Origin of the sequence: Polaromonas sp. A23 (genome assembly GCF_002001015.1) — a bacterium.
GTDB lineage: Bacteria > Pseudomonadota > Gammaproteobacteria > Burkholderiales > Burkholderiaceae_C > Polaromonas.
On sequence record NZ_MUNO01000022.1, the window covers coordinates 169,064 to 372,848 of the forward strand.

The 203,785-nt window shown below is 60.7% G+C and carries 201 protein-coding genes, 2 tRNA genes, 1 other RNA gene, 1 pseudogene and 1 riboswitch (1 of these 206 only partly in view); of the genes and pseudogenes, 68 read left to right on the forward strand and 137 right to left on the reverse strand.

Annotated features, from left to right (window positions below; translation table 11 throughout):
• The 13 genes from B0B52_RS12120 to B0B52_RS12180 all read right to left on the reverse strand — a co-directional run.
• A protein-coding gene (locus B0B52_RS12120; protein WP_077594092.1) for an MBL fold metallo-hydrolase crosses the window boundary here: on the reverse strand, positions 1–802 show its 5' portion. It extends 236 nt beyond the left edge of the window; only the first 802 of its 1,038 coding nucleotides appear in the window; its start codon is at positions 800–802; its stop codon lies beyond the left edge, outside the window.
• 43 nt (positions 803–845) lie between these two features.
• Positions 846–2,348 carry a C13 family peptidase gene (locus B0B52_RS12125; RefSeq protein WP_077593897.1) on the reverse strand — a complete coding sequence of 501 codons (1,503 nt, stop codon included), beginning with the start codon at positions 2,346–2,348 and terminating at the stop codon, positions 846–848.
• Between the two features lie 23 nt (positions 2,349–2,371).
• Positions 2,372–3,289, reverse strand: a complete 918-nt coding sequence (locus B0B52_RS12130; protein ID WP_077593898.1) for a formate dehydrogenase accessory sulfurtransferase FdhD — start codon at positions 3,287–3,289, stop codon at positions 2,372–2,374.
• A 62-nt stretch (positions 3,290–3,351) separates the two neighbouring features.
• Entirely contained in the window at positions 3,352–3,738 is a 387-nt protein-coding gene (locus tag B0B52_RS12135; RefSeq protein ID WP_077593899.1) for a hypothetical protein, read from the reverse strand.
• Positions 3,739–3,752: 14 nt separating this feature from the next.
• Entirely contained in the window at positions 3,753–4,949 is a 1,197-nt protein-coding gene (locus B0B52_RS12140) for a formate dehydrogenase subunit gamma (protein ID WP_077593900.1), read from the reverse strand.
• A gap of 10 nt (positions 4,950–4,959) precedes the next feature.
• Positions 4,960–5,181 carry a hypothetical protein gene (locus B0B52_RS12145; RefSeq protein ID WP_077593901.1) on the reverse strand — a complete coding sequence of 74 codons (222 nt, stop codon included), beginning with the start codon at positions 5,179–5,181 and terminating at the stop codon, positions 4,960–4,962.
• The gene (gene fdh3B / locus B0B52_RS12150) at positions 5,178–5,801 is read right to left on the reverse strand and encodes a formate dehydrogenase FDH3 subunit beta (RefSeq protein ID WP_077593902.1); all 624 of its coding nucleotides are present in this window, start codon (positions 5,799–5,801) and stop codon (positions 5,178–5,180) included. The genes B0B52_RS12145 and fdh3B overlap by 4 nt, the downstream gene beginning before the upstream one ends.
• Before the next feature lie 2 nt (positions 5,802–5,803).
• On the reverse strand, positions 5,804–8,779 hold the full coding sequence (locus tag B0B52_RS12155) for a formate dehydrogenase subunit alpha (protein WP_077593903.1): 2,976 nt from the start codon (positions 8,777–8,779) through the stop codon (positions 5,804–5,806).
• Between the two features lie 33 nt (positions 8,780–8,812).
• Positions 8,813–9,019, reverse strand: coding sequence for a formate dehydrogenase (locus B0B52_RS12160; RefSeq protein ID WP_077593904.1), 207 nt, complete (start codon positions 9,017–9,019; stop codon positions 8,813–8,815).
• 201 nt (positions 9,020–9,220) lie between these two features.
• Positions 9,221–9,841, reverse strand: a complete 621-nt coding sequence (locus tag B0B52_RS12165) for a molecular chaperone (RefSeq protein ID WP_077593905.1) — start codon at positions 9,839–9,841, stop codon at positions 9,221–9,223.
• Between the two features lie 31 nt (positions 9,842–9,872).
• On the reverse strand, positions 9,873–11,960 hold the full coding sequence (locus B0B52_RS12170; RefSeq protein WP_139351915.1) for a 4Fe-4S binding protein: 2,088 nt from the start codon (positions 11,958–11,960) through the stop codon (positions 9,873–9,875).
• Entirely contained in the window at positions 11,890–12,579 is a 690-nt protein-coding gene (locus B0B52_RS12175; protein ID WP_077594093.1) for a DUF3306 domain-containing protein, read from the reverse strand. The genes B0B52_RS12170 and B0B52_RS12175 overlap by 71 nt, the downstream gene beginning before the upstream one ends.
• On the reverse strand, positions 12,572–13,120 hold the full coding sequence (locus B0B52_RS12180) for a DUF3305 domain-containing protein (RefSeq protein ID WP_077593907.1): 549 nt from the start codon (positions 13,118–13,120) through the stop codon (positions 12,572–12,574). Before B0B52_RS12180 ends, B0B52_RS12175 begins: the two co-directional genes overlap by 8 nt.
• A 259-nt stretch (positions 13,121–13,379) precedes the next feature.
• Here B0B52_RS12180 and B0B52_RS12185 point away from each other — a divergent pair, with 259 nt between their 5' ends.
• Positions 13,380–14,369, forward strand: coding sequence for a Bug family tripartite tricarboxylate transporter substrate binding protein (locus B0B52_RS12185; protein WP_077593908.1), 990 nt, complete (start codon positions 13,380–13,382; stop codon positions 14,367–14,369).
• A 63-nt stretch (positions 14,370–14,432) separates the two neighbouring features.
• On the opposite strand, the gene apbC is transcribed toward B0B52_RS12185, so the two are convergent.
• Positions 14,433–15,521 carry an iron-sulfur cluster carrier protein ApbC gene (gene apbC / locus B0B52_RS12190; RefSeq protein WP_077593909.1) on the reverse strand — a complete coding sequence of 363 codons (1,089 nt, stop codon included), beginning with the start codon at positions 15,519–15,521 and terminating at the stop codon, positions 14,433–14,435.
• A 68-nt stretch (positions 15,522–15,589) separates the two neighbouring features.
• Positions 15,590–16,378: an N-formylglutamate amidohydrolase gene (locus tag B0B52_RS12195; protein ID WP_077593910.1), complete on the reverse strand. Its 789-nt coding sequence runs from the start codon at positions 16,376–16,378 to the stop codon at positions 15,590–15,592.
• Positions 16,379–16,440: 62 nt separating this feature from the next.
• Here B0B52_RS12195 and metG point away from each other — a divergent pair, with 62 nt between their 5' ends.
• The gene (gene metG, locus B0B52_RS12200; RefSeq protein WP_077593911.1) at positions 16,441–18,624 is read left to right on the forward strand and encodes a methionine--tRNA ligase; all 2,184 of its coding nucleotides are present in this window, start codon (positions 16,441–16,443) and stop codon (positions 18,622–18,624) included.
• A gap of 41 nt (positions 18,625–18,665) precedes the next feature.
• Here metG and B0B52_RS12205 read toward each other — a convergent pair whose 3' ends face one another.
• The 4 genes from B0B52_RS12205 to B0B52_RS12220 all read right to left on the reverse strand — a co-directional run bounded on the left by B0B52_RS12205 (position 18,666) and on the right by B0B52_RS12220 (position 23,162).
• Positions 18,666–19,661, reverse strand: coding sequence for a tripartite tricarboxylate transporter substrate binding protein (locus tag B0B52_RS12205; RefSeq protein ID WP_139351916.1), 996 nt, complete (start codon positions 19,659–19,661; stop codon positions 18,666–18,668).
• Positions 19,662–19,685: 24 nt separating this feature from the next.
• The gene (locus tag B0B52_RS12210) at positions 19,686–21,134 is read right to left on the reverse strand and encodes an MmgE/PrpD family protein (RefSeq protein ID WP_077593912.1); all 1,449 of its coding nucleotides are present in this window, start codon (positions 21,132–21,134) and stop codon (positions 19,686–19,688) included.
• A gap of 110 nt (positions 21,135–21,244) precedes the next feature.
• On the reverse strand, positions 21,245–22,249 hold the full coding sequence (locus tag B0B52_RS12215; protein WP_077593913.1) for a tripartite tricarboxylate transporter substrate binding protein: 1,005 nt from the start codon (positions 22,247–22,249) through the stop codon (positions 21,245–21,247).
• 22 nt (positions 22,250–22,271) lie between these two features.
• Positions 22,272–23,162, reverse strand: coding sequence for an N-formylglutamate amidohydrolase (locus B0B52_RS12220; RefSeq protein ID WP_077593914.1), 891 nt, complete (start codon positions 23,160–23,162; stop codon positions 22,272–22,274).
• A gap of 100 nt (positions 23,163–23,262) precedes the next feature.
• On the opposite strand from B0B52_RS12220, the gene B0B52_RS12225 reads away from it, so the two are divergent.
• The gene (locus B0B52_RS12225) at positions 23,263–24,177 is read left to right on the forward strand and encodes a LysR substrate-binding domain-containing protein (RefSeq protein WP_077593915.1); all 915 of its coding nucleotides are present in this window, start codon (positions 23,263–23,265) and stop codon (positions 24,175–24,177) included.
• Between the two features lie 4 nt (positions 24,178–24,181).
• Here B0B52_RS12225 and B0B52_RS12230 read toward each other — a convergent pair whose 3' ends face one another.
• Positions 24,182–25,933, reverse strand: coding sequence for a 7TM diverse intracellular signaling domain-containing protein (locus tag B0B52_RS12230; protein ID WP_077593916.1), 1,752 nt, complete (start codon positions 25,931–25,933; stop codon positions 24,182–24,184).
• Between the two features lie 142 nt (positions 25,934–26,075).
• Here B0B52_RS12230 and B0B52_RS12235 point away from each other — a divergent pair, with 142 nt between their 5' ends.
• Complete coding sequence (locus tag B0B52_RS12235) at positions 26,076–26,279, forward strand: hypothetical protein (protein ID WP_077593917.1); 204 nt, start codon at positions 26,076–26,078, stop codon at positions 26,277–26,279.
• Here the strand turns inward: B0B52_RS12235 and B0B52_RS12240 are convergent.
• The 6 genes from B0B52_RS12240 to hyfB all read right to left on the reverse strand — a co-directional run bounded on the left by B0B52_RS12240 (position 26,273) and on the right by hyfB (position 33,534).
• Positions 26,273–26,812, reverse strand: coding sequence for an NADH-quinone oxidoreductase subunit B family protein (locus tag B0B52_RS12240; RefSeq protein ID WP_139351917.1), 540 nt, complete (start codon positions 26,810–26,812; stop codon positions 26,273–26,275). The genes B0B52_RS12235 and B0B52_RS12240 overlap by 7 nt on opposite strands.
• The gene (locus tag B0B52_RS12245; protein WP_077593918.1) at positions 26,809–28,359 is read right to left on the reverse strand and encodes an NADH-quinone oxidoreductase subunit C; all 1,551 of its coding nucleotides are present in this window, start codon (positions 28,357–28,359) and stop codon (positions 26,809–26,811) included. The genes B0B52_RS12240 and B0B52_RS12245 overlap by 4 nt, the downstream gene beginning before the upstream one ends.
• Before the next feature lie 4 nt (positions 28,360–28,363).
• On the reverse strand, positions 28,364–29,818 hold the full coding sequence (locus tag B0B52_RS12250) for a hydrogenase 4 subunit F (protein ID WP_077593919.1): 1,455 nt from the start codon (positions 29,816–29,818) through the stop codon (positions 28,364–28,366).
• Between the two features lie 2 nt (positions 29,819–29,820).
• Complete coding sequence (locus B0B52_RS12255) at positions 29,821–30,480, reverse strand: formate hydrogenlyase (RefSeq protein WP_077593920.1); 660 nt, start codon at positions 30,478–30,480, stop codon at positions 29,821–29,823.
• Positions 30,477–31,427 (reverse strand): respiratory chain complex I subunit 1 family protein, encoded by a 951-nt coding sequence (locus tag B0B52_RS12260; RefSeq protein WP_077593921.1) that lies wholly within the window; start codon positions 31,425–31,427, stop codon positions 30,477–30,479. Before B0B52_RS12260 ends, B0B52_RS12255 begins: the two co-directional genes overlap by 4 nt.
• Before the next feature lie 82 nt (positions 31,428–31,509).
• Positions 31,510–33,534 carry a hydrogenase 4 subunit B gene (gene hyfB / locus B0B52_RS12265; RefSeq protein WP_077593922.1) on the reverse strand — a complete coding sequence of 675 codons (2,025 nt, stop codon included), beginning with the start codon at positions 33,532–33,534 and terminating at the stop codon, positions 31,510–31,512.
• A 311-nt stretch (positions 33,535–33,845) separates the two neighbouring features.
• On the opposite strand from hyfB, the gene B0B52_RS12270 reads away from it, so the two are divergent.
• From B0B52_RS12270 to nadB, 3 genes are all read left to right on the forward strand, one after another.
• Positions 33,846–34,076, forward strand: coding sequence for a DUF3460 family protein (locus tag B0B52_RS12270; protein ID WP_077593923.1), 231 nt, complete (start codon positions 33,846–33,848; stop codon positions 34,074–34,076).
• Between the two features lie 78 nt (positions 34,077–34,154).
• A complete protein-coding gene (locus B0B52_RS12275) occupies positions 34,155–35,027 on the forward strand; it encodes a ScpA family protein (RefSeq protein WP_174575490.1) in 873 nt (290 codons plus the stop codon).
• 16 nt (positions 35,028–35,043) lie between these two features.
• Positions 35,044–36,756 (forward strand): L-aspartate oxidase, encoded by a 1,713-nt coding sequence (nadB, locus tag B0B52_RS12280; protein ID WP_077593924.1) that lies wholly within the window; start codon positions 35,044–35,046, stop codon positions 36,754–36,756.
• 5 nt (positions 36,757–36,761) lie between these two features.
• Here nadB and pabB read toward each other — a convergent pair whose 3' ends face one another.
• From pabB to nadC, 3 genes are read right to left on the reverse strand one after another with little or no spacing between them, the layout of a single operon-like run.
• Positions 36,762–38,540, reverse strand: coding sequence for an aminodeoxychorismate synthase component I (pabB, locus tag B0B52_RS12285; RefSeq protein ID WP_077593925.1), 1,779 nt, complete (start codon positions 38,538–38,540; stop codon positions 36,762–36,764).
• Positions 38,540–39,661 (reverse strand): quinolinate synthase NadA, encoded by a 1,122-nt coding sequence (nadA, locus tag B0B52_RS12290; RefSeq protein WP_077593926.1) that lies wholly within the window; start codon positions 39,659–39,661, stop codon positions 38,540–38,542. The genes pabB and nadA overlap by 1 nt, the downstream gene beginning before the upstream one ends.
• An 8-nt stretch (positions 39,662–39,669) precedes the next feature.
• The gene (gene nadC, locus B0B52_RS12295; protein ID WP_077593927.1) at positions 39,670–40,542 is read right to left on the reverse strand and encodes a carboxylating nicotinate-nucleotide diphosphorylase; all 873 of its coding nucleotides are present in this window, start codon (positions 40,540–40,542) and stop codon (positions 39,670–39,672) included.
• A gap of 125 nt (positions 40,543–40,667) precedes the next feature.
• Positions 40,668–40,783, forward strand: a riboswitch (TPP riboswitch).
• 97 nt (positions 40,784–40,880) lie between these two features.
• On the opposite strand from nadC, the gene thiC reads away from it, so the two are divergent.
• The 12 genes from thiC (at position 40,881) to panC (ending at position 52,614) form a co-directional block, all read left to right on the forward strand.
• On the forward strand, positions 40,881–42,782 hold the full coding sequence (gene thiC / locus B0B52_RS12300) for a phosphomethylpyrimidine synthase ThiC (RefSeq protein ID WP_077593928.1): 1,902 nt from the start codon (positions 40,881–40,883) through the stop codon (positions 42,780–42,782).
• A gap of 28 nt (positions 42,783–42,810) precedes the next feature.
• The gene (locus tag B0B52_RS12305) at positions 42,811–43,875 is read left to right on the forward strand and encodes an FAD-dependent oxidoreductase (protein WP_077593929.1); all 1,065 of its coding nucleotides are present in this window, start codon (positions 42,811–42,813) and stop codon (positions 43,873–43,875) included.
• Positions 43,872–44,081 (forward strand): sulfur carrier protein ThiS, encoded by a 210-nt coding sequence (gene thiS / locus B0B52_RS12310; protein ID WP_077593930.1) that lies wholly within the window; start codon positions 43,872–43,874, stop codon positions 44,079–44,081. Before B0B52_RS12305 ends, thiS begins: the two co-directional genes overlap by 4 nt.
• A 3-nt stretch (positions 44,082–44,084) precedes the next feature.
• Positions 44,085–44,864 carry a thiazole synthase gene (locus tag B0B52_RS12315; RefSeq protein ID WP_077593931.1) on the forward strand — a complete coding sequence of 260 codons (780 nt, stop codon included), beginning with the start codon at positions 44,085–44,087 and terminating at the stop codon, positions 44,862–44,864.
• Complete coding sequence (locus B0B52_RS12320) at positions 44,861–46,048, forward strand: thiamine phosphate synthase (protein WP_077593932.1); 1,188 nt, start codon at positions 44,861–44,863, stop codon at positions 46,046–46,048. The genes B0B52_RS12315 and B0B52_RS12320 overlap by 4 nt, the downstream gene beginning before the upstream one ends.
• Before the next feature lie 15 nt (positions 46,049–46,063).
• Complete coding sequence (gene panD, locus B0B52_RS12325; RefSeq protein ID WP_077593933.1) at positions 46,064–46,444, forward strand: aspartate 1-decarboxylase; 381 nt, start codon at positions 46,064–46,066, stop codon at positions 46,442–46,444.
• Positions 46,445–46,478: 34 nt separating this feature from the next.
• On the forward strand, positions 46,479–47,813 hold the full coding sequence (gene bioA, locus B0B52_RS12330; protein WP_077593934.1) for an adenosylmethionine--8-amino-7-oxononanoate transaminase: 1,335 nt from the start codon (positions 46,479–46,481) through the stop codon (positions 47,811–47,813).
• Positions 47,810–48,496 carry a dethiobiotin synthase gene (bioD, locus tag B0B52_RS12335; RefSeq protein ID WP_077593935.1) on the forward strand — a complete coding sequence of 229 codons (687 nt, stop codon included), beginning with the start codon at positions 47,810–47,812 and terminating at the stop codon, positions 48,494–48,496. The genes bioA and bioD overlap by 4 nt, the downstream gene beginning before the upstream one ends.
• A complete protein-coding gene (bioF, locus tag B0B52_RS12340) occupies positions 48,487–49,725 on the forward strand; it encodes an 8-amino-7-oxononanoate synthase (RefSeq protein ID WP_077593936.1) in 1,239 nt (412 codons plus the stop codon). Before bioD ends, bioF begins: the two co-directional genes overlap by 10 nt.
• A gap of 87 nt (positions 49,726–49,812) precedes the next feature.
• A complete protein-coding gene (gene bioB / locus B0B52_RS12345; RefSeq protein WP_077593937.1) occupies positions 49,813–50,829 on the forward strand; it encodes a biotin synthase BioB in 1,017 nt (338 codons plus the stop codon).
• On the forward strand, positions 50,826–51,704 hold the full coding sequence (panB, locus tag B0B52_RS12350) for a 3-methyl-2-oxobutanoate hydroxymethyltransferase (RefSeq protein WP_077593938.1): 879 nt from the start codon (positions 50,826–50,828) through the stop codon (positions 51,702–51,704). Before bioB ends, panB begins: the two co-directional genes overlap by 4 nt.
• A gap of 61 nt (positions 51,705–51,765) precedes the next feature.
• Positions 51,766–52,614, forward strand: a complete 849-nt coding sequence (gene panC / locus B0B52_RS12355; RefSeq protein WP_077593939.1) for a pantoate--beta-alanine ligase — start codon at positions 51,766–51,768, stop codon at positions 52,612–52,614.
• 121 nt (positions 52,615–52,735) lie between these two features.
• Here panC and B0B52_RS12360 read toward each other — a convergent pair whose 3' ends face one another.
• Genes B0B52_RS12360 through B0B52_RS12370 form a run of 3 tightly spaced genes read right to left on the reverse strand, consistent with a single transcriptional unit; the run spans position 52,736 to position 53,890 of the window.
• Positions 52,736–53,104 carry a DUF3318 domain-containing protein gene (locus B0B52_RS12360; RefSeq protein ID WP_077593940.1) on the reverse strand — a complete coding sequence of 123 codons (369 nt, stop codon included), beginning with the start codon at positions 53,102–53,104 and terminating at the stop codon, positions 52,736–52,738.
• Positions 53,097–53,540 carry a phage holin family protein gene (locus B0B52_RS12365; RefSeq protein WP_077593941.1) on the reverse strand — a complete coding sequence of 148 codons (444 nt, stop codon included), beginning with the start codon at positions 53,538–53,540 and terminating at the stop codon, positions 53,097–53,099. Before B0B52_RS12365 ends, B0B52_RS12360 begins: the two co-directional genes overlap by 8 nt.
• Positions 53,541–53,587: 47 nt before the next feature.
• A complete protein-coding gene (locus B0B52_RS12370; RefSeq protein WP_077593942.1) occupies positions 53,588–53,890 on the reverse strand; it encodes a YqjD family protein in 303 nt (100 codons plus the stop codon).
• A gap of 189 nt (positions 53,891–54,079) precedes the next feature.
• Here B0B52_RS12370 and B0B52_RS12375 point away from each other — a divergent pair, with 189 nt between their 5' ends.
• The 3 genes from B0B52_RS12375 (at position 54,080) to B0B52_RS12385 (ending at position 56,113) form a co-directional block, all read left to right on the forward strand.
• On the forward strand, positions 54,080–54,436 hold the full coding sequence (locus tag B0B52_RS12375) for a hypothetical protein (RefSeq protein ID WP_077593943.1): 357 nt from the start codon (positions 54,080–54,082) through the stop codon (positions 54,434–54,436).
• A 207-nt stretch (positions 54,437–54,643) separates the two neighbouring features.
• Positions 54,644–55,399, forward strand: a complete 756-nt coding sequence (locus B0B52_RS12380) for an alpha/beta hydrolase (RefSeq protein WP_139351918.1) — start codon at positions 54,644–54,646, stop codon at positions 55,397–55,399.
• A gap of 192 nt (positions 55,400–55,591) precedes the next feature.
• Positions 55,592–56,113 (forward strand): DUF2867 domain-containing protein, encoded by a 522-nt coding sequence (locus B0B52_RS12385; RefSeq protein ID WP_077593945.1) that lies wholly within the window; start codon positions 55,592–55,594, stop codon positions 56,111–56,113.
• A gap of 85 nt (positions 56,114–56,198) precedes the next feature.
• On the opposite strand, the gene B0B52_RS12390 is transcribed toward B0B52_RS12385, so the two are convergent.
• The 4 genes from B0B52_RS12390 to B0B52_RS12405 form a co-directional block, all read right to left on the reverse strand.
• The gene (locus B0B52_RS12390) at positions 56,199–57,239 is read right to left on the reverse strand and encodes an NAD(P)H-dependent glycerol-3-phosphate dehydrogenase (protein WP_077593946.1); all 1,041 of its coding nucleotides are present in this window, start codon (positions 57,237–57,239) and stop codon (positions 56,199–56,201) included.
• A 41-nt stretch (positions 57,240–57,280) separates the two neighbouring features.
• Complete coding sequence (secB, locus tag B0B52_RS12395) at positions 57,281–57,748, reverse strand: protein-export chaperone SecB (RefSeq protein ID WP_077593947.1); 468 nt, start codon at positions 57,746–57,748, stop codon at positions 57,281–57,283.
• 108 nt (positions 57,749–57,856) lie between these two features.
• Complete coding sequence (gene grxC, locus B0B52_RS12400) at positions 57,857–58,114, reverse strand: glutaredoxin 3 (protein ID WP_077593948.1); 258 nt, start codon at positions 58,112–58,114, stop codon at positions 57,857–57,859.
• 39 nt (positions 58,115–58,153) lie between these two features.
• A complete protein-coding gene (locus B0B52_RS12405; protein WP_077593949.1) occupies positions 58,154–58,564 on the reverse strand; it encodes a rhodanese-like domain-containing protein in 411 nt (136 codons plus the stop codon).
• Positions 58,565–58,732: 168 nt separating this feature from the next.
• Here B0B52_RS12405 and gpmA point away from each other — a divergent pair, with 168 nt between their 5' ends.
• From gpmA to B0B52_RS12420, 3 genes are all read left to right on the forward strand, one after another.
• Positions 58,733–59,476 carry a 2,3-diphosphoglycerate-dependent phosphoglycerate mutase gene (gene gpmA, locus B0B52_RS12410; RefSeq protein WP_077593950.1) on the forward strand — a complete coding sequence of 248 codons (744 nt, stop codon included), beginning with the start codon at positions 58,733–58,735 and terminating at the stop codon, positions 59,474–59,476.
• Positions 59,477–59,666: 190 nt separating this feature from the next.
• Positions 59,667–61,103, forward strand: coding sequence for a S41 family peptidase (locus B0B52_RS12415; protein WP_077594097.1), 1,437 nt, complete (start codon positions 59,667–59,669; stop codon positions 61,101–61,103).
• A gap of 76 nt (positions 61,104–61,179) precedes the next feature.
• The gene (locus B0B52_RS12420) at positions 61,180–61,950 is read left to right on the forward strand and encodes a HesA/MoeB/ThiF family protein (RefSeq protein ID WP_077593951.1); all 771 of its coding nucleotides are present in this window, start codon (positions 61,180–61,182) and stop codon (positions 61,948–61,950) included.
• Positions 61,951–61,962: 12 nt separating this feature from the next.
• On the opposite strand, the gene B0B52_RS12425 is transcribed toward B0B52_RS12420, so the two are convergent.
• Positions 61,963–63,936 carry an AsmA family protein gene (locus tag B0B52_RS12425; RefSeq protein ID WP_077593952.1) on the reverse strand — a complete coding sequence of 658 codons (1,974 nt, stop codon included), beginning with the start codon at positions 63,934–63,936 and terminating at the stop codon, positions 61,963–61,965.
• A gap of 347 nt (positions 63,937–64,283) precedes the next feature.
• Here B0B52_RS12425 and B0B52_RS12430 point away from each other — a divergent pair, with 347 nt between their 5' ends.
• Positions 64,284–64,682, forward strand: coding sequence for a response regulator (locus tag B0B52_RS12430; RefSeq protein WP_077593953.1), 399 nt, complete (start codon positions 64,284–64,286; stop codon positions 64,680–64,682).
• A gap of 22 nt (positions 64,683–64,704) precedes the next feature.
• Here B0B52_RS12430 and B0B52_RS12435 read toward each other — a convergent pair whose 3' ends face one another.
• On the reverse strand, positions 64,705–65,337 hold the full coding sequence (locus B0B52_RS12435) for a response regulator transcription factor (RefSeq protein ID WP_077593954.1): 633 nt from the start codon (positions 65,335–65,337) through the stop codon (positions 64,705–64,707).
• Positions 65,338–65,469: 132 nt separating this feature from the next.
• On the opposite strand from B0B52_RS12435, the gene B0B52_RS12440 reads away from it, so the two are divergent.
• The 6 genes from B0B52_RS12440 to B0B52_RS12465 all read left to right on the forward strand — a co-directional run bounded on the left by B0B52_RS12440 (position 65,470) and on the right by B0B52_RS12465 (position 68,885).
• Positions 65,470–66,816 carry a CHASE3 domain-containing protein gene (locus tag B0B52_RS12440; RefSeq protein WP_077593955.1) on the forward strand — a complete coding sequence of 449 codons (1,347 nt, stop codon included), beginning with the start codon at positions 65,470–65,472 and terminating at the stop codon, positions 66,814–66,816.
• A 189-nt stretch (positions 66,817–67,005) separates the two neighbouring features.
• A complete protein-coding gene (locus tag B0B52_RS12445; protein ID WP_077593956.1) occupies positions 67,006–67,170 on the forward strand; it encodes a DUF1328 domain-containing protein in 165 nt (54 codons plus the stop codon).
• 74 nt (positions 67,171–67,244) lie between these two features.
• Positions 67,245–67,637: a hypothetical protein gene (locus tag B0B52_RS12450; protein WP_077593957.1), complete on the forward strand. Its 393-nt coding sequence runs from the start codon at positions 67,245–67,247 to the stop codon at positions 67,635–67,637.
• 31 nt (positions 67,638–67,668) lie between these two features.
• Positions 67,669–68,034, forward strand: a complete 366-nt coding sequence (locus B0B52_RS12455) for a hypothetical protein (protein WP_077593958.1) — start codon at positions 67,669–67,671, stop codon at positions 68,032–68,034.
• A gap of 13 nt (positions 68,035–68,047) precedes the next feature.
• Positions 68,048–68,476, forward strand: a complete 429-nt coding sequence (locus tag B0B52_RS12460; RefSeq protein ID WP_077593959.1) for a hypothetical protein — start codon at positions 68,048–68,050, stop codon at positions 68,474–68,476.
• Between the two features lie 94 nt (positions 68,477–68,570).
• Positions 68,571–68,885, forward strand: a complete 315-nt coding sequence (locus B0B52_RS12465) for a BON domain-containing protein (RefSeq protein WP_077593960.1) — start codon at positions 68,571–68,573, stop codon at positions 68,883–68,885.
• Positions 68,886–69,106: 221 nt separating this feature from the next.
• On the opposite strand, the gene B0B52_RS12470 is transcribed toward B0B52_RS12465, so the two are convergent.
• The 19 genes from B0B52_RS12470 to B0B52_RS12560 form a co-directional block, all read right to left on the reverse strand.
• The gene (locus tag B0B52_RS12470) at positions 69,107–69,562 is read right to left on the reverse strand and encodes a BON domain-containing protein (protein ID WP_077593961.1); all 456 of its coding nucleotides are present in this window, start codon (positions 69,560–69,562) and stop codon (positions 69,107–69,109) included.
• A 44-nt stretch (positions 69,563–69,606) separates the two neighbouring features.
• Positions 69,607–69,804 (reverse strand): CsbD family protein, encoded by a 198-nt coding sequence (locus B0B52_RS12475; protein WP_077593962.1) that lies wholly within the window; start codon positions 69,802–69,804, stop codon positions 69,607–69,609.
• A 134-nt stretch (positions 69,805–69,938) separates the two neighbouring features.
• On the reverse strand, positions 69,939–70,346 hold the full coding sequence (locus B0B52_RS12480) for a thermonuclease family protein (RefSeq protein WP_168173544.1): 408 nt from the start codon (positions 70,344–70,346) through the stop codon (positions 69,939–69,941).
• Positions 70,347–70,441: 95 nt separating this feature from the next.
• Positions 70,442–71,275: a DUF429 domain-containing protein gene (locus B0B52_RS12485; protein WP_077593964.1), complete on the reverse strand. Its 834-nt coding sequence runs from the start codon at positions 71,273–71,275 to the stop codon at positions 70,442–70,444.
• Between the two features lie 15 nt (positions 71,276–71,290).
• The gene (locus B0B52_RS12490) at positions 71,291–72,172 is read right to left on the reverse strand and encodes a DMT family transporter (RefSeq protein ID WP_077593965.1); all 882 of its coding nucleotides are present in this window, start codon (positions 72,170–72,172) and stop codon (positions 71,291–71,293) included.
• A gap of 227 nt (positions 72,173–72,399) precedes the next feature.
• Positions 72,400–72,825: a BLUF domain-containing protein gene (locus B0B52_RS12495; RefSeq protein WP_077593966.1), complete on the reverse strand. Its 426-nt coding sequence runs from the start codon at positions 72,823–72,825 to the stop codon at positions 72,400–72,402.
• A gap of 9 nt (positions 72,826–72,834) precedes the next feature.
• Positions 72,835–73,566: a GTP cyclohydrolase I gene (gene folE / locus B0B52_RS12500; protein ID WP_077593967.1), complete on the reverse strand. Its 732-nt coding sequence runs from the start codon at positions 73,564–73,566 to the stop codon at positions 72,835–72,837.
• A gap of 143 nt (positions 73,567–73,709) precedes the next feature.
• Positions 73,710–74,969: a cardiolipin synthase ClsB gene (clsB, locus tag B0B52_RS12505; protein WP_077593968.1), complete on the reverse strand. Its 1,260-nt coding sequence runs from the start codon at positions 74,967–74,969 to the stop codon at positions 73,710–73,712.
• Positions 74,970–75,081: 112 nt separating this feature from the next.
• Positions 75,082–75,528 carry a dihydroneopterin triphosphate diphosphatase gene (gene nudB / locus B0B52_RS12510; protein WP_077593969.1) on the reverse strand — a complete coding sequence of 149 codons (447 nt, stop codon included), beginning with the start codon at positions 75,526–75,528 and terminating at the stop codon, positions 75,082–75,084.
• Between the two features lie 128 nt (positions 75,529–75,656).
• On the reverse strand, positions 75,657–77,456 hold the full coding sequence (gene aspS, locus B0B52_RS12515; protein WP_077593970.1) for an aspartate--tRNA ligase: 1,800 nt from the start codon (positions 77,454–77,456) through the stop codon (positions 75,657–75,659).
• 47 nt (positions 77,457–77,503) lie between these two features.
• Positions 77,504–78,124, reverse strand: a complete 621-nt coding sequence (locus B0B52_RS12520) for a DUF502 domain-containing protein (protein WP_077593971.1) — start codon at positions 78,122–78,124, stop codon at positions 77,504–77,506.
• Positions 78,124–78,468 carry an FmdB family zinc ribbon protein gene (locus B0B52_RS12525; protein WP_077593972.1) on the reverse strand — a complete coding sequence of 115 codons (345 nt, stop codon included), beginning with the start codon at positions 78,466–78,468 and terminating at the stop codon, positions 78,124–78,126. The genes B0B52_RS12520 and B0B52_RS12525 overlap by 1 nt, the downstream gene beginning before the upstream one ends.
• A 133-nt stretch (positions 78,469–78,601) precedes the next feature.
• Positions 78,602–80,047: a sodium:solute symporter family protein gene (locus B0B52_RS12530; protein ID WP_077593973.1), complete on the reverse strand. Its 1,446-nt coding sequence runs from the start codon at positions 80,045–80,047 to the stop codon at positions 78,602–78,604.
• A 45-nt stretch (positions 80,048–80,092) separates the two neighbouring features.
• Complete coding sequence (gene ubiB, locus B0B52_RS12535; protein ID WP_077593974.1) at positions 80,093–81,646, reverse strand: ubiquinone biosynthesis regulatory protein kinase UbiB; 1,554 nt, start codon at positions 81,644–81,646, stop codon at positions 80,093–80,095.
• The gene (locus B0B52_RS12540) at positions 81,643–82,233 is read right to left on the reverse strand and encodes a hypothetical protein (protein ID WP_077593975.1); all 591 of its coding nucleotides are present in this window, start codon (positions 82,231–82,233) and stop codon (positions 81,643–81,645) included. Before B0B52_RS12540 ends, ubiB begins: the two co-directional genes overlap by 4 nt.
• 156 nt (positions 82,234–82,389) lie before the next feature.
• Positions 82,390–83,337, reverse strand: a complete 948-nt coding sequence (locus B0B52_RS12545; protein ID WP_077593976.1) for a Tim44 domain-containing protein — start codon at positions 83,335–83,337, stop codon at positions 82,390–82,392.
• 23 nt (positions 83,338–83,360) lie between these two features.
• Positions 83,361–84,092, reverse strand: coding sequence for a bifunctional demethylmenaquinone methyltransferase/2-methoxy-6-polyprenyl-1,4-benzoquinol methylase UbiE (gene ubiE / locus B0B52_RS12550; RefSeq protein WP_077593977.1), 732 nt, complete (start codon positions 84,090–84,092; stop codon positions 83,361–83,363).
• 160 nt (positions 84,093–84,252) lie between these two features.
• Entirely contained in the window at positions 84,253–84,666 is a 414-nt protein-coding gene (locus tag B0B52_RS12555; protein WP_077593978.1) for a gamma-butyrobetaine hydroxylase-like domain-containing protein, read from the reverse strand.
• Positions 84,667–84,685: 19 nt separating this feature from the next.
• Complete coding sequence (locus tag B0B52_RS12560) at positions 84,686–88,621, reverse strand: DUF3683 domain-containing protein (RefSeq protein ID WP_077593979.1); 3,936 nt, start codon at positions 88,619–88,621, stop codon at positions 84,686–84,688.
• A 204-nt stretch (positions 88,622–88,825) separates the two neighbouring features.
• Here B0B52_RS12560 and ugpB point away from each other — a divergent pair, with 204 nt between their 5' ends.
• The 5 genes from ugpB to ugpQ all read left to right on the forward strand — a co-directional run bounded on the left by ugpB (position 88,826) and on the right by ugpQ (position 93,875).
• Complete coding sequence (gene ugpB / locus B0B52_RS12565; protein ID WP_077593980.1) at positions 88,826–90,136, forward strand: sn-glycerol-3-phosphate ABC transporter substrate-binding protein UgpB; 1,311 nt, start codon at positions 88,826–88,828, stop codon at positions 90,134–90,136.
• Positions 90,137–90,246: 110 nt separating this feature from the next.
• Positions 90,247–91,134, forward strand: a complete 888-nt coding sequence (gene ugpA / locus B0B52_RS12570) for a sn-glycerol-3-phosphate ABC transporter permease UgpA (RefSeq protein ID WP_077593981.1) — start codon at positions 90,247–90,249, stop codon at positions 91,132–91,134.
• A gap of 79 nt (positions 91,135–91,213) precedes the next feature.
• Positions 91,214–92,065: a sn-glycerol-3-phosphate ABC transporter permease UgpE gene (gene ugpE / locus B0B52_RS12575; protein WP_077593982.1), complete on the forward strand. Its 852-nt coding sequence runs from the start codon at positions 91,214–91,216 to the stop codon at positions 92,063–92,065.
• Between the two features lie 59 nt (positions 92,066–92,124).
• Complete coding sequence (locus B0B52_RS12580; protein ID WP_077593983.1) at positions 92,125–93,141, forward strand: sn-glycerol-3-phosphate import ATP-binding protein UgpC; 1,017 nt, start codon at positions 92,125–92,127, stop codon at positions 93,139–93,141.
• Entirely contained in the window at positions 93,138–93,875 is a 738-nt protein-coding gene (gene ugpQ, locus B0B52_RS12585; protein ID WP_139351920.1) for a glycerophosphodiester phosphodiesterase, read from the forward strand. The genes B0B52_RS12580 and ugpQ overlap by 4 nt, the downstream gene beginning before the upstream one ends.
• Before the next feature lie 12 nt (positions 93,876–93,887).
• On the opposite strand, the gene B0B52_RS12590 is transcribed toward ugpQ, so the two are convergent.
• Positions 93,888–94,178 (reverse strand): hypothetical protein, encoded by a 291-nt coding sequence (locus tag B0B52_RS12590; protein ID WP_077594098.1) that lies wholly within the window; start codon positions 94,176–94,178, stop codon positions 93,888–93,890.
• 116 nt (positions 94,179–94,294) lie between these two features.
• Here B0B52_RS12590 and hemA point away from each other — a divergent pair, with 116 nt between their 5' ends.
• The 4 genes from hemA (at position 94,295) to grxD (ending at position 98,146) form a co-directional block, all read left to right on the forward strand.
• Positions 94,295–95,575, forward strand: coding sequence for a glutamyl-tRNA reductase (hemA, locus tag B0B52_RS12595; RefSeq protein ID WP_077593985.1), 1,281 nt, complete (start codon positions 94,295–94,297; stop codon positions 95,573–95,575).
• Positions 95,576–95,683: 108 nt separating this feature from the next.
• Positions 95,684–96,802, forward strand: coding sequence for a peptide chain release factor 1 (prfA, locus tag B0B52_RS12600; RefSeq protein WP_077593986.1), 1,119 nt, complete (start codon positions 95,684–95,686; stop codon positions 96,800–96,802).
• A 65-nt stretch (positions 96,803–96,867) separates the two neighbouring features.
• The gene (gene prmC / locus B0B52_RS12605; protein ID WP_077594099.1) at positions 96,868–97,764 is read left to right on the forward strand and encodes a peptide chain release factor N(5)-glutamine methyltransferase; all 897 of its coding nucleotides are present in this window, start codon (positions 96,868–96,870) and stop codon (positions 97,762–97,764) included.
• A 61-nt stretch (positions 97,765–97,825) separates the two neighbouring features.
• Positions 97,826–98,146, forward strand: a complete 321-nt coding sequence (gene grxD / locus B0B52_RS12610) for a Grx4 family monothiol glutaredoxin (RefSeq protein WP_077593987.1) — start codon at positions 97,826–97,828, stop codon at positions 98,144–98,146.
• A gap of 73 nt (positions 98,147–98,219) precedes the next feature.
• Here the strand turns inward: grxD and B0B52_RS12615 are convergent, their stop codons facing one another.
• The 9 genes from B0B52_RS12615 to B0B52_RS12655 form a co-directional block, all read right to left on the reverse strand.
• Complete coding sequence (locus B0B52_RS12615) at positions 98,220–98,462, reverse strand: hypothetical protein (RefSeq protein WP_077593988.1); 243 nt, start codon at positions 98,460–98,462, stop codon at positions 98,220–98,222.
• 54 nt (positions 98,463–98,516) lie between these two features.
• Positions 98,517–98,720, reverse strand: coding sequence for a DNA gyrase inhibitor YacG (locus B0B52_RS12620; protein WP_077593989.1), 204 nt, complete (start codon positions 98,718–98,720; stop codon positions 98,517–98,519).
• Positions 98,721–98,771: 51 nt separating this feature from the next.
• Entirely contained in the window at positions 98,772–99,527 is a 756-nt protein-coding gene (zapD, locus tag B0B52_RS12625) for a cell division protein ZapD (RefSeq protein WP_077593990.1), read from the reverse strand.
• Positions 99,528–99,564: 37 nt separating this feature from the next.
• Entirely contained in the window at positions 99,565–100,155 is a 591-nt protein-coding gene (gene coaE / locus B0B52_RS12630) for a dephospho-CoA kinase (RefSeq protein ID WP_077593991.1), read from the reverse strand.
• A 3-nt stretch (positions 100,156–100,158) separates the two neighbouring features.
• A complete protein-coding gene (locus B0B52_RS12635) occupies positions 100,159–101,019 on the reverse strand; it encodes an A24 family peptidase (RefSeq protein WP_077593992.1) in 861 nt (286 codons plus the stop codon).
• A complete protein-coding gene (locus B0B52_RS12640; protein ID WP_077593993.1) occupies positions 101,019–102,236 on the reverse strand; it encodes a type II secretion system F family protein in 1,218 nt (405 codons plus the stop codon). The genes B0B52_RS12635 and B0B52_RS12640 overlap by 1 nt, the downstream gene beginning before the upstream one ends.
• A gap of 86 nt (positions 102,237–102,322) precedes the next feature.
• A complete protein-coding gene (pilB, locus tag B0B52_RS12645) occupies positions 102,323–104,059 on the reverse strand; it encodes a type IV-A pilus assembly ATPase PilB (RefSeq protein ID WP_077593994.1) in 1,737 nt (578 codons plus the stop codon).
• Positions 104,060–104,213: 154 nt separating this feature from the next.
• Positions 104,214–104,290: transfer RNA gene (locus tag B0B52_RS12650), tRNA-Pro, on the reverse strand.
• Positions 104,291–104,308: 18 nt separating this feature from the next.
• Positions 104,309–105,292: a polyprenyl synthetase family protein gene (locus tag B0B52_RS12655; RefSeq protein WP_174575492.1), complete on the reverse strand. Its 984-nt coding sequence runs from the start codon at positions 105,290–105,292 to the stop codon at positions 104,309–104,311.
• Positions 105,293–105,452: 160 nt separating this feature from the next.
• Here B0B52_RS12655 and rplU point away from each other — a divergent pair, with 160 nt between their 5' ends.
• The 4 genes from rplU (at position 105,453) to proB (ending at position 108,493) form a co-directional block, all read left to right on the forward strand.
• The gene (rplU, locus tag B0B52_RS12660) at positions 105,453–105,764 is read left to right on the forward strand and encodes a 50S ribosomal protein L21 (protein WP_077593996.1); all 312 of its coding nucleotides are present in this window, start codon (positions 105,453–105,455) and stop codon (positions 105,762–105,764) included.
• Between the two features lie 38 nt (positions 105,765–105,802).
• Entirely contained in the window at positions 105,803–106,060 is a 258-nt protein-coding gene (gene rpmA, locus B0B52_RS12665; protein ID WP_077593997.1) for a 50S ribosomal protein L27, read from the forward strand.
• Positions 106,061–106,182: 122 nt separating this feature from the next.
• Positions 106,183–107,268: an Obg family GTPase CgtA gene (gene cgtA / locus B0B52_RS12670; protein ID WP_077593998.1), complete on the forward strand. Its 1,086-nt coding sequence runs from the start codon at positions 106,183–106,185 to the stop codon at positions 107,266–107,268.
• Positions 107,269–107,356: 88 nt separating this feature from the next.
• Positions 107,357–108,493, forward strand: coding sequence for a glutamate 5-kinase (proB, locus tag B0B52_RS12675; RefSeq protein WP_077593999.1), 1,137 nt, complete (start codon positions 107,357–107,359; stop codon positions 108,491–108,493).
• Here the strand turns inward: proB and B0B52_RS12680 are convergent.
• Together B0B52_RS12680 and B0B52_RS12685 are read right to left on the reverse strand one after the other, a co-directional pair.
• On the reverse strand, positions 108,483–108,980 hold the full coding sequence (locus B0B52_RS12680) for a CNP1-like family protein (RefSeq protein WP_077594000.1): 498 nt from the start codon (positions 108,978–108,980) through the stop codon (positions 108,483–108,485). The genes proB and B0B52_RS12680 overlap by 11 nt on opposite strands.
• Entirely contained in the window at positions 108,970–109,659 is a 690-nt protein-coding gene (locus B0B52_RS12685) for an RNA pyrophosphohydrolase (protein ID WP_077594001.1), read from the reverse strand. The genes B0B52_RS12680 and B0B52_RS12685 overlap by 11 nt, the downstream gene beginning before the upstream one ends.
• A 114-nt stretch (positions 109,660–109,773) precedes the next feature.
• Between B0B52_RS12685 and B0B52_RS12690 the strand changes: the two genes are divergently transcribed.
• Both B0B52_RS12690 and B0B52_RS12695 read left to right on the forward strand, forming a co-directional pair.
• Positions 109,774–111,516, forward strand: coding sequence for a proline--tRNA ligase (locus B0B52_RS12690; RefSeq protein ID WP_077594002.1), 1,743 nt, complete (start codon positions 109,774–109,776; stop codon positions 111,514–111,516).
• 5 nt (positions 111,517–111,521) lie between these two features.
• Positions 111,522–112,202 carry a lytic transglycosylase domain-containing protein gene (locus B0B52_RS12695; protein ID WP_077594003.1) on the forward strand — a complete coding sequence of 227 codons (681 nt, stop codon included), beginning with the start codon at positions 111,522–111,524 and terminating at the stop codon, positions 112,200–112,202.
• A 4-nt stretch (positions 112,203–112,206) separates the two neighbouring features.
• Here the strand turns inward: B0B52_RS12695 and eutC are convergent, their stop codons facing one another.
• From eutC to B0B52_RS12730, 7 genes are all read right to left on the reverse strand, one after another.
• Entirely contained in the window at positions 112,207–113,031 is an 825-nt protein-coding gene (gene eutC, locus B0B52_RS12700) for an ethanolamine ammonia-lyase subunit EutC (protein ID WP_077594004.1), read from the reverse strand.
• A gap of 13 nt (positions 113,032–113,044) precedes the next feature.
• A complete protein-coding gene (locus B0B52_RS12705; protein WP_077594005.1) occupies positions 113,045–114,451 on the reverse strand; it encodes an ethanolamine ammonia-lyase subunit EutB in 1,407 nt (468 codons plus the stop codon).
• A 216-nt stretch (positions 114,452–114,667) separates the two neighbouring features.
• A complete protein-coding gene (locus B0B52_RS12710; protein ID WP_077594006.1) occupies positions 114,668–115,135 on the reverse strand; it encodes an NUDIX domain-containing protein in 468 nt (155 codons plus the stop codon).
• Positions 115,132–116,100: an ATP-binding protein gene (locus B0B52_RS12715; protein WP_077594007.1), complete on the reverse strand. Its 969-nt coding sequence runs from the start codon at positions 116,098–116,100 to the stop codon at positions 115,132–115,134. The genes B0B52_RS12710 and B0B52_RS12715 overlap by 4 nt, the downstream gene beginning before the upstream one ends.
• Positions 116,101–116,112: 12 nt before the next feature.
• Positions 116,113–117,354: a bifunctional glutamate N-acetyltransferase/amino-acid acetyltransferase ArgJ gene (argJ, locus tag B0B52_RS12720; protein ID WP_077594008.1), complete on the reverse strand. Its 1,242-nt coding sequence runs from the start codon at positions 117,352–117,354 to the stop codon at positions 116,113–116,115.
• Between the two features lie 38 nt (positions 117,355–117,392).
• Positions 117,393–120,158: a preprotein translocase subunit SecA gene (gene secA / locus B0B52_RS12725; protein WP_077594009.1), complete on the reverse strand. Its 2,766-nt coding sequence runs from the start codon at positions 120,156–120,158 to the stop codon at positions 117,393–117,395.
• Positions 120,159–120,293: 135 nt separating this feature from the next.
• The gene (locus B0B52_RS12730; protein WP_077594010.1) at positions 120,294–121,274 is read right to left on the reverse strand and encodes a M23 family metallopeptidase; all 981 of its coding nucleotides are present in this window, start codon (positions 121,272–121,274) and stop codon (positions 120,294–120,296) included.
• A gap of 32 nt (positions 121,275–121,306) precedes the next feature.
• Here B0B52_RS12730 and B0B52_RS12735 point away from each other — a divergent pair, with 32 nt between their 5' ends.
• The gene (locus B0B52_RS12735) at positions 121,307–121,624 is read left to right on the forward strand and encodes a hypothetical protein (protein WP_077594011.1); all 318 of its coding nucleotides are present in this window, start codon (positions 121,307–121,309) and stop codon (positions 121,622–121,624) included.
• Positions 121,625–121,732: 108 nt separating this feature from the next.
• On the opposite strand, the gene B0B52_RS12740 is transcribed toward B0B52_RS12735, so the two are convergent.
• The 6 genes from B0B52_RS12740 to petA form a co-directional block, all read right to left on the reverse strand.
• Positions 121,733–121,808, reverse strand: a tRNA-Thr gene (locus B0B52_RS12740).
• Between the two features lie 12 nt (positions 121,809–121,820).
• Positions 121,821–122,348, reverse strand: coding sequence for a ClpXP protease specificity-enhancing factor (locus B0B52_RS12745; protein WP_077594100.1), 528 nt, complete (start codon positions 122,346–122,348; stop codon positions 121,821–121,823).
• Positions 122,349–122,486: 138 nt separating this feature from the next.
• Positions 122,487–123,098: a glutathione S-transferase N-terminal domain-containing protein gene (locus B0B52_RS12750; protein ID WP_077594012.1), complete on the reverse strand. Its 612-nt coding sequence runs from the start codon at positions 123,096–123,098 to the stop codon at positions 122,487–122,489.
• An 86-nt stretch (positions 123,099–123,184) separates the two neighbouring features.
• On the reverse strand, positions 123,185–123,958 hold the full coding sequence (locus B0B52_RS12755; RefSeq protein WP_077594101.1) for a cytochrome c1: 774 nt from the start codon (positions 123,956–123,958) through the stop codon (positions 123,185–123,187).
• A gap of 28 nt (positions 123,959–123,986) precedes the next feature.
• Positions 123,987–125,519: a cytochrome bc complex cytochrome b subunit gene (locus B0B52_RS12760; protein ID WP_077594013.1), complete on the reverse strand. Its 1,533-nt coding sequence runs from the start codon at positions 125,517–125,519 to the stop codon at positions 123,987–123,989.
• Positions 125,520–125,592: 73 nt separating this feature from the next.
• Positions 125,593–126,216, reverse strand: a complete 624-nt coding sequence (gene petA, locus B0B52_RS12765) for a ubiquinol-cytochrome c reductase iron-sulfur subunit (RefSeq protein ID WP_077594014.1) — start codon at positions 126,214–126,216, stop codon at positions 125,593–125,595.
• Between the two features lie 224 nt (positions 126,217–126,440).
• Between petA and mscL the strand changes: the two genes are divergently transcribed.
• On the forward strand, positions 126,441–126,863 hold the full coding sequence (gene mscL / locus B0B52_RS12770) for a large conductance mechanosensitive channel protein MscL (RefSeq protein ID WP_077594102.1): 423 nt from the start codon (positions 126,441–126,443) through the stop codon (positions 126,861–126,863).
• Between the two features lie 168 nt (positions 126,864–127,031).
• On the opposite strand, the gene pdxA is transcribed toward mscL, so the two are convergent.
• A complete protein-coding gene (pdxA, locus tag B0B52_RS12775; RefSeq protein ID WP_077594103.1) occupies positions 127,032–128,069 on the reverse strand; it encodes a 4-hydroxythreonine-4-phosphate dehydrogenase PdxA in 1,038 nt (345 codons plus the stop codon).
• A 223-nt stretch (positions 128,070–128,292) separates the two neighbouring features.
• Here pdxA and B0B52_RS12780 point away from each other — a divergent pair, with 223 nt between their 5' ends.
• Positions 128,293–129,585, forward strand: a complete 1,293-nt coding sequence (locus tag B0B52_RS12780; RefSeq protein ID WP_077594015.1) for a GGDEF domain-containing protein — start codon at positions 128,293–128,295, stop codon at positions 129,583–129,585.
• Positions 129,586–129,603: 18 nt separating this feature from the next.
• On the opposite strand, the gene B0B52_RS12785 is transcribed toward B0B52_RS12780, so the two are convergent.
• Both B0B52_RS12785 and cysK read right to left on the reverse strand, forming a co-directional pair.
• Entirely contained in the window at positions 129,604–130,380 is a 777-nt protein-coding gene (locus B0B52_RS12785; protein ID WP_077594016.1) for a Nif3-like dinuclear metal center hexameric protein, read from the reverse strand.
• Between the two features lie 108 nt (positions 130,381–130,488).
• Positions 130,489–131,412 (reverse strand): cysteine synthase A, encoded by a 924-nt coding sequence (gene cysK / locus B0B52_RS12790; protein WP_077594104.1) that lies wholly within the window; start codon positions 131,410–131,412, stop codon positions 130,489–130,491.
• 216 nt (positions 131,413–131,628) lie between these two features.
• Between cysK and B0B52_RS12795 the strand changes: the two genes are divergently transcribed.
• The gene (locus tag B0B52_RS12795; RefSeq protein ID WP_077594017.1) at positions 131,629–132,783 is read left to right on the forward strand and encodes a trypsin-like peptidase domain-containing protein; all 1,155 of its coding nucleotides are present in this window, start codon (positions 131,629–131,631) and stop codon (positions 132,781–132,783) included.
• Between the two features lie 65 nt (positions 132,784–132,848).
• On the opposite strand, the gene tatC is transcribed toward B0B52_RS12795, so the two are convergent.
• The 37 genes from tatC to B0B52_RS12980 all read right to left on the reverse strand — a co-directional run bounded on the left by tatC (position 132,849) and on the right by B0B52_RS12980 (position 169,250).
• Entirely contained in the window at positions 132,849–133,649 is an 801-nt protein-coding gene (tatC, locus tag B0B52_RS12800; protein ID WP_077594018.1) for a twin-arginine translocase subunit TatC, read from the reverse strand.
• Positions 133,650–133,703: 54 nt separating this feature from the next.
• Positions 133,704–134,183, reverse strand: coding sequence for a Sec-independent protein translocase protein TatB (gene tatB, locus B0B52_RS12805; RefSeq protein ID WP_077594019.1), 480 nt, complete (start codon positions 134,181–134,183; stop codon positions 133,704–133,706).
• 181 nt (positions 134,184–134,364) lie between these two features.
• The gene (tatA, locus tag B0B52_RS12810; protein ID WP_077594020.1) at positions 134,365–134,610 is read right to left on the reverse strand and encodes a Sec-independent protein translocase subunit TatA; all 246 of its coding nucleotides are present in this window, start codon (positions 134,608–134,610) and stop codon (positions 134,365–134,367) included.
• A 299-nt stretch (positions 134,611–134,909) separates the two neighbouring features.
• Positions 134,910–135,284, reverse strand: coding sequence for a histidine triad nucleotide-binding protein (locus B0B52_RS12815; protein ID WP_077594021.1), 375 nt, complete (start codon positions 135,282–135,284; stop codon positions 134,910–134,912).
• Between the two features lie 24 nt (positions 135,285–135,308).
• Entirely contained in the window at positions 135,309–135,680 is a 372-nt protein-coding gene (locus tag B0B52_RS12820; RefSeq protein ID WP_077594022.1) for a hypothetical protein, read from the reverse strand.
• 24 nt (positions 135,681–135,704) lie between these two features.
• Complete coding sequence (locus B0B52_RS12825) at positions 135,705–136,073, reverse strand: phosphoribosyl-ATP diphosphatase (protein ID WP_077594023.1); 369 nt, start codon at positions 136,071–136,073, stop codon at positions 135,705–135,707.
• A gap of 11 nt (positions 136,074–136,084) precedes the next feature.
• On the reverse strand, positions 136,085–136,474 hold the full coding sequence (hisI, locus tag B0B52_RS12830) for a phosphoribosyl-AMP cyclohydrolase (RefSeq protein WP_077594024.1): 390 nt from the start codon (positions 136,472–136,474) through the stop codon (positions 136,085–136,087).
• Between the two features lie 160 nt (positions 136,475–136,634).
• Entirely contained in the window at positions 136,635–137,414 is a 780-nt protein-coding gene (gene hisF, locus B0B52_RS12835; protein ID WP_077594025.1) for an imidazole glycerol phosphate synthase subunit HisF, read from the reverse strand.
• A 105-nt stretch (positions 137,415–137,519) separates the two neighbouring features.
• Positions 137,520–138,260 (reverse strand): 1-(5-phosphoribosyl)-5-[(5-phosphoribosylamino)methylideneamino]imidazole-4-carboxamide isomerase, encoded by a 741-nt coding sequence (gene hisA / locus B0B52_RS12840; protein WP_077594026.1) that lies wholly within the window; start codon positions 138,258–138,260, stop codon positions 137,520–137,522.
• An 84-nt stretch (positions 138,261–138,344) separates the two neighbouring features.
• Positions 138,345–139,013 carry an imidazole glycerol phosphate synthase subunit HisH gene (hisH, locus tag B0B52_RS12845; RefSeq protein ID WP_174575493.1) on the reverse strand — a complete coding sequence of 223 codons (669 nt, stop codon included), beginning with the start codon at positions 139,011–139,013 and terminating at the stop codon, positions 138,345–138,347.
• 82 nt (positions 139,014–139,095) lie between these two features.
• Positions 139,096–139,710, reverse strand: coding sequence for an imidazoleglycerol-phosphate dehydratase HisB (gene hisB / locus B0B52_RS12850; RefSeq protein ID WP_077594028.1), 615 nt, complete (start codon positions 139,708–139,710; stop codon positions 139,096–139,098).
• Positions 139,707–140,783, reverse strand: coding sequence for a histidinol-phosphate transaminase (gene hisC / locus B0B52_RS12855; protein ID WP_077594029.1), 1,077 nt, complete (start codon positions 140,781–140,783; stop codon positions 139,707–139,709). Before hisC ends, hisB begins: the two co-directional genes overlap by 4 nt.
• The gene (hisD, locus tag B0B52_RS12860; protein ID WP_077594030.1) at positions 140,780–142,153 is read right to left on the reverse strand and encodes a histidinol dehydrogenase; all 1,374 of its coding nucleotides are present in this window, start codon (positions 142,151–142,153) and stop codon (positions 140,780–140,782) included. Before hisD ends, hisC begins: the two co-directional genes overlap by 4 nt.
• Positions 142,154–142,160: 7 nt before the next feature.
• Positions 142,161–142,808, reverse strand: coding sequence for an ATP phosphoribosyltransferase (gene hisG, locus B0B52_RS12865; RefSeq protein WP_077594031.1), 648 nt, complete (start codon positions 142,806–142,808; stop codon positions 142,161–142,163).
• Between the two features lie 28 nt (positions 142,809–142,836).
• Entirely contained in the window at positions 142,837–144,111 is a 1,275-nt protein-coding gene (gene murA, locus B0B52_RS12870; RefSeq protein WP_077594032.1) for a UDP-N-acetylglucosamine 1-carboxyvinyltransferase, read from the reverse strand.
• An 8-nt stretch (positions 144,112–144,119) separates the two neighbouring features.
• On the reverse strand, positions 144,120–144,368 hold the full coding sequence (locus B0B52_RS12875; RefSeq protein WP_077594033.1) for a BolA family protein: 249 nt from the start codon (positions 144,366–144,368) through the stop codon (positions 144,120–144,122).
• 150 nt (positions 144,369–144,518) lie between these two features.
• Entirely contained in the window at positions 144,519–145,274 is a 756-nt protein-coding gene (locus tag B0B52_RS12880; protein WP_077594034.1) for an ABC transporter permease, read from the reverse strand.
• Positions 145,271–146,212 (reverse strand): ABC transporter ATP-binding protein, encoded by a 942-nt coding sequence (locus B0B52_RS12885; protein WP_077594035.1) that lies wholly within the window; start codon positions 146,210–146,212, stop codon positions 145,271–145,273. Before B0B52_RS12885 ends, B0B52_RS12880 begins: the two co-directional genes overlap by 4 nt.
• Before the next feature lie 101 nt (positions 146,213–146,313).
• Positions 146,314–146,586: a lipid asymmetry maintenance protein MlaB gene (locus B0B52_RS12890; protein WP_077594036.1), complete on the reverse strand. Its 273-nt coding sequence runs from the start codon at positions 146,584–146,586 to the stop codon at positions 146,314–146,316.
• Between the two features lie 18 nt (positions 146,587–146,604).
• Positions 146,605–147,240, reverse strand: a complete 636-nt coding sequence (locus B0B52_RS12895) for a phospholipid-binding protein MlaC (RefSeq protein WP_077594037.1) — start codon at positions 147,238–147,240, stop codon at positions 146,605–146,607.
• 134 nt (positions 147,241–147,374) lie between these two features.
• Positions 147,375–148,133 carry a VacJ family lipoprotein gene (locus tag B0B52_RS12900; RefSeq protein ID WP_077594038.1) on the reverse strand — a complete coding sequence of 253 codons (759 nt, stop codon included), beginning with the start codon at positions 148,131–148,133 and terminating at the stop codon, positions 147,375–147,377.
• The gene (mlaD, locus tag B0B52_RS12905; protein ID WP_077594039.1) at positions 148,130–148,636 is read right to left on the reverse strand and encodes an outer membrane lipid asymmetry maintenance protein MlaD; all 507 of its coding nucleotides are present in this window, start codon (positions 148,634–148,636) and stop codon (positions 148,130–148,132) included. Before mlaD ends, B0B52_RS12900 begins: the two co-directional genes overlap by 4 nt.
• Positions 148,637–148,733: 97 nt before the next feature.
• Positions 148,734–149,528: a lipid asymmetry maintenance ABC transporter permease subunit MlaE gene (gene mlaE / locus B0B52_RS12910; protein WP_174575494.1), complete on the reverse strand. Its 795-nt coding sequence runs from the start codon at positions 149,526–149,528 to the stop codon at positions 148,734–148,736.
• On the reverse strand, positions 149,525–150,370 hold the full coding sequence (locus tag B0B52_RS12915) for an ABC transporter ATP-binding protein (protein WP_077594105.1): 846 nt from the start codon (positions 150,368–150,370) through the stop codon (positions 149,525–149,527). The genes mlaE and B0B52_RS12915 overlap by 4 nt, the downstream gene beginning before the upstream one ends.
• Before the next feature lie 601 nt (positions 150,371–150,971).
• Positions 150,972–152,450, reverse strand: a complete 1,479-nt coding sequence (locus B0B52_RS12920; RefSeq protein ID WP_077594041.1) for a glutamate synthase subunit beta — start codon at positions 152,448–152,450, stop codon at positions 150,972–150,974.
• A 21-nt stretch (positions 152,451–152,471) separates the two neighbouring features.
• A complete protein-coding gene (locus B0B52_RS12925; RefSeq protein ID WP_077594042.1) occupies positions 152,472–157,268 on the reverse strand; it encodes a glutamate synthase-related protein in 4,797 nt (1,598 codons plus the stop codon).
• 226 nt (positions 157,269–157,494) lie between these two features.
• Entirely contained in the window at positions 157,495–158,193 is a 699-nt protein-coding gene (locus B0B52_RS12930) for a transposase (protein WP_077594043.1), read from the reverse strand.
• 73 nt (positions 158,194–158,266) lie between these two features.
• On the reverse strand, positions 158,267–159,418 hold the full coding sequence (locus tag B0B52_RS12935; protein ID WP_077594044.1) for an ABC transporter substrate-binding protein: 1,152 nt from the start codon (positions 159,416–159,418) through the stop codon (positions 158,267–158,269).
• Positions 159,419–159,663: 245 nt separating this feature from the next.
• Positions 159,664–160,872 carry a CynX/NimT family MFS transporter gene (locus tag B0B52_RS12940; protein WP_077594045.1) on the reverse strand — a complete coding sequence of 403 codons (1,209 nt, stop codon included), beginning with the start codon at positions 160,870–160,872 and terminating at the stop codon, positions 159,664–159,666.
• A gap of 5 nt (positions 160,873–160,877) precedes the next feature.
• Positions 160,878–162,095: a deoxyguanosinetriphosphate triphosphohydrolase gene (locus B0B52_RS12945; protein ID WP_077594046.1), complete on the reverse strand. Its 1,218-nt coding sequence runs from the start codon at positions 162,093–162,095 to the stop codon at positions 160,878–160,880.
• 86 nt (positions 162,096–162,181) lie between these two features.
• Complete coding sequence (gene aroB / locus B0B52_RS12950) at positions 162,182–163,297, reverse strand: 3-dehydroquinate synthase (RefSeq protein WP_077594047.1); 1,116 nt, start codon at positions 163,295–163,297, stop codon at positions 162,182–162,184.
• A 125-nt stretch (positions 163,298–163,422) separates the two neighbouring features.
• A complete protein-coding gene (locus B0B52_RS12955) occupies positions 163,423–163,965 on the reverse strand; it encodes a shikimate kinase (RefSeq protein ID WP_077594106.1) in 543 nt (180 codons plus the stop codon).
• A 151-nt stretch (positions 163,966–164,116) separates the two neighbouring features.
• The gene (gene pilQ / locus B0B52_RS12960; protein ID WP_077594048.1) at positions 164,117–166,264 is read right to left on the reverse strand and encodes a type IV pilus secretin PilQ; all 2,148 of its coding nucleotides are present in this window, start codon (positions 166,262–166,264) and stop codon (positions 164,117–164,119) included.
• Positions 166,261–166,806, reverse strand: a complete 546-nt coding sequence (locus B0B52_RS12965) for a pilus assembly protein PilP (protein WP_077594107.1) — start codon at positions 166,804–166,806, stop codon at positions 166,261–166,263. Before B0B52_RS12965 ends, pilQ begins: the two co-directional genes overlap by 4 nt.
• A gap of 11 nt (positions 166,807–166,817) precedes the next feature.
• On the reverse strand, positions 166,818–167,492 hold the full coding sequence (locus B0B52_RS12970; protein ID WP_077594049.1) for a type 4a pilus biogenesis protein PilO: 675 nt from the start codon (positions 167,490–167,492) through the stop codon (positions 166,818–166,820).
• Between the two features lie 25 nt (positions 167,493–167,517).
• Complete coding sequence (locus B0B52_RS12975; protein ID WP_077594050.1) at positions 167,518–168,174, reverse strand: PilN domain-containing protein; 657 nt, start codon at positions 168,172–168,174, stop codon at positions 167,518–167,520.
• A complete protein-coding gene (locus B0B52_RS12980) occupies positions 168,171–169,250 on the reverse strand; it encodes a pilus assembly protein PilM (protein WP_077594051.1) in 1,080 nt (359 codons plus the stop codon). The genes B0B52_RS12975 and B0B52_RS12980 overlap by 4 nt, the downstream gene beginning before the upstream one ends.
• A gap of 267 nt (positions 169,251–169,517) precedes the next feature.
• Between B0B52_RS12980 and B0B52_RS12985 the strand changes: the two genes are divergently transcribed.
• Positions 169,518–171,944 (forward strand): penicillin-binding protein 1A, encoded by a 2,427-nt coding sequence (locus B0B52_RS12985; RefSeq protein ID WP_077594052.1) that lies wholly within the window; start codon positions 169,518–169,520, stop codon positions 171,942–171,944.
• On the opposite strand, the gene cyaY is transcribed toward B0B52_RS12985, so the two are convergent.
• A complete protein-coding gene (cyaY, locus tag B0B52_RS12990) occupies positions 171,941–172,291 on the reverse strand; it encodes an iron donor protein CyaY (protein WP_077594053.1) in 351 nt (116 codons plus the stop codon). The genes B0B52_RS12985 and cyaY overlap by 4 nt on opposite strands.
• Before the next feature lie 12 nt (positions 172,292–172,303).
• Between cyaY and B0B52_RS22840 the strand changes: the two genes are divergently transcribed.
• The 3 genes from B0B52_RS22840 to B0B52_RS13005 all read left to right on the forward strand — a co-directional run bounded on the left by B0B52_RS22840 (position 172,304) and on the right by B0B52_RS13005 (position 174,799).
• Positions 172,304–172,591 carry a lipoprotein gene (locus B0B52_RS22840; RefSeq protein ID WP_077594054.1) on the forward strand — a complete coding sequence of 96 codons (288 nt, stop codon included), beginning with the start codon at positions 172,304–172,306 and terminating at the stop codon, positions 172,589–172,591.
• On the forward strand, positions 172,588–173,883 hold the full coding sequence (gene lysA, locus B0B52_RS13000) for a diaminopimelate decarboxylase (protein WP_077594055.1): 1,296 nt from the start codon (positions 172,588–172,590) through the stop codon (positions 173,881–173,883). Before B0B52_RS22840 ends, lysA begins: the two co-directional genes overlap by 4 nt.
• Positions 173,884–173,971: 88 nt before the next feature.
• Positions 173,972–174,799: an MBL fold metallo-hydrolase gene (locus B0B52_RS13005; protein ID WP_077594056.1), complete on the forward strand. Its 828-nt coding sequence runs from the start codon at positions 173,972–173,974 to the stop codon at positions 174,797–174,799.
• Positions 174,800–174,874: 75 nt separating this feature from the next.
• On the opposite strand, the gene B0B52_RS13010 is transcribed toward B0B52_RS13005, so the two are convergent.
• The 5 genes from B0B52_RS13010 to B0B52_RS13030 form a co-directional block, all read right to left on the reverse strand.
• Complete coding sequence (locus B0B52_RS13010; RefSeq protein WP_077594057.1) at positions 174,875–175,513, reverse strand: sulfite oxidase heme-binding subunit YedZ; 639 nt, start codon at positions 175,511–175,513, stop codon at positions 174,875–174,877.
• Between the two features lie 64 nt (positions 175,514–175,577).
• On the reverse strand, positions 175,578–176,576 hold the full coding sequence (gene msrP, locus B0B52_RS13015; RefSeq protein ID WP_077594058.1) for a protein-methionine-sulfoxide reductase catalytic subunit MsrP: 999 nt from the start codon (positions 176,574–176,576) through the stop codon (positions 175,578–175,580).
• A gap of 77 nt (positions 176,577–176,653) precedes the next feature.
• Complete coding sequence (ccsB, locus tag B0B52_RS13020) at positions 176,654–178,003, reverse strand: c-type cytochrome biogenesis protein CcsB (RefSeq protein WP_077594059.1); 1,350 nt, start codon at positions 178,001–178,003, stop codon at positions 176,654–176,656.
• On the reverse strand, positions 178,000–180,213 hold the full coding sequence (locus tag B0B52_RS13025) for a cytochrome c biogenesis protein ResB (RefSeq protein WP_077594060.1): 2,214 nt from the start codon (positions 180,211–180,213) through the stop codon (positions 178,000–178,002). Before B0B52_RS13025 ends, ccsB begins: the two co-directional genes overlap by 4 nt.
• A gap of 176 nt (positions 180,214–180,389) precedes the next feature.
• The gene (locus B0B52_RS13030; RefSeq protein ID WP_077594061.1) at positions 180,390–181,034 is read right to left on the reverse strand and encodes a cytochrome c; all 645 of its coding nucleotides are present in this window, start codon (positions 181,032–181,034) and stop codon (positions 180,390–180,392) included.
• A 221-nt stretch (positions 181,035–181,255) separates the two neighbouring features.
• Between B0B52_RS13030 and yihA the strand changes: the two genes are divergently transcribed.
• Positions 181,256–181,978: a ribosome biogenesis GTP-binding protein YihA/YsxC gene (yihA, locus tag B0B52_RS13035; protein ID WP_077594108.1), complete on the forward strand. Its 723-nt coding sequence runs from the start codon at positions 181,256–181,258 to the stop codon at positions 181,976–181,978.
• Between the two features lie 108 nt (positions 181,979–182,086).
• Positions 182,087–183,019 carry an alpha/beta fold hydrolase gene (locus B0B52_RS13040; protein WP_077594062.1) on the forward strand — a complete coding sequence of 311 codons (933 nt, stop codon included), beginning with the start codon at positions 182,087–182,089 and terminating at the stop codon, positions 183,017–183,019.
• Between the two features lie 82 nt (positions 183,020–183,101).
• Here B0B52_RS13040 and B0B52_RS13045 read toward each other — a convergent pair whose 3' ends face one another.
• Both B0B52_RS13045 and B0B52_RS13050 read right to left on the reverse strand, forming a co-directional pair.
• Positions 183,102–183,977, reverse strand: coding sequence for a lipid A biosynthesis acyltransferase (locus B0B52_RS13045; protein ID WP_077594063.1), 876 nt, complete (start codon positions 183,975–183,977; stop codon positions 183,102–183,104).
• Between the two features lie 17 nt (positions 183,978–183,994).
• A pseudogene (locus B0B52_RS13050) lies at positions 183,995–184,849 on the reverse strand (lysophospholipid acyltransferase family protein); the annotation flags it as partial.
• Between the two features lie 175 nt (positions 184,850–185,024).
• Between B0B52_RS13050 and metK the strand changes: the two are divergent.
• The 4 genes from metK to B0B52_RS13070 all read left to right on the forward strand — a co-directional run bounded on the left by metK (position 185,025) and on the right by B0B52_RS13070 (position 189,311).
• Positions 185,025–186,206, forward strand: coding sequence for a methionine adenosyltransferase (metK, locus tag B0B52_RS13055; protein WP_077594065.1), 1,182 nt, complete (start codon positions 185,025–185,027; stop codon positions 186,204–186,206).
• A 953-nt stretch (positions 186,207–187,159) separates the two neighbouring features.
• A complete protein-coding gene (groES, locus tag B0B52_RS13060; protein WP_077594066.1) occupies positions 187,160–187,453 on the forward strand; it encodes a co-chaperone GroES in 294 nt (97 codons plus the stop codon).
• Between the two features lie 49 nt (positions 187,454–187,502).
• A complete protein-coding gene (gene groL, locus B0B52_RS13065; protein ID WP_077594067.1) occupies positions 187,503–189,155 on the forward strand; it encodes a chaperonin GroEL in 1,653 nt (550 codons plus the stop codon).
• A gap of 81 nt (positions 189,156–189,236) precedes the next feature.
• A non-coding RNA gene (locus tag B0B52_RS13070) (sX9 sRNA) lies at positions 189,237–189,311 on the forward strand.
• 68 nt (positions 189,312–189,379) lie between these two features.
• Here B0B52_RS13070 and B0B52_RS13075 read toward each other — a convergent pair.
• From B0B52_RS13075 to tal, 4 genes are all read right to left on the reverse strand, one after another.
• On the reverse strand, positions 189,380–189,709 hold the full coding sequence (locus B0B52_RS13075) for a DUF805 domain-containing protein (RefSeq protein WP_077594068.1): 330 nt from the start codon (positions 189,707–189,709) through the stop codon (positions 189,380–189,382).
• A gap of 98 nt (positions 189,710–189,807) precedes the next feature.
• Entirely contained in the window at positions 189,808–190,599 is a 792-nt protein-coding gene (locus B0B52_RS13080; RefSeq protein ID WP_168173546.1) for a DUF3047 domain-containing protein, read from the reverse strand.
• 197 nt (positions 190,600–190,796) lie between these two features.
• Entirely contained in the window at positions 190,797–192,374 is a 1,578-nt protein-coding gene (gene pgi / locus B0B52_RS13085; RefSeq protein ID WP_077594070.1) for a glucose-6-phosphate isomerase, read from the reverse strand.
• Positions 192,371–193,318 (reverse strand): transaldolase, encoded by a 948-nt coding sequence (gene tal, locus B0B52_RS13090; RefSeq protein WP_077594071.1) that lies wholly within the window; start codon positions 193,316–193,318, stop codon positions 192,371–192,373. The genes pgi and tal overlap by 4 nt, the downstream gene beginning before the upstream one ends.
• A 114-nt stretch (positions 193,319–193,432) precedes the next feature.
• On the opposite strand from tal, the gene zwf reads away from it, so the two are divergent.
• The 4 genes from zwf to B0B52_RS13110 all read left to right on the forward strand — a co-directional run bounded on the left by zwf (position 193,433) and on the right by B0B52_RS13110 (position 197,756).
• Entirely contained in the window at positions 193,433–194,899 is a 1,467-nt protein-coding gene (gene zwf / locus B0B52_RS13095; RefSeq protein WP_077594072.1) for a glucose-6-phosphate dehydrogenase, read from the forward strand.
• A gap of 138 nt (positions 194,900–195,037) precedes the next feature.
• The gene (locus B0B52_RS13100; RefSeq protein ID WP_077594073.1) at positions 195,038–195,886 is read left to right on the forward strand and encodes a MurR/RpiR family transcriptional regulator; all 849 of its coding nucleotides are present in this window, start codon (positions 195,038–195,040) and stop codon (positions 195,884–195,886) included.
• 305 nt (positions 195,887–196,191) lie between these two features.
• A complete protein-coding gene (locus tag B0B52_RS13105) occupies positions 196,192–196,983 on the forward strand; it encodes a YoaK family protein (protein ID WP_254425697.1) in 792 nt (263 codons plus the stop codon).
• Positions 196,980–197,756: a fused MFS/spermidine synthase gene (locus tag B0B52_RS13110; RefSeq protein WP_254425698.1), complete on the forward strand. Its 777-nt coding sequence runs from the start codon at positions 196,980–196,982 to the stop codon at positions 197,754–197,756. Before B0B52_RS13105 ends, B0B52_RS13110 begins: the two co-directional genes overlap by 4 nt.
• A 16-nt stretch (positions 197,757–197,772) precedes the next feature.
• On the opposite strand, the gene B0B52_RS13115 is transcribed toward B0B52_RS13110, so the two are convergent.
• Positions 197,773–199,080 (reverse strand): putative zinc-binding metallopeptidase, encoded by a 1,308-nt coding sequence (locus B0B52_RS13115; RefSeq protein ID WP_077594074.1) that lies wholly within the window; start codon positions 199,078–199,080, stop codon positions 197,773–197,775.
• Between the two features lie 206 nt (positions 199,081–199,286).
• On the opposite strand from B0B52_RS13115, the gene B0B52_RS13120 reads away from it, so the two are divergent.
• Genes B0B52_RS13120 through B0B52_RS13130 form a run of 3 tightly spaced genes read left to right on the forward strand, consistent with a single transcriptional unit; the run spans position 199,287 to position 201,788 of the window.
• Positions 199,287–199,478: a 4-oxalocrotonate tautomerase gene (locus B0B52_RS13120; protein ID WP_077594075.1), complete on the forward strand. Its 192-nt coding sequence runs from the start codon at positions 199,287–199,289 to the stop codon at positions 199,476–199,478.
• 9 nt (positions 199,479–199,487) lie between these two features.
• Positions 199,488–200,990 carry an MFS transporter gene (locus B0B52_RS13125; RefSeq protein ID WP_371327397.1) on the forward strand — a complete coding sequence of 501 codons (1,503 nt, stop codon included), beginning with the start codon at positions 199,488–199,490 and terminating at the stop codon, positions 200,988–200,990.
• 3 nt (positions 200,991–200,993) lie between these two features.
• On the forward strand, positions 200,994–201,788 hold the full coding sequence (locus tag B0B52_RS13130) for a class II glutamine amidotransferase (protein ID WP_077594077.1): 795 nt from the start codon (positions 200,994–200,996) through the stop codon (positions 201,786–201,788).
• Between the two features lie 54 nt (positions 201,789–201,842).
• On the opposite strand, the gene gshB is transcribed toward B0B52_RS13130, so the two are convergent.
• Positions 201,843–202,790 carry a glutathione synthase gene (gshB, locus tag B0B52_RS13135; RefSeq protein ID WP_139351921.1) on the reverse strand — a complete coding sequence of 316 codons (948 nt, stop codon included), beginning with the start codon at positions 202,788–202,790 and terminating at the stop codon, positions 201,843–201,845.
• Between the two features lie 35 nt (positions 202,791–202,825).
• On the reverse strand, positions 202,826–203,785 hold a 960-nt coding region (locus B0B52_RS13140; protein ID WP_077594079.1), incomplete at its 5' end, for a benzoate/H(+) symporter BenE family transporter.

Here is a 203,785-nt window from a genome sequence, read left to right on the forward strand (position 1 = left end):
CCGTGGGCCAGTCCTTGTCGTAAGCACCGTTTTCCATCAAGGCCAGGTCGATGCGCGGAAAACGTTCGCCGATCTGCTGGAAGCCGGGGAAATACCCGGAGTCACCGCTGAAGAAAATCCGTTGCTCGCCGCTGTCGATCACCCAGGAGGCCCACAGGGTGGAATTACGGTCGGTCAGGGTGCGCCCGGAAAAATGCTGCGAGGGGGTGGCCGTCAGTTGCACGCCGGCATGCGTGCCGGACTGCCACCAGCCGAACTCCTGAATGCGTTCGGCCGGCACTTTCATATCCTGCAGCCGCGCGCCAACCCCGGTAGGGACGAAGTAGCGGTTCACCTTCAACGCCAGGGTTTCGATGGTGGCGCGGTCCAGATGGTCATAGTGGTCGTGCGAGAGGATCAGGCCCTCGATGGGCGGCACCTCACTCAGAGCGATCGGCGAAGGGTGAAAACGTTTCGGCCCCGCCCATTGCACCGGCGACGCACGCTGGCTGAACACCGGGTCGATCAGCCAGTATTTGCCGTGCAGCTTGAGCAGATGGGACGAGTGGCCCAGCCGGACTACATGGTTGGCATTGACGTCCAGCGCATCGAGCGTGGCGCGGTCAAGCGAGCGCACCGGCACCGGGTCGACCGGCACGGTGCCTTCTTTGCCCACAGTGAGAAAGCGCCACCAGATTTTGATCGGGCTTTGCGAAATCTTAAGCTCGGGGTTGTCGATGTTCTGGAACGCATTGGAGGTGGTACAACCGGCCAGAACCAGCGCACAGGCAGCGACCGAGAGGCGGCGAAGTGAAGCATTCATCACTTGACGGTAACTGCGATGAATTACGCCGGCATTAGCCGGGTCAGCGGCCCAGCCGCTGTTCAAGTTCACGCAGGACCGGGCCGATGTTGGCGCCCACTCTGATCTGCGGATTGGAGAACCCATCCGCCTTGCCGGCATCAATCTCACGCTGCTTGATCACCGGAACGGCACTGGCAAAAGCCTGCTCGAAGGAATGGGTGCTTTTCAGTTGCTCGTCAAACATGGCGCGGCCGAAAAAAGTCAGCTCAGACAACTGGCCGCAACCGTAGGACGTGTGGGTGGCGTCCGCCGCCGTCATGACCAGGGTGTCATCGCCGGCCAGTGCATCGATCCAGCCACCCGAGTAGCAGGCCGAGACGGCAATCACGCGGTTTCGGATGCCAGCCTTGTCCAGGGCTTCGCGCAGCTCGACCGGGCTCAGGGGCGCCACGTCCAGCGGCCAGTGCGAGGCCGCGAGCTTGAAGTCACGGGCACCGTGCGAGGTCAGGTAGACCACCAGCACATCGTTGTCCTTGTCCATGTGCCGGGCCAACGCCTCGATGGCGCGCTGCAGGTTCAAGGGGGTTGCCCAAGGGTGGGTTTGAACAGTGCCAGCGTGATTCAACAAATGAACCACGCGGCCGGCGGCATCAAACCGATCTGTCAGCACCTGGTTGACCAGGGTGCTCTCGCGCAGAAAAACGTCTTCCGCCGCATACGGCGCAAACACCAGGCCATACACGTCGGTCACTCCGGGGCGCTGCGGGGCTATGCCGGCAACCGTGCGCTGCCACAGCGCCTGCTGCCCTTCCATGGTTTCCTGGCTCAGGCTCAGGCGGGGCCGGCTGTCTTCCGCGCCAGCCTGGCTGGCGTAGTCCTTTTCCCAGGTGCGAGCCTCGAATTGCCAGGCAGTCAGGCCTGTGGTTGCCAGCAAGACCAGCGCGAATACTGCAGTCCGCCAGGTCCATCCGGCGAAACGCACGATGAGGAAAAGGCTCACACCAAGCGCCCAAACTGTCACCACCAGATAGAAAGCCCAGTAAACCCAAGGTGCGGAAAACACAGTCGCCTTGATCCAGCCATGGGCAATCGCAGCGACCACACCCTGGGCCACCAGCACATTGGGCAGCGCCGCCGCCAGCCACAGCGTAAAAAAGGCGGCCACACCGCGAGGCGGTTGATCATCGGGAATCGATTCACCCGCTTCAGGGGTGGACACAACTATCAGTGCGGGAAAGGTCCACCACGCCAGACCGATTCCCAACCCGGTGGTCCACCACGTCGACAACCAGGCCTGCAGGTTAAAGACCGCAGGACCTGCAACTTCCAGCCGCATCAACGCAACTTCCGTTGCAGCGACCAGAACCGCAATGGCCAACACCTGCAACGGCGTTGGCGTTTTTCCCGCTACGCGGACAGGCAGGAAAAATGCAGCGCGCAGCCCCTCCGCTATCCAGCGTGATGTGCTCAGCCATCCAGCAGGATCCGGACGGCCGCGGTCAGCCGGGTTCAGCAACGGTTCCGGAATACCAGGCAGGGTGTGTTGAACTTGGGAGTCATGCATGGCGGCATCATGCCACGGCAGATTCAGGGCTCCGTGTCCGCCTTGCGGGGTTTGGGGCCAGCCAGTTCAGGTGCCAACTTGAGCCGCTGCGCATTGGCGTAACAAACGAAGCGCTTGTTCGTCGCGCGGCCGATGGCGCACAACCCGACCGCCTGCGCCACTTGGTGACCCATCTGCGTGATACCGCTGCGCGACACGACGATCGGCACATTCATCTGCGCCGATTTGATGATCATTTCGCTGGTGAGACGGCCGGTGGTGTAGAACACCTTCTCCGCTTCGCGCACCGACGGTTTTTCCTGCATCCACATCCAGCCTGCGATGGTGTCGATTGCGTTGTGGCGCCCCACGTCTTCCACAAACAGCAGTAATTCAGGCTCTCCGGCTGTTTTCGCAAAAAGAGCGCAAGCGTGCACAGAACCCGCCGATTTGTAGGTGGTCTCTTTCAGGCGGATGGTATTGATAAGCCCGTAAAGCTGCCCCTGGGTGATGTGAGCGTCGGGCGGCAAGACGATCTGGTCCACCTCGTCCATCAGGCCGCCAAACACGCTGCCTTGTCCGCAACCGGTGGTCACCACCCGCTTGGCTGTTTTTTCCTCGATGTCCTCGATACCGTGGCGCGTCTTGACAGCGGCGGCGCCCACATCCCAGTCGACGGTGATGGACTCGATGTCATGCGCGTTAGCGACCAGGCGCTGGTTGCGCAAGTAACCCAGCACAAGCAGCTCGGGGTGGGCGCCCAGCGTCATCAGGGTGACCAGTTCGCGTTTATCCACATACACCGTCAAGGCACGTTCTGCGGGAATGGACACCTTCTGCTGCTCACCGTATTCATTGACGGTGTCAATTTCACAGGTCAGCGGCGCCTGCGCAAGCGTCAACCTGGGTAGGGGCAAAAGAGTTGACGTTGGGGTTGTCGAAGGGTTTGTCGGCGAAGGCATGGCTGGAGGCTACAACAAAAAAGCCGGCTCCAAGGAGCCGGCTTGTTGAGAGGGACGCGCTCTCAGGGTTTTTTGGCGGGGTTAACCACCGCATCCGGCTGCTTGGTACTGGGCGGGCTGGTGGCCGTCGCGGCAGGCGAATGAGCTCCTGCCGCCTCGATGGGCTTGGCTTGCGGTGGGACATAGGCAAACGGCCCCGGCTCTGCGCAGGCAGGCGCTGCCGCTGCAGGCTTGGTTTCTTTTCCCGCAGCCTTGGCTGTTTTGTAGTAACTGGCAGCCACCTTGTCTTGCGCCTTGCACAGCTGGTAGCCCTCGACCTTGCCGGTCCAAGCAGCCTTGGCAGCCGTCTCCGCAGCCTTTGCTTTGGCTTCGTCACTCAGTGCGGGGAGTTTGGCCAGAGCCATCGATGAGGCTGCTGCCAGCAAGCCCGCGAATAAAAGTTTCTTCATACGAAAGCTCCTCGTTATGCCTGTACGGTCTGGCTGGGCTGCGCGGGCTCGCTACGCTGGGCCGGGATTTTTCCGGCTTTCACATCGTCATACCAGTATTCGTGATGCTCCTTCGCCCAGGTCTCGTCCACATAGCCGGTTTTCATGCCGTCGTAGGCGCCTTCCATACCGATGGTGCCAATATAAATATGACCGATGAACAGCGCCATCATCAGCACCGTTGCCACCACATGCACCATGTGCGCCACTTGCATGGTGTCGCGTACATAAAGCAGTCCAGGCACCAGTTTGTCGAGTACCAGTCCCGAGCCCACCACGATCAGGCCGAGGAAAAACACGCCGCCCCAGAACAGGAATTTTTCGCCCGCATTGAAACGGTGCGATGGCACTTCCTTGCCGGACAGCAGGCCACCGCCCTTGAGCAGCCAGCCGATGTCACCACGGCTGGGCAGGTTGTCGCGGACAAAAGTGAAAAACACAATCACAAGCGACACCGCAAACAGCGGGCCGGCAAAGTTGTGCATGGTCTTGAGCACATAAGTCAGCCAGCCGAACAGGGTGGTTCCGATCACCGGCAACAGGAAGAACTTGCCGAAGGCCATGACGACGCCGGAGATGGCCAGAATGCAGAACGCAATCGCATTGGACCAGTGCGCCGAGCGCTCGAAGGGTGTGAACCGTTCAATCTTGCGGCCGGTTTCGGCGCCGTGCAGATTGATGCGACCCTTGCCGAAATAAAACAGGGCAATGGCACCGATCACGATCAGCAGCAGCGAACCGCCGTAGGGAATAAGCCAGTTGTTGCGCACCTGCCGCCAGGCTTCACCGGCATTGGTCAACCGCGAGCCGGGGTATTGCACAAAGGGCTGGATCAGGTTGCCGGCTTCGGGCGCCTCGCTTTTGGGCAGGCTGCTGTAGCCTGTCACGCCGGTGCCGACCTGGCGCCACATGGGCGCGTTATTGCCGGGCTGAACCTTGGCGCGTTCACCGTTGGTCTGTTCGGCGTACTTGGGATCAGCACTCGCTTCGGGTTTGACCTCGAAGATATTGGCGCTCTGGATACCGCCCGCAGGTGCGGCTATGGCCGGTGCAACTGCTGCAGGCGGCGCAACCGGCGCAACCGGCGCGGCGGCAGACTGCGCCAGAACTCCAGCAGACCAGCCAGACGCCGCGAAAAATATTGCTGCCAGAACTCGCGATGGGCCTTGCATGTGAACTCCCCTACTTCACGCGGTTGTATTCGTTCTGGCCGGTCTGTGCGCGGGTCTTGAGCTGCTGCTCCCAGGCGGCCTTGTCGCCGGCTTTCCAGCCCGGGGCGTTGTACGCGTTGCTGGTGCCCTGGAACGCGGGAACGTCGCTTCTGATGCCAGCGGCGGTCTGCGGCTTTTCGCCGCAGGCGGCAAGCACCATGGCGATAACGGTGAGCAATGCAAGGCGCATCATGATTTGACTCCGTTGGCGGGAGGTTGGCCCGCCTGCTTGGACCCGTAAGCTGTACCCCAGCCCCAGACTTCAGCACCCTTGCCGCGCTGCACCACGCGATTGCGGAAGATGTCTGCGACAACATCGCCGTCACCTGCGATCAGCGCCTTGGTTGAACACTGCTCGGCGCAGGCCGGCAGCTTGCCTTCGGCCAGGCGATTGCGGCCATATTTCTCGAACTCGGCCTGGCTGCCGTTAGCTTCAGGACCACCGGCACAGAAGGTGCATTTGTCCATCTTGCCGCGCACCCCGAAAGTGCCCTGCGACGGAAATTGCGGCGCGCCAAACGGACAGGCGTAGGAGCAGTAACCGCAGCCAATGCAGACATCCTTGTCATGCAGTACGACGCCTTCATCGGTGCGGTAAAAGCAGTTGACGGGACAAACAGCCATGCACGGTGCGTCGCTGCAATGCATACAAGCGACGGAAATTGATTTTTCACCGGGCACACCATCGTTGAGTGTGACCACCCGGCGGCGATTGACCCCCCACGGGACTTCGTTTTCATTCTTGCAGGCGGTGACGCAACCGTTGCACTCGATGCAACGCTCGGCGTCACAGACAAATTTCATACGTGCCATGGTTATGCCCTCTCCACATTACATACGGTCGTCTTGGTCTCTTGCATCATCGTCACGCTGTCGTAGCCGTAAGTCGTCGCAGTGTTGATGGCCTCGCCGCGCACCACCGGCGCAGCCCCGTTCGGGTAATACGCCAGCATGTCCGCGCCCTGCCAGCGACCCGAGAAGTGGAAGGGCAGGAAGACGGTGTCCGGACCCACACGTTCCGTCACCAGGGCCTGGACGTTGATGCGCGCTCCAGTCGGGGTGCTGACCCAGGCCCGCTCGCCATTGCGTATGCCCTTTTCGGCGGCGACTTTGGGATTGATCTCGATGAACATCTCCTGCTGCAACTCGGCCAGCCACGGATTGGAGCGGGTTTCCTCGCCACCGCCCTCGTACTCCACGAGCCGGCCCGAAGTCATGATCAGCGGGAATTTTTCGTGAACCTTGTCCGCAATGTTTTTCTGCTGGATGGTTTTGTACAGCGTCGGCAAGCGCCAGAAGGCCTTCTTGTCGTCATGTGTCGGGTACTTGGCCATGAGGTCGGGACGGTTGCCGTACAGCGGCTCGCGGTGCTGCGGAATGGCGTCGGGGAAATTCCAGACCAGCGCGCGGGCTTTTGCATTGCCAAACGGGTGGCAACCATGGTTTTTCATGGCCACCCGGATGATGCCGCCCGACGAGTCGGTCTTCCAGTTCTTGCCTTCAGCGGCTGTCTTTTCGGCGTCGGTCAGTTCGTCCCACCAGCCCAGTTTTTTCACAAGCAGGTGATCAAACTCAGGGTAGCCTGTCTGGATATCCGCTCCCTTGGAATGGGAGCCGTCTTCTGCCAGCAGGTTTTTGCCTTCGCGTTCAACACCAAAGTTTGCGCGGAAATTTCCGCCGCCTTCCATCACGTGTTTGGACGTGTCGTAGAGATTGGGTGAGCCGGGGTGCTTCATCTCGGGGGTGCCGTAACACGGCCATGGCAGGCCAAAGTAGTCACCCGTGGTGTCGTAGCCGGTTTCCTTGTCCTTGCCGCCTTTTGATTTCAGCGTCTTGACATCGAACAGATGCATGTTGCGCATGTGCGCCTTCAGACGCTCCGGGCTTTGTCCGGTGTAGCCGATGGTCCAGACCGACTTGTTGATCTCGCGCAGGATGTCTTCCGGCACGGGCTCGTCCATGCCCTTGACCTTTTGCATCTTGTAGTTCTTCGACAGCTCTTTGGCGAACCCGAGTTTTTCCGCCAGCTGATGCATGATCATGTGGTCGCTGCGGCTTTCCCACAGCGGCTCGATGACTTTTTCACGCCACTGAAGAGAACGGTTGGAGGCGGTCACGGAGCCGCTGGTCTCGAACTGGGTCGCCGCCGGCAGCAAGTACACCGCCCGATTGGGGTTGAGGTCTTCGGCCTTGCCGGGCATGGCGGCCATGGCGGCTGTGGCCGAGGGATACGGATCAATCACCACCAGGAGGTCGAGCTTGTCCATCGCGCGTTTCATCTCCAGTCCGCGGGTCTGGGAGTTGGGCGCATGACCCCAGAAGACCACGCCCCGAAGGTTGGACTCCTGGTCGATGAATTCGTTTTTCTCCATCACGCCGTCAATCCAGCGCGACACCGTGATGCCGGGCTTGCCCATCATGGCGGGTGATGCGTAGCGGCCCTTGATCCAGTCAAAGTCCACGCCCCAGGTCTTGGCAAAATGTTTCCACGAGCCTTCGGCGAGGCCGTAGTAACCGGGCAGCGAGTCCGGGTTGGGGCCGACGTCGGTCGCGCCCTGCACGTTGTCATGACCACGGAAGATGTTGGTGCCACCGCCGGAAACACCGACGTTGCCCAGGGCCAATTGCAGAATGCAGGACGCACGCACCATGGCATTACCAATGGTGTGCTGGGTCTGGCCCATGCACCAGACGATGGTGGACGGCCGGTTCTTGGCCATCATCTCGGCAGCCATCAACACGCGGGCTTCCGGCACGCCGCAGGCTTCTTCCACCTTGTCTGGTGTCCATTTGGCAAGCACATCTTCCTTGACCTTGTCCATGCCGTAGACACGGTCGTTGATGTACTTGGTGTCTTCCCAGCCGTTCTTGAAGATGTGGTACAGCATGCCGAACAGGAACGGAATGTCCGAGCCGGAGCGGATACGGATGTACTCGTCGGCCTTGGCTGCGGTACGCGTGAAACGCGGATCGACCACGATCATCTTGCAGCCGGTTTCCTTGGCATGCAGCATGTGCAGCAGGCTCACAGGATGGGCTTCTGCGGCGTTGGAGCCGATGTACAGGGCGACCTTGCTGTTCTGCATGTCGTTGTACGAATTGGTCATGGCGCCGTAGCCCCAGGTGTTGGCTACGCCGGCCACCGTGGTGGAGTGGCAGATGCGTGCCTGGTGGTCGCAGTTGTTGCTTCCCCAGAAGCTCACGAACTTGCGCATCAGATAGGCTTGCTCGTTGTTGTGCTTGGAGGAGCCGACCCAGTAAACCGAATCAGGGCCGCTCGTCTTGCGCAAATCCTGCATGCGAGCCGTGATCTCATTGAGCGCGGTATCCCAGCTGATGCGCTCGTACTTGCCGTTCACGAGTTTCATCGGATACCGCAACCGGTATTCACCATGGCCGTGTTCGCGAAGCGCGGCGCCCTTGGCGCAATGGGCACCGAGGTTGATGGGCGAATCGAACACCGGCTCCTGCCGCACCCAGACGCCGTTTTCAACCACGGCATCAACAGCACAGCCAACGGAGCAGTGGGTACAAACGGTGCGTTTGACTTCAATTTTCCCGGTGCCATCTCCCGCCCCCGGCGTTGCGGCCTTGGCTTTTTTTACCAGCGTGAGCTGAGTGGCTGCCAGGCCAACACCCACACCCAGACCGGAACGCCGCAAAAACGCGCGGCGGTCCATGGTCGGCAAGGCGTTGGAGAGACCGCGCGAAAGGCTCTGTACAAAACGCGCCGAGCCAGCGCGCTGCAACGGTTCCGCGTGAATACCGTGGGATTTTTTCGTGAGAAGCATGGAGCTCTCCGTAGAAGGAAAACGGGGATTGGACTAGATGCGCGTGGTCGAGTAGTAGCGCTTGACGTGATCCGAGAGGCTGTAGCCACCGCCTTTTTCAGGGGCTGGCTTGGGCTCCTGGAGCGCCACCTCAGGCGCTTGCACGCCGGGCAGTGCGACTGCCACGGCGGCAACGGCGCCGGTCGCGGCGGCGCCGAAAAAGAAACCCCGGCGCGAGGGTTTTGGCTGGCTATCTGGCATGGTCGTCTCCAAGAAAGCTTGCTGCTATGAAGCGGTTTGCATACTTACTAATCGTCGTACTTTACGTCAGACAGTCACAGCCGACAATGCTTTCGTGGGCGCCAACAGGGGGCCTACGGGAAAACGATAGGGCGTCTTGGATTTATCCGGACGGCAGTCATCCGGAAAAGTGTCGCATTCTGAGAATGCGAGCGGCGCGTCTCAGGCCAGCATGTCAAAACCCTGGGCTTCAACATGGATGAAGGCTTGCGTAAAGCCCGCCACGCTGCGGTAAAAATCCGCCTTCGGGCAAGCCGCGATGGCATCACACAAGGCGCCAGCCCACGGCTGCAGATGGTGAGCGAAGAACTCGCTTTGCCGTGTCAAATTCGCAACCTCTACATCGTCGCCGGCAATCAGATAACGCATGACTTCGCAAAGATAGGCGATATGGTCTTCTGTTTCGGCCATGGTTTCATCGCGCGTCAGGCCAAGGCTCTCGAGATCGGTCCGCAAGGCCGCGAGCGGCTTCTCGTTGAGGAACCCACTCAGGTAGTGGGAGCCGAAAAGGTAAACCTCCGGCCTGCCTACGCCGCCAAACAGCGCATCGTATTCCCTGGCGACGGCCTCCTGGGACAGCCTGCGCGCGGCACCCACCAGCTCACCCCATGATGCTTCGAGCAGGGCACCGGCAGCTGGTGCCTGTGTGACCGCAACCTTGAGCTTTTCAAACAGTTCGGCAGAAGGCGGCGCGTAATACAGAGCGAACAACAAGCCATAAATTTCGGCGCGCGCGGTTTCCTCGTCGAGGTCGGAAGATACAAGTGAGGCTTGCAGGGTCATGGCTTGGAAATCATTGAAAGCATTGAACGTCTTATCGAATATCGGTGATCTTGACTTCGTTGTCAGCGGAATAGATGTCGATCACACGGCAGTCGCTGCACATCTTCAGCCGGTCTGCTGCCGCGCCCTGAAACATGGCATGACCAGCGAGCTTTCCGAGCATGGACTCGATAGCCTTGAGCGTGCCGAATGGTTTGCTGCAACGGATGCACTGGTAAGGCAGGGACTCGTTGAGCACCCGCGCCTCCTTGCGCACGGCCGTCAGCAGCAATCGCGGCTCCAGCGTGATGGCGTCTTCCGGACAGGTCGTGGCACACAGGCCACATTGCACGCAATTCTTCTCAATGAATTTGAGTTGGGGCCGTTCCGGGTTGTCCTGCAGCGCACTGGCAGGGCAAGCGCTGACGCAACTCAAACACAAGGTGCAGGCATCTTTGTTGATGGTCAATGAGCCCAGGGGCGCACCGGCAGCCGGCAATGCAATGGCCTCCGGCTTGGCTGGCGCGTGGGTCATCAGGTGATCCAGCGCAAATTCAAGGGTGGCACGTTTTTCGGCCTGCACGGCAAAGCCAGCCGCCTGAGCAACACCCTGTGCCGCGGGTGCCTGTAGCTGGGCGTCGAGTGCGGCGAGGTCGCGCGCGTCCTTCGCCTGGAGAATCCGGAAATGCTCACCCTGGTAACCCAAGCCGCTGAGGATGGCTTGCGCCACGTCCATCTGCTCGCGCACGGCATCGCGGTACTGCGGTGCTTCCTCGTCCGTCATGAGCACCCAGACCTGGGAAGCACCATAGGCGATGGCCGAGAGCCACAACTCCAGGCCCACCGAAACGGTGTGCGACAAGGCCAGGGGCATGACCCGCGCCGGCACGCCGCGCGTGGCCGGATCGAGCCGGGCCAGACGGCCCAGGTCACCCAGCAGGCGCGTGCCCGCTTCCTGGCTATGCAGCAGCAAGGCCGCCTGCTTGCCACCGGCCCGGGTATAGGTGCCCAGCAGGGTCTTGATCTTCGTGCCCTGCTCCACCGGACGCGGGTAGGCATACGTCAGTGCACCACTGGGGCACACCGTGGTACAGGCACCGCAGCCCACACAGAGACTGGGATTGACAACAATTTGCTGTCGCTCGCGCTGGCTGCTGATCGCGGAAGCCGAACAGACATCGATGCAGGCATTGCAGCCAGTTTTTTCATTGCGACTGTGAGCGCAGAGCTTTTGCTTGTAGTTGAAGAATTTTGGTTTCTCAAACTCGCCGACGAGGGATCGCAAGGCGATCAGGGTGCGGCTGTCCTGACCATCCCAACGAAAGTAGCCCTGAGGCAAGGCATGCTGTGTGAAGGCCGGGGTGGCCCGTAAATCCAGCACCAGATCAAACTTCTCGCTCAAGGTTTCGGGCGCACGGCTGAAATCAATGGCTCCAGCCACGCCACAAGCCTTGACACAAGCCCGGTGTGATTTGCACAGTGCGTTGTCGATCTGGTAGTCGAAGCCAATCGCTCCTTCCGGGCAGGCGGCCAAACAGGCATTGCAGCGGGTGCACAGGTCCAGGTCGATGGCATTGCTGCGCTCCCAATGCAGATCGAAAGCCCCCAGCCAGCCGATCAGGCTCCTGACCTGGCCGGCGAGTACCGGGTAGCGCCGCTCCTGCAGACCTCCGTCGCGGCCAGCCCCCAGGCTGAACAGCGTGACATCCAATACATCCGAGACCAGTTCGGCTGCGCGTTCGGCCGCGTCGAGCTCGCCAATGATGAGCAGACGGCCTGTGCTTTTGTAGGTCACGGTGGCCACGGGTTCGGCATCAGGCAGATGGGCCATCGCCAGCAGGGCCGCAATTTTGGGGCTGGCCTGGGCAGCGTCCCGGCTCCAGCCACCTGTCTCGCGGATATTGACGAATTTGATGACGGAAGTGGCACCTTCGGTCTGCCGCGCCAGCTCCGTAAACAGCCGTGCCTCCTGCGTGCACGCAACGACAACGTCATCTCCCGACTGAACCGCTTTCTGGAAAGCGCTCGCCTCCCGCCGGCAAAGCGTTGAATGCAGGGTCAGTGTTTCATCAAGTACCGCGCCCAGCGTCTGGGGCTGGAGGGGCATCGTCTGGTTGCAGTCGCAAATCAGTGTGGGCATGGTGTTCTTGGCTGGCGCCGGAGCCTGGAGAGGACTCGGGTTGGCTGGAATCTTTGGGAGAAGCGGCCGGATCGGTTACGTCCGGATTTTCATCAGACTGTGCCACGATTTCATCTGCGGGGTTATTCGCAGTTTCCCGTGGTGAAGGTGTCTGCGCCGCCTTCTCATCCTCCTCCTTGTCGTCAAACAAATTGAGAAACTTGGCGCTCGCCATCTGCCGGAGCATGGACTCCGGAATGGGATCTGACTTTGAATAGTCGTCAATATAGATATCGAGCCCATCCATCACATTGAAATGCGGATCGGCAAACAGCTTTTTCATGGCAGCGTTGCGCACTTCGGGCCCCACATCACCGGCCATGAAAGGCTTGAAGTCGGAGTTCTTGTCCAGAAGCTTCACATCGTCGAGTGTGAGCAGTTTTTCCTCGAGAGGTACAGAAGCCTCAGCCGGAGCCGTCGCAGCCGTTTCGGGCGTCGGGGCCACCGCACCGCCCGGAGCAATCTGCGTAGCCGCGTCCGGAACGGGCGCCGGTGCCGATTCGTCCAGCGGCTTGCCTTGCAGCACGTCGGTCTTGCGGCGCGCCCAGCGGCTGAGGAACCCGCGGGCTTCTTCAGCCATGGCCACCCCCGCCGAACTTTTTGTCAGTGCTCACCCTTGCCGGATTGCCAAACCGGTCCAGCAGGGGCTTGAAGCTCTGCGGTCGCTGCCGACGCTTGGCTTCGAGCACGTAATGCGCATCCACAAAGGCCTGCACCCACTCCACCACGTCGCGCGGCGCGGCCACCTGCTCCACGGTTTCCTGCGCGTCCAGCCAGCGGCCGGCGTCGTGGTAACTCAGCGTCACAGTCTGCGGCACCGCTACCGGCTCATCGGCCAGCGCCGCCTCTTCTTCCATGCGCCACACCACCCAGAAGCAGGGCTGCGGTGTGGTGACATTGAGGTAATAACCTTCGGCGTCGTCGGTAAACAGTTCGACCTTGAAGCCCGGATGCAGCCAGCGCTCTTCCTGGTCGTCCTTAAGCAGCAATCGCGGCTGCGTGCCAAAGCCTTCTTCATGCGGCACGATATCGGCGAGCGACCAGCGCCACGGCTGCCAGCGGTTGTCTATGCGCTCGCGGCGCATGACTACCGCGACGTCAATATGAGAGCGTGGATTCATCTGCGCAATGTAATGGATCCGTTGAGCTTGTACGAGAACAAGGCCATTGGCACCCGGCCATGACGCTCGATTGGGCAGAGGTGGCACCCTCATTGCAGCGAAAGCGACGCCGCCGGAATGGTCACCAGCCTGGACCTGCGAGGCCTAGGGTTGTTCACAGGTTGTGCCACCTGCGATATGAGTGCAGCATGGGTGCTGGCATTGAAATTACCGCTTTAGCGTTATTTCTTTGCCAACAACTCACCCCGAAAGGAACACCATGAGTACCCGTCGCCACATCCTCCAGGCCTCTGTTGGTTCTGCATTGTTGGGCGCGCTTGCTCCGCACGCCAGCGCCCAGACTGTTGAACAGGTCAAGATCTATTACGGGTTTCCCCCCGGCAGCGCTGGCGACAGCGTGGCACGCCGCGTGGGCGAAAAACTGGCCGGCTCGCCCTATACAAAAAACGCAGCCGTCGTAGAAAACCGGCCTGGCGCGGGTGGACGCATCGCGCTGGACGCACTCAAGACCTCTCCCTCGGACGGCAGTGTCCTGGCGCTCTCGCCATTTTCCTGCACGTCGATCTATCCGCACATCTACACCAAGTTGAGCTACGACCCTGTCAAGGACATGGTGCCTGTGTCCGTCGCTGCCGTCATGCACCATGGCCTGGCCGTGGGCCCGCTCGTTCCCGCCAGCGTCAAGACCGTCAAGGACTTCCTCGCATGGGCCAAGGACAACCAGAAAGGCGCCTCCTACGGATCGCCCGCAGCGGGCTCCACACCCCACTTTATCGGCGCACTGTTGGGGTTGAACAGCGGAGTGGAACTCCAGCACGTGCCCTATCGCGGCTCGGTTCCCGGCGTCACCGACCTGGTGGCAGGCCAGATAGCGGCCATGGTCACGCCCAGCGGCGATTTCATCCCCAACCACAAGGCCGGCAAGATTCGCCTGCTGGCCACGTCGGGCAAGCAGCGCTCACCGTTCTCACCCGAGGTTGCCACGTTTGCCGAGCAGGGCTTTCCGATGTTCACCGTGGAGGAGTGGTTTGGCTTTTACGCTCCGGCAAGAACGCCTTCGTTGCTGGTCAATCGTGCCAACGCCGCAATCAATGCCGCGCTGAAACAAAAGATCGTCATCGACAGCCTGGCAGTGGTCGGCCTCATCGCGCAAGGTTCCACGCCAGAAGAGATGGCTCGCTCACAGAAGGCGGAGTTCGACCGCTGGGGGCCGCTGGTCAAGCGGGTCGGATTTACTTCCGATTCCTGAAACTCACTCCTTCCGCGCCTGTGGCGCGGAAGAAGCGTCAAATTGCGCCTTGAATCCCTGGACTCAGGTATTTTTCGATATCGTGATGGTCGGAAATTTAGCCGAGAAGTCTTTCGCCTTGGCGGCAATCGTGATGGCCACCTGGCGCGCCACCGCCTTGTAAATACCGGCAACTTCACCATCCGGATCAGCCACCACAGTGGGCCGGCCGTTGTCGGCCTGCAGGCGAATCTGCATGTCCAGCGGCAGCGCGCCGAGGTAGCTCATGCCGTAGTCGGCCGCCATCTTCTTGCCGCCGTCTTCGCCAAAGATGTGTTCCGTGTGGCCGCACTTGCTGCACACATGGACCGCCATGTTCTCGACGATGCCCAGAATGGGCACACCGACTTTTTCAAACATCTTGATGCCTTTTTTGGCATCCAGCAAGGCGATGTCCTGCGGTGTGGTAACGATCACCGCGCCCGTCATGGGCACGCGCTGCGAAAGTGTGAGCTGGATGTCGCCGGTGCCGGGCGGCATGTCGACGATCAGGTAATCCAGGTCTTTCCAGTTGGTCTGGCGCAGCAGTTGTTCCAGCGCCTGCGTGGCCATAGGCCCGCGCCAGATCATGGCTTCGTCCTGGGCCACCAGGAACCCGATCGACATGACCTGGATGCCGTAGTTCTCCATCGGCTCCATGTTCTTGCCGTCCACACTTTCGGGCCGGCCCTCGATGCCCATCATCATGGGCTGGCTGGGGCCGTAAATGTCGGCATCGAGCAGGCCCACCTGTGCGCCTTCGGCGGCCAGCGCCAGCGCGAGGTTGACGGCAGTGGTGCTCTTGCCGACGCCGCCCTTGCCGGAAGCCACGGCCACGATGTTCTTCACATTGGGCAGCAACTGCACGCCGCGCTGCACGCTGTGGCTGGCAATTTTGAAGCTCACATTGACCGACACGTTGCCCACACCGTCCACGCCCTTGGCCGCGGCAATCAGCAGCTTGCGGATGCCCGCCAGCTGGCTTTTGGCCGGATAGCCGAGTTCCACGTCAAAAGACACGTCACCTTCTTTGACTTGCAGATTTTTCAAGGCCTTCGAGGTGACAAAGTCCTTGCCTGTGTTGGGATCGACGACGGCCTGCAGGGCCTGTAGTAACTGGTCTTGGGTTGCCATGGGGAAAAGTGCTTTCTGTGTATTGCGGGCAGTGTAGCGATGTCGCACGGCCAAAGTGGCCGGCAGGGCTACTTGGAGTCGGACAAGTACTTGCGCTCAAAGCTGATGACCGCATCGGCGAAGGCTTCCGCCGCACGCGGGTCGTCCCGCATGCTCTTGCCGAACTCCAGCTGGATGGCGTCGATGCCCTGCGGGTTGTTGCTGCCATAGGCAAACACGGTGTTGCCGCCGTTGTATTTGGTGTGCTCCTTGGCACCAGGCTCCGTGGGGTGGACCTGCCAACCGGCGGCCTGGAACGGGCCGATCAGGCTGGCCTCGCCCAGGATGGCAGCTTCGCCGTGCCTTGCTACCAGCGACTTGACGGTCCAGCCGTTGCGCGTGCCGCGGAACACGGTGCCGGCGTCGCTCGCCTGGCCGTGTACGTCGATCAGCAGCGCTCCGCCCGGGTAACGCTGCCGTACCTCGGCGATGAAAGCGGCCAGGTGGACGTGGTAGGCCCGGTAGGCAGGTAACGCCTCTGGCGACTCCAGGGCTTCATGCTCGGCGCGGTTGGCGTCGACGAACTTACGGCTGAACTTGGCGACGACGAGATAGGGCCGCTTGCCGGTTCTCTTCTCGATAAGGTCCGCCGCGCGCTCAGCGAGCACCCGCGAATTGAGATCCCGCACCGTCGTGCCCTGGGAGCGCGGCGGCACGCCGGGCACAGGATCGACACCATCGTGCGGCACCGCGAAGATGACAGGCATGGAACCCTGCCGGGCCACGACCAGGTTTTCAGCGTCATAGGCCTGGGCGCTGCCGGCCAGGAGCAGCAGGAAGGCAAAGCCGGTAAGGGTATGGAAGCAATTGACAAGCATGTCGGGTATTGTGCCGCGATAGCTCCTAAAATAGGCGGTTTCCCCGTCAGAAGCCCTCATCCATGTCCTCAGCGCAAGCGCAGCGCAAGCTGTTCGTTACCACCGCCCTGCCCTACGCAAACGGTAATTTCCACATCGGCCACATCATGGAATACATCCAGGCCGACATCTGGGTACGTTTCCAGCGCATGCAGGGCCATGCGGTGAATTTTGTTGGTGCCGACGACGCGCATGGCGCGCCCATCATGATCGCGGCCGAAAAAGCCGGCAAGACACCGCAGCAGTTTGTGGCCGACATTGCCGCAGGACGCAAGCCCTACCTGGACGGTTTTCACATCAGCTTTGACAACTGGCACTCGACCGACGCGCCGGAGAACCACGAGCTGGCACGCCAGATTTACCGTGATCTGCGCGACAACCCGCAGGGCTCGCTGATTGAGACCAAAACCATTGAGCAGTTTTTTGATGTCGAAAAAAACATGTTCCTGCCGGACCGCTATATCAAGGGCACCTGCCCCAAGTGCGGCACCAAAGACCAGTACGGCGACAACTGCGAAAACTGCGGCGCGGTGTATGCGCCCACGGATTTGATCAACCCGTATTCAGCTTTGTCGGGCGCAACACCTGTGCTCAAGAATTCGGAGCATTTTTTCTTCAAGTTGTCCGACCAACGCTGCGTGGACTTTCTGGAGAAGTGGACGCAGGACGGCAAGCTGCAGCCCGAGGTGGCCAACAAGGTCAAGGAATGGTTCAGCGTTCGCACCAACCCCGACGGCAGCCAAAGCGAAGGCCTGGGCGACTGGGATATCTCGCGGGATGCACCCTACTTCGGCATTGAAATTCCCGACGCGCCGGGCAAGTACTTTTACGTGTGGCTGGACGCACCGGTCGGCTATCTGGCCTCGCTGAAAAACCTGCTCGAAAAACGGGGCGAGAGCTACGACGCCTACATGGCCAGCCCCGGCCTGGAGCAGTACCACTTCATCGGCAAGGACATCGTCACCTTCCACACGCTGTTCTGGCCGGCCATGCTGCATTTCAGCGGTCGCAAGACACCGGACAACGTGTTTGTGCACGGCTTCCTGACCGTCAACAACGGCGAGAAGATGAGCAAGAGCCGCGGCACCGGCCTGGACCCGCTCAAATACCTGAGCCTGGGCATGAACCCGGAGTGGCTGCGTTACTACCTGGCCGCCAAGCTGAATGCGCGCAATGAAGACATTGACTTCAATGCCGATGACTTCATGGCACGGGTGAACAGCGACCTGGTGGGTAAGTACATCAACATTGCTAGCCGATCTGCCGGCTTTATCGCCAAAATATTTAATGGCGACCTCGGTGTAAACGAGGTTCAACTTCTGAGCGCCATAGAGATGAGCGAGCCAGTAGTCTTGAACGCGGCAAAGCATGCTCGCCCTGGCGCCCACGCGGATGTGACAGCATATGTTCGCGCGCAGAGCAAGGAAATAGAAGCTCTTTACGAAGCTCGAGAGTTTGCTAAAGCGACCCGCAAAATCATGCAACTTGCGGATCTGGTTAACACAATGTATGACGCGTTCAAGCCTTGGGAGCTAGCAAAACAGCCTGAGGCTCGCGCTAAGCTCAACATGGTCTGTTCTGCTGTGATCGAGTGTTTCCGGTTACTAACCATCTATCTGAAGCCAATTCTCCCGTCCCTGGCAGAACAAGCAGAGCGCTTTCTTGGTGTAGCTCCTCTGGTTTTTGCAGATGTTCCGAAGAGTTTTTCGCCTGGTCACAGAATCGGTCAGTACCACCACCTCATGCAACGCGTCGACATCAAGCAACTCGATGCATTGTTTGAGCCCCCAGCCCAGGAAACACCTGCACAAGTAGCTACTGATTTAATAGCAGAAGCAACTACGCCCGGCGGCGAGGAACTCGCCCCTGCCATCACCATCGACGACTTCAGCAAGGTCGATTTGCGCATCGCAAAAATCGTCAATTGCGAAGCCGTCGAGGGCTCGACCAAGCTGTTGCGGCTGACGCTGGACGTGGGTGAAGGAAAAATGCGCAATGTCTTCAGCGGTATTGCCTCCGCTTACAAGCCTGAAGACCTGATTGGCAAACACACCGTGATGGTCGCCAACCTGGCACCACGCAAGATGAAGTTCGGCATCAGCGAAGGCATGGTGCTGGCCGCCAGCCACGCTGATGAAAAGGCGCAACCCGGCATCTTTGTGCTGGAGCCCTGGCCGGGCGCCCAGCCCGGCATGCGGGTGCGCTAGTAGCCAGAGCGGGAACCATTGCGGCTTGCCTGGCGGTCCCCTTACTCCAGATCGATCTTGTGGGTCTTGACGATGTTCCGGTAGAACTGGATGCGTTGCTGGATTTCCTGGCGGTACTCAGCGGGCTTCACATCTTCGGGGACCATCGCGCCGCGTGTGCGCCAGGCTTCCTGCGTCTGGGGGTCGCGCAAAATGCTGCGCATCGCCTCGTAGAGCTTGGCAATGATAGGTTCGGGCGTTTTGGCAGGCGCTGCGATGCCTGTCCATGAGGTGAGGTTCAGCTCCGGCAATTTGAGCTCTTCGAAGGTCGGCACGTCGGGTGTTTGCGGCGCACGGATGGGTGACGCCACTGCGAGTGCACGCAAGCGACCGTTCTGGATCAGGTTGAGATTGGAAGTCAGGTTGTTCCACGTCATGTGCACCTGGCCGGACAACAGATCAACAAGCGCCGGCCCCGCGCCGCGGTACGGAATGTGGGTGATGAACAACCCCAGTTTGGCCTTGAGCAACTCCATGCTCAGGTGCGCCACCGAACCATTGCCCGACGAGGCGTAGTTCAACTTGCCAGGGTTTGCTTTCACGTATTTCACAAACTCGGCAAAGTTCTTCACAGGCAAAGACGGGTTGATCAGCAGCACATTGGCCAGGCGGTCGATCAACGTGATGGGGGCGAAGTCATTGACCGCGTCATACGGCAGCCTGGGGGAAACGGCGGGGTTGACCACATGCGTGGTCTGGGAGGTGACGATCAGCGTGTAGCCGTCTGGCGCTGCCTTGGCCACCATCGTGGAGCCGATGGTGCCACCCGCCCCGGCCTTGTTGTCCACGATCACGGTTTGCCCGAGTACCTTTGACAGCCTGTCGGCCATGGCACGGCCCGCGCCGTCCACCGAGCCGCCGGGCGGAAACGGCACCACCAGCGTGATGGGTCGGCTCGGGTAGCGGGCGGGAGCCTGGGCCAGGGCAGGCAAGGCAATGGCACTGCTCAAGGCGCAGGTGGTGCTGATAAAGCGGCGGCGATGCAGGATGATGGTCATGGTGAATCCTCGTTAGGGGGAAAATCAGGGGTTGATGGCCCTGCCTGAGCAGGGGCTGAATTCAATGGCGCCTGGCAGACGGCCGAAACGCGTGCCGTCATCGATCTGAGCTTCGAACTGGAGCAGTGCGAGCAGTTGGCGGACCTTGACGCCTTGGGGTCGAGCCAGGTTATCGCGAAGCGGTGCCAAACGCTCTTCCGGAAGGATGCCCTTTGTGCATTGTTCGAATTTGACTTGCCGCTCCAACGCAGAAAACGGATTCAGGAACGACCCTTTGGCGTGGTGAACTACGCGCTCCAGGTGTCGTCCGTCCTTCAAGGTCACGGCTGTGGTGTGGGGAAGCAGCTGTGTTGCGGTTTCCACGCGTGTCGAGGCCAGGCGCATTTCGACGCGTGGCATGAGGCGTCGGGTCACATCGTCTTGCACCGCTTTCGGCGTGAAGTCAGCCAACGTGACCGTGCCATAACGGAGCATCGTTGCCACCGCGTAGGGCATGGAAAACATGGCCTCGCGGGGATCCCGGGGCTCCGGGTATTTGAGATTCACCAGGTTGACGCGCCCGACCAGTGTTTCGACACGCTCCACGTCCTCCATGCCGAATCGGTGTTCGGTGGCGAGGGCTTGCAACGCGTCCAGGCAGCGGTGTGTGGACGCGCAGTTGGGATACAGCTTGAACGACAGGCCATGGCTGTCGATCGCCAGAGGGCCGTCGTTGACCGCAGCCACGGACTGCCAGTCGGCTGCCGAGTCCCCTGCATAAAGTGCGCCAAACCCATGCGGGCCTTCCAGGGCTTTATCGCTGCCCGTGACGCCCGACGCTGCAAGCGATGCAGCCAGGACACCGCCTTGAGCCGCCAGTCCGGCATGTACGGGTTTTGCATCGGTGCCGAACTGGACCTTGGGTCCAGCTGCCATGGAAACGGCCAGACTCAGGGCATGCGTCATCCTGGCCGCGTCCAGCTCAAGCAGTCTGCCGCAAGCTACTGCGGCAGCGATCACTCCAATGGTTTGAGTGCCGTGCCAGCCTTTTTCGACATGAGCCCGGTCCATCGCCATCCCGACGCGGGCCATCACCTCGCTTCCGACGATCAGTGCATCCAGCACGGCGTCCAGCGTGGCATCCATCTCGTGGGCTTGCGCCAGGATGGCTGGGATCACGGCGCAGCCAAAATGGCCACCGGCGACCAAAAACATCTCATCCAGCTCCCGCGCATGGGCGGCCGTGCCGTTGGCCAGCGCACTGAAAGCGGCACAAGTCCCGGTGCTGCTGCCGACCACCGGGACCGGTCCCGTGGCACGCAATCCCGCCCGTACTGAAGCGCAAACCGGGTCCCCAGCGCCTGCCACCATGGCGGCGATGGTGTCCTCCAGGGAGTGCTCTGCCGTGCGCAGGGTGGATTCACCCCATTGATTGGGGACCGTGGCAGCCCAGTGCGCGAGAACCTGGGTAGCGGGAATATGGGAACTGAGCATGCTTGTCCTTGGGACGTGATTTGGTATGTAGTTGCGCCTATCGGCGCAGCCGGATGTGGAACGAATTGCAGACACGCAGCAGCAGGTCTACGCGAGAAGGCAAGGCACGCTCAATCAAGCTGCACTCCGGCGTTGCGGATCACGTCACCCCATTTTTTTACCTCGCTGTCGATATGCGTCTTGAAAAACTCGGGCGTTCCCCCGAGCGCGACCTGCCCCACTTGCGCCATTTCGGCCTTGGTCGCAGGCGCCTGCAGCCAATTGTTGATCTCGCGGTTCAGGCGCAGGATCACCGGCCGAGGTGTGCCAGCCGGTGCCACAATGCCGCCCCAGGCCACCACCTCGAAGCCTGCAATGCCCGCCTCTTCCATGGTCGGCACATTGGGCAGCATCGCCGAGCGCCGTTTGCTGGTAACCGCAAGCGGGCGCACCCTGCCTGCCTGGATGGCGCTCAGCATGGACGGCAGGTTGTCGAACATGAAATCGATCTGCCCGCCGACCAGGTCTGTCTGCGCCTGCGGGGCACCTTTGTAGGGAATGTGGTTGAAGCTGATGCCGGCCTTATCCTTGAGGATTTCGCCGCTGAGATGGCTGGTCGTGCCGTTGCCGCCCGAGCCCATGTTGAAGCGGCCCGGCTGGCTCTTGGCGGCGATGACCAGGTCGCGCACCGAGGTCGCAGGAAAACCCTGGCGGACCACCAGCACATTGGGCACCTGCGAGAGCACTGCCACTGGCACCAGGTCCTTGTCGGGGTTGTAGGGCATCTTGCGGACCAGGCTGCAGTTGATCGCCATGGTCACGATGTTGCCGAAGCCCAGCGTGTAGCCATCGGGCTTGGCTGTGGCCACCGCCTGCATTGCAATGGTGCCTAACGCGCCGGGGCGGTTCTCGACGGTCACCGATTGCTTGAGTTTGTCCTGCAGGTAGTTGGCCAGCTTGCGGCTGGTCTGGTCGGGCGTGCCGCCGGCGGCCGAGGGTACGATCAGCTTGATGGGCTGGGCAGCGGGCCAGTCTGCCGCCAGGGCGTTGCTGGTCAGCGCGGCAGGCAAGGCGATGGCACTGCCCAAGGCGCAGGTGGTGCTGAGAAAGCGGCGGCGATGCAGGAAGATGGTCATGGTGAATCCTCGTTAAGGGTAATCAGGAATGGGCAGGGGTAACGCTGTGAATGTGGGCGGCGATGTCGCACAACACGTCGGCAACGTCCTCGCGCACGGCGTTGGCGCGTGGCAGCAGTTCGCGTGTTTTTTCGTTCAGGTAGATCGCGCGGTTAAATTCAATCTGCAGGCTGTGATGCCCGCGCGCAGGCTCGCCGAATTCGCGCAGCAGATCCTGGCCCGCGTAGGGTTCATTGATGGCGACGCTGTAACCCAGCTGGCGGAACGCCCCGGCCACCAGCTCGGTAAAGGCGGCACTGCAGCTCTGGCCGTGCAGATCGCCCAGCACCACGTCGGCCAGCGGCCCGGGCGCCACACGGCCAAGCCGCTCGTAGACATTGCTTGGCATGGAGTGCAGGTTCAGGTGCCAGCGCGGGCCTTGAGGGGCAGCGGCCTCCAGCGCCTGCGCCAGCGCGCGCCGGTAGGGGCGCCAGTAATGCTCAATGCGGTGCGCAACCTCCCGCGCCTGCAAGCGGCGTGCGTAGATGGAATGGCGCGATGGCGTGAGGCTGGACACCAGCCCATTGCCCAGCGCCAGGGTGCGCGCTGTAGGCGCCGCCCCGCCAGGCCAGGTGTCGGCCAGCATAGCCACGTCGATGTCATGCTCATGGCGATTCGGGTCGATGTAGCTGCGCGGGAAGGTCGCGTGCACCAGGGTGCCACCCACGCGGGGCACGGCGTCCCACAGCCAGTGCACATGCGTGTCTTCGAGTTTGCGCAGTTCGGCGGCGTCCACGGTGTAATCGAAATCGGCCGGGTAGTCGGTGCCGCTGTGCGGCGAGTCGCACACGAGGGCGATGGCGGGCACGGCTGGAGGCAGCACCAGAACAGGTAACGCAGGTAAAGCGGGATGGGAGGCTTCGGGTGATATCACGGTTTTCTTGATTGATGGAAGATGGGTGGAGCGTAGACAGCCCGGGCGTTAGGGGCAAACGACAATTTGATCCATGCTGATAACCTGATGTAATCGGGGCATGCGGTTCAAATCCCCCTCATTGCCGGAGTTGCATGCCTTCCTGGCGGTGTGCCAGCTGGGCAGTTTTCGCCGGGCGGCCGACGCGCTGTGCGTGACCCAAGCGGCCGTGAGCCGCGCCGTGCTGCGGCTGGAGCAGCGCCTGGAATGCACGCTGCTGGACCGCTCGGGCAACCGGGTACAGCCCACGCCCCGCGGACGCGAATTCCAGACGCTGGTGGAAGCCCATGTGGCGGGGCTTGAAAACGCCATCGGCGAGTTCGGCGTGCGTGCCGCGCCACGCAAGTTGCGGGTGAGCGTGGTTCCCACACTTTGCACGCGCTGGCTGGTGCCGCGGCTCGCGCAGTTCCACGCGCAGCACCCCGGCATCGAGATCGAGCTGCGGCAGTTCCACCACGACGAGAACTTTGAACGCGATGACGTGGATTTGTGGATCAACGTGAAGCGCCCGGCACGGGCCTGGCCGCGCGGCATCCGCGCGCGTTACCTGTTGGGGCGCGAGCTCCAGCCCGCCTGCACACCGGCCATGGCGGCGGGCCTGCGCCAGCCGCGCGACCTTCTCAAGGTCACGCTCCTGCAACACGTCAACTACCCGGGCAACTGGGCGCTGTGGCTGAGCAAGGTCGGCGGCGTGGACACGCCGCCCACGCTGGGCGCGGGGTTCGACCTGGGCAACAACCTGATCGTCGCAGCCTGCGCGGGCATGGGCGCGACTCTCATCCAGCCCTGGCTGATCGAAGCCGAGCTGGCGGCGGGCCAGCTCGTGCTGCCGTTTGGCCCCGCGGTGGTCACGGATCGCGGCTACTACCTCTGCAGCCGCGCAGCCCTGGCGGAAAACGACGCCGTGGAGCAGTTCACGCAATGGCTGCTGGACGAAGCCAAAATCAGCGCGAAACAGTTTGAGATGAAACCCTGAACGCTCAGGCCAGAAAACGCAAGGCCTTGCCCGACCGGGCCGCCAGCTCGGTAACCACGGTATCCAGCGCCTGCAGCAGCGCCGCCACACCCGCTGTGCGAAAAGGCGGAGCGGCAATGGCCACCTTGAGCTGCAGCACCGCGCCGGGCGGCAACAGCTCACTGGGGGCGAGCCCTCGTGCGATCAGGCGCTGGCCCATTTCGGAGATCTGTTCGCGCGTGACCCGGCTTTCCAGAATCAGTATGAAATCTCCGTCCCGGTGCCGGCCCACGGTGTCACCTTCACGGGCCACCTGGGTGATGCACGCACCGGCGTGAACCAGCGCCATCTGCGCCACCTGCAGGCCATACTCGTCACGGATCTGCTGGATATTGCCAAGTCTCACGCGCAACACCACACCGGCCGAAGGATCGCGCAGCTGATGGGCCAGCAGGTGCTGAAGGCGCTCGACCACAATGCGGTGGTTGGCAGCGCCCGTCAAGGGATCAACCCGGGCCATGGCACCGACACGGGCCTGGTTGTCCCGGCGTTCACGGCTGCGCAAATAAAGGGCCACCAGCAACAGCGGTATTTCCAGCGCCACACCCAGCTGCGCGCCGTACTGCGTCATGAAGGATATCGGGACCAGCTGCATGTTGCGCAGGATGGGAAAGACCGAACCGGCCAGCACCGCCAGAATGCCCGCCAGAACCCACAGACCCACCCGCGGAATACGCCAGGCGTACCAAAGCGCCACGCCCAGATAAATCACAAAACTGAGCAGGTAGTAAGGGCCGCTGATCGCAAAAAAAGGATCACGCCCAACAAGCAGAAAGCACAGCGCCAACACCGCGCCAGCCATGGCCATGAGCAGCATCAGGCGGGTGGCCCAGCGCGCGCCCCTGCCGACCACCAGCTGGCGCATGAAAAGATGACCCAGGACCGCCCCGGTCACCGGCAAAACATTGGAAGCCGTATCGTTCCACCAGGGGTTGTCAGGCCAGAAGTATTCGCCCGCCAGGCCGGTCAGCGACAGCTGGCCGAAGGCAATCACCAGCACGTAGGCAGCGTAGTAAAAATGGATGGAGTCGCGCCACGAATAGGCGTTAACGGTACAGATCAGGACCACCAGCGCCACCAGGCCCGCGTAGGCACCCAGCAGAAAATGCCAGCGCTTGCTGGACTCCTGGAAATCACGGGCGTTCCACAAGATCCAGCGCACACTGATAGGGTGGCTGTGCTGGATACGCAGGTAGCTGGCACGCGTTTCCCCCGGCAGTTGCACCAGCTCGAACGCGGGATGGAGATAGCGCAGGGGCCAGCGTGAAACAGCGAGTGAGTCACCCGAACGCTCCGCAAGCCAGTTGCCGTCGGCGCCAGGCCGGTATAGGTCCACGCGATTCATGCCGGGGTGCGGCACGGCCAGCACCAAGGGCGTCGGCACGCTGACGGCAGGCAGGCTCAGCTGGTACCAGAGTGCAGTTTTGCCGCCGGTTGGCATGATGCGCCCTGCACTGGCAGGCACCGCCTCCCCACGTGCAAAACGCTGCAGAACCTGCTCCAGGGTTTGCTCGCCCGAGGTGTCAACCACCACCCGTGCCCCTTCCTGTCGGCCCAGCCACCCGGTGTCGGGAGCCGCCATGAACTGGGCCACCGCTGGCTGGCCGGCCAGCGAACAAACCACCAGAGCAAAAGCCAGCAAGCCACGCGGAAAGGTCAACCGACGGCAGTTGACATGGCTGGACAACAAACGCCAGCAGGCGGAAAAGAATGGCATGGTCTGTGCTGAGGCGGCCTAAGATAGCCGGGACGGGTTTTGAAACAGAGAAAGCAGGCCGCACTTTAACAAGGGGCGTCTGGTCTGACCATCCCACAGTTAGAGGATGAATCCGCCCGGCGTGTCACTCTGGATCTGTTTGATGCATTTGCCGCTTACCTCGCGCATTTTCGCCCACGCATTGCTTCAGCGCTGCGGCTACACGCGCGAACGCTTCACCAAAGACCTGGAAACGAACCTGGTCGGCCTGCCGCCGGCCATCCTGTTGACGCTGCCGGTCTGGCGTCCGGTTCTCAACAGCATGAAAAACTGGGCAGACTCGCAGCATGCTGATCAGGCTCACTGAGCCGGATCAGGCGGCACTGTCCGGCAACGGCGCACTGCCGTCAGAATGCCACGCAAAATCTCGATCGGTGCAGGCGGACACCCCGGCACCCAAACATCGACCGGAAGCACACAGGAAACCGGCCCGCAGCTTGCATAACTCTCGCCAAAAATGCCGCCATCGCAGCCACAGTCCCCCACCGCCACCACCAGCCTGGGTTCGGGCGTGGCCTCAAAGGTGCGCCGCAACGCGGTCGCCATGTTGCGCGATACCGGCCCGGTTACCAGCAACATGTCGGCATGGCGCGGGCTGGCCACAAACTTGATCCCCAAACCTTCAATGTTGTAGTAAGGGTTGCCCAGGGCGTTGATCTCCAGTTCACAGCCGTTGCAGGAGCCTGCATCCACCATGCGAATGCTCAGGGCCCGGCCCAGGATGGCCAGCACATCGTCCTGAATCCGTCCTGCTTCAAACCGCACCGCATCGCTGGCATCGGGCGCTGGCTCCGTGCGAATGCCGTTTTTGACGATCTGTGTGGCTATTCTCCAAATCATAAATCGTGCCCCGAATAGCTGAGATTGAACGACTTGTTGATGAGCGGGAAATCGGGGACGATATTGCCAATAATGGCGTGTTCCAGTACCGGCCAGTTTTGCCAGGAAGGATCGTGGCAGTGGCAGCGCCGGATCCGATGCTGGCCGGCCGCACCATCGAGTTCAAGTGCCACAAATATTTCGCCGCGCCAGCCCTCCACCCAGCCTGCGCCGCGGCTTGCATGATCGGGCAAAGCAAGCACCTGGCGGACCGGACCGGCCGGAAGGTCCGCCAGGATCTCCCGTATCAGTCGCAGCGACTCAAACACCTCGTCGAATCGCACCGCCACCCGCGCCGCCACATCTCCGCTACGTTGGGTTGCCATCTTCACCTGCAAGCGTTCATACGGCGGCCCGGGGTGGTCGCAGCGCAAATCCCAGGCCTGCGCACTTGCGCGTCCAGCCAAACCGGTCAGCCCCAGTTGCGCCGCCAGCGCCGGGCTCACACTCCCGGTGCCCATGAAGCGGTCCTGCACACCGGCATGCTCGTCATACACCGCACGCAGGGTCTGCACTTCGCGTTCCACGACATCACATTGCCGGTTCAGCCGGTCGATGTGCGCGCCGTCAATGTCGCCGGCCACGCCCCCCGGTACAACGCAGTCCATCATCAGGCGATGCCCAAACACAACGTGGGACAGGCGCAGCCAGTCTTCGCGCAGGCGCGAGAACTGGGACAGACCGAAGGCAAAGGCCGCGTCGTTGCCCAGTGCCCCGAGATCGCCCAGATGGTTGGCGATCCTTTCGCGCTCCAGCATCAGCGCGCGCAAGTGGGATGCGCGTGAGGAGATGTCACAGGCTGCCGCCGCTTCCAGTGCCATGCCATAAGCCCATGCGTAAGCCACTGTTGAATCGCCCGATACCCGCCCGGCCAGCCGGTACGCCTGCAATGGGGGTAGCTGCGTCATGCGTTGCTCAATGCCCTTGTGGGTATATCCCAGCCGCTGCTCCAGGCGCAAGACTTTTTCGCCCACGACCGAAAAACGGAAATGCCCGGGTTCAATCACGCCCGCATGCACCGGACCCACCGCGATCTCATGCACCCCATCACCCTCGACGCGGACGAACGCGTAATCAAGCAACTGTGCATCAGGAAAATCTTGCCCAGCCTCGGTCGCGTGGCGCAAGGGAAAATAATCCGCGGGCCAGGCGCCATGGTTGAGCCACAGGCGCTGGTCGGCGGCGCCCGCGGCACGCAGGCCGGTCAAATCTGCCACCGTCCGCTGCATACGGGCGGCTGCCGGGAAGACCGGCACCAGATCAGGGTAGGAAGTCTGCTCGCCTGGCAGCGGCAGTTCCAGCCAGACCACACCGTCCGCCGTCACATAGGCCGCACAAACCGCAACGCCCGGAGCGGACGTTGTGCCCCACAAGGCCAGCAGCCGGCCACCGGCCTCGCGCACCGCCAGGGCCGCGACCTGCCAGTCGGCGAGCGTGATGCGGGCGTGCCAGGTCGGCACCGGCGCCAACAGGCGCTGCAGCTCAAGACTCAAGCCTGGAATTTTCATTGGGTCAGCCCCCCAACATACGCGCCGCCTGCACGTACCAGGTATTGAGGTAAGGGGGAACGTACAAACCCAGCATCAAAGCAAGCGCCAGGTGAATAAACACCGGCAGCAGAGCGGGCGGGTGGGCCAGCCGCTTGAGCGAGGTCTCGCCAAACACCATGGGCAGCACCCGGATCAGCATGGAGGCAAAAGCGACGCCGAGCGCCAAAAACAGAAATGGCGTGGCCCAGGGTTGCTCGCGCATCGCCGTGGTGAGGATCAGGAACTCGCTGGCGAAGACACCGAACGGCGGCATGCCCAGAATTGCCATAGCCCCCAGCATGAGGCCCCAGCCCACCGCCGGATTCACCTTGATGAGGCCACGAATTTCATTCATGACCTGCGTTCCGGCTTTTTGGGTCGCGTGGCCCACGGTAAAAAAGATCGCTGACTTGACGAGCGAATGAACCGTCATGTGCAACAAGCCGGCAAAGTTGGCAATGGGACCGCCCATGCCAAAGGCAAAAGTGATCAGACCCATGTGCTCTATCGATGAATAGGAAAACATGCGCTTGACGTCTTTCTGCCGTGACAGAAAAAAAGCAGCCACCACCACCGACAGCAGGCCAAACCCCATCATGAGCTGACCGGCCAGGGGGCGCTGCAGGGCGCCGTCGGTGAGCACCTTGCAGCGCAACACGGCATACATGGCGACATTGAGCAACAGGCCGGAGAGCACGGCCGACACCGGGGTCGGGCCTTCCGCATGGGCGTCCGGCAACCAACTGTGCAGGGGCACCATGCCGACCTTGGCGCCGTAGCCGATGAACAGGAAAGCAAAGGCGAGCGTGACAATGGCCGGGTCCAGCTGCGTCTTGATCGCATCCAGGTTGGTCCACAGCAGCGTAGCGCCGTGCGGACCCAGCACTTTTTCCGCCGCCATATACAGCAGCACGGTACCGAACAGCGCCTGGGCAATCCCCACCCCACACAGGATGAAGTATTTCCAGGCAGCCTCCAGGCTGGCCGCCGTGCGATAAACACTGACCAGAAGCACGGTGGTCAGCGTGGCGGCCTCCATCGCCACCCAAAGGATGCCCAGATTATTGGTGGTCAGTGCCAGCAGCATGGTGAAGCTGAACAACTGGTACATGCCGTGATAGAGGCGCATGCGGGGCGGTGTCATCTTGCCATGGTCTTGCTCGACCCGCATGTAGGGCCTGGAAAAGATGGCGGTGGTGAGCCCGACAAAAGCGGTCAGGGTGACCAGAAACACATTGAGCGGATCAATGAAGAATTGTTGGCTCCAGACAAAGACCGGTCCATTGGCAATGACCTGCGCCGTCAGCACGCAGGCGGCGATGAAGGTGGCCAGGCTGAACACGACATTGACATTGCGGGCGAAATCGCGATGACCGGTGAACGCCAGAACCGCACTGCCAAGCAGTGGAATACCCAGAACAAAAAACAGGACGGGCACGGTCAGTCTTCCTTGAGCGCTTCGAGGTTGTGGATGTCCAGACTGTCGAATTTTTCGCGAATCTGGAACATAAACACACCCAGAATAAGAACGCCCACCAGCACATCCAGGGCGATGCCAAACTCCACAATCATCGGCATACCGCTGGTAACCGTGGTGGCCGCAAAAATCAGCCCGTTTTCCATCGACAGAAAACCGATCACCTGTGGCACCGCCTTCGAGCGGGTGATCATCATCATGAACGACAACAGCACGCAGGCCAGCGCAATGCCGAGTGAGCCACCGGCCATGGAAGAGGACAGACGCGAAATCGGCAAGGCCAGGCTGAAGGAAAAAATCACCAGCCCGATACCCACCAGCATCGTGGTCGGGATGTTGATCAGGGTTTCCACATCCCAGCGCACATCCAGGCGCCGGATAACCCGGTGCAGCAACCAGGGTATCAATATGACTTTAAGCACCAGAGTCAGGCCCGCTGAAACATACAGATCCGGTTGGTGCGTGGCATAGCCGAGCAGGATGGACGCCGCCACCAGGGCCGCGCCCTGCAGGGTGAAGAGATTGATCAGGGAGACGATGCGCCGCTGGGAGATCATGGCGAACGACAGCATCAGGATCAGGGTCGCAAACAGGTTGATCAGTTGGGGCACGAATTTGATCATGACGTTCCCAGCAGGATATTGACCAGCAGGCCGATCACCGCCAGCAAAAAGGCAGTCGCAAGAAATTCAGGCACGCGAAAGATGCGCATCTTCGCGCTGACGGCCTCGACGCACGCCAGAAAAATACCGCCGATCGCCAGCTTGATGATAAGGACCGGTAGCGCCAGGAGCAGCTCAAATGGCGCATCGGCTTCTGCCACACCCCATGGAAAGAACAGCGCCAGTCCCATGCAGGAATAGGCAAACAGTTTCAGGCTGGCGGCCCATTCGAGCAGCGCCAGATGGCGCCCCGAATACTCAAGGATCAAGGCCTCATGAATCATGGTGAGTTCCAGATGCGTTTCCGGATTGTCCACCGGCACCCGTGCGTTCTCGGCCAGTGACACCATGGTAAACGCCACGCCGGCCACCAGCAGGCTGGGGTAGATTGCCAACTCGCGATGCGCCAGCGTTTCGACGATGGTGGTGAGTGAAGTTGAACGGGAAATCATGGAGGCACAAAAAAGAACCATCAGCAACGCGGGTTCGGCCAGAAAACCGACCAGCATTTCGCGGCGGGCACCGAGCGTTCCGAAGGCCGTGCCCACATCCATCGCAGCCAGGGAGATGAAGACGCGCGCCAAGGCGAACAAGCCGACCAAGGCGATGGCGTCTGCAGCGGGCGACAAAGGCAGGTCCGTCGACAGCGTCGGGATGATGGCACTGGCCAGAACCATGCAGCCAAACACGATATAGGGGACCACACGAAACAACGGCGAGGCGTGTTCGGCCAGCACGGATTCCTTGTTGAACAGCTTGTGCAGGACGCGGTAGGGCTGCAGCAAGCCCGGAGCCGACTTGTTCTGCAACCGGGCGCGCCATTGGTTCACCCAACCAGAGAGCAGAGGCGCCAATACCAGCGCCGCGATAATCGCCAGCAGTTGGGATATCAGGCCGAGGAGGCTCATGACACCCCCCACGCCCGGCACCGCATGTCCTCGCCGCCTCCCCAGTGGGCATCCGATTGTTTGAAGCGGTTCTGCACTGCGCTCATAGCTTCACCACCAGCAGCACCAGGATCAGGGTCACGAAGCTGTACATCAGATAGACAGCGATGCGCCCTTGCTGCAGCAGTCCGATCCATTTTGACAGGCGTTCGACCAGCGCCGCCACCGGCAGGTAGAGCCAGTGCCACAGCGGGTCCTCCACCGTCACAAGATAGCGCGGCTGCTCATCGAACGGCGTGGGCAACTTCCGTTTCATGCGGAACATGGGTTCGAAGATCTGCCGGATCGGTTGTCCAAAACCCTCTGCCGTGTCCTGCATGCGGGCGGTTTGCCAGGGATAGCCGCAGTCCCATGGAGGTGCGCGGCGTGTCCGACCATGGTACAACTTGCGGACGAACAAGTAAGCCAATGCAAAACTGGCCAGCACGCCCAGCAGGAAGATGGCCGGCGCGTAGCTGGCGCGTTCGATGCTCACCGGCACCAGCAACCAGCTGCCGGCCTCAACAGTCCGCCCCAGACCTGCCGATACCAGCAGTTGCGTTACCGGATCCATCAACGCGATCAACTGATTGGGGAACAACCCCAGCACGACGCAGCCAAGGGCCAACCAGAGCATGCCCATGCGCTCCCAGCTACCCGTGTCATGCGCATGGGCGAGTTTTTCTTCACGCGGCTGGCCCAGGAAAATAACGCCAAAGTACTTGACCATGGTGTAGCCGGAAAGCGCGGCGATCAAGGCAATCAGCGCAGCCACCACGGGCACCAGCATGTTGAGAAACGAGCTGGGCAGCCCGGTGGTAAACAGAAAGCTTTGCAACAACAGCCACTCCGCAACGAAGCCCCCGAATGGCGGCAGACCGGCACACGCCAGTGCGCCAATCAGACTGGGCCAGGCCACCCAGGGCATGGTGCGAATCAGGCCGCCAAGCTTGCCCAGGCTGCGCTCGCCCGTGGCATGCAACACGGCACCCGTACCGCAGAACAGCAGGCTTTTATAGAAGGCATGGCTAAGCAGGTGGTACAAAGCCGCCGTCAGGGCCAAAGCAGCCAGCGCGGTCATGCCATAGGCCGAAAACAACAGGGACAAACCAAAACCAACGCACATCAGCCCCACGTTTTCAATCGAGGAATAGGCGAGCAGACGCTTCATCTCCACCTGCACGGTGGAGAAGATGACGCCAAACAGCGCGGTAGCCAATCCGATCGCCATCAGCAGCACGCCCCACCACCAGATACGCGTCTGCAGCAGATCAAACGACACCCGCAACAGGCCGTAAAGAGCGATCTTCAGCATGACGCCACTCATCAAGGCAGAAAAAGGCGACGGTGCGGCTGGATGTGCTTCGGGCAACCAGGCATGCATTGGCAGCAGGCCGGCCTTGGCACCAAAGCCGAATACCGCGAGAACAAAGGCGACGGATCCCCAGAACGGCGACAAATGTTGGGCCCGCATATTGGCGAAGGTGTAGTCGCCCGTGTTGGCCTGCAACACGCCAAAACACAGCAAAATGCCCAAAGCACCAATATGCGCCAGCAGTATGTAGAGGTAGCCTGCGTTGCGAATTTCGGGAATGCGGTGGTTCGCCATGACGAGGAAAAATGACGAAAAAGCCATGGTCTCCCAGGCCACCATGAAGGCGTAGGCGTCGTCGGCGATCACAACCATGACAATACTGGCCAGGAAAACGTGATATTCGAGGCAGATCAAGCCTGGAGGCGTGCCCTCTCCCTTGCGAAAATATCCGGCAGCAAAAACTGACACGCCTGCCGATACGCCCCCAATGACAATCAGGAAGAAGGCGGACAAACTGTCCAGGCGCAGATGAAAGGGCAACTGGGGCAGCCCGATGGGCAGCACAGCCACCTCGGGTCCACTCCCCACGGCGCTCAGTGCGATCCCCAGCAGCGCAAGAGAAAAAAAGCCACTCAACGGAAACAGCACGATCGCCACCAACCTGAAACGCCTGAGTGCCAACACACCCATCACACCCGTCAAAAGCCAGGCAACAACAAGCACCAGGACCCAGTCCAGGTGGATCCATGCTGCGGGGTGGGGGAAACCGTTCATTCAGCGTCCGTCAAAAAAAACAGATTCAAATGCACATGTAACTGATGGTACTCGCAGTCGTCCGCTTGCCGTCCGATATGCGAGCAGCCCGGCCCCGGCGTCATGCGGCAAAGAGGGTTGGTTCATGACTATCTTTACCTCCCTAAGGCGTCGTCTGACACGGCCCGGTTCATCGTACCGTTCGAGACCACCCCCTGAGCGCCATGCGCCCGGCTCGCAGCTGCTCGGCCCGCCTGAAAAACGAAAAAGGACAGACGCCTGGTGGTCCCCGGTAAAATCAGCCAATTCAACGTTTCAGGCAGCCCAATCTCATGTCCATCTTCGCCCGGCCCCACTACTCCTCGGAAGCGACTCAATTCATTGACGAGCTCAAAGCGAAAAAGCCAACGCTGGAAGCCGAGCAGCGCCAGGGGCGTGCCATCTTGTGGGACAAGAAGCTGGACCGCTCCGAGCAGGCCGACTACCAGGATGCGCGGGTGCCCCAGCAGCCTTACGTTTATGGCACTTCCGGCCACCCGAACAGCGAAACCACGCCAAAATAAGAGTCAAAATGGCGACCAGCCCTTATCGGCCGGGCGTCAACAGCTATATTTTTCATAGCGACTGACCTCTCCCCATTCATGTCCACCATCACCGAACTGCCGCCGACGCCGTCCGAGCCGGGCTTGCCCGTCGACGAGCTGGCCGCGACGGGCATGCCCGGCGTGATTGACCAGGTGGCGCTGGCCCGGCTGTACGGCGAGCCGCTGTTCGCCATGCCGCAGGATCTGTACATTCCGCCCGATGCGCTGCAGGTCTTCCTGGAGGCCTTCGAGGGCCCGCTGGACTTGCTGCTTTACCTGATCCGCAAGCAGAACTTCAACATTCTCGACATTCCGATGGCCGCGGTGACCCGGCAGTATCTGGTCTATGTGGACGAGATTCGCGCCACCAACCTGGAACTGGCTGCTGAATACCTGCTGATGGCTGCCATGCTGATCGAGATCAAGTCGCGCATGCTGCTGCCGCCGAAAAAGGTGGCCGACGGGCAGGAGCCGGAAGACCCGCGCGCCGAACTGGTACGCCGGCTGCTCGAGTACGAGCAGATCAAGCTGGCCGCACACAAGCTCAACGAAATCCCGCAGTTCGGCCGCGACTTCCTGCGTGCCCAGGTGTATGTGGAGCAGGCGTTGCAGCCGCGTTTCCCGGATGTCAGCGTGGTCGACCTCCAGGAAGCCTGGCGCGACATCGTCAAACGCGCCAAGCTGGTCCAGCACCATGTGATTTCCCGGGAAGAGCTCTCGGTGCGCGAGCACATGAGCATCGTGATCCGCAAGCTGCAGGGCCAAAAGTTTGTCGAGTTCGAAAATCTCTTCGACCCGACCCGCGGCATGCCGGTGCTGGTGGTCACCTTCATCGCTTTGCTCGAACTCTCCAAGGAAGGCCTGATCGACGTGACCCAGGCCGAGGCCTACGCGCCGATTTATGTGCGCCTGGCATACACGCCAGCCTGATCCCCCTCCCCATCGCATGGCGAACGCCAGCCCAACGCCGTCAGGCACCTACAGCTACGACGCAGTCATAGTCGGCAGCGGCTTGGCCGGGCTCAGTACAGCTTTGAAGCTGCTGCAAGGCCCTGAAACTGAAACGCTTGGTAGTGAGCCGTTTCGCATTGCCGTCCTGACCAAGGGCGCGCTGGCCGACGGCGCCAGCGGCTGGGCCCAGGGCGGCATTGCCGCCGTGCTGGAGCGCGGCGAGGAAGGCGACAGTTTTGCAGCACATATCGCAGACACCCAGGTGGCCGGCGCCTGGTTGTCCGATGAAGCGGCCACAACGCAGGTGGTCGAAGGCGCACCCGTAGCCATCGCCTGGCTGCAGGCCCAAGGCGTGGCCTTCACACAGGAACCCGGCGCCCATCCAGCGCTGCACCTGACCCGCGAAGGCGGACACAGCCACCGCCGCATCGTTCATGCGACCGATGCCACAGGTGCTGTCGTGCAGGAAAGCCTGATTGCCGCAGTGCGCGCGCATCCGGCCATCGACGTGTTTGAGCAGACCACGCTGGTCGACCTGATCGTCCAGAACGACAGCACCACCGGCCGGCCGCGCTGCGTCGGCCTGTATGCACTGGACAGCCGCGACGACGGCGCCAGTACGGGAGGCGGCATCGTCCGCACCTTTGCCGCGCACCACACCCTGCTGGCAACCGGTGGCGCCGGCAAGGTCTATCTCTACACCAGCAACCCCGACACCGCCACCGGTGACGGCATCGCCGCTGCCTGGCGCGCTGGCTGTCGCATCGGCAACATGGAGTTCATCCAGTTCCATCCGACCTGCCTGTACCACCCTGAGGCCAAGTCCTTTTTGATCAGCGAAGCGGTGCGCGGCGAAGGCGGCCTGTTGCGCCTGCCAGAATCGGCGGGCGGCGCCCGCTTCATGCCTGAACACGATGAACGCGCCGAGCTGGCCCCGCGCGATGTAGTCGCCCGCGCGATTGATTTCGAGATGAAAAAGCACGGCGTGGACTGCGTCTACCTGGACATCTCGCACAAGGGCGAGGCCTTTGTGCGCGAACATTTTCCGACCATCCACGCACGCTGCCTGTCGCTCGGCATCGACATCGCACGCCAGCCGATTCCCGTGGTGCCGGCCGCCCACTACACCTGCGGCGGCGTGCTGACCGACCTGGCCGGACGCACTGACATTGCCAACCTTTATGCTGCCGGTGAAACCGCCTGCACCGGTCTGCACGGCGCCAACCGGCTCGCCAGCAACTCGCTGGTGGAGTGTGTGGTGTTTGCGCAGGAAGTTTCGGATGCTATCAAATCGGAAGCTAGTGGCGCCCGCCACACAAGGGCTGATGGCCAAAATGACTCACAGGTTTCGCTACCCGCCTGGGACGAGAGCCAGGTGACCGATGCCGACGAGCAGGTGGTGATTGCCCACAACTGGGACGAGCTGCGCCGGCTGATGTGGAATTACGTGGGCATCGTACGCACCAACAAACGGCTGGAGCGCGCGGCACACCGCATCGCACTGCTGCAATCGGAAATCGACGAGTTTTACGCCAACTTCCGCGTCACGCGGGACCTGCTGGAGCTACGCAACCTGGTGCAGGTGGCCGAGCTGATCGTGCGTTCGGCGCAGTCACGCCACGAAAGCCGCGGCCTGCATTTCAGCCGCGACTACCCGCAGACCGATGCGGTAGCCCTGCCTACCGTGCTGGTACCGTCCAAAGCCTGACGCTGTCACCCAAGGCGCGGGTCCAGGTCTGCATCCAGCCAGCCGCGCAGGCTGTTCACAAAAGCCAGGGCCTGCACCCGTGGCAGGTCTTCCAGGCGCACCACGCCTTCGCTGAGCCGGCCGGCTTGCAGTGCCTGGGCACGGCCTATGCCGCCCAGCAGGCCGCAATGCAACGGCGGGGTCAACCAGCGGCCATCCATCAGCAGCGCAATATTGCCGCGCGTGCATTCGGTGACTTCCCCTTCGGCGTTCCACAGCAAGGTGTCGAAAATGCCTTCTTCCATCGGCGTGAAAGCGTCGTAATGGGCGCGCCGTGTGGTCTTGAAGCGCACGAACTCGCTGTGCGCATCTTCAATAGCGCGGTCCGCCAGTTGCAGACGAACGCGCTGCGGTGATGGCGGCAAGACAAACGCCTCGGCCCGCGCCTGCCCCCGAACGTCCAGCAGCAAGCGCACGCGCCAAATGCCCTTCGCGTGGATCTGTACCAGCTGCTGCAAGCATTGCTCCACCTGCTGTGGCGACCAGGGATAGCCGAAATGGGCCGCTGCTGCTGCCATGCGCGCCAGATGCGCCGGTGCATCGCGCAAACTGCCGTCCTCCAACGCCAAGGTTTCCAGTAATTCAAACGGCATGCTTGCGCGCTCCACGAAGGCGCGCTTGTGGCGCCACTCCTGCCATTCTGCCGCGGCCAGCGCGCCGGAAGTGATGCCGCTGCCAATGCCGCAAGTGGCCGCGCTGCCTCGCAGCGTCACGGTGCGGATGGGCACGTTGAAGGTGGCGCGTATTCCGCTTTCACCCGGATACACCACGCCGAAAGCCCCGCAGTAAACCCCGCGCGGCGCCGGCTCCAGGTCCTGAATCATCCGCATGGCGCTGACCTTGGGCGCCCCGGTGACCGAGCCGCAAGGGAACAGCGCTGCAAACACGTCGGCCAGCGCACAACCGGCGCGTGTGCGTGCCTGCACGTCCGAGCTCATCTGCCACACGGTGGGCAGGGCCTCGGTATGGAACAGCCGCGGCACCTGCACGCTGAACGGTTCGGCGATACGCGACAGGTCGTTGCGCAGCAAGTCCACGATCATCACGTTTTCGGCGCGCTCCTTGGGTGAAGATCGCAGGGCTTGCGCGAGTGCCGCATCTTCAGCGGGCGTGGCACCACGCGGCGCCGTGCCTTTCATGGGCCGCGTCAGGATGCGGCCGTCGTGCCAGTCGAAAAAAAGCTCAGGTGACACCGAAAGCAGTTGCTCATCACCGGTGTCGAGAAAGGCCGCGTAGCCCCCCGGCTGAGCGCGTTGCAGGGCGGCAAACAGGGCCAGCGCCGTGTCGCCTTCCGGCTCGCCGCGTAAAACGCCGTACAGGGGGGCGGTGAAATTCACCTGGTACAGCGCACCGGCGGCAATGGCCTGGTGAATGCTGTCCAGCGCAGTGTCAAACGCGGCTCGCGAACAAGCGGCCTGCCATTGCACCTGCACGGCGCCAGCGCCCTCTCCGTCGTCAGCCGGCCAGGGCAGCGCTTCGTCATAAACCGCAAACCAGGCCAGCGGCCCCTCGGCCGCATGCACGGCCAGCGCCGTGTCAAAGGCCGGTGCGGCTTCGTAGCGCAGGTAGCCCACGCACCAGAAGCCTTGTGCGGCCGCAGCCTGCACGGCATCGAGTACTGCCCTCACTTGAGCAGCTTCGTGCGCTGCCAGTATCTGGCGGGGACTGCCAAACACGCGGCGCAGACGTGGCCCGTCCGGCAGGCAGGGGTCGGAAAAATCGATGCGTGCCGAGCAGGCCGGCATCAGGCCGCGCCGATGCGCGGTACCAGCCCGGCCACGGGCTGGCCCGCACGCTGCGCCGCGGTGAACGCCAGCATGCGGTCTATCGGCAAGCGGGCCCGCACGCCCAGGGCAGGGTCCACATGCACTTCCGGGCTCAATGTTTGCAACACCTGCGCCAGACCAGCCAACCCGTTCATCGCCATCCAGGGACAGTGCGCGCAGCTTTTGCAGGTGGCACTGTCACCGGCCGTCGGCGCTTCGATAAAAACCTTGCCGGGGTTCAACGTGCGCAGCTTGTGCATCATGCCGTTGTCGGTGGCGACGATGAATTCCCGCGCGTCCATCTCGCGAGCCGCCTTGAGAATGCCCGAGGTCGAACCCACCGCATCGGCGAGCGCAATCACGTCCGCGGGTGACTCGGGATGCACCAGCACTTTGGCCTTCGGGTGCTCCTTCTTCAGCGCCTCCAGTTCAAAGGCCTTGAACTCGTCATGCACGATGCAGCTGCCGTTCCACATCAGCATGTCGGCGCCGGTTTCACGCTGGATATAAGCGCCCAGATGTCTGTCGGGTGCCCAGAGAATTTTCTGGCCCTGCTCCTTCAATGCCCTGACGATGTCCAGTGCGCAGCTCGAGGTCACCAGCCAGTCGGCACGCGCCTTGACGACGGCGCTGGTGTTGGCATAAACCACCACCGTGCGGTCCGGGTGGGCATCGCAAAACGCGCTGAATTCGTCCACCGGGCAACCGAGGTCCAGCGAACAGGTGGCATCGAGATCGGGCATCAGCACGCGTTTTTCGGGTGAGAGGATTTTCGCGGTCTCGCCCATGAAACGAACGCCCGACACCACCAGTGTGGTTGCCGCATGGTCGCGCCCGAAACGCGCCATCTCCAGCGAGTCGCTGACCAGCCCGCCGGTTTCCTCGGCAAGGTCCTGCAGGTCCGGATGCACGTAATAGTGCGACACCATGACGGCATTGCGCTCCTTCAGCAGGCGGCGAATCCGGTCTTTGAGCACAGCACGCTCATCCTGCGCCGGCTCCACCGGCACGCGCGCCCAGGCATGCCGCGTCGGGCAGGAGGGCTGCTCGTAGTCGATGCGCACCAGGGGCTGGACGGTAGTACTTGCGGCGTCACTCATGGCGGGCCTCACAGCTGCGTAAACCGCATGGAAAAATCGATCGCCTTGACGTCTTTGGTCAGGGCTCCGATGGAAATGCGGTCCACCCCGGTGGCGGCTATGCCGGCCACCGTGCCCAGCCCGACGCCGCCCGACACTTCCAGAATCGCCCGGCCTGCCGTGATGCGCACCGCCTCGCGAAGCTGCGCCAGGTCCATGTTGTCGAGCAAAATCATTTGGGCACCTGCAGCGAGCGCTTCCTCCAGCTGAACCATGGTCTCGACCTCGATCTCAACAAAAGTTGCCCGGGCAGCCACTTCGGCAGCACGCTGCAAAACAGCCGTGACGCCACCGGCAGCGGCGATATGGTTTTCCTTGATCAGCACCGCGTCGTACAGCCCGATGCGGTGGTTGCTGCCGCCGCCGCAGCGCACCGCGTATTTTTGGGCCAGCCGCAAACCGGGCAGGGTTTTGCGGGTGTCCACAATGCGCGCACGGTTGCCCGGCACCGCATCCACAGCCCGCACGTAAGCCGCCGTTTGCGTGGCCACAGCGCTGAGCAACTGCAAGAAATTAAGCAAGGTTCGCTCACCGCTCAGCAGCGCGCGCGAATTCCCCCGGATTTCCAGAATCACCTGGTTGGCGCTGCAGGCCTGGCCATCGCTCACATGCCAGACCAGCTCGGCCTGCGGGTCCAGCCGCTGCAATGTCGCCTCCACCCAGGGCCGGCCGCAGATCACCGCAGCTTCGCGCGCCAGCACACGGGCCTGGCTGCGCTGCACCGGGTTCACCAGGCCCGCAGTCAGGTCACCGGCACCGAGGTCTTCGTCCAAGGCCCGACCGGCATCGGCGCGCGCAAGCAGCGCCATGCTGGCATCGGAAAAATCAAACCGGTCATTCATTTTTTTCGTCGTTTCACGCAAATGTTGGCGGCAAGCATAGCGGCTTCGTAAAGAACCCTTCGGTTAGCACACTATCGGCACCACAGGAAAAAGGATTTCGGCCCCCAGGCCGCCTGTACTAGAATGCAATTGCTCCGGGGTGCTGCCGGCCATTGTGGCCGAGCAGCTGAGATGGCCAACAACCCAAACCCGTGAACTTGAATCGGTTCGTACCGACGTAAGAAGAGCTGACTGCCTCCGGCCCCCCCGGCAATCCAGTCAACGACCAACACCACAGCGCTGGTATTGGCCACACCTTCGGAGCACTTTGTGTAGACCTACACCTAAAGGACGCCCCGATGAACGCTCCAGACAAATTTGTCCAACTGCTTTCGCTGACGCGCGAACCGTTTCCGGCATCGCGCAAGATTTACGTGCCCGGTCAGGTCCATGCGGACATACGCATACCGATGCGCGAAGTCAGCCTGAGCAACGGTGAGTCCGCCACGCTGTACGACACCTCTGGTCCCTACACCGACCCCAGCGCCAACATCGACGTGCGCCGCGGGCTCGAGGCCCTGCGCACGCCCTGGATTGAGGCACGCGGCGACACAGAAATTTACACCGGCCGCGCCGCGCAGGCGGTCGACGACGGGACGAGACGAGAAGACCGTACCGACCCGTCGGACCCGGAAGTCCTGCGTATTGCCGCGCTACGCGCCCAGGCTGCCGGCCTGCAGCGCACACCGCGCCGTGCCAAGGCCGGCGCCAACGTGAGCCAGATGCACTATGCACGCCGCGGCATCATCACTCCGGAGATGGAATACATCGCGCTGCGCGAAAACACCAAGCGCGAATGGATGGCCGAATACCTGGGCGACGCCGAGCGCGCCCAGCGCCTGCGCGGCAACCCCATGGGCGCACAGCTGCCCGAGTTTGTGACGCCGGAGTTTGTGCGCGACGAAGTGGCGCGCGGCCGCGCCATCATTCCGGCCAACATCAACCACCCCGAAGTCGAGCCCATGATCATCGGCCGCAACTTCCTGGTCAAGATCAACGCCAACATCGGCAACTCGGCGGTGACTTCGAGCATTGAGGAAGAAGTTGAAAAACTGGTCTGGGCCATCCGCTGGGGCGCCGACAACGTGATGGACCTGTCCACCGGCAAAAACATCCATACCACGCGTGACTGGATCATCCGCAACTCGCCGGTGCCTATCGGTACGGTGCCGATTTACCAGGCACTCGAAAAAGTCGGCGGTATTGCCGAAGACCTGACTTGGGAGATTTACCGCGACACCCTGATTGAGCAGGCCGAACAAGGCGTGGACTACTTCACCATCCACGCCGGTGTGCGCCTGCCCTTTATCCCGATGACGGCCAAGCGCCGCACCGGCATTGTTTCGCGCGGTGGTTCCATCCTGGCCAAGTGGTGCATGTCGCACCACAAGGAAAACTTCCTGTACACGCACTTCGAAGAGATCTGCGAGATCATGAAGGCCTACGACGTGAGTTTCTCGCTGGGCGACGGCCTGCGCCCGGGCTCCGGCGCCGATGCCAACGACGAAGCGCAGTTTGCCGAACTGCGCACGCTCGGCGAGCTGACCAAAATCGCCTGGAAACACGATGTGCAGACGATGATCGAGGGTCCCGGCCACGTGCCCATGCACATGATCCAGGCCAACATGGAAGAGCAGCTCAAGCATTGCGACGAGGCGCCGTTCTACACCCTGGGCCCGCTGACCATCGACATTTCGCCCGGCTACGACCACATCTCCAGTGCGATTGGCGCAGCGATGATCGGCTGGTTCGGTACCGCCATGCTGTGTTACGTGACGCCCAAGGAGCACCTGGGCCTGCCCGATCGCAACGACGTCAAGCAGGGCATCATTGCCTACAAGATTGCCGCGCACGCCGCCGACGTGGCCAAAGGCCACCCGGCTTCGCGTGCGCGCGATGAGGCGCTGTCCAAGGCACGCTTCGAGTTCCGTTGGTACGACCAGTTCAATCTGTCGTTGGACCCGGACACCGCGCGCGAGTTTCACGACGAAACCCTGCCCAAGGAAGTCAGCAAGGTGGCGCATTTCTGCTCCATGTGCGGGCCAAAATTCTGCTCGATGAAAATCAGCCAGGAAGTGCGCGAGTTTGCGGCACAACAAGGTATTGCGGAAAACGCGGCACTGGACCAGGGAATGCAGGCAAAATCCGCCGAGTTCCGCGAAGGCGGCAGCGAAATCTACATCCCCATCCAGAAACTCTGAACCCACGCCGACAGCGGCGGACACACCCATGCATATCGGCATCGCAGGCGCAGGCCTTCTCGGACGGCTGCTGGCCCTCAAGCTGGCCAGGGCCGGCCATTCGGCCGAGGTTTTTGATCCCGCGCCGGGGCCGGAGGCGCCGGCCGGCGGCGTGTATGCCGCGGGCTGGACGGCCGCAGGCATGCTCAGTCCCACGGCCGAGCTCGAGTCAGCGGACGAAAACGTGTTTGCGCTCGGCCTGCGCTCGCTGGAACTCTGGCCCGCCATCGTGGCGGCCCTCGACATGCCGGTCGAGTTGCACCAGCGCGGCAGCCTGCTGCTCGCGCATCGCGGCGATGAAGGTGCGGCGCGGCGCGTGGTGGACCTGTTGAAACACAAGGCACCTGCGGGCCATGCACCACAGCTGCTGGAGGCCGCTGCGCTGAAGGAACTGGAGCCGGACCTGCATGGCGTGGCGCATGCCTGGTTGTTGCCGCATGAGGGACAGATCCACACCGTGCAGGCTATGGTGGCCCTCGCCCATGCTGCCGGTGCAGCTGGTGCGCGCTGGCATTGGGGAAGCACAGTGGACCGCCTGTGCCCCGGTGAAATACACACCGCCCAGAGCGTTCTGACTTTCGACTGCGTGTTTGACGTGCGTGGCACAGGTGCCCGGCCTTCCCCTCAAGTCGCCGACACCTCCGCGGGCTTCACCCCCGGCGTGCGCGGTGTGCGCGGCGAAGTCATCTGGCTGCATGCGCCCAACGTGACGCTGCAGCGGCCAATACGCCTGCTACATCCCCGGCACCGGGTTTACCTGGTGCCGCGCGCTGGCGGGCATGTCGTCATCGGCGCCAGCGAGATTGAAAGCGAAGACCGTTCGCCGATCTCGTTGCGCAGCATGGTGGAACTGCTGGCCGCGGCGCACAGCATCATTCCTGAACTGGCCGAAGCACGCGTTGTTCACACGGAAACCAACCTTCGCCCCGCGTTGCCAGATAATTTGCCGCACGTTGAACAGGAGCCCGGACTGGTACGCATCAACGGCCTGTTCCGGCACGGCTGGCTGATTGCGCCGGCGCTGGTCGAGCAAACGCTGCTGAAACTGACGTGACACTGATCAACATCACACTCAACGGCGAAGCCCGGCAAGTGCCGGCAGGCAGCAGCCTGGCCGATGCACTCGCCGCCGTCGAACTGCCAACGGCCTCGTTTGCCAGCGCCATCAATGGCGAGTTTGTGGCGCGTGATGCGCGTGCGCAAGCCCTGCTTGCAGAAGGCGACGCCGTTTTTACATTTCAGGCCATCACAGGAGGCTAGCTCATGAGTTTCCAAATCGCCGGCATCGAGCTGACCAGCCGTTTTTTCCTCGGCACGGCCAGCTACCCGTCGCCGCAGGTCCTGCAGCAGGCCATTGCCGCTTCTGGCGCGCAGGTGGTCACCGTCGGGCTCAAGCGCCAGCTGGCCGCCGGTGGCAGCACGCAGAATGATTTTTACAAGCTGATCCAGGCCAGCGGCGCCCGCCTGCTGCCCAACACCGCCGGCTGCCGCAGCGCGCGTGAGGCCATCACGCTGGCCAAGATGGCGCGTGAACTGTTCGGCACCAACTGGATCAAGCTGGAGGTGGTCGGTGATGAACATACGCTGCAGCCTGACCCGTTCGAGCTGGTGACCGCTGCCACCGAACTGGTGCGCGATGGTTTTGAAGTCTTCCCTTATTGCACCGACGACCTGGTGAGCTGCCAGCGTTTGCTCGACGCCGGTTGCCGCATCCTGATGCCCTGGGGTGCACCCATCGGCTCGGGCCAGGGTTTGATCAATCCCTACGCACTGCGTACATTGCGCGCGCGCCTGCCGGGCGTGCCATTGATCGTGGACGCGGGCATCGGCTCGCCGGCCGATGCGGTGCAGGCCATGGAGCTCGGTTACGACGCGGTGCTTCTCAATTCGGCAGTGGCCCACGCGCGCGATCCGGTGCAGATGGCGCTCGCCTTCAAGCTCGGCATCGAAGCTGGGCGACTGGCGTACGAAGCCGGCATCATGGCGCAGCAGGACATGGCGGTCGCCTCGACCCCGGTTACCGGTCGGCCCTTCATCTTATGACCGACCCCATCAACACCGCACCGGTCTGGACCTCATCAAGCCATGCGAAAGAAATTGAACGGCTACTGCAGGACCAAAGCGATCAACCCTCCCCAAGCGCCGCTTTGCTTTGTGTCGACCGCAAGGAAGCGACCGCCCTGCTGAACCTGATTTCTCTGGACACGCGCGACGCCGTTGAACAGGCTGCCAGAACCTTGCGCACACGCGTATGCAAAGCCGTGGTGATCATCGGCGGCAAGAACGAAGCCTATGCCGACACCCTGCAGGCCAGCGGTTGGTTGAGCCAGCCGGCAGGTCAGCCTGCCGTCGATACCTCCGCCTTTGCCGCCAGTGCGACCGGGGCATTGGCAAAAGGTTTTGTTGCCATCGATGCGATCGTCCTGGCCTGCATGGCGGCAGCTTCGCCGGAGCCCGGCGCCGGTTTTTCCCAACACAGCAGCAACCTGCCGTATTTCAGCCTACCGCGGCCTACCCAGGTCAGTGGCTTTGCCGCGCTCAGCGAGCCGGACCTTGGTCTTTATGCCGTGGTGGACAGTGCGGCGTGGGTCGAACGCGTAGTAGCCGCTGGTGTGCGTACCGTGCAGCTACGCATCAAGGATGCGGAGCATCATGAGCAGCGCGAGTTCGTACGGCAACAGGTGCGCCAGGCGATTGCTGCGACGACACGGGCCGGCGCGCAGCTGTTTATCAATGACCACTGGCAACTGGCCATCGAGGAAGGCGCGTACGGCGTGCACCTGGGCCAGGAAGACCTGCACATCGCGGACCTGGCCGCCATTCGCCAGACCGGCTTGCGGCTGGGTATCAGCACCCATGCGTATTGGGAAGTCTGCCGCGCCTGGGCGCTGCAGCCCAGCTACATCGCTTGCGGGCCCATCCACCCCACCAAGGCCAAGGCCATGCCGTGGATCCCTCAAGGCAACGACAACCTGGCCTACTGGTGCGCACTGCTGCCAACACCGGTTGTCGGCATTGCCGGCATGGACGCGCCGCGGACCGAACAGGCGGCACGCGCCGGCACGGCCGGGGTGGCCGTGATCAGTGCCATCACGGCGGCCGCGTCACCGGAAACCGCCATCGCACAATTGCAGGAAGCTGTGCAGCGCGGCCGGGCCAGTCCGCCCGTCACCGCGCCCCTGTTTCCCAAACCCACGCTTTCACCCACACCTTCACCCACGCCTTAAAGGCTTGAGGACACCATGCAACGTACCCTTCTTGCCGGAAAAATTCACCGTGCCACTGTTACCCAGTGCGAACTGCATTACGAGGGTTCCTGCGCCATTGACGACGACTTGCTCGAGGCTTCGGGCATTGCCGAGTTCGAGCAGATCCATATCTGGAACATCAACAACGGCGCGCGTTTCGTAACCTATGCGATACGCGCCCAGCGGGGCAGCGGCACCATCTCGGTCAACGGCTCGGCGGCACGCCAGGCGTCCGTTGGCGACCTGATCATCATTGCCGCCTTCGGGCAATTGCCGGCCAACGAGGTGGCGGGCTTCGAGCCCAAACTGGTGTTTGTCGACGAGAGCAACCGCATCAAGGAAGCGCGCTCCAGCATTCCTGTGCAGGTCCGCTGAGACCGCCCTCCTCCTGATTCCCCGGCGAAACGTGATGGACAACCAGGCCATGAGCCAGCGCAGCCTGCAGCATGTGTGGCACCCCTGCACACAAATGAAGCAACACGCGTCGCAAGCCGTGCCGCTGGTTCCTGTGTCACGCGCCGAAGGTGTCTGGCTGTATGACTTTGAAGGCAATCGTTACCTGGACGGCATCAGTTCATGGTGGGTCAACCTGTTCGGGCACAACCATCCGGCCATCCGAGCGGCGCTGGTTGACCAGCTGGGCCGGCTTGACCACGTGATGCTGGCCGGCTTCACGCACCAACCGGTGGTGGAGTTGTCTGAACAGCTGGCCGCCCTGACCGGACTCGGCCATGCTTTTTATGGCAGCGATGGTGCGTCGGCGACCGAGATTGCGCTGAAGATGAGTGCGCACTACTGGCGCAACACCGGACGCCCCGGCAAGTGCCGCTTTGTGGGCCTGGCCGGAGGCTACCACGGAGAAACTGTGGGCGCGCTGGCCGTGACCGACATTGCCATCTTCCGTGAAGCCTATGCACCGCTGGTGCGGCTGGCCGCCACCGTGCCCAGCCCGGATGCCCGCGCAGCCCAATCTGGAGAAAGTGCAGCCGACGTGGCGCAGCGCGCCGCCGCCGCGCTCGAGACCTGGCTAAGTGAACACCACCAAGAGACCGCCGCCCTGATCGTTGAACCTCTGGTGCAATGCGCAGCCGGCATGGCCATGCACGATGCAAGCTACCTGCGCCGGATCCGCGCGTTGTGCGATCGCTACGAGGTGCATCTGGTGGTGGACGAAATTGCCACCGGCTTTGGCCGAACCGGCACCATGTTTGCGCACCAGCAGGCAGGCACTAAGCCCGACTTCATTTGCCTGTCAAAGGGGCTGACCGGCGGCACATTGCCCCTGTCCGCAGTCCTGACCACCGACACGGTGTACGAAGCCTTTTACGACGACGAAGTGGCACGCGGCTTTCTGCATTCCCACTCCTACACCGGCAACCCGCTGGCTTGCCGGGCCGCGCTGGCGACCCTGTCGCTGTTTGCGCAAACCGATATATTGGCCAGCAACGCAGTGATTGCCCAAACACTGGACAAGGCCCTGGCACCCTTGACCACCCATGCGCGCATCCGGCACGCGCGGCGTCTGGGCATGATCTGGGCCTGGGACGTGGACACCACACTGCCACACTTTTCGCAACGCTACCACCAACACGCGATGGCGCATGGGGTGTTGCTGCGTCCCATAGGCAACACCATCTACGCCATGCCGCCTTATGTGATGGACGAGGAAAGTGCGGCGCATCTGGCAAGTGGTGCGCTGGCCGCATTGCAAGCCACGCTGGCGGAAGAAACGAACTTGCGATGACCGGGCACCGCGCCATCTCCTGCTTCGTCACCGGCACCGATACCGGTGTCGGCAAAACCCTGGTCAGCACGGCGCTGCTGCATGCGCTGGCGCGCCACCACAAGCGCGTCGTCGGCATGAAACCGGTAGCGGCAGGGACCACGCAGGTCCACGGCAATGAAGTCAACGATGACGTGCTGGCGCTGCGCGCTGCCTCCACCCTTGCAGTGCCCGCAGCGCTGGACAACCCGGTGCTTCTGCCCGACGCGGTGTCGCCGCATGTGGCCGCTGCCCGTGCCGGCCGCAGCATTGACCTTGACCACATCGTGGCCTGCCACCGGCAATTGTTGCGGCTGGCCGATGCGGTGGTGGTGGAAGGCGCGGGAGGTTTTCTGGTGCCGCTCTCGGCGAGCGAGTCCGGCGCCGACCTGGCACAGGCACTGGACTTTCCGGTGGTTCTGGTGGTCGGTTTGCGACTGGGTTGCCTGAACCACGCGCTGTTGACGCTCGAGGCTATACGCGCACGCGGCCTGAGCCTCGCCGGCTGGGTCGCCAACCATGTCGATCCGGCCATGCTGGCGCAAGATGACAACATCAGCTTTTTGCAGCAGCACCTGAACGCGCCCCTGCTTGCTCGCATAGCCTGGCAGCGCGTGCCTGATGCCCGAACAATCACGATGGAACTCCCCCTCGCATGGCGATAAGCACTTGCTCTCCTCAGACCGCTTCCTGGCTTGACGAATTTCCTGCGCGCATTGCCGCCCTGGACGACAGCCACCTGCGCCGCCGTCGGCGCGTGGTGCGGCCGGAAAACGGCGCCCGGCTGCAAGTCGACGGCCAGAGCATGCTGGCGTTTTGCAGCAACGACTACCTGGGCCTGGCCAACCATCCGGCGCTCATAGAAGCAGCCTGCGCGGGGGCGCAGCAGTTTGGCGTGGGGGCGGCGGCTTCGCCATTGGTCAGTGGCCACAGCGCCGCCAACGAGGCACTTGAGCACGCGCTGGCTACCTTTGTCGGTCTGCCCAGTGCGCTCTATTTTTACGCCGGCTACGCCACCAACATCGGCATCATCCCCGCGCTGGTGGGCCAGGGCGATGCGATTTTCTCCGACGCACTCAACCATGCCTGCCTGATCGACGGCGCGCGGCTCTCGCGTGCACAGATTCACCGTTACGCACATGCCGACCTGGCGGCGCTGGACGAGGCGCTGACGCTAAGCCCGGCCCGCCGCAAACTGGTCATCAGCGACGCGGTGTTCAGCATGGACGGTGACCTGGCCGACGTGCCGGCCCTGCTGGCATTGTGCGAGCGCCATGATGCATTGCTGCTTCTGGATGACGCGCACGGTTTTGGCGTGCTGGGCCCGCAAGGCCGTGGCTGCCTGGCCCACTTTGGGCTGAGCGGAGCAAACGCCTCGCCTCGCGTACTTTATATGGCCACTTTGGGTAAGGCAGCCGGTGTGGCGGGTGCTTTTGTGGCTGGCAGCGATGCCCTGGTCGAATGGCTGCTGCAAAAAACGCGCAGCTATATTTTTGCCACGGCAGCGCCCGCGCTGCTGGCCAGCGCTTTGCACACCAGCCTGCAACTGATAGAGCACGACGAATGGCGTCGAGCTCATCTGAACCAGCTCATTACACGTCTGCGCCGCGGCCTTGCCGAACGCCTGCAGGACAGCGCCTGGCAACTCGGCGCCTCGCTCACGGCCATCCAGCCGCTGCTGATTGGCCGCAATGACGAAGCGCTGGCGGTCATGGAGGGCCTGCGCGAACGCGGCCTGTGGGTTCCGGCAATTCGCCCACCCACTGTGCCCGATGGCACGGCACGGCTGCGTATCGCGTTATCAGCAGCCCACACAGAGGCCGATATCGACGAATTGGTTCAGGCCTTGGGCGAACTGGCCGTCGCCAGGCAGCCAGCGGATGCGCTCGGCTAGACTTCACACCCTTTCAACGCCATTCAGATTGCCGCATCATCCCCGTTACATAGATACCAAATGTGTATCACATGAAGGAACCACGACATGTCCAGCGTTTTTGAACAACCCGTCACCCTGCACCGCCCACGCCAAAGCGTCCCGGCCCGGCCCGAGGCCCGCTGGAGCGTCGACGACATCGAGGCATTGTTTGACCTGCCTTTTCCGGAGCTGATGCACCAGGCCCAAACCGTGCACCGTGAAAACTTCGACCCTTCACGTGTTGAATTCGCGACGCTGCTGTCGGTCAAAACCGGCGGCTGCCCGGAAGACTGCAATTATTGCCCGCAGGCTGCGCGCTTTGACACCGGCGTGGAAGCCACCAAGCTGATGGAGCCGCACGAGGTGAAACTGGCTGCGCAGCGCGCCAAAGACGCCGGTGCCACGCGCTTTTGCATGGGCGCCGCCTGGCGCTCACCCAAAGACCGCGATATCGAAAAGGTGGCCGAGCTGGTGCGCACGGTCAAGGAGCTTGGGCTGGAAACCTGCGCCACCCTGGGCATGCTGGAAGACGGCCATGCACAGACGCTGCAAAGCGCCGGCCTCGACTACTACAACCACAACCTCGACAGCGCGCCTGATTTTTACGGTGACATCATCACCACGCGCGATTACCAGGACCGGCTCGACACGCTGGCGCGCGTGCGCGGCGCTGGCGTCAAGGTTTGCTGCGGCGGCATCGTCGGCATGGGCGAAACCCGGCGCCAGCGCGCGGGCCTGGTGGCCGAGCTGGCCAACCTGTCGCCTTACCCCGAGTCGGTGCCAATCAACAACCTGGTGAAGGTTGAGGGCACCCCCTTGTCCAACCAGAAAGACCTGGACCCGTTTGAATTCGTGCGCACCATTGCGGTTGCTCGCATCACCATGCCAAAAGCACGCGTGCGCTTGTCGGCCGGCCGCCAGCAAATGGGCGACGCGGTGCAGGCGCTGTGTTTCCTCGCCGGCGCCAACTCCATCTTTTACGGCGACAAGCTGTTGACCACCGGCAATCCTGACACCGATGCCGACGTCGCCTTGCTGGAGCGCCTGGGCATGATGCGTTCTGCACCCGAGGCGCAGCCGTGACACCCGCCACCACGGCCGCCAGCCCTTATGGCACCTTGCCAGCGGTGCCGCCACCGGCTTCGCGCAAGCCCATCAGCCTGCCGCGCCTGCGCGAAATGCATGCGCAGGGCGAAAAAATCACCATGCTCACCGCTTACGACGCCACCTTTGCGGCGGTGGCCGATTCGGCCGGGGTAGAGTCGATTCTGGTCGGCGACTCGCTGGGAATGGTCTGCCAGGGCATGCCCAGCACCGTGGGCGTGACGCTGGAGACAATGCGCCACTACACCGAGAGCGTGGCCCGCGGCCTGCACCGCGCGCAAGCCACCGCCTGGCTGATTTCCGACCTGCCTTTTGGCAGCTACCACGAGTCGAAAGAGCAAGCCCTGCGCAGCGCCGCCGTACTGATGCAGGCAGGCGCACACATGGTCAAACTTGAAGGCGGTGGCTGGACGGCGGACACGGTGCATTTTCTGGTGGAGCGCGGCATTCCGGTATGCGCGCACCTGGGCCTGACGCCGCAAACCGTACATTCATTGGGCGGTTATCGCGTGCAAGGAAAATCAGAAGAAGCTGCCACCACACTGAAGGCCCACGCCCACGCGCTGCAGGACGCAGGCGCTGCCATGATGGTGCTGGAGATGGTGCCGGCCGCACTGTCGGCAACGTTGACAAAAGAACTCACACACTGCGCGACCATAGGCATCGGGGCCGGTGTCGGCACCGCGGGCCAGGTGCTGGTGCTGCACGACATGCTGGGCATGAACCTGGGGAAAATGGCCAAGTTTGTGCACAACTTCATGAGCGAGGAAAACAGCGTGCGCGGCGCCATGCAGGCCTATGTGCGCGCCGTCAAGGAAGGCCGCTTCCCGGTCGACGCGCTGCACGCCTGGTGAAGCAGCGCAGCTGCCGCTGTATTATTTGCCCCTCTGAACCGAGCCCATCTCCACCCAAGCCATGAAAATCGTCCACACCATCGCCGACCTGCGCTCGCAGCTGGCTCCTCACCAGCGCCCGGCCTTTGTGGCCACCATGGGCAACTTGCACGACGGCCATATTGCACTCGTCAATCAGGCGAAGCCCCGTGGCGATGTGACCGTGGCCAGCATTTTTGTGAACCGCCTGCAGTTTGCGCCGCATGAAGACTTCGACACCTACCCGCGCACCTGGGAGGCTGATTGCGAAAAATTGCAGGCGGCCGGCTGCGATGTACTGTTTGCGCCGCGGGAAACCGATATTTACCCAGAGCCGCAGACCTACAAGGTGCACCCGCCCGCCGAACTCGCCGATATTCTCGAAGGACACTTCCGGCCCGGCTTTTTTGTCGGCGTGAGCACAGTGGTGATGAAGCTGTTTTCCTGCGTGTTTGCGGGCAAGCCAGAGGGCGTGGCGCTGTTCGGAAAAAAGGACTACCAGCAGCAGATGATCATCAAGCGCATGGTGCAGCAATTTGCCTTGCCGATTGAAATCGTGGCCGGCGAGACTTTGCGTGCGGCCGACGGCCTGGCCCTGTCTTCGCGCAATGGCTACCTGAATGTGCAGGAACGCGGCGAAGCGGTTCATTTGTCCCTGGCCCTCAAAGCGCTGGGTGAAGCCGTCAAGGCGCAGGAACTGCCCAAGCGCGAAGCCCTGGAAGCAGCCGCAATGCAGGCGCTGGCCGCACGCGGCTGGAAGCCCGACTACCTGACCGTGCGCCGCCGTACCGACCTGCTGCCGCCGGAAAGCACGGACGCGTCAACCGCCATGGTGGTGCTCGGCGCCGCCAAATTGGGAACGACCCGGTTGATCGACAACCTGGAAATCTGAGTACAGCGCATTTCTTAAAGGGAAAAGTGCCTTTGGCCGATTAGATACGGACACGAGCAGCTACGTTTTTTATAGCGAGCTCGCCTTAAAGCAGGCAAAAATTACGGCGCGTACCACTCAATCACTGGCGAGGCGCAACGTCATCCTCGTCGGCGGGCACCATATCTGAGGCTCGCTGCTCCGCCAGCCATTGGTAACCCTTCCACACCAGGAGAGCCGCGCCGGTACCGAGCAGGGCATAACGCAGCAGGGGGCGGCGTGCACCGGACAACACCAGCGACAGCACCGGGCTGATCAGCGGTGCTCGTTTGAGCAGCCCAAGCACCAGCGGCAAGCCCTTGCCGACGGCCAGGCCCGAAATACCTTTCGTGAATACGCTTGTCGATTGCCGCGTCGCCTGCATGGCCTGGACCAGCTCGGCACGCTCCGTCGCCGACCGCATCAGCAACAGCTGTTTTCTGAGTGCGCGCTGGTTTGTTGCCTCAGTCATGGGAGTCCCTGGCGGAAGGCGCGGTACCTGCGGATGCGGCCTGCACCGCATCGCGGTCTTGCGCCATTTCCGCAAGCGTAGCCTGCAGAAAAGGGGGACGCAGGGCCAGGGTACGCTGAATGCGCCACCAGAACCAGCCGGCCAGCGCCAGATACGTCACCGTGAAAAAAGCCAGAACAAGCACGCGCTGTGAACCGTCAACGGCCAGAACCACCCACAGGGTCAATACCAAAACTCCTACGAGCCCAAACACCAGCAGACCCAACAGGTTCAGCAACAACCCGATAAAGCGCTGAAACTCTTCTTCAATCTCCACGCCGGCCAAGGCCAGACGTGTGTGCGCCATGCTCATCGCTGTAAGGCCCAGCTTGCGCAAGGACGCGAACAGGCGTGGCGGCTTGCCGTTGCTTCGGCTGTCTGGATCGGGTGAGTTCATGATGTTCGCAGACGCGCCGCAACCGGCGCAAACCTGCGTGAAGACTGTTACTTGCGGTTGACCAGAAGGCCAATCAAAAACCCTGCCGCGGCCGCAATGCCCACAGCTTTCCAGGGATTGGCGTGCACATACTCGTCGGTGGCCTTCGCAGCCTCCTTGCCTTTGAGTAATGCCGCCTCTTGCAGGCCCGTCAGTTTTTCGGTGGCAAGCCTGAGCTTGGCAGCGGCTTTTTCACGCAGCGCAGAGGCCGTTTCGCCCGTGGCGGCCGTGGCGGCCTTGAGCAAGTCCTCCACATCAGCCAGGACTACTTTCATGTCGGTAATGAGTTTGTCTTTGCTCGCGTTTTCCATGAAATTCTCCCAAAAAAAGCAGAAGGGGAAGAGCGGGTGCGGCACCAAACAATGCACACCTGCCGGGACGAATCAGGTTAACCAAAATCGCGAGCAAGGTCAAAGCAATCCGCGCAAATCTCTCGAAGCAAGGCCGGTGCGGCGATTCGGCACAATAAGGCGCACCTCAACCCCCACATCAAGACACACATGGACGCCAACCTTTTAACGCCGCTGTTCACCCTGCTGGGCACCCTTGTCGGCGGGCTGGTCACCTTTGCGGTGAACCGCCAGCAGTTCAAGCACCAGATCCAGGCACTGCAACAGCAGTACAAAACCGAATTCATGGCCGAAGAAACTGCGCGGCATTTCCTGAGTCACAAGAGTTTTACCGACCGGTCCTTCGAGGTGCTCAAGAAACACCTGGGCGGTTTTGAAGACGACGAGTTGCGCAAGATCCTGGTGCGTGCGGGTGCAGTACGTACCTACCGCGACGATGACGGCGAATGGTGGTACTTGTTGTCGCGCATGGGTGAACGGATTGAAAAAATGCAGCAGCGCGGCTAATCGCACGTGCCGCTGCACTGAAACATTTAGCTACAGAAGGAACGGAGCGGCGCCGTGGGGCCACCGGGTCATTTTGGGGAACAAGCCATGAATCGTGCGTACTTAAACCCGTCCCTGCTATCCGGATTTCTCTTGTTCCTGGCGGCAACATGTTTGGCCCAAACGCCTTCCGCCTTGAGCAATGAGCGCTGCGGCGAGGTGATAACGATGGAGAGCCATGATCGCAGCACGACGCATTACGCCTTCCTGCCGCCTCCCAGGACGGCGGGACCAGGCGGGCCGGTGACGTTGGTGCTGCTTGCGGGTGGTTCGGGTCATGTTGATCTCGACGACAAGGGTTGTCCGCGCGCACTCAAAGGCAATTCGCTGGTACGGTTGATCCCGGTCTTCGGAGCCGCTGGCTTCGGTACAGCGCTGGTCGATGCGCCGTCGGACTTTCATGGCGAGGACGGCCTGGGCGGATTCCGGATTGCGGCCCTGCATGCACAAGACCTCGGAAAAGTAATCGCCGACCTGCGTGCACGCACACAGGGAAGTGTCTGGCTTGTGGGCACCAGCCGGGGGGCCATTTCCGCGGCGAATGCAGGCGCGCGGCTTTCGGGTCCATCGGCGCCCGATGGTGTCGTCCTGACCTCCGCAGTGACGTCGGGTCAACGCGGGGCCAAGAAGGCGTGGGTCGCGCAGACCGTCTTCGATGTTTCGCTTGAAGACATCCGCTTGCCCCTGCTCGTGGTCGGCCATGCCGCCGACAAGTGCCTGCGCTCGCCGGCAAACCTCATGGGAAAGATCATGGCGCGCATCCGAAGCACGCGCCAGCAAGTCGTCACCGTGACAGGCGGGCCTGGCCATGAAGGCTCGCCCGGCCTCGAGGCCTGCGAGGGACGCGCACCGCATGGTTTTGTTGATCAAGAGGCAGAAGTCGCAGCCGGCATGGCGCGATTTATTCGCGGTGGCGCGTACTAGGTGCCAGAAGCAACGCGCGCCATGACATGCTTCATCCGTTGTTACCGAGAATCTGACTGGCTGGCAATCAGACCCTTTTTTTGCGCCCCACCTTCGAAACCGGCGGCACCCATGCTTTTTCTCCGGAACGCACAGAGGCGCCGTATATTGTGCAAATGAAGAGCTAGTGCAGCGCCATCACCGGGAGTTCAAATGACTGTTATCGAATGCGAGATTCCTTCAGGCACCGTGCTGGACCGCCGCGTGATCGAGGCGGCCTATTTCCGGGACTCCTACCGCGTCCCCCTGCGCCATCCGCAGGCCAGCATGATCGACATTTTTTTCGGCATCTTCGGACACCATCCTCTGTGGATGAAGGTGGTTCTGGTGGTCCGGAACCGGATAGCCGCCTTCTGCGGGCTGGAAGCGCCAACCACGGCAGAGATCCTCCATGTTGAAACCAGGAGCAGCTACAGCGTCGGTGACAAGATCGGTGTCTGGCCGATTTTCTCGCTGACAGAAACCGAACTGGTCGCGGGGCAGAACAACAAGCACCTGGACTTCAGGCTCTCGGTGTTCAAGGAAACGGACGGCGGGACAGCGAGTGTGGTGGTTTCCACGATCTGCAACGTGCACAACAGGTTCGGGAAGGTCTACCTGTTCTTCATCGTTCCATTTCACAAATGGGGTGTGCAAAGGCTGCTGGCCAGAGCTGTCACAGCCGAAAGGCTGTGACCTCCGTATCCCCCAAGCCTTCGCAATCTATCGGCCACCTGAAAACGCCCCGGTCAGCGACCGCACACCGGCGGCGGTTTGAATGTCAAACCAGCTCAGCCGCCGGATCACGCCCCATGAGCACTGCCACAGCTTCCTCAGGTTTCATCTGTCCGTCCAGCAAGGCCACCACGCCTTCTGAAATCGGCATCTCTACACCCAGTCCGCGCGCGCGCTGCACCACCGTGCGGGCGCAGTAAACACCTTCGGCCACATGGCCCAGTGATTCGACAGCCTGCTGCAGGGACTGGCCACCTGCCAACAGCAACCCAACTTTGCGGTTACGGCTCAAGTCGCCGGTGGCAGTGAGCACCAGGTCACCCAAGCCTGACAAGCCTGTGAAGGTTTCCGCCCGAGCACCCAGAGCCAGCCCCATGCGCGTCATTTCGGCCAGGCCGCGGGTGATCAGCGCGGCGCGGGCATTGAGCCCCAGGTTCAGGCCATCGCACAGGCCGGTGGCAATCGACAGCACATTCTTGACGGCGCCGCCGACTTCTACCCCGACGATGTCGTCATTGGCATAGACCCGCAGCGTCGGGCCGTGGAACGCTGCGACCAGCGCATCGCGCACCTCGGCATGCTCACTGGCGGCTACCAGTGCCGTCGGCTGGCCGCGCGCCACTTCCTGCGCAAAGCTGGGGCCACTGAGTGCGCCCGCTCTCAAATTGATAGCTACCTGCGCCCGTATTTCATGGGCCAACAGCCCAAAAGGCTGTGAAGACGTGGCTGTACCTGCTTGAGGGGCTTCAAAACCCTTGCACAGCCAGGCCACCGGCACGCTGACCTTCTGCAGGCGCTGCAGCATGCCGCGCAGGCCGGCGATCGGCGTGGCAAGAATGATCAGGTCCTGATGGCCTAGGTGTGCTTCCAGCGGGCTGGCGGAACCGCCGGCCAGCAGCAAGGACCCGGGCAAGGGAATCTCCGGCAGGTAACGGGCGTTGACACGCTGCGCCTGCATGGCCGCCAGTTGCCCGGCATCCCGCGTCCACAAGGTGACCTGGTGCCGCGGCAAAGCGCCGCCTGCATTGGCCGCGCTGATGGCCATGGCAGTGCCCCAGGCACCGGCGCCAAGGACGGCAATTTTCATGACACCGGGGGCAAAGTTGGCAAAAGTTGCACCAACTGGCCTTAAACGATGATTTGCGGCGCTTCCTGTGCAGCCGAGGCGGCAGCGGCCTGCTGCTGCTCGAACATGGCCTGGAAGTTGATTTCGGCCAGGTTGACGGGCGGGAAACCACCGCGCTGGATCACGTCGGCCACATTGCCGCGCAGGTAGGGGTACACGATCTGCGGGCAGGCAATGCCCAGCACCGCATTGAGCTGCTCGGCGGGCATGTTGCGGATCTCGAAAATGCCGGCCTGCTTGGCTTCAACCATGAACACGGTCTTGTCTTCGATCTTGGTGTGCACGGTGGCGGTCACGCTGACTTCGTAGAGGCCATCGGTGATGGGTGTTGCCTCGACGCCCAGCTGGATGTCGACCGCGGGCTGCTCCTGGTTGAGCAGGATTTCGGGCGAATTGGGTTGCTCCAGCGACACATCTTTCAGGTAAACGCGCTGAATCTGGAATACGGGTTCGAGGTTGGCTTCGGCCATGATGATCTTTCGGATTGCTTTAAAAATGAAAGCCCGCTGGGTAGCAGGCACAGGACATTATCCCCGTTTGGCCATCCGGCCCCGGGGCCAGGGGCCAGGGGTTGGTCGTCAGGCGGCCAGCAACGGCAACAGGCCGCCGCGGCCGTCCAGCGCCATCAGGTCATCGCAGCCGCCGACATGAGTGTCGCCGATGAAGATCTGCGGAACCGTCCGGCGGCCGGTGATTTCCATCATTTTCAGACGTTCGGCCGGCTGCATGTCAACACGTATTTCCTCGATCTCGGTGACGCCACGCTGTTTGAGCAGCTGCTTGGCCTGAATGCAGTAGGGGCAGGAGCCGGTCAGGTACATCTTCACAGGGGACATTGAAATCTCCGGGGTCGGTTCAACAGCAGCGCAGGGGTTTCAGGCCTTCTCTATGGGAAGGTTAGCCTCTTTCCACGATTTCAGCCCGCCCGACAGGGTCTGGGCCTGCTCGTAACCGAGTTTTTTGGCCATCGCCAGCGCCCGGTTGGCCCGCGCGCCCGATGCACACACCAGAATCAGGGGAAGTGCCTTGTTTTTCACGGTGCCGGGCAGCTTTTCCTCGAATTGCCCGAGGGGCAGGTTTTTCGCACCGACCACGTGGCCGGCTGCAAACTCTTCTGCTTCACAAACATCAATAACCACAGCCTTCTCGCGGTTGATCAGCTGCACGGCACCGTTGGCACTGAGTGAGCCAGCCGCCATGCCGCTGGAAACCAGGGGCCAAAGCAGCATGCCGCCGGATGCCAGCGCAATGGCGATCAGCATCCAGTTGTCGATGAAAAATTTCACTGTAGGTCCTTCAAGGGTTTTGCAATTAAGGAGTGATTTTAGAATGCAGGGAGCGCTGCAGGCTTTCCCGAACCCCTGCCGCAGTCTTTGCCTGCCTTTTCAGGGCTCTTTTTTTGCTCCGCCCCTTCAAGGGCCATTCCTTTTTTTAACCTTACCCCTGCTCACACCATGTACAAACTCGTGCTCATCCGCCATGGCGAATCGACCTGGAACCTGGACAACCGCTTTACCGGCTGGACCGACGTGGACTTGACCCCCAAGGGCGTGCGACAGGCTGTCGATGCCGGCAAGCTGCTCAAAAGCGAAGGCTACGATTTCGACCTGGCCTACACCAGCGTTCTCAAGCGCGCCACCCGCACGCTATGGCACACACTGGACGAGATGGACCGCACCTGGCTGCCCGTGGTTCACAGCTGGCGCCTCAATGAGCGGCATTACGGGGCCTTGCAAGGCTTGAACAAGGCAGAAACCGCCAAGAAGTATGGCGATGACCAGGTGCTGATCTGGCGCCGCAGCTACGACACGCCACCTCCGGCGCTGGAGGCGAACGATCCGCGCTGCGAACGCGATGACCCCCGCTACGCCCGGCTAAAGCCGGAGGAAGTGCCGCTCACGGAGTGCCTGAAAGACACCGTAGCGCGGGTTTTGCCATTCTGGAACGAATCGATGGCGCCCGCCATCAAGGCCGGCAAACGCATTGTGGTGGCAGCGCACGGCAACTCCATCCGCGCCCTGGTGAAATACCTCGACAACATTGCGGACCAGGACATCGTCGGCCTGAACATCCCGAACGGCATCCCGCTGGTGTACGAACTTGATGCGAATCTCAAACCCCTACGCCACTACTACCTTGGCGACGGTGCAGCGATCGCCAAGGCCGAGGCGGCGGTGGCCGCCCAAGGCAAGGCCTGACTGGTCAGTTCGCGCTCCCACGACGCCTTTGTGAAGCCCCGGTAAAGCCGGGCATTTTTGAAACATTTTGCTGCGTATGTGCCCTCTGCAGTGCCAAAGCCAGGAACTGTTGTCAAAGGCCTTTCTCCAAGGTGTATATTGTTCAAAATTCTGTGACAACAGCCCCTCTACGGGGCGAATGAAGGTGTTTATGGGTCAGAAACTCAAGATAGCAGGCTGGATTTCCATCGGCGCGGTAGCCGGTGCGCTGACCACCGTGCAACTGCAGGCCGTTGCAAGGGGCGGACTCACGCCTTTGCCGCTGGAAGAGCTGCAGCAGCTGGCCGCTGTTTTTGGCATGGTCAAGACCGACTATGTAGAGGTGGTGGACGAGAAAAAGCTCATCACCGATGCGATCTCGGGCATGGTTGCCAGCCTGGATCCGCACTCTGTGTACTTCGACAAGAAGTCCTTCAAGGAATTCCGTGAAGGCACCAGCGGCCGTTTTGTGGGCGTGGGTATAGAAATTTCCCAGGAAGACGGTCTGGTCAAGGTGGTCTCGCCCATTGAAGGCTCACCGGCCGATCGCGCCGGCCTCAAGCCCAACGACCTGATCACCAAAATTGACGACACAGCCGTCAAGGGCCTGAGCCTGAACGAAGCCGTCAAGAAAATGCGCGGCGAGCCCAAGACCAAGGTGGTGTTGATGATCTTCCGCAAGGACGAAAACCGCACTTTCCCCGTGACCATCACCCGCGAGGAAATCCGTACCCAGTCTGTGCGCAGCAAGGTTGTGGAACCCGGTTATGCCTGGATCCGCCTGAGCCAGTTCCAGGAACGCACGGTCGACGACTTTGTCGCCAAGCTTGAACAGATCTACAAACAGGAGCCCAACCTCAAGGGGCTCGTGCTCGACCTGCGCAACGACCCGGGCGGGCTGCTGGATGCCGCAGTTGCCGTGTCTGCCGCCTTCCTGCCGGAAAACGTCACCGTGGTATCCACGGACGGCCAGCTGGCGGAAAGCAAGTTCACCTACAAGGCATCCCCTGAGTTTTACCAGCGCCGCAGCGCTGCCGACCCGCTCAAGCGCCTGCCTGCTGCCATCAAGAATGTGCCCTTGGTGGTGCTGGTCAACGAAGGCTCGGCATCGGCCAGTGAAATCGTGGCCGGCGCCCTGCAGGACTACAAGCGCGCGACCATCATGGGCAACCAGACCTTCGGCAAAGGTTCGGTGCAAACGGTTCGCCCCCTGGGTCCCGACACCGGCCTGAAGCTCACCACCGCACGGTATTTCACGCCCAGCGGCAAGTCGATTCAGGCCAAAGGCATCGTGCCTGACGTCATGGTGGACGAAACGCTGGAAGGCAGCCCGTTTGCAGCATTGCGCACGCGGGAAGCCGATCTGGAGAAACACCTTGCCAGCGGCCAGGGCGCCGAAGTGAAAGACCCGGGCCGTGAAAAAGCCCGTGAAGAAGCACTCAAACGACTGGAAGAAGAGTCCAAAAAGAGCCCCGAACAGCGCCGTCCACCGGAATTCGGCAGCGACAAGGACTTCCAGCTGGCGCAAGCCATCAATCAGCTCAAGGGTCGTCCTGTGATGATCAGCAAGACCATGGTCGAGCGCAAGGAAGAGAAGAAAGAAAACTGACCGGCCCCGCTGCAGCAGTCTGCCTGGAAGGGCAACTGATGGCGGCGTTGCGCAGTTCTGCCCGCTTGCCCGCCCCATGAACGACACCCAGCTGTTGCGGTACTCCCGCCACATCCTGCTCGATGAAATAGGCGTGGAAGGACAGCAGCGTCTGCTGGATTCCCGGGTGCTGTTGATCGGCGCCGGTGGACTGGGTTCGGCAGCGGCGCTCTATCTCGGGAGCGCCGGCGTCGGGCAGCTCACCGTGGTGGACCATGACCGGGTGGAGGCGACCAATCTCCAGCGGCAGATCGCGCACACTGTGGCGCGCTTGGGGCAGTTCAAGGCGCAGTCCATTGCGCAGGCTATCGCCGAAATCAACCCCGATGTGAAAGTGCTGGCCGTCACGCGGCGCGCTGATGACGAACTGCTCAATGAACTCGTGGCACAGTCAGACGTGGTGCTGGACTGCACCGACAATTTTGCGACGCGCCACGCCATCAATCGGGCAACCGTCAGGCATTCCAAACCGCTGGTTTCCGGCGCCGCCCTGCGGTTTGACGGCCAGGTATCGGTCTTTGACACGCGTCAGCCGCAAGCCCCTTGTTATGCCTGCGTCTTCCCTGAGGAAACTGCGCCAGAAGAGGCCCAATGCGCCACCATGGGCGTGTTTGCGCCGCTGGTGGGCATTATTGGGAGCATGCAGGCGGCCGAAGCCCTCAAATTGCTATGCAGTGCCGGCCAGGCGCTGACCGGGCGACTGCTGATGCTCGACGGTCTGGCCATGGCGTGGAACGAAATCAGCATGCGCCGGCAATCGGGCTGCGCCGTTTGCGGCGCTGCGCCTGCGGACGCGCGCCCAGCCTGACCACCTTCCTTGCTACTGCATGCGTGACTTGGGCACCGCAGCCTGTTTGAGCACCTCGCTGCAGTCGGCATCCTTGCCCGGACCGGTTTCGATGGTTGCGGCCAAGGCCAGCAAAGGATTGATGGCAGCCAGCGCCAGGGCAATCCCGGCGCGGCCAGCCAACGCGCCCTTGTTGGGCCCGGCTGTCGGTGCACCAAATGTCCCGCCAATTTTCAAGGGTGAGCGAAGACTCAGGATGCTGACGTCCTTGGGCGACGGATAAAGTATCAGATCCAGTGTTTCATCGGCCAGGCTCACCTGTCCGCGGCCATTGACAACCGTGTCTACCGTGTCGAGCACAATCGCACGGCTGGTCATCAGACCCTTCTGAACATCAAATGCCGCAACGGCGCAGCGAAGCTGGACATTGCGGTCGCCCCGCACCAGAAACTTGATGATTTCACCCCCATCCAGCCCCATGAACTCCAGGAGGATGTTGCTGATCTCGCCGCGGCCCATCAGGAACGCAACGTTGCCCGTTGATGTTGCCAGCACCTGCGCGGCAGAGTTGCCTTGGCCCTTGAGGTCTACCTGACCACTGATGCGGCCCAGACTGCTTTTGGTGGACTCGATCGTCGGGAACAACTGGTTCAACTGGATCGCCCGTGCATCCAGCCTGGCGTCCATGGTTGACGGAGAAGTGGCGCTGTTGATCGCCAGTCGTCCGGCCAGCTGTCCCCCCGCGACCCCAAGCTTGACCGGATCAAGCTCCAGCAGCCCGCTGTTGAGCTTGATATGCGCGCTCATGCTGTCCAGCGGCAAAGCCTTGACATGCCGGATATCAGCAGCGCTGTACTCAACGTTCGCATCCATCGCCTTGAGTCGCGCAAAATCCAGTTTGGAGTCCGGCAATACGCGACCGGCGCGACGAGCAGGCTTCGGAGCGGCGATGGTATTTTTTTGCATGGCTGCAGGAGCGTTGTCCGAGGGCAAGCCAATCATGGGGCCCAAATCCTCAAAATCGAGCACTCGCGATTGGACTTTTCCGGTCAGCAGCGGCACCGGTTTGGAACGGTCAAAGGTCAATGCGCCACTCAGGTCAGACTTGCCAAGCACGCCCTTGATCTGCTTGACGGCCCAGACCAGGCCCTGTTTGTCGAGCTTTCCCTGCAGCTTGTAAGGAGGCGTTCCGGGAAGCACGACACCCACCAGTTTGTACAGGTCCTCCAGGCTCTGGCCCTCGAGCTGAAAGTCCGCGTCCATGTTCCCGAACTCGGCAAGGTTGGTGATGGACCCATTGGCTTTGAGCCGCGTGCGCCCTGCTACAGCGCTGATTTCAAGAGGGAAAGTGCCCGCCGTATCGGCACTGAGTTGCAACACCCCGCCAGTGCGCCCCTCTGCGATAAAAGACTCACCCTTCCACTTGCCACGGGCCTTGTAACTCAGTGGCAATCCGGACGAGGTTTCCGCGGCCAGCGCAAAATCCACGTTGATATCGGCACCTTTGGCAGGCGCGAGATAACTGAGGACGCCCTGGTCAACAAGCAGCTGTCCGATCAGCGGAACCTTGCTTTCGTCGGAGGTGTCCTTGCCCAGCGCCCAGGTTCGCCTTCCATCCGGCTCCACCTGTAACCCGAGCCGGGGCTGGCGTAAGCTGACCACAGGCAGCTCCACGCGCCCGAAAAACAGCGGCCAAAGCCGGATATGGACCTCGGCCGCTTCTGCCCGGACCAAATAGGGTTCACGTGCCCACGACGGATTGGCAAATTCAATGCCGTCGGCAAAAATCCGCGTGGTTCGACCCAGCTTGACATCCAGCCGCCGCGTGATTTCAAACTGCCTCCCCGTCTGGTCGCTGACATAACGATTGAGCGGTTCACGCAGCCAGTCCCACGGGAAAAACACCACGGCCAATGTCACAACGAGCAACACACCCAGCACCCATGCGGTGATGCGCCCGCTCCGGGTCGAGCGGATGGTTGAAAGGGCATGAGTGAAAGTGGTCATACGTCAGGGGCCCATTCAGAACGGAAGACCGCAGAAGGCCGGACGGCCGCTGTCGAGCGTGTCGACTTGGACCTTGCAGAGCAAGCAATGCAGAAGTTGCCCTGCATTCAGTATGGCGCCAGCGAATTCAAAGATCCGTGAGTGGGGGCCATCGATACCTGTCAGTGGGTGCCTACAACCTTCTCGTAGGAGACCTCCTACGCAAAAGCCGCGCTGCCCCTGTCAGAATCAGCACCAAAGATAGATACATTAGTTAACAGGTCATATCGGACATGCCGCCACTCAGTTGACGTGGTTGTAACCGTATGTCACTCTGCCTTCTTTGGGGTAGCTCTGGATTGAGATCAGTGGGACTAAAAACTTATATTGTTGAAGACAACCCAACGATCCGTGACAATTTGATGGCCACCCTTGAAGAACTGGCTGACATTGATGCGGTCGGTACCGCGGAAACGGAAAACGAAGGCAAGGCCTGGCTGCTTCAAAACGGAAATCCGTGGGACCTGGCGATTGTTGACTTGTTTCTCAAACAGGGAAGCGGGCTGGGCGTGCTGGAAGCCTGCCGCAACCGCGAGGCGCACCAGAAAGTCATCGTGTTGAGCAATTACGCTACTGCGGACATCCGCAAGCGCTGCGCCCAGCTGGGTGCAGATGCGGTGTTCGACAAATCCAATGAGATCGATGCGCTGGTCGACTACTGCATCAGCCAAAACAAATCGAACGGCTCCGACCGGGCCCGGAAATAGGGCTGGCGGCGATCAGGAGTTGTCAATCAATCAGCTTGTTCTTCAAGGCGTAGTAGGTCAGGTCGCTGTTGGACGCCAGACTCATTTTCTCCATCACGCGCGTGCGGTAGGTGCTCACCGTCTTGACACTGAGGGACAGCGCCTTGGCGATGTCGCCAGCGGTCTCACCTTTGGCAAGTTTCAAAAACACCTGAAACTCGCGTTCGGAAAGCTGCTCGTGCGGCGTTGCATCGTTTTTCCGGTTCAATTGCTGCGCCAGCAACTCAGCCACTGCAGGCGTGATATACCGCTTGCCCAGCGAGATGACGCGAATGGCATTGACGATCTCCATGGGATCGCACTCCTTGTTCAGGTAGCCGCTCGCACCCTGGCGAATCAGGTTAACCGCATAGTGCTCCTCGGGATAGCCGCTGAGTATCAGGATGCCGACGTCCGGCGCCTTGGCCCGAATCATGGCCAGCGCATCGATACCGCTTTGGCCCGGCATGGAAAGGTCCATGACGAGGATATCCAGCTCCACATTGCGCACCAGGTCAATGGCTTCACGTCCGCTTGCAGCTTCGCCCACAACCCGCAAATCGACCTGGTCCGAGAAGAACTGTTTGAGCCCGGAACGGACGATGGCATGGTCATCCACAATTCCAATTTTGATCATTTGATGTCCTCTTTCTTAGGTCTGCAGCCGCCAGACGGCACAATGCAGCAAACATGGCCACGCGCAATTGCGAGCTTGATATCTCACTAGCGATTATTCACGAATTATTGATCAATGCCGACGGAGATCAGGATGAGATGGTTTGTAGTCCCCAAAATGGCGATCAGCCTGCCACTGGCGGTGTTGGCGGCTCTCATTCTGATTTTCATCAACGAAGCCGGTTTTCGGCTGTCCACCCAGGCTGCCACCCGTATTGAAGAGTCGCAGGCAACGCGCGGAGCCGTCAACCTGCTGCTGCAACACATGCTGGACGCGGAAACCGGGCAGAGGGGGTACCTGTTAACGGGAGATCCCAAGTACCTGGAGCCTTACGACGTGGCCACCGGGGACATCAACCAGACACTGGATACCTTGCGTCGGCATTACGCCTCCTCCCCGGAGGAGCTGTCGGAATATGGTCTTCTGTCCCGCAGCGTCTCGCGCAAGCTGGCCGAGATGGATCTGAGCGTGCGTATGCGCAAGCAGGGCAACGAAGAGGCATGGAAGTTCGTGCTGACCACCGATGTGGGCATGGACCAAATGAATGCCATCCGCAGCCAGATCGCGAAGTTGACTAACGCCAGCAACATCAAAATGGGAGCGGCCCAAGAACAAATCATCCGCTCGCTTCAACTATCGCGCATCGGAATTGCCTTGATGGCCCTGGCCGGCTTGTTGGCGTTTCATATGTATTTGCGGCAAACCCGCGCCCTGCTGGATGCGGGCAAGCGCGAGCAGGAAGCCCTGCAGCGCGAGCGCGACCAACTGGACAAGGAAGTGCGCGACCGCACCGCGACACTGGCCGAACTGGCGACCCACCTGCAGCAGGTGCGGGAGGATGAGCGCGGCCACCTTGCGCGCGAGCTGCACGACGAGCTGGGCGCCCTGCTGACCGCTGCCAAGCTTGATGTGGCCCGCATCAAGTCGCGGTTGGGTGTCATTTCGCCGGAGGCAGCCGAGCGGATGCAGCACCTCATTGAAACGCTGAACAGCGGGATCGCCCTGAAACGGCGCATCGTCGAAGATCTACGGCCCTCCTCGCTTTCTCATTTGGGGCTGGTAGCATCGCTCGAAATCCTGGCGCGGGAGTTTGAGGACCGGTCCGGACTGAGCATCACTACTGACCTGGAACAGGTGGAGCTCGGAGGTTCGGCGCAACTCACCGTTTACCGTCTGGTGCAGGAATCGTTGACCAACATGGCCAAATACGCCGAAGCCCGGCAGGCGGAGATCAGCCTGCATATTTTTGAGGGCTACATCACCGTCGAGGTGAAGGACGATGGGTCGGGATTTGACACCACGCAAGTAAAAGGCTCGAGCCATGGCCTGGCAGGCATGAAGCACCGCGTGGAAGCAGCGGGAGGTCGCCTGACCATTACCTCGCAGCCGGGTCGTGGCACACGCGTTTCTGCCGTGTTGCCAAAAACACTTCAGCCCTGACTGAACCTGTCCGGCTCACAGCCGGCAGTAAAAATCCAGATCGGCTGCGTCCTACACGGGGTGCCCATGCTGACCGACAAGGGCATCCGCTGCTCACCGATGAGTCCAACGGACACTGAGAACTAACCTTGCATCAGGCGTTTCAATCGAGCGCCGCAAACCGGGCAACGCCCCTGCAAGGAGATTCACATGCTGCACTATTCCGTTGTGTTCCTCGCGATTGCGCTGATTGCCGCGATTTTCGGCTTTGGTGGCATCGCAGCCGGTGCGGTTGAAATTGCAAAGATCCTCTTCTTCATCTTCGCCGTCATGGCAATCGTCAGCTTCGTGGTTGGCCTGATGAAAAGAACCTGAATCCACGCCTCCTCCGGTCCATTCAGTCGCGCGCTGCCGACTTCACGCTTTTACCTCTTTCAAAGGACCATGAAATGAAAAACCCGCTTTCCAGCACCCACGAAACTTCATCTGGCGCCGGCCATCTGTCGGACCAGTTATTGAACGGCGCGGAAAAAGCCATGGGCAGCACCCGCGCAATGGCCAATGACACCCTGGACCGTGCAGAAGACAAGGTTCGCAACTTGCGTGGCAACATCGACCCACTGGTTGACAAGCTGGCCAGCCAGGCCCAAAAGCTCGCACGCCAAAGCATGGACATGGCCTCTGAAGCCAGCGAACGGGCACAACGGTCCCTGCATCGCTACACCGACGCCACCACACGATATGTTGCCAATGAACCTGTCAAGTCTGTCCTGATTGCGGCCGCAGTAGGCGCCGCCGTGGCCTTGCTGGTGACAACACTGCGCGACCGCCAGGGTCATTGAACCAGCCCCTTCTTGCCAACACCGGCCTCTGATGCTTCACCCTCTGTTTTCGGTTCTTGTCCGGCATCCTGACCTGGTCGTTGATCACCTGGCGGCGTACGGCAGCCTCGTCCACGAGGAGGCTTGCGACGCCGGTGAAGAGCTTCTACAACGGGGGGCGGCGTGGGCGATCGCCATCCTGTGCGCCGTCATGTTCCTGATGCTTGGCGGCGTGGCGCTCATGCTTGGATTGCTGTTTGATCAATTTCATTGGGTGCTTGTAGGGATCCCCGCCATCATGCTCGTGGCGTTTGGCCTGGCGGTCTTCAAAGCCCGGCAATCCACACCCAGTGCCCGCTTTCGGGAACTCAAGGCGCAATTGGACCGTGACGTCCAAGCCTTGCGTGCCGTGAACTGAGCCTCGGCTGACCATGGATTCGAGCCACACGCCCTCCATCCAGGACCGACTGAGCCAGACACGGCAAGCCATTGTCCGGCAGATGCGGCATGAAAACCTGGATGCTGTCGAGCATGACGAGCAAGATGCCAACGAAAGGGAAATTGACGCTTCGGCCAGCACCTGGCACTTGGCCAAACAGGCCGCTGGCGCCTGGTGGCAGAACCATCCCGCGCACCTGGCTGTGACTTTTGCGAAACCTGCGATGCACACGCTTGCAGAAGAACGGCCCTTGAAACTGCTGGGCATTTCTGCAGGCCTGGGCGCTGCGGTAATAGTCCTGCGGCCCTGGCGACTGATTTCGCTCACGGGCCTGGTACTGGCCGCCCTCAGATCTTCCGAGCTTGCAGGTTTTGCAAATTCATTGCTGGGGTCTGACCGCCAGAACAAGCGCTTCCGATGATTTCCATACGCAAACCGACCGGCGTGGTGCCGTCAGTCGGCCAGCTTCGCAACTCTCAGCACCAAAACACAGTTACAAACTTCAAGGAAAAATCATGAAATACGCTCGCGCACTTGCATTTGCCGCCATGGCCGGCATCACCATCATCAGCGCCGGCTGTGCCGTTACCCGGGGTCAGGAAACTGCTGGCGCCTACATCGATGACGCCGCCATCACCACCGCCGTGAAAGCCAAGTTTGCGGCGGACAAGACGGTGGCCGCTACCGCCATCAGCGTTGAAACGCTGAACGGCACTGTGCAGCTTTCAGGGTTTGCCAAATCGGCAGCCGAAAAGGCCCAGGCTGAAACCATTGCACGCGACACCAAGAACGTCCGCGCTGTTCGCAACGACATCGTCGTTCGTCCCTGAACCTACTCCGGCGTGAAAGCTGGCTCTGCCGGCGTGAACGCCCGCTCACGGGGCCTGGCTTTTCTTAAAGCCGGGCCCCGTTTGCTTGGCGGATGCAGGGCACACAGACACCAGAGGCCGCCCTCGCCGTCTTCTTTCGGCAAAGGCGGGACAAAAAAAAGTCACTGCCGTGGCCCCTTGAGGCCAGCAGCAGTGACGCGTGTGGATGGATAAGCGGCTGATCAGCCCGGCGTCACCATCAGTTGGTTGTTCACCGAGTTCACACCCTGCACCTGTTTGGCAATGGTTGTGGCCTTGTCTTTGGCCGCGGCATTGGGTGCTGGACCGTTCAAGGTCACCACACCATCCTTGGTGTCGACATTGATCTTGATGGCGCTGAGATCAGGGTCTTTGGCCAGGCTGCCAGACACTTTCGCGGTAATGGTGACGTCATCAATCTTTTCGCCCATGCTGGCACCAGCCTGGCTGCCTGCAGCCTGGGCGTCCTTGGAGGCATCTTTCACGGCGTTGCCGGCATCCTTGGCAACCTGCTCGGTTTTGGCAATGCCGGAGTCGATGGATTGGCCGACAGTTTTACCGTCGTTCTGCTTATTGCAGGCGGTCAGGGCCAGCAACATGGCAGCAGAGCAGGCCAGGGCCAGAAGCGGCCGGCCAGCCTGAGGGTGTTTGGTCTTCATGGAACTCTCCTTGCTTTGAGATGTGTGGTTGAGATCGCAAACGCTCAGATTTTGTCGATCGCTTTCCGGGCGCTGTCCTTGAGGTTTTCCTTGGCGTCTCCGTAACCCGCCTGGGTTTTACCTTTGAGCTGATCGGCCAGGCCTTCAGTCTCCAGTTTTTCATTGCCCACCACACGGCCAGCAACTTCTTTTACTTTGCCGGTGGCCTGGTCTACGCGGCCTTCAACCTGATGTTTGTTCATGGTGCTTGTTCCTTTGGAAGGTGATACGGCCTGGCGCCATGCCAGTCGTAAACTCAATGTAAGCAGCCCGCTTCGGGCCAATCGTCAGTACCCGCGTATTTCCGTGTAGGACGTCAGGCCCTTCACCTGCGGGCTCAAGGGTGGCAGGAGCCGTGCTGCTTTCGGAAAAAGCGCGGCGCCAGCGCGTGCGGATCGGAAAACAAACCCTTTCGCGCGGCCTGAGCCTGCCCCTGCAGCTTCAGGTACGGCCCGCCCTCGCGACCATAGTGGTAAGACCAGGCGTGGCCCTGGCCGACCATCCATCCGGCGATATCTTCACCGCCGACCCGAACGCTCGCAACCGCGCGGCCGTAGTCGTCATGGCGCCTGACAGCCAGGGTGACCGTGCGGCGCGCCACCCGGCTGGCCAGGGCAGCGCGCGCGGCCTGGCCGCCGGCTTGGCAAATCTCTGGCGCATCGATGCCGTCGATGCGGACGGGCACCGGCTTGCCGCCTCCGGCGAGTCGGACCCAGAACGTGTCTCCGTCGGTGACATGTGTCACTTTTCCGCTCTCTGCCCATACCGGACCAGCGCAAGCAGCTATCAAAAATATAGCGAATCGAATCCAGGTGATGGCGATTCCAGCAACTGTTCTTTTCATGCGCTGACAATCCAGCCTTCGAGCGGATCCAGCTCGTCGGGCAGGCCGTAACAGCGGGCGCCGTGCTCGTGCTGTGCCTGTGCCCATGCGGCCTGCATCAGGCAGAGCACCGCATCCAGGCAGTCGCCGCTGCCATCGTCGACCAGCGTGTCGCGCTGGGCATGGGTGAGCTTCAGGCGCAGGCCCAGCCGGGTCTGACCCATTTCCAGCGCGGTGATCAGGTCCTTGCGGGCAATCAACCGGTCCGGTGTTTGCTTGAGCTGGTCATCGCTTTTGTAGGGCCGCCTGCCGAGGATCTCGCGCGCCAGCAGGCCAGGGTAGCCCTCGAGCGCAATGCGCGACAGGTCGCCATCGTGCAAACCCGGCAGGTGCACACCGGCAGCCAGCAAGCGGGGCGCCCCTGCATGCAGCATGTAAGCCACGGGCGGATTGATCCATTTCATCGACGGGCTGGAACCGGCCGGTTTGTCGGTGGCGCGATGGGCAAACTTCGCGCCGGCGGGGCGCGCATCGCAAAACGCGGCAAAAGCCTGTCGGATGTCGGCGCGGCTCAATGCTGCGTAATGTGTCATCAGCGCGGGCCAGGCAACAGGCCAGCCGAGATGCTCCACCAGTTCCCGCGGCAGGCCGAATGGAAAATCGAAAGCGCCCAGCCAGCCGGCAGGCTGGCGCAGCCAGGCCTCGAAGGCGTCCAGCGATTCGAAACGCTCCAGCTTCGCCAGCTGAACGCGCCCGTTTCGGCTGGTGCCGCAGGCCAGGACAATGGGTTTCCTGCGTGTCGGGGCGCTGGAAAAATCGCATCCGACCAGTAAAGGCGTCTCAGGCGTCATACGGATATTTTGAGATCAGCCCAGCGCCAGCGCCATCACGCCTGCGGCAATCAGAGCCGCGCCCAGCAGCCGCTGCAGTCGGTCGCCTTCGCCCAGCAGGTGCCCGCCGATCAATGCGGCAAACAGCATGGAGACTTCGCGCGCCGGCGCCACATGCGAGAGCGGCGCCACCTGCATGGCATACAGCACCAGCACATAGGAGACCGGGCTGATGGCACCGACCATCAACGCGTACTTCCACTGCTGGCGCCACATCGCGGCTGCGGCCGGCCTGTCGCGCAGCACAGCAGGCGCAAGCAAGGCCACCCGCACAAAATTGCCCAGGTAGTCAACGAGGATGGGCGACATCAGCAGGAACCTCACGCCGTACCCGTCCACCACGGTATAGCTGGCAATGAAGGCGCCTGTGAGCAGGCCGTAGGCCATACCCTTGTGCACGCGGCGGCGCTGCGCCGGGTCATGTGCCGCACGCAGCAGGCCAGGCCCGCCCGCAATCAGAAACACGCCGCCCACCACACCGGCAATGCCCGCCACGCCCATGGCGGAAATCTGCTCACCCAGCAAGGTGATCGCCACCAGTGAAGACAGCAGTGGCCCGGAGCCGCGCGCCAACGGATAAACCACGGTCAGATCGGCTTTGCGGTAGCCGCGCAGCAGGACGACGTAATACAGCACGTGCAGCACGCCGCTGACTGTAACGACGGTCCATTCGGCCCAGCCCCAGCCGGGCAACACGCCCCAGCTGGCCCACAGGCCAACCGGTGCCCAGACAACCATCATCACCACGCTGGTGAAAAAGGCAAAGCGGGCATCGCCCCCCGCCTTTTTGGCGGCAATGTTCCAGCTGGCGTGAATCAGGCCGGCAAGAATGATCAGGGCGAGAGCGGAAAGAGGCACCGGTTAAACCGATACAGCGAGGCCACGATGCAGCTTGAAGCTTTTCCTTACCAGCCAGGGCCGCAGAACCGGCTTTGCCGGGCCGCAAGGCGCAGCGGCCCCCTCGGGGCTGGAGCCTGCGGCTCCAAAGCTGCTTGAGCAGCTTTGGACAGGCACCAGAAGCGAAGCCTCTGGCGAGCGGCGGCCTGCAAGGTGCAGCGACCCGTGAAACGGCGGAGCGTGGGGGCTCACGTCCTTCCGCAGATGGCAGCCGTGGCCATCAGGTCTTCCAGCAGGGCCAGCGACACCTTGCCCGAAACGGCGTAGGGGTCGAGTTCGGCCTTCTCGGAATACTTGAGCAGGATCGATGCGTTGACCTTGGCCACGTTAACCTGGCCCATGGTCCAGCCGCCAAAACGGCGCTCAGTGATTTCTTCGTAGTGCAGCAGCACCACGTCCTTGTGGCGCGGGTCTTTCTGGATGTGGCCATACAGGTCGCTGACCTGGTCGCGACCACCTTCCAGCGCTTGCAGGAAAATGCCGCCGCCGTAACAGAGGATACCGGTGATCCCCATGGCCGGGTTGTGGCTGCGCGACTGGGCCAGGATGGCCTCGGTGACTTCACTGGAAGCGGGGTTGGCCGAACGGCTGGCGTAAAGAAGGCGTACCAACATGAGAATTCCTTAGCTGCTGCTCTTTTTGGGAATGAGGGATAAAAACTCGCGGCGCAAATTGGGGTCTTTGAGGAAGACGCCGCGCATGACGGAGTTGATCATCTTGCTGTCCAGGTCCTTCACGCCGCGCCAGCCCATGCAGTAGTGGCTGGCCTCCATGACGATGGCCAGGCCGTCGGGCCGGGTTTTTTCCTGGATCAGGTCGGCCAGCTGTACCACGGCTTCTTCCTGGATCTGCGGCCGGCCCATGATCCACTCGGCCAGACGCGCGTATTTCGACAGGCCGATGACATTGGTGTGTTCGTTGGGCATCACGCCAATCCAGAGCTGCCCGATCACCGGACAGAAATGGTGCGAGCAGGCACTGCGCACCGTGATCGGCCCGACGATGATCAGCTCGTTGAGGCGCTCGGCGTTGGGGAACTCGGTGATGGTGGGGGCGCTGACGTAGCGCCCCTTGAAGACCTCGTTGAGGTACATCTTGGCGACGCGGCGCGCGGTGTTCTGGGTGTTGTGGTCGGTCTCGGTGTCAATCACCAGGCTGTCCAGCACGCCCTGCATCTTGATTTCCACCTCGTCGAGCAGTTTTTCCAGCTCGCCCGGCTGGATGAACTCGGCGATGTTGTCGTTGGCATTGAAGCGTTTTTTCGCCAATGCGAGGCGTTCGCGGATCTTCACGGAGACCGGCGTTCCTTCGTCAATAACCAGCGGGGTGTCAGGCGTATTGGATTTCATAAGCATGGCCAGATGTTACCAGCCCGACCAAAAGGAGCGATGTCCCATTTTTACACAGGTTTTAGGCCTCCAGCCCTTGATGGACGGGCGAAGATAGCTATGAATTCAGGAGCAAATCCCGTTCCCACGGCATGCCGGCCCGCCCCGAATCAATAACGCTGCCCCGCCACCAGCAGCGCCAGGCGCATCAGGGCGTAGGCCATGTAGTCCAGCACACGCTGGCGCAAGGGCCGCCGGCTGTAGGCGGCCGGGTCCAAACGCCGGCCCTCGCCGGCCATGGCCCGCAGCAGGCGCTGGTGGAGGTCCAGCGCAAAAGCCCGGTCATCCACCACGACGTTGGCTTCGCGCGCCAGCAACAAGCTCAGCGGGTCCAGGTTGGATGAGCCCACTGTGGCCCAGTGCCCGTCAATCACCGCCACCTTGGAGTGCAGGAAGCCGGCGCCGTATTCGTGGATCTCGATGCCCGCCGCCAGCAGCGCGCCATACACCGGCCGCGCCGCATGGTACTGCATGAAGTATTCGTAGCGGCCCTGCAGCAACAGCGTCACCCTGACGCCGCGCCGGGCCGCCTGGACCAGCGCCCGGCGCAACTTGCCACCGGGCACGAAATAGGCGTTGGCAATAATGATTTCCTCATGGGCCTGGCCGATGGCCCTGCGGTAGGCGCGTTCGATGCTGCTGCGGTGGAACAGATTGTCACGCAGCACCAGCGCAGCCTTGGCGCCGGACACGGACGCCGTCGCGTCCGTTGTGCGCCCGAGGAGAGATAGCAGGGCGCGGCCCTTGCGGTCGGTGCCGCTGCGGCCACCGTAACCGGCTGCCTTGACGGCCTCCCAGGCGGCACTGAGGTGGCGCTGACGCGCGCTGTAGCCCGCCTGCACGCGCCACCAGAGCAAGGCCATGGCGTCCGAAGCCTCCGCCGCCAGTGGACCGGTGACCGCCACCGCAAAATCGAAACGAGGCGCCGTCAGGTCGCCGTGGTTGGGGTCGTAGAAGTCGTCCAGGATGTTGATGCCGCCGCAAAAAACGGTCAGCTCGTCGACGACACAGAGCTTGCGGTGCAGGCGACGCCAGCGCTCGGGCACCAGCAGGCCCAGCACCGCGAACCGGCCACGACCCAGGGGCGCATATTCCTGCCACTGCACACCGGCCTCTGCAAAACGGCCTTGCCATTCGGCGCTGGGCCTGTTGGTGCCAATGCCGTCCACCAGCACCTGGACCAGCACGCCACGCCGCGCCGCACGCAGCAAGGCCTGTGCAAGCTCCTCGCCGCGCCCATGGAAGTCGAAGATGTAGGTTTCCAGTTGCACCCAGGCGGTGGCCTCGTCCAGCGCCTTGACCATCGCGGGAAACAACGCCTGCCCGCCTTGCAGCAACTGCAGCGCGTGTTGGGTGGTAAGCGAAGGCATGGGTCGTGAAGGGTCTCCGTGGAAAGGCAGGCCTCGTGTCTCGACGCGGGCTGCCGGCCCGCGCATGCCGCCAGCTTACTGTAGAGCCTGCAAGGGCAGCCCGCCCTCCCCTTTATGTCACGAATTGTGGCAACAGCAAAATGGCTTCAGCATTGGAGGAGGAATAGCAGAGATCGGCGGCGGCCAACCAGGGCAGCCATTGCCAGGCCGAGTGCTCGCGTGCGCTCAGCGTCACCGCCACCGCGGACGGCACACACAGGCTGAACACATGTTCGGTGTTGCGCAACACCTCCGGCGCATAACGATGCCGGTAGGACGGATAAATGTCGTAGACATTGGCAAGTGCCCAGTCCCGCAGGTCTTGCGACCGCGCCAGAATGCCGGTTTCTTCCATCACTTCGCGCACCGCCGTCTGCACCAGCGGTTCGTCCAAGGTGTCTTTGGAGCCGGTCACGCTCTGCCAGAAACCGGGATGATCGGCCCGCTCGATCAGCAGCACCTCCAGCGCCGGTGTGTGGATGACGACGAGTACCGATTCCGGAATCTTGAAGCGCTTCATGTTCGCTAGACGCTAAACCCCGTCCCCATCAAGCAGGGGCCGCGGAACCAGCTTTGCCGGGCCGCAGGCGCAGCGACCCCCTCGGGGGGCAGGAAGCTACGCGAAGCGAGCGACCGTGGGGGCCACATTCACGCTGGCTGGGGGTTGCGCAAGCGGATGTGTAATTCGCGCAGCTGCTTCTCGTCGACCGGGCTGGGTGCATGCGTGAGCAAACACTGCGCACGCTGGGTCTTGGGGAAGGCGATCACGTCGCGAATCGATTCGGCGCCCGTCATCATGGTGACGATGCGGTCCAGGCCGAAGGCCAGGCCGCCGTGCGGAGGCGCGCCGTATTGCAGGGCGTCGAGCAGAAAGCCGAATTTCTCCTGCGCTTCCTCGGGGCCGATCTTAAGTGCGTTGAAAACCTTGCTCTGCACATCGGCGCGATGGATACGCACCGAGCCGCCGCCAAGCTCCCAGCCGTTGAGCACCATGTCGTAGGCCTTGGCGATGCAGCGGCCGGGGTCAGTGTCCATCCAGTCCTCATGACCGTCTTTCGGCGCGGTGAACGGATGGTGCACCGCGCTCCAGCGCTGCCCTTCTTCGTCGTGTTCGAACATCGGGAAGTCCACCACCCACAGCGGTTTCCAGCCGGTGGTGAAGAGGCCCGTCTTCTTGCCGAACGCGCTGTGGCCGACTTTCAGGCGCAGGGCACCAATGCTGTCGTTGACGACCTTGGCCTTGTCTGCGCCAAAGAAAAGGATGTCACCGTTTTGCGCGCCTGTGCGCTTGAGGATCTCGGCCACCGCTGCGTCATGAATGTTCTTGACGATGGGGCTTTGCAGGCCCTCGCGGCCCTTGCTGACGTCGTTGACCTTGATCCAGGCCAGACCCTTGGCACCGTAAATTTTCACGAATTCCGTATAACCGTCGATCTCGCCGCGGCTCATCTCGGAGCCGCCCGGCACGCGCAGTGCAACCACGCGGCCGCCCGGCGTCGTGGCCGGCGCGCTGAACACCTTGAAGTCCACATCAGCCATGACGTCGGTCAGCTCGGTGAACTCCAGGTTCACGCGCAGGTCCGGCTTGTCGGAGCCGAAGCGGTGCATGGCGTCGGCATAGGTCATGACCGGAAACTCGCCGAGGTCGGTGGCCAGCACGGTCTTGAAGATGTTGCTGATCATGCCCTGGAACATGTCGCGGATGTCCTGCTCGCCCATGAAGGAGGTCTCGATATCGATCTGCGTGAATTCCGGCTGGCGGTCGGCGCGCAGGTCTTCGTCGCGAAAGCATTTGGTGATCTGGTAATAACGGTCGAAGCCGGCGACCATCAGCAACTGCTTGAACAGCTGGGGGCTTTGCGGTAGCGCAAAAAACTGACCTTCGTTGACGCGGCTGGGCACCAGGTAGTCGCGCGCGCCTTCGGGCGTGCTCTTGGTCAGCATGGGGGTTTCGATGTCGATGAAGCCGTTGGCATCCAGGAACTTGCGCGTTTCCATCGCCACGCGGTAACGCAGCATCAGGTTGTTCTGCATGTAGGGGCGGCGCAGGTCCAACACGCGGTGCGTCAGGCGCGTGGTTTCGGACAGGTTGTCGTCGTCAAGCTGGAACGGCGGGGTCACGCTGGGGTTGAGCACGATCAGCTCATGGCACAGCACTTCGATCTTGCCGCTCTTCAGCGCCTCGTTGACGGTGCCTTCGGGACGCGCCCGGACCAGGCCCTTGATCTGCACGCAGAACTCATTGCGCACGCCCTCGGCCGTGGCGAACATGTCGGCGCGGTCGGGATCGCACACCACCTGCACATACCCCTCGCGGTCGCGCAGGTCGATGAAAATCACGCCACCGTGGTCACGCCGGCGGTTGACCCAGCCGCACAGGCTGACGGTTTGGCCCAACAGGGCTTCGGTCACCAGACCGCAATAGTGGGAACGCATTTGGGAAGTCATAAATAAATCGCTTGTGCTTGTGCGCGCTCGCGCGCTGGGAAAAAAGGTTACTTTGGCTTATAGGCAGCGGCGCTGCCCGGCACCACCACGCCCATGGAAATGACATAGGTCAGGGCCTCATCGACGCTCATTTTGAGTTCAATGCAATCGGCCTTGGGAAGCATGACGAAATAGCCGCCGGTCGGGTTGGGCGTTGTCGGAACATAGACGCTCAGGTAGTCGCCAGGCAGGTGATTGACGACGTCGCCCCCCGGCATGCCCGTCTGAAAGGCGATGGTCCAGACGCCTTCACGCGGCCATTGAACCAACAGCGCCTTGCGGAAAGCGTTGCCGTTTTCTGAAAACAGCGTGTCGGAAACCTGTTTGACACTCGAATAGATCGACCGGACGATGGGGATACGGCTGAGCAGTGCATCCCACCAGCTCACCAGTTTTTTGCCAAAAAAATTGGTCGCAACGGCACCCATGGCCAAAACAATGGCAAGCGCCAGCACCACGCCAAAGCCAGGAATGTGGAAACCGAGCAACTTGTCCGGGTGCCAGTTACCAGGAAGGATCTGCAGCGTCTGGTCGAGCGTGCCGATGAACCAGTTCAGCAGCCACACCGTGACGATCAGTGGCACAAGCACCAGCAAGCCGGCCAGCAGCCATCGGCGTACAGCGGCCATCAGTCAGCCTTGGAGGTGGAACCCGAAGCTGCCGGTGCAGGAGCAACCGCTGGCGCCGGTGCGGCCGCGGGTTTTGCCCCAGTGTCGGGCTTGCTTTCTGAGCTTGCAGCGGGAGCCGGTGTCTCGCCGCCAGCAACCGGGGGCACAGCTGTGGCACCACCGCCACCACGGAAGTCGGTCACATACCAGCCCGAACCCTTGAGCTGAAAACCCGCCGCGGTGAGCTGTTTTTTGAACGCGGCTGCGCCGCACTGGGGGCAGTCGGTCAGCGGTGCATCGGACATCTTTTGCAAAACGTCCTTGCTATGCCCGCAGGACTCGCATTTGTAGGCGTAGATTGGCATGGTTCTAGAGGTTTTGTCAGGGGACACGGCCCCGGGAATCCCCGGGTATGCAAAACCTTCAATTATAGGCGCGAGGCCATTCCCAGGGGCCGGGCGCGCCTTTGGGTGGGCGAAGCAGTCGGCTTGCGGGCCCTCAGGCTTCCGTCGAGAGGTGGTGGTGGCTACCCCGCCTGTTTTCGATGGTCTGCGGGGTCAACGAGCCCACCAGCATTCCCAGCGTCGCCGCCAGGACACCCGCGAGCTGCGCGGGAAATTGCTCGCCCAGGGTGCTGAAGGTGAAGAGCAACCAGGTCGCAATGCCGCAAATCACCGAGAAAATCGCGCCCTGGGTGCTGGCTTTTTTCCAGTACAGGCCAAACACCAGCGGGATGAACGCGCCGACCAGAGGCACCTGGTAAGCCCCCGACACCATGTCGTAAATCGAGGTGCCCTGCATAGAAATGGCATAGACCAGCACCAGGCCGCTGAACACCAGCACCGTGGTGCGCATCAGCTTGAGTTCGTGTTTGTCGCTCATGCGCGGCTTGAACTGGCGCCAGATGTTTTCCACAAAAGTCACGCTGGGCGCAAGCAAGGTCGCGGACGCCGTGGACTTGATGGCCGACAGCAAGGCGCCAAAAAACAGCACTTGCATGATGAACGGCATTTTTTCCAGCACCAGGGTCGGCAGGATTTTCTGCGGATCTTCCTTGAGCAACACGGCCGTCTGTTCCGGCATGATGATCAACGCGCTGGCGACCAGGAACATGGGCACAAAGGCAAACAGGATGTAGAAGACACCGCCAATCACCGGCCCTTTGGTGGCGGCGCTGGGACTGTTGGCAGACATCACACGCTGGAAGACATCCTGCTGCGGAATCGAGCCGAACATCATGGTGATGGCGGCGGCGAAGAAAAACACCATGTCCCTGAAATTGGGTTCCGGCCAGAAACGGAACAGGTCCTGGCTGGTGGCCAGGGCAATCACCTTGTCGGCACCGCCGGCCAGGTTGCCCGCAAACACCGCCAGTACGGCAAGCCCTACAACCAGGACGATCATCTGGATAAAGTCGGTCACGGCGACCGACCACATGCCGCCGAACAGGGTGTAGGCCAGCACCGAGGCCGTGCCTATCAGCATGCCGGCCGTCGTGCTGATGGCCCCGCCGGACAGGATGTTGAACACCAGACCGAGCGCCGTCACTTGCGCAGCCACCCAGCCGAGGTAGCTGATCATGATGATGATGGAACAGGCCACCTCGATGGTGCGGCCGTAACGCTCACGGTAGTAGTCGCTGATGGTCAGCAGCGACATCTTGTACAGCTTGCCCGCAAAGAACAGGCCCACGAGGATCAGGCAAGTGCCGGCGCCGAAGGGATCTTCCACCACGCCATTGAGGCCGCTGCTGACAAACTTCGCCGGGATGCCCAGCACGGTTTCGGAACCAAACCAGGTGGCAAAGGTTGTCGTCACGATCATGATCAGCGGCAGGTTGCGCCCGGCGATCGCATAGTCGGCGGTGTTTTTGACCCGCCTGGCGGCATACAGGCCGACGATAATGGTGATCAGTAGGTAGACAAAAACCAGGGTTAAAAGCACAGCAGCCTCCTCAGGAATGCGTGATTATCACCACATTTTCGCCTTCTAAAAAAGGCGAATCCGCAGCACCAGCTGCATGGCGAGCAGACCCAATGCAAATCCCAGGCCACCATAAATCAGGCTTTGCAGCAGTTTGTTGGTGCGGCGTTGCTCCTGCAACAGCTCTTCAAGCTCCCGTCGATGCCCGCCCGTCTGCCCTTTCAGATACTGCTGCAGCAGGCGAGGCAGGCCGGGCAGCAGCTTCGCATAAGTCGGCGCCTCGGCCTTGAGCTGCTCCAGCAGCTTTTCAGGGCCCACCTGCTCGAGCATCCAGGTTTCCAGAAAAGGCTTGGCAGTGCTCCACAAGTCAAGATCGGGGTCCAGCTCCCGGCCCAGGCCTTCGATGTTCAGCAGGGTTTTCTGCAGCAGCACCAGTTGCGGCTGGATTTCCACATGGAAGCGGCGCGAGGTCTGGAACAGGCGCATCAATACCATGCCGAGCGAAATTTCCTTGAGAGGCCGGTCGAAGTAGGGCTCGCAGCAGGCACGTATTGCGGCTTCGAGTTCATCGACGCGCGTGCTGGGCGGCACCCAGCCCGATTCGATATGCAATTCGGCGACGCGTTTGTAGTCACGCTGGAAAAACGCGCTGAAATTCTGCGCCAGATACTCCTTGTCCACTTCGGTAAGGGTTCCCACAATCCCGAAGTCCAGCGAGATGTAGCGCCCGAAGGTCGCCGGGTCCAGGCTGACCTGGATGTTGCCGGGGTGCATGTCGGCATGGAAAAAACCGTCACGGAACACCTGGGTAAAAAAGATCGTGACGCCGTCGCGCGCCAGCTTTTTCATATCCACGCCGGCATCACGCAGGCGCTGTACTTGCCCGATGGGCACGCCGTACATGCGCTGCATCACCATCACGTCCGGCATGCAAAAGTCCCAGATCATTTCCGGAATCAACACCAGATTCAGGTTCTGCATGTTGCGGCGCAACTGGGCCGCGTTGGCAGCCTCGCGCAGCAAATCGAGCTCGTCATGCAGGTACTTGTCAAATTCGCCCACCACTTCGCGCGGCTTGAGGCGTTTGCCGTCGGTAGACAGGCCTTCGACCCAGCCTGCCATCATGTGCATCAGCGCCAGGTCTTTTTCGATCGCCGGCAGCATGTTGGGCCGAAGCACCTTGACCGCCACCTCACGGCCGTCCGGCAGGGTGGCAAAGTGAACCTGCGCAATTGAGGCGCTGGCCACGGGCTCGCGCTCGAAGGTGGCAAAAATCTGGTTGATGGGCCGGCCAAAGGCTTTTTCGATGATGGCCATGGCCACATCCGGATCGAACGGTGGCACGCGGTCCTGCAGTCTGGCCAGCTCGTTGGCTATATCCAGCGGCAACAGGTCACGCCGGGTCGACATGACTTGGCCAAACTTGACAAAAATCGGGCCTAGGCTTTCGAGGGCCTCACGCAGGCGTTCGCCGCGCGGCGCTTTCAGATTGCGGCCGACCGACACGATACGGGTCAGCATCCTGACCCAAGGCTTGCTGAAACTCGAAAGCACCAGCTCGTCCAGTCCGAAACGCAACACCGTCCAGACAATAAACACGCCCCGGAACAGCCGGCTCATGTGGATGCTGCCTTGGAAGACTCCGTCACCGACGGCTCACCCGCCTGTACCGCGGCTGAGGACGAGGAAGGCCGCGGCACCTGCGCCAGAAATTGCCGCAGAGTTGCCAGCCCCTGACGCGCCGCGTTTGCCAGCGTGTGCGCAGGCACATCGCCAATCAACCGCGACAGGTCTTCCTCAATGTCCCATCGCAAGTTGTCAGCCAGCCAGCCCAGTTCGGCGGCGAGCTGCACATCACCCTCAATCTTGACCGGAGGCGCCTTGCCGGCCATCACCGACTGCATGATCACCTCCGGCGCTTCGGCCGTCACGGCCAGCAAAAGATCGGGTTTGGTGCCGGACGCTGCACGGTCCAGCAAACCAGCGGGTGTGATGAGCAAATCCAGCCCGAAAGCGCCCCAACGCACGTGAACAACACTTCCCTTTTTTCGAAGCAGCCGGTTCTGTGCCTCTTTTTCCTGCATGAGGACATGGTTCAGCAAAAGCACCAGCTTCTGCTGGCCTTCGTCGACAAACCAGGCGGGCGGTTGAAAACGGCTGGCCAGGGACTGCAGAAAAGAAAAAGGGGACGTGGTGTTAGTGCGCATACGCCCCCGATTTTGCAGCAGATTGAAAAAGTCCCTTCATCGCGAAAGCGATGAAGGGACTTTTAAGACCAACAGGGGCCGCGGATCCGGCTTCGCCGGTCCGCAGGCGCAGCGCCCCCTGGGGGCAGCGACCCGCGCAGCGGCGGAGCGTGGGGGCTACTGAAGCGCTTGAACGCCAGCGACCAGCCAGCCGCCGCCAGTGCGCGGCTTGGTCATGTTCCATACTTCGCGGAAGGGGCTCGGACCTGCCGAAGCGTCTTCGCGAATCATTCCCGAGAACTCGACACTGGCCATGTAGACATCGCTGAGCTCTTCGATACCCAACAGTTTCGCGTCGAGCATGACCACGTCTGTCTTGTTGGTTGAACCACCGGTGTGCGACTCACGGTCGGCCAGTTGGGCTTTGATCTGGTCCAGCATTTCGTCGGTCATCATGGCGCGCAGGCTGTTGACGTCCGAACGGTCCCAGGCGTCCTGCAGGGTCACGAAATTGGTCTTGCAGGCTTTGAGGAATCCTTCGGCATCAAAACCGGCAGGCACACCCCAGGACTGCGCGCCGCCCAGGGCGGAGCCGATCATCGAGCCACCGGCAGCGGTCGCTGTGCCGGCCTTGGTCGCATCAAAGGCCATGCTGTTGCGCTCCCACGGCCGTGCCGAGGAATCGTTGCCGACGTTGGCAGGGCTGTAATCGCGCGGCGTGGTTGCACTGCCTGCACCCTGCATGGCGTAAGGCGTCGCGCCTGGCGCATTGTTGCCCTTGAGCTTGCGCATGATGAAACCAACAGCCACCATAACCAGCATGGCGAGCAGCGCAAACATGATGATCTGCCCGAAAGCGCCGCCGAGACCCAATGACGAAGCCAGCCAGGCGAGACCCAGGCCTGCGGCCAGGCCGCCGAGCATGGCGCCCCATGGCTTCTTGGGAGTTTGTGCGGCAGGCGCAGCAGGAGCCTGTGCTGGCGGAGTGGCCTGGCGCTGCGTCACATTGGACGACTGGCGCCCGACCGATCCGCCGCCGCCCAGACGCTTGGCTTCCGCAGGCGCATAGGCCAGGAGCATGATGGTGGCCAACACAGCGGCCAGAATTGCAGACCAGATTTTCATACCGTCTCCTCTGATTAATTGTTTCAACACTTGATTCCAACATGTAATGCCACAACACCGCCGGTGAGGTTGTGATAGTCCACATGGCCGAAACCACCTTTGTGCATCATGGCCTTTAGCTCTTCCTGCCCGGGATGCATGCGGATGGACTCCGCCAGATAGCGGTAACTCGCGTCGTCATTGGCCACCAGCTTGCCCAGTTTGGGCAGCACATTGAAGGAATACCAGTCGTAGACCTTCTCCAGCGGTTTGGCGATTTTTGAAAACTCCAGCACCAGCAGCTTGCCGCCGGGCTTGAGCACGCGGTTCATTTCCTTGATGGCCTCGTCCTTGTGCGTCATGTTGCGCAGGCCAAAAGCCACGGTGACCAGGTCAAAACTGGCATCGGCAAACGGCAGATGCTCGGCATCACACACCGTGGTCGGCAGGATCTTGCCGGCATCCAGCATGCGATTGCGGCCTTCGCGCAGCATGGCCTCGTTGATATCGGTATGGACAACACAGCCGGTGCTTCCGACCTTGGGCGCAAACGCCAGCGCCAGATCACCAGTGCCGCCAGCAATATCCAGCACCTGCTGGCCTTCCTTCACATCGGCCACCATCACGGTGTAGGCCTTCCAGGCGCGGTGCAGGCCCATGGACATGAGGTCGTTCATCACGTCGTACTTGGGCGCGACGGAATCAAACACGCTGCGCACGCGGCGCGCCTTGTCCTTCTCGTCAACCGACTCAAATCCGAAATGGGTGCTGCTCATGGTCTTATGCTAGGGGTGAAAGCCGGTAATTCAAGCGACAACCCTGTCCTTGCTTGGGGCATTGCCCCGTATATATGTTGAAAAACAACACCTGCGCAGAAACTGCCTGCGCGGGTAGCTATGAAGTTGATAGCGGTCAGGAGGCTGATCGCAGCAGGCATCAGTGGCTGCTACACCCATGCCCGCCAGCAGCGACCATGGGTGCATCACGCTGCGCGCCCGCAGCTTCCAGGCGCTGCAGATAGTCAGCCCACAAGCGGGCCTGCTCGGAACCAAGGAAGTAAAGATAGTCCCAGGAAAAGATGCCGCTTTCGTGGCCGTCTGAGAAAACCGGCTTGACCGCATAGTTGCCGATGGGCTCAAGCTCGACCAGCTTGACCTCGCGCTTGCCGGTCTGCAGCACTTCCTGGCCGGGGCCATGCCCCTGGACTTCGGCCGAGGGTGAATAGACACGCATCAGTTCGAATGGAATTTTGAACTCCGCACCATCCGAAAACGCGATTTCCAGCACCCGCGACTGGCTGTGCACCGTGAGTGCCGTGGGGGTGGGGGTGTCGGGGGTCAGGCCAGCCATGAACTTTTCCTTCGATGAATCAGACCAGCACGCGTTCGATGCCGCCATTGTTGGCCGCATTCACGTAGCCCGGCAGCCATTCCTTGCCAAGGATCTGGTTAGCCATTTCCACCACGATGTAGTCGGCTTCCAGCAGCCCCGTCTTGAGGTCATCCTCATAGCGACTCAGGCCCATCAAACAGCTTGGGCAAGAGGTCAGGACTTTGATGTTTTGCTTCGACGTCGCTGCACCGCTCTCCCGAAGCATGGTCTCGCCTTTGCGTATTTCCTCTTCCTTGCGAAAACGGACTTGCGTGGACACATCCGGACGCGAGGAGGCCAGGCCACCGCTCTCGCCGCAGCAGCGTTTGCTTTCCAGCACGTTGTCGCCCACCAGGGCTTTCACCGTTTTCATGGGTGCCTGGAGCTTCATGGGGCTGTGGCAGGGGTCGTGGTACAGGTAGCCGCCACCCGCGGCATCGCCCAGGGTGATGTTTTTCTCCAGCAGGTATTCATGGATGTCGATGATTCGGCAGCCGGGAAATATCTTGTCAAACTCATACCCCTGCAACTGGTCGTAACAGGTACCGCAACTGACCACCACGGTCTTGATGTCCATGTAGTTCAGGGTGTTGGCCATCCGGTGAAACAGCACACGGTTGTCGGTGATGATTTTCTCGGCCTTGTCGAACTGGCCGCTGCCGCGCTGCGGATAGCCGCAGCACAGGTAACCCGGCGGCAGCACGGTCTGCACACCCGCATGCCAGAGCATGGCCTGCGTCGCCAGTCCCACCTGGCTGAACAAGCGCTCTGACCCACAACCCGGGAAGTAGAAAACCGCCTCGGACTCTGCCGTGGTGGTCTTCGGGTTGCGAATGATGGGTACGTAGTCTTTGTCTTCAATGTCCAGCAAGGCCCGGGCCGTCTTCTTGGGCAGGTTACCGGGCATTTTCTTGTTGATGAAGTGAATGACCTGTTGCTTGACAGGCGCTGTACCGACCGTGGCGGGCGGCGCCTGCGTTTGTTTGCGCGTCAATACCTTCATCAGATCATTGGCCAGGCGCTGGGCCTTGAAACTGATGCCTGTCAGCGCGTGCGCCAGCTGAATCGCCTGCGGATTGGCCGTGCCTATGAACCAGGACTGAAAAGCGGCCGCTGGCCTGAAGCTTTTTTTGCCCATCTTGCGCAACAGGTTGCGCATGTTCATGGAGACATCGCCAAAGTCGATATCCACCGGACACGGGCTCAGGCATTTGTGGCAGACGGTGCAATGGTCGGCCACGTCTTCAAACTCTTCCCAGTGTTTGATGCTGATGCCGCGCCGCGTCTGCTCTTCGTACAGAAAGGCCTCGACCAACAGCGAGGTTGCCAGGATCTTGTTGCGCGGGCTGTACAGCAGGTTGGCGCGCGGCACATGGGTGGCGCACACCGGTTTGCATTTGCCGCAACGCAGGCAGTCCTTGACGCTGTCGGCAATCGCGCCGATGTCGGACTGCTGCATGATCAGCGACTCATGGCCCATCAGGCCGAAGCTCGGTGTGTAGGCATTCGTCAAGTCGGCAAACAGGCTCTCCGGCGCAGAGTTATCAGTTTTTTTGGCCCTTTGCCCAATATCTACGGGCGCATACAGCTCCTGATTTCGTAGCAACTTGCCTTTGTTGAAGCGGCCCTCGGGGTCCACCCTGACCTTGTAGTCAGCGAAAGGCTGAAGTTCGGCGTCGGTCAGGAACTCCAGCTTGGTGATGCCAATGCCGTGTTCGCCGGAGATCACACCGTCCAGCGAACGCGCCAGCACCATGATGCGGGCCACCGCATGGTGGGCGGTCTGCAGCATCTCATAGTCGTCGCTGTTGACCGGCAGGTTGGTGTGCACATTGCCATCACCGGCATGCATGTGCAGCGCAGCCCAGACGCGGCCTTTGAGCACCTGCTTGTGGATGGCCGTGCACTGCTCAAGAATCGGCGCAAAAGCAGCACCGGAAAAAATGGCTTGCAGCGGAGCACGCAGCTGGGTTTTCCAGCTGGCGCGCAGCGAATGGTCCTGTAGCTGCGGGAACAGGGTATCGATATCGCGCAACCAGCCAGACCACAGCGCGCGAACATCAGCAACCAGCGCCAGCGCCTGGCCGACGCGGTCTTCCAGAAGCTCGGCCGTGGGGATTTCCCCGGCGTCGTCCGACTTGCCCAGCGGCAAATTGCCTTTGAGGAAAAAGGCCTCCAGGGTGTCGCACAGCTTGACCTTGTTGGCCAGGCTCAACTCGATGTTGATGCGCTCGATGCCGTCGGTGTACTCGGCCATGCGCGGCAGCGGAATCACCACGTCCTCATTGATCTTGAAGGCGTTGGTGTGGCGCGAAATGGCCGCGGTGCGCTTGCGGTCCAGCCAGAATTTCTTGCGGGCATCGGGGCTGATGGCGATGAAGCCCTCGCCGCGGCGCGAATTGGCGATACGCACGACTTCGGAGGTGGCGCGCGCCACCACGTCGGCATCATCACCGGCGATGTCACCAACCAACACCATTTTCGGCAGACCGCCGTGGGTCTTCGACTTGGTCGCATAACCGACCGCCTTCAGGTAGCGGTCGTCCAGGTGTTCCAGGCCCGCCAGAATGGCGCCGCCGCGCCTTTGTTCGGCGAACATGAAGTCCTTGATCTCGACGATGCTCGGGACCGCGTCCTTGGCATTGCCGAAAAACTCCAGGCAGACGGTGCGGGTGTGCGCCGGCATGCGGTGCACGATCCAGCGCGCGCTGGTGATCAAGCCGTCGCAGCCTTCTTTCTGGATGCCGGGCAGGCCGCTGAGGAACTTGTCCGTCACGTCCTTGCCAAGGCCCTCCTTGCGAAAGGTCTTGCCTGGGATGTCCAGACGCTCCGTGCGCACCGGCGTCTTGCCGTCCGCTTCGAAATACCTGAGCTCGAAACTGGCCATCTCGGCGTCGTGGATCTTGCCCAGGTTGTGGTTCAGGCGCGTGACTTCCAGCCACTGCGCCTCAGGCGTCACCATGCGCCAGGAAGCCAGGTTGTCCAGTGCCGTGCCCCAAAGCACGGCTTTCTTGCCGCCGGCATTCATGGCGATGTTGCCGCCTATGCACGAGGCTTCGGCTGAGGTCGGATCGACCGCAAACACATAACCGCCGCGTTCGGCCGCATCGGCCACACGCTGGGTCACCACGCCAGCCTCGGTCCAGACGGTAGCCACGGGCTGGTCCAGACCGGGGAGCGCGACCTGCTCCACTTCGGTCATGGCTTCAAGCTTTTCGGTGTTGATGACGGCCGATTTCCAGCTCAGCGGAATTGCGCCGCCGGTGTAACCCGTGCCGCCGCCGCGCGGAATAATGGTCAGACCGAGCTCGATACAGCCCTTAACCAGGCCGGCCATTTCAACTTCGGTGTCCGGTGTCAGCACGACAAACGGGTATTCGACGCGCCAGTCGGTCGCATCTGTCACGTGCGAGACACGCGACAAGCCATCAAACTTGATGTTGTCCTTGAGCGTGAACTTGCCGAGCTTGCGCGCGGTCTGGCGGCGCAGGTCGGCCATCTCCTCGAACGAGGTGGAGAAGCGGCTGACTGCAGCCCTGGCGGTGTCCAGCAGTTCACCGACGATGACGTCGCGCTGCATATCGGCGCCCGGCGTGCGACGCTTCTCGACCTCAGACAGGCGGTGCTGCAGGGCATCGACCAGCATCTTGCGGCGCTTGGGATTGTCCAGCAAGTCGTCTTGCAAATAGGGGTTGCGTTGCACCACCCACACATCACCCAGCACCTCGTACAGCATGCGGGCAGAGCGGCCGGTGCGGCGTTCGTCGCGCAGCAGGTTCAGCAGGTCCCAGGCACGTACGCCCAGCAACCGGATCACGACCTCGCGGTCGGAAAAAGAGGTGTAGTTGTAGGGGATCTCGCGAATGCGGGCTTCGCCCGACTTGGCTTCATCGGCCAGGACGTTCAAGGAGTGGTGGATTTCAGGAGCATTCATCATGGAAAGCCGGTAGTTTTGGACGTGGGTCCGGCCTGTGTCCCCTATGTTACCGCAGCGCAACATTTACCCACCTTCACCTCAACGCCCCTCGTGGAAACCCGCTTGTGAGGAGAACGGCAAGCCGTTTAAATCTCTTGTCACAAATTATTTTTAGACTAGACGGTTCATTGTTCTATCAAACCGTTTCATCCAGGAGTTGTAATGAAAAAATGCTTGACCGCAATCACTTTGGCGGCTTGCGCGCTCGTTGTGCCCGTCACCAGCCATGCGCAAACCGAAATTCAGTGGTGGCACTCGATGACCGGGGGGCTGAACGACTGGGTGATCGATCTGGCCAACGGGTTCAACAGCAGCCAGAAGGAGTACAAGGTTGTTCCCACCTACAAGGGTACCTACGATGAAACCATGCCGGCGGCCGTAGCCGCCTTCCGTGCCGGAAATGCTCCGCACATCCTGCAGGTGTTTGAAGTCGGCACAGCCACCATGATGGCCGCCAAGGGCGCGGTGGTGCCGGTGGGCAAGGTCCTAGCCGATGCCGGCTACAAGTTCGATCCCAAGGCCTATATTCCCGCGGTTGTGGGCTACTACACGGCACCCAACGGCCAGATGCTGAGTTTTCCGCTGAACAGCTCGACAACCGTTTTCAATTACAACAAGGACATGTTCCGCAAGGCTGGCCTGGACCCCAACAAACCGCCCGCCACATGGCCCGAGGTCGTTCTGGCTGCAGCAAAGTTGAAGGCTTCAGGCGTGAGCTGTCCACTGACCACCAGCTGGCAGGGCTGGACGCAGCTTGAGAGCTTTTCCACCTGGCACAACACGCTGTTTGCGACGCAGAACAACGGCTTTGGCGGCACTGGCGCCCGGCTGGCCGTGAACAGCCCCCTGCATGTGCGCCACATCGAGAACCTGTCCAACATGGCCAAACAGGGGTTGTTTGTCTACCGTGGACGCGGCAACAAGGCCGACGCACCGTTTTATTCGGGTGAATGTGCCATGGCGACGGCATCGTCGTCGACCTACGCCACCATCAAGAAAAACGCCAAATTTGACTTTGGCATCGCCCCGCTGCCTTACTATCCCGATGTCGCTGGCGCACCGCAAAATACAGTGATTGGCGGCGCCTCGCTGTGGGTCATGGGTGGCAAGAAGCCGGCAGAATACAAGGGCGTGGCAAATTTCTTCAACTACCTGACCAACGCAGAAATCCAGGCCAAGAGCCATCAGCGCACCGGTTACCTGCCCATCACGCTGGCCTCGTTCGAGCTGACCGAAAAATCCGGCTTCTACAAGCAAAATCCGGGCACCGACGTGGCTGTTAACCAGATGATCCGGAAAACCACGGACAAGTCGCGCGGCATACGCCTGGGCAACTTCATTCAGGTTCGCGCCATCGAAGACGAAGAATTGGAGCAGGTCTGGGCCGGCAAGAAAACAGCCAAAGAAGCCCTTGACGCCATTGTCAGCCGGGGCAACGAGCAATTGGTTCGGTTCCAGAGCGCGAACAAATAGCGCTGGTTTAAACTCGCCGCGCGGGTTGAACCCGTGCGGCCCCTTTGAGGGCAGACTCTCTCCTCTCGCCTCGCCCGGCCCCACGCGCGAGGCGATTTTGACTGAACACCGTGGCTTCTGAAAAACGCGTCGTATTTCGCTCTGCATGGCTGCCCTGGGTGCTTCTCGCACCCCAGGCGGCCGTGATTGCCATCTTCTTTTTCTGGCCTGCTGCGCAGGCCTTGCTCCAGTCATTTCAGCAGACGGATGCATTTGGCCTGTCCACGGATTGGGTTGGTTTGCAGAATTTTGCCAACCTGCTCAAGGACGCCTCCTACCTGGCCTCTTTCAAGATCACCGCCATCTTCTCGGTGCTGGTCGCCGGTCTCGGCATTGGCTTGTCATTGCTGCTTGCGGTGTTTGCCGACCGCGTGGTCAAGGGCGCGCTGGTTTATCGGACCCTGCTGATCTGGCCCTATGCAGTGGCACCGGCCGTGGCAGGTGTTTTGTGGCTCTTCATGTTCGCCCCATCCATCGGCATTGTTTCTTACGCCCTTCGGGGTTTGGGCCTGGACTGGAACCACCTGTTGAACAGTACCCACGCGATGACGCTGATCGTCATCGCCGCGGTCTGGAAGCAGATTTCCTACAACTTTCTGTTTTTTCTGGCGGGGTTGCAGAGCATTCCTAAATCCCTGGTGGAAGCCGCCGCCATTGACGGCGCGGGGCCATGGCGCCGCTTCTGGACGATCCAGTTTCCGCTGCTGTCGCCCACCACGTTCTTCCTGTTCGTGATCAACGTGGTCTACGCCTTCTTCGACACGTTTGCGATTGTGGACGCCGCCACCGAAGGCGGCCCCGGCAGGGACACAGCCATTCTGGTTTACAAGGTCTACTACGACGGTTTCAAGGCGCTCGACCTCGGTGGTTCTGCCGCGCAGTCCGTGGTGCTGATGGTGATCGTGATCGCGCTGACCATCGTCCAGTTCCGGTTCGTCGAGAAGAAAGTGCAGTACTGATGATTGCTCCCAAAGTTCACCTTGTTCACCGCGCCCCTGGAGCGAATTCAGCGCACTTCGGGCCGACGGGCGGTCGCTGATGGTTGAACGCAACCCTTATTTGCGGGTCCTATCCCATCTGGTGCTGATCATTGGCGTGCTGGTGGTCGCATTTCCGCTTTACGTGACCTTCGTCGCCTCGACACAAACCGCGGCCGAGATTTTGCAGGCGCCGATGTCGTTGCTGCCGGGCAAACACCTCGTCGAAAACTACACAGCCGCGCTGCAGGGAACGGGCATGGGCGCGGCCTCGAATGCGCCGGTGGGGCGAATGATGATGGTCAGCCTGATCACCGCGCTGGTGATCGCCGTCGGAAAAATTGCGATCTCGCTGCTTTCGGCCTTTGCGATCGTCTACTTTCGCTTTCCTTTCCGGATGTTCTTCTTCTGGGCGATTTTTGTCACGCTGATGCTTCCGGTAGAAGTGCGCATCGGTCCCACCTATGCCGTCGTGGCTAACCTGGGCATGTTGAATACCTACGCGGGACTCACCGTGCCGCTGATTGCTTCTGCGACGGCCACCTTTCTGTTCCGGCAATTTTTCCTCACTGTGCCTGACGAACTGGTCGAGGCAGCCCGCATTGACGGGGCCGGACCCATGCGCTTTTTCATCGATGTGCTGGCACCGCTGTCTTCCACCTGCATTGCGGCACTGTTTGTGATCCAGTTCATCTACGGATGGAACCAGTACCTCTGGCCCCTTCTTGTTACAACCAACGAAACCATGTATCCCGTCGTGATCGGCATCAAGCGGATGATCAGCGGCGGCGACGCCGCAACCGACTGGAACATCGTGATGGCTACCGCCGTATTGGCCATGATTCCACCCGCACTGGTGGTGATCCTGATGCAGCGCTGGTTTGTCAAAGGCCTGGTGGATACCGAAAAATGACCCTCCCACTAAGCGCCCCTGCGCGCCCGCTCGAATTAAACCCAACGTAGGTTGTCTCAATGGCTTCAATCCAACTCAAAGACGTCGTCAAGCACTACGGCACCGGAAAACATGCGCTACAGGTCATCCATGGCGTCAACGCCGACATTGCCGACCGCGAATTCATCGTGATCGTCGGACCGTCTGGCTGCGGCAAATCCACCCTGCTGCGCATGGTGGCCGGTCTGGAAGAAATCACCGGCGGCGAGATTTCCATCGGCGGGCGCGTCGTCAACGAACTGGAACCGGCCGAACGCGACATTGCCATGGTGTTCCAGAACTATGCGCTCTACCCGCATATGAGCGTGTTCGACAACATGGCTTATGGCCTGAAGATCAAGAAGGTGCCCATCAACGAAATCAAGACCCGGGTTGACAAGGCCGCAAAGATTCTCGAGCTGGGCCACCTGCTGGACCGCAAGCCGCGCCAGCTCTCCGGCGGCCAGCGTCAGCGCGTGGCCATGGGCCGGGCCATCGTGCGCCAGCCGCAAGTCTTTCTGTTCGACGAGCCGCTGTCCAACCTGGACGCCAAGCTGCGCGTGCAGACGCGTCTGGAAATCCAGAAGCTGCACCGCGAACTCGGCATCACCTCGCTCTTTGTCACCCACGATCAGGTCGAAGCCATGACGCTGGCGCAGCGCATGATCGTCATGAATGCCGGCCGCATGGAGCAGTTCGGCACGCCTGAAGAGGTTTACAACCGGCCCGCGACCACGTTTGTGGCCAGTTTCATGGGCTCGCCGCCCATGAACCTGCTCAAGCACGCGCCCAATGCCGAGGTCGGCGGCCAGCCCGGGACCATCCTGGGCATCCGTCCTGAGCACCTTCAAATCGGCGCAACGGGTTGGGCCGTGCAGGTGGACACCATGGAAATGCTGGGTGCCGAACGCCTGGTGTATTGCCGCTTCGGCGACGAATTCCTGATTGTGCGCACCGACGAGACCCAGGCCACACCGGAAATTGGCGCGACCATCTACGTCACGCCGCGCCCTGACCGGCTGCACTGGTTCGACGCCGCAACAGGAAAAAGGCTTTGACAGATTGGCCCTATCCGCGCTGGGTTGCCCACCGCGGTGCGGGCCGGCTTGCGCCTGAAAACACGCTGGCGGCCTTTCGCCTTGGCGCCACGCACGGCTACCGCATGTTCGAATGCGATGTAAAACTGAGCGCCGATGGCGTTCCTTTTTTGATGCATGACACCACGCTGGAGCGCACCACCAGCGGCCACGGCACGGGCGGCGACCAACCCTGGGAGAAGTTGTCGCAACTTGATGCGGGCGGGTGGCACTCTCGTACTTATGCCGGCGAGCCGCTGGCGAGCCTGGACAACGTGGCGCGTTATTGCCTACGCAACGGCTATTTCCTGAATATCGAGATCAAGCCCACCCCAGGCCTGGAGGCGCAAACCGGTACGGTGGTTGCAAACGCCGCAGCGCGTCTGTGGGAAGGTGCTGCCGTGCCTCCGCTGCTGACGTCTTTTCAGCCCGAGGCGCTGGAAGCTGCAAAAGCCGCGCAACCCCAGTTGCCACGCGGCCTGCTGCTCGACAGTTTATGGAAGGGCTGGCTGGAAACAGCGCTGACCCTGGACTGCATCGCGTTGGTCTGCAACCACGCCCTGTGGGACAGCTCCAGCGTGTTGCAGGCCAAGAGCGCCGGCTTTCGTGCCTTAAGCTACACCGTCAACGACGAATGGGCCGCCCAACGGCTGCTGGATCTGGGTACCGACGGCATCATCACCGACCGCGTCGACCTGTTTGCGCCCGGAACCTGAGCCCCGAGCTACTCAGGCTCTCCAGCTGCCCAACAGCACCCACTGGCAGGTGGCGGCCCCCACAGCCAGGGCAGCATAACTTGCCATCTTGCCGTCGCGGCCAAAAATCACCAGTCCGGCCACCAGCACAAGAACCGACGCTACAAAAACAATAGCTAGCTGCGCCCAGAGGGAAAGGGCCAGAGGCCTTTTTGACCCCAAAAACCGGCCAAAACCTCGGGACAGCAACACCACCATCAAGGCCACAAATGCTGCCGGAGCCATGAAATTGAGCAACTGGTTGATGAGATTGAGAGCGGTCATGGTTTGAGCGAGGAACAAGCGGCAGCGGGCGATCATCAATGGGCCGACTTGCCCTTTATCAAGGGGATTGAAAGAATCTCGCCGCTTCTCGCCGCCTTCAATTTTATAATCCGGCAATGTCAGTCTGGGCCTTGGGCATCAACCATACCACTGCACCGCTCGATTTGCGCGGGCGGTTTGCGTTCGCCCTCGACCAGATTGAACCCACGTTGAAGGGCTTGCGGTCCTCGCTGGCGCGCCAGCCCGAAGCCACGCTGCTGTCCACCTGCAACCGCACCGAGATCTATTGCGCTGGCGACAGGTCCGACCTGGGCCACACCATCGAATGGCTGGCGCAGCACGGCGGCGTATCGCCCGCACTGCTGCGCTCCCATGCCTACACGCTGGAAAACGACCATGCTGCGCGCCACGCCTTCCGCGTCGCCAGCGGGCTGGACTCCATGGTGCTGGGCGAGCCACAGATCCTGGGCCAGATGAAGGACGCAGTGCGCGCCGCTGAAGACGCCGGCGCCATGGGCACCACGCTGCACCAGCTGTTCCAGCGCTCCTTTGCAGTCGCCAAGGAAGTTCGCACCAGCACCGAGATCGGCGCACACAGCATCAGCCTGGCTGCCGCTTCGGTCCGCCTGGCGGGCCAGTTGTTTGAGGATCTGAGCGACATCAAGGTGCTGTTTGTAGGCGCGGGCGAAATGATCGACCTGGCGGCCACCCACTTTGCCGCCAAGAACCCGAAAGCCATGACGGTGGCCAACCGCACGCTGGAGCGCGGTGAGAAGCTCGCCGGCCGCTTCGGCGCCGAGGTCATGCGCCTGGCCGACCTGCCCAGCCGCCTGCACGAATTCGATGCTGTGATCAGCTGCACCGCCAGCACCCTGCCCATCATCGGCCTGGGTGCGGTCGAGCGTGCGGTCAAGTTGCGCAAGCACCGCCCGATGTTCATGGTCGACCTGGCCGTGCCGCGCGACATCGAGCCGGAAGTCAAGGACCTGCCCGATATCTACCTGTACACCGTGGACGACCTGGCACATGTGGTGCAAACCGGCAAGGACAACCGGCAGGCCGCCGTTGCGCAGGCCGAGGTCATCATCGACGCCGGCGTGCAGAACTTCATGCACTGGCTGGACCAGCGGCGCAGCGTTCCGCTGATCCAGCAGCTGAACGCGCAGACCGATGAATGGCGCGCGCTGGAAATTGCCCGCGCCAAAAAACTGTTGGCCAAGGGTGAGTCCGTGGATGACGTCCTCGAGGCGCTGTCACGCGGGTTGACACAGAAGATGCTGCACGGCGCACTGGCGGAGTTGCATGCAGGCAATGCCGAAAACCGCGAGGCCACAGCGCAAACCGTGTCCCGGCTGTTTTTGCGCGGCAACCTGCCCAAGGAACAGAAAGAGCGTTAGCGCCCTTTCCGCGAACCCCGCAGCCCTTGCACCCGGGCTGCACGCGGCGCCGGTTTTTGCCGGCCACTCTCCTGAACGTTTTGCCTCCGGCCCCTCCTTCCTCTTCCCATGAAACCTTTTCTCCGCCAGACCCTGGACCGCCAGATTTTTCGCCTGCATGAGCTCGACGCCCTGCTGTCGGCCGCCGACGTGGTCAGCAACATGGAGCGTTTTCGCAGCCTGACGCGCGAACATGCCGAACTCAGCATCGTAGTCAGCCAGTACCAGCGCATGACGGCGCGCGAGGCCGACCTGGCCGGAGCGCAGACCATGCTGGCCGAGGCGAAGGACGATCCGGACATGGCGGCCATGGCGGACGAGGAAATCGCCGCCGCGCAAGCCGACATCGCCAGCCTGGACGCGGACCTGCAGCTGATGCTGATCCCGAAAGACCCGGACGATGCGCGGCCGGCCTTTATCGAAATCCGTGCTGGCACCGGTGGCGACGAGTCGGCGCTGTTTGCGGGCGACCTGTGCCGCTTGTACTCCCGCTACGCGGAACGCAAACGATGGGCGGTGGAGATCATCAGCGAATCCCCGAGCGAGCTCGGCGGTTACAAGGAAGTGGTCTTGCGCATTGAAGGCGCGCCTGACGCCATGGGCGTCGGCGTTTACGGCAAGCTGCGTTTCGAGTCCGGCGGCCACCGCGTGCAGCGTGTGCCGGCCACCGAAACCCAGGGCCGCATCCACACCAGCGCGTGCACCGTTGCGGTTCTGCCCGAGCCTGACGAAGCGGTCGCCATCCAGATCAATCCCTCCGACCTGCGCATCGACACCTACCGTGCCAGCGGCGCCGGCGGCCAGCACATCAACAAAACCGACTCGGCGGTGCGCATCACCCACCTGCCGACCGGCATCGTGGCCGAGTGCCAGGACGGCCGGAGCCAGCACAGCAACAAGGCCCAGGCCATGAAAGTGCTGACCGCCCGCATCCACGAAAAAGACCGCTCCGAGCGCGCCGCCAAGGACGCCGCCACGCGCAAGGGCCTGATCGGCAGCGGTGACCGCAGCGACCGCATCCGAACCTACAACTTCCCGCAGGGGCGCCTGACCGACCACCGCATCAACCTGACCCTGTACAAGCTGCTAACCATCATGGAAGGCGACCTGGACGACGTGGTCACCGCCCTGCAAGTGGCACGTGGCGCCGAACTGCTGGCGGAACTGGAAACGGCCTCGAATGGCTGATTTGCCGAATCTTGCAAGCAAAATTGGCACTTGGCCCTTTGCTGACGGGCATAAGCAGCTATCAAATGAATAGCGAATGTAATCTTGCGCAGGCACTGGCCGCAGCCCAAACCTTGGGGCTGGATCGGCTGGACGCCCAACTGCTGCTGCTGCATGTGCTGGGCAAAGCTGGCGCTGACCGCGCCTGGCTGCTCGCCCATGACGGTGACCTCCTCCCGGACGAGCTGGCGCAGCAGTACCGGCAACTCAGCCTGCGCCGCGCTGCCGGTGAACCCCTGGCCTACATTGTGGGAAGCAAGGAATTCTTCGGAATGACGCTGCAGGTGGATGCGCGTGTTCTGGTGCCGCGCCCCGATACCGAGACCTTGGTGGAGTGGGCGCTGCAACAGTTGGCGAGCAAAGACATGCCAGCTTCGGCCCGCGTGCTGGACCTCGGCACAGGAAGCGGCGCCATTGCCTTGGCGCTCAAGAAAACCCGCCCTGATCTGGATGTCACCGCTGTGGACGCCAGCGCCGAAGCCTTGGCGGTAGCCCGGGCGAACTCAGGAAAACATGGCCTGCCCATCCACTTCATTCTGGGTAACTGGTTTGAAAATGTAAGTGGCCACTTCAACTTAATCGTAAGCAATCCGCCCTATGTCGCAAGTATTGATTCCCATTTGGCCGCCTTGCGTCATGAACCACTTGAAGCATTGACGGCCGGAGAAGACGGTTTGAACGACCTGCGCCGGATCATCGAACAAGCGCCTGCCCACCTGCACCCGCAAGGCTGGCTGCTGCTGGAGCATGGCTACCACCAGGCCCAGGCAGTTTGCGGCCTGCTGAGCCAACGCGGATTGGCCGATGTACAAAGCCGGGCGGATCTGGCCGGTATTGCCCGCTGTTCGGGAGGCCGCTGGCCCGGCGAACCGGCCGGCGACGGACAAACGGCGGATAATCAGGCATTGATTTCCGGGTTTTGAAATCCATCTCATTTACTGCTGCCCGGTTTGACCAGGCGCGTCAACATCCAAAGGACCCACAATGAACGATACCCAGCAACGCATTGACCAGATCGTCAAATCCAGCGACGTTGTGCTTTTCATGAAGGGAACGGCCCAGTTCCCGATGTGCGGATTTTCCGGCCGCGCCATCCAGGTGCTCAAGGCCTGCGGCGTCAACAAGCCGGCCACGGTCAATGTGCTGGAAGACGAAGAAATCCGTCAGGGCATCAAGGAATACAGCAACTGGCCAACGATTCCACAGCTGTATGTAAAAGGCGAATTCGTCGGCGGCTCGGACATCATGATGGAGATGTACGAAAATGGCGAGCTGCAGCAAGTGTTGGGCGCCCCCACAGCGTAACTTCAGAACCTACGCGCCTGGCATGCCAGCCAGGCCGGTCTCTTCTCCTCGCCCCTTCTCCCCGGGGCAATCCTTACTGGGTGTACCCCTCGCACGCCCCGGCATTGACTCGCCCCTTGCATTCACGCTTGAGCCGGGCGCCTCGCTCCTTGGTTGTTTCCTGCGAACCAGGCATGAATTTGACGCTTTTCGTGGGCTGTGCCGCACTCTTTTTCTCTTTTTTGGTAGCGGCCAGACTCGGCGCACATGCCGCGCCCAGCACCAGTGCCCCTGTCAACACGGCCGCAGCGCGACGCGCAAATGATTGCTGAAACATTTTTCTTCTCCTCGTCATTAAGATAGTGGCACGCGGTCGCTGCCGTTTGATGCCTTATTGCAGCTTCGCGTCGCCGTAGACCTGGTCGTCCGGGGGCGCATCGGCCGGCATGCGAAAGCTCTCACTGGCCCAGGCACCCAGATCAACGTTTTTACAGCGCTCGCTGCAAAAAGGCCTGAAACGGTTTTCCGGCGCATATACGCTAGGCCCGCCGCAGGTAGGGCAGACCACTGTTTTGGGTTTGAGATCCGGTTTCATGGGCAGTATCTGTACAGGATGCACGGCCGGCCATGGGCCGAGAAGCCCCAATCAGGAGCAAAGGGTCAACTCGAACGCTGCGTCTTCAGTAGCGGCGTGCAGACGATCGTCACTTTCGTGGCGCATCATGCGAACCGACACCATCAGGCGATTCCCGCTGATCTCGGGAATCAGACCCAGAGCCGGGTCAATCAGAAGGCGTAAAAGCTGGAAAGTGCGGCCTTGGGGCAAGGTTTGCTGATACTGGCCTCCCGCCGCCACGACTTTTTGCGGCAGGCCGGAATCGCGCAAAAGTTTGAGCAGCATGCGAACCGATTCAGCCAGGGGAACCAATGTGGCAATCCAGCGCTGCAGGTCGTTCTGGCGCGTCTGGGCGTCCAGGTGTTGCCAGGCAAAATAAGCAGGCAAATCGAACTCGCAGGTTCCCCCCGGGATGCCCACCCGGCTGCGGATACTCATGAGCCAATCATTTTCGGTCAGGGACTGTCCTGCTTTTCCCGGCAGGTTGGTCAGCGCTGCGAAACAGCCGTCCAGCTGGGCGATGACCTCATCGAGAACGGCCTCGGAAATGGCGGGATTGCCGCGGTAGCTGTTGAGCGTGTGTTTTTGCCTGTCAAGATCCTTGAGCACATCGGTCTTGAGATCGGCCCGGGCCGCCACGTCCATCACCTCGAAAATGGTCGTGATCGCGTAGTGATGGTCGGTCGGGTGCTCGCGCGCGGCCAATTCGCCAAGGCGATGAAACAAATGCTCAAGTCGCAAATAGGTGCGAATGCGTTCGTTGAAGGGATATTCGTAAAGGATCACTGCGATATATCTTTTTCAGCGGGTGGTTGACTGTCCATCATAGCCCGAAGCGCTGTGCCAGTTCCCGCACCATCACCTTGAGCGCGGCCAGTGAGAGGGCCTCTTCGTTATAGATGCAGATATCGGCAGCTGCCAGCCGCTCGTCACGGCTGGCCTGGCCGGCGATGATCTGCTGCACCGCTTCGCGGCTCCATCCGTTACGCGCCATCACGCGGGTGATTTGCGTTTCCTCGCTGCAGTCGATCACCAGCACCTTGTCCACACGCTGGCGCCAGCGCCCGGATTCAACCAACAAGGGCACGTCAAATACGACACAGGCGCTATCGGCCTTCGCCGCCTGGCGGGCGGTTTCTTCCCCCACCAAGGGATGAACAATGGCTTCCAATCGGCTTTTCGCCTGTGGATCCGCAAAAACCAGTTGGCGCATGGCGTCGCGGTCCATCGCCCCTTCAGCGGTGACGAATGCAACGCCAAACTGCCGCGCAATGGGTGCGATGGCTGCGCCCCCTGGAGCAGTAGCCGCGCGCGCGATTGCGTCAGAATCGATCACCGCGGCCCCGCAATCGACCAACATGGCGGCCACGGTGCTTTTTCCGCTGCCAATGCCCCCCGTCAGGCCCACATGCATACGCTACAAACCAACGAAGCGCAGGATGGACTGGGGCCCAAATACCATGGCAGTGAAGCCGGCACCTGCGAGAAAAGGGCCAAAGGGTACATAGCCACCCTCCCGCAGGCCGCTTGAAAACTTCATGGCAATACCCACCACAGCGCCAACGACCGATGCCATCAGGATCATGGGCACCAGCGCCGACCAACCGAACCACGCACCCAGCGCGGCGAAGAGTTTGAAGTCTCCGTAGCCCATGCCCTCCTTGCTGGTGGCCAGCTTGAAGGCCCAGTACACAAGCCACAGGGACAGGTAGCCCGCAACTGCACCCCAAAGTGCATTGGTAAGGGAAACCGGCGGGTTCCACCCAACAGCGGCAACAATCAGCCCGGCCCACAAAAGGGGCAAGGTGATGTCATCAGGCAGCAAGGTGGTGTCCCAGTCGATGACCGCCAGCACCAGCAATGCCGCTGCAAAGCCACTCCAGGCCAAACCGGTGTAAGTCAGACCCCAGCGCCAGGCGCAAAAGAAGAACAGGGCACCTGTCACGGCCTCGATCAGGGGGTAACGCCATCCGAATTTTGTCCCGCAAACAGAACACTTTCCTTTTAAGAAAAGGTAACTCAGAACGGGAATGTTTTCGTACCAGGCAATCACATGCCCGCAACTCGAACAGCGCGAGCGGGGCCGCACCAGATTGAAGGTCTCCGCCTCTTCCAGCTCCTTGCCAGAAAATTCGGCACACTCGGCGGCCCATTGCCGCTCCATCATTTTCGGTAAGCGATAGATGACGACGTTAAGGAAGCTGCCAATGAGCAGCCCCAGAAAACCAGCCAACGCGGCGTCGAGTCCGGGAGGCAAGCCCAGCACCAGCCCCCTCATCAAACCACTTGGCCCAGCTTGAAAATCGGCAGATACATGGACACCACAATCCCCCCAATCAAAGTGCCGAGAAACACAATGATGATGGGCTCCATGAGACTGGACAAGCCGGCAACCATTTCATCCACCTCTGCCTCGTAAAAATCTGCGGCCTTGCCGAGCATATGATCGATCGAGCCCGACTCCTCGCCAATCGCACACATCTGCAGCACCATGGTCGGAAACAGGTTCGCGTTGCTCATCGCCGCAGTCAGGCTGGTGCCTGTCGAGACTTCCTGCTGGATCTTCACGGTGGCATCTGCGTAAAGCGAATTACCCGACGCTCCACCTACCGAGTCAAGAGCCTCCACCAGCGGAACGCCGGCAGCAAACATGGTCGACAGCGTTCGAGTCCAGCGCGCAATGCAGGACTTCTCAATCAACGCCCCAAAAACGGGGACTTTCAATAGAACCCGGTCCATGAAGCGCTGCATCTTCTCATTGCGCTTCCAAGCCTGCATGAAAAAATAAAGTCCACCGCCAATACCCCCAAAAATCAACCACCAATAAGCAACAAAGAATTCACTGATCGCAATCACGATCAACGTGGGCGCAGGCAAGTCGGCCCCGAATGACGAGAACACCGATTTAAAAGACGGGATCACGAAAATCATGATCACCGCAACCACCACAAAGGCCACGACCACCACCGAAATTGGGTACATCAGTGCGGACTTGATCTTCGACTTGATGGCTTCGGTTTTCTCCATGTAAGTCGCGAGACGATCGAGGAGCTGTTCCAGAATACCGGCGGCCTCGCCTGCCTCCACCAGATTGCAATACAGAGCATTGAAATACAGCGGGTATTTCCGGAAGGCAGCACTCAGCGAGGTACCGGTTTCCACATCAGTGCGCACGTCATTGAGCAACTTAGTCACGCTGGCGTTGGCATTGCCGCGGCCCACAATGTCGAAGGCCTGCAGAAGGGGCACGCCCGCCTTCATCATGGTGGCCAGTTGACGCGTGAAAATGGCAATATCCCGAGGCTTGATGGACTTGCCGGAGCGCATGCTGCGCTTCTTGATTTTCGTGGCCAGCACGCCTTGCCGGCGCAAGGAGGCTTTGACCTGATTCTCGCCAACAGCCCGGGTTTCCCCCCGCACCTGTTTGCCATTGCGATCCTTGCCCTCCCATTCGAAGACAAATTCCTTGATGTCTCTGGATGTTGCTGTTGCCATGGTGCCTTCTTCTTCAGTGCGTACGAAAGGGGGGGGACTCGAAACTCTCGATCGTTTGACGAGTCGCTACGACCATCAGGGCTTTCCTAAACATTGGTGCAAGCCAGAATTTCTTCCAGCGAAGTCATGCCCAGCTTGACTTTGTGCAAGCCCGCGCCCCGCAAGCTTTTTACGCCTTCAATTTCGGCCTGCTCCGCGATCTCGAGCGCGCTTCCATCGCGCAGAATGATCCGCTGCAATTCTTCCGTGATGGGCATCACCTGGTACACGCCGACCCGGCCCTTGTACCCGTTGTTGCACATGGAACATCCCACGGGTCGGTAAGGTGTCCAGGTTCCGTCGACATCCTCCTCCTTGAACCCGGCCTCCAGCAAGGTTTCCCGAGGTATGTCTGCGGGCGCCTTGCAATTGGGGCAAAGGCGGCGGGCCAGCCGCTGCGCTGTGATGAGAATAACACTCGACGCAATATTGAAGGGCGCAATGCCCATGTTTCGCAGGCGCGTCAGTGTGGCGGGCGCGTCATTGGTGTGCAAGGTGGACAACACCAAGTGGCCGGTCTGCGCAGCCTTGATGGAAATTTCTGCCGTTTCCAGATCGCGGATCTCGCCGACCATGATGATATCGGGATCCTGGCGCAGAAAAGCTTTCAGCGCCACCGAAAACGTCAACCCAGCCTTGTCATTCATGCTGACCTGGTTGACGCCCGGCAGGTTAATTTCGGCCGGGTCTTCCGCAGTTGCGATGTTCACGCCCGGCTTGTTGAGAATATTGAGACAGGTGTACAGGGACACAGTTTTGCCGGAACCCGTGGGCCCGGTAACCAGCACCATGCCATAGGGTCGCTGCACGGCATTGAGCAGCCGCTCCTTCTCGATCGGCTCGTAACCCAATGCATCAATCCCGAGCTTGGCGCTGCTGGGATCCAGAATACGGATCACGATTTTCTCGCCGAACATTGTGGGCAAGGTGCTGACACGGAAATCGATCACCCGGTCGGGGCCGATTTTCAGTTTCATTTTCCCGTCCTGCGGAACCCGCTTCTCGGAAATATCCATTTTCGAGATGACTTTGATCCGGGAAGCCAGTTTTTCCTTGATGGCAACGGGCGGCGATGCTATTTCGCGCAGCTCACCGTCAATCCGGAAACGTACGCGATAGGTATGCTCATAGGGTTCAAAGTGCAGATCCGAGGCCCGCATGCTGAATGCGTCAAGCAGCATCTTGTGCAGGAATTTAACAACCGGTGCATCCTCAACCTCGGCAACACCGGTGTCATTACTATCAGCGCTTGCAGCCTCTGCCGTGGACTCGTCAAACTCAAAGTCATCACCAATGATGCTGTCCATGGCCTCGGAGGCCGTGGTGGCGGAGGCTTCCACCATCTTGGACAGCTTGTCGTACTCGGCAATGACCCAATCCACACCCATCTGGGTGGAAAATTTAATCTTCTCCGCCGCTTCCTGATCAGAAGGGTCCGCAGTAGCCACAATCAGGCGGTTGCTGCGCTTGCTGAGAACCACTATGCGGTAAGACTGGCAAATTTTGGCGTCCAGCAGGCCTTTGGGCAAGCGCTGGGTATCTATCGCGTCCAAGTCGAGCAACGGCGCCGCGAAAGCCGTTGACATGGTGTGTGCCAAGTCCGACGGAGAAACTGCGCCGGAGCCGGTCAATTCGGCAATGAAGCTGGTCCGTCCGCTCTGAGCCTTACGAAAAATATCTTCCGCCGCTTTTTGCCCCAGCTTGCCGGCGATCACCAAAGCCCGGCCCAGGCCCGGTAATGCCAGGGAGGCGGGTGCATTGGTTACTGTATCGACGGCGGCCATGGTTTCGCGAATCTACCTTGAATTGACAAAATTGACATCATCGCTGATAGATATGGCGGTGTAAATCGAAAAACGTTCTGTCCCGGCGCCTGTGTTGGAACCAAGGCAAATGGCCCAAACGCCAAGCCAGAAGCTTAAGGGGAAAGAATGCAGATGGTCGGGGTGAGAGGATTCGAACCTCCGGCCTCTACGTCCCGAACGTAGCGCTCTACCAGGCTAAGCTACACCCCGAAAGTGCCGCACCGAGCGTCACGAACGGCGCTGCAGCAGTTGAGTTGCCAATTGTAGCAAGGCCCCACTATAAGAGTTACGACCCAAAACTGCCAACGCCTGAACGGCCCGCTGCCCTTCTGCCGCAGCCGCATCCCTGGTAGCCTGCAAAGCGCCTGTTTCCCGGACAATTTCCACTATTCTGCCTAGCTGTTCCGTCCCGCCTGTTTCGATGGCTTGCCGAATGATGTCCTTTTCCGCGGCGCTACCTCGCTGCATGGCAATAATCAGCGGCAAGGTGGCTTTGCCCTCACGCAAGTCGTCGCCCAGATTCTTGCCCATTTCCATGGCGTCGCCGTCATAGTCCAAAACATCGTCGATCACCTGAAAGGCCGTGCCCAGGGCCTGCCCATAAGCCGCACAAGCCAGCTCGACTTCTGGCGGCGCTTTGGCCAACAAAGCCGCCAGCCGGGCACTCGCTTCAAACAGCTTGGCGGTTTTTGAACGGATAACCCGCAAATACCCATCCTCGGAGAGGTTGGCGTCATGCATGTTCATCAACTGCAGCACCTCCCCTTCGGCAATGACGTTTGTCGCCTCGGCCAAGGTTTGCATGATGCGCATGTCTCCAGCATCCACCATCATCTGGAAAGCGCGCGAATACAGGAAATCGCCCACAAGAACGCTAGCGGGGTTGCCAAAATTGGCGTTGGCAGTGGCACGACCCCGTCGCAGGGTGGATTCGTCGACCACATCATCATGCAGCAAAGTGGCTGTGTGTATGAATTCCACCACAGCGGCCAGGTTAAAGCGCTGCTCCCTGCGGTACTCAAGCGCGCCGCACATCAACAAAAGCAGGGCCGGGCGCAGTCGCTTGCCGCCTGCAGCCACGATGTACTGCGATACCTGACTGACCAGCGGCACTTCCGAGCTCAGGCGGCGCGCAATCACCGCATCCACGGCATTCATGTCGTCGGCGATCAGGGCCAGCGCAGCAGCCGTGCTAGAAGAATTTACTGTCAAAACGGTCCAGACAAGAGGTTTTGGCGATTATAGGAAGCCAATGCCGCCCTTCCCGGCTGGAAACGCCTGAATTTCAGGAGCGGGGAATTTTTGAGGCGCCGTGCTAGAATAGAAGGCTCTGTGGAAATTCGTCCGCAGAACTCAATTTACGAGGTCTCACATGTACGCGGTCATAAAAACCGGTGGCAAACAATACAAAGTTGCTACTGGCGAAAAAATTAAAGTAGAACAGATTGCTGCGGACGTAGGCCAAGAGATCGTTATTGACCAAGTATTGGCTGTCGGAACCGGCAGCACAATCACGGTTGGTACGCCCTTGGTGTCCGGCGCTACTGTTACGGTTACAGTCCTTTCACAAGGCAGGCACGACAAAGTGCGCATCTTCAAGATGCGCCGTCGCAAGCATTACCAAAAACGCCAGGGTCACCGGCAAAACTTCACTGAGCTGCAAATCGGCGCCATCGTCGGTTAAGCATAGAAGTACCAGGACTCACCAAGGAGTATTGAAAAATGGCACAGAAAAAAGGCGGCGGCTCTACGCGAAACGGGCGCGATTCCAAGCCAAAGATGCTGGGCGTCAAGAAATTCGGCGGCGAAGTGATCAATGCAGGCAGCATCATCGTGCGCCAGCGTGGCACCAAGTTCCACCCGGGCGTCAATGTCGGCATCGGCAAAGACCACACCCTGTTTGCACTGGTGGACGGCGCAGTGTCGTTCTCCGTCAAGGGTTCGCTGAACAAGCACACCGTCAATGTGACTCCAGCGTAAGCTGATCACTTCGATGGCATCGAAGCCCCGCTTGGTCGGGGCTTTGTTGTTTTGGCCCTTTAAATTTGTAAACTACCCCTTGGGTTCAGGCCTCCCCCGGCACCGGATTCCCTCCAAATATCATGAAATTTGTTGACGAAGCCTATATTGACATCGCCGCAGGCGATGGCGGGAGTGGCTGCGTCTCCTTCCGCCATGAAAAATACAAGGAGTTCGGCGGTCCGAACGGCGGTGATGGTGGTCGTGGCGGGCATGTGTATGCCTTGGCCGACGTCAACCTGAACACCCTGGTTGATTTCCGGTTTTCCCGCCGGCATCACGCCAGAAATGGCGAACACGGCATGGGCTCGGACATGTTCGGCGCCAAAGGTGATGACATCATCCTCAAAATGCCGGTGGGCACCATCCTCACCGACGCCGAAACCGGCGAAGTCCTTTTCGAGCTATTGACGCCCGGCGAGGAAGTACTGATCGCCAAAGGCGGCGATGGTGGCTTTGGCAACCTGCGCTTCAAGAGCTCGACCAATCGTGCACCACGCAGCAAGACACCAGGCTGGCCTGGCGAACACAAAAGCCTGAAACTGGAACTGAAAGTACTGGCTGATGTCGGCCTGCTCGGCATGCCGAACGCCGGCAAGTCCACCTTCATCTCTGCCATTTCCAATGCGCGCCCGCGTATCGCCGACTACCCTTTCACCACACTGCACCCCAACCTGGGCGTCGTACGTGTCGGACCGGAGCAGAGTTTTGTCGTCGCGGATTTGCCCGGACTGATTGAGGGCGCATCCGAGGGCGCCGGCTTGGGCCATCTGTTCCTGCGCCACCTGCAGCGCACACGCCTGCTGCTGCACATCGTGGACATGGCGCCTTTTGATGACAGCGTGGATCCCGTGGCGCAGGCCAAGGCCATCGTCGGCGAGCTCAAGAAGTACGACGAGGCCCTATACAACAAGCCACGCTGGCTGGTCCTGAACAAACTCGACATGGTGGACGCAGACAAGCGTGCTGCGCTGGTCAGGGATTTCGTCAAACGCTTCAAGTTCAAGGGCCCTGTCTTCGAGATCTCCGCGCTTACACGCGAGGGTTGCGAGCAACTGGTCAAGACGATCTACCAGCACGTCAAGTCGGTGCAAAGAAGCGAGCAGGAACCTGAAGAAATTGACCCGCGCTTTGCCGATCTGCCGCCCGACCCTGCGGCGGCCGGCTGACCCCACAGCAGACTTGCCCCGCTTGCTATATAAACAATAGCTGCTCACGCCCGATCCATAAGGGCTGGAGCTCTAAAATCACCTGAAAATGCAGGAAAAACCAGCCTCCACCGTTCTTCTCAACGCCAAGCGCATCGTGGTCAAGGTGGGCTCCAGCCTGGTGACCAACGAAGGGCGCGGGCTGGATGCCCAGGCCATCGGCCAGTGGTGTCAACAGCTCGCGGTTCTGGTCAAGGGCGGCCGCGAAGTCATCATGGTCAGCAGCGGGGCCATCGCCGAGGGCATGAAGCGCCTCGGCTGGGCCACCCGGCCCAGCGCCATCCATGAGTTGCAGGCCGCCGCCGCCGTCGGGCAGATGGGGCTGGTACAGGTCTACGAGAGCCAATTGCGTGAAAACGGCGTTGGCAGCGCCCAGGTTCTGCTCACCCATGCCGATCTGGCCGATCGTGAGCGCTATCTCAACGCCCGCTCCACCCTGCTGAGCCTCCTTCAGTTTGGGGTGGTCCCGGTGATCAACGAAAACGACACCGTGGTCAATGACGAAATCAAATTCGGTGACAACGATACGCTGGGCGCGCTGGTCGCCAACCTGGTGGACGCGGACGCACTCGTCATCCTGACAGACCAGAAAGGCCTGTACAGCGCAGACCCACGCAAAGACCCCGCCGCGCGTTTTATCCACGAAGCCAAAGCCGGCGACCCGGCGCTGGAAGCCATGGCCGGCGGCGCAGGTTCGAGCCTCGGCAAAGGCGGCATGATCACGAAAATCCTGGCGGCCAAACGTGCGGCTGGTTCCGGCGCCTCTACGGTGATTGCCTGGGGACGCGAACCCAACGCGCTGATCCGCCTGTCACAGGGCGAAGCGATCGGCACCTTGCTGGTTGCCCAGACCGCCAAGAGCCAGGCCCGCAAACGGTGGATTGCAGACCATCTGCAGTTACGCGGCGCTGTAACGGTCGACGCTGGTGCCGCTGCCAAGGTGCGCGACGAGGGCAAAAGCCTGCTGCCGATCGGCATGACCTCCGTACAGGGCGAATTTTCGCGCGGCGATGTGATCGCCATACGCGACAGCCAGGGCACGGAAGTAGCTCGCGGCTTGGCGAACTATTCCAGCATGGAGGCCAGGCTCATCTGCCGCACACCGTCATCGGAGTTTGAAAAGCTTCTGGGTTACACCGGAGAAGCTGAAATGATTCACAGGACCAATCTGGTGCTTACCGGTTGAACCGGTCGCTCTTGAGCAAGCGGACAATTTCCCTGACCGAGGAAGCCCTGGCCGAGCTGTCACAGGCACCCGCCCGGGCAAACTGAAGCGCGTGCTTGGATGGCATGCTGGCGTAGAGCGATTGCCACTCGGCGTTGGGCACCTTGTTCCACACCCCTGCAGACGTGTATCGCGCATAGGTCTTGACCTCGGCGGTAACGCAGCGGATGCCCTCGTACATGACATTTCGGGCGCCGGTGGGACTGGTGGCCACCATCACATACCGGACCACTCCGTCATCGTCCGAAATTTTCAAGGTTTCCGGATCCACGCCATAGACCAGCGATGAGCCGCGCGAGACCTCGAAGGTCAGAAGCTTTTCCACACTAAAAGCAGGGGGGGGCGGGACCTCCCCTTCCTTCCAGTCCATCAGTTCAACGTCGCGTTGCGCCCACGCCGTCAGGGAAAGGCCCAGCAAACATGCTGCGCCAAACGATTTAATTGTCATGCTTGTCATTTCTGGGGCCGGCCGTCAAACTGGTTTGAGGGTCAGGTTCAAAGGTTGCGCCCGGAGGCAATTCAAAGGACGCGCCGGGCATGCCCGGGCCGCGTGCCCCCGGCTCACCCGGGAGCGCATCGGCAGGATCGCGCTGGCGCATGCCGCCACGCAGGTAACGGTTGCGGTGATCCGGCTTCGGATCAAACCGATGATCCGCACGTGGTACAAAACGCGCCAGTTCGGTCAGCGCCATTTCATAGACGCCGCGCTTGAACTCCACAACAACGTCAAGTGGCACCCAGTAGTCGTTCCAGCGCCAGGCGTCAAACTCCGGATGGTCGGTTGCGCGCAGGTTCAGGTCCCAGTCATGGCCGACCAACTGCAAGAGGAACCAGATCTGTTTCTGGCCTTTGTAATGTCCGCGTGCATCGCGGCGAATAAACCGGTCAGGCACCTCATAGCGCAACCAGTCCCGGGTTCGGGCAAGCACCTGCACGTGTTGCGGTAGCAGTCCCACTTCTTCATGCAGTTCGCGGAACATGGCCTGCTCGGGATTTTCGCCCCGGTCAATGCCACCCTGCGGAAACTGCCACGAGTGGGTACGGATACGCTTGCCCCAAAATACCTGACTTCTCTGGTTGAGCAAGATGATGCCGACGTTGGGCCGAAAGCCGTCCCGGTCAAGCATAATCAAACCTCAAATTTTTTAAACTGAGTCCATTATGCACAGCAGAATGCTCAGAGCCAAGCGCACGCCGGGGCGGCAGTCCCAAAAACCTCACGAAGCCCAGAAAAACCTCCCATGAAAGCCTCCCAGTTCTTCATTTCCACGCTCAAGGAAGCACCCGCAGATGCCGAGGTGGTCAGCCATCAGTTGATGACGCGCGCGGGCATGATCAAGAAACTGGGCGCCGGCATTTACACCTACATGCCCATGGGGTTGCGCGTGATCCGGAAGGTGGAGGCCATTGTCCGGGAAGAAATGAACCGTGCCGGCTCCGTGGAACTGACGATGCCGGTGATACAGCCTGCGGAGTTGTGGCAGGAAACCGGGCGTTTCACAACCAACGGCCCCGAACTCCTGCGCATCAAAGACCGGCATGAACGCGACTTTGTGGTCCAGCCCACCAGCGAAGAAGTGATCACAGATATTGCGCGCCAGGAAATCAAAAGCTACAAACAACTGCCGAAAAACCTGTACCAGATCCAAACCAAATTTCGTGACGAGCGCCGTCCCCGCTTCGGCCTGATGCGCGGGCGCGAGTTCACGATGAAGGATGCCTACAGTTTCGACCGCGACCTGGACGCCGCCAAAAAAAGCTATGACGTGATGAGCGATGCGTACCGCCGTATTTTTGACCGCTTTGGCCTGCGTTACCGTGCAGTGGCCGCCGACAGCGGTGCCATTGGCGGCGACCTGAGCGAAGAATTTCAGGTGATTGCCGACACCGGCGAAGACGCCATCGTGTACTGCCCCGACAGCAGCTACGCCGCCAATATGGAAAAGGCCGAAGCCCTGGCACCGACAGCCTCCCGGCCTGCGCCAAGTCAGGCTTTGGCCAAGGTAGCCACGCCGGGCAAGAGCACTTGCGAAGACGTGGCCGGATTGCTGGGCGTGGCGCTGCAAACCACGATCAAGTCCCTGGTGCTGGCCACCGATGCCAAGGACGACAAAGGCAATACCGTCAAGACCCAGGTCTGGCTACTGCTGCTGCGCGGCGATCATGACATGAACGAAGTCAAGGCACGGAAAGTGCTCGGCCTGGAAGAGTTCCGTTTCGCCACCCCGTCGGAAATTGAAGAGCATTTCGGTTGCAAGCCCGGTTACCTGGGACCCGTCGGTTTGCGAAAACCGGTGCAACTGGTTGTAGACCGCGAAGTGGCCGTCATGGCCGACTGGATTTCCGGCGCCAACGTTGAAGATTTCCACATCACCGGCGTCAACTGGGGCCGTGATCTGCCCGAGCCCACGCTGGTCGCAGATCTGCGCAATGTCAAAGCCGGTGATCTGTCGCCGGACGGCAAAGGCGTGTTGGCGATTGAGCGCGGCATCGAGGTCGGCCACGTGTTTGTGTTGGGCACCAAGTACAGCAAGGCCATGAACGCAACCTTCCTCGACGAAAACGGCAAGCCCCAGTTCATGGAAATGGGCTGCTACGGCATCGGCATCACGCGACTGCCGGCCGCTGCGATTGAGCAGAACCATGACGAGCGCGGCATCATCTGGCCCGACGCGATTGCGCCTTTTACCGTGGTGCTTTGCCCGATCAGCCCGGACCGTTTCCCCGAAGTCAAGGCTGCGGCGGAAAAGCTGCATGACGAACTGCTCGCGGCAGGTGTTGACGTGATCCTAGACGACCGCGGCGAGCGGCCGGGCGCCATGTTTGCCGACTGGGAGCTTATTGGTGTTCCGCACCGCGTGACCATCGGTGACCGCGGCCTGAAAGACGGCCAACTGGAATACCAGCACCGGCGTGATGCGGCCTCCAGCAAAATCAATGTTGCTGACGCCTTCACTTTCCTCAAGGGAAAGCTGGCTCTCTGAGCGGCATGGCGCCATTCGCATCACTGCCTATCGTGCCGGTATCCGGTATTGCTCCGGCACCCCAAGCAGCGGAAATCTCAAGAAGAAAGTGCCTCCAGTCCCTGTCCCTTCTGGGCGGGTCGCTACTCTTTTCAGAGCAAGTCAGCGCCGGTGCGCAGATCGAAGAGCCGCTGATCGACTCGGTGCGTACCGCCCTGAGTTCGGCCGTCGCCAACCAGGCGCCGCCGGTGCCTGAGTTTCGCGATACCGAAAGCCGCCTGGTTTATCTGCGCTGGCTGGGTGCGATGAGCGACCGGCTCAAGAAGAAAAAGCCTGAGTGGCAGATCCGCAAGGAATTCCTGCAGACCGTTTGGTATGAAAGCAAGCGTGCCGGACTGGACGTGGCGCTGGTGCTGGGACTGATCCAGGTCGAAAGCAACTTCCGCAAATTCGCGGTCAGCCGCGTCGGGGCACGCGGCTACATGCAGGTCATGCCGTTCTGGACACGGGTGATTGGCGACGGCGATCCCGGCAAGCTGTTTCACATGCAGACCAACATGCGGTTTGGCTGCGTGATCCTGCGCCATTACCTGGACCGCGAAAAAGGTGACCTCTTCATGGGGCTGGGCCGCTACAACGGCTCACGCGGGAAATCACCCTACCCTGACGCGGTGCTGGGCGCTAGAAAGCAGTGGGAATTTAGCTAAGAAGCTAGGCCCCCAGCAGAAAGTTGCTGCCTGATGCCTTCGGTAGCTCGCCATCCCTTGTGCTTTCGTCCTTGAGCATGACCCCCGACAACTGCAGCTTGTGCATCTGCTTTACCAGGTAGTGCACCTTGACCGCAGCCTCCTCATACGAAAGGCCCTCCGTACGCACATTGGAGATGCAGTTGCGTCTCGCATCTGTCAGTCCCGGCGCCGGTATCCAGGTGAGATAGATACCCAGACTGTCCGGCGAGCTCAGGCCGGGACGTTCGCCGATCAGCAACACCATCACCTTGGCGCTGAGCAACTCGCCCACCTCATCGCCGATCGCCACGCGGGCCTGCCTGACCACAGCCAGCGGAGCACACGACCAGTTTTCCGCCGCTGTCTGGCGTTTGATTGCGTCCAGCAAGGGCACCGCATGCCGCGCCACTGCGAGCGCCGACAATCCGTCGGCCACAACAAAAGCCAGGTCATAGGCGCGCCCTTGCGATGGGTGGGGTAATGCTTTCAGGCGTTCACGCGATGCATCGTTCAGCCGCCGGCCACTGTCGGGATGCTGCAGGTAGTACAAGCGATCGCCCGCCGCACTGTCCAGCACCAGGCAGCTATCTGCCTGGGCAAGGCCCGCCTGTTCGAGGTCTTGCAGCAACTGCGGCACGTCAAGTGCCATGTGCACCGCATCGCGCGCCTGGGCATGAGCAAGCTGAAACGCGAGTTGCGGCTGGGTCGGCTGGCTGACGCCTGCACGGCCCAACGCAATGCGTGCCGCCGTGAACTGACGCAGCCGCTGCCAGGGGTTGCTGACGATGGAAGGCTTGGACGGAGGCATCTCGGATTTATTCTCAGGACAGGCGCAGCAACGCCTCACGAAAAGCCGGCGGCAACTCCCCGGTCAGATGCCGCGCGCCATCCACTTCACCGGGCACGGTAATCTGCATCTTCTCCAGCCATGCCTCAAACTCCGGAGCCGGACGCAGACCGAGCGCCCGCCTTGCGTACAGGGCGTCATGAAAAGAGGTGCTCTGGTAATTGAGCATGATGTCGTCGGAGCCGGGCACCCCCATCACGAAGTTACAGCCGGCCACCGCCAGCAGCGTGAGCAGCACATCCATGTCGTTCTGGTCGGCTTCGGCATGGTTGGTGTAGCAGACGTCGCAACCCATGGGCAGCCCCAGCAACTTGCCGCAGAAGTGGTCTTCGAGCCCGGCGCGAATGATCTGCTTGCCGTCGTACAGATACTCCGGTCCGATGAACCCCACCACGCTGTTGACCAGCAGCGGTTTGAATTGGCGCGCGACGGCATAGGCACGCACCTCGCAAGTCTGCTGGTCCAGCCCGTGGTGTGCATTGGCAGACAAGGCACTGCCCTGCCCGGTTTCAAAATACATCACGTTGCTGCCGACGGTGCCGCGCCCCAGGGACAGGGCTGCGTCCTGCGCCTCGGCCAGCAGCGTCAGGTCGATGCCGAAGCTGCGGTTGGCGGCTTCGGTACCGGCAATCGACTGGAACACCAGATCCACAGGCGCGCCACGCTCCATGGCTTGCAGGGTGTTTGTTACATGGGTCAGCACGCAGGACTGCGTCGGTATGGCGTAGCGCTGAATAATCTCGTCGAGCATCGTGAGCAGCTTGACCACCTGCGGCACGTTGTCTGTTGCGGGATTGATCCCCAGCACCGCGTCCCCGCTGCCGTACAGCAAGCCATCGAGCAGACTGGCCGCAATTCCGGCGGCATCATCCGTGGGATGGTTGGGTTGCAGCCGCGTCGACAAACGCCCCGGCAAACCAAGAGTGCCCCGAAATGCCGTCACCACGCGGCATTTTTGTGCGCCCAGAATCAGGTCCTGGTTACGCATGATCTTGGAGACAGCGGCGGCCATTTCCGGCGTGATCCCCGGCGCGATGGCGGCCAGTGCAGCACCGTCCACCGCGTCACTGAGCAGCCAGTTGCGAAAATCTCCGACGGTCAGATGACGGATGGGCGCAAACGCAGCGGCATCGTGCCCGTCGATGATGAGCCGCGTGATCTCGTCTGTTTCATAGGGCACCACGGCATCATCCAGAAACCTGACCAGCGGCAGTTCGGCCAGCGCCATCTGCGCAACCGCCCGCTCTTCGTCGGTAGCAGCAGCAACACCCGCCAGCACGTCACCAGAGCGCAAAGGCGTCGCCTTGGCCAGCAGGTCTTTCAGGTCGCGAAAATGGTAAGTGGTGGTACCGGCGGTATGGCTCAGTGCATGGGCTGGCATAGGGTGTCCTCAAAACCGCCGGGACTGGCAACCAAGGCAGGAACGGGCGGTCCTGCTATCTTGCGGGCATTTATGCTGCAGAGCAACCGTCCGGCGTCAAAACAGCCCAGGCACCGGATTCTTTAAGAAAAACAGGCCACGAGCCCTTGGCACACGGACGCAACCAGCTATCAATAAATGAGCAGATTGAATGACGGTGAAACGCACCAACCCGCTTCAAACGCTGTGAGTCACGCCTGAAAAACCGCGCTCTCCGGCAAACCAGGCCAGCACCGGCACAGTGCCGGGCAACACAGGCTGCACTTCCACCGGCAAACGTTGCCAGGCAAACTGCTGGCCTTCATGCATGTGCAGCTCGCCCGTCCAGTCAAAAACCTTGCAGAAATTGAGCCGGACCAGCGCATGCGGGTAATCGACCAATTCCACTCTCCATGGGTGGACAGCGCCGATGGTGATGCCGATTTCTTCCTGCAGTTCGCGGCGCAGGGCCTGCTCCACGGTTTCGCCCGGCTCCAGCTTGCCACCGGGAAACTCCCAGTAGTGCTCATAGACCTTGCCCGGCGGGCGCGAGGTGAGGAGGAAGTCGCCATCCGGCCGGACCAGTACGCCAACGGCCACATCGACCACCTTGCGGTCTGCACCGCCCTCGCGCGGGCGCTCGCCATCGGCAACCAACACACTCATGTCGAATGATCGGGGGCCTGGTCACCCTGGTCGGGCGACACAGCAGCACCTGGCCGTTCATAGGCCGCGATGGCAGATGCCGCCACGGGCCGACTGGCGCTGTCACGGCCGGCATAGTCGCGGGCGAACTGGTAGGCCACACGGCCGCTGCGTGAGCCGCGCTCCAGCGCCCACACCAGGGAAGCGGGTTTCGCCGCTGCTATGGCCTCTTGGCCCACGCCGAACGACGACAGCCATTGTGCGACGATGGTCAGGTATTCATCCTGACTAAACGGGTAGAAGCTGACCCACAGGCCGAAGCGTTCGGACAGCGAAATCTTTTCTTCCACCACCTCACCGGGATGCACTTCGCCGTCTTCACTGCGGGTGTAAGTGAGGTTTTCCGTCATGTACTCGGGCAGCAAGTGGCGCCGGTTGCTGGTCGCGTAGATCAACACATTCGGTGTGGCCGCCGCGATGGAACCGTCGAGGATGGACTTGAGCGCCTTGTAGCCGGGCTCGCCTTCCTCAAAACTCAGGTCGTCGCAGAAGACGATGAATTTCTCGGGCAAGCCGGAGACCACGTCGACGATGTCCGGCAGGTCGGTCAGGTCGGTCTTGTCAACTTCAATCAGCCGCAGGCCGCGCGCCGCGTATTCATTCAGGCAGGCCTTGATCAGCGAGGATTTGCCGGTGCCGCGCGCACCGGTCAACAGCACGTTGTTGGCGGGCTTGCCGAGCACAAACTGCTCGGTGTTGCGCCTGATCTTTTCCTTCTGGTCCTCGATTTCCTTGAGGTCGCCCAGGCTCATGTTGCCGATATGGCGCACTGGCTCCAGCGAACCGTGACCGGAGCTGCGCTTGCGGTAGCGGTAGGCGATGGAGGCGCTCCAGTCCGGCGCACTCAGGGGCTGCGGCAACACGGATTCAATCCGCGCCATCAGGGACTCGACGCGGGCGATCAGGCGTTCAAACTGCTCGTTCATGGACGGCCCTGATTAACTGCGATAGTCCGCGTTGATCTTGACGTAGTCATAGGACAGATCGCAGGTCCAGACCGTGTCAGCTGCATCGCCCCGGCCCAACAGCACACGCACGGTGATTTCGCTTTGCTTCATCACCCGCTGGCCGTCGGCTTCGACATAGTCAGGGTGGCGGCCACCGTTTTTCGCCACCAGCACGTCGTCGAGGTACAAGTCGATTTTTGTCTGGTCCAGGTCAGCAATGCCGGCATAACCGACGGCAGCCAGGATGCGGCCGAGATTGGGGTCACTGGCGAAAAAAGCTGTCTTGACCAGGGGCGAATGGGCGATGGCGTAAGCGACTTGGCGGCACTCGGCGCCGGTCTTCCCGCCTTCAACCCGCACGGTAATGAACTTGGTCGCGCCTTCACCGTCGCGCACGATGGCTTGCGCCAGCTTTCTTGCGATGTCCAGCATGGCGTTGCGCAATGCAACGCCTTCGGTGCTGTCCAGCGAAGTAACTTCCGGGTGCTTCGCCCGATTGCTCGCGATCACCACAAAAGAGTCGTTGGTCGAGGTGTCGCCATCGACCGTCACGCGGTTGAAGGAACCTTCCGCCAGCTCTGTGGCGAGTTGTGCCATCAGGCCTTGAGAGACGCGGGCATCGGTCGCCATGAAGCCCAGCATGGTGGCCATGTTGGGACGAATCATGCCGGCACCCTTGCTGATGCCTGTGATGGTGACCGATGCGCCGCCCAGCGTGATGCGGCTTGAAAACGCCTTGGCCACGGTGTCCGTGGTCATGATGGCTTCTGCGGCTTTGCCCCAGTTGTCCGCCTTTGCATCGGCCAGCGCGGCCGGCAGGCCGGCGGCGATGCGCTCATGTGGCAAGGGTTCCATGATCACGCCGGTGGAAAACGGCAGGATCTGTTCCGGCGCTACCTTGAGTTCGCGCGCCAGCGCCGCGCAGCTGGCCTGCGCCCGGCTCAGGCCGTCGGCACCGGTGCCGGCGTTGGCATTGCCGGTATTGATCAGCATCGCGCGAATGCCGGGGCCCTGCTTGGCGTTTTTGGCAAGGTGCTCGCGGCAGATCTGCACCGGGGCTGCGCAGAACCGGTTTTGCGTGAACACGGCACCTACCGAGGCGCCTTCATCCAGCAGCAGAACGGACAGATCCTTGCGTCCGGCCTTGCGAATGCCCGCTTCGGCAATGCCCCAGCGCACACCCGGCACGGGGTAAAGCTGGTCGGCGGGGGTGGCAAGCAGGTTCACGGGCATGTTCTCTTCACTCCAAGTAACGGGCCGGCCGACGGGGCCTAGTTCAGCTTGCCGTGGCAGAGCTTGTATTTTTTTCCGGACCCGCAAGGGCAAGGGTCATTGCGGCCCACACGCGGCACAGCGCCCGCGGGCAGTGCCTGCTTGTAAGGCCGGGATTCTTCGTCAACCCTGGTTTCCACTTCACCGGTTTCCGTCGGTGCCGAGTAGGTCACATTGGAAATTCTCTCCGCCCGGTCTTCCATCTCCTCGGCGGCCTGTCCGAGCTGCTCGCCCGATTGCACCTGGACCGTCATGAGGATTTTGGTGACCTCGTTTTTCACGCTGTCGAGCAACTGGCCGAATAACTCGAAGGCCTCGCGTTTGTACTCCTGCTTGGGCTGCTTCTGGGCGTAGCCGCGCAAGTGAATGCCCTGGCGCAAATAATCCAGCGCGCTCAGATGCTCGCGCCAGTGCGAGTCAATGCTTTGCAACAACACGATGCGCTCGAACTGGGTGAAGTTTTCCTCGCCGATTTTTTCAACCTTGGCGGCAAAGGCCGCGTTGGCCGCGGCGGCCACCCTCTCAAGCATGTCTTCATCGGTGATCGCGGTCGCAGCCTCGACTTCGCCCTGCAGAGACAGCTCGATCTGCCACTCGTCGCGCAGCACCTTTTCCAGGCCAGCTACGTCCCACTGCTCTTCGACACTTTCTTCAGGAATGTACTGCCGCACCAGATCGGTGAAGCAGCCTTCACGCAGGGAGGCAATTTGGCCCTCCAGGCTGGACGCATCCATGATGTCGTTGCGCTGCTGATAAATTACCTTGCGCTGGTCGTTGGCAACGTCATCGTATTCAAGCAGCTGCTTGCGGATGTCGAAGTTGCGCGCTTCCACCTTGCGCTGGGCGGATTCAATGCTGCGAGTGACAATGCCGGCCTCGATGGCTTCGCCGTCCGGCATCTTGAGCCGCTCCATGATGGCGCGGACGCGGTCACCCGCAAAAATGCGCATCAGCGTGTCATCCAGGCTCAGGTAAAAACGCGAAGAGCCGGGGTCGCCCTGACGGCCCGAGCGGCCGCGCAGCTGGTTGTCGATGCGTCGTGACTCGTGCCGTTCTGTGGCGATGATGCGCAAACCACCCAACGACTTCACCTTCTCGTGATCTTGCGTCCACTGCGCGCGCAGACGGGCGATTTCCACCACTTTGGCATTGGCGTCCAGCGACTCATCCGCCTCGACCGCCTCAACGAGCTTCTCCACATTGCCTCCAAGCACAATGTCAGTGCCACGTCCGGCCATGTTGGTGGCAATCGTGATCATGCCGGAGTGTCCCGCCTGGGCCACGATGTCGGCCTCGCGTGCATGCTGCTTGGCATTGAGCACCTGGTGCGGCAGCTTTTCCTTGTCCAGCAGCTGGTCGATGATCTCTGAATTTTCAATCGAGGTGGTGCCCACCAGCACCGGCTGGCCGCGCTCATGGCATTCGCGGATGTCCTTGATGGCTGCCTCGTATTTTTCGCGCGTGGTTTTGTACACACGGTCCAGTTGATCCTCACGCCGGCTTGGACGGTTCGGCGGGATCACCGTGGTCTCCAGGCCGTAAATTTCCTGGAACTCGTAGGCTTCGGTGTCGGCGGTGCCGGTCATACCAGCCAATTTGCCGTACAGGCGGAAGTAATTCTGGAAAGTGATGGATGCCAGGGTCTGGTTTTCGGGCTGGATAGCCACGCTTTCCTTGGCTTCGACGGCCTGGTGCAGGCCTTCGCTCCAGCGCCGACCTGACATCAGGCGTCCGGTGAACTCATCGACGATGACGATTTCACCGTCCTGCACCACGTAATGCTGGTCGCGATGGTACAGGTGGTTGGCGCGCAGCGCCGCGTACAGATGGTGCATCAGCGAAATGTTCGCCGGGTCATACAGCGTGGCGCCTTCGGGGATCAGGCCCAGGCTGAACAGGATGCGTTCGGCGTTTTCATGCCCCTGCTCGGTCAGGAACACCTGGTGGGTTTTTTCATCCAGCGTGAAGTCGCCGGGTTTGATGATGCCTTCGCCGGTACGCGGGTCGGCTTCGCCTTCCTGGCGCGTGAGCAGGGGAACCACCTTGTTGATGGCCAGATACATCTCGGTATGGTCTTCCGCCTGGCCGCTGATGATCAGCGGCGTGCGGGCTTCATCGATCAGGATGGAGTCCACCTCGTCAACGATGGCGTAGTTCAGGCCGCGCTGTACACGGTCGGCCACCTCGTAGACCATGTTGTCGCGCAGGTAGTCGAAACCGAATTCGTTGTTCGTACCGTAGGTGATGTCGGCGCGGTAGGCGTCCTGTTTCTCGGGGCGCTGCATGTTGGGCAGGTTGATGCCGACGGTCAGGCCCAGGAAGTTGTAGAGCTTGCCCATCCAGAGCGCATCGCGATTGGCCAGGTAGTCGTTGACTGTGACCACGTGCACACCCTTGCCGGTCAGCGCGTTTAGGTAAACCGGCAAAGTCGCCGTCAGCGTCTTGCCTTCACCGGTTCCCATCTCTGAAATTTTCCCGTTGTGTAGCGCCATGCCGCCCAGCATCTGCACGTCGAAGTGGCGCATCTTCATGACACGCTTGCTGCCTTCGCGAACCACCGCAAAAGCTTCCGGCAAGATGGCATCGAGGGCTTCACCCCCGGCGATGCGGTCTATGAATTCTCGGGTTTTGGCGCGCAAGCGCTCGTCGTCCAGCTTTTCGAACTCTGCTTCCAGGGCATTGATGCGCTCTATGCTCTTGCGGTAAGTTTTGAGCAGCCTGTCGTTGCGGCTGCCGAAGATTTTGGTCAGGATATTGGAAGCCATAAATGCGAGGCCGCGCTGACAGCTCCCATGAGCGGGCAGTGCGGCCGAAATCCTTATTGAGTATCGACTTAGGTGTGGGCGCTGCCAGCCGGTTTCAACTGGGCGCAAACCGCCGATTTTACCTCTGCCGCACCACTACTTGGGGCGAGGAGGCTGGGCAGGCTGCATCGCTGGCAACCGAACGGCGGCAAGCGCCATGGGCGCGGGGAGTTTCTGCCCGGCTGTGAGGAATTTTTGCGGATCCTGGAACACGCCCTGCACGAGCACCTCAAAGTGCAGATGCGGTCCGGTCGATCGGCCCGTGGTGCCCACTTCGGCAATTTTCTGGCCGCGTTTGACCAGATCACCCTTTTTGACCAGCACCCTGGAAGCATGGGCATAGCGGGACACCAGGTCATTGCCATGATCCACCTCGACCATGTTGCCGTAGGCAGGATGCACTTCCTGGGTCACAACCACGCCACCGGCGGCCGCCAGAATGGAGGTGCCAGGCTCGGCCGGGAAATCCAGCCCTGTGTGCAGCGCGGATCGGCCGTTCAGCGGGTCTATTCGCCAACCGAAGGACGACCCGAGGATGCCCAGTGCCACCGGTTGCTGGGTGGGCACCATCATTTTCTTGACTTTCTGGTCGAAGAGCCGTGACTCCATCACCGTCAGCAGGTCCACGCGCTGGTCGGTCAGCTTGTCGAGATCAGTCAGTGTTGCCTGCAGCTCTTCCATGCTCAGCGACCGGCCTGACACCAGGGCACCGCCGCGACCGGGCTGGGTCTTGATGTCATTGGGGTTGACGCCGGCCAGCCCCGAAACCCGCTCGCCCAGCGACTCCAGCTGCATCAGCTTGGCCTGCATTTCGCCCAGGCGCCTGGCCATGTGGTCCAGGTTTTCACGCATGAAACGATCGCGCTGTTCAAACTCATCCTTGACCATCAGTTTGACCAACGAACCGATGACGGGCCAACCTTCGCGCGCGCCCTTGAGAAAAACCCAGTGGTACATGCCGGCAGCGACCAGCATCAGCCCCAGTGATGCGACAAAACCCGCCACGACGAGTTTGGTCCCGCTCAGGTAAATGGCACGGCTTTGGGCCAGCCAGGCATCCGTGATAATCAAATGCACGTGTATGTCTCCTTAAACCTTCGAGCAGAGCCTTGAACTCCAGCCCCCGCCCGCACCAGACCCTCACTTTCAGCCAGGCCGTCGAAAACTCGCCGTCTCTCGCACGTCTGGCCGGCCTTGTGCAGGAATCCAACGACCGGCTCAAGGCCATCGAGTCCCTGATACCCACAGCCCTGCGGCCCGCTATTCAGGCAGGGCCCATTGAGGACGGCACCTGGTGCCTGCTGATAAGCAGCAACGCCGCTGCAGCCAAAGTACGCCAGTTGCTGCCCCTGCTCCAGTCCCGCCTGAGCGACAAAGGTTGGAAGGTTACCTCAATTCGGCTGAAGATACTAATCGCCCGAAAGTAGTACGGAACCAGCACCTCGACCTTGAAAGGCTTGCCCGGTCTGAAGGGGATGCTATTGATCTGATAGTCGCCCGCGCCCGGCACAATGGCCGGGGCAGGTTCTGGATCATGGTGCCGCTTGTCGGATTCGAACTGACGACCTACCGCTTACAAGGCGGTTGCTCTACCAACTGAGCTAAAGCGGCACAAACTCTATTTTACTTGACGCGCTTGAGCGAAGGACGCTTGCCTTGCTGCGGTTTGGGTGGTTCGGGCGGTTCCGGATCATCGTCGCGCGCCGAAGAATTATTATTGGCCGGTACCAATTGTACGATCTTCCCTTCTGCCGCCGGCGCATGCTCCACCACTGGCGCCGCAGGCTCGACTTCCGTCTCTACAGGAGACTGGGGCGCGGCCGACGGGGTGTCCGTCAGGGGAAACGCCATGCCTTGGCCGTTCTCACGAGCGTAAATAGCAATCACACGACCGATCGGCACCATGATCTCGCGGGCACTTCCGGCAAAACGCGCCTTGAACTCAATGAAGTCATTGCCCAGCTTGAGCGAACTCGTTGCATCGAAACTGATGTTCAGCACAATTTCATTGTTCTTCACGTACTCACGCGGCACCTGCACGGTCTCGTCCACGGCCACCGCCACATAAGGCGTCAGGCCGTTGTCGGTGCACCAGTCGTACAGCGCCCGTATCAGGTACGGACGTGTAGAGGTGGAATCGAGCGCGTTCATGAAATCAGCCACGTTGCACTCGAACCTGCACAGCATGTCCCTTCAAGCAGGGGCCGCGGAACCGGCTTTGCCGGGCCGCAGGCGCAGCGGCCCCCTCGGGGGGCAGCGCAGCACACGCAGTGGCAAGCGTGGGGGCCATTACTTCCTCATGACCTTCTCGGAAGGCGTGAGCGCCTCGATATAGGCCGGTCGCGAGAAAATGCGCTCGGCGTACTTGAGCAGCGGCGCGGCATTTTTCGACAGATCGATGTCGTAATAATCCAGGCGCCAGAGCAAAGGAGCAATCGCCACGTCCAGCATGGAAAAATTGTCGCCCAGCATGAACTTGTTCTTCAGGAACACCGGGGCGAGCTGCGTCAAACGGTCGCGGATGTGCGAACGGGCTTTTTCCAGTGCTTTTTCGTTGCCCTTGGAAGCCCGCGCTTCCAGCGTGTTCACGTGGACAAACAGTTCCTTCTCGAAGTTGAGCAGGAACAGGCGAACGCGTGCGCGGTCGACCGGGTCGCCGGGCATCAGCTGCGGATGCGGGAAACGCTCGTCGATGTATTCATTGATGATGTTCGATTCGTAAAGAATCAGGTCACGCTCCACCAGAATCGGCACCTGGCCGTAGGGATTCATGACGTTGATGTCTTCGGGCTTGTTGTACAAGTCCACATCACGGATTTCGAAGTCCATGCCTTTTTCAAACAGTACAAAACGGCAGCGATGCGAAAACGGGCAGGTCGTGCCTGAATAAAGGACCATCATGTCTCGGGACTCCTAAATGCAAAGGAGTGGAACCGTCGAAGGTGCCACTCCAGAAGGTGCCGGGGAACTGGATCCCCGGCGAAAAATTACTTGACGTCTTTCCAGAACGCGGCGTTCAGGCGCCAGGCGACAAAGGTCAACATCAGGAGAAAAAGCAGGACCCAGACGCCCACCCGGACGCGGGTATTTTGTGCGGGCTCAGCCATCCATTGCAGGTAGCCAACCAGATCACCGACAGCCTGGTCGTACTGCAAGGGTGTCATGGTGCCAGGAGTGACCTGCTGCCAGCCTTTGAAGACCGGCACTTTGTGGCCGTGCTCTTCCTTGGTGTCGAACAGGGGCTTGCGCTCGCCGGACAGCTCCCACATCACATGCGGCATGGCCACGGTGGGGAAAGCCAGGTTGTTCCAGCCGGTCGCCGTGGTGTCGTCGCGGTAAAACGTACGCATGTAGGTGTAGAGGTAGTCGGCGCCCGTGCCGCCGTGGCCCGCGCGCGAGCGGGCGATCACGCTCAGGTCAGGCGGATTGGCACCAAACCAGTCCTTGGCCTGCTTCGGATCGATCGAAGCCTTCATGGTGTCACCGACTTTTTCAGTAGTGAACATGAGGCTGTCTTTGATCATCTGATCCGTCAGCTTGGCATCTTCGGTACTCAGGTCTTTCAAGCGGTTGTAACGCATGAATGCCGCCGAGTGGCAGTTCAGGCAGTAGTTGACGAACAGCTTGGCGCCGTTCTGCAAGGCGCCCACGTCGTTGGTCTTGGGGGGAGCCTTGTCCCAGGCGATGCCCGTGGTCGCCGCGTGCGCGCCCGTACCGGCCAGCGCCAGCACGACGACAAAACCCAGAGCCAATTGTTTCATTGTCTTCATCATGTAAGGAATCTCCGGCTCAGTGGGCAGCAAAAGTCACGCGGTCGGGCACCGGCCTGAAGGTGCCGAGTTGGCTCCACCAGGGCATCAACAGGAAGAAGCCGAAGTAAAACAGGGTTCCCAACTGCGACACACGCTCATTGATCAGGGAGGGCGGGTTGATACCCAGATAGCCGAGCACGAGGAAGTTGACGACAAAAATGCCGTAGAGCCATGAATGCCAAGTCGGACGATAGCGAATCGACTTGGCCGCGCTGCTGTCCAGCCAAGGCAGGAAAAACAGGATGATGACCGCGCCGCCCATGACGACCACGCCCCAGAACTTGGCGTCGATCCCCTTGATCAGCATCGCCCAGACTTCACCGATGAAAGGCACTCCGGCCAACGGGGCTGCAATCCCGGTCAAAGCCCTGGCGAGGCCAGCACCCACCGCTGGCAGCACAGTGCCGACCATATTGGCAATGAAAGGCAACAGTCCAAGCATCAGCGCAGCAGCTATGGCAACCACCAGAACCGCCAACCTCAAAAAGCCCTGCAGCTTTCGGCCTGCGAGCACCGCAGAGACGATCACGATGATGCCCAGCACACCGGCCATTTCACCCGTGATGGCACGCAGCATGGAGTAATAAGGCGTGAAGTACCAGACCGGGGCGATGTGCGCCGGGGTCTTCAGTGAATCCGCAGGGATGAAGTTGTTGTACTCGAGGAAGTAACCGCCGGCCTCGGGGGCAAAGAAGATGATCGCCGAGAAGATCATCAGGAACACGCTCACGGCAAAGATGTCATGCACCGTGTAGTAAGGATGGAAAGGAATGCCATCGAGCGGCAGGCCAGCGGCGTCTTTTTTCGCCTTGATTTCCACGCCGTCGGGGTTGTTTGACCCGACCTCGTGCAAGGCAATGATGTGCGCGACCACCAGACCCAGCAGCACCAGCGGCACAGCAATGACATGGAATGCAAAGAAGCGGTTCAGCGTGGCGTCACCGACGACGTAGTCACCGCGGATCAGCAGCGCCAGATCGGGGCCGATGAAGGGAATCGCGGCAAACAGGTTGACGATCACCTGGGCGCCCCAGTAGCTCATCTGGCCCCAGGGCAGCAAGTAACCCATGAAGGCTTCGGCCATCAGCGCCAGGAAAATCGCGCAGCCGAAAATCCAGACCAGTTCGCGCGGCTTGCGGTAGCTGCCGTAGATCAGGCCGCGGAACATGTGCAGGTAGACCACGACAAAAAAGGCCGAAGCGCCGGTCGAGTGCATGTAGCGGATCAGCCAGCCCCAGGGCACGTCGCGCATGATGTATTCGACCGAGCCGAAGGCCAGTGCAGCATCAGGCTTGTAATGCATGGTCAGGAAAATGCCGGTGACGATCTGAATCACCAGTACCAGCAGAGCCAGCGAACCAAACACATACCAGAAGTTGAAATTCTTGGGTGCGTAGTACTCGCTCATGTGCTCTTTGTAGAGCTTGCTGGCGGGGAAGCGGTTGTCGACCCAGTTCATCAACTTGGCAGCAGCCGGCGCATCGGGGGATAGTTCTTTGAATTCAGCCATAAGGGGTCCTATTTGCTACTCGATGGGGGACTGGGCGGCGCCACACGGCGCCGGCCCTCTGTCCAGCAAAGCTTCAGGCTTTTTTGTCCTCACCAATCAGCAGCTTGGCGTCTGACAGGTACATGTGAGGCGGCACTTCCAGGTTGTCCGGCGCCGGCTTGTTTTTGTAGACGCGGCCGGCCATGTCGAAGGTCGAGCCATGGCAGGGGCACAAAAAGCCGCCCGCCCAGTCGTCCGGTAGCGAAGGCTGGGCACCGAGCTGGAACTTGTCGCTGGGCGAGCAGCCCAGGTGCGAGCAGATGCCGACAGCCACCATGAATTCGGGCTTGATCGAGCGGTTTTCGTTGCGTGCGTACTCGGGGGTGAGTTCGCTCGGCTTGCGTTCAGACTTGGGGTCGGCCAGCTGGGGGTCCAGCTTGGCCAGCGAGGCGAGCTGCTCAGGCGTGCGGCGCACGATCCAGACCGGCTTGCCGCGCCATTCCACCGTCAGTTTTTCACCGGGCTTGAGTGCCGAAATATCGACTTCAACCGCAGCACCGGCAGCCTTGGCGCGCTCGGAGGGCTGGAAGGCGCTGACAAACGGCACGGCAGTAGCGGCCACACCGACGCCGCCAACGGCGCAGGTGGTCACGATCCAGTTTCTTTTATCTTTGTCAATCGGTGCGCCGGGCGGCACGTTGAGGCTTGCGTGGGTCATGGATGTCCTACAAGAACAGGGCTTGAAAAACTTGAAAGGGGGCTTATTGGGGTCAACCCGGGATTGTAACGGAGCGCGAATGGCATTTTCAAGCCGCAAGACCCATTCCGAAGGCACGGCTGCAACATCGGCACGACGAACATATTGGAAGCTGCATCGTTACGCCCTTGCCTCGCCGCAGCGGCACAATGGCAGGCGTTTACCAACCACGCAAGGAGCGCAACATGGGAATGATGCAGGAATTCAGGGAGTTTGCCGTCAAGGGCAATGTCATCGATCTCGCCGTGGGCGTGATCATCGGTGCTGCATTCGGCAAGATTGTGGATGCCGTGGTCAGCGACCTGATCATGCCGGTGGTCGGCATGGTGTTTGGCAAGCTCGATTTTTCCAGCCTCTACATTCTGCTGGGCTCGGTGCCGGGGGGCACCGACATGTCACTGGACGCCTTGCGCAAGGCCGGGGTTCCGGTGTTTGCCTACGGCCACTTCCTGACGGTGTCGCTCAACTTCCTGATTCTGGCGTTCATCATCTTCATCATGGTCAAGCAGATCAACCGGCTCAAGCGCCAGCAGGCCGAACCAGCGCCCGCGGCCACGCCGGAAGACATTGCTCTGTTGCGCGAGATTCGCGACAGCTTAAGGAAGTAGTTCACCCCGTCGGACGCTCACTGCGTGTAGCGCCTTCCCCCTTCCAGGGGCGGCGCCTGCGCGCCGGCAAAGCCGGACGCGCGGCCCCTGCTTAAAGAAGTGATGTTTGCTACTAATTTAGTAGCCTCTTGCGCCCGCCCATATTGGGTCAAAGGCGTTTTTACTCTCTCAACGGGCTAGTTTGCGCGCCATGCGAACGGCCGCGATCAGGCTGGACGCATCGGCCTTGCCTCTGCCGGCAATGTCAAAGGCCGTGCCGTGGTCCGGGCTGGTACGCACCAGCGGCAGGCCCAGGGTCACATTGACGCCCTGCTCCACCCCCAGGTACTTGACCGGGATCAGCCCCTGGTCGTGGTACATCGCCACCACCACATCAAACTCGCCACCCTGCCCGGCAGGCGCGCGAGCCCGCATGAACACGGTGTCGGGCGCGAAGGGGCCACTCACGTCCATGCCTTCCTCCAGGGCCCTGGCAATGGCCGGCGCAATGATCTCCAGCTCTTCGCGGCCAAACAGGCCGCCCTCGCCGGCGTGGGGGTTCAGGCCGGCCACCGCAATGCGCGGCCTGCCGCCCGACGCGCTGCGCACCGCCTGATGCGTGATGCGCAAGGTCTGCAGCACGTTGTCAAAGGTCACGGCATCAAGCGCCTCGCGCAGGGACAGGTGGATGCTGACCAGCACGGTCTTGAGTTCGTCGTTGGCCAGCATCATGCGCACCGGCAGCGCGGACAGCTCCTTGCCCAGAAAAGCGGCCGCCTCATATTGCAGCAGTTCGGTGTGGCCGGGAAAGCGCGCAAACTCCGCGCCGGCGGCGGCCAGCGCCTCCTTGTGAATCGGCGCGGTGACCATCGCCGCGCATTCGCCCGCCAGGGTCGCACGCGCAGCCCAGACAATACATTCTGCCGCAGCTTTTCCAGCCAAAGCGCTCACTTGCCCATATACAACTGGCGCGGTCAGCTCACATTTTTGTAGCACAGGAAGGCAGCGCGGCGGCACAGATGGCCAGTCGGCCAGGGTTTCCAGCTGCGCCACAGCCCACGGGAAGTGGCCGCCACTGATCAGCCGGGTCGCCTGGCGCAAGGTGGCCACATCCCCCACGACCATGCAGCCGGCCAAGTCATCTGGTGCATCGCGAAACGCCCTGGCAATGATTTCGGGGCCGATCCCGGCAGGATCACCCATGGTGATGGCGACAGGACGGGTCATGCGAATGCCCAGCTCCCCTTCGCCCGTCCAGGTCTTCCCCTTGTCATCTGAACACTCCATAATGGTTTGCACGGCGCCTCTGGCTGCATGCGCTCCTTGACCGCCGACCCAAAGGACAGGCAGCGGTTGGGACCACCGAACGGAGACAAGCGAACAAGATGCATTCTGTCGGTATTCTCTCGCAAACGCCGTCATTCGAGCCTGCGGCAAGGCAGGAGAGCGCATGAACGCTGCCGAAACCATGATCTGGAGCGCAGCTTGCGGCTCGATAGGGCTGGTGGTTCTGCTCGGCGTCGCGGATGCCTTCTTCAGCCAGAGCCGCGCCAGCATCCAAAGCCTGATCTATCTCACAGCCTCCTGGCTGTTTTTCACCCTGCTCAGCGGTTTGCCGTCTGCGCTGCTGCCTGACGGCAACGCGTCGTGGATATATACCGCCCAGGTGCTGATCGGCCCCCTGTGCGCGGGCTTGGGCACCTATGGCGCGGGCCACTGGCTGGCGGCACCCCGGCGCGACCGCCTGACCGACATCAGTTTTCGCAGCGCCAGCGCGCTGAGCCTGGTGGGCGGGCCGCTGTGCCTGATGCTACCGATCAGCGCGCAATTGATGGCGTCGGCGGTACTCACTGTTTTGAGCCTGTCCGTGGCCCTGTGGCTGGCCGTGCGGGCCGCTCAGCAGGGGGACCGCCTGGCCTGGGGCCTGGCCGCCGGCTGCCTGCTGACGCTTCCCATGCAGCTGGGGCTTTACCGGATGGCGCTGAATCCCAGCCGGCCCTCGGTCCTGCTGCAAGCCGGTGTGGCGCTGCTGGGCTTGCTCAGCATCGCCGTGATTGCCGTGGTGCTTTGGCTACGCAACCACCAGGACCTGCAGATCCGCCATGACCGCCGCTCGCATCGTGACCCGACGACCCAGCTGTATGACAGCGTAGCGATCGTGCAGAAGATCATCCGCGGGCAACGCCGGCTTTCGCGTACGCGACGTGACGGGGCGCTGATGGCCGTGCGTGTGTTTGATCCCGAGCAATTGCTGAACGTGGTCGGCCAGCACGGACTGAACGAGATTTACAGCCAGCTGGCGCGGCGCATGCAGCGTCATACCGGCGTCGTCAACCCTGCCGGTCGCTATTACGACCGCTGCTTTGTCGTGCTGATTGAAAGCCTGCACTCACCGGGCTGGATACGCACCATGGGGCTGCGCGTGGCCTCCAGCCTGCGCCGACCGCTGGAGGTGGTTTCGCTCAGCGGTGAACGCATCAAGGTCAGCGCAGACATTGCCGTGGGCATGGTGCACCTCTCGGGCGGCGGCAAGGACGTGGACCAGCTTTTGCATGAAGCCGAAGACATGGCCAAGGCAGCGCGCGGCATGCGTTCACGCGCTGCGCTGCTCGACGAGTTCAACCGCCAGGCGATACCGGTGGAAAACGCCGAACTCGGCGCCAGCTGGCACGCCATGCGGCCGGCACGGCCACACCACCCGCGGCCTGCACATGGCGTGCGGCCGCGCCGCTCCCCGGCCTGAGCGCCCTCAACACTCTTTTCAGGCTGGGTTGTCGACGTCGATGAACTCGTGCACCAGCCCGAACTGCGCGGCCACATGCGCAGCAACCGCCGGGGCACCGTAGCGCTCTGATGCGTGGTGGCCGCAGGCAATGAAGGCCACGCCCATTTCGCGCGCATAGTGTGCCTGCGGCTCGGAGATCTCGCCGGTGATGAAAGCATCGGCCCCGGCAGCAATCGCATCCTCAAAATAGCCCTGCGCGCCGCCGGTGCACCATGCTATGTTTTTAATAGCTTTTTGTGCAGGACCGACAAGGACCACCGGCCGATTCAATGCATTTTTCACATGATCGGCCAGGCTTTGCGCGCTGCCTGGGCCAGCGCCACCCGCTGTGGCCATGAAGCCCAGGTTGTTCTCACCGAAATACCGATCGGCCTTCAGGCCGAGCTTGCCGCCCAGCTGGGCGTTGTTGCCCAGTTCGGGGTGCGCATCGAGCGGCAGGTGGTAGGCATAGAGGTTGATGTCATGCGCCAGCAGCAAGGCCAGGCGTTGCCTCATCCAGCCGGTCACCCGGCCGTCCTGGCCACGCCAGAACAGGCCGTGATGCACAAAAATTGCATCCGCCTCCGCAGCCACCGCTGCCTCGATCAGTGCCAGGCTGGCAGTGACGCCGGAGACAATTTTTCGCACCTCGGTCTTGCCCTCGACCTGCAGGCCGTTCGGCCCGTAGTCCTTGAAGCGTTCGGGCTGCAGCAACTGGTCGAAGGCAGCCAGCAGCAGCGCGCGCGGCGCAATGGCAGAGCTATCAGGGTTCATGGTTAACACCGGACGTTTCTTCTTTCAGCAGGGGCCGCGGAACCGGCTTTGCCGGGCCGCAGGGGCAGCGCACCGCCGTAGGCATGCGAAGCGACAAGCGTGGGGACCTCAAGGCAGAAAACCTTCGATCGACAGGTAGCGCTCGCCGGTGTCGTAGTTAAAACCCAAAACCGTGCTGCCTGCAGGAATCTCCGTCAGCTTCTGCGCAATGGCGGCCAGCGTCGCGCCTGAGGAGATGCCCACCAGCAAGCCTTCTTCGGCCGCGCTGCGGCGGGCGTAGTCCTTGGCGGCATCGCCTTCCACCTGGATCACGCCGTCCAGTAGGGCGGTCTGCAGGTTGGCCGGAATAAACCCCGCGCCTATGCCCTGGATCGGATGCGGCGAGGGTTTGCCGCCGCTGATGACCGGGGAGGCCGACGGCTCCACCGCATAAACCTTGGTGTTCGGAAACTTGGCCTTGAGCGCCTGCGCCACGCCGCTCAAATGGCCACCGGTGCCGACGCCGGTAATCAGGTAGTCGACACCCTGGGGAAAATCGGCCAGGATTTCCTGCGCGGTGGTGCGCACATGCACATCGATATTGGCCGGGTTTTCAAACTGCTGCGGCATCCAGGCACCAGGCGTCAGTGCCGCCAACTCCTTGGCCCGCGCGATGGCACCGTTCATGCCCTTTTCGCGGGGCGTCAGCTCGAAGGTGGCGCCGTAGGCCAGCATCAGGCGGCGGCGTTCGATGCTCATGCTGTCGGGCATCACCAGCACCAGCGTGTAGCCCTTCACGGCAGCAACCATGGCCAGCCCGACGCCGGTGTTGCCCGAGGTCGGCTCGATGATGGTGCCGCCCGGCTTCAGGGCGCCCGACTGCTCGGCCGCCTCGACCATGGACAGCGCAATGCGGTCCTTGATGGAGCCGCCGGGGTTGCTGCGCTCGGACTTGACATAGATCTGGTGGGTCTGGCAGGCCGCTCCAAAAAGCCGGTTGATACGGATATGCGGTGTGTTGCCAATGGTGGCTAGGACGCTGGATGCTTTCATGGCGGGTTCCTTGTGTGCTGCCTGCATGCTGGCGGATGCGCAGCGCGGGTTCCGCAAATTATGTCCCCTCCTGCCGCCGACCGCAGGGGCGCTATGCCCACCGCTGCCGCCGGGAAAGTGGGAGAAAATCGCAATACTTGGTAATTCCCTGCCGGTCCCCATCTGTTCAAGCTCAAGGCGTATTACCCTTCGGCCGCTTTCTTCCTGGATTCACCCATGCGCAAATTCTGGCTTTTGTTTTCCCAAACCGTCACGGTTTTTCTGGCTGCCTATTTCGTGGTGGCCACACTCAAGCCGCAATGGCTGGACCGGGGCCCGGGAAACACGCTGGCCGTGATTGAAGCGCCGGCCGGCCTGCCGGGCGTTGCCGCACCCGCCGGCAGTTTTGCCGCCGCCGCCAAGGCTGCCTCAGCGGCCGTGGTCAGCATCAACACCAGCAAGGCGGCCGCGCGCAATCCGAACATGGACGACCCCTGGTTCAAGTTCTTCTTCGGCGACCAGGGCGGCCAAAGCGAGCCGCAGGTCGGCCTGGGCAGCGGCGTGATTGTCAGTCCCAACGGCTACATCCTGACCAACAACCATGTGGTCGAAGGCGCGGACGACATCGAGGTCATCCTCAACGACACCCGCAAGGCCAAGGCCAAAATCATAGGCACCGACCCGGAAACCGACCTTGCGATCCTGAAGATCGAACTCGACAAGCTGCCCATCATCGTGCTGGGCAGCTCCGACACGCTGCAGGTTGGCGACCCGGTGCTGGCCATCGGCAACCCCTTTGGCGTGGGCCAAACCGTGACCAGCGGCATTGTCAGTGCGCTGGGCCGCAACCAGCTGGGCATCAACACCTTTGAAAATTTCATCCAGACCGACGCGGCCATCAACCCCGGCAACTCCGGCGGTGCGCTGGTCGACACGCAGGGCCGGCTGCTGGGCATCAACACCGCGATTTATTCGCGCTCCGGCGGCTCCATGGGCATTGGCTTTGCCATTCCGGTCTCCACCGGCAAGCAGGTGCTGGAAAGCATTGTGAAAGACGGGCAGGTGACGCGCGGCTGGATAGGCGTGGAGCCGCAGGATCTGAGCCCCGAACTGGTCGAAGCCTTCGGCATCCGGCCCGACGCCGTCAAGGCCGGCGGCGTGATCATCACCGGTGTGCTGCAAAACGGCCCAGCGGCACAGGCTGGCATTTTGCCGGGCGATGTAATCACCGATGTGGGCGGCAAGCCGGTGCGAACCGTCACCGAACTGCTGAGCACGGTGGCAGCTCTCAAGCCGGGCACGCAAGCTCCCCTGGGTGTGCTGCGCAAGGACAAGAAAACCGAAATCATGGTGGTGCCGGGCATCCGGCAGCGCCCGAAAGTCAGGCGGTAGATGCCTGATTGCTATCCAATTAATAGCTATTCACGCCCGCCGCATAAGGGCCAATGGCCTTTTTATTAAGGCTTGGCGGTCTCGGTGTCGTCTTCGGTCTCGGGCTTCTTGGTGTGCTTGACAAACACCTGGGCGGCCAGAATTCCGACTTCGTACAGGCCGCCAACCACCATCAGCAGCATGATCATCGAGCCCGCATCGGGCGGCGTGACCAGCGCCGTGCCCACAGCGGCGGCGACCCAGAAGTAACCGCGGTACTCGCGTAGCTGGGCCACGCTGAGAATGCCCATGCGCACCAGCAGGATCACGGCAATCGGCACCTCGAAGGCCAGGCCGAACGCCAGGAACATGCCCAGCACGAAGTTCAGGTATTCCTCGATATCCGGCGCGGCGGTGATCGACTTGGGCGCAAAACTCTGGATGAAGCTGAAGACCTGGCCGAACACAAAGTAATAACAAAAAGCCACACCCACAAAAAACAGCAACGTGCTGGACACCACCAGCGGCATCACCAGTTTTTTCTCGTGCGAATACAGGCCGGGGGCGACAAAGGCCCAGACCTGGTACAGCACCACCGGCAGCGCAATCATGAAGGCGGCCATGAAAAGAATCTTGATCGGCACCACAAACGGCGAAATCACGTTGGTGGCGATCAGCGTGGCGCCCTTGGGCAGGGTCGCCACCAGCGGCGCGGCCAGCAGGTCATACAGGGCGCCGGGGCCAGGGTACAGCGCCAGCAGCGCGGCGCAGACACCGATGGCAATCACCACCTTGATCATCCGGTCGCGCAGCTCCATCAGGTGCTGCACAAAAGGCTGCTCGGTACCCGCGAGTTCGTCGGGCTTGTCGGTGTTGGGGTCGCTCATGAAGGAAGTTTGCGCTGATTAGATGGCGCCGGTGAATGCGCGAGAAACTGAGGGTCAGGCATTGCGCCCGGACGAGGTGCTTGAGCGGGGACGAAAACGTGCCACGCGCGCCGCACCCGACTGCGCCCGTGTACGCACGCCGGATCGGGCCTTGTACCACTGCGGCGTGGCGCCCTGCTTGAGGCGCCACTTCTTTTTGGGGTGTTTGTACTCGGGGAAACTGATCATGCCGGACAGCTCGCCGCTGGAAGCTGAGCCGGTGGTTTCAGCCCAGGACTTCTCGAAGTCGCTGGCATTGGTCTGGATGGTGTTTTCGACGTCGCGGGCGGCGCCTTCCATCGTTTCCTTCATCTTCTTGAGCTCGTCCAGCTCCATGGAGCGGTTGACCTCCTGCTTGACGTCGGCAACGTAACGCTGCGCCTTGCCCAGCAGGGTGCCCACCGTCCGCGCCAGGCGCGGCAGTTTCTCCGGACCAATCACGATCAGGGCCACAGCGCCTATCAGCGCGATTTTCGAAATGCCAAGGTCAATCATTCGGGATCAGCACGCAGGAACGGGCGAGCCTGGCGAGACTGCATTGCAAGCCAGGGCCGCGGGTCCGGCTTTGGCCTGTCCTGAGCCTGTCGAAGGGCCGTCCCGCAGGCGCAGCGGCCCCTTTTCCAGTGCAAGGGGCAGCGAGCCGCCGCAGGCTCGCAGTGGCAAGCGTGGGGGCCATTCAAGACTTCTGCTTGGCTTCCACGTCAATCGTGGTCTTGTCAGCCGTCTGCGCGTGGCTGACCTGGCCGGCCGGCGCATCTTTGTTGGCATCGGCGGCACTCTGGCCGCCTTCTTTCATGCCGTCCTTGAACCCCTTGACCGCGCCACCAAGGTCGCTGCCCATGTTCCTGAGTTTTTTGGTGCCGAACACCATCACGACGATCAACAGCACGATCAGCCAGTGCCAAATGGAAAATGAACCCATGTTTCTCTCCTAATCTCTAATTGCAAGCTTGCACAAACATTGTGTCCATTCTAAATGGCCTTGCCACAGGGATGGACGGGAATCACCCGCATTGACCACCTCGCAACACACCTGCCTTAATTGGGACCCGGTCCGGCGGCTGCAAGTGGGCATTTACCCTTCCAACGGACGGAGGATTCCTTAACTCAACCGGGGCCGCGGGTCCGACCTTGGCCTGTCCTGAGCCTGTCGAAGGGCCGGCCCGCAGGCGCAGCACCCCCTCGGGGGGCAGCGACCCGCGCAGCGGCGGAGCGTGGGGGCTAACCCTTCAACCAAGGCCTGGGGCCGCCCATCACGTGGATATGCAGGTGGTGCACTTCCTGCCCGCCCTCCGTACCGGTGTTGACCACCATGCGGAAGCCGCCTTCGGGATAGGGGTTGCAGCCCTGTTCAGCCGCCAACCGCGGCGCCAGCGCCATCATGCGGCCCAGCAACGCCGCGTGTGCCGGTTCTACCTGCGCCATCGACGGTATGTGCACTTTGGGAATCATCAGGAAATGCACCGGCGCCCAGGGGTGGATGTCGTCGAACACGAAGATTTCTTCATCTTCGTACACCTTGCGGCTGGGAATCTGACCGGCGGCGATCTTGCAGAAAATACAGTTGCCGGGGGCATGGACAGGGGGCTGACTCATTGGATGCTCTTGCGAAAAAAAGGATCAGACGAGTGGAACGCTGCGGGCAGGCCGGTTGCTGTTGAAACGTGTCCAGCCGCGCACGCAGCGATACAGGTACCAGAGCCAGACGATGCAATAGGCAATGGCCCCCGGGAGAAACAACAGCAACCACAGCGGCGACAGCAGCACCAACCACATCAAGGTCCACCAGAAGGTCTGGATCATGTAGTTGTGGTGGTCAATGTAAAGCGCATCAGACTCTTCGGCGCGCCGCACGTAATTGACGATCAGCGCAATAACGGCAAAAACGCCGCCGCTGAACCAGGCCAGCGTGTGCAGGCCGTAGAGCACATGCATGACGATGCGATCGTTGGGGTTTTTGGAGTCGAATTCGGCCAGATCGGTTTCACTCATTTTTATCCTCTTTGGTTCCTGTCTTTATTTTTCAGCAGCTTCGCGGCCCTGCGCCTTGCGCAGGGCTTTTTCCTCGATGCCGCTGGTGCCTTCGCGACGCTCCAGCTCGGCGATCACGTCGGCCGGCGACAGGCCGTAATGTGCCAGCGCAATTAGGCTGTGAAACCACAGATCGGCCACCTCGCCGACCAGTTTGGCAGGGTCACCACCATGATCCAGGTCTTTCGCCGCCATCACGGTCTCCGTGGCTTCCTCGCCGATTTTTTTCAGGAAGGCGTCCGGGCCCTTGTGCAGCAGGCGCGCAACATAACTTGTGTCCGGGTCGCCGCCACGGGCCGGCTTGCGGCTTTCAATGATTTGCGCGAGGCGTTGGAGGGAGTCGTTGGAAGTCATGGCCTGTTTGTCTATTTGTATATGGTTGTCGGGTCCTTGAGGACCGGCTCGGTCACCACCCACTGACCGTCTTTGTACAGACTGAAAAAGCAGCTGTGGCGCCCAGTGTGGCAGGCAATGCCCGGTTCGTGGCCCAGCTGCGTCACCTTCAGCAAAATGACATCGTTGTCACAGTCCAGCCGGATTTCGTGCACGGTCTGCAGATGGCCGGATTCTTCGCCCTTGTGCCACAGGCGCCCGCGCGAACGGCTGTAGTAGACCGCCTGGCCCAGTTCCGCGGTTTTCTGCAGCGCCTCGCGGTTCATCCATGCGAACATCAGCACGTCGCCGCTGGCGGCTTCCTGCGCAATGACAGGGATCAGGCCCTTGTCGTCCCAGCTGACTTGATTTAACCAGTTCATGGTGTGTATTGTCCAAGATTGCGTTGAACACCTGTATTGCAAGACATGCCATCACGGGGGACACGCAAACGCCGGCTTGATCGAGCTCAGACCCGCTATTAAATCAGTAGCTACTGGAGCCCGCCTTTATTGGGCAAAGATCCAAAAAGGCTTAAAAATTCTACAGACGTACCGGGATGCCACGCTGAGCCATATGCTGCTTGGCCTGCTGCACCGTGTATTCGCCGTAGTGAAAAATGCTGGCGGCCAGTACCGCGTCGGCGCCACCGAGCTTGATGCCATCGGCCAGGTGGTCCAGGTTGCCGACACCGCCCGAAGCGATGACCGGCACGCTGACCGCATCGCTGACGGCACGGGTCAGGGCCAGGTCAAAGCCGGACTTGGTGCCATCGCGGTCCATGCTGGTTAGCAGGATCTCGCCAGCGCCGCGCCGCGTCATCTCGGTGGCCCAGGCGACGGCATCAAGCCCGGTGTTCTTGCGTCCGCCATGGCTGTAGACATCCCAGCCCGGTCCGCGGGATAGCGCTTCCTCGTCGGAGCGGCGTTTCGCGTCGATGGCCACCACAATGCACTGCGCACCGTACTTGGCCGAGGCGTCTTCAATCACCTGCGGATTGGCCAGCGCGGCTGAATTGAAACTGGTCTTGTCGGCACCGGCATTAAGCAGGCGGCGCACGTCTTCAACAGTGCGCACACCGCCGCCCACCGTCAGCGGAATGAACACCTGGGACGCCACTGCCTCGATGATGTGCAGAATCAGGTCACGGCCGTCGCTGGTGGCCGTGATGTCCAGAAAGGTCAGCTCGTCGGCGCCCTGCTCGTTGTAGCGCGCGGCAATCTCGACAGGATCGCCGGCGTCACGCAGCTCGACAAAATTGACGCCTTTGACGACGCGGCCACCGGTGACATCGAGGCAAGGAATAATTCGTTTGGCGAGCAAGATCAGATCCGGTGGAAATTCAAACCAAGGCTACCGTGGAACCGGCTCTGCCGGGCCACCAGTGGCGCCCCCCGGGGGGAGGCGGCCAGAGGCCGTTTCGGGGGGTTACCCATTTAGCTCATCGGCTTTGGCTTGGGCAAGGGCAAAGTCCAGATCACCGCTGTAAATCGAACGACCGCAGATCACGCCTTCGACGCCCTCATCTTCCACCGCACATAGCGCTTCGATGTCGGCCATGTTGGACAACCCGCCGGAGGCGATGACAGGAATCGTCAGCGCCTGCGCGAGCCTGACGGTGGCCTCGATGTTGATGCCGCTGAGCATGCCGTCGCGGCCGATGTCGGTGTAGATGATGGACTCGACGCCGTAGTCCTGGAACTTCTTGCCCAGGTCCACCACCTCATGTCCGGTCATCTTGCTCCAGCCGTCGGTGGCGACCTTGCCGTCCTTGGCGTCCAGGCCGACGATGATGTGGCCGCCGAAAGCGGTGCAGGCGTCCTGCAGGAAGCCGGGGTTCTTGACTGCCGCCGTGCCGATGATGACGTAGCGCAGGCCTGAATCCAGGTAACGCTCGATGGTGTCCAGGTCGCGGATGCCGCCGCCCAGCTGCACGTCGATCTCGCTGCCCACTTCGGCCAGGATCTTGCGGATGGCCGCCTCGTTTTTCGGCTTGCCGGCAAACGCGCCGTTCAAGTCCACCAAGTGCAGGCGGCGCGCGCCCTTGTCCACCCAGCTTCGCGCCATGGCAGCCGGATCTTCGCTGAAGATGGTGGACTGGTCCATGTCGCCCTGTTTGAGGCGCACGCAATGGCCGTCTTTCAAGTCAATCGCGGGGATGAGTAGCATGGGCGGTGAAGAGGCTTTGAAGGAGGGTTGGGAGGGGTGAAGCAGTGCGGGTGCGGGCAGATGCGGGCAGGCAAAACCCTGGAATCAGGGGTTCCAGTGCAGGAAGTTGCGGTAAAGGGCCAGTCCGTGGTCTGCGCTTTTTTCAGGGTGAAACTGCGTGGCGAAAATATTATCGCGCGCAACCGCAGCCGTAAAGCGCGCGCCGTAGTCGGCCTCGCCCGCAGTGTGGCGTGCATCCGACGGACGCGCGTAAAAACTGTGCACAAAATAAAAGTAAGCGCCATCCGGTACGCCAGACCACACCGGATGGACGGGCGCCGTCTGATAAACCTGATTCCAGCCCATTTGCGGCACCTTGTAACGGCTGCCGTCGGGCTGGAACTTTCCGGCCAGCTCAAACTTGACAACCTCGCCAGGAATCAGCCCCAGGCCGCGCGTGCCCTGCCCGCTGCGTCCCTCCGAGCTGTGGTCCAGCAGCATCTGCATGCCGACACACACACCAAACAGGGGCTTGGTGGCGGCGGCAACAAGCACTGCCTCCAGCATGCCGGAGGCCTGCAGGTCATGCATGCAGTCGGCAATGCCGCCCTGACCGGGCAGCACGACGCGGTCTGCATCCAGCACGTCCTGGGCACTGGAGGTGACCAACACGTCAAAACCGTTGCCATTGGCGACGTGCCTGACCCCTTGCGACACCGAGCGCAAATTGCCCATGCCGTAATCCACCACCGCGACTTTCTTGAGCTTTGCCATCAGGATGAAGTTTTGCTACGATTTTTATAGCTGCTTGCGCCCGTGCAGCAAGGGCTGGAGGCCAAAAACATATGAAGGCTAGTTACAGCGAGCCCTTGGTTGAAGGAATCACGCCCGCAGCCCGCGGGTCGATCTCCAGCGCCATGCGCAGGGCCCGGGCGAAGGCCTTGAAGACGGTTTCGGCCTGATGGTGGGCGTTGTCGCCCTTGAGGTTGTCGATGTGCAGGGTGACGAAAGCGTGGTTCACAAAGCCCTGGAAGAACTCGTAGGCCAGCTGGCTGTCGAAAGTACCGATCATGCCGCTCTTGAAAGGCACGTGCATGTCAAGGCCGGGTCGGCCCGAAAAATCGACCACCACGCGCGACAGCGCTTCGTCCAGCGGCACATAGGCGTGGCCGTAGCGGCGCAGGCCTTTCTTGTCGCCGACGGCCTGGGCCACCGCCTGACCGAAAGTAATACCGACGTCTTCCACCGTGTGGTGGCCGTCAATGTGCAGGTCGCCCTTGGCCTGGATGTCCAGGTCAATCAAGCCGTGCCGGGCAATCTGGTCCAGCATATGGTCGAAAAAACCGATGCCCGTGGACAGGCTGGCCTTGCCCGTTCCGTCCAGGTTGAGCTTGACGGTGATCTGGGTCTCGGCGGTGTTGCGCGAGACTTCGGCGGTGCGCGGTGCCATGGCGGCGGTAGGGGTGGTCATAGTGATTCTTTGAGGGCTGCCAGCATCTGCCGGTTCTCGTCGGCGGTGCCGACGGTCAGGCGTAGGCAATTGGCCAGCAATGGATGCATTTTAGAAACGTTTTTGACCAGCACCTTGCGTGCCCGCATGCCATCGAAGGTTTTCTGGGCATCGGGCACCCGCACCAAGATCATATTGGCGTCGCTTTTCCAGGTTTTTATGCCCGGCAGCCCCCGCAGCGCTTCCAAAAGGATAGCGCGCTGCTCCCGTATTTCCTGGGCTTGCGTCGCAAATACCTCGGCATGTTCGAGCGCAAACAGCGCGCACTCGTAGTTGAGTACGCTGATGTTGTAGGGCGGGCGCACCTTGTCAATCTCGGCGATCAGCGCTTTCGGACCCACCATGTAACCCAGGCGGACGCCGGCCAGGCCGAACTTGCTCATCGTGCGCATCAGCAGCACGTGGCTGTGGCCGGCAATGCGGCCCATGTAGCTTTTGCTGGCAAAGGGCTGGTAAGCCTCGTCGAACACCACCAGGCCGGGCGCCGCCGCAATGATTTTGTCGATAACGGCGTCGTCCCACAGGTTGGCGGTCGGGTTGTTCGGGTAGGCAATGTAGATGATGGACGGCTGGTGTTGCTTGATCGCAGCGAGCATGGCGGCCTCGTCCAGCTCGAAATCAGGCGTCAGGGGCACACCGATGAACTTCAGACCTTGCAGCTGGGCGCTCATGCCGTACATCACAAAGCCGGGCAGCGGCGCGAGGATGGAGGCGCCCGGCACATCGCAGGCCATGGCCAGCAGCGAAATCAGCTCGTCCGAGCCGTTGCCCAGCATGATGTCGAAGCCTTCGGGCATCTGCGCGTAATCGGCCAGCGCCTTGCGCAGGTCGTTGACACGACCGTCCGGGTAGCGGTTCAGCGCCAGGGCGCCCAGGCGTTGGCCCAGGTGTGCCTGCAGCGCCGGCGGCAGGCGATGCGGGTTTTCCATCGCATCGAGCTTAACCATGCCGGTCGAATCCTGGATGGCATAAGCGTGCATGGACTGCACGTCTTGCCTGATCAGTTTTTTGAGCCCGGGGGCAACGTCGTTCATTGTTTTTTCAATCTCATTTCGGCAGCGCGGGCATGCGCCTGCAGGCCTTCGCCATAAGCCAGCTCGGCAGCAATCTTGCCCAGCGTCTGCGCACCGGCTTCGCTGACTTCGATGATGCTGGAGCGTTTCTGGAAGTCGTACACGCCCAGCGGGCTGGAAAAACGCGCGGTACCGCTGGTGGGCAACACGTGATTCGGGCCGGCGCAGTAGTCACCCAGCGATTCGCTGGTGTAGGCGCCCAGGAAGATGGCACCGGCATGTTTGAGCAGGGGTTCCCACTTGTGCGGGTCGCGGCTGGAGACTTCCAGGTGTTCGGGCGCAATGCGGTTGCTGATGGCGCAGGCTTCTTCCATGCTGCGGGTGTGGATCAGCGCACCACGGTCGTTCAGCGACTTCGCAATGATTTCGGCGCGGGGCATGCCAGGCAAGAGGCGGTTAATGGCTTCCTGAACGGCGTCGATGTAGGCGGCATCCGGACACAGCAGAATGCTTTGCGCCAGCTCGTCGTGTTCGGCCTGGCTGAACAAATCCATGGCCACCCAGTCGGCCGGTGTGCTGCCGTCGGCCAGCACCAGGATTTCGCTGGGACCGGCAATCATGTCGATGCCCACCGTGCCAAAAACGCGTTTCTTGGCGCTGGCCACATAGGCGTTGCCGGGGCCTGTGATCTTGTCGACCTTGGGCACGGTTTGCGTGCCGTAGGCCAGTGCGGCCACCGCCTGCGCGCCGCCGATGGTGAAGGCGCGCGTGACACCCGCCACGTAGGCCGCAGCCAGCACAAGCTCATTGCGCTCGCCTTTGCTGGAAGCAGCCTGATTGCCCGAGCCGCCCGTGGCCACACTGCCGCGCACCGGCGTGGGCACCACCATGATGATCTCTTGCACCCCGGCCACATGGGCGGGGATGGCGTTCATCAGCAAGCTGGACGGGTAGGCCGCCTTGCCGCCAGGAACGTAAATGCCCACGCGGTCCAGCGGCGTGACCTTCTGGCCCAGCAACGTGCCGTCTTCGTCGCGGTAGCTCCAGCTCTCGCCGGAGGCCTTCTTCTGGGCCTCGTGGTAGCTGCGCACCCGCGCGGCGGCAGCCTGCAGCGCCTCACGCTGGGCAGCGGGAATGGCATCAAACGCAGCCCTGAAATCTGCCTGCGTCAGTTCCAGCCCGGCCATAGCCCCGGCCGACAGGCCATCAAACCGCGCCGTGTATTCCAGCACGGCAGCATCACCGCGTTTTTGCACGTCGGCCAGGATGTCGGCCACGCGCTGCTCGATCGCCGCGTCAGTATCGGCCGCCCAATGCAGGCGAGCCTGAAACTCTGCCTCAAAAGTGCTGCTGGCCGTTGAAATACGGACGGGAGTAGCTATAAAATTCATAGCGCTTTCAGGCGGTAGGTTTGCCGATAGCGGAGGCAAAAGCATCGATGATGCTGCGCAGCGGCGCCTGCTTGAGCTTGAGCGCGACCTGGTTGACCACCAGGTGCGAGCTGATGTCCATGATTTGCTCGACCTCGACCAGGTGGTTGGCCTTGAGCGTGTTGCCGCTGCTGACCAGATCGACAATCGCATCGGCCAGGCCCGTCAGGGGTGCGAGCTCCATGCTGCCATAGAGCTTGATCAGGTCCACGTGCACGCCTTTGGTCGCGAAAAAATCGCGTGCGATGCTGACAAACTTGGTTGCGACCTTCAGGCGCGAGCCCTGCTTCACGGCGGCCTCGTAGTCAAAACCGGCACGCACCGCCACACTCATGCGGCATTTGGCAATCCGCAGGTCTAGCGGCTGGTACAGGCCCTGGCCGCCGTGCTCGATCAGCGTGTCCTTGCCGGTCACGCCGATGTCTGCACCGCCGTACTGCACATAGGTCGGCACATCGGTGGCGCGCACCAGCACCACCCGCACGTCGGGCCGGTTGGTCGCCAGGATCAGCTTGCGCGATTTTTCCGGATCTTCCAGCACCTTGATGCCGGCCGCTTCAAGCAGCGGCAGGGTTTCGTCGAAAATGCGGCCTTTGGACAGAGCGAGCGTGATCATGCTTGCGACTCCTGGTTGACGAGCGTGATCATGATTTGATCCGTTCTATATCGGCACCAATGCCGCGCAGCTTGGCTTCCATCTGGTCGTAACCGCGGTCCAGGTGATAAATGCGGTCCACCAGGGTTTCACCCTCGGCCACCAGGCCGGCAATCACCAGGCTGGCAGAGGCACGCAGGTCGGTCGCCATCACCGTGGCGCCGGAGAGTTTTTCAACCCCGTCGATGACCGCAAACTTACCGTCGATCTCGATCTTCGCGCCCAGCCGCACCATCTCGTTGACGTGCATGAAGCGGTTCTCAAAAATCGTTTCTGTTACCTTGCTCGAGCCTTCGGCGATGGCATTGAGCGCCATGAACTGTGCTTGCATGTCGGTCGGGAAACCGGGGTACTCGGTGGTGCGGAAGGACTGCGCCTGCATCCGCCCCGAAGCCTGGACCCGGATGAAGCCGTCGCCAGCAGTGACGACGGCACCGGCCTCGCGCAGCTTGTCGATCACGGCTTCGAGATGGTCGGCCCGGCCATGACGCAGCACCACATCGCCGCCCGCCGCTGCAACCGCACACAGGAAAGTGCCTGTTTCGATGCGGTCGGCCACCACCTGGTGCGTGCAGCCATGCAGGCGCTCAACGCCCTGGATGCGGATGCGGCTGGTTCCATGACCCTCGATCTTCGCGCCCATCTTGATCAGCATCTCAGCCAGATCGCCGATCTCGGGCTCCTGCGCCGCGTTTTCAAGAATGGTTTCTCCCTCGGCCAGGCTGGCTGCCATCAGGAAGTTTTCAGTCCCGGTCACAGTGACCATGTCGGTCGTGATGCTGCAGCCCTTGAGCCGCTTTTGTCCAGCCGGCAGTTTGGCAATCATGTAGCCGTGTTCAACCACGATGTCGGCACCCATGGCCTGCATGCCCTTGATGTGCTGGTCTACCGGCCGCGAGCCAATGGCGCAGCCGCCGGGCAGCGAGACGGTGGCTTCGCCGAAACGCGCCAGCAGCGGGCCCAGCGCGAGCACAGAGGCACGCATGGTCTTGACCAGTTCGTAGGGTGCTTCAGGGGAGCTCAACCCGCCCGCATTGATGATGACGGTGCCGGGGGTACTGTCGTTGCGCTCGGCGCTCACGCCCATGTTGCGGATCAGTTTGAGCATGGTGGCCACGTCCTGCAGGCGAGGCACGTTCTCCAGCGTGACCGTGTCAGCGGTCAGCAGCGCTGCGCACAGCTCGGGCAGGGCGGCATTCTTGGCACCCGAAATGTCGACGGTGCCGGCGAGCGATTTACCGCCCCTGATGAGTAGTTTGTCCATGTGTTTGTCTATTCTTGTGCGTTGCTGGCGGCCCATTCGGCCGGCGTGTAGGTTTTCATGGACAGGGCATGCACTTCATCGCTCTGCATGCGCCCGCCCAGCGTCGCATAGACGCGCTGGTGACGCTGGATCAGGCGCTGGCCTTCAAAAGCGGCAGACACAATGGTGGCATACCAATGCCTGCCGTCGCCGGACAGGTCAATGTGCTCACAGGGCAGGCCTGCGGCAATGATGGTTTGGAGTTCTTCGCTGGTCATGTTTTTTTGTCAGGCTGGTAATTACTGTTGTTTCGCTGAAACGGCATTTTTCAGCCAGGGCCGCGGAACCGGCTTTGCCGGGCCGCAGGCGCAGCGCCCCCTCGGGGGGCAGAGAGCGACACGGAGTGCACGAACGTGGGGGCCATATGTTCAGTGCCTGATTTTGTAGCCAATACGCAGCAAATTCACCGCGACACCACTAATGACCAGCAAGGCAGCGCCGACTATGGCCAGACTCAACCAGGGCGAGACATCGCTAACGCCGAAAAAGCCGTAACGAAAACCATCGATCATGTAGAAAAACGGGTTCAGGTGGCTAACGGTTTGCCAGAACGGGGGCAGCGAGTGGATGGAGTAAAAAACGCCACTCAGGAATGTCATGGGCATGATGACGAAATTCTGGAAGGCCGCCATCTGGTCGAACTTCTCTGACCACAAACCGGCAATCAGGCCCAACGCGCCAAGCAGCGCCGCCCCCAGCACCGCGAACACCACAATCCACAGCGGCGCAGTGAAGCTGGGCTGGCCAAAATAAACAGTGACCACAAACACACCCAGGCCGACCGCCAGCCCCCGCACGATCGACGATCCGACATAAGCAAAAAACCAGTGCCAGTGCGACAGCGGCGTCAGCAGCACAAACACCAGGCTGCCCATGATCTTGCTCTGGATCAGTGAAGACGAGCTGTTGGCGAAAGCGTTTTGCAGCACGCTCATCATGACCAACCCCGGCACCAGAAAAGCCGTGTAGCTGACGCTACCGTAGACCTTGACCTGGTCCTGCAGTACATGGCCAAAAATCAGCATGTACATGACGGCCGTGAGAATGGGCGCGCCCACGGTCTGGAAGCCGACTTTCCAGAAACGCAGAACTTCCTTGTAAAACAGGGTCTGCCAACCAGTCATGCCGGCACTCCTGCAGGCATGCCGATTTTTTCGGCCATCACCTCAAGAAACACGTCTTCCAGGTCGGCCTTGCGGATCTCCACATCCTCCGCCACCAGCCCGGCCTCGCGGATGGCGCTGAGGTATTGCTCGATTTCATGCGCGTTGTGCGCCGGCAGCTGCACAATGCGGCCGGTGATGCGGGCCTTGTCAGCCAGCGCTTTGGGGAGTTCGCTGTCGATCTTGAAGCGCAGCACGTTCGATGAAGCCGCCTTGAGCAGTTCGGATGTCTGTGCCAGCGCCACCACACGCCCTTGCTTGAGCATGGCGACGCGACTGCACAGGGCTTCTGCTTCCTCCAGGTAGTGGGTGGTCAGCAGCACCGTGCTGCCCTGCTTGTTCAGTCTGGCGATAAATTGCCACAGGGTCTGGCGCAGTTCCACGTCGACGCCGGCTGTGGGCTCGTCGAGCACGATGACCCTGGGTTTGTGCACCAGCGCCTGCGCCACCAGCATGCGGCGCTTCATGCCGCCCGAGAGCTGGCGCATGTTCGCGTGGGCCTTGTCGGTCAGCCCCAGACTGGCCAGCAGCTCATCAATCCAGTCGTCGTTGTTTTTGACGCCGAAATAACCGGACTGGATGCGCAGCGCCTCGCGTACCGTGAAAAAGGGGTCAAACACCAGCTCCTGCGGGACGATGCCCAGCATGCGCCTGGCATCGGCATAGTCGCTCACCACATCGCGGTCGTGCACCAGTACCCGGCCGCTGCTGGCCCGCGAGAGTCCCGCCAGAATGCTGATCAGGGAGGTTTTTCCAGCGCCGTTGGGTCCCAGCAAGCCAAAAAATTCGCCTTGCCGGATATCAAAACTGACGTTGTCCAGCGCCCGCACACCGGGACCGGTCTGGCTTCGAGTCGATGGGTAGGTTTTGGAGACGGACTGGAATGAGATAGCGGGCATGAGCCAGCTATTTTAAGGGGGCAAGCGCGCAGTCTGCCGGCTCCGTCCCAGATAAGGGCATTACGCCCCGCCAGATCTGACGCCTGCCCTGCCGCTTCGGCTCAAGTAGCTACCGGGAGCAGCTCTTCCACCCCGTAAAGGCCGGCAAGTTGACGCAGACGGGCCGGCAGAGCCAGCACCGAAAAGGTCTTGCCAGCGGCCAGAGCCTCCCTGCGGCACGCCAACAAGACCGCCAGCGCCGAAGAGTCAAATGTGACCAGTGCGCCCGCATCCGCCACCACCACCCCTCCGGTCTGGGCGAGCAACTGCGGTTTCAGTTCCCTGAACGCCGGCTCAGCCAAGTCGTGTGTCAATTGCACCGGAAATATCAGCACAGACGTTTTCCCTGGCGTTCAGGACTTTTTGGCAACGCTGTTGGTCTGGTTGCGTTGGGCCAGCGCAGCGATCAGGCCATCCACACCCTTGGTGGAGATTTCCTGCGCAAACTGGGTGCGGTAGGTTTCCACCATCCAGATGCCGAGCACATTGAGGTCATAGATTTTCCAGCCGGTGGGCGTTTTTTCCATGCGGTAGTCAAGCTGGATCGGCTCGCTTCGTCCGATGACTTCGGTGCGCACCACCACTTCGGTATCTGCAGGCGCTGCGCGCAGCGGTTTCACACTGACAGTCTGGTCCTTGACCTGGGAAAGTGCCCCGGAGTAGGTACGGACGAGCAGGATCTTGAATTCCTCCTGCAGGCGTTTTTGCTGTTCAGGCGTGGCCTGGCGCCAATTGCGCCCCACTGTAGCCGCGGTCATGCGGGTGAAATTCACATGAGGCATGACCTTGCCGTCCACCAGCGAAATGATCTTGCTGATGTCTCCGGACTGGATAGCCTTGTCAGACTTGATGGTGTCCAGCACTTCGTTGGAGGTACGCTTGATCAGGGCATCAGGCGCCTCATCGCCGGCACGCGCCAGAGATCCTGCGCCCAGCAGCGCCAAGGACAAAGAGGCACCCAAAATATGACTGAAAATTCGACGGTTCATGGTTTCCTTTCGGGGTCTTCAAAATACTGCCAGCCCAAGGTTGGGCATTCATCGGCAGTATTTGATTTGACAGGGTTTCGTGTAGCTTGGTTCAGACTGCTTGGTGAAGTTCCAGCACGGGATGTAAGCGATCTTTACTTGGCCGGAGCCTTGACCGGAGCGTTTGACCGGCCTTCGGGCAGGTCGTACCGCTCTTCAGTGTCCCCATTGGTTTCAAAAACAGCACCGCGGCGCTGAAGGTAGGAGTCACGCGTAAAGCTGTATTTGTCCAGTGCAGCCTGGTCAAGAACATCACCCGCACGCAGCAGGCTGGCCCGAAGATCGACAACACGCAGCACATAAAGTGAATTCCGGGTCGGCACATGGTCGATCTGCAGCACGAGATCGCCCTTGGTATCCACAATCAACGCGGCCGAATCGCGTACCGTGGAGGAGCCCAACACCGGCAGCACGAGGTAAGGCCCGGTGCCAACACCCCAGCGTCCGAGGGTCTTGCCGAAGTCTTCGCGGTGCCTTTCTATGCCCATCTCGGTGGCCCAGTCCAGCAGGCCGCCAAAGCCAAGCACGGTATTGACGCTCACCCGCATCAAACTGTCGACCGCCGCTTCCGGCTTGGCCTGAAGGACATTGTTGACCAGGGACCAGACATCCGAGAGATTGCCGAAAAAGTTGTTCACGCCCGTGCGTACCGGCGACGGCACAACACCCTGGTACGCCTGCGCCACCGGCTTGACGATGGCATCGTCCAGACCATCGTTGAAACGGGACATGCTGCGGTTGAAGGGTTCAAAAGGATCGCGCGGGTTGGGTCCGGTCGCGCAGCCCTGCAACAGTGCAAGAGCCATTAAGGCGGCCCCCAAGCCGGGCCATTTCATCGTGATTCGTGTTTTCATTTTTTATCGTTATTCCCTGAAGGCGGTGTATTTGCCGGACTGGAATTGCCGTCCGCCGCCTTGCTGTACAAAAATTGGCTGATCAGGTTTTCCAGCACCACGGCCGACTGTGTCTGTTTGATCACATCACCCGCAGCCAGAGTTTTCTCGTCAGCACCCGCTTCCACGCCGATATATTGTTCGCCCAACAATCCGCTCGTCAGAATCTTCAGCGAGCTGTCCTTGGGGAACACGTACCGACTTTCCATGGCCAGATTAACACTGGCTTGATAGGATTTGTCATCAAATGTAATATTTTCTACTCTACCGACAATTACTCCCGCACTTTTGACGGCGGCGCGTGGCTTTAAACCACCAATGTTGTCGAATTTGGCGACCACCGGGTAAGAGGTGCTGAAGCTGAGCGTCAACAGGTTGGCCGCCTTCAAAGCCAAGAAAACAATGGCAGCTGCGCCCACCAAAACAAACAGGCCGACCCAGAGGTCATTTTTCGAGCGTTGCATCTTGGTTCCTAGGAGTGCACGGCATCTGGCATACGCCAAGCCAGAGGCAGAAAGCTGATTTTCGCATTGGGAGAGGGCATTGGTAAGGTGACATAAATCACACGCTGAACATCAGTGCGGTAAGAATGAAATCAAGGCCGAGCACCGCCAGCGACGCGAGCACCACAGTGCGCGTGGTCGCTCGTGCCACACCTTCGGGTGTGGCTTGAGCCTCAAAGCCCTGGAACAGCGCAATAAAGGTGACCGTCACGCCAAACACAAAGCTTTTGACGACACCGTTCCCGACATCGCGCCAGACATCGACACCGGATTGCATCTGGCTCCAGAAAGCGCCGGCGTCCACGCCGATCATCAGCACGCCAACCACCCAGCCGCCCAGAATGCCCACTGCGCTGAAAACCGCTGCCAGAAGGGGCATGGCGATCACACCGCCCCAGAAGCGCGGGGCCAGAATGCGGCGTACGGGGTCCACCGCCATCATCTCCATGGCCGACAACTGTTCACCGGCTTTCATCAAGCCGATTTCCGCAGTCAGGGCAGTACCCGCCCGCCCGGCAAACAGCAGCGCCGTAACAACCGGGCCAAGTTCACGCACCAAGCTCAAGGCAACGAGTAAACCCAGGGCTTCCGAAGATCCGTAGCGCTGCAGCGCGTAATAACTCTGCAAGCCCAGTACAAAACCGACAAACAGGCCCGAGACGGTGATGATGGCCAGCGAGTAGTTGCCCAAAAAGAAAATCTGGTCGCGGATCAGACCAAACCTGGCGAAAGCCGGCCCGGTCAATGACAGCAGCCGGAACATCATCCGGGCACCGTAGCCGATCTCGACCAACTTGCAGCGCGTGGCAAAGCCCAGGTCGGCGACCATGCGGATAAGCGGAGACTGACTCATGCGCGCGGCCCCTTGCGCGTTACCGCCTGCGGCCCGAAATCGTCGGACACATTGGGACCCGGGTAATGGAACTGAACCGGCCCTTCCGCAAGCGCGTTGACGAACTGGTGCACCAGCGGGTCGGTGGAGTGGCGAACTTCATCAGGCGTGCCCTGGGCCGCGATGCCGCCATTGGCCAGAATGATGACCTTGTCGGCAATGCGGAAGGTTTCCTCCAGGTCGTGCGACACCACAACGCTGGTAATGCCCAACGTGTCGTTGAGCTGGCGTATGAGCTGTGCAGCTGTTCCCAGAGAAATCGGGTCGAGCCCCGCGAAGGGTTCGTCGTACATGATCAGCTCCGGATCCAGCACCATCGCACGGGCGAGCGCCACACGCCGCGCCATGCCGCCGGAGATCTCGCTGGGCATCAGGGCCCGGGCACCGCGCAAGCCGACGGCGTTGAGTTTCATCAACACCACATCGCGGATCATTTCTTCGTTCAGCGCGGTGTGCTCGCGCAGTGGAAAGGCCACGTTGTCAAACACGCTGAGGTCGGTGAACAGCGCGCCAAACTGGAACAACATGCCCATGCGCCGCCGCGCGGCATACAGGTCTGCCTGGCCCATGGCTGTGACGTTGCTTCCGTCAAACAACACCTCGCCGCTGCCGGCCTTCTGCTGGCCACCTATCAGGCGCAGCACGGTGGTTTTGCCGCCTCCGGAGGCCCCCATCAGCGCCGTCACCTTGCCTTGCGGCACCGACAATGTGATGTCGTTCAGGATGACGCGATCACCCTGTGCACCAGGATAGGCAAAGGTTACATGCTTGAATTCAACAAGAGGGGGCGCGCTGTCAGACATTGGGGGGATGAAAAACCGGCCCGAGCGGCAGGTTTCGATTGCAATGCCTGAATGATAAAGGGTTTGCCCCAAGTCGCCGGCTTCAACAGCTGACATAACCCTTAAACCCCATCCCATGAACATGGGGCGAAGTCCCGGAAACCGACAAGAAGCCCCTGCAAGAACCCATTCAGCTCTTTCTTCAAGGGAAATCGGCATCTTGCCCTTATGTTACGGACGCCAGCAGCTCTTATTTTGATAGCAAATCAATGACTACCTTGCACCTTCCCACTGGGCCCCTGCCCCCTGCAATCCACCGGTCATTCGCAGAGTTCACCTTTTTCAGCGAGGCAGGTCGCTGAAACCCATCAAGAATTCGTCGACGGAACGTGCAGCCTGCCGGCCCTCGCGCCGCGCGGGCGTCAGCCTGCGCGATCGTCAAGCCGCCCCACCGGGGCGATTTGCGAGGGCCGATGCTGTTTCAGCGCGGCAGGTCGCTGTACCCCATCAGAAACTCATCGACTGAACGCGCATCCTGCCGGCCCTCGCGCGCCGCGCGGGCGTCAGCCTGCGCGATCGTCAAGCCGCCCCACCGGGGCGATTTGTGAGGGCCGATGCTGTTTCAGCGCGGCAGGTCGCTGTACCCCATCAGAAACTCATCGACTGAGCGCGCAGCCTGCCGGCCCTCGCGAATCGCCCACACCACCAGGCTCTGGCCTCGGCGCATGTCGCCCGCAACAAAAACCCTGGGCACGTTGGTCGCATAACCACCGGTGAAATCCGTCGTCGCCCTGGCGTTGCCGCGCCCATCCCTTTCGATGCCGAAGGCATCGAGCACGGCCGCCACAGGAGCGACAAAACCCATGGCGAGCAGTACGAGGTCGGCCTTGAGGGTCTGCTCGGAGCCCGCCACTTCCTGCATCTTGCCGTCCTTCCATTCGACGCGCACGGTTTTCAGGCCGGTCACCTTGCCCTTGTCGCCAATGAGCTCCTTGGTGGAAATGGCAAATTCGCGCTCGCAGCCTTCCTCGTGGGAGGAAGAGGTGCGCAGTTTGATGGGCCAGTACGGCCATGTGAGCGGCCGGTTTTCTTCTTCGGGTGGTTGCGGCATCAATTCGAACTGGGTCACGCTGGCCGCGCCATGGCGGTTGCTGGTACCCACACAGTCGGAGCCGGTGTCGCCACCGCCGATGACGATGACATGTTTGCCGTCGGCGCGCAGCTGGTCCTTGACCTTGTCGCCCGCATTGACCTTGTTTTGCTGCGGCAAAAATTCCATTGCGAAATAAATACCGGTCAGGTCACGGCCAGGTACCGGCAGGTCACGTGATTGTTCGGCTCCGCCCGTCAGCAAGACCGCATCGAAGTCTTTTTGCAGTTGCTCAGGCGTGATGGTTTCCTTGGCCCAGTTGGTCACTTTCGAGTCTTTGCCAAGCGGGTCTTTGGTCTTGCCGACCAGGACACCCGTGCGGAAGGTAACGCCTTCGGCCTGCATCTGTTCAACCCGGCGGTCGATATGGATCTTCTCCATTTTGAAATCCGGGATGCCGTAACGCAGCAAACCACCGACACGATCATTCTTCTCGAACAGGGTCACATCATGGCCGGCACGCGCCAGCTGCTGGGCAGCAGCCAGCCCGGCGGGGCCGGAACCGACCACGGCTACCTTTTTGCCGGTTTTGTGCGCCGGTAGCTGGGGGCGAACCCACCCTTCGGCCCAGGCCCGGTCGATGATGGCGTGCTCGATGGACTTGATGCCAACAGCATCGTCATTCACGTTGAGCGTGCAGGCAGCTTCGCAAGGCGCCGGGCAAATGCGGCCGGTGAATTCCGGGAAGTTGTTGGTGCTGTGCAAAGTTTCAATCGCACTCTTCCAGTCCGCGCGAAACACCATGTCATTAAAGTCAGGAATGATGTTGTTGACAGGGCAGCCGCTGTTACAGAACGGCGTGCCGCAATCCATGCACCTTGCCGCCTGCTTGTTGGCCTGCGCATCATCGAGTCCGATGACAAACTCTTTGTAGTTTTTCAGGCGTTCGGGTACGGGTTTGTAACCCTCCTCAACGCGCTCGAATTCCATGAAACCGGTAACTTTTCCCATGTGCTTGCTCCAGATACTTTTTTAGGCAGTGGCTTTGCTTGCTTTTGCAGCTGCCGGTTTGGACGACGGTTTGACAGCCGCGGCAACTGCCAGCTTTTTCGCAGCCATTTCGCCCAGCGCGCGCTTGTACTCCAGCGGGAAAACCTTGACGAACTTGCCGCGAGCCTCCGCCCAGTTGTCCAGCAATTCGCGAGCGCGCTTGCTGCCGGTCCAGCGGTTGTGGTCCTCGAGCAGTTTTTTCAACTGCGATTCATCGGTCCTGCCGCCATGCCAGATCGCCTCGTCGCTGCCAGCCTCCTGTTGCGCCGCGGGCAGCACTTTTTCCAGCGACACCATGGATGTGTTGCAACGTTTGGCGAACTGGCCGTCTTCGTCGTACACATAGGCTATGCCGCCACTCATGCCGGCTGCAAAATTGCGACCCGTCTTGCCCAGTACCGCCACCGTGCCGCCGGTCATGTATTCGCACCCATGGTCCCCAGTGCCCTCGACCACCGCCGTGGCGCCCGACAGGCGCACGGCAAAACGCTCGCCCGCCACGCCGCTAAAGAAAGCCTCGCCAGTGGTTGCGCCATACAACACCGTGTTGCCAACAATGGTGTTTTTGACAGCTTCACCGCGGAAATCAATGCTCGGACGCACCACAATGCGCCCGCCCGACAAGCCCTTGCCGGTGTAGTCGTTCGCATCGCCGATCAAATACATGGTGATGCCTTTGGCCAGGAAGGCACCGAAAGACTGCCCTCCCGTTCCTTCCAGCTGGATGCGAAGCGTGTCGTCGGGCAAGCCCTCGGGACGGCGGCGCGTCAATTCACCCGAGAGCATGGCCCCGACGGTACGGTTGACGTTGCGTGCCACTTCGATGAACTGGACCTTCTCGCCGTTTTCGAGCGCCGCTTTTGATTTTTCAATCAGGCGCACATCCAGGGCCTTGTCCAGGGAATGATCCTGGGCCATGACGTGCATGCGCGGTACGTCGGCCGGCACGTTGGGCTGGTAGAACAACCGCGAGAAGTCCAGGCCATCGGCTTTCCAGTGTTCAATTCCCTTCTGGGTGTCGAGCAGGTCAGCGCGCCCGATCAGGTCGTCGAACTTGCGAACGCCGAGCTGGGCCATCAGCTGACGCGCCTCTTCCGCAACGAAGAAGAAGTAGTTCACGACGTGTTCGGGCTTGCCGCTGAATTTCTGGCGCAGGATCGGGTCCTGCGTCGCAACGCCAACAGGACAGGTGTTCAGGTGGCACTTGCGCATCATGATGCAGCCTTCCACCACCAGCGGCGCCGTGGCGAAGCCGAATTCATCGGCGCCCAGCAACGCACCAATCACCACATCGCGACCCGTCTTCATCTGACCGTCGGCCTGCACACGAATACGACCGCGCAGTCGATTGAGCACCAATGTCTGTTGGGTTTCAGCAAGACCAATTTCCCACGGAGAGCCGGCATGCTTGATCGACGACCACGGCGAGGCACCGGTTCCGCCGTCATGGCCCGCAATCACAACGTGGTCGGACTTGGCCTTGGCCACACCGGCGGCAATCGTGCCGACACCCACTTCACTGACCAGCTTGACGCTGATGCTGGCGCGCGGATTGACGTTTTTCAGATCGTGAATCAGCTGAGCCAGATCTTCAATCGAGTAGATATCATGATGCGGTGGCGGCGAGATCAGGCCAACGCCTGGAACGGAATAGCGCAGCTGTCCGATGTACTCACTGACCTTGCCGCCAGGCAGCTGGCCACCCTCGCCCGGCTTGGCGCCCTGGGCCATCTTGATCTGGATCTGGTCAGCGGACACCAGGTATTCCGCGGTCACGCCGAAACGGCCCGAAGCGACCTGCTTGATGCGCGAGCGCAACGAATCGCCGTCCTGCAAAGGCAGGTCCACTTCGACCACGCTTTCGCCGATCACACTCTTGAGCGTTTCGCCCTTCTTGATCGGAATACCTTTGAGTTCCTGGCGGTAGCGGTTCGGGTCTTCACCGCCCTCACCGGTGTTGCTCTTGCCGCCGATGCGGTTCATCGCAACGGCCAGCGTGGCATGCGCCTCTGTGCTGATGGAGCCCAGCGACATGGCGCCCGTGGCGAAACGCTTGACGATCTCTTTGGCTGGCTCGACCTCGTCAATCGGAATCGCCTTCGACGGATCGATCCTGAACTCGAACAGGCCACGCAGGGTCATGTGCCGGCGGTTCTGGTCGTTGATCAGCTGGGCGTATTCCTTGTAGGTGTTCCAGTTGTTCGATCGCGTCGAATGCTGCAGCTTGGCAATGGCATCCGGCGTCCACATGTGGTCTTCGCCACGCACGCGCCAGGCATATTCGCCACCGGCATCCAGCATGTTGGCCAGCACAGGATCGTTGCCGAAAGCCGCTTTGTGCATGCGCAGCGCTTCCTCGGCGATTTCAAACACGCCCATGCCCTCCACCTGGCTGGCGGTACCCGTGAAGAACTTGTCGATGGTGGCGCGGTTCAGGCCGATGGCCTCAAACAGCTGGGCGCCGCAATAGCTCATGTAGGTGGACACACCCATCTTCGACATGATCTTGGACAGGCCTTTTCCAATGGCCTTGGTGTAGTTGTAGATCGCCTTGTCTGCACTCAAATCTCCAGGAAGATCTTTCGCCAGTTCGACCAGGGTTTCCATTGCCAGATAGGGATGCACAGCTTCCGCACCATAACCGGCAAGCACAGCGAAATGATGCACTTCGCGGGCAGAGCCGGTTTCCACCACCAGGCCCGCCGTCGTGCGCAAACCCTCCTTGACCAGATGCTGGTGAATGGCAGACAGCGCCAGCACGGCAGGGATGGCCACTTGCGCCGCGCTGATAGCGCGGTCGCTGACGATCAGGATGTTCTTGCCGCTCTTGATCGCGTCCACCGCCTCGGCGCACAAGGACGCGAGCTTGGCTTCCACGCCTTCGTGACCCCAGGCCAGCGGATAGGTAATGTCAAGGGTGTAGCTCTTGAATTTTCCCTGGGTGTGCGCTTCGATATCCCGCAGTTTCAGCATGTCGGCGCTGTTCAGCACCGGCTGGCTGACTTCCAACCGCATCGGCGGATTCACCTGGTTGATGTCGAGCAGGTTGGGCTTGGGACCAACGAATGACACCAGCGACATCACGATCGCTTCGCGGATCGGGTCGATGGGCGGGTTGGTCACTTGTGCAAACAACTGCTTGAAGTAGTTGTAGAGCGGCTTGTTCTTGTTGGAAAGCACGGCCAACGGACTGTCGTTGCCCATGGAGCCTGTACCTTCCTCGCCGTTGACAGCCATGGGGGACATCAAGAACTTGATGTCTTCCTGCGTATAGCCAAACGCCTGCTGCCGATCGAGCAGGGAATGCGATTCGTTCAGGCCAGAGCTGGATGCAGAAGTGGCGCTTGCCTCGTCAGAGCCCATCTTCATGCCGTCGGTCGGCGCGGGCACGGCGGTTGCCTGCACATCGTCAAGCCGGATGCGAAGGTTTTCGATCCACTGCTTGTAGGGCTTGCTGTGAGCCAGTGTCGCCTTGATCTCTTCATCGTCGACCATGCGGCCCTGCTCCAAATCGATCAGGAACATCTTGCCGGGCTGAAGGCGCCACTTGCGCACAATCTTGTTTTCAGGAATGGGCAGCACACCTGATTCCGAGGCCATGATGACGAGGTCGTCATCAGTGACGCAGTAGCGCGACGGACGCAAGCCGTTGCGGTCCAGCGTGGCACCGATCTGTCGGCCGTCGGTGAACACGATGGAGGCCGGGCCGTCCCACGGCTCCAGCATCGCGGCGTGGTATTCATAGAAGGCCTTGCGGCGTTCGTCCATGGTGATGTGCTGCTCCCAAGGCTCAGGGATCATCATCATGACCGCCTGGCTGATCGGGTAACCCGCCATGGTCAGAAGCTCGAGGCAGTTGTCGAACGTGGCCGTGTCGGACTGGTCGGCAAAGCTGATGGGATAGAGCTTCTGCAGATCGGCGCCGAGCACCGGCGAAGACATCACGCCTTCGCGGGCTTTCATCCAGTTGTAGTTGCCCTTGACGGTATTGATCTCGCCGTTATGCGCAACATAGCGGTAAGGGTGGGCCAGCGGCCACTCGGGAAAAGTGTTGGTCGAAAACCGCTGGTGCACCAGGCCAAGGGCAGAAACGCAGCGCAAATCCTGCAGGTCCAGATAGTAGGTGCCCACTTGATTGGCCAGCAGCAGTCCTTTGTAGACCACGGTACGGCTGGACATGCTCGGAACGTAGTATTCCTTGCTGTGCGTTAGCTTGAGCCGTTGAATCGCAGCACTGGCTGTTTTACGAATCACATACAGCTTGCGCTCAAGTGCATCCTGCACGATCACATCGTTGCCCCGGCCAATGAAAATTTGCCGCAAGATGGGCTCTTTTTCGCGCACGGTCGGCGACATCGGCATGTCACGGTTGACCGGCACGTCGCGCCATCCCAACAAAACTTGGCCTTCCACGCGCACGGCACGCTCAAGGGCCTGCTCACAGGCCAGGCGGGAGGCGTGTTCTTTCGGAAGAAAAACCATGCCGACGCCATATTCGCCGGGAGGAGGCAGGTTCACGCCCTGTTTGGCCATTTCTTCACGGTACAGAGCGTCCGGGAGCTGGATCAGGATACCGGCACCGTCACCCATCAACTTGTCGGCGCCGACTGCGCCGCGATGGTCCAGATTTTCAAGAATCTTCAAACCCTGCTGAACAATGGCATGGCTTTTTTGGCCCTTGATATGAGCTACAAACCCTACGCCGCAAGCGTCATGCTCGTTCGAGGGACTGTAAAGGCCGTTCTGTTCAAAATGTGTAATTTCAGCTGCCGTGGTCATGGCGCACTCCTGGTCGGAGGAAGGACAGCCGAAATGCAAAGCGCATTTTTATGACCATCCACCCTAATTCTTGAATATGTCGCGGGAAAACGAGCATAGTGCAGTGCAACAACAATGCCAAGCAAAATAATTGGGGTCAGATAACTATTAATTTACCTTGGCCCCTTCAATAATTTAATTAGGGACATATTAAGTTCACCCATGCTCGCACCTTCGAGTCGAAGGCTTAGCCCATGACTGATTTTCTTGAGGGGCGGCCTGCCCGGGTTTTAACCACCCTGCGTTCAGTCCCTTTTTGCAGCTCGGCGACAAAATCGGGAGTCCCCAGGGCCCAGCCACCAAGCACCGACTGGGTCAACGCCAACTGGTGAACAGCCGAAACGCCCGCCTGCACCTGTTCTGCGTAGGCTGCCTCGCGCCCAAAAGGGGTGTTTCCCAGCGCCCAGAACAAGGAATGCGGTGTTACCACTTTGTCGCTGCGCAAGCCCACATAGTGGCCATGACTCGACCAGGGATAGTCGCGTGCCTCGAGTACCAGCCCGGCCCGCACTGGATTGAGATCCATATAAGCCATGCAAGGCAGAAGCCAGGACTCGGGCTGAATCAACGCTGAACGATAGCGCCCCTCCCACAGAGTGCCGGAGCGCCCCTGACTGTCATTGAAATAGCGGACATAACGTCTGCCCACTGCCTGCATCATCCGGGGGACGGAGTCCGCAGCTTCAGGCGTGACCAGCAAATGGAAATGGTTGCCCATTAGCACGTAGGCGTGAACTGCCACGGCATTTTTTTTGGCCTGCTCTTCGAGCAAGTCCAGCAGGGTCTGGTAGTCCGCTGGAGATGAAAAAATCGCCTGCCGGTTGTTACCGCGCTGGACAATATGGTGCAGTTGTCCAGGAAGACTCAGACGGGGAAGGCGGGCCATGACGATGTGCGCTGTTGTTCAGCACCATCATAGTAGGGGAAGCCAATCCGGCGCCTGGTCTGCTGCTACCCGCTTAACGAACCACCTTGCCGTCGGGCGTGATGGTCACCAGATCAACGAGGCGAACGGACTCGTATTTTTTGGCGCGCAGATTCACGCGAAAGCCACCCACGTCATAGTCGGTCATGGATTCGAAAGCCTTCTGAAGCCCGGCCCGATCAGCCTTTCCGCCCCCGGCCGCACTGCGCCGCACGCCTTCAGCAAATGTGCGTGCCGCAATATAGCCCTCGACACTTTCGTAACTGGGTGTCTGGTCGGTCAGGTTGATGGCGTCCAGGTACTCCTTGATGATGGGAGTTCCCAGGCTGCGCGGTGAAGGCACCACCTGGGAAATAACCACACCGCCGATTTCCTTGCCAAGTGCGGTGAACAATGGATCAATTCCAACAACCGAGAAGTTCAGAAGCTGCCCCGGAAAGCCGGTTTTCCGCATGGCACGAATAAACGCCGCCGACGTATTGAAAAGGCTCACTTGAATGATGGCCTGCGGCTGGGCCTTGACCAATTGAGCAACTGCAGCATCGACTTTGTCGCTGTTGACAGGGGCGAAGGCGCTCGCCACAAGCGGCGGACGCTTCAAGTCAATAAGTGCCTGGTTGACCGCGGCCAATCCTGCCCGTCCCATCGCATCGTCTTCGGCAAAGACAGCAATGCGATCCTGGTTCAATGTTGCGCAATGGCGCGCCATCTTGTAGGCCTCATCTGCCATGGCGGGGCGCACGTGAAACGCATTGGTTAGCGCTGCCTCACGCAACCCATCCGACGCCGCGAAAGGTGCAAAAAACAGGGTATTGGCCGGCTTGGCCACGGCAAAAGCCGCGTCACAGCTGGCTGTTCCAACGAATCCAAACAACGCATCCACCCCTTCATCAATCAGGTGCTTGGCGTTAGCGGCAGCCTTCGCGGGAATATAGCCATCATCAAGCGCCTTGACTTCGATCTTGTAGCCGGCCGCACCGTTTTTGGCGTTGATCGCATCGAAGTAGAGCTTTGCACCATTGAGGTAAGCCAGACCAATCTGATCGGCTGCACCGGTCAAGGGGACCGATTGGCCCACTACGATCTTGCGACCACCTTTGCCAGCCTGGGACCGGGCCAGCGGGGTGAATGCCGCCACGCCAGCTGATATTCCGCCTATAACGAGCGCGCGTCTATTGAGTTTCATGTCATACCTTTGAAGTGCACTGCTTCAAAGCACGATAGATGCCTGCCTGCCTAAAAGGTAGCATTTATTGAGTGCTTTGTAACAAATTGAAAGCAGCCTCAAGCTTAGTCGTTTGAGCCGCAAAAAGGGTTCTGGGAAAATGCCAACACCTCATAAGGCTATGCATGAGCTGTTCTGTGACCCGTGGGTAAACCCGACAATGGCAGATCAACGGTTTGAGGCAAAGGCGCGCAATTGCAGGCTTGCTAAGGATGCATTTTCGACAAGGAATGAATTTGCCAGGCCAAGGCCACTCCCGCGAGTGAAAAACCGCCGGTCACCACCCAGGTCCACTGCCAACTCCCAGTCTGGTTGACCACCGCGGCTACCAGCGGTGGGCCGAAAAATTGACCCAGAGCGGACCATTGCTGCATCCAACCGACAGTGGTGGGTACGGTGGCAGCACTTGGCGCCAAACGAACCGCAAGGCTGAAAAGTGTTCCCGGTATCAGGCCGCCGAGCATCGAGAATGCAAGCACCGCCAGATACCGCCACCAGAAGGCTGCGTCCGCCCCGAAAGCTGCCATGGCACTGACGCTCATTGCCGCAAATCCGGCGAGAAGCAAGGCGAAAGGCGCTGTCCCGGTTTGGAGCAGGCGGCCAGCCACCAAATTGCCAACGATATTGACGGCCGCGACCAATGCTGTGAGCGCGGCTGCGGTACCGATGGCCACCCCGGCCTGTGAGTAGATCGAAGGAAGAAAACCTACCACCGCAAGCCACTGCCCGGAGTACACGGAAAAACAGAGAGCCACCAACCAGACAGCCCGTGAACCCAGCGTCAACCTCAGAAGACCATGCGCCGCAAACAGGGGATCCGCTCCGGATGCGGAACGCAAACGATCGCCAGGTACTCGTCGCTGATCTGCAGGAACGCCGTAGAAGACCAGCACTGCAAGCAAAACGGTTAACAAGGACAACACCCACCACCAGATACGCCACCCCCACGTCACATCGGCGGTCATCATGACCCAAGGTCCTGCCAGCAAGGCCAGCGCCGCACCAAGAGGCATGTAGGCACCCCAGGCACCCAGCGCCGGACTCAAACGTTCAGCAGGCACCAGTGCGCGCAGCAAACCCGGCGCCGGCAACACCACGCACAGGAAACCAAGACCTTCCAACGCGCGGCTGAGCAGCAACCCGGTAACGCCCTGTGCAGCGCCGCCCCATGCGCTGGCCAGGCCCAGTATGAGCAAGCCTGCCAACATGATGCGACGAGCCCCATAGCGGGGAACCAGCAAGGCCGCCGGCAGACCGAGGGTCATTCCTGCAAGCTGCATGAGCGCCAACAGAAAACCGGCCTGCACCAGGGAAACGTCCAACACCTGTTGCAGGACAGGAAGTGCCGGAGGTAGTTTGCCGACATGCAGGGCAGCGGCCACCCCTGCGGCAATCACCAGGGCGGCAGGGTTCATGGCTTTCAAGCGGGAAATACCACGCAGCCGTTCAGCCGTTCGTGTTCTTTGGCAGCGAACCGATCGGTCATGCCGGCAATGTAGTCTGCAACCACCCGCTCTGGCTTGGCCCGTCTGCTTGCACCAACCGATGTGCCGGCGACATCGATCCGGTCAAACCGATCACTGTGGGCCTGGGGCATTTGGGCCGGATCGTCCATATAGGCCGCAAACAGGTCCCGGACAACCCGCTGGGCGGTTTGTGTGGTTTCAACAACCTGAGGATGGCGATATAGATTTTGTAGCAGGAAACGCTTGAGGGACGAGGACTTGAGAGCCATTTCCTCACTGAAACAAACCAATGGCGGATGCTGCCGTACAGCGTGCACGTCACCCGGCGCCGCGCTGTCCAATGTCGCGCTGGTAGCTTTCATCACATCGTAAACCTGCGCGCTGAGCATGCGACGGATGGTTTCAAACAGCAGGCGACGCCCCCGCAATCCAGGGTGCGCTTCCAGGGTTTCCCGGCTGTACTGCGCAAACAACTCAACGTCCTCAAGCTGCTCAAGGCTAAGCAGGCCCGAACGAACGCCATCGTCAATGTCGTGCGCGTTGTACGCTATCTCGTCAGCCAGGTTGGCAAGCTGGGCCTCCAGACTTGGCTGGCGTATCCGTAAGGCCACGTCGGGCGACTCCAGAAATCTATGGGCAACTCCGCCTGGCTCGCGTGCTTCAATGCGCCTGGCATTGCGGCGCGAACAATGTTTGAGAATCCCCTCGCGGGTTTCAAACGAAAGGTTCAGACCGTCATAGGCGGGGTAGCGCTCTTCCAGCACGTCGACGACACGCAGGCTCTGCAGGTTGTGCTCGAACCCCGCGCTGTCCGGGTTGTAACTTTTCAGGCAGCTGTTCAAGGCATCCTGGCCAGCGTGTCCAAAAGGTGTGTGGCCCAGGTCGTGAGCCAAAGCGATGGCTTCAACCAGATCTTCATTCAACTGCAAGGTACGAGCGATCGAACGGCCAAGCTGCGCGACTTCGAGCGAATGCGTCAGGCGGGTGCGAAAAAGGTCGCCTTCATGGTTCAAGAAAACCTGGGTTTTGTAAACCAGCCTGCGAAAGGCAGTGGAATGAACAATCCGGTCACGATCACGCTGAAACGCTGAACGCGTAGGCGCGTCTTCCTCTGGATAACGGCGCCCGCGCGACTGGCCCGGGTGACATGCGTAAGGTGCCAATTTCGTCATGTTTCTGGCATCGAATAGGCCTCTAGCCCTTTAAATACGGGAACTGAAAGCTATAATTTTTATAGCAAAATTCGGATGGACGTTCATCATTCGCAGCAAGCATCGATCACTTCGCGTACTACCCCATCTGGTGCAGTGCGAACCGTGGCCCGACCAGGGCCGTCGATGACCACAAACCTGATTTCGCCCGCTTCGGATTTTTTGTCAACCCGCATCAATTCCAGATACCGGCCGGCATTGTCTCCGCTGGAGAGCTTCGGTCCAATGACTGGCAGGCCGGCTCGCTGGATCAGTCCACGCAGGCGGTCGACAAAAGCCGTGTCGATGAGACCCATTCTTTGCGAAAGGTTGGCAGCCATGACCATGCCGCAGCCAACACCTTCGCCGTGCAGCCACTGACCGTAGCCCAACCCCGACTCGATGGCATGGCCAAACGTGTGGCCGAAATTCAGAATCGCACGCAGACCTGCCTCACGCTCATCCTCGCCCACCACCGCCGCCTTGATTTCGCAGCTGCGCTGGATGGCATGGGCAAGAGCCGCAGGGTCGCGGGCAAGCAATGCATCGATATTTGCCTCGATCCAATCGAGAAAAGCCATATCTGCAATCGGCCCATATTTGATGATTTCAGCCAGCCCTGCACTCAGCTCGCGCTGCGGCAGCGTTTGGAGCACATCCAGATCGCAGATCACCCGCTCTGGCTGGTAGAACGCACCCACCATGTTTTTACCCAGTGGATGGTTGATGGCCGTCTTCCCGCCCACCGATGAATCCACCTGTGCCAGCAAGGTGGTGGGAACCTGCACAAAAGGCACGCCGCGCATGTAGCATGCTGCGGCAAAGCCTGCCATGTCACCCACCACACCGCCCCCGAGCGCAACCAGAACTGTCTTGCGATCACACCCATTGCTGAGCAGGGAATCAAAAATTAACTGCAGTGTGGGCCAGTCCTTGTGGGCTTCGCCGTCGGGCAAGGTCACCTGCAACACATTTTGGTAATGCTTCGATAAAGCAAGCCGCAACGCCTGCGCATAGAGAGGAGCCACTGTGGTATTCGACACAATCAACGCACTGCTCGCAGACGGTAGGTCGCGGTACGTGTCAGGGTCACCAAGAAGACCTGCCCCTATGGCGATGGGATAGCTGCGATCGCCCAGATCAATGAAAACTTGCTGGATGGTCGAGGAAGAATTTGCTTGCATGAGCCCAAGTGTAGAGGCTCTGGAGCTCCTGGTCGGCCAGCGAATGGCGCGAGTGCCAGCGCCTTATTCAAAGGGATCAAAGGAATTCCGTCTCGCGGCAGGACCTTTGTGCAGATGCAGGTTTGTCACGCCCCGTCGGTGGGACAAGAAGGAATAAGCCCCGCCAGCTCAAGCTGCATCACCACCGTGTTAACCAGCGCCGCTACGGTGGGTCGCCCGGTCTCAATTACAAATCGGGCACTTTCGCGGTACAGCGGATCGCGCACCGAATACAACTCGCGCAGGCGGCCTAGCGGGTCGGTGACTTGCAGAAGGGGGCGGTTCCGGTCATGGCGCAAGCGGCGATAGACCTCTTCTGGCGCTGAATGCAGATACACAGCATGGGTACGCTGCTTCAAATGCTGACGGTTGGCGGGTCTCAACGCCGCGCCGCCGCCAGTCGACAAGACACATGACTCACCTTGCTGAGTCAGGCCATCAATGACATCTTGTTCAAGATCACGGAAGGCATCTTCGCCCTCTCGCTCAAAAAACTCGCGGATGGACAGACCGACCCGCCGTTCGATAACGTGATCCGTATCGAGAAAAGAGCATCCGAGGCGTCGTGCAAGCTGCCGACCAATCGTTGATTTTCCTGAACCCGGGAGACCCACCAATGCCACCCTCAAGGGCTGACTCACAGCTTGCCCCCCGCAGACCGCAATAGTAGATAGCAGAGGGGTGGAATCAGGCATGAATAGAAAGCCAAGGGCACATCCCGCAATTTACGGGAAAGAGCGACGCTACGTTACGCCAGCCACAGCTGGCCCTGCATGCCCTTTAACGTAACGCCGCGCCGTTGGAAATCATTTTTGGCGAGATAAAGACCAGCAATTCCGACTTGTTGGCGGTGCGGGTTCTCTGTTTAAACAGATTACCTACCCCGGGGATATCGCCCAGCAGCGGCACCTTGGTTTCATCTTCGCGCTCGTTTTGCTCAAAGATGCCGCCAATCACTACCGTGCCACCGTTTTCAACCAACACCTGGGTCTGGATATGTTTTGTGTCAATTGCAAAGCCGTTTGTAGTCGAGCGACCAACACTATCTTTGTTCACGTCCACGCTCAAAATGATGTTCCCCTCTGGGGTGATCTGAGGTGTCACTTCCAGCTTCAAGTTGGCTTTGCGGAAGGCGATGGAGGTAGCGCCACTGGAGGTTGCCTGCTGGTAGGGAAGCTCAGTACCCTGCTCGATCAACGCCTTGACCTGATCAGCCGTGACAATACGCGGGCTCGATACAATTTTGCCTTTTCCATCAGCCTCCATGGCCGAAATTTCAAGGTTCAGAAGACGAGTAAGCGATGAGTTAAACAAGGAAACAGCAAAAGTGGCGGCCTGAAAACCGTTTTGTCCGATACCTGGCAAATTGACAAAATCGCCAGCTGTCGTCCCGAAATTTCCCCCCAATGAGGGAGCAGTGCCGGTGGGAATATTGGGTGTGATGTAAGTTGACCCAAACTGAGTATTCCGGCTATCGTTCAAAGTAAACGGACGCCCGCCCAGCCTCACACCCAACGATTTTCCGAAAGTATCCGAAGCTTCGACGATACGCGCCTCAATCAGGACCTGGCGCACAGGAATGTCTATTTTTGCGATGAAGCTCTGCACCTGCTCCAACTTGGACGGGATGTCAGTTACAAAAAGCTGGTTGGTCCGTGCTTCCGCAATCGCACTTCCACGATTGGACAGAATCCGGGCACTGTTCGGGCCCGTGCCACCTGCGGTGATTTGAGTCCCAATATCTGCGGCTTTTCCATAGTTGATCTGAAACGCTTGAGTACGGACAGATTCCAGCGTCTGGATCGCGTTACGCGATTCAAGATCGAGCTTGTCTTTTGCCGCCAGCTCATCTTTGGGAGCAATCAGGAGCACGTTGCCGCTTTTGCGCATACCCAAGCCTTTGGCCTGCAAAATGATGTCCAGCGCCTGATCCCAGGGTACATCTTTGAGCCGCAAGGTAACAGCCCCCGAAACGCTGTCGGACGTGACAATATTAAAGTTGGTGAAGTCGGCAATGACCTGGAGCAGTGAACGCGTTTCAATGTTCTGGAAATTAAGGGAAAGCTTTTCCCCTGTGTAACCAGGTCCTTGTGAAAGTTTGGACTCGTCCACTTTTTGCTGACGAACTTCCAGCACAAACTGATTGTCACTTTGGTAAGCACTGTGTTCCCATGCCCCCTTAGGCTCCACTACCATGCGAACCTTTTCTCCAACTTGGGAAGTCGTCACGGTTTGAACGGGAGTACCGAAGTCGGAGACATCCAGCCTGCGTCGCAATCCTTCAGGCAAGGCTGTTTTCAAAAACTCCACGACCAGAGTCTGCCCCTGTTGACGGATATCTACACCAACCTGATTGTTGGCCAAGTCAACCACTATTTTTCCCGAAGCATCGTTTCCCCTGCGGAAATCGATGTCTTTTAGTGGCAGGGTATCGCGGTTACGATTTTCCGCAAAAACCGGCGCAGCCACGGCCGATGGCGCTGACACCGCAACCGGATCCAGCGTAATCAGCAATGACTTGCCTTGAATTTGCGCTTTGTACGCTGTAGACGCTTTAAGATTCAATACGACCCGCGTTCGCTCACCTGCTTGCACAACATTGGCAGACCGCAAATTGCCCAAATTCAAGTCGATAGCTGATCGTCCCATCGAATTGCTGACGCCAGGAAAGTCAAGTGCAATTCGTGCAGGTGTTTGGATCGTAAAGCCGGTTGGCACCGCGGTTAAGGTCTCTGCCAAGTCAATGCGAATGACCTCTGTACCCCCCTGAACGGAGCCCGAAATAGCCTCAATTGCATTGGGGGTCTGCGCCCAGGTTGTCGCCAGCGAAACGGCCAACAATGCTGCTCCGATACCGAAACGCGCGGAGATCCTCAACCGCACTCCCTGCAGTAAAGTCGCTTGCTGCGATGATGCACTCTTGTTCATTTTGATCCCTCTTGAAGCTGTAAAGTCGCCGGCCGCTCTAACCATTCACCTGCTGCGTCCTGCACAATCTCCCGCAAACCAACCTCAGTCTCGGTAATTTTTGTGATCCGACCATAGTTTTGACCTAAATAGTTACCGATGCGCACTTGATAAAGCAGGTTATCCACCCGAACCAAGGCCACCGGTTGCCCTACTTTGACAAGGCTTCCAACCATAGCCACAGCATCAAGCGGCATCGCCTCCAGCGGCTCCTTGCGTCGGTTCAACTCAGGCGCAATAAGCGCCGCATTGGAAGTCGCTTGCTTGGAGTCCCGGTTAAGCGCTTGGGTAAGTTTTTGACTACTGAAGGGCTCAAGCGCGCCTTCCTGGGTATATGGTTGTGGCGAAAATTTCGTAGGTTCCGGCAATGGCTCAATTTTCGGTTTCGTCAAGTTTCGCTGTTCGACCATCCACTGCTGCAATTCTTCCTGTTCAGATGAACTACATGCAGTCAGCCCCAACCACACTACCGTCGTAAGTAGCAACCCAATAGCCTTTTTCATACCGGTCCGCTTCATTTCTTCTCGCCTTTCCCGGCTGCCGCTTTGCGTTGCAGGGCGATCTCATCCGGATCCAGATAACGGAACGTTTTGGCGGTGCTGTCCATACCCATCATCCCGTCCTTGAGCGGCACAATAGCGATGTTATTGAGGGTGACAATCCGGGAGAGATTGGCTATATCAGCTGCGAAAGCCCCGATATCGTGATAGCGTCCTGACACCTTGATGGCGATGGGCAGCTCTGCGTAGTATTCCTTGACGCTGACTTGTCCAGGCCGAAACAGCTCAAACTGCAAACTGCGCCCTAGTCCCGCCTGGTTAATGTCCGACAGCAACGCATCCATTTCAGCCTTGCTTGGCAATTGTTTCTCCAATTGAGTCACGTACTGTTGCACCTGCTCCCGCTGCTTTTTCAAAGCTTCGAGATTGACTGCCTGAGCCAACTTCTTTTTGAAGTCTTCCCGCAACTGCAGCTCCTTGGCTTGCTCCGCTTTTAGTTCCTCATCGGAGGCGCTAAGCCAGACGAACCAGAGAGCCACCACCACGGCGACAGTCACAAACATGCACAGGAGATATCGCGGCAACGCCGGCCAGGATGGTGGATCGTTTGGACTGAGACCAACAAACTGCGCCTTCAGGCCATCCTGGAGAGCGGCAAAATCAACATTAAATTTCGGAGTACTTGCCATAGTCAGCGCCTGTTCCAGACTGTTTTCAGCTCTTGACCGCTGCAGGGCCTGATTGGGCAGGCTTGACCACAACACCACTGGTGGACGCCGCCGCTGATGCCGCAACAGCTTTCTGTACGTCGGTTGCCCGCTTAAGTCCCACTCGCATTGAGAAATTCGCCACACGCCGCTGATCGCGCGCACCCAGCGTGATACTTTTCCCCGTGATTTCAATCAACTCAGGACGAGTCAACCACGGGCTGTTATTGCCCAAATTTCGCAATAACTCGGAAACACGCTCATTGGACTGTGCTACCCCGGTCAGCAGAACCACTTGGTTGTCCTGCTTCATGCTTGTGACATAGACACCGTCAGGTAACTGTTTGACCAGTTCATCAAGCAGATAAACCGGCAAATTACGGTTCCCCTGAAGATCTTCCACGGCATTTTGTCTGGCGCGTAGCGCCGCAATCTCCTGCTGCAACCCTGCAATTTCCTTGATCTGCCCCTCAAGCCGGGTGATCTCTGCTTTCAGAAAGGTATTCTTTCCCTGCTGCTGCGAGATTTGGGCCTGGTACCACGAATAAACTGCACCACAAAACAGACCGCCTGCAAGAGCCGCAATACCCAAGGCAACAAAAAAAGCCTCACGCCGGTGTTTGCGCGCCGCTTCGCGATGAGGAAGAAGATTGACCAGAATCACTGGAAGAACCTCCGCAACGCCAGCCCGCAGGAAGTGAGATAGGAGGCTGCCTCACGCTTCATCTTTTTCTCCCGAACATCGCCGCCGAGAGTCATCCCCTCAAAAGGATTGGCCACCATGCAGGCAAATGAAGTTTGCTGGGTTACAGCTTCGGTAAGCCCCGGCAAGGCCGACGACCCCCCAGCCAACATCACATAGTCCACCTTGTTGTGAGGCGTGCTGGTAAAGAAGAACTGAAGGGCGCGCCCGATCTCCTGCGCCATGCTGTCAACAAATGGCTTCAGCACGCTGGCGTCATAATCGTCCGGCAATTCGCCACTGCGCTTTTTGCTTTCAGCCTCCTCAGGCGAAAACCCGTACTGACGCACAATCAACTGGGTCAGTTGAGCGCCACCAAAAGCTTGGTCGCGTTCATACAAAACTTCGTCGTTTTTGATGACCTGCATACTGGTTGTCAGTGCTCCCACCTCAAAAAGAGCCACCATGGTGTCCAGGCCCTTGTTCGGGAGGTTTTCGATCAATCGGGCCGTTGCCAGACGCGAGGCGTAAGACTCAACATCAATGACAACCGGCTTAAGCCCTGCCGCCTCGGCAAGTCCTTGCCTGTCGTTTACCTTTTCCTTGCGGGACGCGGCAATCAACACCTCGACATCACCCGCTGAACTGGCGCTGGGACCTACAACACAAAAATCGAGACTGACCTCATCCAGGGAAAAGGGAATGTACTGATTCGCCTCGGCCTCCACCTGGATTTCCAGTTCCTGCTCGGTCATACCGCCAGGAAGAATGATTTTTTTTGTAATTACGGCGGAAGCCGGCAACGCCATCGCAACATTTTTGGTGCGTGTCCCGCTTTTTTTGACCAGGCGGCGCACCGCTTCGGCCACTTCGTCGAACTTTTCGACATTGCCATCGGTGATCCAACCCCTTTCCAAGGGTTCAATGGCACAGCGATCGAGCACCAGATTACCTGCCTTGTCTCGGCTCAATTCGACCAGCTTGACGCTGGATGAACTGATGTCCAGACCCAGCAGGGCTGACGATTGACGGTTGAATAACGATCCCAAAGAGATCAAAACGGTCCCCAGATGACGGCTAATGTGTAGCCCTGCAAACTTAAGAAATCACTTGAATGCTATCAGTAAGATCCTTGTACAACAAAGGATTTTCCGGTTTTGGCTTACCATCACCGTTGTCAAAAGTAGACGCTTTTGGTGTTCTGGCCAGATTGGTACAGGGCCCCTGATCAGTCAGAAAATGCAAAATATGAAGTTGCAGGCAATCTGAAGAATCCCTCCGTACGGTGATTTTTACAATGCCGGCGCGAACTTACGATAAACCTCATGCCGTCAAATTCATCGCCTTCCGTCTCCCGTTCTGTGCCTTTCAGCCGATTCCCGTGGTTGCCGGGTCTCCTCAAGGTTCTGGCGTGGTGCGCCGGCATCACACTTGCGCTGGCCGTCTCGCTACTGATGACTGTGGCCGTCGCGCTGGCCGTCGCCTATCCCAACCTCCCTGACGTATCCGATTTGCTGGACTATCGCCCCAAGCTTCCGTTGCGCGTCTATTCAGCCGACGCGGTGCTGATCGGCGAATTTGGTGAGGAGCGACGCAACCTGACGCCAATAGGCGACATCCCCAAAGTGATGAAAGATGCGGTGCTGGCCATTGAAGATGCCCGGTTCTTCTCCCACGGAGGCGTTGACTATATTGGTGTAATCCGGGCTGGACTCGCCAACGTGGGCCGCGCCAAGAGCCAGGGTGCCTCCACCATCACCATGCAGGTCGCCCGCAATGTCTACCTGTCCACCGAGAAAAGCTACACCCGGAAAATCTACGAAATCCTGCTGACTTTCAAGCTGGAGCACCTCCTGAGCAAGAACCAGATTCTCGAGATCTACATGAATCAGATCTTTCTGGGTCAGCGCGCGTATGGCTTCGCGGCGGCATCCGAAATCTACTTCGGCAAACCACTGAAGGACATCAATATTGCCGAGGCAGCCATGCTGGCTGGCTTGCCCAAGGCCCCATCCGCCTACAACCCGATAAGTAACCCCCGACGGGCCAAAGCACGACAGCTCTACATCATTGAGCGCATGGAAGAAAACGGCTTTATCACTCCGGAACAGGCAACGGCAGCCAAGAACCAGGATCTCAAGGTCAGATCAGGTCCAGATGCGGGCCGGGTGCATGCCGAGTTCGTAGCGGAAACTGTTCGCCAGCTGGTCTATAGCCAGTATGGAGACGAGACCTATACCCGTGGGCTCAACGTTTTTACCACCCTGCGCGCAGCCGATCAGACGATGGCCTACAAGGCCTTGCGCAAGGGCATCATGGATTACGAACGGCGGCAAATCTACCGGGGCCCGGAAAAGTTCATTGCCCTGTCCAGCGACCCCAAAGAAGCGGAAGACGCCATTGACGACGCGCTGGCGGAAAGCCCGGACAATGACGATGTCATGTCGGCGGTGGTGCTGGAGGCCGGACCGAAGAAGATCGTGGCGGTCCGTCAGAACAGCGAAACCGTCGAAATCACAGGCGATGGCCTCAAGCCGGCGCAATCCGGACTGTCCGAAAAAGCCGCACCCAACATCCGAATCCGTCCAGGTGCCTTGATTCGGGTTGCCAAAACGCCGAAAAATACCTGGGAGATCACGCAACTGCCGGAGGTCGAAGGCGCTTTTATTGCGCTGGATCCGCGTAGCGGCGCCGTTCGAGCCTTGGTCGGCGGGTTTGATTACGAGAAAAACAAGTTCAACCATGTCACGCAGGCATGGCGACAACCCGGATCGAGCTTCAAGCCCTTCATCTACTCTGCCGCCCTTGAAAAGGGCTTCACCCCGGCGACGGTGGTCAACGATGCCCCCCTCTTTTTTGACGCAGGCGTCACTGGTGGCCAGCCCTGGGAGCCCAAGAACTACGACGGTACGTTCGAGGGCCCCATGAGCCTGCGGCGCGGTCTTGCAAAGTCGAAAAACATGATCTCCATCCGGATTCTTCAGTCCGTGGGTCCAAAGTACGCCCAGGAATGGGTCAGCCGCTTCGGCTTCGACGCCGAAAAACACCCCGCCTACCTCACCATGGCGCTGGGCGCCGGTTCGGTAACCCCCCTCCAGATGGCCATTGGATATTCCGTGTTTGCCAACGGAGGTTACCGCGTCAACCCCCACCTGATCACAAAGATCACTGACCAGAAAGGCAAGGTGGTAGTACAAAGCCCCGCACCGGTTCTCGATGAGTCGGCACGCGGCATCGAGCCACGAAACGCCTTCATCATGTCAAGCCTGCTGCAGGAAGTCGCACGTTCGGGCACGGCAGCCCGGGCTCAGGCCACCCTCAAGCGGCCGGACCTCTATGGCAAGACGGGCACCACCAATGACTCGATCGATACCTGGTTTGTAGGCTATCAGCCGACCCTGACGGCTGCAGTATGGATGGGCTACGACACCCCGAAAAAACTCGGCGACCGTGAAACGGGGGGTGGCCTGAGCCTGCCTGTCTGGATCAATTTCATGGAATACGCGCTCAAGGGAGTTCCAGTCACCGAGCCCGCAGCGCCCGAAGGGGTTGTCAATATAGGCGGTGAATGGTTTTATGACGAATATGCCAAGGGCTCAGGCATCAGTAGCGTGGGTCTTGCAGACCGTCCTGCCGCCGGCTCTGGCGCCAACGATCCGGTCACGGGGCAGCCCGTGCCGCCGGGCGCCGCTATTCAATCGCCTCCGCCGAGCGACGAACGGCGAAGAATACTGGACCTGTTCAAGAATTAAGCGGCGCCAGCGTCTGCAGGTGCGCTGAACACCAGGGGCAGCCCGGCCTGCTCACTCGTGCAGCGCGACAAAGCTACAAAAAGTTCGCCGCCATCCTTGGTGTCCAACCATTGCTTGCCGTTGAATTTGTAGTGGAACCCGCCAGACCGCGCAGCCATCCAGATTTCCTGAAGCGGCTTCTGCAGATTCACCACGATCTGGCTACGGTTTGAAAACGTTAACGTGATCATGCCGCCAGTCCTCTGGTTGTCGATATCAGCATCCGTTTCATCGTTGATGCGGTCACAGCCCGCTTCAATGGCCTTGAGCGCAGCTTCAGCGTGGTCTAAATATTCAAGGTCGGTCATTACAATCCCATCATGCTCGCAAGATTTCAATTGGTTCAAATTCTAGGCCGATGGTCCGGTGCCTTCCGGGCACATGGCTTTTCCTCCATTGTGTTGGTATCCGTGGCAACGGCTGGTCTGGTGGCCTGCGGTCAAAAAGGCCCGCTTTTCATGCCACCTCCGCCCAAAGCCTCCCTCACAGGCGCCTCCTCATCCACTGCACGCTCGCCTGCCAGCCCGGCCAGCGCCCCGACGGAATCATCCAATGACCTTCCCGCTGCACCACCAGCTTCGGGGCCCACAACCTTGCCGCTGCGATGAGTAGCCCAACCACATCATCCAGCATATTGCCGGGTGCGCCGCAACTGGCTTACCGGCCCGACGGCCTGTACCTTGAGGAAGTCAATCTCGACGCGCTCGCCAGAAAACATGGCACCCCGTTGTTTGTGTATTCCAAGGCTGCCATGCTGGCCGCCCTCGCGGCCTACCAGCAGGGCTTTGCCGGCCGCAATGCGCAAATTTGCTACGCGATGAAAGCCAACTCTTCCCTGGGTGTGCTGCAGGTATTTGCCCGTGCCGGCTGTGGCTTCGACATCGTCTCCGGAGGCGAGCTTGAGCGTGTACTTGCCGCTGGCGGCGAGGTCGGTAAAGTGATCTTTTCCGGTGTTGGCAAAACGCGCGCCGAAATGAAGCAGGCGTTGGCGGCGGGTATCGGCTGTTTCAACGTCGAAAGCGAAGCCGAGTTGGCCGTGCTGTCTGAGGTGGCCTTGAGCATGAGCAAGATCGCCCCAGTGAGCATTCGCGTCAACCCGAATGTGGACCCCAAAACCCACCCCTACATCTCGACTGGGCTCAAGGGCAACAAATTCGGCGTAGCCCATGAAGATGCGCTGCGGATTTACAAGTACGCCGCTTCGCTCGAAGGGCTGAAAGTTGTCGGCATTGACTGCCACATCGGCTCACAGATTACCGAAGCCACGCCTTATCTGGACGCCATGGATCGCGTGCTTGATCTGGTAGCCGGCATTGAAGCCTCGGGCATCGCGATTGAGCATATTGATTTTGGTGGTGGCCTGGGCATCAATTACAACGAAGACGCTCCACCCACGGCCGATGCGCTTTGGCGGGAGTTGCTGGCCAAGCTGGATGCGCGCGGCTACGGCGGCAGGAAGCTGATGGTCGAGCCGGGCCGTTCGCTCGTGGGCAATGCCGGTGTCTGCCTGACCGAGGTGCTTTACCTCAAGCCCGGTGAACAAAAGAACTTTTGCGTCATTGACGCCGCGATGAACGACCTGCCGCGGCCAGCCATGTACCAGGCTTTTCACGCCATCGTGCCCGTTGTGCAACAACGTGCCACGTCAAGCGCCGTCTACGACGTGGTTGGTCCGGTTTGCGAAAGCGGTGACTGGATCGGCCGCGACCGCACCCTGGCCGTAGCCGCCGGTGACCGCCTCGCAGTTCTATCGGCCGGGGCTTACTGCATGAGTATGGCCAGCAACTACAACACACGCGGCCGCGCTGCCGAGATTCTGGTCGATGGCACCCAGGCGCACCTCATACGTGCCCGCGAAACAGCCGCCGACACTTTTCGCGGCGAGAAATTGTTGCCCTAAGACCGTCCGCCCTTGATGTTCATCAAGGGCTGTCTGCGGAGGCAAGCCTAGAGTTGGGCTTTCAGCAACGCAACGACAGGCCATCACCATGTCCGTGGAACTTTACCGCGACAAAAATCACATCTGCCTGATGTTCACCGACCTCCTCGACGAGGACGGACAGGCCGTGCAGTCCAATCAATTCCTCATCGTTGACAACGGCACCGGTGCCATCATCGATCCCGGCGGCAACCTGGCGTACAACGAGCTCTTCATGGGCATGACGCAGCACTTTCCACCGCACAAGCTGTCCTATGTGATCGCTTCGCACGCGGACCCCGACATCATTGCCTCGCTGGACCGCTGGATGAGCAGCACCCAGGCCCTGCTGGTGATTTCGCGGGTTTGGGAACGTTTTGCTCCGCATTTCACCAAGGTCGGCAAAACCGACAAGCGCGTGATTGGCGTCCCCGATGCCGGCGGGCGCCTGCCCTTGGGAAACAATGAACTCTGGCTCATACCAGCCCACTTCATGCACTCCGAAGGAAATTTCCATTTTTACGATCCGGTGAGCCGCATCCTGTTCACGGGCGATCTGGGCGTGTCCATGATGTCTGGCGCCCAGGCACGCCAACCCGTCACCAACCTCAAGCCCCACATCCCCTTGATGGAAGGTTTTCACCGGCGTTATATGGTTTCCAACAAGATCCTGCGACTGTGGGTCAACATGGTGCGTTCGATGGACATCGCCATGCTGGTGCCGCAGCACGGCGCGCCCATTGTGGGCAAACAGGCCGTGAACGACTTCTTCGACTGGATTGAAGGCTTGATGTGCGGCATCGACCTGTTTGATGATCGCGCTTATCAGCTGCCCACGGCGAGCATCGATCCGATCGCCCGCCAGGTCCGTCCGGCATTGCGTGCAGTGAACGGTTGAAATCAAGCAAAAACAGGCTTTAGCCCTTATGGGCTAAGCGCATACAGCTCCTGATTTAGTAGCGCTTCTTCACCCTCACTGCGGGGTGGCAGTGTTTTGTGGCACAGCACGGGGCGGGCGCCGCCCCCAGCTCTGCCAGATTCGCCACCCCAATAGGGCCGCGATGATTCCGGCATAAACAAACACTTCGGCAAAGTTGTTCTTTCCTGAGCGCATCCAGAAAAAATGCAGAAGGCCCAGGCCGGCGATCAGGTACACCAGCTTGTGCAACATTTGCCAACGCTTCGCGCCCAGTTTGCGTATGGCAGCGTTGAAAGAGGTCGCTGCCAGCGGCGTCAACAGCAAGAAAGCGCTAAAGCCCACCAGGATAAAAGGGCGCTTGATGATGTCCTTGACGATGTCGGCCAGGTCAAAGCCCATGTCGAACCAGCTGTAGCTGAGCAAGTGAAGCAGCACGTAAAAATAAACGAAGAGGCCCAACATGCGACGAAAGCGCGCCAGCGCGGGTGTATGACTGATCACGCGCAAGGGCGTGACGGCCAACACGATGCACAGGAAGCGCAGTGTCCAGTCGCCTGTTGCACGTATCAGCGCTTCCGCGGGATTGGCGCCCAGCTGGTTCGTCAGCACGCCGTAAAACAGCCAGGCAAAAGGCAGCAGACAGGTGATAAAAACAACCAGCTTGGCAGCGGGATGGAGAAGAAGTTTTTTCATGGCTAAAGTCCGGCGAGGCCGCCGGGCACAAGGCGATGCCTTGCAGCCCAGCCGTCACCGTTCATCAATAAAACTTCTTCAGATCCATGCCTGCGTACAACTGTCCGACCTGCGCTTCATAGCCGTTGAACATCAGCGTCTTGCGCTTTTTGGCGAACAGGCCGTCTTCACCGATGCGGCGTTCGGTGGCCTGGCTCCAGCGCGGGTGGTCCACGCTAGGATTCACATTCGAATAAAACCCGTACTCATTGGCCGCGGCCTTGTTCCAGGCGGTGCGCGGCTCCTTGTCGGTAAAACGGATCTTGACGATGCTCTTGCCGCTTTTGAAGCCGTATTTCCAGGGCACCACCAGACGCACCGGAGCACCGCTCTGGTTAGGCAGCACCTCGCCGTACATGCCAAACGTGAGCAAGGTCAACGGGTTCATGGCTTCGTCCATGCGCAGCGCTTCGACGTAGGGCCAATCCAGCACGCGTGAACCCACAAAAGGCATTGTCTTGGGGTCGGCCTGGGTGATGAACTCAACATATTTGGCGTTGCCCAACGGCTCGACCTTCTTGATCAACTCCGCCAGTGAATAACCGACCCACGGAATGACCATGGACCAGCCCTCGACACAGCGCAAGCGGTAGATGCGTTCTTCCTGGGCACTGAGCTTGATCAGGTCTTCAATCGCATAGGTCTTGGGCTGCTTGACCAGGCCTTCCACCGCGACCGTCCAGGGCTTGGTCACCAGGGTGTGCGCATTTTTGGCCGGGTCCGCTTTGTCGGTACCGAACTCGTAGAAATTGTTGTAGCTCGTCGCGTCCTTGTAGTCTGTGACTTTTTCCATGGTGACTGCACCCGCGGCCCCTGACTTCGCCCCCGGCAGGGCTGCGAGCTTGCCGGGCTTGGCCACAGCCTGCGCGAAAGCCTCGCGGCCAGCCCAGGTGGCAACAGCCGCACCGGCTGCGCCGGTGGCCATCAGCTTGATCAGGTCGCGCCGCTGCTGGTAAATGCCACGGGGCGTGATTTCACTGGGAACAGCGTGGGTAAAGCCCTTGTTGTCGGTTTTGATCAGCATCTTGTATCCTTGTTGTCGTGAGTGATTGAGGGTTAGTCTTGATACGCTGCGACTTCTTACAAGGATTCAAGCGCTCCCTACAAGGTTCCGTAGCTGTGCAGGCCCGACAGGAACATATTCACACCCAGGAAGGCAAACGTGGTGACCGCCAGCCCCGCCAATGCCCACCAGGCGGCCACCGTGCCGCGCAAACCCTTCATCAGCCGCATGTGCAGCCAGGCCGCGTAGTTGAGCCAGACAATCAAGGCCCACGTTTCTTTCGGGTCCCAGCTCCAGTAACCGCCCCAGGCCTCGGCGGCCCACAACGCACCCAGCACCGTGGCAATGGTGAAAAATGCAAAACCAACGGCAATGGCCTTGTACATCACATCGTCAAGCACTTCCGCACTCGGCAAACGCGCAGCAATGCGCTGACGGCCCAAGAGAATGCCGGCAGCAATCAACCCCGACACCAGCAGGTATCCCATCCAGTAGTTACTGCCTCCGGCTTCGAGGGGCGATTTGCGGAAAACAACCGGCACAAAACAAAGCACCACACCCAGCACCCAGAGCGGCGTCAATTTATACCAGCGGGTCTCTTGCGCCTGTTGTTTGATCAGGTAAGCCAGCGACACCATGGCGGCCAGCGAGAACATGCCGTAGCCGATGAAGTTGGCAGGAACATGCAGCTTCATCCACCAGCTCTTCAGGGCGGGTACCAGGGGCTGGATTTCATGCGCCTCCCGAACAACCGTGTACCAAAGCAGGAAGCCCACAGCCGCACTGACCACAAGCATCACAAACGCGCCCATGGTTCGGGTCTTGTATTGCGCTTCGAAATACAGGTAAAACGCAGCCGTCATCCAGCTGAACAGCACAAAAACTTCATACAAGTTGCTGACCGGGATGTGGCCGACATCGGCGCCTATCAAATAACCTTCATACCAGCGCACCATGGTGCCGACCAGCGCCATGCCCACCGCCACCCAGGCGATTTTGGAGCCCAGCGATTCCAGCGTGTCACTTTGGCTTTTGCCGAACATGCCGAGCCAGTAGAATGCCGTGCTCATGAAAAACAGCACGCTCATCCAGAGAATGGCTGACTGGCTGGAAAGAAAGTATTTGAGCCAGAACACCTGCTCGGCCCTGGCCAGATCTCCCTGGTAACTCACGATGCCAAGAAGGGAGAAAGCAGCTGCCAGCAACATCAGGACACGCAGAGGCCGCCAGAACCAGCCGATGGCTATTGCAGCGGGAATGGCGCCAAGCAAAATGCCCTTCTCGTAGACATCCATGAAGGTGCTGTAACGAGCGAAGGCATACAGCCCGCCCACCACCACAATGGCCGCAAAAATCCAGTCCAGTGCGTTGCGCTTGGCGAAATAGCCCTGCTGCAGGCTGATGGTGTTCGCGTCCGTGGTGCGCGAGCTCAATGTGGTGGTGTTCATCGTGGCACCTGTAAAAGTTTTATCTTCAGCATTTCGAATTCCTGGCCACCGTCCATGGTCTGGCGGTTGGTCGACAGGGCCATCGTTGCCTGGCTGCCCGTCCCTGATTCTGGTCCTTTTCCAGGCGTTGCGGAATCCGCGCCGCCGGACGGCGCAAGCCATACCCAAAGACGGCGCTCCCGCACATACAGCATCGCAAAAATGCCCAAAATCAGCAAGGCACATCCGAGGTAAACAATGTTTTTCCCGGGTGTCCGGGCGACCTGGAACACACTGGCCTGTAACTGGGTAAATTCTTTCAACGCAAACGCCATCGGCGCCGGGTAATGATGTGCATCGCTGAGAGACAACACAGCCTGAGCCATGAAGGCCTGGGTTTTTTCGTCCAGCGGCAACGGCTTCAAGCCGTTTTGCTCACGCGTGGACTGAAGCAGTTCAAACAGCACACCGTTGAGAATACGCACCAGCACTTCGCCGGCACGGTTGCGCTCGGACTCCGGCACGTTGGTTTCCATAAAGTCCGAAATCGCCTGCAAGCCGGCCAGGGGTTTGGCCTGCGCAGAATTGGCAGGCTGGTCAGGGCCGGCAAACAGGGCGAGCGCCCGCGATGCCGATGCAGAAAGTTGCGGCGCCAGTTCAGGCCGGTCCGCCGGTGTGGCTTGGCGCACGTAACGCTGCACGGCTCGCTCACGTTGGGCCGGGTCAGCCAGCGCGCGGCGCAAGCGCAAAAATCCATCCATGCTGCCTTGATCGTCAGCCGGAATGCGCAGGTACTGGAAAGGTTCTGCCGGGGTTTCACGCACGCCCAGCAAAAACAGCGCCGGACTGGATTCCGCTGCGTCCATCTTGACCGGCAACATGTAGTTGTGGAACTCCCTGGCCTGGCCCGCCGCATCGCGCAGCTTGTAGGTCACACTGGGGCCGACATTACGCAGCTCTTTTTTCTCCCGGGTTTTGTTGGCTGCGCCCAAGCGTGAATCGATGGCCTGGCGCAGATCAACCTTGCGCACGTCCACCCCGGAAGTCGCACCCATGCTCCCCGAGTCACTGAAGTTTTCCACATTGATGACGCGCAGAGCGGTGTACTCCAGCGTCATCTTTTCAGGACCGTTGGTCAAACTGCTGGAGCCGCCGATCGTGCCTTGGATCTCAAAAGGCTTGCTTGAAGGCTGGTCGCCAACCGCCAGCGGGATGGCCTTGAGCGTGACGCTGGAGCCACCATCGTCAAAGCTGGACTGGTAGATTTCGACGCCATTGTGGCGGGCCGGGTGATTGACCTCGACACGGGCCGGGATTTTTTCGCCGGTGGCCTTGTCGTGAATCACGATCTCGCTGGCAAACAGCTTGGGCATGCCGGTCGAGTAGTACTCGACGATAAATTTTTTCAGCTCTACCGCAAACGGCAAATCCTGCAGCAAGACACCACCGGGCTGATTCAGAATGGCTGTGCTGGACTGTGTGCCCTCGGCCACCAGCAGGTTGGCCCGGAAGGTCGGGTTGCGCTCACTCAAACGATGCTGTGCCGGTACATCGGCAATCAGCCCTCCGCCAGCATAAATGGATTTGTTGTTAAGCCACATCTGCGCCCGAACGATCAGGTCGCCGTCGAGCAGGCCGCCCACACACACCAGCACGATCGCACTGTGCGCGGCAATGTAACCCAGCTTGTTGGCCGCCCCGGCCTTGGCAGCAACCATCCAGCCTTCTCCGCCGGGGGTAGTCCGCTGCTGGAGCTTGACCTTCCAGCCACCCTGGACCAGCGTCTGCCCGATACGCCGTGCAGCCGCCTCTGGCGCTTCATCCAACGCCGCTTCGGCGCGGTGCCCGAATGCCTTGAGGCTTTGTTCGCGGATGTTTTCCTTGAGCTGATTCAGGTCCGCCAGGATTTTGGGCGTATTGCGGGCAATGCACAGGGACGTGGAGATCACCAGAAAAGCCAGGATCAGCATGAACCACCAGGCGCTGTAGACCGTGTAAAGGCTGACCGCGCCGAAAACCTGGGCCCAGAAAGGACCGAACTGATTGACGTAGTTGCTTAAGGGTTCTTGTTGCTTCAGCACCGTGCCTATGACCGAGGCGATGCAAATCACTGTCAACAGTGAGATCGAAAACCGCATTGACGACAGCAACTCGACCACCGAGCGAAGAGCGTGCGACCCCGCCCTGAGCCTCAGGCCGTGGGTGGAAACTGCGTGGCTGGGAACGGTCATGCGTGAGGCTCGGTGGGCGGCAATAAAAAAGGCGGGTCTTCTGCAAAAGACCCGCCCTGGTATGGAGTGATTATTCTGGCTGGGGTTCAATACAAACCGGGCGAACCGCGGTATTTTCCCAAGAAAGAGGTTTCCCCGTTAAACCAGCCTCACGGAATGCGGGTTTCCGGGGATATTCAGCGCAAACCTGCGATGTAGTCAGCCACAGCGCGGATTTCCTTGTCGTTCAGCTTGGCTGCAACCTGGGTCATTTGCAGGCTGTTGGTTCTTCCGCCGTCACGAAAAGCCGTCAACTGGGAAGCGGTGTATTCGGCATGCTGACCACCCAGTCGCGGATACTGCGAGGGAATGCCAGCGCCATTGGGGCTGTGGCAGCCGGCGCAGGCAGGCACCTGGCGGTCAGAAATGCCACCGCGGTAAATGCGCTCGCCCAGGGTGACCAGTTCCTTGTCCTTTGCAAAGCCAGTTTTGGCCTTTTTGGATGTCACCCAGTAAGCGATGTTTTTCATGTCGGCATCGGAAAGGGCGGCAGCAAAACCTTGCATGACAGGGTTTTTGCGTTTTCCTGCTTTGAATTCCTGCAATTGCTTGACCAGGTACTCCGGGTGCTGCTGAGCCAGCTTGGGATTGGCGGCAATTGCAGAATTGCCGTCGGCCGCATGACATGCCACGCACACCGCGGCAAAGGTCTTTTCCCCCTGAACCAGATCAGGCTTGGCCACTTTGGCTGGAGCAGCCTCGCCAGCGGCCTGGGCAACCAGGGGAGCGGCCAGCATGGCGGCAAATAAATAAGTAATCAACGAAGTGGAAACAAGCTTCATATCGGGGGTTTAATAGTTGACTCTAAAGTGGACCAGGCAAATCGGCGCACAGCCTTCAGCTGAATTCAAGCCCTCCTGGGCGCCAACCTAACGCAAAACCCCCTGATTTTACAATGGCTTGGGGGACAATCCCAATTATGAGCATATCCCCGCGATCTACCCCCATCAAAACGGCCAAGCCAAGCCACAACCGGCTCACGCCCAAGGTGGCTGCGGCCAAGATGGCAGCGGCACTGGCAGCCCAGGCCCCCCAGTCCGCCGAGGCAAAAATTGCCATGGGCTGGCTGCACACCGCCAAATTCCTGACCACAGCACCCGAGCTCAAGCATCTACCCATGCTTGACCTGCCGGAAATCGCTTTTGTTGGCCGTTCCAACGCGGGCAAGTCCACTTGCATCAACACGCTGACGCAAATCAACCGGTTGGCCTTTGCTTCCAAAACACCGGGCCGCACACAAAGCATCAATTTGTTCGCCCTGGGCAAACAGGGCGTGAACGACGCGGTGCTGGCCGATTTGCCGGGCTACGGCTACGCCGCCGTGCCCAAGGCGGCCAAATACCGCTGGCAGCAGGTGATGGGTAATTATCTGCAGACGCGCGACAACCTCAAGGGCGTGGTGTTGCTGTGCGACCCGCGCCTGGGTCTGACCGAGCTCGACGAAATCCTGCTGGACGTGATTCGCCCCCGCGTCGAGGAAGGGCTGAAATTTCTGGTGCTGCTGACCAAGTCCGACAAGCTCAACAAGACCGAGGCAGCCAAGGCGCTGTCGATTGTGCGACTGCAAGCCGGCGGCGGCGATGTCAAACTGTTTTCTGCGCTCAAGCGGCAAGGCGTGGAAGAGGTGGCCCAGCATCTGTGGCAATGGGCACACCCACCGGTCAAACCTGAAAAAGCGGCCCGGGTGGCAGCACCTGAACCGCAAGAAAATTCCGGCGAGTCCTGAGTTCTCCTGGGAAACAGGCCCGCATCGACCGCTTGTGCATTTTCTTCAAGCCCAATCTGCTGTTTGCCCTTGTAATACGGTCGTCAGCAGCTATTAAATGCATAGCAAATGATTAAAGCCTGCCAGGTCACACTGCCTCACGGCATCACCCTTTCGTGCCGGACGGCAGGCCAGCAAGGCCGGCCCGTGTTAATGTTTTTGCACGGTTTTCCCGAAGGGGCTTTTGTCTGGGACGTGTTGCTGGAGCATTTCGCCCAGCCTGAGAACGGTGCTTACTTCTGCGTCGCGCCGAATCTGCGGGGTTTTGAGAAGTCGAGCGCACCCGCCGAGGTCGACGCTTACCGACCCAAACACCTGATGCAGGACATCGCTGCATTGGTGGCACAGATTTGTGCACCCCAGGGCGGCCAGCTGGAATGCCTGGTCGCCCACGATTGGGGTGGCGCCGTCGCCTGGAACCTGGCTGCCGCCATGCCGCAATTGATGAAAAAACTCGCGATCATCAATTCGCCACACCCGGGCACTTTTTTGCGGGAGCTGCAGAATTCGCCAGCCCAGCAAGCGGCCAGCGCCTATATGAACTTCCTGATTCGTCCCGACGCAGAAGCACTGCTGAGCGAAGACGATTTCCGCCGGCTCTGGCAATTCCTGACCAACGGCGGAGAAAGCCAGCCAGCCTGGCTGACCGACAGCGTCAGGGAGCAGTACCGCAAAATCTGGCGGGCAGGTCTCACCGGCGGCTGCAATCTTTATCGCGCTTCCCCGCTGCGTCCGCCGCGCCCAGGCCCGCCGCACAACGACCCTGCGGCAGCGGCCGTTACGTTGGCACCCGAGCGTTTGAAGGTGCTGCTACCCACACTGGTGGTCTGGGCGCTTGACGACATTGCCCTGCCTCCAGCGCTGATCGATGGCCTGGAAAACTACGTGCCGGACATGCGACTGCAGCAAGTGGCCGGCGCCTCACACTGGATCGTGCATGAGCAACCCGAACGTGTCACTGCTTGCCTGCAGGACTTTCTGCGGCAAACTCATTCGCTATAAATTTCATAGCTATTGGCGCGCACAAGCAAAGAGCCAATGGCCAAAAACATCACAAATCAAGCCCATGGAAGGCCACGGAAGGTCAGTAGAACGAAGGCGCGCCTTCAGGCCGGGTTTTAAACCGCTTGTGCACCCAGTAGTACTGCGCAGGCATGGTGTCTATATAGGCCTTCAAGTGGTCGTTCATCACCGCGGTGTCGGCCACCATGTCTGACGAAGGGAAACTCTCCCAGGCCGGCAAAACCTCGACGTCATAACCCCAGGGCGTCAAGCGCGGCACCAGCGGCACCACCTTGGCGCGTCCCAGGCGGGCAAACCGCGACAGGGAGGGCACGGTCGCGGTGGGCAAGCCATAAAACGGAACAAACACCGAGTCCTCGGGCCCGAAGTCCATGTCTGGCAACAGGTAAAGCGGCTGCCCCTCGCGCAACGCAGTCACGATGGGTTTGACGCCGTCTGTTCGCCCAAACAGGCGCAGGTTTCCGAAACGCCGGCGCCCCCGCAAGATCCACCGGTCCACCATCTTGTTCGACTGGTCGGTGTAAATGGTGGTCGACGGTCGCGGCATCTGTAGCGCCACGCCAACCCAGGCTGCGTCCAGCCCCACGAAGTGCGGCAAGAAAATCACCGTCGCCTCGTTGCCTGCCAACTCATTGACCGCGCCTATAAGGCGCACGCGCTTTTGAACCCACGGCCTGGGTGCGTGCCACAGCCAGGCCCGGTCCAGCCAAGCCTGCGCAAAATGGATGAAAGTCTGCCGCGCCAGCTGGCGGCGCTCGGCCTCCGAGCGTTCCGGGTAACACAGCTGGAGATTGGTTTGCACCACGCGCCGGCGCGAACCTACGAACACATAAAGCAGCCATCCCAGAACTGCGCCCAAGGCCCGGGTCCAGGACAGCGGAACAATGGCGAGCACCTGCATAAAAGCAATGCCTGCACGGGTGACAAAACGGCTCATCAGCTGTCGGGGGGTCTTCAAAGGGTTTCCTTGCGTGGCGTCTTGTAGCGCGCGTAGCCCCACAAATACTGGCCGGGTTGACTCAGGACAATGGCTTCAATCGCCAGGTTGATCTGTGTGACGGCATGCAGCAGGTCTGATTTTGCGGGTGCCTCCAGCCCAGAGACCGCCGGCCAGATTTTCAGGTAGTAGCCTGCCCCGCGGGGCAGGCGCTCGCAACTGACGGGCAACAGGGTCGCCCCGCTTTGCAGGGCGAGGCGGGCGGCCAGAGTCATGGTGTATGCAGGTTTGCCGAAGAAAGGGGCCCATACCCCCAACCCTTCCGGCGGCACCTGGTCTGTCAGCAGGGCCACGGCCTGGTTGGCTTTCAGCGTTTTATGCATGAGGCGAATGCCGCTCAGGGAGGCCGGTACCACCGTCAGGTTGGCGCGATTGCGGGCCAGACGCTCCAGCCGTGCCAGCCAGGCCTGGCGCGCGGGGCGATAAATGGCGGTGATGGGGCCATACAGCTCGGCCAAGGCCTGGGGGCCCAGCTCAAAACTGCCACAGTGCGGCCCAAAGAAGATCACGCCCCGCCCCTGCGAAAAAGCATGCTCTGCATGCTCCCGGCCATCAATTTGCACATTGCCCAGACACGAAACGCCTGGCGCCCGCATCCACAGCTTGGGCAGCTCGGCCACAAAACGGCCAGCTTCACCTATCGCCGGACGCGCGACTTCAAACGCGAGCCCCGCTTGGGCCACATTGGCGCGGAATTGCCGGCGGTATGAAGCGCTCAGCCCCCAGACCAGCCAGCCCAAGCCCGCACCAACCGCATGCAGCACTCGCAGTGGCCAGAAGGAGAGAAACCGGAACAGGTAAATCATGAGAAAGAAGAGAGACCTTGGCCATTGGCGGCTATCGGAGACAACAGGCCAGAAACGATATAATTGCCGCTGTCGCCGAGTTACTGAACAACTTGCAGGGCGACATTAAACCAAACTGCTAAAGCGTTCGCCGAAGCATTCCAGCCGGCAACGCGCCGACAAACTTCATGGAGTGTACGCAATGGCGAACGATTTTCTCTTTACTTCCGAATCCGTCTCCGAAGGCCATCCCGACAAGGTAGCCGACCAGATTTCCGACGCGATTCTCGACGCGATCTTCAAGCAGGACCCGCGCAGCCGCGTGGCCGCAGAGACCCTGACCAATACTGGCCTGGTTGTGCTGGCAGGCGAGATCACCACCAATGCGCATGTGGACTACATCCAGGTCGCGCGCGACACCATCAAACGCATCGGCTACGACAACACCGAGTACGGCATTGACTACAAGGGTTGCGCCGTCATGGTCTGCTATGACAAGCAGTCCAACGACATCGCCCAGGGCGTGGACCATGCGTCCGACGACCACCTGAACATCGGCGCCGGCGACCAGGGCCTGATGTTCGGCTACGCCTGCGACGAAACGCCTGAATTGATGCCCGCGCCGATTTACTACGCGCACCGCCTCGTCGAGCGCCAGGCCCAGCTGCGCAAGGACGGTCGCCTGCCTTTCCTGCGTCCCGATGCCAAGAGCCAGGTGACCATGCGCTATGTGGACGGCAAGCCCCACAGCATCGACACCGTGGTGCTGTCGACCCAGCACAGCCCTGACCAGAGCGAAACTGCCCACAAGATGAAGGCCTCTTTCACTGAAGCCATCATTGAAGAGATCATCAAGCCTGTCCTGCCGAAAGAGTGGCTCAAAGACACCAAGTACCTGATCAACCCGACCGGCCGCTTCGTTATCGGCGGTCCGCAGGGCGATTGCGGCCTGACCGGCCGCAAGATCATCGTTGACACCTATGGCGGTGCCTGCCCGCACGGCGGCGGCGCATTCAGCGGCAAAGACCCCTCGAAAGTGGACCGTTCGGCCGCCTATGCCGCCCGCTACGTTGCCAAGAACATCGTGGCAGCCGGCCTGGCACGCCAGTGCCAGATCCAGGTGGCTTATGCGATTGGCGTGGCCCGTCCGATGAACGTCACGGTGTACACCGAAGGCACGGGCGTGATGTCCGACGAAAAACTCTCGGCCCTGGTGAACGAGCACTTCGACCTGCGTCCGAAAGGCATCATCCAGATGCTGGACCTGTTGCGCCCAATCTATGAAAAGACCGCCGCTTACGGCCACTTTGGCCGCGACGAGCCAGAGTTCACGTGGGAAAAAACAGATAAAGCAGCTGCGCTGCGTGCAGCTGCCGGCCTGTAAAGGCCGCCGCGCATTGCGCGGTATCGGTTGCGGGCGGAGTTCATATTCGCATCGCGAATGTGAGCGCAGACCAAAAAACCGACAAGGCAGCCGCCTTGCGGGCGGCGGCCGGGCTCAAATAAGCCAGCTCAAGCAGCAAAAAGCCACCTTAACGGTGGCTTTTTTGTGTCCCACCCGGCTAGCGGCGGGTAAAGGGAGAAGGTTCGATATATTTGCTGCCACTCAGTACATCCGAGGGTTTGGGGCATGCGGGTCCGGCTTGAACTGGGTTTTGTTTGTACCTTCTTCACCGAAGGTCTTGTTCAAAGTCCTGTTTTTCTGGACCTCGGTTTCATTGTCGTCACGACCGTCGCCCTGCCCTACGCATGACGTCATGCGTGATGTTTGCCCTGTGTGAAACGCGAACTCAACTAACGAATCCCGAGCAGGTATCCGTGCTACCCGTTCCGGAGGGTTCAGGTTTACGCTGAGCCTTGACCAGAAACGGCCAAGCCGAGCGGGCCGCGCCCATGGGGGATCCCGCGCTCCTGATTTTCTCGCCTGTCCCAAGCCGGCTATCCATCCGGAGCGCGGGGTGACTGACGGCCAGATCTATGCTGAATTGATTCATCGCTTTTCCTTGGTGGGTTCCGCCTCACGCGGTACTGAAACCGCAAGCCTAAGCACCTCGGGCAAGCCCCCATGTCAGATTTGGACGAAAGCTTTGTAGGACAGCCGGGGAGCAACTACACCCCCTACCGCCAGCTTCCGGGGAAAAAGCTCAGAGGGCCTCCTTTTTCCCTTTCTGGGACTGTTTTGCTTTAGGTCGCTTGAAACCATCCTGAAACGGCCTTATGATTAGCACTCGATGGTATTGAGTGCTAACAACACCTTTCATACCGGTCATTTCACAGGCACCGCGTTCCGCGCTGGTGCTTTTTGATTCCCAAACTGTTTCAAACCAAGGAGCTCTCATGAAACTTCGTCCCCTGCACGACCGTGTGATCGTCAAACGCGTTGAAAACGAAACCAAAACCGCCTCCGGCATCGTCATTCCCGACAGCGCTGCAGAAAAACCTGATCAGGGCGAAGTGCTGGCTGTTGGCCCCGGCAAGAAGAACGACAAGGGCGAAATCAGCGCCATGGCCGTCAAGGTCGGCGACCGCGTTTTGTTCGGCAAATACAGCGGCCAGACCGTCAAGGTCGATGGCGACGAATTGCTCGTGATGAAAGAAGACGACCTGTTTGCAGTCGTTGAGAAAAAGTAATTTCTCGCCTTTCACACATCATTAATCAACTGAATCTGGAGAATTAAACATGGCAGCAAAAGACGTCATTTTCGGCGGCGAAGCCCGCGCACGCATGGTCGAGGGTGTGAACATCCTGGCCAACGCAGTCAAGGTTACCCTGGGCCCCAAAGGCCGTAACGTGGTGCTCGAGCGCTCTTTCGGCGCCCCTACCGTGACCAAGGACGGTGTGTCCGTCGCCAAGGAAATCGAACTCAAGGACAAGCTGCAGAACATGGGCGCGCAGATGGTCAAGGAAGTCGCTTCCAAGACCTCCGACATCGCTGGTGACGGCACCACGACCGCTACCGTTCTGGCACAAGCCATCGTCCGCGAAGGCATGAAGTATGTCGCCGCCGGCATGAACCCGATGGACCTGAAACGCGGCATCGACAAGGCTGTGACAGCCCTGGTTGAAGAGCTGAAAAAAGCTTCCAAGCCCACCACCACCAGCAAGGAAATTGCCCAGGTCGGCACCATTTCCGCCAACAGCGACGAAGAAGTCGGCAAGATCATCGCTGAAGCGATGGACAAGGTCGGCAAAGAAGGCGTCATCACCGTGGAAGACGGCAAGTCACTCAACAGCGAACTCGACGTGGTTGAAGGCATGCAGTTTGACCGCGGCTACCTCTCCCCTTACTTCATCAACAACCCAGAGAAGCAATCCGCCATTCTGGACAACCCGTTTGTTCTGCTCTACGACAAGAAAATCAGCAACATCCGTGACCTGCTGCCTACCTTGGAGCAAGTTGCCAAGTCCAGCCGTCCGCTGCTGATCATTTCGGAAGACGTCGAAGGCGAAGCCCTGGCCACGCTGGTGGTCAACACCATCCGCGGCATTCTGAAGGTTGTGGCTGTGAAGGCCCCTGGTTTCGGCGACCGCCGCAAAGCCATGCTGGAAGACATCGCCACCCTGACCGGCGGCAAGGTCATTGCTGAAGAAGTCGGCCTGACACTCGAAAAAGTGACGCTGGCTGACCTCGGCCAGGCCAAGCGCATCGAAGTGGGCAAGGAAAACACCATCATCATCGACGGCGCCGGCGCTGCTGCTGACATCGAAGCTCGCGTCAAGCAGGTTCGTGTCCAGATCGAAGAAGCGACTTCCGACTACGACCGCGAAAAACTGCAAGAGCGTGTGGCCAAGCTGGCCGGCGGTGTTGCCGTGATCAAGGTTGGCGCTGCCACCGAAGTCGAAATGAAAGAAAAGAAAGCCCGCGTTGAAGACGCCCTGCACGCTACCCGCGCTGCTGTGGAAGAAGGCATTGTGGCCGGCGGCGGCGTGGCCTTGCTGCGCGCCAAGCAAGCTGCTGGCACCATCAAGGGTGACAACCCTGACCAGGACGCCGGCATCAAGCTGATCCTGCGCGCCATCGAAGAGCCGCTGCGCATCATCGTCTCCAACGCCGGCGAAGAGCCAAGCGTTGTGGTCAATGCAGTGCTGGCCGGCAAAGGCAACTACGGCTACAACGCCGCCAACAGCACCTATGGCGACATGATCGACATGGGTATCCTGGACCCCACCAAAGTGACCCGCACTGCCCTGCAAAACGCAGCGTCCGTGTCGTCGCTGATGCTGACAACCGAGTGCATGGTGGCCGAGGCTCCGAAAGACGAGTCCGGCGCCGGCGGTGGCATGCCTGGCGGTATGGGTGGGATGGGCGGCATGGGCGACATGGGCATGTAATCCGGCGACTGCGCAGGCGCCATGCGTCGTTAGGCAGAAGGGGAAAGGAAGAGGCCCCTCCCCCTTCTCGTCGGAATCCTCACGTACCCCAAGGTACGCTCCGGTTCCTGCGCTCCGTCCGCCTAACCTGGCACCTGCTCGCTACGCCGTCCGGCCTTTCCGGGCAGCAAACAAAAACCCCGCAGGGCTCGCGCCCTGCGGGGTTTTTCATGCACGTCTGAAACTCAGACAGGAGCGCCGTCATACTCGTTGGAGCCCTCGACCGTCGGCTGAACAGCCCAGTAAATCAGCAGCAGGACGCCGATGACTGTCAGGGCAATCAATTGCCACCAGCCGCTTTTCCCGATGTCATGCAAGCGACGCGCGCCCACAGCCAACGCCGGCAGCAGCAGCGCCAGAGCCGCCAAGCCGTTGATCAGTTCGCCAAAAAACGATGTGACGATGGACACCAGGATCTGAAACAGGAAGAACCACCAGAACTCCGGACGCGATGCGCGCCCGGAAAAAGTGGCGTACTTGGAAAAGCAGGTCGAAATGGCTTGGCCGAAGTTCATGTTGTTCTCCTCCTCGGGAGTGTGTAGGGGCAAATTCCCCCGCGCCATGATAAGTCAGGCAGACGCCGCCAAACAGCGCAACCGGCGAAGAACGTGTTCTATTTTTGGGCCGCAGTAATAGCCGGCAGCAGCTTCAGCGGTCCGTAAAAGGCCTGGAGCTTGCCCTCGTTTCTTTCGCCCTCGGTAAACACCGCAAAACTCAGCAGGGCGCCGGGCTCTTCACCAAAAACCTTGCGGTAATCCGCCCGGATGTCGCGCTCATAACTGAGCCACTGGTTGTAGCCCTGGTCGCCCGAGTTCACCACTAGCTTGCGAATGCGGTCAGTGCGGTCGTTCATCACCACATCACCGGGTTTATTGACACGCGACCAAGAATAAATCAGCGTGGCAAAGGGCAACTCTTCGCCGGTCAGCATGAGGCTCAGTTCCGACAGCAAGGAATTTTTCAGCGAGAAGCGCGACCGATCGCCTTCGAAGGCCAGGACCACGCGAACAGGCACGTCTTCCAGTTCTGCGAGCGCAGCGTTGGTATCCACCCCCGGCGGTGGCACGTTCCATGAAAAACTGATGCGCCCCAGATCAGCCGGCTCAATGCGCCGGCGGTGCCGCAAAATGCTGCCCGTCGCATCGGCCACGGCGCGCACCGCGTCGCGGCCCTCGTGCTGCACATAGCTGTAGCGAGTGGGCTGTTTGCCCGGCACACGGAAAATTTCCCAGACCAGATCATCGGCCTTGAGACCGCCGGCTTTCGCTGGAACACTCAGTTCGGCCCAGGTTGTGCCCGTGACATCAGGCGCAGGGCCCAGCGTGCCGCCTTGGGAAACCGGCTCGGCATCGTCCGCCCCCGCATCATGGCCCAGATGTGTGGCACACCCGGCCACGAGGCTCACGGCGAGCCATACCGCGGCAAGGCCGTTGAAACGTCTCGCAGGGTATGCCGGCAGACTTGAAGGAAAAAAACGGAGGCCGCGAAAGGCGCTCGCGGGAGAAGTCAACATGGTGCGCAAAGGTAGTCAGGTCAATGCAGGCAGTTGACCATGAAATTCCGCGCTTCCGCAATGAAATACTGCACAAAGCCGACCGGGAATCAGCCCGAAATGATCTTTCGCAACAGTCCCGAAGTCGAGCCGTCCAGCCCCGTGTCGTCGCCCGTCGCGAGCCGGGCTTCTATATCCCGGGCCAGCACCTTGCCAAGCTCGACACCCCACTGGTCAAAACTGTTGATGCCCCAGATGGCACCGCTGACAAACACTCGGTGTTCCTGCAAGGCAATCAGCGCGCCCAGGCTGGCCGGCGTGAGCTCTTCCAGCAGCAGAAAAGTGCTGGGCCGGTTGCCCGGAAAGTGTTTGTGCCCACCCGCGTCGCTTTTGCCCTCCATCAAGGCCTGGGCTTGGGCCAGAACATTGGCGAGCAGCTTTCCATGGTGTCCGGGCAGGCTGTGGCCGGCTTTTTTGACGGCAACAAATTCCACGGGCACCACGTCGGTGCCCTGATGCAGCATCTGAAAATAGGCGTGCTGTCCATTAGTGCCCGGTTCACCCCACAGCACGGGTGCTGTCGCGTAGGGCAATGCCTGTCCGTCAACGCCCACACGCTTGCCATTGCTCTCCATCTCCAGTTGCTGCAGGTAGGCCGGCAGGCGGCGCAAAGCGCTGCTGTAGGGCGCGATGCAGCGGCTGGTAAAACCGTGAAAGTTGCGGTACCAGACATCGAGCAGGCCCAGGCGCACCGGCAAATTGCGCTCCAGCGGCGTGCTGCGAAAGTGCTCGTCCATGGCGTGAGCCCCTGCCAGGAACTCCCGGAAGCCCTGCGCACCGATGGCAATCGCCAGCGGCAAGCCGATGACCGACCACAGCGAATAACGCCCGCCCACCCAGTCCCAGAAACCAAAGGTGGTGCTGATGCCAAACTCCCCGGCTGCCGCGACATTGGTCGTCAGCGCGGCGAAATGGCGTGCGATGTCCTTGCCGCCTTGCGCACCGAACCAGTGTTTCGCCGATAGCGCGTTGGTCATGGTTTCGGTGGTCGTGAAAGTCTTGGAGGCAATCAGGAACAGCGTGTTCTCCGGCTTGAGCTGCGCCAGCACTCCGGCCAGCTCATGGCCGTCGACATTGGAAACGAAGTGAAGGCGCTTGCCAGGCAGGCGAAACTCCTCCAGCGCGAGCACCGCCATTTGCGGGCCAAGGTCAGAGCCGCCGATGCCGATGTTGACGATGTCGGTGATGGCGTCGTCCGCGCGCACCTGCTCCGCATAGGCCAGCATGGCGGCCAGGGTTTCGTGCACCCGGGAAAGTTCATCCGCTATCTTTTCAGTAGCTTCTTGCGCCCGTCCCTTCTGGGCTGGAGGCGGATTCCTCAATAAAAAATGCATGACAGCCCGGTTTTCGGTGCTGTTGATATGTTCGCCCGCAAACATCGCGTCGCGGTGCCTTTCCAGCCCGCACTGCCGGGCAAGCTCAAGCAGCAGGATTTCGGTGGGCGCGTCGATCAGGTTCTTCGACAGGTCGGCAAAGAGATGCGGCGCAGCCTGGCTGAAATCGTCAAATCTTTCGGGCCGGTTTTTAAACGCCTTGCGCAAATCGAACTCATTTCCCGTCTTCTCTAATTGCACCCGCAACGCCGTCCACGCCGCGGTCTGGTCGCATCGGGTCGAGGCCGCGCTCATGCTGCCAGCATCAGGTGTTCAAGCTTCACCGCATCTGCCGCAAAGGCCCGAATGCCTTCAGCCAGCTTTTCAGTCGCCATCGCATCTTCATTGAGCGCATAGCGGAAAGTCACTTCGTCAAAATTGACCGCCGGCAAATCCAGTGTCTGGGCGGCTTTGGGATCCAGTGCACGCGGCAGTGGCGCGTCACTGGCAGCGAGTTGGCCCAGCAACTCGGGGCTGATGGTCAGCAGGTCGCAGCCAGCCAGTGCGGTGATCTGCCCGATGTTGCGAAAACTGGCCCCCATGACCTCGGTGGCAATGCCGAAGTGTTTGTAGTGGTCGTAGATTTCACGCACCGACCGGACGCCGGGGTCATTCGCGCCCGCTTTGGCGGCCTCGTCCCAGGCCGTACCAGCCGATTTCTTGTACCAGTCGTAAATGCGGCCGACGAACGGAGAGATCAGCTGCACTTTGGCCTGCCCGCAAGCTACCGCCTGGCAAAACGAAAAAAGCAGGGTCAGATTCGTGTGAATACCGCGGTCTTCAAGCCTGCGTGCGGCCTCGATGCCCTCCCAGGTGGCGGCCACCTTGATCAATACCCGGTCAATGTGAATGCCTTCGGCCTGGTAAAGCTCAATGAGGCGTTCACCGCGCGTGAAGGTGGCGTTGCTGTCAAAGCTCAGTCGCGCGTCAATTTCGGTTGAAACGCGGCCGGGAATGATGGAAAGAATTTCACAGCCAAACCGCACCAGCAGGCGGTCCATAACTTCGTCAAGCGCTCGGCCCCGGAACTTTGCCACCGTGTCGGCGAGCAGAGGCTGGTAATCAGGCTTTTGCACTGCCTTGAGGATCAGCGAAGGGTTGGTGGTGGCATCCCGCGGCTTGTAGGCATCCAGCTGTTTGAAATCTCCGGTGTCGGCAACAACGGTGGTGAACTGTTTGAGAGCGTCGAGTTGGTTCATGGTGAAAGTGTATGTGGGCCTTGAAGTCCGCCCTGTAAGACCGAAGCGCGATTGAGTTACCATTATGGCAACAAACTATGAAACTTTATTACATGATGTTTTCAGGAGCCGACCATGAGTTTTGATCTGGTTCTCTTCGGCGGAACCGGTGACCTGACCTGGCGCAAGTTGATGCCCGCCCTGTTCCAGGCCTTTCGTCACGGTTCGCTGCCCAAGGAAGGCCGGATTGTCGGCGTGGGGCGTGAGGCCATGAGCGACGCGCAATACCGAGAGCTGATCCGTTCACGTTTTGACAGCGTGGAGCTGGCCAAACGCCCGACCGGCGATGAGTTCGAGCGTTTTGCGGCCCTGCTCCATTACCTGCGCATGGACCTGTCCGAGCCGGCCGACTATCAGCAACTGGCGAGCCTGCTCCAGGCACGACAGGCCGGCACCGTGGTGATGTACCTGGCTACCGCGCCTGCGCTGTTCACGGGCATTTGCGAAAACATGGCGGCCGTCGGCCTCAATGGCCCGCAAACCCGCGTGGTGCTGGAAAAACCGCTGGGCCACGACCTGGCTTCCAACCGCGCCATCAATGAGGCCGTGCTTCGTGTGCTGCCCGAGAAACAGATTTTTCGCATCGACCACTACCTGGGCAAGCCTTCGGTGCAGAACCTGTTCGCTCTGCGTTTTGGAAATTCCCTGTTCGAGCCGCTGTGGCGCCGCGAGACCATTGCCAATATCCAGATCACGATTGCCGAAGAGCTGGGCGTGGAAAAACGTGGAGCGTTCTACGACAGCACAGGGGCCCTGCGCGACATGGTTCAGAACCATGCCCTGCAACTTCTGTGCGCCATCGGCATGGAGCCACCCATTAACTCCCACGCTGATGCCATTCGCGACGAAAAACTCAAGGTGTTGCGTTCGCTGAAGGCATGGACTCCTGAAACACTGAAGCAGCATGTGATCCGGGGCCAGTACGCCGCCGGAAACATCGACGGAGAACCGGTCAAGGGTTATTTGCAGGAAACCGGTGTGAACCCTGAAAGCCGAACAGAAACCTTTGTTGCCCTGCGTGCCGAAATTGCCAACTGGCGTTGGGCCGGCGTTCCGTTTTACATTCGCACCGGCAAGCGCCTGGCTGATCGCGACGCACACATCGAGGTAAACTTCCGGCCGACCCCTCACGCCATCTTCAAGTCGCCGCAAGGCGCGGGCAACCGGCTGGTCATCAACCTGCAACCCAAGGACGGTCTGGAATTGCACTTGCTGGCCCAGGGGCAGGACAACCGGCAGGGCGCGCGGACAGCCAGCCAGACCCTGGCCCCCGTGCAACTTGACCTCGACTTTGACAAACGCTTCGGCACCGAACGCGTGGGCGCCTACGAGCGCCTGCTGCTGGACGTGATCGACGGCAGGTTGAACCTGTTTGTGCGCAGTGACGAGCAGGAAGAAGCCTGGCGCTGGGTCGAACCTGTCCTCGATGCCTGGAAGCATGACGCGGTCGGCCCGCGACCCTACACCGCGGGCACCTGGGGGCCCAGCGCATCGAGCGCCATGATTGCGCGGGATAACCACTGGTGGAGCGAAGAGAGTTGACCCCCACGCTTGTCGCTTCGCGTACTGCGCTGCCCCCCGGGGGGGCCGCTGCGCCTGCGGGCCGGCAGAGCCGGACCCGCGGCCCCTGCTTGGAATACGCCACCAGGAGCGTAGTTCGCGACGTTTGGGGCTCATCCAGTGCTTGACCGCATCAAGGCCTGTCTGCCTTCGCTGGCGCCGGCCGAGCAGCGTGTGGCGCACTTGGTGCTTAGCGATGCGCGGGCCTTTGCCAATCTGCCTGTCACCGAGTTGGCCGCGCGCGCCCGGGTCAGCAAACCGACGGTGATTCGTTTTTGCCGCAGCGTGGGTTATGACGGGCTGTCGGACTTCAAGCTGAAGCTGGCCGGCAACGTGAGTGAAGGCGTGCCGTTTATCCACCGCAGCGTTGATGCCGATGACAAGACCAGTGACGTTCTGGTCAAAGTGATCGACAACACAGTAGCGGCCTTCCTCAAGTATCGCAATGACGCCAGCTCGGCCCTGATTGAAAGAGCAGCCCTCGCCCTGGTATCCGCCTACAAGCATGGCCACCGTATCGAATTTTTCGGCGTTGGCAACTCGGGCATCGTGGCGCAGGATGCGCAGCACAAATTCTTCCGTCTTGGCGTGCACGCCATCGCCTACAGCGACGGCCACTTGCAGGTGATGAGTGCTTCGCTGCTCAAGCCCGGTGATTGCGTGGTGATCATCTCCAACTCCGGACGCACACGTGACCTGATGGACGCCTGCGACATTGCCCGCAGGAACGGGGCCACCACCATTGTCATCACCGCCAGTGGCACGCCCCTTGGCACCGCCGGGCACATCCATCTGGCAGCCGACCATCCCGAGGGCTATGACCGCTACAGCCCCATGGTGTCCCGCCTGCTGCACCTGATGATCATCGACATCCTGGCCACCACGGTGGCGCTGCGTATTGGTGGCGACAAGCTGCAGCCTCTACTCAAGGAAATGAAGAATAATTTGCGGAGCAAGCGGTACGCCTGAGGTTTTTCGTTGTGTTCGGGCTGAGCTTGCCGAAACCGTCTTTGTCTTCAGTATTTGTGGTTTGCCAGGGAGCCGCAGGTTGCCCGGCTTGTAGGCAAACCACAACAGCTAGAACCACGCAAGTAGTCAGAAAACATGGATCTCGGATCAAGTCCGGGATGACAAGCCGGATGAACGGAAGATTCAGTTCGCTATTAATTCAGTAGCTGCTTACGACCGCCGAATAAGGGCTAGAGGCCTTTTTTACAAGAAACTTTCGCCCAAGGCGTTGAATCACTCCAATTCACACCAACCCGCAGACCATAATGTCCACTGTCATGATTCTTGCATGGCAGAGTTCCATGCTTTTCAAATTCCTGCTTCAACTCACCGCCAGAAACCGCACGCGCCGCAGCAACCGGCAATTCGGCGGCATCCTGGCTTTTGTGGCCGGGGCCATCAATGCCGGCGGCTTTCTCGCTGTGCAGCGCTACACCTCACACATGACAGGCATCGTCTCGGCCATTGCCGACGACCTGGTGGTGGGCAGCATCACTCTGGCATTGGCCGGCCTGGTGAGCCTGTCGGCCTTTATTGCCGGCGCCATCACCACCACGCTGCTCATCAGCTGGGCGCGCCGCCAGGAATTGCGTAGCAAGTACGCGCTGGCGCTGCTACTGGAAGCGGCCCTGCTGCTGATTTTTGGCCTGGTGGGTGCCAACCTGAAATCATTCGCCGCCCTGCTGGTGCCGACAGCGGTGTTGCTGCTGTGTTTCATCATGGGCCTGCAAAACGCCATCATCACCAAAATCTCGAACGCGGAAATCCGCACCACCCACATGACAGGTGTAGTCACCGACCTGGGGATCGAACTGGGGCGGCTGATCTACTGGAATCAGTCAAAAAAAGCCAACAGCATCCAGTTTGTCAAGGCCAACACCGACAAGCTGTTCATTCATGCCTCCCTGCTCGGACTGTTTTTTTCCGGCGGCATCGCCGGGGCCGTTGCCTTCAAGGCCATGGGCTTCAGCGCCACCCTGCCGATTGCCCTGCTGCTGGTGGCCATGGCCTTGCCGGCCATCTTGATGGACCTGCGCATGGCTGCGAGATCGCTGTGACACTGGCGCCCGGCGATTTTCAGTCGCTGCAGTACATCAAGCCTTTCGTGCGCGAAGACGGCGCATCAAAGTCGCTGCATTTCACGCTGGGCGAGCTGCAAAGCCGCATGCTCACGCACCAGCCCTGGCGGTTGGATGTGGACTACACCCGCACGATGATGGGTTTTCTGCTGTTTCAGCCCGCGCCCGCCCACATCGGCATGATCGGGCTCGGCGGCGGATCACTCGCCAAGTTCTGCTACCGGCAGTTGCCTGCGTCGCGCATCACCGTGCTGGAAATCAACCCGCATGTGATTGCGCTGCGGCGCGATTTCCAGATTCCCGATGACGACGAACGCCTGCAGGTGATTGCGGCCGACGGCGCGCTGTACCTGCAGGCCGAAAAACCGGCGTTTGATGTGTTGCTGGTGGACGGCTTTGACCACGAGGGCCAGCCTGCGGCCTTGTGCTCACAGCGCTTTTATGACGACTGTCTTGCGGCCCTGGCAGATGGCGGTGTGCTGGTGGTCAATCTGCATGCTGACCACCCCGACTACCCGGTGCTGGCGGCGCGCATCAGCCGCAGCTTCAGCGGCAATGCGGTGGAAATCATGGCCGCAGAAAAGAGCAACGGCCTGGTGTTTGCGTGCAAGGGCCAGACCCTTTCAACACGCGCATTAAGCTTGCAGCGCAGTCTGCACAACCTGGAGGCCCAGGCGCAGCGCGATCTCAAACCCGAACTGGCGCGTGTCAGCTGGGAGATGTCACACCGAATGAGCCAGGGCGCCGGTTGAACGGGCCGCCGGGTTTTCAAAAGCTGTCCTGCCCCCGCATCTGCACCTGGTAGCCCGGCTGCTGGAAGTTGTCGCCCGGCGCCATTTCCTGAAGCTGCTCCTGCGGCTGCGTGGCCACGGGCACTGCATCGACCGCGAGGCTTGGCGCATTCACGGACGTGACCACCAGGTGAATGAAATGCAGCTTGGCCACCACTTCGCGTGGCAACACGAAGGGGTAGAAATCGGGCTGCCCCATGGCGCGCGACATTTCGTTCAGCAGCGTGGTGAGCTGCGTCCACTGGTTCAGGAAATCCAGAAAACCCTGGGCATGAGGATGTTCAGGCTGGTACAGCTCATCGATCGTGAAAGGCGTGAACTCGAGCTGCGCACTGTCCGGCGACAGGCCAAAACTCAGGGCAGTATCGACCGTATCGCGAATGTGCAGGTAATGGGCCCAGCACTCGGCCCAGTCTTCCCACGGATGCACGCTGGCGTAGGCACTCACGTAATGCAGCGCCCAGTCGGGCCGTGGCCCCATGTCGTAATTGTTTTGCAGACTGGCCGCGTAATCCTGGGTCTCGTCGCCAAACAGCTCCCGGAAACCCTGCATCCAGGAGGTGCCGGACACGAGCCGGTCCCAGTAGTAATGGCCAACCTCATGGCGAAAATGTCCAAGCAGCGTGCGATAGGGCTCGTGCATGGCCTTGCGCGTGGCTTCACGGGTGGCGTCGTCGGCTTCGTTGAGATTGAGGGTGATCAGGCCGGTATCGTGCCCGGTCAGGATGTGCGGTCCGATGTCAGGTGAACGCAGAAAGTCGAACATCAGGCCGCGTTCGGCGTCTTCACTCACCCGCGAGGCGACAGGCAAACCGAGCACCAGCAGGGCCGACACCAGGCGCCGTTTGGCCAGCTCGATCTTGCCCCACAGCTCGGCGTTGTCCGGGTGGGCCTCGTCGTTCAGATCGGGAATCGTGCGGTTCAGGCGGCAGGCCTGGCAAAGCTGTGCCTGCTGCTCATCCTCGCTGACCGGCACCAGCCAGTTGCAGGCCGCCGGGGTCTGCAGGTTCGAACAACGAAGATAGACCGCAAGCGGCGCATCGCCGCCCTTGTCCTCCTTGCCAGCGTCCGCTTCGTCGTCGTGCCAGGCCACCCAGGTATCGGGCTGCTCGCCTGGCATCAGCGGCAAGAGCCGGGCCTGCGCGGGGTCGTAGCCCAGCGGCGTGCCGCAGGCCAGGCAGGTGCTGTTCCTGAAAAATACCGGGCAACCGCACTGGCAGCGGTAGGCGCGGCCCGCCAGGTGCGGCAGGTGGGCAGGGACGGGAGAAGGGCTATCGTTCGACAAGGAAGTTTCTTAAAGCGCTCTACAGGCAATGCAGGTATTGCAATCAGTGCGCGTGCGGTTGTGAATCCACTGAGTTTCCCATGTTTGCCGCACCGGACGTAGCGCCCGCTTGCCTTGTTCCGCTGTCAGTCTTTGCCGACACAGCGCAGCGCCGGCGCGGGGTTTTATCATGGGGGTTCCGCTTCAAATCACTCCAAAGGAAAACCATGCCCACTTACCACGTCGAAATGATGGAAGGCCGCACCGTCGAACAGAAGAAAAAACTGGTCGCGGAAATCACCCGTGTCAGCGTCGAAATCCTGGGTGGCGTGCCCGACTCCGTCGACATCATCATCACCGACATCAAACGCGAAAACTGGGCCACCGGCGGCAAGCTTTGGTCCGAGCCGCGCGATTGAGCCCCTGATATTGTCCCGCTTCGCCCAGACAGAACTAAGCCGGTCTTGAGCAACCCCTCCACTCTGGAAGAAATGCAGGCGCGTTACGGCGCGCGTTATCGCTGGCTGCTGTTGCTCTCGGTCATGATCGGCACCATGGCCTCGATCATGTCTTCGACCATCGTCAACGTGGCGATTCCCGACATGAGCCAGCACTTCACGCTGGGCCAGGAACGCGCGCAGTGGGTCACCTCGGGCTTCATGGTGGCCATGACGGTCTCCATGCTCACCACGCCCTGGCTGCTGGCGCGTTACGGCTACCGCCGCACCTATGTCGGCACCATGCTGCTCCTGCTGGCCGGCGGCGTGGTCGGCGGTTTTTCCGGCAGTTTTGCGCTGGTGCTAGGTGCACGCGTGGCCGAAGGGCTGGCGGCTGGCGTGGTGCAACCGATTCCGGCAATCATCATCATGCGGGCCTTCGCGCCGCACGAGCAGGGGCGTGCCAGCGGCATCTTCGGCATGGGCGTGGTGCTGGCCCCGGCCATCGGCCCCAGCATTGGCGGGGTGCTGGTCGACCTGTTCGGCTGGCGCTCTATCTTCTTCATGGTCGTGCCTTTCTGCCTGGCCTCGCTCTGGATGGCTTACCGCTACGTGCCCGTCACCTCGCCGGGTGGCGTGGCGCCGAACCGCCAGGGCGCCACGTTGGACTGGCGCGGCCTGCTGCTGGGCGGCGCGGGCACGCTGTGCCTGCTCAACGGCATGGTGGCCCTGCACGGCGGCTCGGCGCTGGAAGCGGCGCTGCTGCTGGCCGGCGCGGCGCTGGCGCTGCTGGTTTTTGTGCTGTGGCAGCGGCGCATGGCCGCCACCGGCCGGGAGCCGCTGATGAACCTGGCGCTGTTCGGCTACCGGCCTTTCGCCATGGGCAGCATCGTGGCCTTTATCTACGGCACGGCGCTGTTCGGCTCCACCTACCTGCTACCGGTGTACATGCAACTGGGCCTGGGCCTGTCGGCCTCGTATGTGGGTTCCATCCTGCTGCCGGCCGGGTTTGTGCTGGCCATCACGATTGCGATGGTAGGCCGGCTGGCGGACCGCCACCCCACCTATCTGCTGGTCAGCATCGGGCTGGGCCTGCTGGCGCTGTCGTTTGCGCTGATGCTGACCGTGACGCTGACCAGCGCCATCTGGCTGCTGGTGCTCTGGGCCATCCTGGGCCGCATCGGGCTGGGTTTCATTTTGCCTTCGCTCAACCTGGGCTCGCTGCGTGCGCTGGACAGCAGCTTGATCTCGCAAGGCTCGAGCGCCATCAATTTCGTGCGCATGCTGGGTGGCGCCATCGGCGTCAGCCTGTGCGGCATCGTGCTTGAATGGCGACTTGCGGCGCATGGCGATTCGCTGACTCAGGCCGCAACCAGCCCGGCGCGGCTGGCCGCCTTCAACGAGGCCTTCATGATGCTGGCGGCGCTCTGCGCGCTCGCATTGGTCGCTGCATGGGGAATACGCCAAGTTCCTGCCAGTCAAAACGGAAGCTGAAACATGTGTCAACTCCTCGGCATGAATTGCAATACGCCTACTGATGTGACCTTCAGCTTCAGCGGCTTTGCGCAGCGCGGCGGCAACACCGGCGAACACGCGGACGGCTGGGGCATCGCCTTTTTTGAAGGCGGCAACGACAGCACAGGCAGCGGCAGCGACAAGGGCCTGCGCCATTTTGTCGACCACCAGTCAGCCAGCGAATCACCCGTAGCCGAACTGATACGCCGCTACCCGATCAAGAGTCGCAACGTGATTGCCCACATCCGCAAAGCCACGCAGGGCCGGGTGGCGCTGGAAAACTGTCACCCGTTTGTGCGTGAGCTCTGGGGCCGCTACTGGGTGTTTGCCCACAACGGTGACCTGAAGGATTTTTCGCCGCGCCTGCATGGCAGCTTCCGGCCAGTGGGATCAACCGACAGCGAACGTGCCTTCTGCTGGATCATGCAGGAGCTGGCCAAGTCGCACGCCGGCGTGCCCAGCGTGGAGGAGTTGACGCTGACCCTGCGCGAGCTGGCCGCGCAGATTGCATTGCACGGCACCTTCAACTTTTTGCTGGGCAACGGCCTGGCGCTCTGGGCGCATGCATCAACCAACCTGTATTACGTGGAACGAAAACACCCGTTTGCCCACGCCACGCTGAGCGATGAAGACCTGAGTGTGAACTTCGCCGAATACACGCAGCCGACCGACCGAGTTGCAGTGGTGGTGACAGCGCCGCTCACCACCAACGAGAACTGGGTAGCCTTTGCACCGGGCGAACTCAAGGTTTTTGCGGGTGGGGCACTGCACGCCTGAATGCTATAAAAACAGGAGCTACTTGCGCCCGATCTATAAGGGCTAGAGCCTCTTTTATGCCTGAACTGCAGCCTCAAGCGCGTCGACGAACATCGCAGCCACATCGAAGCCGGTCTGGTCGAAAATTTCCTGGAAGCAGGTCGGGCTGGTGACGTTGATCTCGGTCACATAGTCGCCGATCACGTCCACACCGGCCAGCAGCAGGCCGCGGCTTTGAAGGATAGGGCCAAGCGCTTCAGCGATTTCACGATCACGCGTCGACAGCGGCAGCGCCACACCCTTGCCGCCGGCCGCCAGGTTGCCGCGCACTTCACTGCCCTGCGGAATGCGTGCCAGGCTGTAAGGCACACACTTCCCGCCAATGACGAGCACCCGTTTGTCACCCTTGACAATCTCGGGCAAAAACTTCTGCACCATCAGGCTTTGCGCGCCGTGGCGGTTCAACGTCTCGGTGATCGAGCCCAGGTTCAGCCCGTCCGGCCCGACACGGAAAATACCCATACCGCCCATGCCATCCAGCGGCTTGAGGATGATGTCGCCGTGTTCGGCATGGAAGCGCTTGATGTCTTCCGGATCACGCGTCACCAGCGTAGGGCCGATGAACTGCGGGAACTCCATGATGGCGAGTTTTTCCGGATGGTCGCGCAACGCGCGCGGTTTGTTGAACACCTTCGCACCTTCGCGCTCGGCCTGCTCCAGCAAATGCGTGGCATAGAAATACTCGCTGTCAAAGGGCGGGTCCTTGCGCATGAGGACGGCGTCGAATTCCTTCAGGGCGACCTGGCGCGTGGCGCGTTCGGTGAACCAGTCTGTTGCGTCGCCTGTCAGCGTGATGTCGCGCACATGGGCCATCACCGCCGAGCCGCGCTGCCACATCAGATCCTGCTGCTCGCAGGCGCTGATGGCGTGACCGCGGCGCTGGGCCTCGCGCATCATGGCAAAAGTGGTGTCCTTGTAGGTCTTGAAGGAGGCCAGTGGGTCGGCAACAAAAAGAATGTTCATGAACGGGAGCAATCAATAAAGGATTCGGAGGCCGCTCAGGCAGCGCGCTGGCGGTATTGTTGTACAAATAGCGCAATCGCGCCGGCCACCACGCCCCAAAAGGCCGAGCCGATGCCGGCAATGGCCACACCTGACAGCGTGACCAGAAAAGTGATAAGCGCCGCCTCCCGGTGCGACTCGTCGCGCACCGCCTGCGCCAGGCCGCTGCCGATCGTGCCCAGCAGCGCCAGCCCGGCAATCGCCACCACCAACTCCTTGGGGAAAGCCGTGAGCAGGCCGGTGACCGCCGCGCCAAAGACGCCGATCACCACGTAAATAGCGCCGCAGGCCACGGCTGCGGTGTACCGTTTGCGCGGATCTTCATGCGCCTCAGGCCCCATGCAGATGGCGGCGGTGATGGCGCTGAAGTTCAGCGCAAAAGCACCGAACGGCGCCAACACCAGTGTGGCCAGGCCGGTGAGCGTGATGACCTTGGACACCGGAATGCCGCCGTCCGGCGCGTCGGGGCCGTAACCCGCTGCGCGAATGGCCGCAACGCCGGGAAGGTTTTGCGAGGCCATGGTCACCACAAACAGCGGCAGGGCCAGGCTGATAATGGCCGCCAGCGTGAACTGCGGCACAACAAACACCGGTAGCGCAAAAGAGAAGCTCATGGCCGTCCAGGCCATCTCGCCACGCGCCGCCACGAACACAATGGCGCCAAACAGAGTCAGCACAACCGCATAACGCGGCATGAAGCGTTTGCCCAGCAGGTAGATCGCCAGCATCAGCAGCACCAGCGGCAAGGCGGTTTGCGCCGCCGCGAAAGCCTGCAGACCGAAGCGCGCCAGCACACCGGCCAGCAGCGCCGAGGCAATCGCGATAGGGATCCGGTTCATGACTTTCTCGAACCAGCCGGTCACGCCAAACAGCGTGATCAGCGCGGCGCTGACCATGAAGGCCGCCACCGCCTCGCCCATCGAAAACCCGCCCGCCAGCCCCGCGGTGGCCAGCAC

What these genes read in the sequence shown, in the direction of transcription:
- B0B52_RS12125 (WP_077593897.1), bottom strand. Translation starts at nt 2,348, where the DNA reads ATGCATGACTCCCAAGTTCAACACACCCTGCCTGGTATTCCGGAACCG.
- B0B52_RS12130 (WP_077593898.1), bottom strand. Translation starts at nt 3,289, where the DNA reads ATGCCTTCGCCGACAAACCCTTCGACAACCCCAACGTCAACTCTTTTG.
- B0B52_RS12135 (WP_077593899.1), bottom strand. Translation starts at nt 3,738, where the DNA reads ATGAAGAAACTTTTATTCGCGGGCTTGCTGGCAGCAGCCTCATCGATG.
- B0B52_RS12140 (WP_077593900.1), bottom strand. Translation starts at nt 4,949, where the DNA reads ATGCAAGGCCCATCGCGAGTTCTGGCAGCAATATTTTTCGCGGCGTCT.
- B0B52_RS12145 (WP_077593901.1), bottom strand. Translation starts at nt 5,181, where the DNA reads ATGATGCGCCTTGCATTGCTCACCGTTATCGCCATGGTGCTTGCCGCC.
- fdh3B (WP_077593902.1), bottom strand. Translation starts at nt 5,801, where the DNA reads ATGGCACGTATGAAATTTGTCTGTGACGCCGAGCGTTGCATCGAGTGC.
- B0B52_RS12155 (WP_077593903.1), bottom strand. Translation starts at nt 8,779, where the DNA reads ATGCTTCTCACGAAAAAATCCCACGGTATTCACGCGGAACCGTTGCAG.
- B0B52_RS12160 (WP_077593904.1), bottom strand. Translation starts at nt 9,019, where the DNA reads ATGCCAGATAGCCAGCCAAAACCCTCGCGCCGGGGTTTCTTTTTCGGC.
- B0B52_RS12165 (WP_077593905.1), bottom strand. Translation starts at nt 9,841, where the DNA reads ATGACCCTGCAAGCCTCACTTGTATCTTCCGACCTCGACGAGGAAACC.
- B0B52_RS12170 (WP_139351915.1), bottom strand. Translation starts at nt 11,960, where the DNA reads ATGCCCACACTGATTTGCGACTGCAACCAGACGATGCCCCTCCAGCCC.
- B0B52_RS12175 (WP_077594093.1), bottom strand. Translation starts at nt 12,579, where the DNA reads ATGGCTGAAGAAGCCCGCGGGTTCCTCAGCCGCTGGGCGCGCCGCAAG.
- B0B52_RS12180 (WP_077593907.1), bottom strand. Translation starts at nt 13,120, where the DNA reads ATGAATCCACGCTCTCATATTGACGTCGCGGTAGTCATGCGCCGCGAG.
- B0B52_RS12185 (WP_077593908.1), top strand. Translation starts at nt 13,380, where the DNA reads ATGAGTACCCGTCGCCACATCCTCCAGGCCTCTGTTGGTTCTGCATTG.
- apbC (WP_077593909.1), bottom strand. Translation starts at nt 15,521, where the DNA reads ATGGCAACCCAAGACCAGTTACTACAGGCCCTGCAGGCCGTCGTCGAT.
- B0B52_RS12195 (WP_077593910.1), bottom strand. Translation starts at nt 16,378, where the DNA reads ATGCTTGTCAATTGCTTCCATACCCTTACCGGCTTTGCCTTCCTGCTG.
- metG (WP_077593911.1), top strand. Translation starts at nt 16,441, where the DNA reads ATGTCCTCAGCGCAAGCGCAGCGCAAGCTGTTCGTTACCACCGCCCTG.
- B0B52_RS12205 (WP_139351916.1), bottom strand. Translation starts at nt 19,661, where the DNA reads ATGACCATCATCCTGCATCGCCGCCGCTTTATCAGCACCACCTGCGCC.
- B0B52_RS12210 (WP_077593912.1), bottom strand. Translation starts at nt 21,134, where the DNA reads ATGCTCAGTTCCCATATTCCCGCTACCCAGGTTCTCGCGCACTGGGCT.
- B0B52_RS12215 (WP_077593913.1), bottom strand. Translation starts at nt 22,249, where the DNA reads ATGACCATCTTCCTGCATCGCCGCCGCTTTCTCAGCACCACCTGCGCC.
- B0B52_RS12225 (WP_077593915.1), top strand. Translation starts at nt 23,263, where the DNA reads ATGCGGTTCAAATCCCCCTCATTGCCGGAGTTGCATGCCTTCCTGGCG.
- B0B52_RS12230 (WP_077593916.1), bottom strand. Translation starts at nt 25,933, where the DNA reads ATGCCATTCTTTTCCGCCTGCTGGCGTTTGTTGTCCAGCCATGTCAAC.
- B0B52_RS12235 (WP_077593917.1), top strand. Translation starts at nt 26,076, where the DNA reads ATGCATTTGCCGCTTACCTCGCGCATTTTCGCCCACGCATTGCTTCAG.
- B0B52_RS12240 (WP_139351917.1), bottom strand. Translation starts at nt 26,812, where the DNA reads ATGATTTGGAGAATAGCCACACAGATCGTCAAAAACGGCATTCGCACG.
- B0B52_RS12245 (WP_077593918.1), bottom strand. Translation starts at nt 28,359, where the DNA reads ATGAAAATTCCAGGCTTGAGTCTTGAGCTGCAGCGCCTGTTGGCGCCG.
- B0B52_RS12255 (WP_077593920.1), bottom strand. Translation starts at nt 30,480, where the DNA reads ATGATCAAATTCGTGCCCCAACTGATCAACCTGTTTGCGACCCTGATC.
- B0B52_RS12260 (WP_077593921.1), bottom strand. Translation starts at nt 31,427, where the DNA reads ATGAGCCTCCTCGGCCTGATATCCCAACTGCTGGCGATTATCGCGGCG.
- hyfB (WP_077593922.1), bottom strand. Translation starts at nt 33,534, where the DNA reads ATGAACGGTTTCCCCCACCCCGCAGCATGGATCCACCTGGACTGGGTC.
- B0B52_RS12270 (WP_077593923.1), top strand. Translation starts at nt 33,846, where the DNA reads ATGTCCATCTTCGCCCGGCCCCACTACTCCTCGGAAGCGACTCAATTC.
- B0B52_RS12275 (WP_174575490.1), top strand. Translation starts at nt 34,155, where the DNA reads ATGTCCACCATCACCGAACTGCCGCCGACGCCGTCCGAGCCGGGCTTG.
- nadB (WP_077593924.1), top strand. Translation starts at nt 35,044, where the DNA reads ATGGCGAACGCCAGCCCAACGCCGTCAGGCACCTACAGCTACGACGCA.
- pabB (WP_077593925.1), bottom strand. Translation starts at nt 38,540, where the DNA reads ATGCCGGCCTGCTCGGCACGCATCGATTTTTCCGACCCCTGCCTGCCG.
- nadA (WP_077593926.1), bottom strand. Translation starts at nt 39,661, where the DNA reads ATGAGTGACGCCGCAAGTACTACCGTCCAGCCCCTGGTGCGCATCGAC.
- nadC (WP_077593927.1), bottom strand. Translation starts at nt 40,542, where the DNA reads ATGAATGACCGGTTTGATTTTTCCGATGCCAGCATGGCGCTGCTTGCG.
- thiC (WP_077593928.1), top strand. Translation starts at nt 40,881, where the DNA reads ATGAACGCTCCAGACAAATTTGTCCAACTGCTTTCGCTGACGCGCGAA.
- B0B52_RS12305 (WP_077593929.1), top strand. Translation starts at nt 42,811, where the DNA reads ATGCATATCGGCATCGCAGGCGCAGGCCTTCTCGGACGGCTGCTGGCC.
- B0B52_RS12315 (WP_077593931.1), top strand. Translation starts at nt 44,085, where the DNA reads ATGAGTTTCCAAATCGCCGGCATCGAGCTGACCAGCCGTTTTTTCCTC.
- B0B52_RS12320 (WP_077593932.1), top strand. Translation starts at nt 44,861, where the DNA reads ATGACCGACCCCATCAACACCGCACCGGTCTGGACCTCATCAAGCCAT.
- panD (WP_077593933.1), top strand. Translation starts at nt 46,064, where the DNA reads ATGCAACGTACCCTTCTTGCCGGAAAAATTCACCGTGCCACTGTTACC.
- bioA (WP_077593934.1), top strand. Translation starts at nt 46,479, where the DNA reads ATGGACAACCAGGCCATGAGCCAGCGCAGCCTGCAGCATGTGTGGCAC.
- bioD (WP_077593935.1), top strand. Translation starts at nt 47,810, where the DNA reads ATGACCGGGCACCGCGCCATCTCCTGCTTCGTCACCGGCACCGATACC.
- bioF (WP_077593936.1), top strand. Translation starts at nt 48,487, where the DNA reads ATGGCGATAAGCACTTGCTCTCCTCAGACCGCTTCCTGGCTTGACGAA.
- bioB (WP_077593937.1), top strand. Translation starts at nt 49,813, where the DNA reads ATGTCCAGCGTTTTTGAACAACCCGTCACCCTGCACCGCCCACGCCAA.
- panC (WP_077593939.1), top strand. Translation starts at nt 51,766, where the DNA reads ATGAAAATCGTCCACACCATCGCCGACCTGCGCTCGCAGCTGGCTCCT.
- B0B52_RS12360 (WP_077593940.1), bottom strand. Translation starts at nt 53,104, where the DNA reads ATGACTGAGGCAACAAACCAGCGCGCACTCAGAAAACAGCTGTTGCTG.
- B0B52_RS12365 (WP_077593941.1), bottom strand. Translation starts at nt 53,540, where the DNA reads ATGAACTCACCCGATCCAGACAGCCGAAGCAACGGCAAGCCGCCACGC.
- B0B52_RS12370 (WP_077593942.1), bottom strand. Translation starts at nt 53,890, where the DNA reads ATGGAAAACGCGAGCAAAGACAAACTCATTACCGACATGAAAGTAGTC.
- B0B52_RS12375 (WP_077593943.1), top strand. Translation starts at nt 54,080, where the DNA reads ATGGACGCCAACCTTTTAACGCCGCTGTTCACCCTGCTGGGCACCCTT.
- B0B52_RS12380 (WP_139351918.1), top strand. Translation starts at nt 54,644, where the DNA reads ATGGAGAGCCATGATCGCAGCACGACGCATTACGCCTTCCTGCCGCCT.
- B0B52_RS12385 (WP_077593945.1), top strand. Translation starts at nt 55,592, where the DNA reads ATGACTGTTATCGAATGCGAGATTCCTTCAGGCACCGTGCTGGACCGC.
- B0B52_RS12390 (WP_077593946.1), bottom strand. Translation starts at nt 57,239, where the DNA reads ATGAAAATTGCCGTCCTTGGCGCCGGTGCCTGGGGCACTGCCATGGCC.
- secB (WP_077593947.1), bottom strand. Translation starts at nt 57,748, where the DNA reads ATGGCCGAAGCCAACCTCGAACCCGTATTCCAGATTCAGCGCGTTTAC.
- grxC (WP_077593948.1), bottom strand. Translation starts at nt 58,114, where the DNA reads ATGTCCCCTGTGAAGATGTACCTGACCGGCTCCTGCCCCTACTGCATT.
- gpmA (WP_077593950.1), top strand. Translation starts at nt 58,733, where the DNA reads ATGTACAAACTCGTGCTCATCCGCCATGGCGAATCGACCTGGAACCTG.
- B0B52_RS12415 (WP_077594097.1), top strand. Translation starts at nt 59,667, where the DNA reads ATGGGTCAGAAACTCAAGATAGCAGGCTGGATTTCCATCGGCGCGGTA.
- B0B52_RS12420 (WP_077593951.1), top strand. Translation starts at nt 61,180, where the DNA reads ATGAACGACACCCAGCTGTTGCGGTACTCCCGCCACATCCTGCTCGAT.
- B0B52_RS12425 (WP_077593952.1), bottom strand. Translation starts at nt 63,936, where the DNA reads ATGACCACTTTCACTCATGCCCTTTCAACCATCCGCTCGACCCGGAGC.
- B0B52_RS12435 (WP_077593954.1), bottom strand. Translation starts at nt 65,337, where the DNA reads ATGATCAAAATTGGAATTGTGGATGACCATGCCATCGTCCGTTCCGGG.
- B0B52_RS12440 (WP_077593955.1), top strand. Translation starts at nt 65,470, where the DNA reads ATGAGATGGTTTGTAGTCCCCAAAATGGCGATCAGCCTGCCACTGGCG.
- B0B52_RS12445 (WP_077593956.1), top strand. Translation starts at nt 67,006, where the DNA reads ATGCTGCACTATTCCGTTGTGTTCCTCGCGATTGCGCTGATTGCCGCG.
- B0B52_RS12450 (WP_077593957.1), top strand. Translation starts at nt 67,245, where the DNA reads ATGAAAAACCCGCTTTCCAGCACCCACGAAACTTCATCTGGCGCCGGC.
- B0B52_RS12455 (WP_077593958.1), top strand. Translation starts at nt 67,669, where the DNA reads ATGCTTCACCCTCTGTTTTCGGTTCTTGTCCGGCATCCTGACCTGGTC.
- B0B52_RS12460 (WP_077593959.1), top strand. Translation starts at nt 68,048, where the DNA reads ATGGATTCGAGCCACACGCCCTCCATCCAGGACCGACTGAGCCAGACA.
- B0B52_RS12465 (WP_077593960.1), top strand. Translation starts at nt 68,571, where the DNA reads ATGAAATACGCTCGCGCACTTGCATTTGCCGCCATGGCCGGCATCACC.
- B0B52_RS12470 (WP_077593961.1), bottom strand. Translation starts at nt 69,562, where the DNA reads ATGAAGACCAAACACCCTCAGGCTGGCCGGCCGCTTCTGGCCCTGGCC.
- B0B52_RS12475 (WP_077593962.1), bottom strand. Translation starts at nt 69,804, where the DNA reads ATGAACAAACATCAGGTTGAAGGCCGCGTAGACCAGGCCACCGGCAAA.
- B0B52_RS12485 (WP_077593964.1), bottom strand. Translation starts at nt 71,275, where the DNA reads ATGACGCCTGAGACGCCTTTACTGGTCGGATGCGATTTTTCCAGCGCC.
- B0B52_RS12495 (WP_077593966.1), bottom strand. Translation starts at nt 72,825, where the DNA reads ATGTTGGTACGCCTTCTTTACGCCAGCCGTTCGGCCAACCCCGCTTCC.
- folE (WP_077593967.1), bottom strand. Translation starts at nt 73,566, where the DNA reads ATGCTTATGAAATCCAATACGCCTGACACCCCGCTGGTTATTGACGAA.
- clsB (WP_077593968.1), bottom strand. Translation starts at nt 74,969, where the DNA reads ATGCCTTCGCTTACCACCCAACACGCGCTGCAGTTGCTGCAAGGCGGG.
- nudB (WP_077593969.1), bottom strand. Translation starts at nt 75,528, where the DNA reads ATGAAGCGCTTCAAGATTCCGGAATCGGTACTCGTCGTCATCCACACA.
- aspS (WP_077593970.1), bottom strand. Translation starts at nt 77,456, where the DNA reads ATGACTTCCCAAATGCGTTCCCACTATTGCGGTCTGGTGACCGAAGCC.
- B0B52_RS12520 (WP_077593971.1), bottom strand. Translation starts at nt 78,124, where the DNA reads ATGGCCGCTGTACGCCGATGGCTGCTGGCCGGCTTGCTGGTGCTTGTG.
- B0B52_RS12525 (WP_077593972.1), bottom strand. Translation starts at nt 78,468, where the DNA reads ATGCCAATCTACGCCTACAAATGCGAGTCCTGCGGGCATAGCAAGGAC.
- ubiB (WP_077593974.1), bottom strand. Translation starts at nt 81,646, where the DNA reads ATGAGCCGGCTGTTCCGGGGCGTGTTTATTGTCTGGACGGTGTTGCGT.
- B0B52_RS12540 (WP_077593975.1), bottom strand. Translation starts at nt 82,233, where the DNA reads ATGCGCACTAACACCACGTCCCCTTTTTCTTTTCTGCAGTCCCTGGCC.
- B0B52_RS12545 (WP_077593976.1), bottom strand. Translation starts at nt 83,337, where the DNA reads ATGAAAATCTGGTCTGCAATTCTGGCCGCTGTGTTGGCCACCATCATG.
- ubiE (WP_077593977.1), bottom strand. Translation starts at nt 84,092, where the DNA reads ATGAGCAGCACCCATTTCGGATTTGAGTCGGTTGACGAGAAGGACAAG.
- B0B52_RS12555 (WP_077593978.1), bottom strand. Translation starts at nt 84,666, where the DNA reads ATGGCTGGCCTGACCCCCGACACCCCCACCCCCACGGCACTCACGGTG.
- B0B52_RS12560 (WP_077593979.1), bottom strand. Translation starts at nt 88,621, where the DNA reads ATGAATGCTCCTGAAATCCACCACTCCTTGAACGTCCTGGCCGATGAA.
- ugpB (WP_077593980.1), top strand. Translation starts at nt 88,826, where the DNA reads ATGAAAAAATGCTTGACCGCAATCACTTTGGCGGCTTGCGCGCTCGTT.
- ugpE (WP_077593982.1), top strand. Translation starts at nt 91,214, where the DNA reads ATGGTTGAACGCAACCCTTATTTGCGGGTCCTATCCCATCTGGTGCTG.
- B0B52_RS12580 (WP_077593983.1), top strand. Translation starts at nt 92,125, where the DNA reads ATGGCTTCAATCCAACTCAAAGACGTCGTCAAGCACTACGGCACCGGA.
- B0B52_RS12590 (WP_077594098.1), bottom strand. Translation starts at nt 94,178, where the DNA reads ATGACCGCTCTCAATCTCATCAACCAGTTGCTCAATTTCATGGCTCCG.
- hemA (WP_077593985.1), top strand. Translation starts at nt 94,295, where the DNA reads ATGTCAGTCTGGGCCTTGGGCATCAACCATACCACTGCACCGCTCGAT.
- prfA (WP_077593986.1), top strand. Translation starts at nt 95,684, where the DNA reads ATGAAACCTTTTCTCCGCCAGACCCTGGACCGCCAGATTTTTCGCCTG.
- prmC (WP_077594099.1), top strand. Translation starts at nt 96,868, where the DNA reads ATGAATAGCGAATGTAATCTTGCGCAGGCACTGGCCGCAGCCCAAACC.
- grxD (WP_077593987.1), top strand. Translation starts at nt 97,826, where the DNA reads ATGAACGATACCCAGCAACGCATTGACCAGATCGTCAAATCCAGCGAC.
- B0B52_RS12615 (WP_077593988.1), bottom strand. Translation starts at nt 98,462, where the DNA reads ATGTTTCAGCAATCATTTGCGCGTCGCGCTGCGGCCGTGTTGACAGGG.
- B0B52_RS12620 (WP_077593989.1), bottom strand. Translation starts at nt 98,720, where the DNA reads ATGAAACCGGATCTCAAACCCAAAACAGTGGTCTGCCCTACCTGCGGC.
- coaE (WP_077593991.1), bottom strand. Translation starts at nt 100,155, where the DNA reads ATGCATGTGGGCCTGACGGGGGGCATTGGCAGCGGAAAAAGCACCGTG.
- B0B52_RS12635 (WP_077593992.1), bottom strand. Translation starts at nt 101,019, where the DNA reads ATGAGGGGGCTGGTGCTGGGCTTGCCTCCCGGACTCGACGCCGCGTTG.
- B0B52_RS12640 (WP_077593993.1), bottom strand. Translation starts at nt 102,236, where the DNA reads ATGGCAACAGCAACATCCAGAGACATCAAGGAATTTGTCTTCGAATGG.
- pilB (WP_077593994.1), bottom strand. Translation starts at nt 104,059, where the DNA reads ATGGCCGCCGTCGATACAGTAACCAATGCACCCGCCTCCCTGGCATTA.
- rplU (WP_077593996.1), top strand. Translation starts at nt 105,453, where the DNA reads ATGTACGCGGTCATAAAAACCGGTGGCAAACAATACAAAGTTGCTACT.
- rpmA (WP_077593997.1), top strand. Translation starts at nt 105,803, where the DNA reads ATGGCACAGAAAAAAGGCGGCGGCTCTACGCGAAACGGGCGCGATTCC.
- cgtA (WP_077593998.1), top strand. Translation starts at nt 106,183, where the DNA reads ATGAAATTTGTTGACGAAGCCTATATTGACATCGCCGCAGGCGATGGC.
- proB (WP_077593999.1), top strand. Translation starts at nt 107,357, where the DNA reads ATGCAGGAAAAACCAGCCTCCACCGTTCTTCTCAACGCCAAGCGCATC.
- B0B52_RS12680 (WP_077594000.1), bottom strand. Translation starts at nt 108,980, where the DNA reads ATGACAATTAAATCGTTTGGCGCAGCATGTTTGCTGGGCCTTTCCCTG.
- B0B52_RS12685 (WP_077594001.1), bottom strand. Translation starts at nt 109,659, where the DNA reads ATGCTTGACCGGGACGGCTTTCGGCCCAACGTCGGCATCATCTTGCTC.
- B0B52_RS12690 (WP_077594002.1), top strand. Translation starts at nt 109,774, where the DNA reads ATGAAAGCCTCCCAGTTCTTCATTTCCACGCTCAAGGAAGCACCCGCA.
- B0B52_RS12695 (WP_077594003.1), top strand. Translation starts at nt 111,522, where the DNA reads ATGGCGCCATTCGCATCACTGCCTATCGTGCCGGTATCCGGTATTGCT.
- eutC (WP_077594004.1), bottom strand. Translation starts at nt 113,031, where the DNA reads ATGCCTCCGTCCAAGCCTTCCATCGTCAGCAACCCCTGGCAGCGGCTG.
- B0B52_RS12705 (WP_077594005.1), bottom strand. Translation starts at nt 114,451, where the DNA reads ATGCCAGCCCATGCACTGAGCCATACCGCCGGTACCACCACTTACCAT.
- B0B52_RS12710 (WP_077594006.1), bottom strand. Translation starts at nt 115,135, where the DNA reads ATGAGTGTGTTGGTTGCCGATGGCGAGCGCCCGCGCGAGGGCGGTGCA.
- B0B52_RS12715 (WP_077594007.1), bottom strand. Translation starts at nt 116,100, where the DNA reads ATGAACGAGCAGTTTGAACGCCTGATCGCCCGCGTCGAGTCCCTGATG.
- argJ (WP_077594008.1), bottom strand. Translation starts at nt 117,354, where the DNA reads ATGCCCGTGAACCTGCTTGCCACCCCCGCCGACCAGCTTTACCCCGTG.
- secA (WP_077594009.1), bottom strand. Translation starts at nt 120,158, where the DNA reads ATGGCTTCCAATATCCTGACCAAAATCTTCGGCAGCCGCAACGACAGG.
- B0B52_RS12745 (WP_077594100.1), bottom strand. Translation starts at nt 122,348, where the DNA reads ATGAACGCGCTCGATTCCACCTCTACACGTCCGTACCTGATACGGGCG.
- B0B52_RS12750 (WP_077594012.1), bottom strand. Translation starts at nt 123,098, where the DNA reads ATGATGGTCCTTTATTCAGGCACGACCTGCCCGTTTTCGCATCGCTGC.
- B0B52_RS12755 (WP_077594101.1), bottom strand. Translation starts at nt 123,958, where the DNA reads ATGAAACAATTGGCTCTGGGTTTTGTCGTCGTGCTGGCGCTGGCCGGT.
- B0B52_RS12760 (WP_077594013.1), bottom strand. Translation starts at nt 125,519, where the DNA reads ATGGCTGAATTCAAAGAACTATCCCCCGATGCGCCGGCTGCTGCCAAG.
- petA (WP_077594014.1), bottom strand. Translation starts at nt 126,216, where the DNA reads ATGACCCACGCAAGCCTCAACGTGCCGCCCGGCGCACCGATTGACAAA.
- mscL (WP_077594102.1), top strand. Translation starts at nt 126,441, where the DNA reads ATGGGAATGATGCAGGAATTCAGGGAGTTTGCCGTCAAGGGCAATGTC.
- pdxA (WP_077594103.1), bottom strand. Translation starts at nt 128,069, where the DNA reads ATGACCCGTCCTGTCGCCATCACCATGGGTGATCCTGCCGGGATCGGC.
- B0B52_RS12780 (WP_077594015.1), top strand. Translation starts at nt 128,293, where the DNA reads ATGAACGCTGCCGAAACCATGATCTGGAGCGCAGCTTGCGGCTCGATA.
- B0B52_RS12785 (WP_077594016.1), bottom strand. Translation starts at nt 130,380, where the DNA reads ATGAACCCTGATAGCTCTGCCATTGCGCCGCGCGCGCTGCTGCTGGCT.
- cysK (WP_077594104.1), bottom strand. Translation starts at nt 131,412, where the DNA reads ATGAAAGCATCCAGCGTCCTAGCCACCATTGGCAACACACCGCATATC.
- B0B52_RS12795 (WP_077594017.1), top strand. Translation starts at nt 131,629, where the DNA reads ATGCGCAAATTCTGGCTTTTGTTTTCCCAAACCGTCACGGTTTTTCTG.
- tatC (WP_077594018.1), bottom strand. Translation starts at nt 133,649, where the DNA reads ATGAGCGACCCCAACACCGACAAGCCCGACGAACTCGCGGGTACCGAG.
- tatB (WP_077594019.1), bottom strand. Translation starts at nt 134,183, where the DNA reads ATGATTGACCTTGGCATTTCGAAAATCGCGCTGATAGGCGCTGTGGCC.
- tatA (WP_077594020.1), bottom strand. Translation starts at nt 134,610, where the DNA reads ATGGGTTCATTTTCCATTTGGCACTGGCTGATCGTGCTGTTGATCGTC.
- B0B52_RS12815 (WP_077594021.1), bottom strand. Translation starts at nt 135,284, where the DNA reads ATGAGTCAGCCCCCTGTCCATGCCCCCGGCAACTGTATTTTCTGCAAG.
- B0B52_RS12820 (WP_077594022.1), bottom strand. Translation starts at nt 135,680, where the DNA reads ATGAGTGAAACCGATCTGGCCGAATTCGACTCCAAAAACCCCAACGAT.
- B0B52_RS12825 (WP_077594023.1), bottom strand. Translation starts at nt 136,073, where the DNA reads ATGACTTCCAACGACTCCCTCCAACGCCTCGCGCAAATCATTGAAAGC.
- hisI (WP_077594024.1), bottom strand. Translation starts at nt 136,474, where the DNA reads ATGAACTGGTTAAATCAAGTCAGCTGGGACGACAAGGGCCTGATCCCT.
- hisA (WP_077594026.1), bottom strand. Translation starts at nt 138,260, where the DNA reads ATGCTACTCATCCCCGCGATTGACTTGAAAGACGGCCATTGCGTGCGC.
- hisH (WP_174575493.1), bottom strand. Translation starts at nt 139,013, where the DNA reads ATGGCAAAGCTCAAGAAAGTCGCGGTGGTGGATTACGGCATGGGCAAT.
- hisB (WP_077594028.1), bottom strand. Translation starts at nt 139,710, where the DNA reads ATGACCACCCCTACCGCCGCCATGGCACCGCGCACCGCCGAAGTCTCG.
- hisC (WP_077594029.1), bottom strand. Translation starts at nt 140,783, where the DNA reads ATGAACGACGTTGCCCCCGGGCTCAAAAAACTGATCAGGCAAGACGTG.
- hisD (WP_077594030.1), bottom strand. Translation starts at nt 142,153, where the DNA reads ATGAATTTTATAGCTACTCCCGTCCGTATTTCAACGGCCAGCAGCACT.
- hisG (WP_077594031.1), bottom strand. Translation starts at nt 142,808, where the DNA reads ATGATCACGCTCGCTCTGTCCAAAGGCCGCATTTTCGACGAAACCCTG.
- murA (WP_077594032.1), bottom strand. Translation starts at nt 144,111, where the DNA reads ATGGACAAACTACTCATCAGGGGCGGTAAATCGCTCGCCGGCACCGTC.
- B0B52_RS12875 (WP_077594033.1), bottom strand. Translation starts at nt 144,368, where the DNA reads ATGACCAGCGAAGAACTCCAAACCATCATTGCCGCAGGCCTGCCCTGT.
- B0B52_RS12880 (WP_077594034.1), bottom strand. Translation starts at nt 145,274, where the DNA reads ATGACTGGTTGGCAGACCCTGTTTTACAAGGAAGTTCTGCGTTTCTGG.
- B0B52_RS12885 (WP_077594035.1), bottom strand. Translation starts at nt 146,212, where the DNA reads ATGCCCGCTATCTCATTCCAGTCCGTCTCCAAAACCTACCCATCGACT.
- B0B52_RS12895 (WP_077594037.1), bottom strand. Translation starts at nt 147,240, where the DNA reads ATGAACCGTCGAATTTTCAGTCATATTTTGGGTGCCTCTTTGTCCTTG.
- B0B52_RS12900 (WP_077594038.1), bottom strand. Translation starts at nt 148,133, where the DNA reads ATGAAAACACGAATCACGATGAAATGGCCCGGCTTGGGGGCCGCCTTA.
- mlaD (WP_077594039.1), bottom strand. Translation starts at nt 148,636, where the DNA reads ATGCAACGCTCGAAAAATGACCTCTGGGTCGGCCTGTTTGTTTTGGTG.
- mlaE (WP_174575494.1), bottom strand. Translation starts at nt 149,528, where the DNA reads ATGAGTCAGTCTCCGCTTATCCGCATGGTCGCCGACCTGGGCTTTGCC.
- B0B52_RS12915 (WP_077594105.1), bottom strand. Translation starts at nt 150,370, where the DNA reads ATGTCTGACAGCGCGCCCCCTCTTGTTGAATTCAAGCATGTAACCTTT.
- B0B52_RS12920 (WP_077594041.1), bottom strand. Translation starts at nt 152,450, where the DNA reads ATGGGAAAAGTTACCGGTTTCATGGAATTCGAGCGCGTTGAGGAGGGT.
- B0B52_RS12925 (WP_077594042.1), bottom strand. Translation starts at nt 157,268, where the DNA reads ATGACCACGGCAGCTGAAATTACACATTTTGAACAGAACGGCCTTTAC.
- B0B52_RS12930 (WP_077594043.1), bottom strand. Translation starts at nt 158,193, where the DNA reads ATGGCCCGCCTTCCCCGTCTGAGTCTTCCTGGACAACTGCACCATATT.
- B0B52_RS12935 (WP_077594044.1), bottom strand. Translation starts at nt 159,418, where the DNA reads ATGAAACTCAATAGACGCGCGCTCGTTATAGGCGGAATATCAGCTGGC.
- B0B52_RS12940 (WP_077594045.1), bottom strand. Translation starts at nt 160,872, where the DNA reads ATGAACCCTGCCGCCCTGGTGATTGCCGCAGGGGTGGCCGCTGCCCTG.
- B0B52_RS12945 (WP_077594046.1), bottom strand. Translation starts at nt 162,095, where the DNA reads ATGACGAAATTGGCACCTTACGCATGTCACCCGGGCCAGTCGCGCGGG.
- aroB (WP_077594047.1), bottom strand. Translation starts at nt 163,297, where the DNA reads ATGCAAGCAAATTCTTCCTCGACCATCCAGCAAGTTTTCATTGATCTG.
- pilQ (WP_077594048.1), bottom strand. Translation starts at nt 166,264, where the DNA reads ATGAACAAGAGTGCATCATCGCAGCAAGCGACTTTACTGCAGGGAGTG.
- B0B52_RS12965 (WP_077594107.1), bottom strand. Translation starts at nt 166,806, where the DNA reads ATGAAAAAGGCTATTGGGTTGCTACTTACGACGGTAGTGTGGTTGGGG.
- B0B52_RS12970 (WP_077594049.1), bottom strand. Translation starts at nt 167,492, where the DNA reads ATGGCAAGTACTCCGAAATTTAATGTTGATTTTGCCGCTCTCCAGGAT.
- B0B52_RS12985 (WP_077594052.1), top strand. Translation starts at nt 169,518, where the DNA reads ATGCCGTCAAATTCATCGCCTTCCGTCTCCCGTTCTGTGCCTTTCAGC.
- cyaY (WP_077594053.1), bottom strand. Translation starts at nt 172,291, where the DNA reads ATGACCGACCTTGAATATTTAGACCACGCTGAAGCTGCGCTCAAGGCC.
- B0B52_RS22840 (WP_077594054.1), top strand. Translation starts at nt 172,304, where the DNA reads ATGCTCGCAAGATTTCAATTGGTTCAAATTCTAGGCCGATGGTCCGGT.
- lysA (WP_077594055.1), top strand. Translation starts at nt 172,588, where the DNA reads ATGAGTAGCCCAACCACATCATCCAGCATATTGCCGGGTGCGCCGCAA.
- B0B52_RS13005 (WP_077594056.1), top strand. Translation starts at nt 173,972, where the DNA reads ATGTCCGTGGAACTTTACCGCGACAAAAATCACATCTGCCTGATGTTC.
- B0B52_RS13010 (WP_077594057.1), bottom strand. Translation starts at nt 175,513, where the DNA reads ATGAAAAAACTTCTTCTCCATCCCGCTGCCAAGCTGGTTGTTTTTATC.
- msrP (WP_077594058.1), bottom strand. Translation starts at nt 176,576, where the DNA reads ATGCTGATCAAAACCGACAACAAGGGCTTTACCCACGCTGTTCCCAGT.
- ccsB (WP_077594059.1), bottom strand. Translation starts at nt 178,003, where the DNA reads ATGAACACCACCACATTGAGCTCGCGCACCACGGACGCGAACACCATC.
- B0B52_RS13025 (WP_077594060.1), bottom strand. Translation starts at nt 180,213, where the DNA reads ATGACCGTTCCCAGCCACGCAGTTTCCACCCACGGCCTGAGGCTCAGG.
- B0B52_RS13030 (WP_077594061.1), bottom strand. Translation starts at nt 181,034, where the DNA reads ATGAAGCTTGTTTCCACTTCGTTGATTACTTATTTATTTGCCGCCATG.
- yihA (WP_077594108.1), top strand. Translation starts at nt 181,256, where the DNA reads ATGGCAGCGGCACTGGCAGCCCAGGCCCCCCAGTCCGCCGAGGCAAAA.
- B0B52_RS13040 (WP_077594062.1), top strand. Translation starts at nt 182,087, where the DNA reads ATGATTAAAGCCTGCCAGGTCACACTGCCTCACGGCATCACCCTTTCG.
- B0B52_RS13045 (WP_077594063.1), bottom strand. Translation starts at nt 183,977, where the DNA reads ATGAGCCGTTTTGTCACCCGTGCAGGCATTGCTTTTATGCAGGTGCTC.
- metK (WP_077594065.1), top strand. Translation starts at nt 185,025, where the DNA reads ATGGCGAACGATTTTCTCTTTACTTCCGAATCCGTCTCCGAAGGCCAT.
- groES (WP_077594066.1), top strand. Translation starts at nt 187,160, where the DNA reads ATGAAACTTCGTCCCCTGCACGACCGTGTGATCGTCAAACGCGTTGAA.
- groL (WP_077594067.1), top strand. Translation starts at nt 187,503, where the DNA reads ATGGCAGCAAAAGACGTCATTTTCGGCGGCGAAGCCCGCGCACGCATG.
- B0B52_RS13075 (WP_077594068.1), bottom strand. Translation starts at nt 189,709, where the DNA reads ATGAACTTCGGCCAAGCCATTTCGACCTGCTTTTCCAAGTACGCCACT.
- pgi (WP_077594070.1), bottom strand. Translation starts at nt 192,374, where the DNA reads ATGAGCGCGGCCTCGACCCGATGCGACCAGACCGCGGCGTGGACGGCG.
- tal (WP_077594071.1), bottom strand. Translation starts at nt 193,318, where the DNA reads ATGAACCAACTCGACGCTCTCAAACAGTTCACCACCGTTGTTGCCGAC.
- zwf (WP_077594072.1), top strand. Translation starts at nt 193,433, where the DNA reads ATGAGTTTTGATCTGGTTCTCTTCGGCGGAACCGGTGACCTGACCTGG.
- B0B52_RS13105 (WP_254425697.1), top strand. Translation starts at nt 196,192, where the DNA reads ATGTCCACTGTCATGATTCTTGCATGGCAGAGTTCCATGCTTTTCAAA.
- B0B52_RS13120 (WP_077594075.1), top strand. Translation starts at nt 199,287, where the DNA reads ATGCCCACTTACCACGTCGAAATGATGGAAGGCCGCACCGTCGAACAG.
- B0B52_RS13130 (WP_077594077.1), top strand. Translation starts at nt 200,994, where the DNA reads ATGTGTCAACTCCTCGGCATGAATTGCAATACGCCTACTGATGTGACC.
- gshB (WP_139351921.1), bottom strand. Translation starts at nt 202,790, where the DNA reads ATGAACATTCTTTTTGTTGCCGACCCACTGGCCTCCTTCAAGACCTAC.